Below are 178,076 nucleotides of genomic sequence, written 5' to 3' on the forward strand. Positions count from 1 at the left end.
CCGCGGAGCCGGTCGTGGGGGCGGCGTACGAGCAGGTACACCAGGCCCGAGCCGAGCACGGCCGCGGTGCCCAGGAGGGCGGCCCACACCTGGTACCAGGGGGCGCCCGGCGGTGCGAGGATGGCCCGCGGCCAGCAGACGTTGACCACCTCGAAGGCGGTCCACGCGACGGCGAGGACGTTGAGGAAGGTGCCCCTGCGGCCGAGCCGGACGGCACCCGAGGGCACCCAGGTCCCGCGCAGGCGGGCGACGAGCGCGGCGAGCGAGACGAGGAAGAACGGCAGGTACGTGGCCGCGGTGCCGAAGGCGATGAGGCTGCCGATGGCGGTGGCGTTGAGGCCGAGGGCGAGGGCGCCGCCGCTGATGAGCGTGGAGGCGACCAGCCCGCCGATGGGGGCCTGGCGGCGGTTGACCTTGCGGACCTGCCGGGAGAAGGGGAAGACCCCGTCGCGGGCGAGGGAGAACAGGCCGCGGGCGGCACCGCCCTGGGAGGCCATGGCGCAGGCGAGGAAGCCGACGAGCACGACCACGACGAAGGGCTTGTCGGACCAGCCTCCGAAGGCGTGGACCACGGCGGTGGTCACCGGGTCGACGTCCTCGCCGGCCACGACGGCCTCGGGGTGGGGGTGGGCGAGGGCGACGGCCATCGCGTTGAGGATGACGACGGCGCCCACGCTGAGCAGGGCCCACCACATGGCGCGCGGCACCTGGCGGCCGGCGTCCTTGGTCTCCTCGGCGGTGGAGACGCAGGCGTCGAAGCCGATGAAGGCCCAGCCGGCGACGGCCACGGCGGCGAGGAAGCCGAGGACGGTGGAGCCGCCTGAGAGGGCTTCGGCGCCGAGGGTCTCGGTGAACAGCGGGAAGCCGTGCTCGCGGAAGAAGAGCAGCAGGGCCAGGCCCACACCGACCGAGGCGACCGCCTCGGCGGCGATGCCGAGGGAGACGAACCAGCGCAGGATCGTGATGCCGTACGCGTTCACCAGCATGCACACGCACAGGATGGCGACGGCGACGGCCACCAGGCCGCCGGGTGTCGGGGCGGCGCCGACCAGGGCGTAGACCCAGGGCGCGGCGAGGTAGGCGACGGTGGTGTTGCCGAACATGACGGCGAACTGCCACACCCAGCCGCCGAGCCAGCCGAAGGCCGGGCCGAGCAGCCTGCGGCCCCACTGGTACGGGCCGCCGGCCAGGGGCCACTGGGAGGTCAGCTCCGCGTAGACGTTGACCACCAGGCACTGGCCGGCCAGGACCAGGGGCAGCGCCCAGACCCAGAGCGGGCCCGCGACCGTGGTCCCCACCATCGAGACGGCGTAGAGGGCGACGACCGGCGAGACGACGGCGAAGCCCATGGAGATGTTGCCCAGGATGCCGAGGCTGCGGCGCAGCTCCTGGCGGTATCCCAGGTCGCGGAGGCGGTCCGCGTCGGTGTCTGCGTCGGTGGCCGCCGCTGTCGGCGGGCTCGCGGGCGGGGCCGCGGCCTCGTGCGCATGTCTGTTCATGTGGATCACCTCACCGGGCGCGCCGGGCCGTACGGCGGCGCGCGCTAAATCTAACCGCGTTAGGTAAACGGGGTGGCTGGAATGTAGCGGCGTTCCCGGCTGCTTGTGAAGCGTTCCTGACAGGTAACCTGCGCATCCTGGAGTGAAGGAGTCGCAGATGCCACGGCCGAGCCAGACCCTCCTCAGCCGCGCGATCATCGCCCGCGCGGCTCTGGAGCTGTTGGAGGAGCACGGCGCGGAAGCGCTGAAGATGCGCACGATCGCCGAGCGGCTGGGGGTCAAGGGCGCGTCCCTGTACCACCACATCGCGTCGAAGGAGGACCTCCTCGACGCCGTCGCCGAGCTCATCAACGACGAGATCGACCTGGGACCGCTGGCGGACCCCGGCGGCGCGGAGGGCATCACGGCCTACGCGCACGGATACCGGCGGGTCTACCTGCGCTACCCGCACATGATCCCGCTCGTGGCCCGCCACCGGGTCTCGTCGGCCAAGGCCCTGCGCGGGTACGACGCCCTGCTCGCGGCCCTGATCCGGTACGGCTGCACCCCGGCGGAGGCCGCGGAGGCGGCCGCCGCTTTGGACAACCTCGTCCTCGGCTCGGCGCTGGAGACCTTCACCGCGGGCTTCACCGGCACGCCCGGCGAGTACCGGCCGCGCTACCCGGCCCTGGCCGCCTCCCTGGACGCGGCGGGCGCCCTGCCGGGCGGCCTGGCCGGGCTGGACTCGCGCGGCTTCGACCTGGGCGTGCGCCTGCTGCTGCGCGGGCTGGCGGAGCGGGCGCAGCCGTAGGACCTGCGCGGACGGCCCGGGGCCCCACCGACCGCGGACCCGGTGCGGACCGGGCGCTGGCCGGTGCGGCGGCCGCGGTCAACTGCTCCGCCGGCCCCCTCGCGAGGACGGCCGCCCGTGACCGAGGCGGCCCTGCGTGCCGCTCGGCGGCCTCCTGGTCAGAGCCGCGCGGGCCCGGACCCGGCCCGACCTGGCGGCGGCGCCCCGGAGTACGGCCGCCCCGTAGGGTAGGGCCGCATGAGGATGCAGACGGTCGGGGCGGTGAATGCGCTCACCGCGCGGTGGGCCCGGGCCCTGGAGCCGGGCGGCAACACGGTGTTCACCGCGGCCGGGCTGTGGCCGCTGCTGGCCCTGCTCGCGGACGGGGCCGCCGGCCGGGCCCGCGGCGAGCTGGAGGAGACCCTCGGCGTGCCCGCCGCCCAGGCGGCCGAGGCGGCCCGCGAGCTGCTCGCCGGCTTCGGCGCGGTCGGCGGGCTCTCGGCGGCCCTCGGGCTGTGGATGCGGGCCGGACTGCCGCTGGAGGAGCGCTGGGCGGCGGGTCTGCCGGCCGGCACGCAGGGTCGGCTGACCGGGGATCCCGCCACCGACCGGGCGATGCTGGACCGTTGGGCTGCCGAGCGGACGGGCGGCCTGATCGAGACGATGCCCGTCGCCGACCCGGGCCGGGCGCTGCTCGTGCTCGCCTCGGCCCTGGCCCTGCAGGTGACCTGGCGGCATCCCTTCACCGAGCATCCCGAGCAGCCCGCCACCGGGCCGTGGGCGGGGCGGCGGCTCCGGAGGCTGTCGCGATACTCCGCCCGGCTGGACCGGGTCGGGGTCGTGGCAGGCGGCCTGACGCTGTACCAGGTGGGGGGCGACGCGGGAACGGACGTCTACCTGGTGCTGGGCACCGAGCAGGCCGCCCCGGGCGAGATCCTGGCCCGGGGCGTGGCCGCGGCCACCCGAGCCGTCCGGGCCGTACCGGGCGCCCAGCTCCCCGAGGGGGCGGCGGGGCCGGGCGTACGGGTCACCACGGTCGAGTCGGCGCGGCCCGAGCCGGTCCTGGCCCTGTCCACGGTGGCCTTCTCGGTGGCCGCCGAGCACGATCTGCTCCGGCAGGCCCCCCTGTTCGGGCTGGCGGAGGCCGCCCGCGCGAGCACCGGCCACTTCCCCGGCGTGAGCAGCCATCCCCTCGCCGTCGGGGAGGCCCGGCAGTCCGCCGTGGCGGCCTTCCACGCCCGCGGTTTCGAGGCCGCCGCGGTCACGGCGATCGCCATGCAGCCGGGCGGCGCCCCGCCGCCGCAGCGGCACCGGGTGCGCCGCATCGACATCCGCTTCGACCGGCCCTTCGGCTTCCTGTCCGTGCACCGGGCCAGTGGTCTGGTGCTCGCGGCCGGCTGGGTCGCCGACCCCGAACCGCCCGGCGGGACCGCGCCGTAACCCGAACCCGGCAGGCGGCGTACGTCGGCGTACGGCGGAGCAGTCAGTCGGCGAAGGAGCCGTGCCGGCCGGCGCCGGACGCGAAACGCGCGGCTCCGGAGAGGGTCTCCCCTGCCGACAGCGGCACCATGCCGTGCCGCAGCTCGGCCGCCAGCGCCTCGGGCTCGTCCAGCCCGTGCTGTTCGCGCACCGAGAGCCGGTCGTGCCGCAGGCACAGCTGCGGGAACGCGGCGATCTCCCGGGCCAGTTCCTCCGCCGCCCGCCGGGCCTGCCCCGGCGGTACGAGCCGGTTGGCGAGCCCGATCGCGAGGGCCTCGGCGGCCGGCACCGGCCGGCCGGTCAGGATCAGGTCCATGGCGCGGCCCTCGCCGATCAGCCGGGGCAGCCGGACCGTGCCGCCGTCGATGAGCGGTACGCCCCAGCGGCGGCAGAACACGCCGAGGACCGCGTCCTCCTCGACCACGCGCAGGTCGCACCACAGGGCGAGTTCGAGGCCGCCGGCCACGGCGTGCCCGGCGACGGCCGCGATGACCGGCTTGGTGAGCCGCATGCGGGTCGGTCCCATCGGGCCGTCGCCGTCGGGCTCCACGCGGTTGCCGCGCCCGGTGGCGACGGCCTTCAGGTCGGCGCCCGCGCAGAAGGTCCCGCCCTCGCCCCACAGCACCGCGACGGATGCCTGCTCGTCCGCCTCGAACGCGCGGAAGGCATCGGCCAGTTGCCGCGCCGTCGGGCCGTCCACGGCGTTGCGGGCCCGCGGGCGGGAGAGCACCACCGTGGTCACGGGGCCGTCGCGCTCGATCCGTACCGCCGGGCCCGCCGGAAGCAGAGCTGCGGGGTCCGGCTGCTCCGGCTCCTGCTCGCGCCGCTGCTCCGGCCGGGGGCTCGGGGTGCCGTGGGTGTCCGCCATGGCGGCATTCTCGCGCGGTGCGCCGGTCTGCTGCCAGACCGGCGATCACTGCGGCCCACGGCCTCCCGAAGGCCTCAGGGGGCGACGGGCAGCTGCCGCTTGTGCTCGGTGAGCCGGTAGCGGCGGGTGATGATCTCGAAGGCCCGCCCGTCCACCGGCTTGCCCTCCAGGAAGTCGTCGATGTCGTCGTAGGTGACACCGAGCGCGTCCTCGTCGGCCTTGCCGGGGTCGAGGGTCTCCAGGTCCGCGGTGGGGACCTTCCACACCAGCTCGGCCGGAGCGCCGAGGGCGTCTGCGACCGCCCGGACCCGGCGCTTGGTCAGGCCGGTGAGCGGGACGAGGTCGGCGGCGCCGTCACCGAACTTGGTGAAGAAGCCGGAGACCGCCTCGGCGGCGTGGTCGGTGCCGACGACCAGGCCGTCGTGGGCGCCCGCGACCGCGTACTGGGCGATCATCCGCTGGCGGGCCTTGATGTTGCCGTGGACGAAGTCCTGGTGGTGGGCGTCGCGGAAGGTCACACCGGCGGCCAGCGAGGCGGCGAGGGCGGCGTCGCTGGCGGGCTTCACGTCCACCGTCAGGACGTGGTCGGCCCGGATGAAGGAGAGGGCGAGCTGCGCGTCCTTCTCGTCGGCCTGGACCCCGTAGGGCAGGCGCATGGCGTAGAAGGCCGCCTCGTGCCCGGCGGCGCGGGCCCGCTCCACCGCGAGCTGGCAGAGCCGGCCCGTGGTGGTGGAGTCCACCCCGCCGCTGATGCCGAGGACGAGGGAGCGCAGGCCGGTCGCGGTGAGCCGCTCCGTGAGGAAGGCCACACGGCGCTCGATCTCGTGCTCCGCGTCGAAGGACCCGGTGACCTGCAGGTCCCGGGCGATCTCCTGCTGCAGGGCGGTGGACGCCGTCTCGCTCACGGCTGCTCCTCGTGTCGTGTGTGCGCGGGTGCGCGGTTCGCTGTTCCGACCGACCCTAGTCGAACGGCCGAGCGGGCAGCCATCGCGGTCGCCGGCGCGGGGCGCGGCCCCCGCCCTACCGCGCCGGTATGAGGGGCGGGCCCGGTACCGCCGGGGTTTACCCGGGCGATCAACCCTGTGCGGGATGCCCGCCTGCGGCCGCGCGGATAGCTTTCGGAGCACTGCGGCGCCGCCCGGCCGGGCGGCCCCTCGGCGGTTCGCGGCGACCGACCATCGCAGCGGACCGGCGCAGCGGAGCAGCGCAAGGAAACCATCGGAACGAAGCCAAGGGGGAAAGACCCATGAAGCAGTCACGCAGGTGGACCGCCCGGCTCGCCGTCCTCGCCGGAGCGGGCCTGACGGCCGCTCTGGTGGCCGTGCCGGCGCAGGCGGCGGGCGGCATCATCCAGAAGGGGGCCACGGGTCCGGCAGTGGTCTGTGTGCAGCGCGGGGTGAACATCGTCCAGAGCCCGGACGTGGCGGTGGACGGGGTGTACGGCAACAACACCCTCAACGCCGTGGCCCGCTTCCAGAAGGCGGAGCGGATCACCGTCGACGGCAAGGTCGGCCCGGTCACCGGCCGGCACATGCTGGCGGAGGTGCAGCGCATCCGCAACGTCGACATCCGCTCGGGAGGCGACGGCTCGTTCTACACGAACTGGCTGAACGCCTGCACGCGCTACATCCCGAACTGAGCCGCGGCGGACAGCGCGAGCACGGAACGAACACGGCCACGGCCGCTCCCACGGCCGGACATGACGTGACATGACAGAAGGCCTCGGCCTCCGTGAGGAGGCCGAGGCCTTCATCGAGCGCTGGGCAGGCCTTGCACCTGCATCCCCCCACAGGAAGTGGGGTGCCTTTCCTTGGACCACCAACGCCGGGCCCGCTGCTGCTCTTCGCGGCGGCGGGCTCGAGATCAACCATAGCGTACGGAGGGGCCACTTCCGCTACCCCGCATGCACGGGCCGGCGCGTGCACCCGGCCCGTACGCTCCGTGGCATGGACCACCGCACCGCACGCACCCTGCTCCTGCACCCGCCCCGCACCTCCACGGCGGAGCTGCTCGGCCAGGCCGCGGCCTGGCGGGGCTACGACGTGGTCGCCCACGTCGCCGGGGCCCGGGGCCGCGGGGTGCACTGGTACGGAGGCGCCCTCGCCGCGGACCGGGTGGCCGAGCAGCTCGGCCTCGGCCTGCTCGAGCCCGGCGACGACTGGCTGGCGGGGTTGCCGTACGCGCTGGTGCGGCGTCACGTACGGCTGACGACGCTCGCCGGGGCCCGCCGGCTGACGCACCGGGCGTTCGTCAAGCCGCCCTCCGCCAAGATCGACGCCCTGCCCGCCGCGGTGTACGAGGACGGAACCCGCCTGCCGGGGACGCTCGACCCGGCGACGCCCGTGCTCGTGAGCGGCGTGGTGGAGTTCGCCGCCGAGTACCGGCTGTTCGTCCTCGACGGCGAGGCCGTCGCGGGCAGCCGCTACGCCGTGTACGGGCGCCTGGATCCGGGGCCGTTGGACGGGCGGGTCCGCGGCTTCGCGCGCGAGGTGCTCCGCGCCGCGGCCGACGGCCTGCCCAGCGCGGTCTGCATGGACGTCGGCCGCCTCACCGACGGCACGTGGGCGGTGGTCGAGGCCAACATGCCCTGGTTCGCGCACTGCTACGCCGCCGAGCCGGACCGCGTCCTGGACGTGGTGCTGCGCGCCGCCGGACCCCGCGCCCGGGTGGCCGACCGGGACGTCCCCTTCCTGCGCCGCGCCGCGGCCCGCCGGTCGGCGCCCGGGCCGCACGGGCGGTAGGGGCCGGTACCGCCGCCGGGCCGGCGGGTCAGTCGGTGGCGGTGAAGCCGTGGCGGGCCGCCAGGCGGGTCAGGGACGCGATGCCGGGGATGCCGTCGGCGTCCGGGCCGGAGTACGACCCGCCGGCCTCGCTGCGCTGCCAGGCGGCGTACGCGTCGCGGGTACGGGTGCCGAAGCTGCCGTCGGCGTAGCGGGCGTCCAGGAGGTCCTCGGCGACCAGGGCGTCCTCCACGACCCGGACCTCGTCGGGGTAGGTGGTGTGGCCGTCCGGTGCGGGGATGTCGGCCTCGGCCGCGGCGGCGAGGTGGGCGACGCTGACCGCGGGCCGGGGCGGCGGCGGGGTGTCGCCGCCGGGGCCGCCCAGGACCTTCGCGGTGTCGAGGGCCCCGGGGTCTCCGTGGTCGTTGCCGGGGACGTCGCAGTGGCCGAAGTAGCCGCCCTCGTTCTGCCACACCGAGCGGGAGCGGGGCTTGTCCGGGCCCGGGTACGGGGCGGGCGGGCCCGCCGGGAACGCGTCGGGCACGCCCCAGGAGCGGGCGGCCGCCAGGATGGAGCGCCAGCCGGGCTTCCGGCCGGGGTCCCAGCCGGTGGTCCAGGGGTGCTCGGCGTACGCGAGGACCTCGATCTGGATGTTGACGCGGCCCTCGCGGTTGGTTCGGCGCGCACCGTCGTTGCGCAGGGCCCGGGCCGACTGGTTGAGCGGTCCCAGCTGGGCGATCCGGTCGGTGACGGGGCAGTACACGAGCTGCGGTTCGGAGGCGACCTCGATCAGGTACGAGCTCACGGATTCGAGGTAGTGGCCGCCGGCCGGGGACTCGGTGGTGTGGAGGGTCACGCGGGGCGGGTTGCCGGGCGTGTCCATGGCGCCGCCGATGCTGCCGTCGCCGATGCGTATGGCTCCGGGGATCCACAGGGTCCCGGAGGCCGCGCCGAGCGGCAGCGCGGCCGCGGCGGAGGCGCGCGGGGCGGGGTCGGCGACCCGGGGGGTGAAGGGGGTACCGCCCACGGGCTCGTAGACGTCCAGTGCGCCGTCCTCGCGCAGGACGAACAGGGTCCCGGGCCGGTTGGGGTGCTCGCGGACGGAGCGCGGTGTGTGGTCGAGCCCGGCGATCGCGCGGGCCGTGGCGACCTGGCCGGCGTCGACCTCTCCGCAGTAGGTCACGGACCGGTCGGGGTGGACGGTCGCCGCGTGGAAGGACGTCGTCATCGGTCGGGCTCCTCGTCGGACGCAGTGCGGGAGGCTTCGAACCATGGCAGGGCCACCATCACCGCAGCGTGTCGCGGCTGTTGCGCGCGGCCCAACTTCGCTGCCGGGCAAGGGCGGTGGGAATGTGCCCCTATCATTTGTTCGATTCCGGATCGCCGGCGGCCCCGGCGCGTCCGGGATCCGCGAGCGATCACGATGAAAGGCAACGGGGACTTGGGATTCACGGCCAGATATCGAAAAGCGGTGGTTGCGGCATGTGCCGTGGCGGCCGTCGTGGGCGGACTTCAGCTGACCTCCAGTGCCTTCGGCACCGAGGACCCGGGCGCGGGCGCCGTTCCGGACGCGGGAGGCAGCCCGACCGCGACCGCCGAGCCGGCGGCGGCGGTGCCGGCGCCCGAGGCCGCGCCCGACGCCGGCCACGCGGAGGACTCGGTCCAGTCCGGCAGTGACCACACCGCCTTCAAGAACGGCGTCCTGCAGCTCGAAGGGAGCCGCACCGCCGCGGCGGCCAAGGCGGTCGCGGCCGCTCCGCTCGAAGGCGACGGCTGGAAGCTGGCCGGGGCGACGAAGTGGCTGGCGACCGGCTACACGGTCAAGTTCTACGACCAGAAGTCCGCGGATTGGCTGGCACCGTACGTCAAGGCGTCGGCGGCGGACCTCCAGCGGATCACGAACCTGCCCGTCACCGTCGACACCCGGCCCGTGGGCTGGGACTACCTCCGGCCCAAGGGGGAGGTGGTCATGGGCGTGCTGTACCGCCCCTGCCTGCCGCCCGAGGGAGAGGGCAGCATGGGCAGTACGGGCTGGAAGGTGGTTCGCGACGGCTCCGGCATGGCCAACCTCAGCTGCGGGTTCACCAGCTCCTCCGTGCCGGAGACGGTGACCAGCGGGCACGCGTACATCGACAGCGAGTTCTTCACCGATGCGGGCAAGCCCACCGCCGCCATGGGCGAGACGTACATGCGCAACCACATCAGCCACGAGCTCGGGCATGCGCTGGGCCTCGCCCACGCCAACCGCAGTCTGACGAAGGGCGACTGCGTCAAGGGCAGCGACTCGGGCGAGTTCCCCGTCATGTGCTCGCCGGCGTACGCCTACCAGGACAAGCGGGCCGGCACCTACGTCCAGCAGTTCGACGTGCAGGCGCTGCGCAAGCTCGCCGCCGGCGCCGGGGCGGCGCTGGCCCCGCAGGGGCAGGTGGCCGGCCTGGCCGGCAAGTGCCTGGACGCCAAGGGGGGCAAGGCCGACAACGGGACGCAGATCCAGCTGTGGAGCTGCAACGGCACGCCGGCCCAGTCGTGGATCCTCGGCAAGGACGGCACCTTCCGGGCGCTGGGCAAGTGCCTGGACAACTCGCGCGCCCTCAGCACCGACGGCAACAAGATCCAGCTGTGGGACTGCAACGGCACGGCGGCCCAGCGGTGGTCCGTCAACGCCAAGGGGCAGATCGTGAACGCCGGATCGGGCAAGGTGCTCGACGTCACCGGCGGCGCGACGGCGAACGGCACCCCGGTCCAGCTGCACACGGCCAACACCAACAAGCGGCAGGTCTGGGTGGCCCCCCGGTAGGACGGGCGGTCCGGCCCGGGCGGCGGCCGCCGGAGGCCGCCGTCACCGGGTCGGGCGCCGTGACACGCTCCGGCCGGAGCGCGACCGCAGACCCGCACCGGGCTACCGTCAGCGGGCATGAGGACGGAAGAAGGGCCGCCTGCGGCCTCCGGGGCGCGGCGGCGGCTGCTGTGGGCGGCGACCGGAGTGGTCGCCGCCCAGGCGGCCCTGGTCTCGGCGGGGCCTGCACCCTCCTCCTCCCCGCCCGGCAGCTTCGGCCTCCGACCGGACACGCCCAGGGCGGCACTGGCGCAGCTGGTGGCGGGGAACCGCCGCTGGCGGACGTACCACGAGCGCCACCCCGACCGGAGCGCGGCCGTCCGGCGGACGCTGGTGGGCAGTCAGCACCCGTTCGCGGTGGTGCTGGGCTGCATCGATTCCCGGGTGCCTCCGGAGCTGGTCTTCGACCAGGGGCTGGGTGATCTGCTGACCGTGCGGTCGGCGGGCGAGGTCCTGGACGAGGCGGTGCTCGGCAGCATCGCGTACGGCGTGCTGGAGCTGGACGTCCCGCTCGTCGTCGTCCTGGGGCACCAGGGGTGCGGGGCGGTCACGGCCGCCGTCCAGGCCGCGGAGACCCGCACCCCGCTCCCCGGCCATGTCATGTACCTCGCCGAGCAGATCCGGCCCGTCATCGACTTCGGGCTGCAGGGCCGGGCCCGTGTGGACGCCGCGGTCACCGCGAACGTACGGCGGGTCAGGGCGAGTCTGACCCGGGAGCCGGACCTGGCCCCCCGCATCGCGGCCGGCCGCCTGGCCGTGATCGGGGCCCAGTACGAGCTGACCAGCCAGCGCGTGCACCGGGTGGACTGACACCGCAGGCCGGAGCGGGCAGGGCACGGACCCGGCCCCGGCCGGACCCTGTCGGGGAGCTGTCACCGGGGGCCGCCATACTGGGCGCATGCAACGCATCGGGGGGTACGCCGTCGAGCGCAAGCTCGGCGAAGGCGGCATGGGAATGGTCTACCTCGCCCGGTCCCGCGGTGGACGGGCGGTGGCGGTCAAGGTGGCCCGGCCGGAGCTGGCCGCGGACCCCGCGTTCCGGGAGCGGTTCCGGGCCGAGGTCGCGGCCGCCCGCCGGGTCGGCGGCTTCCACACGGCGCCCGTCGTGGACGCCGACGTCGACGGCGACCCGCCGTGGCTGGCGACCGCCTACGTGCCCGGCCCGACGCTCGCCGCCCGACTCGCCGACGGGGGGCCGATGGACGAGCCCGCGCTGCGCACCCTGGCCGCGGCGCTCGCCGAGGCCCTGGAGGCCGTGCACGCCTGCGGCCTGGTCCACCGCGACCTCAAGCCCGGCAACATCATCCTGGCCGAGGACGGGCCGCGGGTGCTGGACTTCGGCATCGCGCGGGCCGTGGAGTCCACGCGGATGACCGCCACCGGGACGGCCTTCGGCACCCCCGGCTACCTCGCGCCCGAACAGGCCCTGGGCCACGACGTCACGGGCGCCGCCGACGTCTTCGCCCTCGGCGCGGTCCTCGTCGCCGCGGCCGGGGGCAGCGCGTGGGGCGAGGGGACGCCCATGGGGCTGATGTACCGCTCGGTGCACGAACCGCCGAACCTGGCGGCCGTGCCGGAGGGGCTGCGCCCGCTCGTGGAGGCCTGCCTGGCGAAGGACCCGGCGGACCGTCCGACGCCGTCCGCCCTGCTGGACGTACTCGGGGACGCGGATGCACCGCCGCTGCCGGTCCCGCAGACCCCGGCCCCGCAGACCCCGGCCCCGCAGCCGGCGGTCCCGGACACACCGGCCCCGCAGCCCGTGGTCCTCCCTGCACCCGTCCCGCCGGTTCCCCGGGCGTCGACGCCGGCCGCGCCCCTCCCGGCGGCGCAGGCGGTGGCCCCGCCCATGCCCCAGGGTCCGCCGCCGATCCCCGCGGTGGCGCCCGTCGTGCCGGCCGGGCCGGTGGAGGCCGCGCCCGAGGTCGTGATCGCCGACCGCCGCAACAGCGTGGTCGCGGACGCCACGGGGGTCGTCCTCGAAGTGGAGGGCGTGGAGGCGGACTTCGCCTGGGAAGAGCTCGCCGGCATCACCTACGCGCCCCTGAACCACGGCGCCCGGCTCGTGGTGACGGTCCTGCTGCCGGACGGCAGTGCGTACGCGTGCGAGGTCAACGCCCGCCGCATGGGCCGCCTCCAGGACTGGCTGGGCCAGCTGCACCGGTCCGTCGTCGCGTACCTCGCGCCGCGCCTGGGCGCCCTCCCCGGGCCGTACGGCTACGGGCCGGGTCCGTACGGGTCCGGCGCCCCGGGCATGCCCGGCGCACCCGGCCCGTACGGCGGCTTCGGCGCCCCGCAGGGTTCCGGCGGCTTCGGCCCGCCACCACCCCAGTACCCGGGCCGCACCCGCTAGGCCCGGCCGGCGTCCAGAGGCGGAGGGGGCCGCGTCCTGCGTCGGGGCCTCGCAGTCGCGGTCGAGGAGTGCCTGCGCCCGGATCCTTGCGCAGCAGCGGGAGCAGGAGCCCGTCCCAGGCGGGCGGGATCCCTTCGGCGACCGTGCTGGGGACGGGCGGGGCCTCGGTGAGGCGGCTGCGGGTCTCCGGGTGGCCGCGAGCCTGCTCGGGGGGCGGTGTACGGGGGCGTGCCGCCGATGAGGCCGGTCTGGGTCAGGCGGCCCGCGCGGGCCGGGCCTCGTCGCCGCGGCTGCCGCCTCCGGCCGGCAGGGCGATGACCTCGACCACGACGAGCCGTTCCAGTGCCGCGTCGCGCGCTTCCGTCGTACGCCGTCTCCTGCGCCCTGTGGCCACTTACGGGTACGGGATCACCGGCGCGACCCCGGCCCCCGCCCGGGAGCAGTGCCCTCGTCTCCGCGCGGCTGTCGGCGCGCGGACCTACTCCGGCAGGTTGAGCTGCCACGACACGCCGAAGCGGTCGTTGACCCAGCCGAACCCGGCACTGAAGCCGTACGAACCCAGCGGCATCAGCGCCTGGCCCTTCTCGACGAGGGCCTCGTAGAGGCGGTCGAGCTCGGCCGCGCTCTCGCACTGCACGAACAGGGAGACGGCCGGGGTGAAGCCGAACTCGTGCTTGACCGCGCTGTCGATGCACATGAACTGCTGGCCGGCGAGGGTGAAGGTGGCGTGCAGCACCGTGCCCTCCTCGCCGGGGCCCTCGGGGCCGTAGCGGGTGATGCCGAGGACCTCGGCGTCGTCGAAGAGCGACATGTAGAAGGTCATCGCCTCCTCGGCCCTGCCGCCCTCGAACATCAGGAACGTGGTGATCTTCTGCGGGGTGGTGGCCATCCTGCCTGCTCCATGGGGGTGTGGTGGCGTGGCGCGAGCCTGTCGCAGCCGAGGTTAGAGCACGCCCCGGACGGGGCCCCGGATACGGCGGCAGGTCCGGTGCGCGGCGTGGCGGGGACGCGGCCGGGCTCCGGCTCCGCCCCGGCGGCCGGGCGGGGCGCCCGCGCGCGGGCCGCGGCCGTGCACCACCATGGTGCCCATGTCCGATCGATTCGCCACCCGGGTCCTCGACCTCACCACCGGCCGGTCCGAGACCGTCACCGACCTCACGAACGCCTGCGAGGAGTTCCTTGCCGACGTCGCCGCCGGCCGCGACGGCCTGCTCAACGTGTTCGTCCCGCACGCCACCGCGGGCATCGCCGTGATCGAGACGGGCGCCGGCAGCGACCGGGACCTGCTCGAGGCCCTGCGCAGCCTGCTGCCCGCGGACGACCGCTGGCAGCACCGCCACGGCTCCCCCGGCCACGGCCGCGACCACGTCCTGCCCGCCTTCGTGCCGCCGCACGCGACACTGCCCGTCCTCGGAGGCCGGCTCCGGCTCGGAACCTGGCAGTCGGTCTGCCTGGTCGACACCAACAAGGACAACCCGGACCGGCAGGTCCGGTTGAGCTTCCTGGGGTAGCCGCCGTCCCGACACGGCTCTGCCGCCGCGGCGGTGGACGGCGGCGCGGCCGGACTGCTCGAACGAACCCTCGGCGGCTTCCGGCGCCGGGGGCGGGGCGTCCGCGGACGAGTGACCACGAACTCGGGTGGCGCATGCAGAATCGATATTCTGCACGCCGCTCAGAGATCCGCCCTCGGCCCTCGCATACCGTGACCGAGCATCCCTCGACAGCTCGCTGCCCCGGCCCGGCGGAGGTACCCCGTGCGCACCGTGCGCCACGCCCGTCCGGGACGTCCTGGGGAGCCGTGGCACGGCCGCGGTCCCCGGGAATCCCGGATCCACCGCACTCCCCCTGCTCAGGACTTCCCCGCCGACGTCCGCCCGGTGCCGGCCGGCCGGCGGGTCCGGGCCGTCCTCACCGGGGAAGCCCCGGTCCACCGACGGCCAGGCCGCCCTGCTGCCCCGGCCGGCGGTGAAGCGGCCTGCGACCCGCCACCCGCGGACCGCCGAAGTCCCGCCCCACGGGCCGGTGTTCCCCCTCCCCCGCTCCTGCCCCTCCTGCCCCTTCTGGCGGGTGAAGGCTTCGCGGCGGTGCGGCCCTGCGGCCGGCGGCCGCGTCGGGCGCCGGCGAACTCGCCCGTCCCGTACGGGGGTCCGCGCTCCGGCAGGTGACGGGGCAGGTCATCCCACGCCTGCCCGTCTCCCCCGGTCCTTCCCCCTCCGCAGTCCTTCGGCCGGCCCTCTCGGCGGCCTTCTCACCGGCTTCTCCCCCGGCTCCCCCGCCCCGGCCCCCGCCGCCGCCCGCCCCAGGAAGACACCCCATGTCGCTGACCGTCGATTCCCCCCTCCTGCCCGACCGGCTCAGAGATGTACTCCCGCCCGACGCCGTGCTCACCGACGAGGCCTCGCTGGCCGCACACGCCCGCGATGCCACGCCCTTCCCGGAGTGCGGCACCCCGGCCGCGGTCGTCCGGCCCACCACCGCCGAACAGGTCCAGGCCGTGCTGGCCCTGGCGTACGAGTTGGAGGTGCCGGTCGTGCCGCAGGGCGCCCGTACCGGGGTGGTCGGCGCCGCCGGCGCCGTCGACGGGTGCATCGTGCTCTCCACCGTGCGGATGGACCGGATCCTGCAGGTCGACCCCGGCAACCGGCTGGCGCGCTGCGAGCCGGGGGTGACCACGGCGGCCCTGAACGCCGCCGCGGCCGAGCACGGCCTGATGTACCCCCCGGACCCGACCTCGCGCGAGGTCTGCACGATCGGCGGCAACATCGCCACCGGCGCCGGCGGGATCCGCTCCGCCGCGTACGGGGCCACCGCCGACCACGTCCTGGCCCTGGACCTGGTGCTCCCGGACGGCAGGCGGATGCGCACCGGCCGGGGCACCGTCAAGGGCGTCGCCGGCTACGACCTGACCCGGCTGGTCGTCGGCTCCGAAGGCACCCTCGCGGTGGTCGTGGGGGCCACGCTCGCGCTGCGGCCCGCCCGCCCGCCGGCCCTGGCCCTGCTCGCGCAGTTCCCCAGCCTGACGGCGGCCGGCGACGCGCTCGCCGCCATCGCGCTGGCCGGCCACGCGCCCTGCGTCCTGGAACTGCTGGACCGCGCCACCTCCGAGGCCGTCGCCGGGCTGGGCCACCCGCTGCTGCGGCCGGGCGGCGCGGCCACGCTGGTCGTGGAGAGCGACACCGCCGACCCCGTACGGGACCTGGCGGCGATGAAGCTGCTGTGCAAGGAGGCCGGGGCCGACCACGTGGTCACCGCGACCACCGTGCAGGAGTCCCGGGCGATCATGGAGGCGCGCCTGCTGGCCGTGCCCGCGGTGAGCCGGCTCGCCGCGGCCCTGCCCGGCGCGCCCACCCCGTGCGTCGAGGACGTGGCCGTGCCCCGCTTCGCGCTGCCGAAGCTCATCACGACCATCGAGGGCATCGCCGACCACCACGGCCTGCCGATCTTCACCACGGCGCACGCGGGCGACGGCCGCGTCCGCCCCGCCGTCCTCTTCGACGGGGCCGATGCCGGGCAGCTCGCCCGCGCACGGCAGGCGTGCGAGGACATCGTGGCCGCCGCTCTGGCCCTCGGCGGCACCAGCACCGGCACCCACGGCATCGGCACCCTCAAACGGGACTGGCTCGCCCGCGAGCTCGACCCCGCGGGGCTGGAGCTGCACCGCGGCGTCAAACGCCTCTTCGACCCGAAGAACCTCCTCAACCCGGGAAAGGTGATCGAGGCATGACCCAGTCCACCGGATCCAGCGGAAGGGACACCACCGGCACCACCGCCACCGGCACCGGCACCGGCACCGCCGGACCGGCGCGCCCGGCCGCCCGGGCCGTGGCCGGGACCGGCGAGAACCTGCGGTTCCTGGCCACCCACACCCTGCCGACGTTCGCACGCGGCTTCATCAACCCCCGCCCCCGCATGGTCAGGGCGAGCGCGGCCCTGCGGCAGCCCGAGTGGTCCGCCGCCACCCTCAGGTCGCTGCGCGACCGGCACGGCGGGGCGCCCGTACTGCTCAGGGGCCTGTCCGGGCCCCTGCTGGTGCTGCTCGACGAGCCCGAACTGCGGCAGTTCTACTCCGCGTCCGTCCGCGACCTGGCGATGGACGCCCCGGACAAGAACGCCGGCCTGACGGTCCTTGAGCCCAGCGGGGTCATCTGCTCGCACGGTGAACTGCGCGAGGACCGGCGCCGGATCAACCACGCGTCACTGGCCGCCGGCGACACCGTCCACCCGTGCGCAAAGGAGTTCCTCGCCGTGGTCGCGGAGGAGGCCCGGTCCCTCACCGCCCGGGCGGTCCTGGACGCACCGGAGATCCAGCGCTCCCTGTCCCGGATGTGCCGCCGGATCGTCCTGGGTGACGCGGCGGCCGATGACGACCGGCTCACCGCCTGGCTGTCCGCCCTGCGCAGCGAGGCCAACTGGCTCGGCAGGCGCAGGAAGCAGGCCCGGGCCGCCCGTGTTCTCTACGCCCGGGCTGACGCCCGCATCGCGGAGTACGCCGCCGTCGCCCCCGCCCACACCCTGGGCGCCCGGGCGCTCACCCGTTCCGATCCGGACGGCGTCCTCGACCGGATCGGCCAGACCCACCACTGGATGCTGGCGCTGGACGGGCTCGCCCCGGTGGTCGCCCGTACCCTGCTGCTGCTCGCCGCGCACCCCGCCGAGCAGGACGCGGTGCTGGGCGAAGCGGCCGCGGACGGGAGGGACATGCCCCGTCTGCGGGCCTGCGTCCAGGAGTCGCTGCGGCTGTTCCCGCTGGTGCCGGACCTGGTACGGGTCACCCGCGCGCAGACCACCTGGCGCGGCGTGCCCCACCCGGCGGGCACGGCCGTCCTCGTCCCGGCACTGTTCCACGGCCGGGACCGCGACCACGTGCCGGCGGCCGACCTGTTCGCGCCCGGCCGCTGGCTCGCGCCGGAGGCGGCCGCCGACCTGCGGCTGGCTCCGTTCGGCCACGGCGCCGCTGCCTGCCCCGGCGCGAACCTCGGGATGCTGCTGTCCACGGCGGTGTGCGCGGAGGTGCTGCGCCGACACCGGCTCGCCGGAGCCCGTCCGACCCTGCCGGCCGCGGGTCCGCTGCCCCGGATCGTGGACACCCCCGGCATCCGGCTGCGCCTCGAGCCCCGCTGAACGCGCCGCGGGCCGGGGGACCGGTCCGGTCAGACGAGGTCGGGCTTCCAGACGAGGAGGAGGGCCGCCGGGGCGATCTTCGCTGCCACCGGGACACGGCTCCGGCTTCCTGCCGCCCGGGCCGCACCGGGGCCGGGCTCGGCGGCGGCCGGGGCCGGTGAACCCCCGGCGGACCGTGCTTCGCCGGGGCCGGCGCCCGGGGCGTCCGGCGGGTGCGGGGGCCCGTCCGGCGCGGGGCGTCCTGGGTCCGGTCGACGGCTGCCGCGCGCTGGAGGCGGCGCTGCCGTTGGGCCGCCCGCGCCTCGGTCTGCAGCCGGTGCCACAGGGCCAGTTCCCCGTCGCCGACCCCGAAGACCTCCGCCAGTGCCGTGAGCACGGCCTCGTCCGGCAGGGCGGTCTGTCCGCGGTCCATGGAGCGGGCCACGGACGAGCGGCCCAACCCCTCGATGTTCCGGCCGTGCAGCCGCTCCTTGAGTTTCGCCTCCAGCCGGTCCAACGGCAGTGTGGCTTCCGACGCCTTCCATGCGGTGCGCAGCCTCTCGGCGAGCACCACCCTGGCCGCGTCGGGAGCCCCGGTCATCCAGGGCAGCAAGGTGCTGGCCGGGTTCCGGGCGGGTTCGGGGACCACCACCGACGAGTGCCAGAGCGGCCGCGGCTGGCTGCCGAACGGCACCTACACCGTCGGGCAGCACTACGAGAAGTACGACGGCGAGCTGATCAAGGGCTACGCCATCCGCCTGTCCGACAAGAAGTGCAACAACGGCACGGGCCGCGAACGCGACCAGCTGTTCATCCGCCGCGCGCCCTGGAGGCGCGCCGCTGAGCCTGCCGTCCTGCCGTCCTGCCGTGCGGGGGAACGCCGCGGTGCCTACCGGGTGAGCCAGGTGCGCAGGCGTTCTTCGCAGTGGAGGACGGTGGACGTGGCGACGCGTTCGTCGACCTTGTGGGCCAGGAGGGCGTCGCCCGGGCCGTAGTTCACCGCCGGGATGCCGATGGCGTTGAGGCGGGCGACATCCGTCCAGCCGAACTTGGGCATCGCGCGCCCGCCGACCGCCTCCATGAACGCGGCCGCCGCCGGGTGGGAGAGGCCGGGCAGGGCGCCCGCGTTGTGGTGGGCCACCGTGAACTCCTCCACCCCGCAGTCCGCGAAGACCTCACGGACGTGGGCGAGGGCCTCGGCCTCGCTGCGGTCGGGGGCGTAGCGGAAGTTGACGGTGACGGTGCAGGCGTCGGGGATGACGTTGTCGGCGACGCCGCCCTCGATGCGCACCGCGTTGAGGCCCTCGTGGTATTCCAGGCCGTCGATCACGGGCTTGCGCGGCTCGTACGCGGCCAGCCTCGCCAGGATCGGGGCGGCAGCGTGGATGGCGTTGGAGCCCATCCAGCTGCGCGCGGAGTGGGCGCGCTCGCCCGCGGTGCGCAGCAGCACGCGCAGGGTGCCCTGGCAGCCGCCCTCGACCTCGGCGTCGGAGGGCTCCAGCAGGACCGCGAAGTCGCCGGCCAGCCAGTCCCGGTGGGCTTCGATCAGCCTGCTGAGGCCGTTGCGCCCGGGGCCGGCCTCCTCGTGGTCGTAGAAGACGAAGGTGAGGTCACGGTTGGGCTCGGGCACGGTGGCCGCGATGCGCAGCTGGACGGCGACGCCGGACTTCATGTCGGTGGTGCCGCACCCCCACAGCACGCCGTTCCCGTCGAGACGGGAGGGGACGTTGTCGGCGATCGGGACGGTGTCCAGGTGCCCGGCGAGAATGACGCGCTCGGCGCGGCCGAGGCGGGTGCGGGCCACGACGTTGTTGCCGTGGCGGTCCACCGTCAGGTGCGGCAGGGCGCGCAGGGCCTGCTCCACCGCGTCGGCGAGGACCTTCTCGTCGCCGCTCACGGAGGGGATGTCGACGAGCCGGGCGGTCAACTCGGCCGCGTCCAGGGTCAGGTCCAGTGCGGGGCGCGGGGTGCTCTCCATGGCCGACACCATAGGAGCAGTCACAGCCGCCCCGGCCGGGGCCCGGTAGCCACGCGGCCGCGGGGCGGGGAGTTTCCGTGGTGGGGGCGGTCTCCCCCCGCGGCAGCACTCACCCGAAGGAGGCGCGCGTCCCTGTGGCCGCATGGGCCGCCTGGTACGCGAGGCGCTCATCGGCGCCGGCGCCGATGTCGGCGAGCACGCCGTCCAGGGCCATGAACACCTCCCAGGGGGGCTTGCCGCCGGTCTGCGACAGGCGCATCACCACCAGGTCCTCCAGGTCGGCGACCCGCTTGTTCCTCCCGACTTGACGGCCCGGAGGTGGGCGTCGGGGCGGTGCAGCAGTTCGGCCGCGCGCAGGGGCAAGGGGCGGAGCGGGGGCCCCGTGTCGCCGCGGAGGGCTGTCGCCGGGAGGTTCGTGGGGGTCACCCGGGTCACGGGACCCACCTCGCGGAGGACCAGGAGGGTTCGTTCACGTCCTCGTCGGTGGTGCCGGTGGTCGAGGAGAGGCTGCCGACGGCGAGGCCGAGGACGAGGAAGAGCACCACCAGGGCCTTCGACCCGGTGCTCAGCAGCAGCGGTCGGGTGCCCCACGGAGGCGCGGCGGCGGGCGGGGCCTGCGGGACCGGGGCCGGGGCCGGGTCGCCGAACAGGCGCTTCGGGTAGGCCGGGGTCAGCATCATCACGTACGCCAGGTAGCGCATCCGGTACCTGGCCACCGCGGCCACGGCCCCGTACACCGGCTGCGGCATCCGCCCCAGCACCAGCGTGATCAGCCAGAACACCCAGCAGACGGCCCCCCACCCGTACTGCAAGAGGGTGCTGACGACGGCCGCCGGGATCAGCAGGACCAGGCGGAACAGCACCGCCAGCCGGTTGAGTGCGCCGGGCCGGAGCTCGATGCGCACCGGGTGGTCCGGGGCGTCGAACGAGAACGGCGGGTACCGGTCCACGAGCAGCATCGCGCTCGCCGACACCCGGGTGTCGTACGCCAGGAACCCGCCGAGGAAGCGGGCGATGCCGTCCGGCAGCCGCCCCTGCACCAGGGCGGCGAACCAGCCCGCGATCGCCACGAAGAACGCGGCGATGCCGAGCAGGGCCACCACGATCAGCTGCGGCAGCAGCAACAGCCATCGCAGCAGCACCGTCCAGCGCCGCTGCCGGCCCGGCGGGGGCACCTCCAGCTCCGGCAGGTGCTCGCCGGGGGGCCCGTACGCGGCGTCGGGCGGGCGCGGGGTCCAGCCAGTGGTCACGGGGCCTCCTGCCTCTGCTTGCGCAGCTTCCGGTTCCGCTCGTACGTGGTGCATACGTAACCTCGCGGCGCCTGCAGGGCCAAGGACCCCGGGCGGCATGTTGCCCCGGCCGGACGGCACGCCGGCTCAGGAGCCGGGGACGACCAGACCGGTCTCGTAGGCGACGACCACCGCCTGGGCCCGGCTGCCCAGGCCGAGTTTGCCCATGGCCCGGTTGAGGTGGGTCTTGACGGTCGCCTCGCTGATGTACAGCCGGGCGGCGATCTCCTGGTTCGACAGGCCCCTGCCGGTCAGCTTCAGCACCTCCCGCTCCCGGCCGGTCAGCACGTCCAGGGTGGGCACGGGCGCCTCCCGGTCGCTCCCGCCCGGTCCGGCGCGGTCGGCGAAGGCCTCGACGAGCCGCCGGGTCACGCTGGGCGCGAACAGGTGGTCCCCGCCGGCGACCGCGGCCACCGCCGTCAGGAGCCGTTCGGGTCCCGAGTCCTTGAGCAGGAACCCGGACGCGCCGGCGCGGAGCGCCCCGTACACGTACTCGTCGAGGTCGAAGGTGGTCAGGACCAGGATCCGCGGGGGCGGGTCCCCGGCCTCGGCGAGGATGCGGGCGGTGGCCGTGATGCCGTTGGTGCCGGGCATGCGGACGTCCATCAGGATCACGTCGGGCCGGAGCTCGGCGGCGAGCGCCACGGCCTCCTCCCCGTCCGAGGCCTCCCCCGCGACGGTGGTGCCGGGTGCCGCCTTGAGGAGGCCGACCAGGCCCGCCCGGATGAGGAACTGGTCGTCGACGACGAGGACGCTGGTGGCGCGGCTCATGCGGGGGCCTCCTGGAGCAGTGCTCGGCGGTGCGGGGCGGGACTCAGCCCTCCGGTCCGTTCGGAGGGAGGCGGCCGCCGCCCGGGTCCCCGGGGGCACCGTCGCGGCGGTCCGCGGCGGACGGTGCGCCGGGGCGCGCCGGCAGGGGCAGGGTCAGCCGTACGGCGAAGCCGTCGCCGTCCTCGCGCGGGCCGGTGTCGATCCGTCCGCCGTACAGCTTCGCGCGCTCGCGCATGCCGATCAAGCCGTGCCCGCTTCCGGCCGGAACTCCGGCCGGAACTGCCCCCTTTCCCTTCCCGTCGTCGGTGATCTCGACCGTCAGGGTCCTGTGTGCGTAGTGCACGTCGACGCGGGCGGCCGCTCCTGGGGCGTGCTTGAGGACGTTGGTGAGCGATTCCTGGATCACGCGGTAGGCGCACAGGTCCGCTCCGGGACCGAGCGGGCGGGCCGGACCGCGGACGGTGAGTTCCACCGGGGTGCCGCCGGCGCGGACGCGCGCGACGAGGTCGGCGAGCCGCTGCAGGCCGGGCATGGGGCGCTCGGGGGCGCCGGGCTCGTCGCTCTCGCGCAGGAGGGCGAGCATGCGGCGCATCTCGTCGAGGGCCTCGGCGCCGGTGTCGGCGATGGTGTCGAGGGCGCCGCGCGCGGTGGCGGGGTCGCTGTCGAAGACGAAGCGGGCCAGTCCGGCCTGTACGGAGATGACGGCCATGTGGTGGGCGACGACGTCGTGGAGTTCGCGGGCGATGCGGCTGCGCTCGGCGGCGATCTCCCTGAGGGCGCGCTGCTCCTGCTCGGCGGCCAGTTCCCGGGTCAGTTCGGTGGTCTTGCGGGCGAGGGTCCCGAACCACCACAGCACGGCGGGGAAGACGACGGCCTGGCCGGCGGCGGCCGCCAGGGAGCCGTGGTCGCCGTGGACCTCGTCCAGGAGGCCGGCGCCGAGCCAGGTCAGGCCGGTGATGACGGCTCCGGGCGCGGAGATGCGGGCGGGGCGCAGTGAGGCGAGGGTGAAGGTGGCGAGGAGGGTGGCCAGCGAGTTGACCACCGGCCAGTAGCCCAGGCACACGTAGACCACGAACCCGGTCTGGGTGACGGCGAACACGGCGACCGGGAAGCGGGTGCGCAGCAGGGCCGGCAGGTTGACCAGGACGATGAGGGTGTAGCCCGTCGGGTCCAGCGGCGGCCAGCCCTGGGTGGCCGAGTCCCGCCCGAGCAGCAGGGCCAGCCCGGTCATCGCCAGCCCGATGACGACGTTGGCGATGCGGCCGGAAAGGGGGCGGAGCTGCATCGCCGCAGCCTAGCCGTCCGGTGCGGCGGCGTGGTCAACGAGGTTCCCTGCCGAGCGGGTTGGATTGCGGGGGGGTGGGACGGACCCCGTCAACGGTAGGGAGGGCGGGACCGCGGCCGCATCCGACCGCCGGTTGAATACGGCGGCGGTAGCCGGACGGCGGGGTAAACCCTCGCCGTAGGGAACCGCGCGGCGGTCGGGCGGACGCGGAGAAGCCGGCGCCGCCCTGTACGTGCGCCGTGCCGGTACGGTGGGAAACCGGTCATCGGCGTCGGGTTCGGGTCCCGGAGGCCGCGTCCGGGACGCGGCGACGGGGTGGAACCGGGCCGGAGGAGCAGCGGGGGTGGCGGTGCGGATCGGTGAACTGGCCCGGCGCAGCGGGGTGAGCGAGCGGTCCCTGCGCTACTACGAGCAGCAGGGGCTCCTGCGCGCGGAGCGCACTCCCGGCGGCCACCGGGAGTTCGGCGCGTGGGCGGTCGACCGCGTCGTCCGCATCCAGGCGCTGTACGCGGCGGGGCTGAACAGCAAGAAGATCGCACAGCTGCTGCCCTGCATGCGGGACGCGGACGGCGGCCCGAACGAGTCCGCCACGCAGCGGCTGGTCGGCGAACTGGTCCGGGAACGCGAGCGGATCGACCGCCTGATCGCCGACCTCGTCCTCTCCCGCGGCGTTCTGGACGAGGTCATCGACGCCGCCTCGGCCGGTGCCGGCGCCTCCCCCGACCCGTCCACGGCCGCCGCCGCCGGACGCTGAGCGTCGCCGCAGCACCGTCGCACCGTCCGGCGGGTCGGGGCGGGGCGAGGCGGGGACGGGCCGGGACGCTTCAGCTGCGGGTGGGGGCGGGCTCGACCTGGCGCAGTTCGGCGAGCAGTTCGTTGCGGCCGGCCAGCATCTCCGTCAGGATGCGGCGCGCCGCCCGGAGCAGGTCGGCGACGTCCCCGCCGGCGAGGGCGTAGGTGACGGTGGAACCCTCGCGGGTGGACACCACGATGCCCGAGCGCCGCAGGACGGCCAGTTGCTGGGAGAGGTTCGACGCCTCGACGTCGATTTCGGCGAGCAGACTGCGGACCGGCATGGGGCCGTCCTGGAGGAGTTCCAGCACGCGGATGCGGACCGGATGGCCGAGCATCCGGAAGAACTCCGCCTTGGCCTGGTACAGCGGTACCTGCATTCCACCACTCCCGCCCTGCTGCTCCTCGGACCTCTGCCACGCCCCCGCGTACCCGCCGCCGGACGGGTTCACGCGCGTGGCCCATCGTCGCTTCCCGCCGGCCCGCGCGCACCCACAGTTGACCGGTTTTGGATGTGTCGAGTTGAAGAAATCTTCAACTCGTGGGCGCGCGGGGGCCATCGGGACGCAGCGCTGCTAGACCTCCAGATCCGCCTCGATGCGGCGCAGCTGGTGGCGGGCCATGGCCAGGTTCGAGTTGCCCTTGTCCAGCACGAGGTACAGGAACAGGCCGCTGGCGCCGCGATTGCGCAGCAGGCGGATCAGGTGGTACTGGCTCCCCAGGGTGATCAGCAGGTCCTCGATGTCGTCCTGGAGGCCCAGCATCTCCATGGTGCGCATCTTGGCCCGGATCACGTCGGTGTTGCCCGCCGCGGCGACCATCAGGTCCAGGTCCTTGCCGCCGCCGAGCGTGCCCAGGGCCATACCGCTGGCGTAGTCCACCAGCGCCACCCCCAGCGCCCCTTCGATCGAGGTCATCGCTTCCTTCAGCGACACTTCCACGTTGGCCATGGTCGTACCTCCGATACAGCCTTCTGCCGTTTCCGGCACCGGATCTTCCGTACCGGGACGCTACCGATCTCTCACCGCCGTACGGACGGATCGGGGAAATCGGCCGAAAGGCAATGCACATCGAGTACGGTGGGGGCCGCGTGCTCGTCGAGGCGGGCCGCGGCGGCCCGCCAGGCCCGTGTGACGGCGCGGTGCGCCTGCTCCGTCCGCGCGCCGGTGTCGCCCGAGAGGTGCAGCGGTGCCCCCACGTGGACGTGCAGGGCGGGGCGGCGCAGGGGGGCGGTGGCCAGGCCCGTGATCTGCTTCGCCGGGCCGCCCGACATGATCCGGCGGGCCCCCGCCTGGCCCAGCGGGACGACGGGCGCGCCGGTGCGTCCGGCAAGGCGGGCGAGACCGCTGCGGAAGGCACCGGGCGGGCCTTCGGCGGCGTCCGTGCGCAACGGAATGCCCCCCTCGGCGTACATGAGGATCAGCCGCCCCTGCCCCAGCGCGGCCGCCGCGTGGTCGAGTGCGTCCGCGGCGCTCCGGGACCCGCGGTGGACGGGTATGTGGCCCTCCCGGGCGAGACGGCCCCCGAGCAGCGGGATCCGCCACAGGCCGGCGGCGGCCATGACCACCGGCTCGACGCCGAGTCGCCGCAGGGCGGCGAGGACGACGGCGGGATCCGCGAGGGAGGTGTGGTTGGCGGCGACGATGCTGCCCGGGGCGAAGGCGGCTGCGGGATCGGCGGTCACGCGCAGGCGCCCGAACGCGGGCACCAGGGCGTGGGAGAGGCGGCTGAGCATCTGGGTCCCCCGTGGTCGGCTGTGGCGTGTTCCCATCGTCGGCACCGGGGCGCGGGCGGGCCTGAGCGGTGCTACTCAGGTCGGGGCGGGTGACGTACCCACGGGTGGGGGTGGCGTACCCATGGGGGGTGACGTCCCCACCGGTGGGGTGACGTCCCACGGGTGGGGCGCGACGGCTCCCCCGGCAGTCAGGTCGCGTCGCCGCCGTGCGACCGGCCCGGTGGTCCGGCCGCCTGTTCCGCGGCGTGCAGGCGGCGCGCCGCCGTCCGGGCCGCCCGCTCGGCCTTGCGCAGGGCCGCGTCGGCACTGCGGTGTCGGGCCCGGGCCGCATCGGCCGCTTCCTCGGCGGCCTCCAGCCGCTGCCGCAGGGCCGTCAGTTCCTCGCGGAGGGAGGCCGCCTCGGCCGCGGCCCGGTCGAGTGCGGCGGCTGCGGCGGTCAGCGCGGTCCGGGCGCCGTCCCGCTCCTCCTCCGCTGCCGCCGCGGCGGCCCGGGCCTCCCGGAGGCGGGCTTCGTGCTTGCGCGCCCGCTGCTCGGCCACGCGGTCCGGCGGCGCCGTGGCGGGCGGGGTGGGCGGGGTGGGCTGTGGCGGTGCGGGCGTCGTCCGGGGCCGGGGTGGCGGGGGCGGTGGCGGCGATGGCGCGGTGGGCGGCGACGGGGGTGCGGCCGGGGGCGGTGAGGGTGGCGGGGGTGCTGCGCGGCGTGCGGCGGCGAGGGCCTGCGGGTCGACCTCCAGGCCCTCGAAGCCGAAGCGCTGCTGCGGGGGCGCCACCAGCCGGCCCGCGGCCCACGCCTCGCCGGCCTCCTCGTCGGCGAGCAGGCCGTGCAGGATCTGCCCGACCTCGCGCAGTGCCGCCTCGCCGAGCCGCTCCCCCGAGGCGTCCGCCAGCTCGGCGGCCTGCCGGGCGAGTTCGGCGAGGACCTCGTGCCGTTCCTCGGACAGGGCGCGCAGCCGGCGGCCGTCCAGCTCCCGGTGGGCGGCCCGCAGACGGGCGCCCAGCTCCAGCAGTGCGGCCGCCTCGCCGGGCCGGGCGCGGGCGAGGAGGTTGACGGCCCACAGGGCCAGGGTGGGTTTGCGGAGCCGGGCGATCCTGCGCGCGGCCTGCGTGTCCTTCGTGCGCTTGGCCCGGGCCGCGTGGCGGTCCCTCGCCCCGACGAACTCCGCCGGCCGCAGCCCGTACAGCTCCGTGATCACCGCGTCCACGTCCACGTCCGTCTCCCTGTCCACACCCCCACGATCGGCCCGCGGACCGGTCCTTCGCCGCCGCGACCCGCCGGGCGGCCGGGCCGATGCGCGTGCGGACGAAATGGGTTGACCGGTGGTCACTCGGTGCGTTCGTATGGCCGTCGTCCGCACCGCCCCCTCAGGAAGGTACGCATGCCTGCCGGCAAGATGCACGCCGACGAACCCGACATCGACGCCGCGCTGGTGCGGCGGCTGGTCGCGGCCCAGTTCCCGCACTGGGCGGGCCTGCCCGTCAAGCCCGTCGACTCCGTCGGCACCTCCAACGCCATGTACCGGCTGGGCGAGGACAAGGTCGTACGGCTCCCGCGCATCGCGGGGGCTGCGCAGGACATCGGGGCCGAGCGCCTGTGGCTGCCGCGGCTCGCCCCGTCGCTGCCGGTGGCCATTCCGGAGCCGCTCGGCCAGGGCGCGCCGGGTGAGGGCTATCCGTGGCCCTGGTCCGTCCTGCGCTGGCTCGACGGCGAGAACCCGGCAAGGGGGCGGCTCCCCGATCCGGGCCGCCTCGCACGGGACCTGGCGCAGTTCGTGACCGCACTGCACCGGATCGACCCCGCGGGCGGGCCCGCCTCCTACCGCAGCGAGTCCCTGGCGGAGCGGGACGGCTCGATCCGCAGGGCGATCGAGGCCCTGAGCGGCTCCCTCGACGCCGACGCGGTGACGGCGGCGTGGGATGCCGACCGGCAGGCCGAGGCGTGGCCCGGCCCGGCCGTCTGGATCCATGCCGACCTGCAACCGGGGAACCTGCTGGTGGCCGACGGCGGGCTCAGCGCCGTCATCGACTTCGGATGCGCGGGGCTGGGTGATCCCGCCGTCGATCTGATCGCGGCCTGGTACGTGCTGCCGAGGCAGGCCCGGGACACCTTCCGCGCCGGGGTGGGAGCCGACGGCGCGGCGTGGGCGCGCGGCCGGGCCTGGGCGCTGTCGGTGGCGCTGATGGAGGCGGACTACTACGGGGAGACGAACCCGGCCATGGCGGCCACGGCGCGGTACGTCATCGGCGAGGTCCTCGCCGACCACGCCGCCCGGTCTGCCTGACGTCCCTCGCCGCCCGGACGGCGGGACGAGCAGCGACCCGCCGCGGCAGGGTCGCAGGCGTCCGCCGGGCGGGCCGGGGCAGCCGCGCCGATATTGCCTGGTGACTGCTCCTGCGCCGCAGGTACCGTCTGGTCTCCCGCCCGGCCGCACCGACCGGTGTCGGCCCCCCCGTTCCTGATGCGGAGAGCGTTCCCATGACCAGCCGGCCGGCAACGACGACCCTGTGGCGCCCCACCGGCCCCGAGGAGCTGGACCTGGTCCGGGCACTGGACTGGCGCGCCTGGCCGCCTCGGCTGCCGGAGCAGCCGATCTTCTACCCGGTCCTCAACGAGGACTACGCGGTGAGGATCGCAAGGGACTGGAACGTGAAGCACGACGGCGCGGGATTCGTCACCCGCTTCGAGGTCGAGTCGGAGTTCCTCGGCCGGTACCCCGTCCGGCGGGCGGGCGGACGGACGATCCTCGAGCTGTGGGTCCCGGCCGAGGAGCTGGACGAGTTCAACGCCCGCATCGTCGGCAGGATCGACGTCGTGCACGAGTTCCGCTGAGCCGCAGCGGAGTCGGACGCCGAGAAGTGTCCGGACGGACCGCGCTCCGGGAGAGCGGGCGGATGCGGGCGGCGGGATCCGTCGTCCCGCGGTTCCTCGGCCTCCGGCAGGAGGCGGCGGCTCCGCACGTGGACGCGCGGCCGGGACTCTGGACGCCGGCGGGGAGGGGCTGGTCCGCCCCGCGCGCCCTCACCGTGTTCGGCGGTGGTACCGCCCCGCCCCGTCCGCCCCGTACGAGCCACGCCGGCTCGCCGACGGCAGCGCCGCCGGGGCCGTCACCGCCCGAGCCCTGGCCCGGCTCCGCCGCTGCTCCCCTACTTCGACACCTTCCAGAGGGTGAGGTTGCCGGTGAAGGCCGGCGGGTCGACGGACGTGCCGGTCTCGGTGACCGCGGTGAGTTCGAACCGCGCCAGGTTGCCCTCGGAGGTGAGCGTGCACAGGACGTCACCCTTGGCCAGGGGCTTCGCCTTGATCAGGGTGGTGTTCGGGATCTCGGCCGGCAGCGGGGCGGAGTCCACCGCTTGGCGGCACACCTCGGGGTCGGCACCGGGCGACTTGGCGAACGGGGTCAGGAAGTTCAGGTCCTGCAACAGATAGCCGATCTCGGCCTTCTTGTCGCCGATCTCGCCCTTCGGGGCGACCTTGCCCGCGTCCATGTCGACCGTGATGTACTGCCCGACCGCCGGCGTGGCGATGACGAGCTGGCGGTCCTTGAAGACCTCGGTGTACTCGGGCTTCTTGGCCGGCTGGGGCGCCGCCGCGCTCTGCCCGCCCGCGGCCGGGCTCTCGTGGGCGCCTTTGCCCGGAGCGGGCTTCGCCTGGTCCGCCGTGTCGTCGCCGCCTCCGGAGAGCGCCCAGGCCGTACCGGCGACGGCGACCAGCACCGCGGCCGCCGCGGCGATCAGGGGGGTGCGCCGGCTTCGGGCAGCAGGGGCAGGGGCAGGGGCCGCCTGCAGCGGCATGGCGGGCGGGGGCGGCGTCTGCGGCGCCGGCGCCTCGGTGGGCGCGCTGTGCAGCGGGTGCGGGCGGTGCGGCGCCGCGGGCGGCCGGCCGGGGGTCGCGGTGGGCGCGGAGTGCTGTGCGCCGGGGACCTGGGTGGGCACGTACCCGGGCGCGGCGGGGGCGGCTGCGGGCCGTGCCAGGAGCCGGCCCAGCTCGGCCTCCCGGGCGGCGACCGCCCGCGCCCACGGCTGCGGGAGCCACCCGGCCAGGTCCCCGGCCCGGCCGCCCAGCAGCTCCTCGCACCGGAGCACCAGTTCGGCGGGGGCCGGGCGGGCGGCGGGATCCGCGGCGAGTGCCTGCTCCAGCAGGGGCCTCAGCCCGTCGTCGTACCCCGACAGGTCCGGCGGGCGCACCGCGGTGTTGGCGATGCGGGTGGCGACGGTCAGGCCGCCGCCGTCCCCGTACGGGTGGCGCCCGGTCGCGGCCACCGCGGCGATCAGGCCGAGGGAGAACACGTCGGAGGCCGGGGTGAGTTCCTCCCCGATGCCCTGCTCCGGGGACATGAACTGCGGGGTGCCGATGAAGCCGCCGCTGCGGGTGAGCCGGGTGGACTCCGCCGCGCGCGCGATCCCGAAGTCGATCACCCACGGGCCGTCGGCGGCCAGGAGGATGTTGCCGGGCTTCAGATCGCGGTGGATGATGCCCGCCTCGTGCACGGACTCCAGGGCCCGCGCCACGCACGCGACCAGCCGCAGCGCCGCCTCGCGGGGCAGCGGGCCGTGGGCGTCCAGGGCCTCGTCCAGCGGGAGGCCGGGAACGTAGGCGCCGGCGAGCCAGGGCTGTTCGGCGTCCGTGTCGTGGTCGACCACCGGCACCAGGTGGTAGCCGCGGACCTGGCGGGCCGCCTGCACCTCCTGCCCGAACCTGCTGCGGAACTCGGCGTCTCCGGCGTACTCCCGGCGGATCACCTTGATCGCGACCGGCTGGTTCCCGCGGGTGCGCGAGAGGTAGACGGATCCCATCCCGCCCTCCCCGATGCGCGCCAGGAGTCCGTAGCCCGCGATGTCGTGCGGATCCCCCTGTGCCAGCGGATGCAGTGCCGGGCCGTGTGCCCCGTTCATGACGTCCAACTCCCCTGTCCCCCGGCCACCAGGGCCGTCGACCGGCTGCCAAAGCCAAGATCACGATCTTAACCGGCCGCGCCGCCGCGGCGGTGGCGGTCCGCCGTACCCCGCCGGCGGCTCGGGCGCCGGCGGCCCCGGTAGCCTGCCCCCGGTCGGCGCCGTGCGGCTCCGGCGACCAACGGAGCAGGGAGGAGACCCCATGGCGGAGGGACGGCGGGAGCGCTGGATCATCACCGCGGAACGGGTCAGCGAACGCAGCGCGGAGGAGGGCGGGTTCCTCGAGGTCGTGAGCGAATTCGACGGCAGCCGGGAGGAGGCCGAACGGGCCGTGGAGCAGGCCGCCCGGACCCTCGCCGTGGGGACCTTCTTCCAGGAGCGCCGCCGCCTGGTCTACCGCCAGGACGACGGCTCGTACCTGGTGCGCTGCACCGGCAGGATGGGCGGCCGCCACGCCCGCGTGCTCAGACTCGGCCGTCTGGTCTGGGACTCCACCGCGCAGGACGCCCCGGCCGGCGGCGGCCCGGACGGCGGCGGCCCCGACGACGCTCCGGGGCACTGCGACCACGGGTAGGCCGCACCGGCAGGGGTGGGGCTGTCCCCCGGTCGCCTCGGGGGCGGCCCGCAGTGAAGGCGCGGGCGATGATCTTTAGCGTCTGTGGGCATGAGGTGTTTACGACACGGGGAGAAGAGGCCGGGTCCGAACGGGCGCCGGCCGGGGCGGTACGGAGCAGTGGCGGCGGCCCTGCTCGTGGCGGGCGCCGCGGTGACGGCCGCCGCGCCGGCGGGAGTGGCCGCGGAGCGGCCGGCCGCGGCCGCCGCGGAATGCGAGAGGGCGCGGGAAGCGGTCGCCGAGGCCCTCGGGGTCCTCGTCGCCCGGGACGGCGTCCCCGGCGCCGCCGCGGAGGTCGTCGACCCGCGCTGCGGCCGGCGGGAGGCCGCCCGCGGCGTCGCCGACCTCGGCACCGGGCGGCCGATGCGGGCCGGGGACCGGCTGCGGATCGGCAGCGTCAGCAAGACGTTCACCGCCACGGTCGTCGTGCAGTTGGCCGCGGAGGGCCGGCTCGGGCTGGACGACCCCGTCGAGCGCCATCTGCCCGGGCTGATCCGGGGCAACGGCCACGACGGCCGCACCATCACCGTACGGCAGCTGCTCCAGCACACCAGCGGACTGCCCGACCACATGGACGCCCTGGCCGACGTACCCGTCGAGCAGTGGCGCTACCGGCACTTCGACACGCGCGAGTTGGTCGCGACCGCGCTGAAGCTGCCGCGGCCGGAGGGGAGCTGGCACTACTCGACCACCAACACCCTCGTCGCCGGGCTCGTCGTCGAGAAGGTCACCGGGCGGGCCGTCGAGGCCGAGGTGGAGCGGCGGATCATCCGGCCGCTCGGGCTGCACGACACGTACTGGCCGGGCGACGGGACGCGCATCCGCGGGCCGCACGCGCGCAGTTACTCCGCACTGCTCGCCGGAACCGGGCCCGGCCCGGTGGACGGCACCGAGTGGAACATGACGCTCGGCGGGGCGGGAGGAGCCCTCGTCTCCTCCCCCGGCGACGTGAACCGGTTCTACGGCGCGCTGTTCGGCGGCAGGCTGCTGCCCGCCCGCTGGCTCGCCGAGATGACCCGCACCGTCCCCGCCGACCCCGAACGGCTGTGGCCCGGCGCCCGGTACGGGCTCGGCCTGATCGCCACCCCGCTGCCCTGCGGCGGCCGCTGGTGGGGGCACGCCGGGACGGTGCCCGGGGGGCACCGGGCGCTGGGCGCGGTCGGCCCCGGCGGCCGCACCGTCGCCCTCGCCCTCAACCGGGTGCCCGCGACCGACCGTGCGGAGCAGGGCTTCCGCGCCGTGGTGGACGCCGCGCTGTGTGCCCCGGGCGGGACCGAACCCTCCCAGGAGGCACCGTGATGACCGCCAGCCGCACCGGCGGCCGCAGCCGCAGCCGCAGCAGCGCGGGCACCGGCATCCGTGCCGCCGCCCGCCGCGCCTCCGCCGTCGGCCTCGCCCTGGCCGCCTTTCTCGCCGCCGTCCCGGCCGCCCCGGCCGCGGCCGTCCCGCAGGAGGCGGACGGCGCCGGGCTCGACCGCTACTACCGGCAGCACCCGGCCTGGCGCAGCTGCGTCCTGGGCCCGGACGACGAGGTGGGACAGGGTCTGGAGAAGGCAGGCGCACAGTGCGCCGACGTGACCGTTCCGCTCGACTACTCCGACCCCCTCGGCCGCACGCTCACCGTGGCGGTCTCGCGGATCCGGGCGACCGATGCGCGGCGGCGCATCGGCGTGCTGCTCGTCAACCCCGGCGGTCCCGGCGGGACGGGTCTCGACCTCGCGCCGGAGGTCCGCACGGCGATGAAGGACGTCGGGGCCCGCTACGACGTGATCGGCATGGACCCCCGGTTCGTGGGCCGCAGCACCCCGCTGGACTGCGGCTGGCCCGTCGGCGTCACCCTGCTCTCGCCCGGCGGCGACCGGGCCGGGTTCGACCGCCAGGTCGCCTTCCAGAAGGACCTGGCCGACCGGTGCAGGACCACGAACGCATCGGTGCTGCCGCACGTCAGCACCCGCAACACCGCCCGCGACATGGACGTGGTGAGGGGCGCGCTCGGCGAGCGGAAGATCTCGTACCTGGGCTACTCGTACGGGACCTACCTGGGCACCGTCTACACCGGTATGTTCCCCGGCCGCCACGACCGCGTGGTCCTCGACGGCGCCCTCGACCCGCGCCGGTACGGCCCCCGCCTGATGCGGGGCGTGGAGCGCGAGAACGAGCAGGCCCTGGCGGACTGGGCCGCCTGGGCGGCGGCCCGCGACGGCGACTACGGCCTGGGCCGCACCCGTACCGAGGTCCTCGCCGCGGTCGACCGGATCACGGCGGCTGCCGGGCGCGGCCCGCTGACCGTCGGGACGGGGTCCGAGACGTTCCGGCTCGACGCCGCGCAGGTGCCGTTCGTCGTCTTCTCCGGGCTGTCGGACGACACCGACGGGGCCCGGGCCGAGTTGGCCGAGGCGCTGTCGGTGCTGGCCCGGGCGGCCGAGGGCCGGGCGACCCCGGTGCCGCCGGGGCTCGCGCAGCTGCTGCGCTTCACGCTGACGTCCGCGGGCTCGGCGTACGGCAGCGCGCAGACCGCGGTCCTGTGCGGGGACGTCGCCGCACCGCGTGACGTCGAGCAGTACTGGCGCGACGTGGAGGACAGCCGCGCGGAGCACCCCCTGTTCGGACCGCTGACCGCCGCCGTCGGGCCGTGCGCCTTCTGGGACCCGCCGCGCGAGGAGCCCGCCCCGGTACGGCGCGAGACCGCCGCGCTGATCGTCGCCGCCACCGGCGATCCGCGCACCCCGTACACGGGCAGCGTCGCGCTGCGGAACCTGCTGCCGCACTCCCGCCTGGTCACTCTCCGGGGCGCCAACCGGCACGGGATCTACGGGGAGTACGGCAGCTCCTGCGTGGACGACGCCGTGAACGCCTACCTGGCCACGGGCCGGCTGCCGGCGCGCGACCTGACCTGCGTCAGGCAGCCGGGCTGAGGCCGCCATCGGCCCAGCGCCGACCGGTCCGCCCGTGTCCCGGCCACACCGGCCGGGGCACGGCTGCCGGCTCGCGCTGCCGGGGCCGTTCCGCCCCGTGCACCGGGCCGGGCAGCCGGCGGTACGGGCCGGCCAGGGCGCCCCGGCCGCCGGTGCTGCACGAGGTGCCCGGCCTGTGGCAGGGAAACCGATGGCCGTTCTGGCACGCAGCGGGCTCCTCGCGCAGGCGCACGTCCGGGGGTTCGACGCCGGATGGACGCCGATCGACGCCTTCCGCGGAGCCCGGGAGCCGGTGGCGGATGATCGGGCCATGACCGATACCGAACGATTCACCCGGACCTGGCACGTCTCGGCCGGCCGGGGGTACGACACCGCCTGGGGCGAGTTCACCGGCGACCGGATGCGGGCGCGCGGCCGCGCCATGGCGCTGGAGGGCGGCCCGTACTGGGTCGCGTACGGGCTGGAGACCGGGCCGGGCCACGTCACGCGGGTGCTGCGGGTCACCGTCGACGGGCCGGGGTACGGGACCCGGGCGGTGGAACTGCTGCGCGGAGAGCAGGGGCGCTGGACCGTGGACGGGCAGGAGCGCGGCGACCTCGACGGGGCGCTCGACTGCGATCTGGGGCTGTGCCCGCTGACCAACACCCTGCCCGTACGGCGCCACGGCCTGCACCTGGCGCGGGAGGCGGGCCCCGCCATGCGGTTCCTGATGGCCTGGGTGTCGGTGCCGGACCTGGCGGTGACGGCCTCGGTGCAGACGTACACGCCGCTGGGTGCGGGGCGGGTGCGCTACGCGTCCGGCAGTTTCAGCAGCGAGGTGTCCTTCGACGGCGACGGGCTGGTACGCGACTACCCGGGCCTGGCCGAGGAGGTGGCCGCCGGGCGCGCGGAGGGCGGCGGCTGACCCGGCGCCCGGATGCGGCGGGCGGTGGGCGGGCACCGCGCGCCGAGCCGCCCGCCGCGCCGCCCCAAGACGCCGCCCCAAGACGCCGCCCGAGGAGCCCTCGTCAAGCCGCGCGTCGCGGCCGCGGCGGCAAAAAATGCATGTGTCCTTCCTCATGGCCGGAAATACCCGACCAATTTGGCGGCAAGCGGAAAGATGTTCCATGATTGTGACTGCACGTCAGTTTGCGGCGTGCTCAGGGGAGACGGGGGCGCGGGGGTTCCCCCGTACACACCGTTCGACCCGCCGGCGAGCCCGTGGTCTCGCCGTGCCTCGCGGTGGCTCCCGTCCACGATCCGCTCACCCAGGCAAAGGACCATGTCCGCCCACCACCTCTCGGACCTCATACGGTTCGTCCGTCACAACTCGCCCTTCTACCGCGACCTCTACGCGTCCGTTCCGCCGGACGCCGACCGCCTCACCGACCTGCCGGTGGTCGACCAGCGGGAGTTCTGGGCGGCCAACGCGCTGCACGACAACCGCGTCCTGACCGGCCCCCTCGGCGAGGCCACCGTCTACAAGACCGGCGGGACCACCGGCGCACCCAAGTTCTCCGTCTACACCCGCGACGAGTGGCGCACCTTCGTGACCTCGTTCGGCCAGGGGCTCGTGGACACGGGGCTGCGCCCGGGACACCGCGTCGCTGACCTCTTCTACGCCGGAGAGCTCTACGCCAGCTTCCTGTTCGTCCTCGACTCCCTCGCGCACGCGCCCGTGGACAACGTCCGCCTGCCCATCGGCGGGGCCGCGCCCCTGGAGTCCACCGTCCCGACCCTGCGCGACCTCGGCGCCCAGGTGCTGGCCGGCACTCCCACCACGCTGTGCCGGCTCGCCGAGCACGTCCTGGGCGCGGGCGTGGGGCTGCCCGCAGTGGAGCTGCTCCTCTTCGGCGGCGAGGCGCTCTTCGCGGACCAGCGGCGCCTGCTGGCGGCCGCCTTCCCCGGCGCCGAGGCCCGTTCCGTCGGCTACGCCAGCGTCGACGCCGGACTGCTCGGCCGGCCCGTGCCGGGCCCCGACGCCCGCGTGCACCGCGCCTTCGAGCCGTACTCCGTCGTCGAGATCCTCGACGACACCACCGGCGAGCCGATCACGGAACCCGGCCGGCCGGGCCGCGTCGTCGTCACCAGCCTGTTCCGGCGCCTGATGCCGGTGATCCGCTACCCCGCGGGCGACCGGGCCGAGTGGACCGGCACGGGGCCGGGCCACTTCCGGATCCTGGGCCGCGCCGAGGAGGGCGTACGGGTCGGGCCCGTGTCCCTGTACACCCAGGACGCCCAGGACGCCGTGGCGGCCGCGGACACCGCCGGGCGGATCGTCGGCATGCAGCTCGTCGTACGCCGCTGGGACGGCCGCGACGGGCTCGTCCTGCGGCTGGCGACGGCCCCCGACGGCGCACAGGACGGCCCCCCGGAGCTGGAGACCCTCGCCAAGGCGGTCGTCACCGGACTCGAGGCCGCCCGGCCGCTCTATCCGGACAGCGTCCGCGCCGGGTTCGTGCACCCGCTGAGCGTGGAGTGGGTGCGCCACCGCGACCTCGCCGTCAACCCGCGCTCGGGCAAGCTCGTCCGGGTCCTCGACGAGAGGCCGACCGCATGACCGCCCCGGCACGGGCCACGCCGCAGGCCCCGGCCGCATCCGCGGCAGCGGCCCCCGCGCAGGCCGCACCAGCCGACGCGCCCGCCCCGTCCGATGCGCGGCGCATGCCGCTCGTGGTGCGCAACCGGGCGTTCGGCGCCGTGTGGCTGGGCCAGGTGCTGACCCAGGCCTCGGTGCGGATGTTCCAGGTGGGCGTCTCCTGGTGGCTGGTCGCGTACGCCGTCCAGGACGCGGGGGGCCTGGCCTCCGGGCTGTTCATGGCCGCCTGCACCCTGCCCGCCGTGGTCCTGGCCCCGGTCGTGGCCAAGGCCGTCGCCGCTTTCGCGCACCGCTCGGTGCTGCGGGGCGCTGCCGCGCTGGCCGGGGCCGGCTCCGCGCTGCTCGCGCTGTGGGCGCAGGACGGCGCCCTGCCGCTCGCGGCCGTCTACGCCGCCGCCCTCGCCCTGGCCACCTGCCAGGCCTTCTTCGACCCGTGCCTGACCACGTCGGTGCCCGAACTCGTCGAGGACGCGGACATCGAGACGGCTACCGGCTTCGAGCTGTCCACCCAGTCCCTGGCCGGACTCGGCGGGGCGCTGCTCGGCGCCCTCGTCATGGACCGGGCGGGCCTGGCCTGGCTGGCCGCGGGCTGCGCGGCCGCCTACCTGGCCGCGGCCGCCCTGGTGACGAGCGCACGGTTCGGCAGCCCGGCGGCCGCGGACGGCGGCGACAGCAGCGGCACCGGCGGCAGCGATGCCGGCGGGCCTCCGCCGGCCGCCCCGCGGCGCACCCTGCGCCGCATCCTCGGCGAACTGCCGTACGTGCGCCGGATCCTGGTCTGCTTCACCGCGGCGAACCTGTTCACCGCGGCCGTGTTCGTGGTCATCCCGCTCTACACGCGCTCCGTCCTCGAGGGCGGCGGCGGTACCGTCGCCCTGCTGGAGGCCTCCCTCGGCACCGGCGCGCTCGTCGGCGCCTTCACCGGGACCCGCATCCCGGGCCGGCCCACCGCGGCCGGCGCGTACTGCCTGGGCCTGATGGCGCTCGCCCTGGCCGCGCCGGGGCTGTTCGCGCACCGCGCGGTCATCTCCGGCTGTCTGGCCGTGGCCGGCTGGTGCGCGGGGGCCGTCAGCGTGCGCTTCGTCGCCCTGTTCCAGCGGCTGGTGCCCACCGCCGACAAGCCCGGCTTCTTCGCCGTGATGCAGGCCGTGCTCGGCGCGTCCCTGCCGGTGGCCTCGCTGGTGTTCGGCACCGCGGGCGACCACCTGTCGCCGCAGGTCCTGTGCCTGGTGCAGGGCGCGGGCCTGGCCCCCGCGGCCGTCGCCCTGGCCCTGCTCGGCTCCCGGGGGGCCGAGTCTGCAGCCGAGGCCCGACCGGGCGCCGAGCAGGGCGCCGAGCCGGTCGGGGGGCAGCAGTGAGCCTCGTCATCACGGAAGCCGCCTGCTCCGACATCGCCGAACTGCGCCAGCTCTACTACGCCGTCTACGGCCCGCACTACCCCGTCGCCCTCGGCACCGACCCGGCCGAGATGGCCCGGCTCATCGGGGACCCGCACTCCCTGTGGCTCGTCGGCCGGTGCGCGGACTCCGGGGCGCTGACCGCCTCGGCCGCCATCCGCAGCGAGGCCGGCAGCCGCATCGGCCGCCTGGAGGGCATCGCCGTGCACCCCGAGCACCGGTCCGGCGGCCTGGCCGCCGCACTGACCGAGGCGCTGTGCGCGGGGATGCTGGACACCGGGCGGCTGGACTCGGTCTACGCCACCGTCCGGACCGTCAGCGCCGGGCCGCAACGGGTCGTCGCCCGCAACGGGTTCAGGCCGCTGGGCATCCTGCCCAATGCGGTGGATCTCAGCAGCCGCGAAAGCCTCGCACTCTACGCGCGTCACAGCGCCGGGGTGCTCGACCGCCGGATCCCCGTCACCGAAGTGCCCGCGGCGCTCCTGCCCCTGCTGCGGACCACCGCGGAGGCGCTGGGCATCGGCTACCCCGGCGTGCGCGCCACCGCCCCTGCACCGGTGCCGGCACCGGCGTCCACCGGTCAAGCGGCCGCCGTGCGGCTGGAGATGATCGAGGCCGCCGCCTTCGTCCGGCGCCGCTTCCGCGAGCGCTTCCCCGGCTCCGACGGCTGGTTCTACCCGCTGCACACCCCGAACGTGCTGCTCACCCCCGAGGACGGCAGCTTCGAGGTGTACGCCTACCTCAACCGCGCCGGCGGCTACTGCTCCCTGCTGACGGCCCACCCGGACCCGGCCGCCGCGGCCGAGTGCCTGGAACCGGTCACCCGCGCGCTGGCCCGCGCCGGCGCCGGCTACGTGGAGGCACTGGTGCCGCTCGCGCACCACGAAGCCCTGTCGGCCTTCCTGGCCCAGGGCTTCGTCGCCGGCGCGCTCTACCCGGCGATGCGCGCGGACGGCGACGGCTTCCACGACTACGCCGTGCTGTCCCGCTCCACCGAGCGGATCGACTTCCGCGGCGTCGCCGTCGAACCGCCCCTCCAGCCCTACCTGGACTGCTACGTGTCGGCCTGGGCGTCGACGCACCTGCCCACCCCACCCGAGGTTGCCCCGTGAACCCCCATCTCGCCCCGGTCGGCGTGCCCGACCCCGCCCTCCTGCCGCACGTACAGCAACTGTGCGACCTGGTGGACCCGTACGCGTGCGGGCCCGCCGAGGACGAGCTGTTCGCCGCCGCCATGGCGGAGATCAACGCCTGGCACGCCGAGCGGTCGCCGTTCTTCCGCTCGCTGTACGAGGCCACCGCGCCCGACGGGCCGTACCGCACGCCGCTGGTCCACGCGAACTTCTTCAAGCGGCACGAGGTGCTGTCCATCCCCCGCGAGGACGTCGACCTGCACCTGACCTCCTCCGGGACCACCGGCCAGAAGTCGCAGATGTTCTTCGACCGCTGGACGATCCGCTCCGCGCAGCGCATGGTCGCCCGGATCTTCGACCGCAACGGCTGGATCACCCCCGGGCAGGAGGTCAACTACCTCCTGTACAGCTACGAGCCGGCGCCCTCCCTCAACCTGGGCACCGCCTTCACCGACAACTACCTGTGCGACTTCGCCCCGGCGCGCAGCGTCGAGTACGCGCTGCGCCACACCGGCGGCGAGCACGAGTTCGACCCCTTCGGCTGCATCGCCGCGCTGCGGCGCTTCGCGCAGGACGACGCCCCGGTCCGCATCCTCGGCTTCCCGGCGTTCCTGTTCTTCACGCTGGAGCGGATGCGGGCCATGGGGATGGCGCCGCTGCAACTGCCCGAGGGATCCCTGGTGATCCTGGGCGGCGGCTGGAAGGGGCACGCCGACCGGCGCATCGGCAAGGAGGAGCTGTACGCCCGCGTCACCGAGCAGCTCGGCGTCCCGGGCGAGCGGATCCGGGACACCTTCGGCTCGGTCGAGCACTGCATCCCGTACATCGAGTGCGACCACCACCGGCTGCACGCGCCCGTCTGGTCCCGGGTGTCGATCCGCTCCACCCGCACGCTGGAGCCGCTGCCGTACGGGGAGCAGGGCTACCTGCACCTCGTCTCGCCGTACATCACCTCGGTGCCGGCGCAGAGCGTGCTGATGGGCGACCTCGCCTCCCTCCAGCCGGGCGAGGCCTGCGGCTGCGACCTCGACACCCCCTGGTTCACCGTCCACGGCCGGGCCGGGGTGAGCCGCAACCGGAGCTGCGCGGTGGCCGCAGCGGAACTGATGAAGGGAATGGCGTGACCATGCGAGACGACCACCACCACTACTGGCAGGGCGCGTTCGTCGGCGACGAGGAGGCCGGCCGCCGGCTGGCGGACCTGCCGGCCGCGGTCGAGGCCGCCCTGGCCGCCCCGCTGGAGACCGAGACCGTCCTGGCCGCCTGCGACGCCCTCGCCGGCGCGCTGCTCGACCCGGAGCACCCGGTCCGCACCCGGCTGGCCGCGCACCTGCCCGAGGGCGAGGACCCGGCGGTCCTCGGCGAGCTCGGCCGCCTGCTGGGGCGCCGCGAGCTGAGCCGCAAGCTCCGCCGGGAACTGGGAAGCGCCGCACCGGGCCGGCTGAACCGGGCCGACCCGCGGGAGACGGTCTACGAGGCGTGGGCGCCGGTCGGCATGGTCGCGCACATCGCGCCGGGCAACGCGGCGACCGTCGCCCCGCTGAGCATCGTCGAGGGCCTGCTCGCGGGGAACGTCAACGTGCTGAAGACCAGCAGCGCCGACACCCTCCTGACCCAGCACCTGATGGCCGAGCTGGCGGCCCTGGACCCCAGCGGGGCCCTGGCGGCGCGGGTGATGGTGCTGCGCTTCCCCTCCTCCCGGCAGGAGTGGCTGCGCCTGATGTGTGCGCCGGCCGACGCCGTCGCCGTGTGGGGCGGGGAGAGCGCGGTGGCCGGGGTCGCCGCCCACGTGCCGGCCGGGTGCCGGCTGGTGGAGTGGGGGCACCGGATCTCCTTCGCGTACCTGACGGCCGACGCGTGGTCGGAGCCGGCCGTGCTGGGCGCCCTGGCGGACGACGTCTGCCTGTACGAGCAGCAGGCCTGCTCCAGCCCGCAGGTGGTCTACCTCGACACCGAGGACGAGGCCGAGGTGTTCGCGTTCGCCGAGCGCTTCGCCGCCGTGCTCGGCGCCCGGCCTGCCGCGGCGGGCGGCCTCGGCGTCGAGGAGCCGGACCCGGCCGAGGAGGCCGAGCTCACCACCACCGAGCTGGTGGCCCGCCTGGAGGAACACCTCGGCCTGACCCGGGTGTTCGCGGCGGCCGACGGTGGGTGGCGGGTCATGGCCGACGTCCGCTCCCCGCTCACCGCCTCGCCGCTGCACCGCAGCGTGTGGGTCAAGCCGCTGCCGCGCAAGCAGCTGATCGCCACCCTGCGGCCCATGCGGCGCTACCTGCAGACCGCGGGCATCGCGGGCTCCCGCGGCGACATCGCCGAGCTCTCCCGCACCGCCCTGGCCGCGGGGGTCACCCGGGTCACGCCGGTCGGCTCCATGCTGGAGAGCTACGCGGGCGAGCCGCACGACGGCGTGTACGCGCTCCAGCGCTACAGCCGCCGCGTCGCCGTCCAGGCCGACCCGGAGCTCTTCGCCACCACCGCCTGCCTGGACGACCTGGCCCGTCCCGTCGTCCTGCCGCAGCCCTCCGGCCCGCTCCGGGGCAAGGAAGAGGTCCAGGCCCTCAACGGGCAGGTCGCCCGAGCCGACGCCGAGCTGTACTTCCGCAGCGGCGGCAGCACCGGCGCCCCGGCGCTGTCGCTGTTCAGCTACGACGACTACGACACCCAGATGCACGCCGCGGCCCGCGGCCTGCTCGCCGCCGGCTACGACCCGGTCGCCGACCGGACCGCCAACCTCTTCTACTGCGGCGGCATGTACGGCAGCTTCATCAGCTTCTTCTCCGTCCTCGAGCGGCTCGGCGGTGTCCAACTGCCGCTCGCCGCGGGCCCGGACCACCGCGAGACGGCGCAGGCGCTGATCGACCACGGCGCCGACACGCTGTTCGGCATGCCCTCGTACCTGTGGCAGCTGCTGCACGCAGAGGCCGACGCGCTGCGCGCCTACGGCGGCCTGCGCAAGGTCTTCTACGGCGGCGAGCACTTCACGCCGGAGCAGCAGCGGGTGCTGAAGGAGGAGTTCGGCATCGAGGTGGTCCGCTCCATCACCTACGGCAGCACCGACCTCGGCCCGCTGGGCTACCAGTGCACCGAGAGCACCGGCGGAGTCCACCACCTCCACGCCGACCTGCACACGCTGGAGATACTCGACGTGGCGGAGGACCGGCCCGTGCCCCCGGGCGAGACGGGCCGCCTGGTCTTCACCACCCACGCCCGCCGCGGCCAGTACCTGGGCCGGTACGTCATAGGCGACCTCGGCCGGGCCGTCCCCGGGCGCTGCCCGTGCGGCAGCCACGCCCCGCGGTTCGAACTGCAGGGCCGCACCGGTGACGTCATGCGGGTCGCGACGTACCTGCTGAACCACCGCCGCTTCGTGGCCCTGGCCGAGGAGGAGGGAGGCCACCGCGGGGAGCTGCAGATCCTGATCGGGTCGGGGGCCGCGCGCGAGCGGCTCACCGTACGGGTGGAGCGCACGGCGACGACGGATCCCGCCCGGCTGCGCGAGGTGCTCCTGGCCGGCTATCCGGAACTCCGCTCGGCGGTGGAGGCCCGGCTGCTGGACCTCACGGTGGAGGCGGTCCCTGGCTCTGCCCTCGACCGCATCCCGACCAGCGGCAAACTGCGCACGGTGATCGACACCCGCCTCTAGCGGCAGCGTCGGCCGCCGCCGCTGCGCGGAGCCTCTTCCCCTCCCCGCCCCTTCCCGAAACCGGGGGCTCCGCCCCCGGACCCCTTTTCCGTGCGCTTCGCGCCCGGTGCGCTCAAACGCCGCGCGGGCTGGATTGCGGGGGCGCAGCCCCGCGGCGGGGGCCGGGGCCGCAGGACCCGGTTGCGGGAAGGGGCGGGGAGGGGAGCGGCCGCGCAGCGGGACCCGGCAGGGGTGGGGCCGAGTCGCCGGACCGGGGCGGCGGCCCGACCATGGAAGGGCGGCAGCCAGGGGGGCCTTCGGCGGGAGAGGCCAGTGGCGGATACCGATGTGCTCATCGTGGGCGCCGGCCCCGTCGGGCTGACCGCAGCCGCGGAGCTGCGCCGCCAAGGCGTCGACTGCCGCATCATCGACCGGCTCCCGGCCCGCCTCCCCTACGCCAAGGCCGTCGGCATCCAGCCCCGCACCCTCGAGGTCTGGGACCGCATGGGCACGGTCCGCGCCGCCCTGGAGGCCGCCGTCCCCTTGCGGGGCCAGCTGATGTACCTCGACGGGGCCCCGCAGGGCCGCATCGACCTGCGGCTGCCCCCCGAGGTGCCGTACGGGTTCGCCGCCCTGCCCCAGTACGAGACCGAGCGCATCCTCGAGGAGCACCTGGCCCGCTTCGGCACCGCCGTCGAGCGCGGCACCGAGCTGGTGTCCTTCACCCAGGACGCGGACGGGGTCGTCTGCCGGATCATGACGGCCGAAGGCGAGGAGCAGGAGCTGCGCTCGCGGTTCCTGGTCGGCTGCGACGGGGCGCACAGCACCGTCCGCAAGTCCCTCGGGCTGGCCTTCGAGGGCGGCGCGCTCCCCGAGGAGTACATGCTCGCGGACGTGGAGGTCGACTGGGGCCTGCCACAGGGGTACGGGGTGCGTTCCGTGCACCACGGCGTCGACGGGGCGGTGGACGACGTCCTGGTCTGCATCCCCCTGCCCGGACGCCACCGCTACCGCATGTCGATGCTGGTGCCGCCGGAGCTCTCCGCGGAGGCCGCGGCGCAGCAGGACGGCATCGGCCACGGCCTGGAGGCCGGCCGCACGCCCGGCATCGAGCACATCCAGGCGGTCCTGGACCGGCTGTCGCCCGAGCCCACCACGGCGTCGGCGATGCGCTGGTCCTCCGTCTTCCGCATCAGCCACCGCCTGGTCGACCGGTACGGCGACGGCCGGGTCTTCGTCGCGGGCGACGCCGCGCACATCCACCCGCCGACCGGCGCCCAGGGGATGAACACCGGCATCCAGGACGCCTACAACCTGGCCTGGAAGCTGGCCTTGGCCCTGGACGGCAGCGCGCATCCGCGGCTGCTCGCCAGCTACGACGCCGAGCGGCGCCCCGTCGGGGAAGAGGTGGTCGGCCGCACGGTGCGGCACGCCGCCCAGGGCGTGGAGGCGGACCCGGACGAACCCTCCACCGTCATGCTCCGCGAGGCGCAGCTGTTGGTGGCGTACCCCGACAGCCCCATCGTGGGGCCGGGGGCGGCCGGGGCGGACGGCCCGGGCCCGGGCGAACGGGCCCCCGACTGCGGCGGTCTGACCTCCGCGGTGGCGGCCGTGCCGCTGCGGCTGTACGACCTCTTGCGCGAGCGCGGGCACGTGCTGGTGCTGTACGCCGACTCGCCCGCGGCGGTGGCCTCCTGCGGCGAGCTCGTCGCCGGGGTGCGGCGCTCGACCGGTACGGCCCCGATGCCGGCGTTCGTCGTCCTCGCGGGCCCGGCCGACAGCGACACGGCCACGGAAACGGACGCCGACACCGACACCGGCACGGGCGTCGACACGGGCGCCGACGCGGGCGCCGAGGCCGAGTCCGACGTCCGGTACGGGGCGACGGACGCCGACGGCGCGCCCCTGCCGGTCTTCGTCGACAGCAGGGGCGAGTTCGCCCTGCGGTACCGGACCGAAGGCTCGGCGGCCTTCGTCGTCCGCCCGGACGGCCACCTCGGCACGCGGCTCTCCCCGCTGAGCGTCCCGGAGCGGACCACCGTGCTGGTGGACCACCTGGCGCGGGTCTTCCGCATCTGATCAGCGCCCGCCGGCCTCCGGCTGCGGGGCGCCGCACTCGGCGGTCCGGCGGCGCACCAGGTCCTCCTGGGCCAGTCGCCGCAGCAGTTCGAGCACGGGCGCGGAGAGGGCGAAGACGATGACGGCCCGTTCGGCGAGTGCCGCGGGATCGTCGAGCGTGGAGGCGCGCTCCAGGTCCAGCCGGGCGATGGAGTGGGCCAGCTCCGCGTACGCGACGAGGCCGCCGGGCCGGTAGCCGGGGTCGAGCCGGCGGAGCTGCTTCAGGGCGCCGGCCAGGCCCCCGACGTGCGGGGAGGTGTCGGGGACCTGCCAGTCCATGGCCTCGATCAGCTCGGCCACGTCCGCCGCGGCGGCGGCCTCGTCCTCCGCCTCCCGTTCGGGGTCGCCGGCCGGCGCCTGGGCGACGGGCACCGGCAGGGCATAGCTGATCGCCCCGAGGGTGCCGTCGGTGGTGTCGGCCCGGTCGACCGCGGCCAGCACCTCCCGGGTCGCGGCGATGGAGAGCCCGCCGAGGCTGGTCAGCGCCTTGATCAGCCGCAGGCGGTGGACGTGCTCCTCGTCGTACTCCGCGAGGGTCGCGGCCGTCGCGCGGCCGGCGGGCAGCAGGCCCTCCCGCCGGAAGTACTTGATGCTGGCGACCGGCACGCCAGTGCTGCGGCTGAGCTCCGAGATCTTCATGCGGCTTCCTCGCGGTGGTGCGGCCCGGCGGGCGCCGGTCCGACTGGACACACAAGCAAGATACTGCCACTATCTAGTTCTGGATAGCCCGGATATCCAGCTACTCGATGTGACGGAGCAGCCATGTCTTCCCCTCAGCCCTCCTCCGTACTCCGCAGCCCCAAGCTGTGGATCGGCTCAGGCCTCATCCTCGCGGTGGTCTCCACCCTCTTCGCGCTGCTCTACGTCGGCGGCAACGTCAACCCCAAGGGCAACCTGCGGGACCTGCCCGTCGCCCTGGTCAACAGCGACCGCGGGGCCGACAACGGCGGCAAGCACGTCAACGTCGGCCAGCAGGTCGTCGCGGGCATCGAGAAGTCCGCGGCGGGCAACCGCAGCATCTCCTGGCAGACCATGACCCGGCAGGAGGCCGACAAGCGGCTCGGCCAGGGCAAGCTCTACGGCGCGCTGGTCGTCCCGGCGGACTTCACCACCTCGGTGGCGGGCCTGACCGCCGCCCCGCAGCAGGGCCAGGGCCAGGCCCAGGCACAGGGCCAGGCTCCGCAGGGCCAGACCCAGCCGCAGGGCCAGGGCCAGGCCCAGCCGCAGCCGGCCCGGCCGACCCTGACCGTGCTGACCAACCAGTCCGCCGGCAGCATCGGCTCCTCCATGGCCAGCGGCGCCGCCCAGAAGGCCGCCCACGCCGCGTCCGCGCAGCTCGGCAAGGACCTGCTCGGGCGCGCGGCCGGCCAGGGCGCCCAGCTCGCCCCGGCCGCGAAGCTGATGCTCGCCGACCCGGTCGCCGTCGAGGTCGCCGACGGCCACCCGCTCGGCGCCCGCAGCGCCATGGGCCTGAGCGCCTTCTACTACGCCCTGGTCCTGCTCGTCTGCGGCATGCTCGCCGCCAACGTGGTCAACTCCCAGGTCGACAACGCCCTCGGCTACCTGCACACCGACTTCGGCCCGTTCCGCCGGCGGACGCCCGTCCGCCACACGAGCCGCGTGCGCACCCTGGCCGTGAACACCGTCATCATGCTCGGCCTGTCCGTGGTCATGGGCTCCCTGGTCGAGGCCACCACCGTCGGCCTCCTCGACATGGACGCCTCCCACCTGGGCCTGCTGTGGCTGTACTCGGTCGCCACCATCGCGGTCGTCGGCATCAGCGGCCTGGCGCTGCTCGCCGTCTTCGGCACCCCCGGCATGCTGCTCTCCACGATCGTCTTCATCGCCATGGCCGTCCCGTCCTCCGGCGCCACGGTCCCGCTCGAGGCGCTGCCCGGGTTCTTCCGCACGCTCTCGGAGTTCGAGCCCCTGCGCCAGCTCACCGGCGGCCTGCGCTCGATCCTCTACTACGGCGCCCAGGCCGACGCGGGCCTGACCCGGGCCTGGGCCGCGATGGGCATCGCGCTGGCGGTCTCCCTGGTCTTCGGCTTCGGCATGACCCGCTTCTACGACCGCAAGGGCCTGCACCGCATCCCCCGCCCCGAGGAGACGGCCGACGCGGCACAGGAGCCCGTGACGGCCTGATCCGCACGGCGCACCGTACGCACCGCACGTACGACGAGAGGCCTGGAGCCCGACCGGCAGCCCGCCCGGTCGGGCTTCAGGCCTCTTCCGCAGGGGAATACCGGCCCACAACCCCCGGCCCGGACTCGGCCCACCGCCGGGCGGGCCGTCGTACGGCATGCCGAGGAACCCGCGTGAGCTGCCCCGCCGGACCTCCGACGACCACGTCGACGCCCTGGCGGCCCTCGACCCGATCACGGGCACGATGCTCGGCGTGCCCGAGTCGCACGCCCGGCTGCCGGACTTCTCCCCCGACGGGGCCCGCGCCCTGGCCGACCTGGCCCGTACGACCCTGCGCCGCCTGACCGTCTCCGAGACGTCCGCCACCGCCGCCGACCGCACCGCGGACAGCGCGGCCGCGGCCGAGCGGCGGTGCGCGCGGCTGCGCGCGAGCGGCTGGAGGCGGAGATCGCCCAGTACGAGGCCGGGGAGCACCTGCGCGCGGTGGACAACTCCACCTCGCCGCTGCACCGCGTGCGGAAGGTGTTCGCGCTGACGCCGACCCTCACGGCGCAGGACTGGGCGGCGCCCGCCCGGAGGCTGCGGGCGGTGCCCGAGTGCCTGGCCGGCTACCGCACCGCCCTCGCTGTACGTCGAACGCCTCATGGACGAACTGTCATCGCTTCCTCACCCGACGACCCCTCACGGACGACCCCCTATCCATCACCTGTGACATGTGAAATATTACCTGCGCTCCATCCTCCTCCCCCGTCCCAACTCACGGAAAGGTCCGCCACGTTGCGCAGACTCGCTGTGGTGGGAGCGGCGATATCGCTCGCCCTCCTCTCCACCCCCGCGCTCGCGGCCACCGCGCCGCCGCCCCCTTCCCCGGGCGGACAGCAGCAGGCCGAGCAGCACGCCGCCGCACCCCCGCCCGCGCCCCTGGAACTCCAGCGGCAGGCCCTGCGCCGGCAGGCGCTGGAGAGCGTCGCGGCCGGCGGTCCGGCCGCCGCCGTCAAGGCGGATGCGGACGGCACGCTCCCCCGCCAGGCCAAGGTCGGCAAGCGGTACGTCGAACTCGCCCAGGAGCGCAAGGACAAGGTCTTCGTCATCCTGGCGGAGTTCGGCGACCAGGTGGACACCACCACCGAGTTCGAGGGCAAGCCCCGCTTCGGCGGCACCCCCGGCCCCCGCCACAACACCATCGGCAAGCCGGCCGCGAACGACAACCACACCTTGTGGCGCAAGGACTTCGACCGGTCCTTCTACGAGAAGCAGTTCTTCTCCGCCGACCCCGAATCGGCCTCGATGCGGGCCTACTACCGGCTCCAGTCCTCCGGCCGCTACGACATGGACGGCACCGTCTCCGACTGGGTGAAGCTGCCCTGGAACGAGGCCCGCTACGGCACCGACAACTGCTCCGAGCCGGGCCAGTGCCGCACCAACTGGGACCTGGTCCGGGACGCCACCGCCGCCTGGTACGACGCCGAGCGCGCGAAGGGCCGTACGCCGGAGCAGATCAAGGCGCAGCTCGCCGAGTACGACGTGTGGGACCGCTACGACGCCGACCACGACGGGAACTTCGACGAGCCGGACGGCTACCTCGACCACCTCGTCGTCGTGCACGCCGGCAAGGACCAGACGTGGGGCGGCGGCGCCCAGGGCAAGGACGCCGTCTGGGCGCACCGGTGGTTCGCGTACTGGAACCAGGCCGGCAGCGCGGGCCCCGAGGGCAACAAGGCCGGCGGCACGCCGATCGGCGACTCCGGCATCTGGGCCGGCGACTACCTGACCGGCGGCGAGAACAGCGGGGCCGGCCTGTTCGCCCACGAGTTCGGGCACGACCTCGGCCTGCCCGACCTGTACAGCTCGGACGGGGACAACAGCGTCAACTTCTGGTCCCTGATGTCCTCGGGCTCGTACCTGGCCAAGGGCCGGAACACCACCGGCGCCTGGCCGGGCGACCTCGATCCGTGGAGCAAGCTCCAGCTCGGCTGGCTCGAGTACACCGAGGCCGACGCGGGCCGCCGGACGCGCGCGGTGCTCGGCGTGTCGGGCTACAACACCGAGGACCCGCAGGCGCTGCTGGTGCACCTGCCGCCTTCGGAGACGCGGACCGAGCTGATCGACCCGTACGAGGGCGCCAGCCAGTGGTGGAGCGGCACCGGCGACTTCATGGACAACACCCTCGGCCGGACGGTCGACCTGACCGGCGTGTCCGGGCCGGCCCGGCTGGACGCCCGGCTCTGGTACGACATCGAGCAGGACTTCGACTTCCTGACGGTGGAGGCCTCCACGGACGGCGGCACGAGCTGGACACCGCTGCCCGGCACCGTCGGCGGCACGGCCATCCCGGCGAAGGGCGTGTCCGGGACCTCATCCGGCTGGACGGAGCTCGGCGTGCCGCTGGACCGGTTCGCGGGGCAGAGCTTCCAGCTGCGGCTGCGGGTCACGTCCGACGGCAACACCCACGGCAAGGGCGTCACCCTCGACGACCTCCGGATCACCGCCGGCGGGCGCGAACTGCTCCACGACGGCGCGGAGCAGGGCGCGAACGGCTGGAGCGCGCTCAAGTGGTCGCGCACCGACGGCCGCACGGGCAGCGAACGCCACCCGCGCGCCTACCTGGTGGAGAACCGGCGCTACACCGGCTACGGCACCCAGCTGAAGACCGGCCCCTACAACTTCGGCTTCACCGGGGACCAGGTGGAGTTCTACCCGTACCAGCAGGGTGTGCTGATCTGGCTGTGGGACACCGCCTACAGCGACAACACCACCAAGGCCCACCCGGGCGGCGGGCTGCTGCTGCCGGTCGACGCCCGGCCGGAGCCGCTGCGGCACGCGGACGGCTCGCTGCTGAACGCGCGGGCGCAGACCTTCGACGCGCCGTTCTCGCTGCGGGCGAGCGACCGGATCGTCCTGCACAAGGCGGGCGCGCCGACCGTGATTCCGCCGCGGCCGGGGGTCCCCGTCTTCGACGACCACAGGGGCTCGTACTGGAACGCGGAGCTGCCGCAGGTCGGGGTCAAGGTGCCGGACACCGGGACGCGGATCGCGGTGGTGAAGGAGGCCTCGGGGGGCGCGCTCACGACGGTGCAGGTGAGTCCCTCCTCCTGAAGCCATCAGCCCTGCCCCTGAGCCGGGGCACCGCCCGGATACCCCGCCAGCACCGCCGTGTGGGGTGTCCGGGTGACGGTGGGGCCGATTCGATCATCGCGGGGCAGGTCGCCGCGGCCCGGGCGGCACGGTCGGCCAAGCTGCCCGGATGGACGTCCCCCGGCGTGACCGCCGCCCCCGCCCCCTCGCCGCCCTCCGCCGGCCTGCCGGCCGCTGCCCGACGGCCCGGCTCGCCCGGCTCTGCGTCCGCCGCCACCGCCTGGTGATGGCGGCGTGGCTGGTGCTCGTGGTGGCCGGGCTGGGCGCGGTCGGTCCCGTGCTGGGCCGCCTGGACCGGCAGGCCTGGAGCGTCGCCCCGCACGAGTCGGTGCGGGGCAGCCGGCTGCTGGAGGACTCCCGGCCGTACGGCGGGCAGGTCGACGCCGTGGTGGCCGGGGTGGCGGTGTCCGACCCGCGGCTGCGGCGCGAACTGGCCGCCGTGCGGCGGGATCTGGGCGGCATCGGCGGGGTGCAGGGCGTGAGCGTGCCGGCCACGGCCGTCGGACCCGCACCGGCACCGGTACCCGCCCCGGCACCGGGCGGGGCGGTCCGCGGGGATCCCGACGTCGCCGCCGACGGGCGGGCCGCGCTGGTCACCGTACGGTTCGCGCGGGGTCTCACGGACGCGGCGCGGCAGCGCTCCGAAGCGGCCGCCGAGGCCCGGCTGCGCCGGATCGCCGACGCCGTGCCGGGGAGCGGGGTGACGCTCGGCGGCAACGACCGGGCGCGCCGCGCGGTCGCCGCCCGGTCGGTGGCCGACACCCGGCGCAGCGAGCTGATCACGCTGCCGGTGACGCTGGTGGCGGTGTACCTGCTCTTCGGCGGCCTCGCGGCGGCCTCGGTCCCGCTTCTGGCGGCGGTGAGCACCGTCGTGACGGGGATGGGATGGCTCCTCCTGCTGTCGCGCTGGTACGACGTCACCTCGCCCGCCCTGTCGACGACCACGATGATCGGGCTGGGCCTGGCCGTCGACTACTCCCTGATGATGGTCGGCCGGTTCCGGGAGGAGCGGGCGGCCGGGCAGCCGGTGGAGGAGGCCGTGGTCCGGATGATGGGCAGCGCCGGGCGCTCGGTGGGCTTCGCCGCCCTGGTGGTCGCCTCCGCGCTGTGCGGACTCGCCGCGTTCCCGAGCGACTTCTACGCCGCGATCGGCCTGGCCGCGGCCGGGACGGTCGCCCTGTCCCTGGCCGCCGCGCTGACGCTGACCCCGGCGCTGCTGGCCGCGTTCCCGCACCGGATCGGCGCCGCCGGGGAGCGCGCCGCGGGCGCCGGGGGCGGCAGCGGCGGTGTCGCGGCCCGGCTGGCCCGGTGGACGCGCCGGCACGCCCTGCCGGCGGCGCTGGGGGTGGGGGTGCTGCTGCTCGCCTGCGCCGCGCCGTTCCTGCGGGTCCACCTGGTCAGCCCGGTCGGGGAGCAGCAGCTGCCGCCGGGGGCGGAGGCCCGTCGGTACGCAGACCTGGTGGCGGCGCGGTTCCCGCAGCACCGGGCCGACGCCGTGGTCGTGGTGGCCCGGACCGGTCCGGCCGGCCTCCAGGCGTGGGCCGACCGGTTCGGGGACCTGCCGCAGGTGCAGGAGGTGGGCCGGGCCACGGCCGCGGCGCCGGGCCTCGCCGTCGTACGGGTCGTACCGGCGGCCGCTCGGGCCGGCGACGGGGACCCGCCGGCGGAGCGGCTGGTGCACCGGCTGCGCGAGGCGCGGCCGGCCGGCTTCCCGGCGTGGGTCACCGGGCGCAGCGCGGTGGACGTGGACTTCCGGGCGGAGGTCGCCGAGCACGCGCCGCGCGCGGCCGCCCTGATCGGGCTGACCACCTGCGTGCTGCTGTTCCTGATGACCGGTTCGGTCCTGCTGCCGCTGAAGGCGGTCGCGATGAACACCCTGTCGCTGGGGGCGTCGTTCGGCGCGCTGGTGCTGGTCTTCCAGGACGGGTGGGCGGCCGGGCTCCTGGGGGTGCACACGCTGGGCGGGCTGGGGTACTGGCTGCCCGTCGTCGTCTTCGCCCTGGCCTTCGGGTTGTCGATGGACTACGAGGTGTTCCTGCTCTGCCGGATCCAGGAGCTGTACGACGCGGGCGTCGGCAACGACCGCGCCGTCGAGCTGGGGTTGCAGCGCTCCGCCCGGATCATCAGCTCGTCGGCGGCGCTGATGTGCGTGGTCTTCATCGGGTTCGCCACGGGCGAGCTGACGGTGGTAAAGCAGCTGTCCGTCGCACTGGCGGTGGTGGTCGTGGTCGATGCCACGCTGGTGCGGTGCCTGCTGGTGCCGGCCACGATGACGCTGCTGCGCGACGTCAACTGGTGGGGCCCGCGCGCCCTGCGCCGCCGGGCGGTGGCTGGGCCGCCGTCCGTGCGGCCGCCCGGGCCGGCTCCGGAGGAGGCCGCCCCCGCGGGGTCCCCCACCGGGCAACGGGTGGATACTGCCGGTGGAATCCGGCGCAGCACGGCCGGACAGCACCTCGCCCCCCACCCCTGAGAGGTCACCTTGAGCGGAACACCGCCCGTATCCACCCTGGACGCCTGGCGCCGGGAGCCGTTCTCCTGGCAGGGCATGACCCACGACTGCTACGAGCAGGGCGAGGGGCCCGGCGTGGTCCTGCTGCCGGAGCTGCCCGGCATCACCCCGGCGGTGCTCGGCCTGGCGCAGCACGTGGTGGACAGCGGGTTCACGGTGGTGCTCCCGTCGCTGTTCGGCGTGCCGGGGCGCTCCGATGCCGACCCGCGGGCCGCGGTGTCCATCGCGCGGGCCTGCGTCTCCCGGGAGTTCGCGGCTTTCGCGACGGACGCGCGCCGCCCCGTGGCGGATTGGGTCCGGGCCTTGGCGCACCGCCTGGGCGAGCGGACCCCGGGCCCGGGCGTCGGGGTGGTCGGGATGTGCTTCTCCGGCGGGTTCGCCCTGGCCGCCGCCGTGGAGGGTGCGGTGCTTGCGGCGGTGCTCAGCCAGCCCTCGCTGCCGCTGCCGCTGACGGCCGCGCACCGCGCCGACCCGGGCCTGTCGGAGGCCGAGCTGCTCGACGTGGCCCGGCGCACCCGGGACGAGGGGCTGTGCGTGTTGGGGCTGCGGTTCTCCGAGGACGGCCTGGCCCCGGGTCAGCGGTTCGCCACCCTGCGCGAGCGGCTCGGCGAGGCCTTCGAGTACATCGAGCTCGACTCCGGGCCGGGCAACGGCGGCGGCTTCGGCCGGCGGGCCCACTCGGTGCTGACCCGCGAGGTCCGCGAGACCCCCGGCCACCTCGCCCTGGAGGCCCGGGAGAGGATGGTCGCCTTCCTCCGCCGGCAGCTGGCCCCGGGCCCGCCCGTCGTGCCCCGGGCCGCCGCGGCCCTGGAGGCCGAGACGGACTGAGCCGGTCCGCCCGGGCCGCGGTCAGGGCCGCAGGGCGGCGCAGGTTGGTGACTGGCGCCGCCGCGTTCGGACACCTCGACCTGGCGCCGGCGGTCGTACGACTGCACAGCCCTGCCCTCGCCGACCTGGCGTGGTGCCACCTCGTGGTGGACGACCGCGCCTCACAGGCCGCGTACAGGATCCCGAGCGCGCTCGCCCGGCACGACCCGCTGGTCTTCTTGGCGTTCGAGCAAGGGTGCGCGCCCGGATCGGTGAGCCGCTGTCCCCCGCGCAGGCCACCCGCGCGCCGGGGGTGAGCGAGCGCACCCTCCAGCGCGCGGTGACCCGTACGTCCGGCTGTTCCCCCGTCCGCCTGGTGCAGGACCTTCGGGTGGAACAGGCCGAGCACCTGCTGCGCACGACCGCGCGGCCGCCGGCGGCGGCGGTGGCCCGCCGGGGCCACAGTGCGCGCAGCCTGCGCGGCTGAGAGGGTGCCGGGGTGCCTGGGTGCCTGGGTGCCTGGGTGCCTGGGTGATGGTGTGCCCGCCAGGAGGGGCGCGGCGCGGCGGAAATCCGGTCGACAGGCCCTCCGGGGAGGGGGTGGGATGGCCTGCAACCACTCGTGCCCGGCCGGGCACGGCGGGGAGGGGGGATGCCGGTGGAGGGCGCGGATCGGCCCGTCATCACCACGGAGTTGGTCCGGCGGCTGGTACGGGCGCAGTTCCCGCAGTGGGGGCATCTGCCCCTGCGGCCGGTGGCGCCCGGCGGGTCGGACCACGTGATCCACCGCCTGGGGCCGGAGCTGTCCGTACGGCTGCCGCGGCACGCGGACGCCGTCGGGCAGGCCGAGAAGGAGGCGCGGTGGCTTCCGCGGCTCGCCGGCCACCTGCCCTTGGCCGTTCCGGAGCCGGTGGCCGCGGGCCGGCCCGGCCTCCGGTATCCGTGGCCCTGGGCGGTGTCCCGCTGGCTCGACGGCGAGGTCGCCACGGTCGAGGCCCTCGCCGGATCCGTGCCGGCCGCCGAGGCCCTGGCCGGGTTCCTGACCGCCCTGCAGCGGATTCCCACGGCCGGCGCACCCGCGGAGCCGGCCGGCCGGCCGCTGTCCGGGCGGGACGCCGCCACGCGGGCCGCGATCCGCCGTACGGCCGGTGTGTTCGACTCGGGGGCCCTGCTCAGGCTGTGGGAGGAGGCGCTCGGGGCCGGGGCGTGGGACGGGCCTGCGGTCTGGTACCACGGCGACTTCCACACCGGAAACGTCCTGACCTGCGGGGGGCGGCCCAGCGCGGTCATCGATTTCGGCGAGCTCGGCACGGGCGATCCCGCCTGCGATCTCACCCTCGCCTTCACCCTGCTGACGGGCAGGGCGCGGGCCGCCTTCCGTACGGCGCTCGGCGTCGACGACGCCACCTGGGCCAGGGGGCGGGGCTGGGCGCTGGCCACGGGCCTGAACGCCTACGTGCACCACGCCGCGACGGAGCCGCGGGTGGCCCGGCAGACCACCCGGCAGATCGAGCAGGCCCTGATCGGCTGAGGTGCTGCGGCCCCGACGGGCGGACGGAGGACCGGCGGTGAGCCGGTCCCCCGTCCGCCGTCTGCGCCGGCGCCTGCGGCTGCGGCCGCCGTGCCGGGGCCGCTGCGGTACGCCGCCGGCTCACTCGGCGGCGCGGTCGCGCAGCCCGATGCCGACGAGGACCGCCGCCGCGAGGACCAGGGCCGCGTCGATCGCGAGGACCGTGCGCACCCCGTCGAACAGCGAGGCCTGCGTGGTGGCCAGGACCCCCAGCAGGGGGATGCCGATGGTGAGGCCGACCTGCTGGGTGGTGGTGACCAGCCCGGCCGCCAGCCCCTGCTCCTCGTCGCGCAGCCCGCTCGTCGAGACGAGGCCGTACGCGATGATCGCGCCGAGGTGGAACATGCTGGCCACCGACACGGCGACGGTCGCCATCAGGGCCCCCGACCCGGAGCCGACCGCGAGGAGCGCCCCGGTGAACGCGCCCTGGCCGAGCAGGGAGGCGATCAGGGTGCGCCGGGCGCCGAAGCGGCCGATGACCTTGGGGGCGTACGAGCCGGCGAAGGCGGACGCGACGCCCTGGACGCCGAAGACCAGGCCGGTCCGGAAGGAGGACAGGTGCAGGGTCTCCTGGAGGTAGAGCGTCAGGACGAAGATGACCGTGGACATCATCGCGAAGGTCACCAGACCGGCCGCGTTGCCCCAGGCGACCGTGCGCCGCTTCAGCATCGGCAGCGAGACCAGCGGGGCGGCGGCCTTCGACTCGACGGCGACGAAGGTGAGGAGCAGGACCACCCCGGCGGCGAGGGTGCCCCACACGTCGGCGTCGCCGAAGCCGCGCTGGGCCGCCGTGGACAGGGCGTAGATCAGGGAGAGGAGGCCGCCGGTGACGGTGACCGCACCCGGTACGTCCAGGCGCGGCCGCTGCGGGGTCCGCGACTCGGGCAGCAGGCCGGGGGCGAGGGCGAGGACCACCACGGCGGTGAGGGCGAGGAGCCCCATGGTGGAGCGCCAGCCGAGGGTGTCGGTCATGACGCCGCCGAGCACCATGCCGACGGTGAAGCCGAGGGACAGCAGGGTGCCGGAGATGCCGAGCGCCTTGTCGCGCAGCGGGCCCTCGGGGAACGTGGTGGTCAGCAGCGACATGCCGGTCGGCACGATCACCGCGGCGCCCAGGCCCTGGAGGGCGCGCCCGGCCAGGAAGGCCGCCGGGTTCCAGGCCAGGGTGGCGAGGAGCGAGGCGGCGCCGAAGACGGCGAGGCCGATGAGGAAGAGCTTCTTGCGGCCGAAGAGGTCGGCGATCCGGCCGAAGAGGAGCAGGAAGCCGCCCGAGGGCAGGGCGAAGGCGGTGACCGCCCACTGCAGGGCGGACCGGCTCAGGCCGAGGTCCTTGCCGAGGGCGGGCAGGGCCACGTTCAGTACGGAGAAGTCGAGCGCCACCATGAACTGGGCGGCGCAGAGCACGAAGAGGACCAGCTTGGCCCGGCCGGTGAGCCGATCGGCGGCGCCGGCGGGTACCGCGGCGCCGCTCCCGGCCGTGGTACCGGTGCGGGTCTCGGCCGCACGGGGGGTCGTCGTCTGGGTGTCGATTGCCATGGCTCCACCCTCGCGGCCCCGGAATGACCGTGGAGAGTGGGAACTTATCCTGTTGGTGGCACCACCAGGCAGACGACAGGGGGAGTTCGTGGCCACGCCGATCGACAAGCACCGCCGTTCCGAGCTGCGGGAATTCCTGATGAGCAGACGGGCGCGGGTCACGCCCGCGCAGGCCGGCCTGCCGGACGGCGGGGCCCGCCGCCGCACGCCCGGGCTGCGCCGCGAGGAGGTGGCCGTGCTCGCCGGGGTGGGGGTCTCCTGGTACCAGTGGCTGGAGCAGGGGCGGGACATCACCGTGTCGCCTCAGGTCCTGGACTCCGTGGGGCGCGTGCTGAAGCTGTCGAGCGCGGAGCGCCGCCACCTGTACGTCCTGGCCGGGCTCAATCCGCCGGCGCTGCAGGTGGCGCCGGCCGACCGGAACATGTGCGACGGGCTGCAGCGGCTGATCGACGCGTGGATGCCGTTCCCGGCGCACATCATGGACGCGTACTGGAACACGGTGATGTACAACGACGCGGCCGCGATGGTGCTCGGCATGCGGCCGGAGATCGTGCAGAACTGCCTGATCGCGTTCTTCACCGATCCGCTGTACCGGTCCCGCTCCAAGCGCTGGGAGGAGATCGCGTGCACCGTGGTCGCCCAGTTCCGGGCGGCGTGCTCGGAGGGGCCCGAGGACGAGGGGTTCATGGCGGTGGTCGAGGAGGCGAAGGAACTCAGCCCCGAGTTCGCCGCGTTGTGGGAGCAGCAGGACGTCCAGCCGGGCGGACAGATGCGCAAGGAGCTGGAACACCCGGTCGTGGGAACGCTGTTCTTCGAGTCGACGCAGCTCCGGGTGCCGGCCCGCCCCGACCTGTCGATCGTGCTGCACACCCCGTGGCCGGCCACCGACACGGCGGCGAAGCTGGAATGGCTGGCCTCGGCGGAGGGCCGGCGCGGCACCCTGTACCCGATCGCCGGCTGAGGCCCGGTCCGCGGGCGCTGCCATACTGCCGCCATGATCCCTCACCGCGCACCCCTCGACCTGGCCCGCAGCATCGTCCACGACCGGTTTCCCGCAGCCCTCGCGGCCGTTCTGGCCGGATCCACCGCCGCGGGGCGGGCCACGGCGAGCAGCGATCTGGACCTGGCGGTGCTCGTCGCCGACGGGGGCGAGACGTACCGGGAGACGGTCCGGGTCGAGGGGCGCCTCGTGGAGCTGTTCGTCCACACCCGCGAGGGTCTCGCCGAGCTGTTCGCCGCGGACGTCGCCTCCCGGCGCGCGGTGCTGCAGAGCATGTATGCCACCGGGCTCGTGCTGGTCGACACCGGCGGGGAGGCCGGGCGGGCCCGCGCGCTGGCGGAGGCCGATCTGCTGGCGGGGCCCCCGGAGTTGGGGGCGGATGCGGTCGAGACGAAGCGGTACGTGCTCACCGACGCGCTGGACGACCTGGCGGACGCGCAGGACCCGTACGAGCGGCTCGCGGTCGGCGGGACCGTCCTCGGCCATGCCGCCGAGCTGCTCTTCGACCACCACCGGGCGTGGGCCGGCGGCGGCAAGTGGCTCCCGCGGCGGCTGCGGGAGGCCGACCCGGAACGCGGCGGCGCCCTCCTCGCCGGCCACCGCGCGCTGTGCGGCAGCGGCGACCCGACCGGTCTGGCCGAAGCGGCCGCGCAGGTCCTGGCCCTCGTCGGCGGCCCGCTCCGCGACGGCTACCGCAGGACCTGGCGGGGCGTCATCGAATCCCTCGGCGTGCGCGCCGACCGCCAGGACGGCCCCCGCCCGGCGGGATTCCCGGGGCGGGGGTGAATCCTTCTGCGGCCGCCGCGCCTCTCATGGGCGTGCGGACGACCGTGTCCGCCGCGTACCCACCGGGAGGACCCCATGACCACCGTCGTCATCGCCGGCGCAGCCGCCGCGCTGCTGCTGTGCGCCTGCACCGTCACGCTGCTGCGCCGCCGCAGGGGTCGGCGTGGCTGACCGCAGCTGGCCCGGCGCCACCCTGGTGGCCGCGGCGCAGCGCGGCGAGCTCGAGGCGCTCACGGCGCTGGTGTACGGCTCCTCGCCGCACGTGCACCGGTTCGCGCACTCGCTGTGCGCCTCACCGCAGGACGCCGAGGACGCCGCCCAGGAAGCGCTGATCATCCTCTACCGCAAGATCGGCATGCTGCGCGCCTCCGGGGCGCTGGCCTCGTGGATGTTCCGGATCGTCCGCAACGAGTGCCTGCGCCGCACCCGTGGCCTGATCCACCGCGCACCGGCCGACGGGCCCGGCCGGCTCGACGGCACGGCCGACCGGGTCGACGCGCTCGGCGGCACCGCCCGGTCCGCCGAGGAGGACGTCCTGGTCCGCCTGGAGGCCGAACGCGTCGCGGCAGCCGTGGCCGCCCTGCCGGAGGACCAGCGGCAGGTGCTGGTCATGCGGGACATCCAGGGCCTGCCCGGCCGCACCGTCGCCGACCGGCTCGGGCTGAGCACCGCGGCGATGAAGTCCCGCCTGCACCGGGCCCGTACGGCCGTGCGGGCGGCGCTGAGCGAGGAACCGGCCGGAACGAGGGGAGCCGACGGTGCGAAATGACCCGACCCCGAAGGCCCGCGGCGCGGCGGCGCGCGGCGGCTTCGCCAGCGCCTCCGTCCCGCGTCATCTGGCCCGCGGAGCACTGGGATTCGGCGCGCTCGCCGCCTCGCTGGCGCTGCTGCCGGTCACCGGCCCGGTGAGCCTGCTGCTCGCCCCGGTCGGCCTCGTCGCGCTCCGCGGCTGCCCGATGTGCTGGGCGATCGGCCTCGCCGAGACCGTCTCGGCCGGGCGGCTGCGCCGCTCGTGCACGGACGGGACGTGCGAACTGAGGCGGGCCTGAGGGGACCGCCGGGGCCCGCTGGGGGGCTACCCGCCCGGGCGGGTAGCCCCGGTCGAAGGAGGAGGCGAGGTCGGGGGCGAGGGGGGTGACGCGGCGCGGGACCCCTCCGTTGCGCAGGGATTCCGTGGCCGCGCAGCCCGCGGCCACGGCCATGCGGGCGGCGACCGGTGAGGTGTCCGTCGTACCGCCCTCGCGGACGAAGCGCAGGAACTCGTCGATCAGCGCCGTGTCCGCTCCCCCGTGGCCGCCCGCACGGGCGGTGCGCGCCACGGGGTGGGTGGCGTCCGGCTCGGGGCGGTAGCCCGAGCGGCGGGAGTTCCACACCTTCACGGCGCTGCCGGGGCCGTCGCCGAAGTGCTCCAGCCGGCCCGCGTCGCCGATGACCGTGTGGTTGCGCCAGTAGTCGGGGGTGAAGTGGCACTGCTGGTAGGCGGCGAGGACGCCGTTGGCGAGGCGCAGGTTGACGAGGGATACGTCCTCGACGTCGATCACGGGGTTCAGGGCCCGCTGGGTGTGCGGCGGCCAGGGACCGCTCTCGGCGTCCCGGGCGTCGAGGACCTCGCGGTGGTCGGTGTGCAGGCGTGCCTGCGGGAAGGCGGCGCGGGCGTCGGACCGGGCCCGGGGGTCCGGTTCTGCGACGGCGGTCACGGCGGCGCCCCGGCCGGGCCGGTGTGCGACCCGGGCGAGGCTGCCGCGCAGGCCGTAGCCGAGGACGCCTGCCCCGCGGGGATTCTGTCCGGCCGGCGGCCTCCTCGGACACCGGTTGCGCCAGGATGGGGGCATGGAGAGGGCAGAGCTGGAGGAGCGGGCCCGGCGCCTGGCGGCGGCGGGCGGCCGACGGATCCTGGGGATCGCGGGGGCGCCGGGTGCGGGGAAGTCCACGGTGGCCGAGCACCTGGCGGCGGTGCTCGGGCCGGGACGGGCTGTGGTCGTGCCGATGGACGGGTTCCACCTCGCGCAGGCCGAGTTGGTGCGGCTGGGCCGGGCGGACCGCAAGGGCGCACCGGACACCTTCGACGCGGCCGGGTACGCGGCCCTGCTGCGCCGGCTGCGCGAGCCGGACGCCGGGGAGGTGGTGTACGCGCCGGCGTTCGACCGCTCGCTGGAGGAGCCGGTGGCCGGGAGCATCCCGGTCGGCCCGGACGTCCCGCTGGTGATCACGGAGGGGAACTACCTGTTGCACGGGGCGGGCCCCTGGGCGGCCGTCGCACCGCTGCTCGACGAGGTGTGGTTCCTGGCGCCCGACGACGGGCTGCGCGTGCGGCGGCTGGTCGACCGCCATGTGCGGCACGGCAAGGAGCGGGCGTACGCGGAGGCGTGGGTCGCCCGCTCCGACGAGGCCAACGCCCGGCTGATCGCGTCGGGGCGCAGCCGCGCCGATCTCGTGGTCGAGTGAGCCCCGCGTCCGGAGTCCGCCGCAGGCAGCCGTCCGCAGTCCGCCGTCGTGCCCGGGCGGCAACACCCCGAAAGGGCAGCGGTGCGCAAGGTTTTGGCCATGGCATGACAGACTGCGTCCTTGGTCACGGGGGCATCGGGCCCGCGTGCGCGTGGAAGCGGGAGAGTAGTGCGCAAGGCGAAGTGGGCGGCCGCGGCTGCCGGTGTGGTGCTGCTGGTCGCCGGATGCGGCAGCGGGGGCGGTTCCGACAAGGGCAAGGGGACCGACGCCCCCGCGGCCGGAGCCTCCGCCCCGGCGGCGGGGACCGGTACGGGGACGGGTTCGGGCAAGGGCGGGTCCCTGGACGCGGCCGCGGTCAAGAAGGAGATCGACACCGCGGCCACGGCGGCCGGATACACGGAGAAGCCGGGGAACGACGTCCCGCCGAACCTGAAGTCCTGCATGGTCTCCTGGGCCGCCGACGCCAAGAAGGCCGCCGACTCGAAGAAGTCCTACGACGACACCGTCTCCGCGCTGGCCAAGGGCGGCTGGAAGGAAGGCCGGGCCTTCGAGCAGCAGGGCTCGGTCATCAAGACGCTGGACAAGAGCGGTTGGAGCGTGAAGGCGAGCTACCACGGCGCCGGCCCCCTGCAGATCGTCCAGTTCGTCGCCACGGACACCGGACCGGTCTGCGCGAAGGCCTTCCAGGAAGACCTCGCGAAGAACAAGCAGTAGCCGGCCGGCGCCGTGCAGGGGTTCCCGCCCGTTCCGTGGGGCGGGCGGGAACCCGCGGCCCGGCCGGGGTCAGGATGCGGGCTCGTCCGCCCATATGAGGGCGTCGATCCGCCACGATCCGGAGTGGTTGCCCAGGCGGAACGTCTTGCGGCCCCAGGCGGAGAAGGGGATGCCGTCACGGACACCCCACTTGAAGTACTCCCCGGACCGCGTCGCGGTCCCGGCGGCCACCAGGGTCGTCGACGCCACCTCGATCTCCGTGAACTCGGTCAGCTCCGTCCCGTTGAGCAGGGCCAGGCGCGGCGCGAGGAACTCCTCGACGTCCATCCGGTCGACGGTGCCGTCGTCGGCGACCCGCTCGATCACCGCGCCCGGGGCGAGCACCGCGCGCGCCCCGTCCAGGGCGACCGCCTCTCCCCCGCGGCGGGTGAAGGCCGCGTAGAAGGCAGTGGCGGCTGCGTCGACGGCCTTCTCGTCGGCCGAACGCACCCTGGGCCGACGCCAGTCGGCGGCGAGGACCGCGAACCGCGAGGAGTGGCGCCAGGCGCCCTTGCGGTGGACGTCCTGGCGGCAGACGGCCTCGTGGCGCATGCCGATGCGGCGCATCAGCGCCGCCGAAGCGGTGTTCTGCACGCAGCAGACGCCGGTGACGCGGTGCCAGCCGAAGCTGTCGAAGGCCACGTCCAGGGCTGCCCTGACCGCCTCCGTGGCGATCCCGGTGCCGTGTACCTCGGGGTGGAAGGCGAAGCCGACCTCCCCGGTCAGCGGGGCCTTGTCGTCCCTCTTGAGCAGCACCTCCCCCACCACCCGGCCCGACTCGGCCTCCACGGCGAGGTCCAGCCAGTCGCCGGGTTCCGCGAGCGCCTCCCCGGCCATCATCCGCTCCAGGGTGCGCTGCGTGTCCTCCCGGGTGTGCGGCTCGTGCGGCAGGTACTGCGCGACCTCGGGCAGGCTGCGGTGGGCGTGGATCGCGTCCAGGTCGCCGGCCCGTACGGGCCGCAGGGTCAGCCGCTTCGTCCGTACGGGGTAGTCGGGGTGTACGGGTGCGTGCTCGGCCGGGTCGGTCATCGGGCTCCCCTCGTTCGATGGTGCCGCCCACCCTGCCATCCGGCCGGCCCGCGGGGCACCCCGGTCCCCGGCGTAGGTTGCCCGGATGGCCGTCAGCCCCCGCGACTACCTGATCCGCCCCGACGCCGGCGCCCCCGAGGGCGGCTGGAGGACGCCGCTGCCGACCCTGCCCGCACTCTTCGCCGCGGCGTACGCGGCGGGCGCGCTGACGCTGCCGCAGGCCGCCCGGGTCGCCGCCCTGCGCGCCCGCGCCGTGCGGCGGCTGCCGGCCGGGGCGATGGCGGCCGTGGCCCTGCCGGCACAAAAGCTGGCCGCCCTGCTGGCCGGGCGCAGCGGGCCGCCCCTGGCGGTGGCCGCCGAGAACGCGCCGCGGGCTTCGGTGGTCGCGGGGGATCCGGATGCGGTCGGCGCCCTGCCGGCGGAGCTGGGGGCACGGGGCGTCCGGGCCCGGCGGATCGCCGTGGACTACGCCTCGCACTGCGCCGCAGTGGAGCCGCTGGAGGCCGAACTGACCGAGGCCCCGGCCGGGTTGGAGCCGGCAGCGGTGTCGACTCCGTTCCTGTCGACCGCCGGGGCCGGCTGGCTGTCCGGGCCGGAGCTCACCGCGGACCACTGGTACCGGAACCTGCGCAGCCCGGTGCTGTTCGGCCCGGCCGTCGAAACGCTGCTGGAGGCGGGCTTGCGCACCTTCGTCGAGCTCGGCCCGCATCCGGTGCTGGCGTACGCGGTGCAGGAGACCGCCGGGCAGCCGGGCGCGGCGGCCTTCGCCACGGGCAGCCTGCGCCGCGGCGAGGGCGGTGTGCGGCGCTTCCTGCTGTCCGCCGCCGAGGCGTACGTCCACGGGGCGGAGGTCGACTGGGCCGCGGCGTACGGGGATCGCGGGAGGGCGGGCCCGCGGGCCTGGCCGGCCGGGGCGCTGCCGACGTACCCGTTCCGGCGGCGGCGGTACTGGCTCGCCGACCGCCGCACCGACCGCACCGACCGCACCGACAGCCGGGCCCGCAGTGCGCGCCGTCTCGGAGCGGCCGCGGAGTGCGGCGGAACTGCTGGCACTGGTACGGGAGTCCGCGGCCGCCGTGCTCGGCCACGCCGACGCGGACGCCGTGGATCCGGACCGGCCCCTCCTGGAGCTCGGCGCGACCTCGGGGCCGGCTGGGCCGCGCGCTGGACCTGGCGCCGCCCTCGGCGCTGGTGTTCGACCACCCGGCCGTACGCGGGCTGGCGGAGCACCTGGGGCAGCGGCTGCGCCGCGAGCGGGGGCAGGGGCCCGGCCGCCCCGGCCCGGGCGCCGCGCAGGACGGGGCGCTGCCGGACGGGCTGTCGGCGCTGTTCCGACGGGCCAGTGCCGGGGGCCGGGGTGCGGTCGCCGTGGAGGCGCTGGCCGCGGCCTCGCTCCTGCGGCCGTCGTTCACCTCTGCGCAGGCCGCCGCCGGGCCCGTGCTGCTGTGCGGGCACTCCTCCGGCGGGTGGACCGCCTGGGCCGTGGCCGTCCGGCTCGCGCAGCAGGGCCGTCCGGCGGCCGGCGTCGTACTGATCGACACTCCCTGGTACGGGGGATCCGTACCGGCGGACGACCTGTCGCGGGTGCTGGCGGCGGCCGAGCCCCGGCGGCACGCGGCGGGCGGCCCGGGGGCGGACGGGGACATCGGCACGCACCGGCTGACCGCCACCGGCGGCTACCTGCGCATCCTGCGGGGGTGGCGACCGGAGCCCCTGGCCCCGACACGCCGGCGCTGCTGGTGCGGGCCCGCGAGCCCGTCGGGCCGCCGGCCCGGTGGCGGCTGCCGCACACGGCCTTGGAGGCGGCGGGGGACCGCTTCACGAAGATGGAGGCGCACGCCGGGGAGACCGGCGCGGCTGTCGACCACTGGCAGAAGCAGGGGGCCGCCCCGTGAGAGAACCGGCTCCGTACTGCAACAGAAGTGCCATTACGCTTCGTGTTTACCTTGCGCCATTACGGTTACATCACGAGGTGACAGGCAATCAGTAACGACGGAAGGCAAGAACATGACCCTTGTCACCGTACTCATCCTCGCCGCCGTCCTCGGCTGCATCGCCCTCCTCGCGCTGGCCCCGGCGGCCCCGGCCAGACGCAATCCCGAGCCGGCCCGCCCCGCCGCGCCCGAGGTCCCCCGGCTGAAGACGGTCCCGGGGCAGCGCAGCATCCACCACCGCGCCGGCTGACCCCCGGGGAACGGACGGACATGCCCGACGGCTGTGACGGAGCCCGGGAGCATATCCAGCTCCCGGGCTCCTGTGGGCCACCCAATTGCGCACACCGGCGGCGTTTAAGAGTCGCGGGTCATTCTGAGATCGACGTGTTCTGCCTTTGAACTACCGCGCCGCGAAAGAGGCGCAGGGGGGACTTGAACCCCCATCCATCGATGATCGCCCGCGCTCGGTCGATCCGGTGTTCGGCGGCGAATACTGAGACTGGAGCGAGAATCTGAGATTTACGGGGCCGCCTCTGCCGGCTTGGGCCACCCCGGCTCGACGGGCCGGGGGAGGGATTCGAACCCCCACGTTGACACCCCATGGTCAGCTTCAACTTCAGTTTCAGCTTGCGCTTTTCGCGCACCCTCCCCGCTCAAAGGAGGGAGATGTGGAGGCTACCCGAAGAGGTAGCCGAACACCGCATCGCCGACCCGCTGGTCGGTGACGTCGACGCCGTTGGCCTCCTCACGGGCGTACTTGACGGCCTGCTGGAGCTTCTCGACGCGGTCGAGCAGTTCGTTCACGCGGCGCGCCGGGAGGGCACCGGAGAACTTCACCGTGGTCCAGTACCCGACGGGTACGTCCTCGTAGTACACCTCGACCTGCGCCGGGTGCTTGTCGGTGGCCTCGGCCTTGACGTGGTTGCGCGGCACCTTCTTGGTGCGGATCGTGCGGACCGGGTCGGTCTTCCACGCGTCCGTCGAGGGGTCGGCGCTCCACGACTCCGAGGCGTCCAGCACCGGCAGCTTGCGCACGAAGGTGTGCAGGTCCGTGAGCTGCTTCTCCAGGAAGAGCAGGTACGGCACCGGCACCTGCGGCAGCAGGACCGTTCCGTCGACCACGACGTCCGCGGCGGCCGAGCGGTTCGCCCAGTCCTTCGTCGCCGTCACGTCGAACAGCCGCGTCAGGGTCGCCGCCGTCGTGCGCAGGACGTCCTCCGCCTTGACCTGCACCCGCGTGGACTCGGGCGGCAGCTGCTCGCCCTCCTCGTCCTTGGGCTGGTACGTGCGGGAGATGCCGGCCAGCAGGGCGGGCTTCTGGACGTCGTGATGGGCTTGGGTCAACTCCTGCAGAGACTTGGACTTGACGCCCTTCTCCACGGCGATGATCTGATTCAGCTTCGGCACACCGAGAACCTAACAGTCGTCACGTGCGCAGCACATCCGGATTATTGCGCTACGGGGCCGCCGGCCCCGCCTGGGCGGCCGGGCGGTAGGTGGAGACCAGGACTCCCGCCGGGCTGGTGGTGGAGGAGACCAGGTGGAGGGTGCGCAGGCCCCCGTCGGCGGGGAAGATCGACTTGCCGCCGCCGACGAGCACGGGCATGACCATCAGGCGCAGTTCGTCGACGAGGCCCTCCTCCAGCAGGGAGCGGACGAGGGTGGGGCTGCCCAGGACGCCGAGGTCGCCGCCCTCGGCCGCACGCAGCTCGCGGATGCGGGCGGTCGCCTTGTCCGCGGGGATCAGCGCGGAGTTCCAGGTGAGGTCGGCTTCCGTGAGGCTGCCCGAGACGACGTGCTTGGGCAGGGAGTTCATGCGGTCGGCGAACGGGTCGCCGGCCCGGCCGGGCCACGCTGCGGCCATGGTCTGCCAGGTGCGGCGCCCGAACAGCAGGCCGTCGGCCCGGGAGACGGCGTCGGCGAACGCGCCGCCGACGACCTCCGGATCGAAGAACGGGTGGGTCCAGCCGCCGTGGGCGAAGCCGCCGTCGCGGTCCTCGTCGGGGCCGCCGGGGGCCTGCACGACGCCGTCCAGGCTGATGAACTCGCTGACCACGATGCGCATGGGACCTCTCCTGTTGCTCTGGCGGCTCGTGCCGCCCTCCGTCACCCCGGCCGGCTCGATTCTCCGGAGTTCTCCCAGGGAAGACCGGTGCGGCGGCGGCGAGTCATCGCACCTGAGGAGTGATCCCGGTCACACCGGGAGCAGGTCGGGGCGTTTGGCGGTCCGGCCCGCGCCCGAGGAGCGGCCGCGCAGCCGGCGCAGCAGCCACGGCCCGAGGAAGGCCCCCGCCCAGCGGAGTTCGGCCGCGGCGGCCTCCAGGCCGCGGGCGCGCCGGGCGGGCGGGAGCGGGTGCGTCCAGGAGTCGTCGCTGCCGGGCAGGCCGAGGGCGTGGGCGACGGCGGCGGCGATCCGGGCGTGGCCCAGCGGGCCGGCGTGCAGCCGGTCGGCGCTCCACAGGCGGGGGTCGGTGACGACGGGGTGGCGGGCGGTCTCGGCGACGGCCACGCCGTGGCGGCGGGCGGCTTCGCGGATGCGGTGGTTGAGGGCGGTCACGCGCGGGCCGAGCGGCCGGGCCAGCGGGGTGACCTGGGCGACGTCGGGGAAGGTCACGGTCGCGACGCGTGCGCCCCGGGCGGTGAGCGCGGCGAAGACGGCCTCCAGGTGGCCGGCCACCTCGTCGGCGTCGAAGCGGGGCCGCAGCAGGTCGTTCATGCCGGCGACGACGGTGGCCAGGTCGGGGCGCAGCGCGAGCGCGGGGGCGAGCTGCTCCGCGTGCACCTGGCCGGCCAGGCGGCCGCGGACGGCGAGGTTGGCGTACCGCAGGCCGGGGTTGCCGCGGGCGAGGTCCTCGGCGAGGCGGTCGGCCCAGCCGCGCAGGCCGGTGCCGTCGTCGCCGTCGCCCACGCCCTCGGTCTGGCTGTCGCCGAGGGCGACGTAGCGCGCATACGGGCCGGGGGGCCCGGGCCGGTCGGGCCCGTCGCGGTGTCCGGTCCGGTCGCGGCGGGGTTCACTGCTCTGCACGGGCGGCCTGCCTTTCGTGGAGGACGGTGCGGGTGCGCTCGCACCATTGCCGGTTGACCTGTTCGTACGCGAGGCCGGCCAGGCACGTCAGGTACGGGCCGACCCGCTCGCCGTGGCGCAGGAAGTCCTCCTCGCTGCGCTCGCCGCGCATGGTGTGCAGGAGCCGGTCGAACAGCTCGGCCTTGGCACGGGCGAGGGCGGCGCGCTCGGCCAGCTGGGCGAGGAGCGGGCCGGTGTCGACGTGGTCGGCGGCGTGCACCTTCACCACCAGGTCGTCCCGCATGAAGGAGGGCTTGGCGGCGGCCTCCGTGAACCGCTCCAGTTCGGCCAGCCCGGCGTCGGTGACCGTGAAGAGACGCTTGTTGGGGCGGGTGTCCTGGACCACTTCCCGACCGCTGACCAGGCCTTCCCTCTCCAGTTTGGCGAGCTCGGTGTACAGCTGCTGGGGCAGTGCGTGCCAGAAGTTCGCCACGCCCACGCTGAAGGACTTGGCCAGTTGGTATCCGCTCAGTTCCGCGTCGAGCAGGGCCGCCAGCACGGCGTGGCGCAGGGCCATGGGGCTCGCCTCCCGGTCGTTTCCGTCCCCGCCCCCTATGCAGGGGCGCTCCCCTCATGGTACTCAGAAACCTGAATAGTCACATCCTTGAGTATGTCCGAGCTTGGAGGAGCGCGCGAGCCATGAACACCAAGACAGCCGACCGTTTCCGCACCGCCGTCGACGACCGCGACCTCGGCGCCCTGGAAGAGCTGTTCACCGAGGACGTCCGCCTGTTCAGCCCGGTGAAGTTCGTCCCCTTCGAGGGCCGGCCGATGGTCCTCGGCCTGTTCGGGGTCCTGCTGCGGACTTTCCAGGACTTCCGCTACGTCGGCCGCTTCGACGGCAGCTCGCAGACCAGCGCGGACGGCTCCGAGAGCCCGTCGGCGGTCCTGCTGTTCCGGGCGACGGTGAACGGCCGCGAGATCCACGGCATCGACCTGCTGCACTTCGCCGAGGACGGCCGCATCAAGGAGTTCACGGTCATGGTGAGGCCGCAGTCCGCCGTCCACGCCCTCGGAGAGGCGGTCCTGGCCGGACTGGTCGCGGACGGCCTGGTGCCGCAGGCCGGCTGACCCGCGCCGACGGCATGGTTTGACCTTCCTGCGGGGCGCGCGGAGACTTGATGACGAGGCGTCCGCGCGCCCCGCAGCCGTACGGCGGGGACGCCGTCGGCGCCCGACACCCGACATCCGCTCCGGGCCCGGACCCGACCCCCCGGCCGCAGGCCGTCGTGCGCGTCCGGGCAGGAGACGGGGGAGGTACGGCATGGCCTTCCGCACCCACCACCCGGCGCCCGGAGGAACCGTCCGCCCGCGCTTCTGGGTCGAGACCGTCCTCGGAAGCCTGTCCGGGCTGCTCTTCCTGGTCACGCTGGCCTGGCCCGACTGGATCGAGCTCCTGTTCGGGGTGGAGCCGGACGCGGGCAACGGCGCGCTGGAGTGGCTGATCGTGGCCGTGACGGCGCTGGTCGCCCTCGTGTGCGCCCTGGGCGCCGGGATCGAGTGGCGCAAGGCCCACCCGGCGGGATCCTGACCGGGCCCACCTGCGGGACCTGCTTCGCCATGCGGCAGGATGACCACGTTCCGGATGCGTCCGCAGCAGCGCGCACGCATGCCCGAACGCGGCTCCGTGCACGACGAACTGACAGGTGGCAAGGTGACGACGACTCACTTCATACGACGCCCGGCAGCATCCCCCGCCGCTCCCGCGGCCCGGCGCGCGACGGAGGGCGTCCGTTGACCCGGGAGCTCGTCCTGCACGACTGGCTGGCGGCCGGCATCGCCCTCGTGGCCGGCGCCGCGGCCGCCCTCGTCCTGCGCGCCGTTCTCAAGCGGCTCGCCCAACACGCCGAGAAGACCCGGTGGGCGGGCGACGACATCATCGTCGACGCGCTGCGGCCCGTCGCCCCGGGAGCGGCCCTCATCGGAGGCGCCGCGGTGGCCGCCTCGCTGCTGCCGCTGACCGCGCGGGTCTCGGGGTTCGTGAACCAGTCCCTGACGGCCGTCCTCGTCCTGATCGCGACGCTCAGCACGGCCCGGGTCATCACCGGACTCGTCCAGTCCCTGGCGCAGTCGCGGACCGGCGTGGCCGGCTCGGCCACCATCTTCGTGAACATCACGCGGATCGTGGTCCTGACGATGGGCTTCCTCGTCGCACTGCAGACGATGGGCGTCTCCATCGCGCCCCTGCTCACGGCGCTCGGCGTGGGCGGCCTGGCGGTCGCGCTGGCCCTCCAGGACACCCTGGCCAACCTGTTCGCAGGCGTGCACATCCTCGCCTCGAAGACGGTGCAGCCCGGCGACTACATCCGCCTCACCAGCGGTGAGGAGGGGTACGTGGTCGACATCAACTGGCGCAACACGGTGGTCCGCAACCTCTCGAACAACCTGGTCATCATCCCCAACGGGCGCCTCGCCAAGACGAACATGACCAACTTCACCCAGCCCGAACAGCAGCTGTCGATCCTGGTGCAGGTGGGCGTGGGATACGAGAGCGACCTGGAGCACGTGGAGCGGGTGACCCTCGAGGTCGTGGACAGCGTGATGGCCGACATCAACGGCGCCGTCCCCGACCACGAGGGCAAGGTCCGCTTCCACACCTTCGCGGACTCGCGGATCAACTTCACGGTGATCCTGGGCGTCGGCGAGTTCAGCGACCAGTACCGGATCAAGCACGAGTTCATCAAGCGGCTGCACCGGCGGTTCCGGGCCGAGGGCATCTCGATCCCCGCCCCGACCCACACGGTCGCCCTCCACCAGGAGGCCCTGACCGCGGCCGCCGCCCTGCCGCCGGTCCCGCACCAGCGCGAGACCTCCCCGTCCCTCTGACGCCGGGCGCGGCGGGGGCGGCGCCCGCCCGGGGGCGGCGCGCGGGCGCCGCCGGATCGCGGTGTGCAGGCGGTGCCCGCTCGCGGCGCGCGGGCAGCCGGGCGGTGCCGGATCGCGGAATGCGGGTCGCCGCGGGGATTGCGGGGCCGGGGGCCGTACGATGGGGCCGTGATCCATGCCGCGCCGCCGACGAGCCGCCGCCCCGCCGGGCGCGGCTTCGTGCTGCTGGTGCTGGCCCTCCTGGCCGGCGTGCTCGGCATGCACGCGCTCTCCCCCGCCCCGGCCCGCGCTGCGGCTGCGGTTCCGGCCGCCGCCCACCACGGCGCCCGCCACGGCACCCACGAGGCCTCCGCCTCCGCCTTGCGGTCCGGGCCCGAGGACCACGGGGGCTGTGCCCATCCCGACGGGGGCTCCGGCCACCTGCAGCACGCCGACGCGACCTGCGCCGCGGCCGGGACCGTCTCCCCCTATGTGCCGCCGGCACTGACCGCCGCCCTCGCCGAGGCCGCCGCGCTGCCCCCGCTCTCCGGGACGGCACCGCGGTCGGCGCTGAGCGGCCGGGCTCCGCCCGATCTGGCCGAGTTGCAGCTCCTGCGGATCTAGAGCAGCCCGCGCGGCCGCCGCACCCCGGAACCGACGTCCCCGACGTCGACCGGCGGCGGCGCCGTGCCCGCGGACACCTCTTCATCCGTACCTCGCGCGCGCCCCGTACCGGGTGGGCCGCGCATCAAGGAGTCACCTCACCATGAGCAGCAAGCGTTCCCTCGCCCGCCGTGCCACCGCCGTCGTCGCCGCGGGGGCAGCCGCCCTCGTCCTGGCGGCCTGCGGCGCTGACACGGCCGGCGACAACTCCGCCGGCCACAGCGGCGGACACCCCGGCGGCGGCACCGCCCCGTCCGCTTCCGCGCCTGCCTCCGCGCCCGCTGCCCAGGGCGGCCACAACGCGGCGGACGCCGTCTTCGCCAAGGGGATGGTCCCGCACCACCGCCAGGCGGTGGAGATGGCGGAGCTGGCGGCCGCGCGCGCCGAGTCCGGCGAGGTCAAGAAGCTCGCCGAGGACATCAAGAAGGCCCAGGACCCGGAGATCAAGACCCTGTCCGGGTGGCTGGCCTCCTGGGGCGAGCAGGTGCCCGCCGAGGGCGCCATGGACCACTCCGCGCACGGCGGGTCCGGCACGGGTGCCGGCATGATGAGCGCCCAGGAGATGGACCGGCTGAAGGACGCGACCGGGAAGGCCTTCGACACCGCCTTCATGGAGCTGATGATCAAGCACCACGAGGGCGCCGTGGCGATGGCCAGGACGGAGCAGGCCGAGGGCGTCTTCCCCGAGGCCAAGACCATGGCGCAGGCCATCGTCACCTCGCAGTCCGCCGAGATCGCGCAGATGAGGAAGCTCCTCGGCAACGGCTGACGCACGGCGCCGGGAGGCGGCACGGCCGGCGGGCGCCGCTGATGCGGCCGCCGGTCCGGCCGGTCCGCCCGCCGGTGCGGCCGGTCCGGGTGCGGGTGCCGGAGAGGCACCTGCACCCGGGTGGCCGCCCCGGGCGGGCCCCGGCGGGCGCCGCTCACCCCAGGAAGGCGGCGATGCGGTCGTACGTCTCGGCGGGTATCTCCGTGGGCAGGGCGAAGTGGGTGAGCTGCGGCAGCGTCTCGACGTGCGCATGCGGCACGGCACGCCGGGCGCGCGCCTCGACGGCCGCCGCCCGGTGGACGGCGCTGCGTCCGGCGAGGAGCACCAGCAGCGGGGCCCGCAGCGGGGAGGGGTCCGGCCGCCGGCCCACCACGGGGCGCCGGCCCGCGGACGCCTCGGCCGCCACGGCGTAGAGCCGCTTCCACTCCGGGTCGGTGTCGGTGCCGGCGGTCTCGCGGTCCAGGAAGGCGAGCGCGCGCTCCGCTGTCGGCCGTACGAGCAGGGGAAGCGAGCGCAGCAGGAACCCGGGGCGGAATCCGGCGAAGCACTGCGTGGGGTCGAGCAGCACCATCCGGTCGACGCGGTGCGGGCTGTGCAGGGCGTACGTCAGCGCGATCCAGGCACCGTACGAGTGCGCCAGCAGGTGGACACGGTCGAGCCCCAGGGCGTCGATCAGCGCGTCGAGCCAGGCCATCAGATCGGCGGGGGTGCGCAGCGCCGGCCCGGCGGGGACGCTGCGGCCCGCGTCGCCGAGGATGTCGACGGCCAGGATCCGGTGGCGCGTGCCGAGGGCTTCGGCCGTCCGGAACCAGACGGTCCCGGTGGCCCCGCCGCCGTGCAGGAGCAGCACCGGACTCCCGCCGCCGGGCCCGAAGGCGTGCACGCGGGTGGTGCCGTACGGGGTGGGGACGTCCAGCTCCTCGGTGCCGGCGGGCCAGCGGGCGAGCAGGGCGTCGTACGCGGCATGGAACGCGGCTTCGGCATCGGCGGACGGGGACACGGCTTCCTCCGGACACGGTCAGGGAAAAGGACGGCGCAGCAAGCCGGCGAGCGGGCAGCAGCCGGCAGCGGCGGTTTCGTTTGACCAACTCTCTCGCTGAGCGAGATACTAGCCCAGTGAGCAATGACATCCCCCCGGAGATGCGCCTGGTCCATCTCCTGCGTGCGGTGACCGTGGAATTCGACCTGCGCGGGGCCGAGTTCGCGGCCGCGCACGGCCTGCATCCGACCGACCTGCGGGCGCTGATCTGGCTGCTGGATGCCGGCCGGGCCGGCACCAAGGCCACGCCCGGCCGGCTGGGCGACGCGCTGCGCATGAACTCCGCCGGGGTGACGTCCCTCGTGGACCGGCTGGAGCGGCTGGGCCTGGTCCGCCGGGAGCGTGACGGGCAGGACCGGCGCCGCGTCCTGCTGACGGTGGAGCAGAAGGCGGTCGACCTCGGCTGGTCCTTCTTCGGCCCGCTCATCGGGAACCTGGTCGCGGCCGCCGACGACTTCACCCCGGCGGAACTGGACGTCGTCCACCGCTACCTGAGCGCGGCCCTGCACGCGACCGCAGCGGAGGGCACCGCTTCCCTCGCGCCCGGGAAGACGGAACCGGACATGGCCTGAAATGCGTTGTCTCCCCGAGGAGCCGAACGACTTGGAGGGGACGACACATGCGGCCGACCGAAGGGAGCAGAGGCCCCAGGGGCCCGGAAAGGGCCTGGCCCGGCTTCCACTCGAAGCCGTCGCCCGACGGCGAGCCCGGTGGGCGCCTGGTCTTCCCGGCCCCGGTGCCCCCGGCGCTGCGGGCCCTCGCCGACGAGGTCCTGGCCGCCGACTGGCCGGTCCGGCTGGCGTTCCGGAGCTCGCGGGTCGCGCTGCTCGACACGCTCTGCCGCTGGCAGACGCTGCGCGCGCTCGCCTACCTGCACCTCCTGGCCTCCGGTACGGCGCAGGAGCCGGCGCTCCTCGACGACCTGCGGGTGGTCCCCGGCCGGGAGACCGCCGCCCACCCCGGGCTGCCCGACCTGCTGGCCCGGCTGGAGCGGACCGCCGCGGACCTGCCGCCGGAGCTGCGCGACGCGGTGGTGCGGGAGGGCGGCGGGCTGCTCGCCGGCAACCGGTTCGCAGCCTCGGTCCTGGCCGCCGGGCTCACCTCCGACTCCCGTCCCTCGGACACGGACGAGGCCGTCTCCCGCGCGGTGGTCCTGTCCGCCTACTGGTACGAATCCCCCGCCCAGCGGGGCGGTCTGGCGCTGGCATGGAGCGCCCACCTGTTCGTGCACTCCTGGCTGTGGTGGTCCGCGAGCTTCACGTACGGCGACCCGGCGGGCGGCATCGGCATCACCAGCGACCCGCGGCCGCCGCGCCCCGCCGGCCGGGACCTGCCGGCCTGGGCGGCGCCCCTGCTGTGACGGCCGGGCGGGGGCTACACCCCGTCCGGGCCGGCGGGGAGGTCGGGCGACCCTGCGCCGTTGCGGTGCGGCCCGGCGAGGAGGGCGAGGAGGCCCTCGACCTCGTGGCCCGCCTCGGCGGGGTGGCGGAAGAGGGAACCGGGGACGATGGCGTAGCGGTTGCGGCGGCCGTCGTCGCTGCGGGGTGCGCGCTTGAGGTACCCGGCCTCCTCCAGGTCCGCGATGATCGACTGCACGGTCCGCTCGGTCACTCCGCAGGTCAGGGCCACGTCGCGGAGCCGCATGCCGGGGTCGCGGGAGACGGCGAGCAGGACACGGGCGTGGTTGGTCAGGAAGGTCCACTCCGGGTGTCGGGTACGCGCTTGTCGCATGGATCCATTCTGTCCCCTTTTGCTGCTTGATGCGATCGCCTGAGGCATTTTTCAGGTAATTATTGACGCATAACGGACCTCTGCGCACAATGCTGTCCAGGCACCCGATCGGTTCCTGGAGGGGCACATGAATCCCTTCACCGCAGCCGTCCGCCAAGCGGCGTCAGGGTCCACGACCGGGCCCGTCTGGGCGCTCCGGGGAGGCGAGGACGTCGAGGATCCCGGCTTGGCCGTGACCGTGACCTCCTCCGTGAGCGGCGTCATGGTCGTCGCCGTCAGCGGAGAGATCGACCTGAACAGCGCCGCGTACCTCCGGCAGGCCTTCGCGGCCGCCCTGGCCGCCTGCCGGGACGGGTGCGAGATCGCCATGGACCTGTCGGCCGTCACGTTCTGCGACTGCTCCGGCCTGAACGCCCTGCTGCGGGCGCGCCGCCGCGCCCGGGACGAAGGCGTCACCCTGACCATCAGCGCGGCCGCCCCGCCGGTCGGCCGCCTGCTGGAACTGACCGAGACGGCCCACCTCTTCGGGAACCCATAGCCCCCGCCCGGTCCGCCCGCCCTGCCTGGCCCGCGAGGGAGCGGCCGCCTGCCGCGCGGCCCCCGCCGCGCGAGCGAGCGGCCCCGCAAGTGCACGGGCAGGGCGATGTTCCGGGCGGCCGTCAGGACGGCAGGAGATCGCGGGCGGGTGAGTGGACGGCATCCTGCTCGACGCCGCCGCCCGCCGGAACGCCGCTCGGCCCTGCCCCTGGGCGGGAACCCAGGTGGCGCGGGCCGCTCCGGCTCGGCCGACCGCAGCGCGCACGGTGGTCCCGCTGAGCCGGTACGAGAGCCCGCCGGCGGAGGGAGGCGCTGCGAGCAGTGCCCCGAGCACACACCCGGGGCAGGCAGCCGGCGGGTGCGTTCCCCCGCTGCCCCGGGCCGCGAGCCGTCGCAAAACCAGGCCGGACCGGCGCAGCCGGAACCCCGGGGCTCCGCCCCAGACCCCGCGCCTCAAACGCCGGCGAGGCTGAAGGGGCGGACCCCCGCTCCGACGGCGAACGCCCACACCCGGTACCGGCGGTGCCGGACTCCGCGAACGGCGGTCAACCGAATGCCCGCCAGCCGCTCCCCCACCCCGCGCACCTGCCAACCCGCCGGCGGGATCGGGCACCCCCTGAGGCAGCGCTGGCACAGGCGCAGGGCCTGGGGCAGCGCCCCAGAAGCTCCCCGCTCCCGCCCACCCCGAGAGCCGCCCGCACCCACGACGAGGGCCCGGCCGAGCCAGCCCGCCGGCGGTGGAGGCGCAAGGCGCCGGGGCAGGGCGGCGAGGCACGGCGGGGGCCGCTCACCCGCAGCCGTCCGCGGTGGCGGGGAGGCGGCGGTCAGGTCAGGAGGGTGGTAATCGGCGACAGCGGGGGCCAGTTCGGGTCGCGGTCCGTGAGGCGGGCCGTCACCCGGGCCCAGGCTTCGGGGTCGGTGCCCAGCCGGGCGGCGACCAGGCCGGCCAGGGCCTCCACGGCGGCACGGGCCTGCGGCGGGGCGTCCGACCGTCGTGAGGCCCCGCTCAGGTACGCGAGGACCAGCGCGGCCGGGGCCACCCCGTCCAGGAGGTCGGAGGCCTCGAGGTGGCCCGAGGCCAGCAGGCCGTCGAACTGCGTGGCGGCGGCGCAGCCGTAGCGGCCGCCCAGCCCGTACCGCGCCCGCGCCCGCGTCAGCTCCGGCCACTCGGGCAGGCCGTCGGGTCCGGGCTCCTCCATCAGCTCGGCGTGGCGGAGCCGCAGCGCGGCCGGCGCGTCGGGATGGCGGACGACGTACTGCCAGTGCGGCAGCGGCTCCTCCGCGTGGGCGGCCTCCACGGCCTGCCAGTCGATCCCGTACAGCCGGTCCCCCAGCACACCGGTGGTCTGCCAGTGGCGACCGGCCTTCCGCAGCCGTGCGATCAGCTTGGCGGGAGCCAGCTCCCGGTCGGCGCGGGCCCGCAGCACGGCGGCGGGGTCGGCGGACTCCAGCGCCTTCACGCAGAGTGTGGCGGCGGCCTGGCCGAGGACTCCGCGGGCGACGAGCGCCGCGAGCCGGTCGGGTCCGCCGTGCTCGCACAGCCGGAGGCAGCCGAGCACCTGCTGGGCGAGGCCCAGGTCGGTGCGCCGGGCGAAGACCTCCTCGATCAGGTCCGGTTCGGCCGAGGACAGCCAGCGCGCGCCGCCGACCGGCCCGGCCGACGGGTCGGCCCGCAGCGCGGCCAGTACCCGCGCCCCGAGCCCCTCCTCCGGGCGCGCGCCGCCGGGGCGGGAGCGGGCCACGATGCGACGGGCGACCTGCGGCGTGGTGCCGTGCCGCAGCAGCGCGAGGTCGACGTCCGGCTCGCCGAGGTCGGCCAGCAGCTCCCCGGCGCCCGGGGACAGCCACCGGGTCTGGGAGGCGAGGACGCGCAGGGCCTGCGGATCGCGCCCGGCCAGCAGCCGGTCCAGGACTCCGCGCGGGGTGCGGTCGTGCCGCAGCAGGTAGGCGGCGAGCAGCCAGGGCCCGTCCGGGCCGAGCCGCGGCAGGACGGCGTCCACGACCTCCGGGTCATCGGCCACGCACAGCAGGGTGCCGATGGGCCAGAGCCACAGGTGGCTGCCGCGCTCGGCCAGCCGGACGGCCTCGTCGGGCGTCCCGGGGCGGGCGGTGGTCGAGCCGGCCGCGCTCTCCTCCAGCGGCCGGTACCCGGCGGGCGGCGTCTCGCCGGACCGGGCCAGGCGCAGCAGCTCCACCCAGCCGGGCCCGCCGACCGGCGTGCCGGAGGCGGTGGCGTCCGCGGGCCCGCCGGCGGCGGCCGCGGTGTCGGCGAGCCGCAGCCAGGCGTCCGGGTCGGTGCCGAGCCCGTCGCGCAGCAGGCGGGCGGTCTGGGCGCGCCAGGCGGCGGCGAAGGCGAGGCGGCGCCAGTCGTGCGGGAGTTTCAGCAGGTGGCGTGCGGGGAGCTCGGCCGCGAGTTCACCCGCCTGGACGATGCCTTCGGTGTAGGCCCGTTCGAGGGGCTGGACGCCGTTGCCCCAGGTGGTCACGGGCGCGGCCCAGACTTCCTCGGGGGTGGGCGCGGTCGGCCAGGAGCCGTGGGGCGGTGCGATGCCGTGGGCCGTGCAGGCCCGGACGAGCCACTGCGGGGTGGCGAGTCCGGGGGCGGTGTCGCGGTGGTGGTGGGCGAGGAAGTGCAGCACGCCCGGGTCGGCGGGGAGCGGGACTTCGCCGGGGGCGAGGGAGCGCAGGAGGTCGAGGGCGGCGAGGGCAGCCCCCATGCGGGGGCCACGGGGAACGGCGGGCGCCTCAGCCGCCTCGGCCTCGGCCGCCTCCGCCGCTGCCCCTGCCGCCTCCCCTGCCGCTGCCTCTGCCGGGCCCCGGTCCGCGGGGGTGCCCGCGTCGCCCTCCTCCCGGCCGCCGGCGCCGCCGGTCGGCGGGGCGGCGGTCTTGCCGGCTTCGGCGATCGCCTCGTTCAGCGTGCCGGGATACCCGGGCAGGAGCGCCTCGAGCGCGGCCCAGGCCTCGGGGCGTGCGCCGAGCAGCCGGTCGACCCGCTCGTGCAGCGCGGCGACGGCGGCGTCGCCCAGCAGGTTCCGCGCGGCCAGCCGGTCCAGGGCGTGCAGGGCGTGCGCAGCCGGGTGGGCGGTGCGGATCAGGTCGACCGGGTCGAGCAGTCCCGCCGCGGCCATGCCCTCGGCCCACAGGCCGGCATGGTCGTCGAGGGCCTCCCCGGCGAGGCGCTGCGCCGGCGGGGCGGTGTTGCCGGCGCGCCGGCCGCCCGTCCGCCAGGGTGCGTTGAGGGCGCTGAGCCGGAAGGCGAGCCGCTGGGTGTCGTCCGCCGCCTCGTGGCGGGCCAGTTCCTCGCTCGCCTTCGGCATGAACGGCGATGCGGCGTGGGCGGCCGCGAGGGCCTTCACATCGTGGACGTACGGCTCGGACAGCAGGTCGCGCAGGCTGCTCGTGCCGCGCGTGGTGGCCAGCAGGGCGGGCAGCCGGGCGGGGTCCTCGTACGGCTCGCACCGCTCGCGCAGCGCGCGCAGTGCCTCCCCCGACCCGTCGTCCGCGGCGAGGGCGTCGGCCACCGCGGAGACGACCGCCCGGTTCAGACACCTCGCGACGCCGGGGTCGTCGAGGAGGGTCCGCACCGCTGCCGGGCCGGTGCGCTCCCAGACCCGGACCAGGGCGTACTGCTGGGCGACACCCCGCGCACCGCCGGCCAGCGCGCGGGCGGCGAGCCGCGGATCGCCGGATCCGAGGAGCGGGGCGAGCCAGGTGTGCGGCACGTCCGCGCCCCGGTCGGCCAGTTCGGCGTGCAGCGCCTCGTCCATGGGGATCCGGTCGAGGCGGTGCACGAGGGTGCGGCGCAGGGACTGGGTGGCGCGCGGGTTGCGGTAGACGGCGGCTCCGACCTGCGGGTCCCCGGTGTCCAACAGCCGTGCCAGGACGCGGCTGTCGAGGCGGGTGTGGCGGGCGAGGGCGGTCCGGGTGCGGGCATCGCCGTACTCGGTGACGGCGGCGGTCACGGCCGGGCCGGGCAGGGAGCCGGTGGCCAGCAGTCCGTCGAGGGTCCGGTCCGGCAGGGCGGCCAGGGCGGCGGCCGCGTCCTGCGGTCGGGCGTGCTCCAACAGCAGGGCCAGGGTGGCGTGGACGCTGCGGGGCGCGGGTCGGCGCAGTGCGCCGTGGCGTGCCGGTGCCGGTGCCGGTGCCGGTGCCGGTGCCGCCGGCGGTGGTACGTCGGCCAACAGCTCGGGCAGCGTGCCGCGGTGGGTCGCGAGGGCGTCGTGCAGGCCGAGCCAGCGGTCGCCGTCCCCGCCCAACCGCTCACGTACCAGCGCCTCGAGGTGCTGCGCCGTCTCCGCGTCGGGCCCGCCGGCGGTGGCGAGGGCGCCGGCCGCCGCCCGGGCGGGCCGCCCTTCCACCACGGCCCGCAGCGCAGCGCCGGCCGGGGCTGCGGCCGGCGCCTCCCGGCGCGGGACGAGGAGGGAACGCAGCGTCGGCGCGGCCGAACTGTCGTACGAGGTACTCATGGAGCCATGCTAGGAAGCGGGTCTGACATCCCGTTCCCCATGCTCCGGCCAGATGGAACACGCTCCACCCACCGGCCCGGACGCGGTGCTCACGGAGGTCCGGGCAGTCACCGCCCGGACCGCTGCACCCGGTTCGCGGATGCGCCGCCGGGACTGGTACCGGTCGAAGCCAGCCCCTCCGTCGGTGCCGGACTCACCGAGGAGCACGACGAGACGCTCGTTCCGGTGGTCGAAGCGATCGAGGGTGAACCCTTCACCCCCTCGGACAACGCGGTGGTCTACAGGGCCGACGGCTCTGAACTCCGTCCCGCAGCCGCCAGCGCCGGATACCTGGAGCGCTATGACGAAGCGTGAAGGCTATGGGCCGTGCTGCTGGCCCAGGAGCGGCTGCGGGCCGATCTGCGGATCCAGCAGCCCGCAGCGCGCTCACCGAGACACGCCGCCGGCTTGCTCCCCGCCTCGAAACGGCCGCAGGCCCCGTTGCCCTCATGCCCCCGCAGGCGCCCTTCCGCATGGGTCCGACCAGCCCCGTGACAACCTTGAGCCAACGCTTGTCAAGTTTGCTGCGGCGAGCTATATAGGAATCGTCGTCGACATGTGCATCCCCCCTTTGAGGAAGGAGTGACCGATGATGCTCATGCGAACCGACCCCTTCCGCGAGTTGGACCGCCTCACCCAGCAGGTGCTGGGCACCGCGGCGCGGCCGGCCGCCATACCGATGGACGCCTTCCGCAGCGGCGACACCTTCGTCGTCGAGCTGGACCTGCCCGGCGTGGACCCGGAGGCGATCGACCTCGACGTCGAGCACAACGTCCTGACGGTCAAGGCCGAGCGGCGCCCGAGCGCCGACGCGGACAGCGAGGTCCTGATCGCCGAGCGACCGGCAGGGAGCTTCAGCCGCCAGCTGTTCCTCGGGGAGACCCTGGACACCGAACGCATCGACGCCGCCTACGAGGCCGGCGTCCTGCGGCTGCGGATCCCGGTCGCCGACCAGGCCAAGCCCCGCAAGATCGCGATCAGCGGCGGCGACACGCACCAGCAGATCAGAGGCTGAACCGGCAGCGGCGGTCAGGAGCCGAAGACGGGGCTGCCGCCCGTGCGGCAGCCCCTCGCTGCGGCGGCCGCCCCTTTGTGTCAGGAGGAAGGTCATGCGCATGAAGTGGGACGCGTTCCTGGCCGCAGTCCAAGAGCGCGGAGAATACGCCACGACGGAAGAGGCCGAGCGATCCTCCCGCGTCGTGCTCGCACTGCTCGGTGCACACCTGGTGGGCGAGGTGCGGAACGAACTGGCCGCCCGCCTCCCCGAGACGCTGGCGCTGGTGCTGCTCAACCCGCTGCAGTCACACGAACCGCTGTCGCCGGAACGGTTCATCCGGGCGACAGCGGCCTGGATCGAGGGGGCTACCGAGAAGACGGCGACCTGGGATGTCAGCGCCGTGCTCAGTGTCGTCGCCGACGTCGCCGGCGACGACCTGATGAACCGGATCCTGCTCCAGCTCCCCGCGGGCTACGACCTTCTCTTCGGTCGTCCTCAAGGAAACTGACCAGCACGCGCACCCTCCCAGCAGCGCGCCCGGCCCCACCCGAGGCGGGGCCGGGCCGGAGCCCCGGAACGACGCCACAGGGTGGTCCTGGCCGACGAGACCTACTCGTCCCGGGCGATCCGCAGCCACCTGCGGCGGCGCGGAATCCGGGCAGTGATCCCGCAACCCGCGGAACTAGGCACCGGCGTGGAGGCGCGGGCTGGTTGCGGTGCTGCCCGGGGGGAGGGTGTCGGCGAGGTACGCGTCCAGGTCGGGGGTCCCGGCGGCCAGGAGGTGGCGGACCCAGGCGTCGCGTTCGTGGGCGAGGGGCGGCAGTTCCCAGACGCAGCCGACCAGGGACCGGTCCAGGCGGACGAAGTGCGTCGGGTCGCGGTCCGGGCAGCCGAGCACCGGCTGCCCGGCCGCCCCGCCCACGAAGTGCAGGGCGTTGTCCCAGACCCAGCTGTACACGTTCAGGTAGGCCCCGTCGTCCCCTCCCCGGTGGAGGACGAGGAAGCCGCCCGGCGGTGTCCCGTCCGGTTCGGGGAGGGTGCGCAGGAGCTCGGGCAGGAAGCGGTACGCCGCCGCCTCCACCTCCGGTTCGATCCCGGCCGGGTCGGCGGTGACGTGGTAGCGCTTGATCCGCCGGCCCGCGACCTCGATCGGGGGCCGGGTGGTGAGGAGCTTCTCGTCGAAAGGCATGGATGGACCGTAGGAGGCCTTCACTGACATCTTGTGGCAGTGAAGTCCAGCCGCCTCGTCATGATCCTGCTCCTGCTCCAGACACGGGGGCGGATGACCGCCGCCGAGCTCGCGCGGGAGTTGGAGGTGTCCGTGCGCACCGTCTACCGGGACGTGGAGGCGTTGGGTGCGGCCGGTGTGCCCTTGTACGGGGATGCGGGGCACCGGGGCGGGTACCGCCTGCTCGGCGGGTACCGGACGCGGCTGACCGGGCTCAGCAGTGGTGAGGCGGAGGCGCTGTTCCTGTCCGGGGTCCCCGGTCCGGCCGCCGAACTCGGCCTCGGGCGGGACCTGGCGGCGGCGCAGCTGAAGCTGCGGGCGGCGCTGCCGCCGCAGTTGCGGGAGCAGGCCGACCGGATGCGGGCGCGGTTCCACCTCGACGCGCCCGGCTGGTACGCCCGCGGCACGCAGGTGCCGTTCCTGCCGGAGGTCGCGGACGCGGTGTGGCGGGGCCGGGTGCTGGAGGTCCGCTACCGCCGCTGGAAGGAGCCGACCGACGTGGACCGCCGGCTGCGGCCGTACGGGCTCGTGCTCAAGGCGGGCCGCTGGTACGTGGTCGCCGCGCCGGCCGAAGGGTCCCACGCGTGCCCGGAACCCGGGCCCGAGCCCGCGCCGCGTACGTACCGGGTGGACCAGATCATGGAGCTGGCCGTCACCGCCGAGGAGTGCGCGCCTCCGCCGGGATTCGACCTCGCCGCGCACTGGGAGCGGGCCCGGGAGGACTTCCGGGCCCGGCTGTACCGGGCGCAGGCCGAGGTGCGGCTCTCCCCGCGCGGGCTGGCCCGCCTGAACGCCGACGACGCGGCGGCCGTGGCGGCCGGCGGAGTCCCGGATCCGGAACTGGCGGGCTGGACCCGTGCCGTGCTGCCCGTGGAGTCCCCGGACCACGCGGTGGCCGCGTACCTCGCACTGGGGGCCGACATCGAGGTGCTCGGGCCGCCCGAGCTGCGCGCCCGCATCGCCGCCACCGCGGCGGCGGTGGCCGAACGGCACCGGGTCTGACCGGATCCGGCGGTCATTCAACCGACTCGCGTACAAGGGGGGTTGGCGCTGAGTACGGTGGCGGCGGCGTGCGGGACGCGGTGCTCGGGTACCGGGTCCTGTCGTGCGCCGTGCGTGTTCGAGTCGGGCCGAGGGGATGCCGCGTGATCGAGCTGTCGACCGTCATCAAGGACCTGCGGGAAGAGCTGGAGCAGTCCATCGCCGAAGCGCAGGGCAAGAGCCTGCAGTTCGAGCTGGGGGCGATCGAGCTGGAGGTGTCGCTGGCTCTGGAGCAGAGCGCCGGCGGGAAGGGGAAGGTGAGGTTCTGGGTGGTGGACCTCGGGGTCGACGGGTCCGTGAAGAGCAATGCGGTCCAGCGGGTGAAGCTGTCCCTCCAGCCGACGGTCGAGGTGGGCGGCGTCAGGACCAGCGCCTTCGTGTCCGGCCGGGCCGGCTCGATTGAGCAGTAGCCGCCCGCTTGCCCCGTCGGCGGGGCTGGACGAGCGGCGGGCCGTGCAGATCGTCACCGCGTGCCGGGACGGCAGCGGCAAGCGGGGCTCCGGTTATCGGGTGCGGCCCGGGCACGTGCTGACGGCGGCCCATGTCGTCGACGACGCCCGGGACGTCCGGGTCCGCTTCGTGGACGGCCGGGGCGGGATCACCGACGTCGAGGCGGCCACGGTGTTCCTGCACGGCCGGCTCGACATCGCGGTCCTCGCCCTCCGTCCCGCCGGGGGCGGGCCCGGCGGCCCGCCGCCCCCGGCGGACGGCGCGATCCGGTACGGGCGGCTCGGCCGCTCGGCGCCCTGCGAGGCGGTGGGCTTCCCGCGGTTCAAGCTGCGCCACGGGGTGGGGCCGGACGGGGCCGGGTTCGAGTACCGGGACTCCCGGCACGCCCACGGCCTCGCCGCCGCCCAGTCGGGGCGGCGCGAGGGCACCCTGGAGCTGATCGTCGACCCGCCCGGGGCCGATCCCCTGGCCGGTCCGGGTTCCGCGTCGCCGTGGGAGGGGATGTCGGGGGCCGCGGTGTGGAGCGGCGGCTGCCTGATCGGCATCGTCAGCGAGCACCGGCCCACCGACGGTACGGGGACCCTGACCGCCAGCCGGGTGGACCGCTGGTACGGGATCCTCACCGACGGCGAGCGCACCGCCCTGCACGGTCTGATCGGGCTGCCGGCCGGACCGGCCGGGCTCGCGCCTGCCGACGCGCACGCGCGGCAGGTCCACGCGTACCTGGGTGCGGCCCTCGCCTCCACCCGGGAACACCCGTACGTCGGCGGCACCATCGGGGCCGGTGCCCCGCCGCTGGCCGACATCTACCTGGGCCAGCGGGCCCGCCTCCGCCCTCTCGGCCTCGGCGCCGGCCGGGTCGCGGCCCGGGAACTGACCGCCGAGGAGGCCGTGCGCCGGATCGGCACCCAGGAGGCGGGTGTCTCGGTCCTCATGGCGGGGCCGGGCGGCGGCAAGACGACCTTCCTGCGCATGGCGCTGGCCGAGGCCGCCCGCCGCCGCCTGAGCGGGGACGGGGCCTCTGCGCGGGCGGGCGTGTCGCCCGTGCTGCTGCAGGCCGCCGACCTGCTGTCCAAGGAGCCCCTGCCGCAGGTCCTCTCCCGTGCGGTCACCCGGGACCTGAGCCGGTTCGGGCTGCTCGAAGGGCCCGGCGCCGACCTGTTCCGGGAGGAAGCGGAGCCGGGAGTGCCGTGGCTGGTGATGGTGGACGGGCTGGACGAGATCCTGCTGCCGCAGGCCCGCCGCGAGGCGTTGCAGACCCTGGCGGCGTTCGTCGGCCGCGCCGAGCCGGCGACCACCTCCGGGGCTGCCCCCGTGCCCGCCCCCGGGTCCGCCCCCGTGCCCACCCCCGGCGGCAGTCCGTTCCGCTTCGTGGTCGCGACGCGGCCGCTGCCCGCATCCGAGCTCGGCATCCTGGGCGAGGACACGCCGGTGCTGGAGCTGTGCCCGTTCGACCGGCCGGAGTTGCGCTCCCTCGCCGTGAAGTGGTTCCGCGCCACCGGCCATGCCGCACCCGAGCAGGCCGCGGACCGGTTCGCGCAGACGAGGGCCGCCCCGCCCGCGACGGGGCTCGGCACCGTACCCCTGATGGCGGCCATCCTGTGCGCCCTCGGTTCCGCTGCGCCGGACGAGCCGCTGCCCGCGCACCGCGGCGACCTGTACCGGCGGTTCGTCGACGCCCTCGCCGACCGGCACCACGCCGCCGGGATGTCCGGCATCCAGAAGCAGATCCGCCAGGCCCTGGAAGGCTACCCCTCCGCCGTGCTCGACCGGGCGCAGGAGACGGTCGACCGGTTCTTCGCCCTCGTCGCGCGCCTCGCCGCACGGCAGGCGGGGCAGGCCCCCCACGCCCGCGCGGAGTCCGACCTCCTCGAAGCGCTGCTCGGCTTCCCGGAGGCCGCGTGGCCCGGACTCGTACCGGAGGAGACGTGGGCCCGTTTCCTCGCGGACCTCCTGCGGCGCAGCGGGCTGTTCACCGAGGACGAGTCCGGCTTCGCCTTCCTCCACCGGACGCTCGCCGACTACTTCGCGGCGCAGGCCGTCGCCGGGGACCCCGCACTGCTGCGGAAGGAGCTGCGGCGGTTCCTCGGCTCCCGCCGCCCCGAGCGGCCCCGCAGCCGTCGCGCCCGGCTGGACCTGCGGACGGCGCAGCTGTCGTACGTGGGCTTCCTGCTGGACGCGGCCCCGGAGGATCCGGCCGGGCCCGGCTCCCGCGCCCTGCACCGGCTGGCCCGGGGCGCCGACGCGGGCCTGCCCGATCTGGAGTTCATCGCCGCGCAGGCCAGGCTGGGCACGCGGCTGCCGCCCGACATCACCGCGCGGACGGCTTCGGCGCTGGCCGCGCTGGCGACCCGGCGGAGCCTCTTCCGCGACGAGCTGCGCGCCGCCGTGGCCTTGGCCGACCTCGACGAGGAGCGGGCCCGGGCGCTCCTCGTCCGGATCGCCGAGGACGAGGACGGCGGGGGCGCCGTGCCGCCGGTCGCCTCCCGGCCCGGCGCAGAGGCGACGGGCCTGCGGATGCTGCGCCTCTACAGCGGCGTCGCCCGTATCCAGGCCGCACTCCGGCTCGCCGAGAGCGGCGACGGGCGCGGCACCAAACTGCTGCTGGAACTGGCCCATTCCGACGCCGTGGCCCCGCTGGCCCGTGCCCACGCGGCCGGGGCCCTCGCCGGGCTCGGGTACGCGGGGGCCGGTGAACTGCTGCTGTCCCTGGCGAAGGACACCGGCTTCGACGGCAGCGGGCGCGCGCTGGCGGCCCGCCTGATGGGGGTCCGGCTCGGCGACCGGCGCGCGCACCGGATCCTCGCGGACATGGCCCGCGACCACGCGCTCGATCCCGTCTCCCGCGTCAATGCCGCCCATGCGCTGGCGCGGCTGGGGGACTCGCGGGGCAAGCCCGTCCTGGCCGAGCTCGCGCGGCCGGTCAGGGGGCCGGCCTCGACCCCGCACGAGATGCTCGTCCGTTCCTTCGTACGGGTCAAGGCGGCCCGGCTCCTGGCCGAGCTGGGCGAGCCGCGGGCGACGGAGCTGCTGCAGAAGCTGGCCCACGACGAGAGCGTGCTGTCCTTCTACCGCCGCCGGGCCAAGGCCGTCCTGGTCATGGTCCACCGGGGGGTCATCCGGTCCGGGTACGAGAGCGGCGCCGAGGAGGACCTGCTCCGGCTGGACGCGGACATCCGGGAGCGGACGTACGGCCGGCTCGCCCGGTTCCTGATGGCGTGTGTGATCCTCCAGCAGCGGCTCCACCTCCCGTTCCTGTTGCGCCGCCTGGAACGCAGGGCGGCAGTGCCCCCGCCGTCGTGACGCCTCGCGGGCGGCCGCTCTCCGCCCGTCGGGCCGTCCCGCGCCGTGCCGTGGCGGGCCGCCGGGGCGCAGGGCTCCGTACCGGCTGCTGTCCGGCGTCTGCCGGGGCGTCGCGGCCTTCTGCCACCGGCGCCGGTGGCCCGGGTGCGCCGGGTCAGGGCCGGTCGGTGCCGCTGATCCGCTCCAGGTCGGTGAGCAGGGAGTCCAGCCAGGACGCGGCCGCGTAGTACAGCCGCGTGGCCCCGTCCGGTTCCGCTCCGAAGCCGTCGAACGCCGGATCGCGCAGCGGTACGGGGGCCGGCGGTGTGTCGCCGCCGGGGTCGAGGGCGGCCGACACCAGCAGCATGCGGCTCGCGACCCGGTCCCCGAGGCGGGTCACCTGCGCGGCGGCCTCCTCGGGGAGCGGCGGCACCACGACGGGCGCGGCCGGGCCGGTCGCCGGCGGGGGCGGCGACAGCAGCCGGTCCGAGCCCCACAGGGTGTGGTGGCCGGCCATCATCACGGCCTGCCAGTCCGGTTCCGCCCCGCCGGCGGCGGTCGCGTGGGACCCGTCCGCCCCGTGTGCCCTGGGCGCCCCGTGGGCCCTGGGTGCCCCGTGGGCCCTGGGTGCCCCGTGGGCCCCGTGCGCCCCGTGCTGTCGGCCCTGCCCGTCCGGCTCGCTCTGGAACTGGGCGTACGCCGACTCGGCGAGGATCAGCGCGCGCCGCAGCGAGCGGTGCCCCGGCACGAAGGGCAGCGGCTCGCGCACCCCGCCCGCGGCGATCGACGCGGTCGTGGCGACCACGATCTCCGCCGCACCGCGCATGAGCACCGCCGCGGAGTGCCTCAGCTCGTCGTGGCCGCCCCGCGGCCACGCCAACAGCCCGAAGACGGCGCCGATCGCACTGCCGATCAGCACGTCGAGCAGCCGGAGCTCCGCCAGCCGCCAGGTCGCGGGTGCGAGCTGGGCGAACACCAGGGCCACCGTCAGCGTGAACAGCGCCTGCGCCCATCCGACGCCCTTGACCGGCCCCACCGTGAACGTCAGCAGCATCACCGGCAGCAGAGCGGCCGCGTACACCTCCGTGTCGCTGCTCACCAGGGTGAGCAGCCCGGCGGTGACCAGCGCGCCGACCAGGGTGCCGGTCAGGGCGAGCCGGATCGTCGTCCGCGTCTCGCGCACCGTCGTCCGGGTCAGCGTGAGGGTCGCCAGCATCGCCCAGAACCCGTGCGGGAGGGTGTCCAGGCCGGCGACCGTGCGCGCCGCCGCCAGGGCCAGGGCGAGGCGCACGGCGTTCTGGAAGAACACCGAACGCCGCCCGGCGTGGCCCGAGAGCCTGATCCACCACAGCCGCGGGGCGCGCATCCCCGCGTACCAGAACCGGTTCACGGGCGCGTCCGCCGCGGCGGCCCGGCCCCGTACGGCGATGTCGGCCGCGGTGGACATGGCGAGCGCGGCGTCGGCGACCTCCAGGACGGCGGCGTGCCGGCGCAGCACGGCGGCGGGTGCGAGGGGGTCGTACCGGGTCGCCGAGAGGACGGCACGGGCCTTGGCCAGGTCGGCGTGGGCGTCCGTGGCGGGCGCCGCGCCCCGCAGGCGTGCGGCGGTCTCGGCGGCGGTGCGCTCGACCGCGCGGAGCACGCCGAGGGCGGCCGCGGGATCGCTCGCGGCCGGGGCGGGGGGCAGCAGTGCGAGGCGGCTGAGGAGCGTGCGGGTGGCCAGGGCGGCGTGGGTCAGGGCCCGCTCCCGTACGCCCGGCCCGGCGGGGCGCTCCGCTTCCGGGACCTGCATCGGGCGCAGGCCGGCTGCGGCGTCCTTCGCCGCGCGCCCCGTCGCGGCGGTCAGCCGGTACGGGGCCGTGCCGAGCTCCCGGGCGCAGGCCCGGGCGGTGTCGAGGGCGCGGGCGGCGCGTTCCCGGTACGGGAGGGCGGGCGGATCCGGGAAGAGGAACGCCTCGGCCAGGACGAGCATGAGGATGCCGACCGTGGCGCCGACGAGCCGCTGGGCCAGGGAGCCGGGGTCGTAGGGCGGGAAGGACGGCAGGATGTAGAGGAGTTGGAGCCCCGGTGCGGCGCCGGCGGGGCGCGGGCCGCCGACGGCGAGGAAGGCCAGGCAGAAGCCGATGACGAGCATGCCGAGGACGGCGCTCCAGGTCCGCACGGCCAGGTACGTGCCGGCGGTGATCAGCACCCAGCCGGCCGGCAGCAGCCGGATCACGACGGCGGCGCGCTGCTGCCCGGTGCCGGGGATGCGGGAGAGCCCGGCCAGGGCGACGGCCCCGAAGAGGGCGTAGGTGGCGGCGGTGGTCTGCCCGAAGCCGTAGAGGAACAGGTAGAAGGAGGCCCCGGCGGCCAGGGTGACCCGCGCGGCACGGCGCGCGGCGGGCGCGTAGCGGGCCGCGCCGAGCGGCAGGATGCGCCGCATGGCCATCGAGGTGATGCCCCGCCGGGTGCGGGGTCCAGTGCGCGGTTCGGTGCGCAGCCCGGGGTCACCGCCCATGCCACCAGGATCACGTAGGCGCCGACCCCCGGCACCCTTGCCGCAACGTTGCTGCTCAGCGGCCTGCCGGGAGGTGCCTCCGGGCGGCGCGGTGCCGCATACTCCGGCCATGGACATGTCGAGGCGGGGCTCCGGGCGGCCCCTGGTGGGGGCAGCGGTGGCGGCGGGCGCCCTTGCGGCGGTGACGGCGCTGGGCGGCTGCGCCGCCGTCCGCGGGGCGCAGGCGGGCTGCGAGGGCTCGCAGGACGGGGTACGGGACCTGGCGGCGCTTGCGCTGCTCGGCGCGCATCCGGAGGGGGCCGCTTCGCCGCCTGGCTTCGCGGAACCGTACCGGGGCTGCGACGACGACAGCAGCATCGGCATCGGCAGCGGCGCATGGCTGTACGCCGGCCGGCTCTATACCACGGCGCAGGCGCCGACGGCGGTGACCGGGTTCTACCGGGGCGCGGCCGCGGCGGACGGCTGGGCGGTGAAAGCCGCACCCGGCGCCGGCGGCGGCCCGGAGGGATCGGACCTGTGCTTCGAGCGGTCGGCGGCGGGCGGTGCCCGTACCCTCCACCTCCGCTTCATGGGCCCGGACGAGGCCCGCGAGGTGTACGGCTACACCCTGCCGGCGGGCGCACCGCCGCAGACGATCTACCGCGTCGAGGCTGCGGCCGCCGCGGACGGCGGGACGTTCACCTGCGGGGACTGACCCCCTCCCCGGGCGTCGGCCCCTCCCCGGCGCCGGCTCCTCCCCCGGCGCCGGTCCCACCCCCGCGGCGGTCCGCGCCGCGGGCTTGACCCTCACACCGTGTCAGGCGGTGAGCTCGGAGCCATCATGTTCACCATCGGAGACTTCGCCCGGCACGGCCGGGTCTCGGTCCGGATGCTGCGCCACTACGACGCCATCGGACTGCTGCGCCCGGCCCACGTCGACCCCGCCACCGGCTACCGCCACTACGGCGCCGCCCAACTGGCCCGGCTCAACCGGGTCATCGCGCTCAAGGACCTCGGCTTCACGCTCCGGCAGGTGCACTCCATCGTGGACGAGCGCATCGGCCCCGAGGAGCTGCGGGGCATGCTGCGGCTGCGGCAGGCGGAGCTGGCGGCCGACATGGCGGCCGCGGCGGCGCGGCTGGTGCAGGTCGAGGCGAGGCTCCGGTCGATCGAGAGGGAGGGCCGCATGCCCACCGACGACGTGGTCGTCAAGAGCATTCCGGCGGTACGGGTGGCGGAGCTGACGGCCACCGCCGCGAGCTTCGCCCCGGAGGACGTCGGGCCGGTCATCGGGCCGCTCTACGAGGAGCTGTTCCGCCGTCTGGAGGAGGCGGGCATCGACCCGTCCGGGCCCGGGGTCGCCTGGTACGAGGACGCCCCGGACGGCGGCGGCGCGATCCTCGTGCACGCCGCCGTCCAGGTGGCGGCGCCGCTCCGGGACGGCGCCGTACGGGTCCTCGACCTGCCGCCCGTCGAGCGGGCGGCGACCATCGTCCACCGCGGGCCGATGGACGCCGTCCTTCCGACGGCCCAGACGCTGGCCCGCTGGATCGACGGCCACGGCCACCGCTCGGGCGGGTATCCCCGGGAGGTGAACCTGGAGTGCCCGCGGGACCCGGACGGGTGGGTGACGGAGCTCCAGGCGCCTTTGGACGAGGCCTGACACCACCCGACCGCCGGCCCGGCCGCGGGGAGGGGGGTGCGCCCCGCCTCCCCGGCCCGGTCGGCCGGTCAGCGGCCGAGGACCTCGGCCGCCACACCCTCGGGCACCGGTGCCAGGCCCGCCGGGCGGGCGATGAAGGTGCCCCGGCCCTGCGTGCGGCTGCGCAGCCGGGACGCGTACCCGAACAGCTCGGCCAGCGGGACCACGGCCGTGACCGCGGTCGTCCCCGACCTGCCGGAGGAGCCGGCCACCCGGCCGCGGCGGGCCGCGAGGTCGCCCAGGACGGCTCCGACCGCGTCGTCGGGGACGGTGACCACGACCTCGGCCACCGGCTCCAGCAGCGCCATCGCACTCGCCCGCAGCGCAGCGCGCAGCGCGGCCCGGCCCGCGGTGCGGAACGCCATCTCGGAGGAGTCCTTGGAGTGCGTCGCCCCGTCGGTGAGGGTGACCCTCAGCCCGGTCACCGGATACCCGCCGAGGGGGCCTTCGGCGAGCGCGTCGCGGCAGCCGGCCTCGACGGCACGGACGTACTCCTGGGGCACCCGGCCGCCGACGACCGTCGAACCGAACGCGAACACCGTCCCGGCCCGGCCGTCGTCCCGGCCGTCGTCCCGGCCGTCCTGCGCCGCCGGTGTCTGCCGCCCTCCTTCCAGCGGTTCGACGTCGATGACGACATGGGCGAACTGGCCGGCCCCGCCCTCCTGTTTGACGTGCCGGTGGACCAGGCCCGTCACCCCGCGCACCACGGTCTCGCGGTACGAGACCTGCGGCCGTCCCACCGCGAGCTCCAGGCCGTGGTCGCGGCGGACCTTCTCCACCGCTACCTCCAGGTGGAGTTCGCCCATGCCCGACAGCACCGTCTGACCGGTCTCGGGGTCGCTGCGCACGACCAGCGAGGGGTCCTCCTCGACCAGCCGGGCCAGTGCCGTCGCGAGCCGGCCCGTGTCGGTGCTGCGGCGCGCCTCGACCGCGACCGACACCACCGGCTCGGCGGCGGCGGGCGGTTCGAGCAGCAGCGGCGCCTGCGGCGCGCACAGCGTGGTGCCGGCGCGTGCCGACTTCAGGCCGACCACGGCGACGATGTCGCCGGCCAGGGCCTCCTCCACCTCGGTGTGCTGGTCGGCCTGGACGCGCAGGATGCGGGCGACGCGCTCGGTGCGGCCCGTGGCGGCGTCCAGCACCGTGTCCCCCTTCCCCAGCGTTCCGGAGTAGACGCGCAGGTAGGTGAGCCGGCCGGTCGGCGTCACCGCCACCTTGAAGGCCAGGGCGGCCACCGGTTCCCCCGGGTCGGGCAGGCGCTGCTGCTCCGGCTCACCGCCGCCGACCGCGGTGCCCCGTACCGGGGGCGTGTCGGCGGGCGAGGGGAGGTACGCCGCGACCGCGTCCAGCAGCGGTTCGACACCGCGGTTGCGGTAGGCCGAGCCGCACAGCACGACCGTGCCCGAGCCGTCGAGGGTCGCCTCGCGCAGGGCGAGGGCGAGCGTCCCCTCGGACAGGGCTCCCGTGGCGCAGAACTCCTCGAGGGCGACCGGGTGGAGTTCGGCGACCGCCTCCTCCAGGAGGCGGCGGCGCCGTACCGCTTCGGCGCGCAGGCCGTTGCCCGCCTCCCCCGCGTCGGCCACATCGCCCATCTCCCCCACCTCGTGCGTCTCGTACGTGTCGGAGCCGGCGGGCCAGACCAGGGCGCGCATGTGCACCAGGTCGACGAGGCCGGTGAAGCCGTCCTCGCGTCCGATCGGCAGCTGGACCACCAGCGGCACGACGCCGAGCCGCTCGCGCAGGGAGGCCACGGCGGTGTCGAGGTCGGCGCCCGCCCGGTCCAGCTTGTTGACGAACGCGATCCGCGGGACGCCGTACCGGTCCGCCTGGCGCCACACCGACTCGCTCTGCGGTTCGACGCCGGCGACGGCGTCGAACACGGCGACCGCGCCGTCGAGCACGCGCAGGGCACGCTCCACTTCGTCGGCGAAGTCGACGTGGCCCGGCGTGTCGATCAGGTTGATGCGGTGGCCCTCCCAGGTGCAGCTGACCGCGGCGGCGAAGATCGTGATGCCGCGGTCGCGTTCCTGGGCGTCGTAGTCGGTGACGGTGGTGCCCTCGTGGACCTCGCCGCGCTTGTGGACCGCACCCGTGGCGAACAGGATCCGCTCGGTGACGGTGGTCTTGCCGGCATCCACGTGGGCGAGGATGCCGAGGTTGCGGACGGCGGTGAGGGCGGGACGGGAGAGGGTGGCGGGGGCGAGGGTTCGCCGGCTGGTGCGCATGGCCCGGGGCCTTTCGGGTGGTGAGGTGTTCAGGGCTGCGCGATTCCCGGACGTGCGGGGCGAGCGCCGGTCCCGGGGCCGGCCGGGCCGTCGCCGGAGGACCGGACGGACGGGGGCGGGGCGGTGGGGACGCGAGGGGCTCGGACGAACCGGAGGCGTACGGCGAAGTACGGCGAAGTACGGCGAAGTACGGCGAAGTACGGCCTTACCGCCGAGACGGCAGAGTACGGCCGCGGACGGCCGAGTACGGGCCGCGTACGGCGACTTCAGCGGGTTCGCAGGTACGTCACGGGCATACGGTGCCGGCCGCGCAGCGGGCACCGCGCTGCCCGGGACACCGGAATCACGTCGTACCGGGACGGGGGAACGCGGGTGGCGGTGCGCTGACGGCACATGACCCGTTCCCCTCTCGCTGCGGTGTCGCTCGGATGCCTCGCCGACCAAGTGGCGGGCGGACGCCGCCTTCCGGTGGCGGCGCGCGCTGCGAGTGTAGGCAGGGGCGCGGGCGCGGGTCACCGGATTTGTTTCGCCGACCGGGCGGACGTTTCGGCGGCCCGCCGGCACGCCATGTTCTCCGACGGAGGGCGGCGCGGCCCGGGGCGACGGGAGGAGCGGGGATGTCGGACGGTGGTGGACGGCGCCCGGGGGCCACGCGGTGGACCGGGGTGGCGGAACCGCCCGGGCGGGCGGAGCCGGCCGGGTGGGCGCGAGGGCCGGGGGCCGGCCCGGCCCTGGGCGCGGCGGCACTGACGGCGGTGGTCGCGCTCATGCTGTTCCTGGCGGTCTTCGGGAACCTGACGGACTTCGGTACGAACCAGCAGTTCGTCCGCCACGTCCTCGCGATGGACACCACCTTTCGGGACCCGGACCTGATGTGGCGGGCCGTCACCTCGCCACGGCTGCAGAACGCGGCCTATGTCGGCATCATCGGGTGGGAGGCCGTGGCGGCGGCCGTCCTGCTCCGGGCCGTGGGGCTGTGGTGCGCGGTCCTGCGCGGCGGGAGCCTGCGGCAGGCCCGCGCCGCGAGCACCGTCGGGCTGGTGATGGTGCTGCTGCTGTTCGGGGCGGGCTTCCTCGCCATCGGCGGCGAGTGGTTCGCGATGTGGCAGTCGGAGCAGTGGAACGGGCTCGACGCCGCGACCCGCAACACGCTGCTCGCGGCGGCGGCCCTCGTCCTGGTCCACCTCCCGCCGGGCTCCGCCCACGACGGGCCGGGCGCCGCCCAGCACGGGCCGGGCGCCGCCGCCGACGGGCCGGGCGCCGCCGCCGACCGATAGGGCGGCGGGGGCCGGCGAGCACGGCGGCCGGCACGGGCCCCTGCGGTCAGTCCTGGCGGGCCTTGCGCTCGTGCGTGGCCGCGCGGATCTCCTCCGTCGCCTCGCGGAACGCGGGGGCCGCGCGCCGGAAGTAGTCGAACAGCAGCTCCTGCTGCTCGGGCGTGTAGCCCGCCAGCAGTTCGGCGATGCGGCGCCGCGCGGGGCCGACGAGGGCCTCGACGGCCGCCAGCGCGTCCGGCACGGCCTCGACGACGACCTTGCGCCGGTCGGCAGGGTCGGCCGTCCGCCGTACGTAGCCCGCGCGTTCGAGGCGGTCGATGAGCCGTGTGGTCGCGCCCGTCGTCAGCCCCGTTCCGGCGGCGAGCTCTCCCGAGGTCAGCCCGCCGGCCAGGGTGATCCGGCTGAGCGCGTACCACTCGGACGCCTGCAGGCCCGCCGCCTCCGCCCCCGCCATGCCGTGCAGCCCCACGGCGTCGATGTAGTCCCGGAAAACCGGGCGGCGGTCGTCCTGTGCCGACATCGCCACATCCTTTCCCCTTGCCGAATATCTGCATGCATGCAGATAATGCACACGTGCAGTTGCTGCACCAGTCTAATCAACAGCGCGAGGGAGAGGTATCACCATGAACCGCAGGACCGTCAAGCGCGCCGCCCTCATCACCACTGCCGTCCTCGCCGTGGGCGCTGCAGCGGGGTACGTCTACCTCGACGCCACCGCCGACGTGCAGCGCACCGGTGCGGCCGCCTGCACCGACGTCATCCCGGCCGGCGCCGAGCGCGCCGACGGCGAGGCCGTGTGCGCCACGCTCGACGCCCTCACCGCCGCGTGGGGCCGGGGCGACGCGGACGCCTACGGCCGCCAGTTCACCGAGGACGCCACCTACACCACGTACGTGGGGACCCATTACGAGGGCCGCTCCGACATCACCGAGGGCCACCGCGCGCTCTTCGAGGACTTCGTCAAGGGCAGCAAGCTCGCCGCGAGTTACCTGGACATGCGCTTCCCGGCCAAGGACGTCGCACTGCTGACCGGCCGCGGTGACGACTACACCGGCGGCAAGCCGTCCGCCGCCGAGCTGTCGAAGGTGCAGACGTACACCCTGGTCCGCGGCACCGACGGCAGCTGGCGGATCGCCGCCTTCCACAACACCCGGCGGCAGAACGCGATGGAGCGCCTCTCGTTCCTGTACTCGCCCGCCACGGCCCCGGAGGCGGAGCGCTGACCCGCCGCCCCCGGCCGCACAGCGCCCCGGCACGTCGCCGGACGGCATTCCCCGCACCAACGGCGGTGGGAGCGCGGACGGCTCGTTCAGCCGTTGAGGGAGCCCATCAGGTCCGGCGAGTAGCGGTCGCCGGAGGCCACGCCTCGGGGGGCGACGGCCTCGATGGCGGCGATGTCCTCCTCGGTGATGGTCACGCCGGCGGCCGCGATGTTCTCCTCCAGGTAGCGGCGGCGCTTCGTGCCCGGGATCGGGACCGCGCCCTGGTGCAGCACCCACGCCAGCGCCAGCTGGGACGGCGTGACGCCCTTGGCCTCGGCGAGGCGGCGCACGGCGTCCACGACGGCGAGGTTGCGGGCGAAGTTCTCGCCCTGGAAGCGGGGGTCGGTCCGACGGAAGTCGTCCTCGGCGAAGTCGTCGGGGCTGGTGATGGCGCCGGAGAGGAAGCCGCGGCCCAGCGGGGAGTAGGCGACCAGGCCGATGCCGAGCTCCTCCAGGGCGGCCCGGACCCCGTCGCCCTCGATGCCGCGCTCGAAGAGGGAGTACTCGGTCTGGACGGCAGTGAGGGGGTGGACGGCGTGCGCGCGGCGGATCGTGGCCGCGGCGGCCTCGCTGACGCCGAGATAGCGGACCTTGCCGGCGGTGACCAGCTCCGCCATCGCGCCGATGCTCTCCTCGATGGGCACGTCCGGGTCGACGCGGTGCAGGTAGTACAGGTCGATGTGGTCGGTGCCGAGGTGGCGCAGCGAGCGGTCGGCGGCGCGGTGGATGTACTCGCGGCGGCCGTTGTGGCCGCGCATCGTGCCGGCGTCGTCGAATTCGATGCCGGTCTTGGTCGCGATGACGACCCGGTCGCGGCGGCCGGCGACGGCCTTGGCGATCAGCTGCTCGTTGCGGAAGGGGCCGTACCCCTCGGCGGTGTCGAGCATCGTGACGCCCAGTTCGAGGGCACGGTCGATCGTGGCCAGCGATTCGGCCTCGTCGGTGGCCCCGTAGAAGGCGCTCATGCCCATGCAGCCGAGGCCTTCGGCGCCGACCTGAAGACCCTGGGTGCCGAGTGCGCGCAGTTCCATGACGTGTCTCCCGCAAAGAAGTAACTAACTGGTTATGCACCAGTGGACCACCCGGAACCACTCTTGTCAATAACTGGATAGTTACTTGCTAGCCTGGGTGCCATGGCACGCGATTCCCAAGCAACGAAGGCCCGGATACTGGCGGCGGCGTTCGACGAGTTCGCCGAGTACGGCATCGCCGGCGCCCGGGTCGACCGCATCGCCGACGCGGCCGAGGCCAACAAGCGGATGATCTACGTCTACTACGGCAACAAGGAACAGCTCTTCGATCAGGTCATCCAGCAGGCCCTGGAACAGGGCGCGGAATCGGTGCCCTTCGACGCCGAGGACCTGCCCGGCTACGCCGGGGCGATCTTCGACCACCTCACCGCCGACCCCCGCCTCATGCGGCTGGTGATGTGGAAGCGGCTGGAGCGCCCCGAGCCCACCTCCCTGGAGGCGGCCTCGTACGAGCGCAAGACCGCCGCGCTGGCCGCGGCCCAGCGGGACGGCCGCGTCGACCCCACCCACGGCCCGGCCGACCTGCTGATGCTGGTCCTGGCGCTGGCCCAGGCGTGGTTCACCACGGCCGGCGGGGCGCCGGCCGACAGCGCCGACAGCACCGGCGGCTCCGCGTGGTCGGAGCACCTCCGCGAGGGGCACCGCGCCGCGGTCGTCGACGCCGTGGCCCGCCTGGTCGCCGTCCGTCACCGCCCGGAGCCGGCCGCGCCCGCGTCCCACGCCGAGGTCCACTGACGCGGCGTTGGCGGGCCCTCGCGGGCGGCTCCCCGGCGTGTCAGACCCCCTCGACGCGCGGCCCAGCAGGACGACTGCCCAGCCCGCGGCCGTCGGGGCGTGCACGATGACGTGCGGTCGGCTGGACGCCATGCCGCCAGGATCGCCGCGGCGCGAGAGGGCCGCAGCCGACAGGGCGTCCGGGTGACCCGGCCTCACTCCCCCGGCCGCCCGTGAGCCGCACTCCGGGGCGGCCGCCGGTCAGGCTCCGGCCGGGGCGGGCGGGGTCTCGGCCCGGACGACGGCCGTGAGGAGTCCGGGGAAGGCCTCCTCCATCTCCCGGTCGCGCAGGGTGTTCATGCGCGACGTCCCCACGTAGTGCTGCCGGATCAGGCCCGCCTCGCGCAGCACCTTGAAGTGGTGGGTCGCGGTGGACTTGCTGACCGAGAGGTCGAAGGCGCCGCACGCCATGTCGGCGCGCCGGGCGTGGAGCTGCGCCACGATGCTGCGGCGGACCGGGTCGACGAGGGCCTCCAGTACCTGCTGCAGGGAGAACTGGTCGACCTCGGGGTGCGGCGGCGTGCGTTCCATGCCCCGATGGTACGACAGCCATCGAAGTTTGACCACGATCGTATTTCCATGCCACCGTGGATCACACACCCGGCAACGAGCGGCATCCGGAGGACGGAAGTCATGGCGACGACTGTGCGGTTCCACGAGATCGGCGGGCCCGAGGTACTGCGGCTGGAGGACGTCCCCGCGGGCGAACCGGGGCCGGGCGAGGCACTGGTCCGGATCGAGGCGATCGGCGTCAACAGGGCCGAAGCCCTCTTCCGCAGCGGCCGGTACATCGAGCCCGTCCGGCAGTTCCCCTCCCGGCTCGGCTCCGAGGCCGCCGGCGTCGTCGAGGCGGTCGGGCCCGGGGTGACGGGATTCGGGAAGGGGCAGGCCGTCAGCGTGGTGCCGAACTTCTCGCAGAACGACTACGGCGTCTACGGGGAGCAGGCCGTCGTCCCGGTCGGCGCCCTGCTGGCGCGGCCTGAGGGCGTGGACGCGGTCTCGGGGGCCGCGGTGTGGATGCCGTACCTGACGGCGTACGGCGCGATGGCCGAGGTCGGCGGGATCCGGGCCGGGGACGTGGCCGTGGTGAACGCCGCCTCCAGCAGCGTCGGCCTGGCCGCGATCCACACCGCCAACCGGCTGGGCGCGACCCCGCTCGCGGTCACCCGCACCCGCGCCAAGCGGCGGCAGCTGCTGGAGGAGGGGGCGGCGGAGGTGGTCGTCTCCGAGGAGGAGGACGTGGCGGGGCGCGTGCTGGAGCTGACCGGCGGCCGGGGCGCGGAGTACGTCTTCGACGCGGTGGCCGGGCCGGGCGTGCTGGACCTGGCGCGTGCCGTGGCGGCGGACGGGACGCTGTTCCTGTGGGGCGCCCAGAGCGGGCAGCCGACGCCGTACCCGGGCTTCGACCTCGGGATGCCGGCGCTCAACATGCGCACGTACACGATGCTGGAGACCGCGAAGGACCCGGAGCGGCTGCGCCGGGCGGCCGCGTTCGTGACCTCGGGGCTGCGAGGCGGGTACTTCCGGCCGGTGGTGGACCGCGTGTTCCCGCTGGAGGAGATCGTGCGGGCACACCGGCACATGGAGTCCGACGCCCGGTTCGGCAAGATCGTGGTCTCCGTGGCCGGGTGACCACGGGCCCCGACGCACCGAGCCCCCGGTGGCCCGCGGCTTCCCGCACCCCCGACCCGACGGGCGCACCCCCGCCACCTGCCGGGATGTCCCCGACCGCCCCGCGTGCCACAGTGGACGAGGAGGCGTCGATGGATGAATCCCGGCAGGGGCCCGAGCTCAGCGAAGAGGGGCTGCGGCGGCTCCTGCACGGGCTCACGGCCGTCCGGGACGGGGACTTCACCACCCGCCTGCCCGAGGGCTCCGAGGGCCTCCTCGGCGAGATCGCGACGGTCTACAACGGCATGGTCGACCAGCTGTCCCTGGTGACCTCCGAGGTGACGCGGGTGGCGCGCGAGGTCGGCGGCCAAGGGCTCCTCGGCGGGCACGCCCGGGTGCACCGGGTGAGCGGCATCTGGCAGGAGCTCGCCACCGGCGTCAACACGATGGCGGACAACCTGACCTCCCAGGTCCGCTCGATCGCCCAGGTCGCCACCGCCGTCGCCAACGGCGACCTGACCCGCAAGATCCGCGTCGACGCCCGCGGCGAGATCCTCGAGCTGAGCGAGACCATCAACACGATGGTCGACCGGCTCTCCGCCTTCGCCGAGGAGGTCACCCGGGTCGCGCGCGAGGTGGGCACCGAGGGCAAGCTCGGCGGCCAGGCCACGGTCCAGGGCGTCTCGGGCACCTGGAAGGACCTGACCGACAACGTCAACTCGATGGCCGACAACCTCACCCACCAGGTCCGCAACATCGCCCAGGTCACCACGGCCGTGGCCCGCGGCGACCTCACCCGCAAGATCGACGTCTCGGCGCGCGGCGAGATCCTCGAACTCAAGACCACCATCAACACGATGGTCGACCAGCTCTCGTCCTTCGCGGCCGAGGTGACCCGCGTCGCCCGCGAGGTCGGCAGCGAGGGCAAGCTCGGCGGCCAGGCCGAGGTGGAGGGCGTCTCCGGCACCTGGAAGCGCCTGACCGAGAACGTCAACGAGCTCGCCGGGAACCTCACCCGCCAGGTCCGCGCCATCGCCGCCGTGACCAGTGCCGTCGCCGAGGGCGACCTGACCCGCTCCATCACCGTCGACGCCCCGGGCGAGGTCGGCGACCTGAAGGACAACATCAACGCGATGGTGGAGTCGCTGCGCATCACCATCCGCGCCAACGAGGAGCAGGACTGGCTGAAGACGAACCTGGCGCGGGTCTCCGGCCTGATGCAGGGCACCCGGGACCTGACCGGCCTGACCCAGCTGGTGATGAACGAGGTGCCGCCGCTGGTCGGGGCGGAGTACGGCGCGTTCTTCCTCACGGACCGGGACGACAAGGGCCCGTACCTCGTCATGACCGCCTGCTACGGGTCGCCCGACGACCCCACCTCGCCCCCGCGCCGGTTCCGCTTCGGCCAGTCGCTGGTCGGGCAGGCGGCCGGCTCGCGGCGCACCCTGTCCGCCGAGCACCTGCCGCCCGGGTACGCCACCATCTCCTCGGGCGCCGGTTCGGCCGAGCCCGCCGTGCTGCTCGTCCTGCCGATCGTCGCGGAGGACCAGGTGCTGGGCGCCGTCGAGCTGGCCTCGCTGGCGCCGTTCACGGCGATCCACCGCGACTTCCTCGACCAGCTGATCGAGACGGTGGGGGTGAGCGTCAGCGCCCTGATCGCCAACGCCCGCACCGACGAGCTGCTGGAGCGCTCGCAGAGCCTGACCGTCGAGCTGCGGGCGCGCTCGCAGGAACTGCAGGCGCGGCAGGAGGAGTTGCAGCGCTCCAACGCCGAACTGGAGGAGAAGGCCGCCCTGCTCGCGGACCGCAACCGGGACATCGAGCGCAAGAACCTCCAGATCGAGCAGGCCCGCCAGGAACTGGAGGTGCGCGCCCAGCAGTTGTCGCGGACGTCGATGTACAAGTCGGAGTTCCTGGCCAACATGAGCCACGAGCTGCGCACCCCGCTCAACAGCCTGCTGATCCTGGCGCAGCTGCTCGCCCGCAACCCCGACGGCAACCTCACCGACAAGCAGGTGGACTACGCCGAGGTGATCCACTCGGCGGGCTCCGACCTCCTCCAGCTGATCAACGACATCCTCGACCTGTCCAAGGTCGAGGCCGGCAAGATGGACCTGTACCCGGAGCCGTTCCCGCTGCGGCAGCTGCTGGAGACCCTGGACTCCACCTTCCAGCCCGTGGCCACCGCCCGGCAGCTGGAGTTCCGGGTCCTGACCGGGCGGGGGCTGCCGCAGGAGCTGTTCACCGACCAGGCGCGGCTGCGGCAGGTGCTGCGCAACCTGATCGCGAACGCGCTGAAGTTCACCGAGGAGGGGCACGTCGAGCTGCGGGTGGACGTCGCGGCGCGGCACGAGGTGCCGGCCGGCGTCCTCGCCGACGAGGACGCCGGCACCGGGGAGGGGGACGGCGTCCTGGCCTTCCGCGTCGCGGACACCGGCATCGGGATCCCCGAGGACCGGCTGGAGATCGTCTTCGGCGCGTTCCAGCAGGGCGACGGCACGACGAGCCGCCGCTACGGGGGCACCGGGCTCGGCCTGTCCATCAGCCGGGAGGTGGCGCACCTGCTGGGCGGTGCGGTGGAGGTGCGCTCCAGACCGGGCGAGGGCAGCGTGTTCACGCTCTACCTGCCCGTGCGGCTGCCGACCTCGGCGCTCCCGGGGCCGTCTGCGACCGCCGCCTCCACCGTGCTCGGCCCGGCCCCGGCAGGCGCCCTGCCGCACGGGGAGGCCGGTCCGGGGAGCGGCCCCGTACCGGAGGTGACGGTGCTGGTCGTGGACGACGACGCGCGCAACGTGTTCGCGCTCACGGAGATCCTGCGCCGCGAGGGCATCCGCGTCCTGCGGGCCGAGGACGGCCAGGCCGGGCTGCGGCTGCTGGCTGAGCACGAGGACGTGGACCTGGTGCTGATGGACGTGATGATGGCGGGCATGGACGGGTACGAGGCCACCGCCGCGATCCGCGCCCTGCCCGGCTACCGGCACGTGCCGATCATCACCGTGACCGCGCAGGCCATGCCGGGCGACCGCGAGAAGGCGCTCGCGGCGGGCGCGGACGACTACGTCACCAAGCCGGTGGACGCGGACGAGCTGGCCGACCGGATCCGCAGCTGGCTGGCCTGAGGCCGGGCCCGCCGGCCGGCCCGCCCGCCGGCCGCCCGCGGCCCGGGGCGCTACTCCACCACCCGTACCAGGACCAGGCTGGTGTCGTCGTCGGTATTGCCGCGCGCCTCGGCGAGCAGCCGGTCGGCGATCGCGTCGAGGCCGGCGTCCGCGAGGGGTTCGAGGGACCGCATCAGCTGGGCCATCCCGTCGTCGAGCGAGCTGTGCCGGCGCTCGACGAGGCCGTCGGTGTACAGCACCAGCAGGTCCCCGGGGCGCAGCTCGGTGACGGTCTCCGCGTACGTCGCCGACGGCAGGGCTCCGAGCAGGATGTCGCCCGGCGTCTGCAGGAGCGAGGCGCGGCCCCCGCGGAGCAGGATCAGCGGCAGGTGCCCGGCGCTCGACCAGCGCAGCAGCCGCTGCTCGGGCTCGTACAGGGCGCAGGCGGCGGTCGCGGTGGGATTGCGCAGCGCCGCCATCGACACCTCGTTGAGCCAGCCCATCAGCCGGCCGGGCCCGGCCCCGGTGAACGCGAGCCCGCGCAGGGTGTTGCGCAGGGCGACCATGGCGGTGGCCGCCTCCACGCCGTGCCCCGCGATGTCGCCCACGGCCACCATCACCCGCCCGTCGGCGAGCGGCAGCACCTCGTACCAGTCGCCGCCCACCCGGTACTCGTGCGCGGCGGGCCGGTAGCGGGCCACGGCCTGCAGCCCGGGCAGTTCGACGGAGGCCGGCACCTCGGGGACGATGGCCCGCTGGAGCGTCCGGACGATCTCGTGGCGGGCCGCCGCCTGCGCCTCGACCACGGTCAGCTGGTCGTACGTCGCGCCCAGGGCCAGCTCGGTCAGGTACCGGGCGGAGACGTCGTGGAAGACGCCCGTCACGGCGACGGTGGCCGCTGCGCGCACGAGGGGCTCGGCGCTGATGCGGACGTAGCGGGTGCCGCCGTCGCCGCGGATCACCCGGACCAGGGTGTGCGACCCCTCCTGCCGGATCGTCAGGTCGTCCAGCAGTTCCGCGAGTCCCTCCTTGTCCTCCGGGTGGACCCGGGTCAGCAGTTCCCGCAGGGGGACGGCCGGCGCGTCCGGCGGCATGCCGAAGACGGAGTACGCCCGCTCGCTCCAGCGCACCGTCCCGGAGACGAGGTCCTCCTCGAACAGGGCGAGCTGTTCCAGGCGGTCCAGTACGCGGCGCAGCAGCCGGTCGGGGTCGTCCGCGGTGCGCCACAGCAGGACGGACCGGCCCGGGCCGACGGGCAGCGCCCGTACGTCGGTCAGCCCGCCCACGCCCCCGCCCGCCCCGTCGCCCGCGATCCGGTCGGTCTCGCGCGGCGCGGCGTCGGCGAGGGCCCGGGCGACGAGCCGTTCCAGGTCGGCGCAGTGCTCCGGCAGCACCTCGGCGAGGGGGCGCCCGACCGGCTCCGGGACGCCGGCGAGCAGCCGCTGCGCGACGGGGTTGGCGTGGGCGATGTGCCAGTCGGGGCCGGGGCCGGGGCGGTGCAGGAGGAGCGCCGCGGCGGTGAGGGAGTCCAGTACCGCAGCCAGCGGCGGGGAGGCGCCGGCGGTGTCGGCCGCGGCCGGGTCGGGGGCGGCGTCGAGGACGCGGGCCGCCGTGTCGGCCAGGGACTCCAGGGCGCGCCGCACGGTCGGGTCCAAGGAGACCGGCCCCGGCCAGGCGGCCAGCAGGACCCCGTCGACCGCTCCGTGGCGGCGCAGCGGCAGGACGGCCCGCGCGGCGCCGGGGGCGGGACCGGGCAGCGGCTCGCCGGGCGGCGGGCCGGCCGGGAACCAGCGGGGCTCGCCCTCCTCGCAGGCGGTGCGCAGGGCGCCGGGCAGGTGGGCCGGCAGCCACTGCCAGTACACGGCCTGGAAGGCGCTGCCGCCGGTCTGGGCGGCGAGCTGGAGGCAGTCCGTGGCGGTGCGCCGCCACAGCCACACCTCGCGGACGCCGAGGGGGGCGAGACCTCCCTCCAGCAGGGCCGCCGCGGCCTGTCCGACGGCCTCGGCGGCGCCGACGGCGGTGTCCGTACGCCGCAGCCGGCGGGCGGCGGCGGACGGCGGGGACGGGCGGGCGGCGGGGTCGGCGGGGGCGCCGGCGCTGGCGTTCACGATGTCCGCGGCGACGTCGAACACGCTCACCCGGGTGTCGGCGGCGAGCCGGCCCAGGTGCTCTGCCGCCTCGGCCGGGGAGACGCCGAGTTCGGCGACGAGGACGCCGGTGGCGAGGTCGCGCAGCCGGTGGTCCGCGCGGGCGGCCTGGAGCGCGGCGATCTCGCCGGTCAGCGCCCGTACGGCCCGGTGGAGTCGGCCGGCGTCGGACTCGCCGCCCGTGTCGGAACCGGTGTCCGTGCCGGTGCCGGTACCGGGCTCGGGGTCCCGGACCGGTTCGCCGGGGGCCTGGTGCATGTCACCCTCCGGAGGGTGTGGCGGCGTGGCCGACGGGGGCCCGGGCCGGATCGGACGCTGGGACGCCTGGGTCCGATTTTACCGTCGCGGCCGCCCGCCGACCGCGCGGCCCGCCCCCGTCAGCCCCGCTTGGCCCGCAGGAAGCGCTGGAGCCGCGTCCACGGCCAGGCGTTGACCACGTCGTCCTTGGTCAGCCAGCCGCGCTGCGCCGTGCCCACCCCGTACCGCAGGTACGGCAGGTGCACGGTGGCGTGGGCGTCGGAGTCCACCGCGAACTTCACCCCGTACCGCTTCGCCCGCAGGACGTCCTCGTCGCCGAGGTCGAGCCGCTCCGGGTGCGCGTTGATCTCCAGGGCGGTCCCGGTGCGCGCGCAGGCCTCGAAGACGGCGTCGAAGTCGGCGTCCACGCCCGGGCGCTTGCCGATCCGCCGGGTGGTGGGGTGCCCGATGACGGCGACGTACGGGTTCTCGCAGGCCCGCAGGAGCCGCGCGGTCATCTCCCGGCGGCTCTGGCCGAAGTGGGAGTGGACGGAGGCCACGCACAGGTCGAAGTCCGCGAGGAAGTTGTCCGGCCAGTCCAGGGCTCCGTCCGGGCCGATGTTGAGTTCGGTGCCGTGCAGCAGCCGCATGCCGTGCGCGGTGCGGTCCAGGGCGCGGACCTGCGCGCGCTGCGCGAGGATCTTCTCCCTGGTCATGCGCTGCATGAACAGGTCCGGGGCGTGGTCCGTCACCGCGTAGTAGGCGTACCCGCGGGCGGCCGCCGCGGCCACCATGTCTTCCAGGGAGGCGATTCCGTCGGTGAGGTCGGTGTGGGTGTGCAGGTCGCCCTTGATGTCGCGCTCGGTCAGCAGTTGGGGGAGCTCGCCCTGCAGCCCGGCCGCGATCTCCCCGCGGTCCTCGCGCAGGGTCGGCGGGATCCAGGGCAGGCCGAGGCGGGCGTAGACCTCCTCCTCGGTCTCGGAGGCGAGGCTGTCGCCGCTCTCGGCGTCGAAGAGCCCGTACTCGGACAGCTTGAGGCCGTGGCGGACGGCCAGCTCCCGGGTGCGGATGTTGTGGGCCTTGGAGCCGGTGAAGTACTGCAGTCCCGCGCCCCAGGAGGCGGGCGGCAGCACGCGCAGGTCGACCTGGACGCCGGCGGTGGTGCGCACGGAGGTCTTCTTGGCCCCGTGCGCGATGACCTCGGCGGTGTGCGGGAGGCGGGTGAGGGCCGTCATGAACGGCGCCGAGGCGTCGGCCGCGACCAGGACGTCGATGTCCCCGATGGTCTCGCGCATGCGGCGCAGCGAGCCGGCGTAGGTGCACCGCACGCAGCCGGGGATCCGCTCCAGCTCGGCGACGACCTCCTCGGCGAGCTCGGTGGCGGCGTCGAGCAGGATGCGGTCGCCGGACTGCCGGAGCAGTGCGATGCCGTGCAGGATGGCCTGCTCGGTGCGCTCGCCGAAGCCCTTCAGGTCGCGCAGCCGCTCCTGCTCGATCGCGGCCTCCAGCTGCGGTACGGAGGAGATCCCGAGCTCCCGGTGGAGCAGGAGGGCCTTGCGGGGGCCGAGGCCGGGGATGCGGGTGAGTTCGCGGACGCCGGCGGGGACGGCGGACCGGGAGGCGTCGATGTCGGGGACGTGCCCGGTCCGCAGGTACTCCACGACCTTGTCCGCGATGGACTTGCCCACGTTCGGGATCTCCCGCAGGCCCTTGGCGTCGAGCCCGGCGATGTCGACCGGGTGGCCGCCGATGGCGCGGGCGGCCTTCTCGTACGCGCGGGCCTTGAAGGCGTCCGCGCCGCTGATGGCGATCAGTTCGGCGTACTCCCGGAGCAGCGCCTCCACCTCTTCGTTGGCCCGGCTCATACCTCCAGGGTGCTCCCGCCCGTCGCTGCGGGCGCGCCGCAGGGCCAGGGGAACCGGCCGCCGGCCGGTTCCCCCGGCCCTGCGCGGTACGGCCGCCCCGGCGCGGAACGCCTGCCTGCCGGCAGGCGGGCGCCGGTCCGGGGCCGGCCTCCTCGGCGATGCGGTCCGCGGAGGGTCCCGACGGCCGCCCACCGCCACGGCGGCCCAGGCCGTCTCTTCCGGACCTTGCCTGACCCCCGCCGCCCGGCACCGCACCTCGCCGCGTTGGCGGTGCACCCGAGTACGTCCAGTACAAGGGCGCCCCGCCAACACGCCGATGCACGGCACCGGACGACGCGGGCTTGACCGGCAAGATCCGAAAGAGACGACCTAGGCTGGTGGCATGGACGGCGGTGCCGTTGCGCTCTTCCTGTGCGGTGACGTGATGCTGGGGCGCGGCGTGGACCAGATCCTGCCGCATCCGGGCGATCCGGAGCTGCGGGAGGGGTACGTCAAGGACGCCCGCGACTACGTGGGGCTGGCGGAAGCGGCGGGCGGGCGGCTGCCGCCCCTGCCGGTGGGCTTCGACTGGCCCTGGGGGGACGCGCTCGCGGTGCTCGATGCGGCCGCGCCCGACGTGCGGGTGGTCAATCTGGAGACCAGCGTGACCCGCAGCGGCGACTTCGCGCCCGGCAAGGCCGTGCACTACCGCATGAACCCCGAGAACCTGCCGTGTCTGGCGGCCGTCCGCCCCGACGTGTGCGTGCTGGCCAACAACCACGTCCTGGACTTCGGCCGGCGCGGGCTGCGCGAGACGCTGCGCACGCTGGCCCGGGCGGGCCTGGTGACGGCCGGGGCGGGGCAGCACGCGGAGGCGGCGGCCCGGCCCGCGGCCGTGCCCCTGGCGGGCGGCGGACGGGTGCTGGTCTTCTCGTTCGGGATGCCGTGCAGCGGCGTCCCGCCCGACTGGGCCGCGACCCGCGGCCGGGCGGGGGTCGCGTACGTCGCCGACCCGGCCGGGGCCGCCGCCCGCGGGATCGCCGCGCGGGTACGGGAGGAGAAGCGGCCCGGCGACATCGCGGTGGCCTCCGTCCACTGGGGCTCCAACTGGGGGTACGACGTCCCGCGCGACCGGATCGCCTTCGGCCGTGCCCTCGTCGACGCCGGCGTGGACGTCGTGCACGGCCACTCCTCGCACCATCCGCGGCCGCTGGAGCTGTACCGGGGCCGGCTGATCCTGTACGGCTGCGGGGACTTCATCGACGACTACGAGGGCATCAGCGGCTACGAGCGCTACCGCGACGACCTGCGCCTGGTGTACCTGGTCTCGGTGGACGCGGACTCGGGGCGGCTGCGCGGGCTGCGGATCACGGTGTTCCAGGCCCGGGCGATGCGGCTGCGGCACGCCTCGGCCGAGGACGCCGCCCGGGTCCGCGAGCTCCTCGGCCGGATCGGGTCGGGGGTGCGCGTACGCCGGGACAGCCACGACCCGCCGGACGCCTGGACCCTCGTACCGGCCTGAGGCGGCGCGGCGGTCCCCGGCGGTCGAACACCCGCCCCGGAGAGGCACCCTGGCCCCGTGTGCCCCGCGGCGGCACACTGAGCGTGACCGGCTCCGCAGACCGAGGAGGGCCCGTGCCCGTACCCCCCGCGCCGCCCGTACCGATCATCATCGACTGCGACCCGGGGCACGACGACGCCCTCGCGATCATGCTGGCGGCGGGTGACCCGGCCGTGGACCTCCTCGCGATCACGACGGTCGCGGGCAACCAGACGCTCGCCAAGACCACGCTGAACGCCCGCCGCGTCTGCACGGTCGCCGGGATCGCCGGCGTGCCCGTCGCGGCGGGCTGCGACCGGCCGCTCGTCCAGCCGCTGGACGTGGCGGACGACGTGCACGGCGCGTCCGGGCTCGACGGCCCGCGGTTCCCCGAGCCGACGGTCGGCGTGGCGCCCGAGCACGCCGTGGACCTCATCCACCGGATCCTGCGGGAGCACCCGGAACCAGTCACGCTCGTGCCGACCGCCCCGCTGACCAACATCGCGCTGCTGCTGACCCGTTATCCCGAGGACGCGGCCCGGATCCGCGAGATCGTCCTCATGGGGGGCTCCACGGAGCGCGGGAACCGCAACCCGGCGGCCGAGTTCAACATCCTGTCCGATCCGGAGGCCGCGGACATCGTCTTCCGCAGCGGCGTCCCGCTGACCATGTGCGGGCTCAACGTCACCCACCAGGCGCTCGCCACGCCCGAGGTGCTGGCCCGGTTCACCGGCCTGGGGACCGAACTCGGGCAGATCTGCGCCGACCTGCTGACGTACTTCGCGTCGACCTACCGCGAGCTGTGGGGCTTCCCGGATCCGCCGCTGCACGATCCCGTCGCCGTGGCCCGGGTGATCGACCCGGGGATCGTGCGCTGCGTGGAGGCCAACGTCGTCGTGGAACTCCGGGGCCGCTACACGCGCGGCGCGACCGTCGTCGACCTCCACCGCCGCACGGGCCGGCCGGTGAACGCACGGGTGGCGACGACCCTGGACGCCGACCGGTTCTGGGACCGGGTCGTCACCGCCGTGTGCGCACTCGGCCGCCGCGCGGAGCGGATCGGGGTCCGTCCGGCCGAGGGACCCTAGCCGAGGGTGATGTTGTCGCCCTCGACGGTGATCTTGGCCGCGGGCAGGGGGCGGCTCGCGGGGCCGCCCGCCACCGATCCGTCGGAGATCTTGAACAGGCTCTGGTGGCAGGGGCAGACGATGTTCTGGTCCTTCACCGAGCCCACCAGGCAGCCCTGGTGCGTGCAGGTCGCCGAGAAGGCCTTGAACTGGCCCGCCGCGGGCTGGGTGACCACCACCTTCTGCTCCTTGAACACCTTGCCGCCGCCGACCGGTATGTCCGCGGTGCGCGCGAGGACCTGGCCGCCGCCCGCGGGCGCCGCCGCCCCGCCGGTGCTGCCCGAGGGGGTGCCCTGGCCGCCGTTCTGCGCGCCGCCCTGGGCACCGTCCGCTGCACCCGGGGCGTCCGAACCGCCGTCGGCGCCGCAGCCGCTCAGGGCGGCGCCCGCCAGTGTGGCGGCGCCCGCCGCGAGTACCGTGCGCCGGCGCGTCGTGTCGCCCATGATCGTGTCTCCTTCTCGTCCCGGAAGCGGACCGGGGCATCACGTGCGCTCCCCGGTCCCAGCAGGAACACGCTAGGGCGTGGCGAACGGTTCGACGGACGGGTTGTCCATTTCGATCAAACCCTGTCCGCCCGGCCGCGGGACGGGCGTCAGGCCAGCTCCGCGGGGAGCTGCGGGTGCACGGTGAAGAGGCCCCTCGCGCCGGTGATCTCGAACATGCGCGCCACCGGGGGCCTCAGGCCGGCCAACTCCAGGGCGGTACCGGCCGCCTTGGCGTCCAGCCGGCCCTTCAGCAGGATGTTGAGCCCGGTCGAATCGCAGAACACCAGTCCGGTGCAGTCGACCACGATCCGCTCGACGCCGCCCTGGCCGAGCGCCTGGTCGAGGGCCCTGCGCAGCGGCTCGGGGCTGTCGTGGTCCAGCTCCCCCACCGTGACCACGACGACGACGCCGCCGCGGCGGCGGAGCGTCGCCGTCAGTCCGGGCCCCTCACCGCCGCCGTCCGTGCCGTACGCGTCCACTGCCATGCGGTCTCCGGTTCCGTTCCGGCCTCTGCACACCCCTCCGCGACGATACGCCCCGCAGCCCCCGCCCGCCGGGCGGCGCGGCGGGGACGGCGGGGCGGCGGGGCGGCGGATCCGCGTTGCGCGGGCCCGGCCCACGGGGCAGGGTCGAGGGGGCGGTCCGGTCGACGAGGAGGAGCAGACGATGCCGATTGCCACGGTCAACCCCGCGACGGGCGAGACGGTACGCACCTTCGAGCCGCTGGGGCCCGACGCCGTCGAGCGGTGCCTCGCCGACGCCGCGCAGGCCTTCGCCTCGTACCGCACCACGGGCTTCGCGGAGCGGGCGGCGCTGCTGCAGCGGGCCGCGGACCTGCTGGAGGCGGAGAACGAGGACATCGCCCGGACCATGACCCTCGAGATGGGCAAGCCGCTCGCGGCGGCCCGGGCCGAGGCCGCCAAATGCGTGAAGGCCATGCGCTGGTACGCCGACCGCGCGGAGGCGCTGCTCGCCGACGAGCACCCCGCCGAGACCGACGTGCGCGACAGCGGGGCCGCGGCCGTCCGGACCCACTACCGGCCGCTGGGGGTGGTCCTCGCGGTCATGCCGTGGAACTTCCCCCTCTGGCAGGTGGTGCGGTTCGCGGCGCCCGCCCTGATGGCGGGGAACGTCGGGCTGCTCAAGCACGCGTCGAACGTGCCGCAGACGGCCGTCTACCTGGGCGGGCTCTTCGAGCGGGCCGGTTTCCCGCACGGCTGCTTCCAGACCCTGCTGATCGGTTCGGACGCCGTGGAGGCGGTGCTGCGCGACCCCCGGGTCGCCGCGGCGACGCTGACGGGCAGTGAGCCGGCCGGCCGGGCCGTCGCTTCGGCGGCGGGCGACGAGGTGAAGAAGACGGTCCTGGAGCTGGGCGGCAGCGATCCGTACATCGTGATGCCCTCGGCCGACATCGAGCGGGCCGTGCGGACGGCGATCACCGCCCGCGTGCAGAACAACGGGCAGTCCTGCATCGCGGCCAAGCGGTTCATCGTGCACGACGACGTCTACGACGCGTTCGCGGAGCGGTTCACCGCCGGGATGAAGGCCCTCAGCATCGGCGACCCGGTGCTGGACTCCACCGACGTGGGCCCGCTCGCCACCGAGAAGGGCCGCGCCGACCTCGAGGAGCTCGTCGACGACGCGGTGCGGGCCGGGGCGGACGTGCTGTGCGGCGGACGGCGCCCGCCGGGGCTGGAGCGGGGCTGGTACTACGAGCCCACCGTGCTCGCCGGGATCACCCCGGACATGCGCATCGATCTGGAGGAGACCTTCGGGCCGGTGGCCACGCTGTACCGGGTGGCGGACCTCGACGAGGCCGTGGAGCGGGCCAACCACACGCCGTTCGGGCTCAGCTCGAACGTGTGGACGCGCAGCGACGAGGACATCGCCCGGTTCGTCCGCGACCTGCAGGCGGGCGGCATCTACATCAACGGCATGACCGCCTCGCACCCCGCCCTGCCGTTTGGCGGCGTCAAGCGCTCGGGGTACGGGCGGGAGCTGTCGGGGCACGGGATCCGCGAGTTCTGCAACGTCACCACCGTCTGGCAGGCGCCGGCCTGAGCCACCACCGCCTGGCAGGCGCCGGCCCGAGCCACCACCGCCTGGCAGGCGCCGGCCCGAGCCCGGGCCGCCGCCCCGGTGACCCGGGCAGCCGCCGCCGAACTGCTGAACCGCGGCGCCGGAACGCGTCGGACGGCCGCCGAGGGGGCACGCAGCACGGGTGAGACCTGTCGAAACCTCCGAGGGCCCCGAAGGCCCCGAGGCCTGCGCAGCGCCCCCGGCGGCGGACGGCCGGGGCCCGGCCGGCTCCCGGCGGGCCCTGCTCGCCGCGTGCGTCGGCAACCTCGTCGAGTGGTACGAGTTCGGGGTCTACGGCTGCCTGGTCACGGTCCTCGCGGAGAACTTCTTCGCCTCCGGCGCGGTCGGCACGGGCGGGGCCGCCGCGCTGGTCGCGACGTACGCCTCCTTCGCGCTGGCGTTCTTCTTCCGGCCGGCCGGGGCCCTGCTGTTCGGGCGGCTCGGTGACCGGCTCGGCCGGCGGCCCGCGCTCGTCGCCTCCGTCACCGTCATGACCCTGGCCACCACGGCCATCGGGCTGCTGCCGACCCGGGCCGCGATCGGCGCGGCCGCCCCCGTGCTCCTGACGGTCCTGCGGGTGCTCCAGGGGCTCTCCGCGGGCGGCGAGTTCGGCGGCGCGGTCTCCGTCATGACCGAGACCGCCCCCGTGGGCCGGCGCGGCCGGCACGGGGCCTGGCAGTCCTTCACCGTCGCGCTCGGCCTGCTCACCGGCGCCTCCACGGCCGCGGCGCTCGCGACGGCGCTGCCCGCCGACGCCCTGTACGGGTGGGGATGGCGGGTCCCGTTCCTGCTGGCCCTGCCGCTGGGCGCGGTCGCGCTGTGGCTGCGTACGGGGCTGGCGGAGCCGGAGGCGCCCCCGCGGGCGGGCCCGGGCGCGGCAGCGGCCCTGCCGCCGCCGCGGCCCGCGGAGCTGGCGCGCGCCGTGGTGCTGGGCATCGGCCGGGTGATGGGCTGGTCGGCGGCCGGGTACGCCTTCCTCGTGGTCCTGCCGGCGCATCTGCAGGCGGCGCTGGGCGCGTCCGTACGGGAGGCGCTGCTGGCGACGGCGCTGGCGAACCTGGGCTTCGCGGCCTCGATCCTGCCCGCCGGGGCGCTCAGCGACCGGGTCGGCCGGCGGCCGGTGATGCTGGGCGGCGCCCTGTCGGTGGTGGTGCTCGCCGTCCCGCTGCTGCACCTGCTCCAGTCGCCGTCGGTGCCCCTGGGGGCCAAGGCGGGGGCGGTGCTGCTCGCGGGCGCCCTGGTCGGCCTGATGGCCGGGCCCGGTCCGGCCATGCTCGCCGAGATGTTCCCCCGCTCGGTGCGCTGCACCGGCCTGGGTGTGGCGTACGCGCTGGCCAACGCGGCCTTCTCGGGATGCGCCGGACTCGTCATCACCGCCCTGACCGCCCGGACGGGAGACCACTCCGTGCCCGCCTACTACGCCGCCGGCGCCTGCGCGCTGAGCTCGCTGGCGCTGCTGACCCTGCGCGGCGACGACCACCGGGAGCCGCTGCGATGAGGGTGATCGGTCTGATGTCGGGGACCTCGTACGACGCCGTCGACGCCGCGGCGGCCGACCTGGAGCTGTCCGCGGAGGACGGCACGCTGCACCTGACCCCGCTGGGCATGGTCAGCGCCCCCTACCCCGGCGACGTACGGGAGGCGCTCGCCGCTGCCCTGCCGCCCGCGCCGACGACCCTGGCCGACGTGTGCCGCCTCGACACCCGGATCGGGCAGGCCTTCGCGGCCGCGGCGGCCCGCGCCGACCGGGAGCTGTGCGGGGGGCGGGCCGAGCTGGTCGCCTCGCACGGGCAGACGGTGTTCCACTGGGCCGAGGACGGGCGGGTGCACGGCACGCTCCAGCTGGGCGAGCCGGCCTGGATCGCCGAGGGCAGCGGCTGCCCCGTGGTCTCCGGATTCCGGCCGCGCGACGTCGCGGCGGGCGGGCAGGGCGCCCCGCTGGTGAGCCTGGTCGACCTGATGCTGCTGCGGGGGCGGCCCGGGGTGCCCGCCGCCCTGAACATCGGCGGGATCGCCAACCTGACGGTGCTGCCGGCCGCCGGCGAGCCGCTGGCCTTCGACACCGGGCCCGGGAACGCCCTGATGGACGCCGCGGTCCGGGAGGCGACCGGCGGGCGGCTCGCGTACGACGAGGGCGGCGCGATCGCCGCTGCGGGGCGGGTCCACGAACCGCTGCTGCGGCGGCTGCTCGCGGAGCCGTACTACCGGCTTGCGCCGCCCCGGACCACCGGCAAGGAGCTGTTCCACGCGGGCTACCTGCGGGCGCACCTGGCCGGGTGCGACAGCGCCCCGGCGCCGCAGGACCTGGTCGCGACGCTGACCCGGCTGACCGCCCGCACCGTGGCCGAGGCGCTGCGGCCGCTGCGGGCGACGGAGGTGTTCGTGTCGGGCGGCGGCGTGCGCAACCCGGTGCTGATGCGGATGCTCCGCGACGAGCTGGCCTGGGCGGCGGTGCGCCCGTCGGACGAGCTGGGGCTGCCGGCCGCGGCGAAGGAGGCGTACGCGTTCGCCGTCCTGGGCTACCTCACCCTCCACGGGCTGCCGGGCAACGCCCCGCGGTGCACCGGAGCGGCCGGGCCGCGCGTCCTGGGGTCGCTGACCCCGGGCAGCCGTCCGCTGCGGCTGCCCGAGCCGCCGGTGCGCGCCCCGCGGGCGCTGGCGGTGCGGGAGCCGGCGGGCGGGTGGGGGGCGGCGCGCGGCTGACGGGGCGGCGCGCGGTGGGGCGCGGTGGGGCGCGTCAGAGCGGGGCGGGGTCGAGGAGGTGGGGGCCGTTGTTGCGGACGCTGTTGACGGCCGTGGACACCGGGCGCGCCTCCAGGCGGCCGCCGGCCGGGGTGTGGAGCAGGGCGCGCAGGGCCTGGACGTCCTGGTGGGCGGGGTCGAGCCAGGCCGCGTAGTCGCCGGGGTCCAGGGCCAGCGGCATCCGGGGGTGGATGCGGCCCGCCGCGTCCTCCGCCTCGGTGGTGATGATCGTGGCGGTGGCGAGCCAGGCGGCCGGATCGTCGTCGTCGGCCACGGACGGGTCGCGCCAGAACTCGTACAGCCCGGCCATGGCCATCACCCCGGCGTCCTCGGGGGTGATGAAGTACGGCTGCTTGTAGGCCTTCGCCCCGGCGGTGGCGGGCACGGACTGCCACTCGTAGAAGCCGTCGGCGGGCAGCAGGCAGCGGCGCCGCGTGAAGGCCCGGCGGAAGGCCGGCTTCTCGTGGACCGTCTCCACCCGGGCGTTGATCATCCTGGCGCCGCCGGAGGCGTCCTTGGACCAGGAGGGGACCAGGCCCCAGCGCAGGGGGCGCAGGCGCCGCTCGACGGCCCCGGTGGCGCGGTCCGGGCGTTCCAGGACGGCCCAGACCGGGTCGGTGGGGGCGACGTTCCAGCTGGGGGCGAGGGCCTCCCGGGGGTCCCATCCGGCCTCGAACAGGCCGGCCAGGTCCTCGGGGGCACGGGAGGAGGCGTACCGGCCGCACATGGCATCCACTGTGCCATCCCGGCGGCTGCGGTGGCGGCAACGACGGCAGGCGGCCCGCGGGGGCAGGAGCCTGGTGCGCGGCGGGTCCTGGTCCTGGTGCGGGTCCGGGTCCGGTGCCGCGGGCGCGGGGAACAAGGAGGGGTACGTGCCCGCAGCCACCGGGGCGGCCGCCCGGGCCGCTCACCGCAGGCGGTCGCCGTCTCCAGCGTAGGCCGCGAACGCCCCGCAGCGACACCCGTAGGGGACCGCCGGCCCGCCCGGACCCCCGATCGCGCGCCCGAGCTGGCGCGGGCCAGGGGCCCGGGCGAGCATCGGGGCATGGAGACCACCTCGTTCGCCGAGATCGACGCCCTGGTCCGCGACGGCAAGGTCGTCATGTCCGCGGACGACGGCACGGTCGTCGCCGCGGTACAGGACGCCCTGCGCGCCGGCCGCTCCGTGACCTTCTACCTCTCCCGCGCCCAGGCCGCGGCGGTCAAGGCCTGGTACTGGACGCCCCGGCGGGTCGAGAACCGCGGCATGGAGCCGGTGTCCCGCGAGGAGCGGGAGCGGATCACCTCGGAGCTCGGCATCAAGGACATCGGGCCGGCCCACTCCAACCGGATCACGTGCGCGTGCGGCGCGCAGTACGGGGCCTTCGAGTTCATCGAGCAGGGCATCGCCGAGCACGGGCGGCAGACCGTCGACGCCGTGCTGGACCTGGAGCACGCCTACGTCCTGCGGGTGAACCCGGTGACGCCCGCCGTCTGCTCCGTCTGCCGCACCACCGTGATCGTCGGCCACGAGTACGACATGGCGAGCAGGTACGGCTGCTCCCGCTCCGAGGGCACCGTCGCCCTGTGAGCCGGCGGCGCCGGGACGGCCCGGGCCGCAGGCTGGGAGACGAACTCCTCATCGCCGTAGCGCACCCCGGCGCTGTCCCAGTCGACGCCGAGCCCGGTGACGAACCGCCGCGCCAGGGGCAGTTCGGTGAGCGGGGCCACGAGGACGAGGCGGCCGTCGAGGGTCACCGAGGCGCCGCCGAGCCGTTCCCGGGCCTCGGGGTCGGCGAGCAGGGCCTCGCGCAGCCGGGCCGCGGAGACGCCGGCGGCCTCGATCTCGACCGCGTCGGTCTCCGGGGCGGTGCGCGACAGGCAGCGGAAGGTCAGGACCGCCTCCTGGTCGTGACTCTTGCGGACCGTCTCGGCGAGCTGGTGCAGACCGTCCGCGCCCACCCGGTCGACGCCGAACCTCCGGGAGCGCTCGTACGTGGTCTGCTGCAGGTCGCCGGACCAGAACACCCCGTCGAGCAGGGTCGAGCCGTGCGGGGTCGCCCCGTGGGCGCGGATGATGGTGCGGACCTCCCGGTCGAAGACCCTCAGCCGGTCCTTCAGCCGGGGGTCGTCCGGGTCCGTGATGACCGCGGTGTTGTCGGTCGCGAACAGCTCGCCCGCCGCCGGGCAGTCGCGTGCCTCGGGAGCGGCCTGTGCGCTTCCCGCACCCGCCGCCCCGAGGACCAGGACGCCGACCGCCACCAGCACACCCAGCCGCTGCCTCATCCCCGCACTCCCCGTCCGTGGCCGCACCGTGCTGCGCCCGGCGGCGCACGCCCCTCACGGTAGGGCGTGTGACGGGCTCTCCACTGCCGTGACGCCGCGGTTGACCGGAAAGGGTGAGGTGAGGGCTGTGTCCGGCCGCCGCCGTGCGCGTGGTTCCCCCCGCGCGCCCCGCCCGCGCCGGTCCGCTCCGGGCGGGCGTGCGGGGCCTGCGCCGGTCGTGGACCGCCGGGGCCTGGGGGCCGGGGCGAGGCTCTCACGGCCCCGTCATGGCCTGGCCGCCGATGTCGGCGGCCCCCGCCAGCTGGCCCGTCCACCACTCCTGCGCCGCGCGGTGGTCCAGCGACGCCCAGGCCGGGGTCTGCTCCACCTGGGCCCGGCCCAGCCGACGCGCCAGCGCGACCAGCTCCCGGCCCGCCGGGCCGCGCGCGGCCTGGTAGGCGGAGGTCAGCTCGGCCCAGGAGCCTGCCGCCCGCCAGGCGCTCTCGAAGGCGCTGGCGTCCTGGAGGGCCTTGGCGGCGCCGCTGGTGTTGTGCGGGCGGACCACGGTGGCCGCGTCCCCGGCGAGCAGCAGGCGCCCGGCCGCGATGCGTTCGGCGTCCAGGTCGTACAGCGGCTGGACGATGGTGTCCTGCGGCTCCGTCAGCCGCAGCACCCGGGCCCAGTGGGGCGGGAACCGCCGCTCCAGCAGCTCGCCGAGGTGGGCCCGGAGCTCCTCGGTCACGCGGCCCGGCGGGAAGCTCGTGGGGTCGTCGTACGGCAGCCGGCCGGCCTGCGGCGGCGTGGCGTACAGGACCCAGTTGACCCGCAGGCCCTCCGGGCCGGGGATGCGGTAGACCACGCAGCTCCCGCCGGGGAAGCAGACGGTCGTCACCGCGTCCGGGGACCAGTGCCCGGCGCCCGCCTCGGGGAGGCGGGCGGCGTCGAAGTTTCCGCGCCAGCAGACGTATCCGGCGTACTGCGGGCGGGACTTCGGGGAGAGGGCCTCGCGCACCACCGAGCGGTAGCCGTCGGCGCCGACGACCAGGTCGTACCGTTCGACGCCGCCGTCGGCCAGCCGTACCTCGGCGGCCCCCTGGGCACCGTCTGCCCCGTTCGCCCCGTCCGCCCCGTCCGTCCTGTCCGTCCCGTCGGCCACCTCCGACACGGCCGCGCCCTGGCGGTAGGCCACCGAGTCCGGCGTCGCCTCCCGCAGGCCCCGCCACAGCAGACCCCAGTGGTAGGAGTGGAACGGGAAGGGCTGCTCCCAGAACGTCCGGCCGGCCGGGCCCGCCGCGTCGTCGCGCACCACCCAGGTGCGCCGGGTCAGCGGGTGCGCGGGGATCCCGGCGGGAAGGGCGCCGGTCGCGGTGAGTTCGGCGGCCCGCTCGTCGTGGATGCACAGTCCGACGCCGCGGTCGGCGAGCCGGCCGCGGGTGCGTTCCAGGACGAGCACCTCGTCGGCCCCCGCGCGCGCCGCCGCCGAGGCGAACGCGCAGCCCGCGATGCTCCCTCCGACCACCGCCACCGTTCCGCCCCGCATGGCCGCTCCCTCCGCGCACGTCCCCGTGTGGCCCGGTCCGCCACCTTACTGACCGGGGCCGCGCGCGGGGGGCGGATCCGTACGGAAGCCGCCCGGTCCGTCAGCCGGCCAGGGCGGCCGAGACGACCGACTGCGCCTCCTGCTGGACGCGGGCCAGGTGGTCGGCGCCGAGGAAGGACTCGGCGTAGATCTTGTACACGTCCTCGGTGCCGGAGGGGCGGGCCGCGAACCAGGCGTGCTCGGTGGTGACCTTGATGCCGCCGATCGCGGCCCCGTTGCCGGGAGCGTGGGTCAGTACGGAGCTCACCGCCTCCCCCGCCAGCGTGTCGGCCGTGACCTGCTCGGGCGAGAGCCGGCCGAGGACCGCCTTCTGCTCGCGGTCCGCCGGGGCGTCGATGCGGGCGTAGGCCGGCTCGCCGAAGCGGGACGTGAGGGCGGCGTACCGCTCGCTGGGGGTCTGCCCGGTGACGGCGAGCATCTCCGAGGCCAGCAGGGCGAGGATGATGCCGTCCTTGTCGGTGGTCCACACCGAGCCGTCGCGGCGCAGGAACGAGGCCCCGGCGGACTCCTCGCCGCCGAAGCCGAGGGTGCCCGCGGACAGGCCGTCGACGAACCACTTGAAGCCGACGGGCACCTCCACGAGGTCGCGGCCGAGGTCGGCGGCGACCCGGTCGATCATCCCGGAGGAGACCAGCGTCTTGCCGACGGCGGCGCCCTGCGGCCACCCGTCGCGGTGGCGGTAGAGGTAGTCGATCGCGGTGGCGAGGTAGTGGTTGGGGTTCATCAGGCCGCCGTCGGGCGTGACGATGCCGTGCCGGTCGGCGTCGGCGTCGTTGCCGGTGGCGATCTGGAACCGGTCGCGGCCCTCGATCAGGGAGGCCATGGCGTACGGGGAGGAGCAGTCCATGCGGATCTTCCCGTCCCAGTCCAGCGACATGAACCGCCAGGTGGGGTCGGTGCGCGGGTTGACGACGGTCAGGTCCAGGCGGTGCTCCTCGGCGATCCGCTGCCAGTAGGCCACGGAGGCGCCGCCGAGCGGGTCCGCGCCGATGCGCACGCCGGCGGTGCGCACGGCGTCCAGGTCGAGCACGGCGGGCAGGTCGCGCACGTACGCGCCGAGGAAGTCGTACGTGCCGGTGGTCGCCGCGGCCCGGGCGCGGGCGTACGGAAGCCGCCGGACATCCTTCAGGCCGCCGGTGATGATCTCGTTGGCGCGCTCCTGGATCCAGCCGGTCGCATCGGAGCCGGCCGGTCCGCCGTGGGGCGGGTTGTACTTGAAGCCGCCGTCGGCGGGCGGGTTGTGGGAGGGGGTGACGACCACGCCGTCGGCGAGGCCTGAGGAGCGGCCGCGGTTGTGGGTGAGGATGGCGTGCGAGACGGCGGGGGTGGGGGTGTATCCGTCGGCCGCGTCGACCAGGACGGTGACGCCGTTGGCGGCGAAGACCTCCAGGGCGGTCACCCGGGCCGGCTCGGACAGCGCGTGGGTGTCCGCGCCGAGGAACAGCGGGCCGTCGATGCCCTGTCCGGCCCGGTACTCGCAGATCGCCTGGCTGGTCGCGGCGATGTGGTCCTCGTTGAAGGCGGTGGCCAGGGAGGACCCGCGGTGGCCGGACGTGCCGAAGGCGACGCGCTGGGCCGGGTCCGCCGGGTCCGGGTGCAGGGCGTAGTACGCGGTGACGAGCCGGGCGACGTCGATCAGGTCGTCCGGGCCCGCCTGCTGCCCCGCTCGTTCGTTCGGCATGCTCCGGCTCCTCCGTACTGGTCCCAAGCTGGTCGGATGACAACACTGGCCATTGTGTCGTCCCGGACCCCGGGCCGCACAGGTGGCCCCCCGGCCACGTGCGGCCCGGCGGAGGGGACCCGCGCGGCGCCGTCCGGCTCGGCGGCGGTTCAGCCGCCGGGGCGCAGGGCGGTGAGCTCGCGGTGCAGCGCGGCCAGGCGCGCCTCGACCGAGGCCGCCGCGGACCGTTCGCACTCCGTCAGCCGGCGCAGCGCGTCGCGGACTTCCCGGTCGGGGGCCTCGGCCGGCCAGTCTTCGAGGGTGCGGCGGCACACGGTGCTGTCCTGGTGCTCGCCCAGCAGGTCGTGGAGGGCGCCGAGACCGCGCAGGGGGCGCCGCAGCAGGTCCGGGTGGGCGCGGGCGACGCTGCGGCCGGTGTCCAGGACGGGTTTGGCGGCCTTGCGGACCTCGTGCAGTTCGTCCGCCCGGGCCTCGGGGTCGGTGACGGCCGACGCCGCGGCGAAGGCGTCCAGCAGCGGCAGCCAGGCCGCGCAGAACCAGCCGTGCAGGCGGGTGGCGGCGTCGGCGGGGACGGGGGCGTCGGCCTTCTCGTCGAGGGCGGCGACGAGCGAGCCGTAGCGGGGGCCGTCGAGGACGAGCAGCAGCTCGCACCGGGCCGGGCCGCGCAGCCGTTCGATGCGCTGGACGGTCCAGTGCGCCGGGCGGCCCCGCATCACGGGGTGCGAAGCCACCCGGTGGGCGGTCTCGTCCAGGTGCCGGACCACGCCCAGGCGCGCGTTGAGCCAGGTGAACTCCCCCGGCAGGCTGCCCGGTTCGGCACCCGGCCCGGGGCGGTCGGGTTCGCGGGGTTCGGGCTCGCGGCCCTCGCCGGTGGCGTCCAGCGTGTGCCAGACGCTGCGCAGGCGGCGGGAGGCGGTGCGCATCGCCTTCACCGCTCCCGGCCGGTCCCTGCGCACGAGCGGCTCGCGCGAGACGAGCCGGTCCCGCTCCCGCTGCACGTAGGCGCCGACGGCCGTGGCGGCCTCCACCCCGATCAGGGTTCCCATCAGCGTTCCCTCCCCCAGTGACGTGGGCGCCCGCCGGCAGGGCCGGGGCCGCCCGTGGTGGGCACGGTCTACCCCGGCGGCGGCGCGCTGAACGCAGGGCGCGGGCAGTGCCTCCGAACGGGTCACGGCGCCGCCGCGTGAGTGACGCCGCGAAGGGCCACCGGCGGCCGCGGTGGCCCTTCGCGGCGGGCCCTCGGACGGGGGCCGGACTAAAATGAAGGCGCCCCGCGCTGTGTGCGCCCGCACGGCCCGCCGGCCGGCGGCCGGGCGCGTGGCGGCGCCGGGCGGCCAGGAGCGTGACGGCATGGACCGGATCGAGATCGTGACCACCGCGTCGCTCGGCGACAACAGCTACCTGCTGGTCAGCGGTGACGAGGCCGCACTGGTGGACCCGCAGCGCGACAGCTGGGACCTGGTCGCTTCCTGCGCGGCGCGCGGGATACGCGTCAGGTACGTGCTGGAGACGCACGTGCACAACGACTACGTCTCCGGCGCCCTGGAGGTCCGCGCGGCCACCGGGGCCACGGTGGCCGGGCCGGCCCGCGCACCGTACGCCTTCGACCACCTGCGGCTGGCGGAGGACGACGAGATCACCCTCGGGGACACCACCGTACGGGCGATGGAGACGCCCGGCCACACCCGCGAGCACACCTCGTACCTGGTGTACGAGCACGCCCGCGACCGCGACCAGGGCCCGGAGGTACCGGCGGCGGTCTTCACCGGGGGCAGCCTGCTGGTGGGGTCGGCGGGGCGCACCGACCTGTCCGGCGAGCACCTCACCGAGGAGCTCGCGCGGGCGCAGTTCCGCTCGCTGCGGCGCCTCGCACTGCTGCCGGACGCCACCCGGGTCCTGCCCACGCACGGCGCGGGCAGCTCCTGCTCGGCGGGTCCGGCCGCCTCGGGCCGTACGAGCACCGTGGGCGCCGAGCGGCGGAGCAACCCGGCGCTGGCCGCGCGGGACGAGGAGGACTTCGTCAGCGCGCGCACGACCGGGCTGACGCCCTACCCGGCGTACTTCCACCACATGGCGCCGATCAACCGGGCCGGGCCCGCGGTGCTCGGCGGGCCGCCGGAGTGCGGGCCGCTGACGCCGGCCGCGGTCGAAGGGCTGCTCGGCGGGGGCGCGTGGATCGTCGACGGGCGCGGGCGCGGCACGTTCGCCGCGGCCCATCTGCCCGGATCGGTCTGCGACGAGCTCGACGAGCGGTTCGCGAGCCTGGTCGGCGAGGTCGTGCCGTTCGGCACCCGGCTGGTGCTGGTGCTCCCCGAGCCCGCGGCGGAGGCGGCCCGGGAGGCGGTGGTCCAACTGCTGCGGATCGGCTACGAGAAGGTCGCCGGGCACCTGGCCGGCGGGATCGACGCGTGGGCGGCGGCCGGCCGGCCGCTGCGCAGCTTCCCCACGGCCGAGGCGTCCGAGCTGGCCGGGCACGTCCGCGAGCACCGCGTCCTCGACGTACGCCCCGACCGGCCGGAGGGCGGGATCCCCGGCACGCTCGCGGTGCCGTTGGCGGAACTGCCGCGGCGGCTGGGCGAGTTGCCGCGGGACCGGGAGGTGTGGACGGTGTGCGGCAGCGGCCGCCGGGCGACCGTGGCGGCGAGCCTGCTGGATCTGGCGGGGATTCCCGTACGGGCGGTGGTCAAGGGCGGGGTGGAGGACCTGTCGGGGGCTGCGTGAAAGGCGTGGGGCCGGGCCGGGGCCGGCCGACGGACCGCCGGGCCGTCCGGGGTCCTGCGCCTGGGCCTGCGTCTCGGCCCGCCTGTGGGCCTGCCCTTGGGCCTGCCCCCGAGCCGGCGGGCGGGCCCGCCGGCCGCGCGGTCAGGCGGGCAGGGCGAGCAGGAGCAGGGGCCGGCCCGTCGGGCTCGGGGACCCGCCGGCCGGTTCGAGGGTGAGGCCCACCGCCGTGGCTCCCCGGATGCCACCGTCCAGGACGGTGGCCCCGTCGCGCGCCAGCAGGCCGGCCGGGCGCATCCGGCCGTGGTCGTCGAACCACAGCTGGTACGTCCTGCCCTCCCCCGGATCGGGCAGTCCCGCGCCCACGAACACCGCCCTGTCCTGCTGCCGGGAGCTGACCACGGAGGTGGCCGCGCCGCCGGCGGTGCGGCCGCGCACCGTCCGGGCGTCCGGTGCGGCCATCACCGCGGCCAGGTCCTGCAGCCGCCGCTCGCCGGCCTGCGCCTGCTCCCGGGCCCGGTCGGCGCTCTGCTCCTGCTGTACGGCGACGCCCGCGAGAACGGCCGCGGCCGCGACGCTCGCGGCGAGGACCATGACCCGGGCCCGTCGGCGCAGCACCGCCGAGAGGGGGGTCGGGCGCCCGGCGGGGTCCTCGGACTCCGGGAGCAGGGGGGGCAGTTGGCGTACGGAGTCGATGTCGAACAGGACCGCGTCCTTCATGCGCGGCGGCGGGGGCAGGGCGGCCGCACCGGCCAGGCGGGCGGCGGTGGCGGCGAATTCGGCGACCTCCTGCCGGCAGGAGGGGCAGCCGGCGAGGTGTGCGGTGAAGGTGCCGTGCTCGGTGGGCGGGAGGGCGTCGAGGGCGTACGCGCCGGTGAGGGTGTGCAGCGCGTGGTCGTGCGCCGGGCCGGGATTGCGGGCGGGCTTCGGGCCGGTCTCCGGGGCGGTCTTCGGATCAGTCTTCGGATCGGTCTTCGGATCGGTCTTCGGGTCGTGCTTCACGTGGTCACCCCCATGCAGTCGCGCAGCCGGATCAGCCCGTCGCGCAGGCGGGTCTTGACGGTCGGGAGCGGGGTGCACAGCGTCTCGGCGACCTCGCGGTAGGTCAGCCCCTGGTAGTAGGCGAGGGTGACGGCCTGGCGCTGGATCTCGGTCAGCCCGCGCAGGCAGCGCCGCACCTGCTCGCTCTCCAGGCGGGTCTCGACCTGTTCGGCCACCTCGTCGAAGGGGCGGCCCTGCGCCCGGGCCGCCTCGTCGTGCTCGCGGTTGCTCGCGGCCTGGGCGGAGCGGACCCGGTCGACGGCGCGGCGGTGGGCGAGGGTGGCCGCCCACGTCCTCACGCTCCCCTGGTCGGGACGGTAGCGGGCGGCCTGCCGCCATAGGTCGATCATGACTTCCTGGGTCACTTCCTCGGACTGGGCGCGGTCGCGCACGACTTTGACGACGATCCCGAAGACGGTGGCGGACAGGGCGTCGTAGAGGGCGGAGAAGGCGTCCTTGTCGCCGCGTGCGACGCGGGCCATCAGCTCTTCGAGCGGGGGTACTCCGGCGTCGGGGAGGCCGAAGGTCAGGGGTTGGCTCACCGGGCGCCCTCCCCTCCCCGGGAGCGGGGAGGGAGCGGGTGGCGGGGGCGGGGCCGGCGGGGGGAAGGGGGGTCGGGAGGGAGAGGGGGACGGGCGCCCGGGGGCGGGCTCGGGCGCAGGGCGGAGTGCGGTGTACAGGTGGCGGGTGGTTCGCCGGGATCCGTCCATCGCATGGCAGTCCTTCGGTGTCGGGAGTCGCGCTTGACGGATCTTCGTAGCGGACGGGCGGTCGGATTGGCCCGGACTCGCGTCGAATTCATCACCGGAGTGAGTGATTTCGGGCTGCCCTGCATCCGGGCGCGGCCGTGACGCCGAAGAAGGGGTCGAAGGCCCGGAGCCCGCGGCTTCGGCCCTTCACCGGCGGGCCGGGGTCGACGGGACCGGGCCCGCCGCGGGGGTGGCGGCGGTCGGCGGCGGCCACCCCCGCACCGGTTCCGCGGAAGACGGACCCATCCGCTCCGGGCGGGGCACCGAATGGCGGGTGTGAACAGCTTCCGCAAGCGCCCCGCCCGGATCGCGGCCGGGGCCGCGGCCGGCCTCCTGTCGGCGTACTCGGCCCTGGCCGTCGCCGAGTTGGCGGCCGCCGCGGTCCGACCGGAGGCCGGGCCGCTGGCCGCGGTCGGCGGGGCCGCCGTCGACCGCGCCCCGGCCGCGGTGAAGGACTTCGCGATCCGCACCTTCGGCGAGGGCGACAAGCGCGTCCTGCTCCTCGGCATCCTGGCCGTTCTCGCGCTGTGCGCGGCGGGCCTGGGGGTGCTGGGCGCGGTGTCGCCGCGCCGCCTGCGCGCGGTGAGCGCCGGGGCCGCGTCCTTCGGGCTGGTCGGGGCGGCGGCCGCGCTGACCCGCACCGGCTCCGGTTCGGCGGCCGATGCGCTGCCCTCACTGGTCGGCGGCGCGGCCGGGGCGTGCGTACTCCACGTGCTGGCGGGGCGGCTCGGGCGGGAGGCCGCGGATGCCGGGGCCGCCGACGCTGCGGGCGCTGCGGGCGCTGCGGGCGAAGCCGGGGCTTCCGCGGTGGACGGGGCACGGGCGGCCGGCTCCGGCGGCCGCCGGAGCCGGCGCGGCTTCCTGGCCTGGGCCGTGGGCACCGCGGCCGCCGCCACCGGGGCCGGCCTCGCGGGCCGGGCCCTCGGCGACCGGCGCGGCCGGGGCGCCGCGGCCTCGCGGGCCGCGGTGGTCCTGCCCCGCCCGGCGTCCCCGGCGCCCGCACGGCCGGCCGGGGCCGAGCTGGCGGTGCCCGGCATCAGCCCCTTCACCACCCCGGCCCGGGACTTCTACCGCGTCGACACCGCCCTGGTCGTGCCGAGGGTCGACGCGGACGCGTGGCGCCTGCGGATCCGCGGCAGCGGGGTGGCCCGCCCGCGCACGTACACGTACGAGGAGCTCCTCGCGCGGCCCCTGGTGGAGCGGGACATCACCCTGACCTGTGTTTCCAACGAGGTGGGCGGCCCGTACGCCGGCACCGCCCGCTGGCTCGGCGTCCCCCTCGCCGGGCTGCTGCGCGAGGCCGGGGTGCGGCCGCCGTCCGACGGCGGGCCAGCCGACCAGCTGGTGGCGCGCTCGGTCGACGGGATGAGCTTCGGCTCGCCGGTCGAGGACGTCATGGACGGCCGCGACGCGCTGCTCGCGGTCGGCATGAACGGCGAGCCGCTGCCCTTCGCGCACGGCTTCCCGGTGCGGATGCTCGTGCCGGGGCTGTACGGGTACGTGTCCGCCTGCAAGTGGATCACCGAGATCGAGCTGACCGCGTTCGACGCGTACGACGCCTACTGGGTCGAGCGCGGATGGGCGCGGCGGGCGCCGGTCAAGACGCAGACCCGCATCGACACCCCCAGGCCCTTCGCCCGCCCGGCCGCCGGCACCGTCGTCGTCGCCGGGGTGGCCTGGGCGCAGCGCCGGGGCATCGAGCGCGTCGAGGTCCGGGTCGACGACGGGCCCTGGCAGCCCGCGGACCTGGCCGCGGCCGACACCGCCGACACCTGGCGGCAGTGGTCCTTCCGCTGGCCGGCCGAGCCCGGCGGCCACACCCTCAGCGCCCGGGCGACCGACGGCACAGGCCGGGTCCAGCCGGAGGAACGCGCCGGCACCGTCCCCGACGGGGCGACCGGCCACCACACCGTCTTCGTGACGGTCACCTGACCCACCCCGAACCCACCCCCCAACCCACTCCAAAACCGAACCCAAGCACGAGGAGAAACCGATGATCACGACCACCGCGCCCCGGATCCGCCGTACCGCGCTCGCCCTCGCCGCCGCTGCCGTCCTGCCGTTCTCGCTGACCGCCTGCTCCGACTACGGCGACGGTCCGGCCGCCGCCGCCGACCCGGCGGCGGCAGCCCCCGATGCGGCCGGGGCCCAGGCGCCGCCGGCGGCGGCGGACGCCACGGGCGCGACCCAGCCGTTCGGGCCGGCCTGCGCCTCGGTGCCCAGGAGCGGGGCGGGCTCGTTCGCGGGCATGGCGAAGGACCCCGTCGCCACCGCGGCCTCCAACAACCCGGCGCTGTCCACGCTGGTGTCGGCGGTGAAGCAGGCCGGGCTGGTGGACACGCTCAACAACGCCAAGGACATCACGGTCTTCGCGCCGACGAACGACGCCTTCGCGAAGATCCCGAAGGCCGACCTGGACAAGCTCCTCGCGGACAAGGCCGCCCTGACGAAGGTCCTCACGTACCACGTCGTCGGCCGCCGCCTGGAGTCCGGTCAGCTGGCCAACGGCTCCTTCCCGACCCTGCAGAAGGGCATGGTCACCACCTCGGGCTCGGGATCCGCCTACCGCGTCAACGGGACCGCGGGCGTGGTCTGCGGAGACGTCCAGACCGCGAACGCCACGGTCCACATCATCGACACGGTCCTGATGCCGAAGTAGCCGCCCGGGGGCCCAGGGCGCGGTGCCCCCGCCGCGCCCGGCCCCCGGTCCGCGCACAGCAGCAAGGCCAGAGATGAGCGTCTGACGTGCCTGGGCGAGCGCCCCAACGGTCCCGAAGGGTGCCTCCTGCCTCTGTGTCGTACCCCGCTTCTGTGCTCATCGGCTTCCCAGCAGGAACGCCGTGCCCGGCGTCTGGCCGCGTATCCCACCGCCGCGGTGGCACGTATAGGGCCGGACGGACCAGTTGCACCCGTCCCGCCTGGTGGCATCCGGAATCGCGGTTGAGCCTGGCCGAGGGCCTGCTTCCGGCGGGTCGGATGGTCATGTCCGACGAAGGCGACGGAGACGTGCAGGCATTGTGGCTCAGTGACGGGCCGGCCACTGCCGAGCTTTGGTGGCGGAGTATGCCGAGCACACGCGCTCCCCTGTGGCCGTTGCTGCTCGACGCGTTGGATCCGAACGATGCCGAATTCCGTCCATGGGGGTCCGGGGAAGTCTTTCCCGAGCAGATGTCCTCCCCGGAAAGCCACGACCCTTCCGGTCTCCTCGCACAGTGGTGGGCGACTCACGGCCTCTCCGTCACCGCGCCCTTCGGACGGACCTGGCCTGGCCTCGCGTCCAGCAGTGGGACTGCGACGGATCCCGACCGTCTCGCCGCCGAGTTCGCGCGGGGGTTCCTCGCCGGCCGCCCCGAGACTCGTCTGGGGCTGGTCGCGGCAGCATCAGGTGCGGAGGCCCTTACGGTCGCGGGTTGGATCGGAGCCTGCAACCAGCATCGCCGCGCCGCCGGTGGATGAGCACGAGGCTCTCCTGGTCGCGGCCGAGCACTTCGCCTTCTGCCCGGACAACACCCGGCAGGGGCCGCAGGCCCTACACGCTCGCCGCGTACGCACAACAGCTCATCGATGCTCCTGTCTGGGAGTTCTGGTGGGACTGAGCCATCGGGATCAGACCTGGAATCATCGGCGAATTCTTTGACACCCTCCTCGACGGTCAGGAGTCCTTCGAAGGCGGCCGCGTCGGGGCAGGCGTCGCCCGCGGACGAAAGTCTGCTCCTGCCGTTCAAGGACGTGGCAGCATGTGCCACATGACGGAGATCAGAAAGGCCCATGCCGCGTAGCCGGCGGAGACACCCTCGGCAGCGTCGGACAGCTGCTGCGAGGCTTGCTATCGACGGCCTCTCCGGGCGGGCAGGGGCGGAGATCGCCCGCCTCGAAGAGACCCGGAACTACCTGGAGCCAGGAGACGTAGTCCTGGCCCTGGACCGGTGGAAGCAGTACGTGCGCAGCCCCAGGCGCCGGCAGTGGCAGGAATGCGAGTGGGGCAGCGTGCACTGGTACTGCTGCGGCAACCCCCTGGAAGGCCGCGCTCTCCTCGACCGCGTGCTGCTGGCCCTGACACCTCGGAGCGCCCGCGAACTCCGGGCAGTCCTAGGCAAGTACGACGCCCTCTGCATCACTCCTCACCCGTGTCTCGCGGATCGAGTTGAGAAGGGCTTCCCGCTGCGGCTCCCGACTTTTACGTGCGGACAAAAGCCGGAAGTCCGGCTCAGGGAAAGGCCTTGAGTTTGTCCTGCGTGCCCCGCGCCGTCTCCGGTTGGTTGTGCGGCCAGGCGCCGGGCAGACGTTGCTCCTCGGGGGTGCCAGGCTCTTGCTGCCAGCCGCCCCATCTGGACGTTCGACGGTTACTGAGGTCGAACTCGCGATGTCGCCGGGCCGGTCTCGGCGAGGCGGCCGTCTATGACCAGCCCGCTGGCCGCCGCTGATGAGCTGGTGCGCTCGGTGCGGTCGTCGTACTCTTCGCGGGCGGCGATGACTTCTTCGATGTGCAGCACGGACCACTCCGTGAGCGCCTTCAGCGGTTCCCGTAGCGTCTGGCCGAGCGCGGTCAGCTCATACTCCACGTGCGGCGGCACCTCTGGGTAGACGGTCCGGCTGACCAGCCCGTCGCGTTCGAGGGTGCGCAGCGTCTGGGTGAGCATCTTCTCGCTCACGCCCGCCAGCGCCTGCCGGAGCTGGCCGAACCGGGAGGTCCCGTTCCGGCCGAGTTCGCCGAGCACGAGGACCGCCCACTTGCTGCCGATCTGGTCGAGCAGGTCCCGCGACGGGCAGCCGCGCTCGTACGGATCGAATGACGGCATGGGCCCGGTCACATTCTCGACAGCAGCCATACGGCTCACCTCAATGCTTTCACTGCGGTAAGTACCCTACCAAGAAGTGGCTACTCCCCAACAGAGAGTGTCCAGGTCATTCTGTGAATCCCGCGGCGGACGGACCGCGGCAGGCGTGCGAGGCACGCGCGGAAGGAAGGAATGACCATCATGCAGATCGTCGTCACCGGAGCCACCGGCCAGCTGGGCAGGCTCACCGTCGAGGCACTGCTGCGGCGCGGGATCCCGGCCGCGGACATCATCGCGACCGGCCGGGACATCGCCGGGATCAAGGATTTGGCCGACCGAGGCATCACGGTACGCCGCGCCGACTTCGCGGACACCGACGGCTTGGCCGAGGCATTCGCGGGGGCGGAAAGGCTGCTGCTGATCTCGGCCTCGGTCCCCGTGGGCGAGCGGGTCGCCAACCACCGCCGCGTCATCGACGCCGCGGCATCCGCAGGCGTGTCGCTGGTGGCGTACACGAGCACGACGCACGCGGACACGGCCACCACCGTCATCGGTGCCACGCACGGCGAGACCGAGGCGTATCTGCGGGACCGCGGAATCCCCAGCGTGCTGCTGCGCAACGGCTGGTACCTGGAGAACTACACCAGCCAAATGCCGCAGATCCTGCAGAACGGCGCGGTCGTCGGCGCCGCAGGCGAGGGGCGGATCAGCGCCGCGTCCCGCGCCGACTACGCCGAGGCCGCAGCGGTCGTCCTCACCGCTGAAGGCCACACCGGCGCCGTGTACGAGCTCGGCGGCGACGAATCCTTCACCCTGACCGAGCTCGCCGCCGCGATCTCCGCTGCGGCCGGAAAGCAGATTGCCTACGCTGACCTCCCGGTGGCCGACTTCGCCCAGGTACTGGCCTCCGCGGGCCTACCCGCCGAGCTGGCAGAGGTCCTCGCTGACGCTGACCGCGGCATGAACCGCGGCGAGATGTACACCGACTCTGGGGACTTGCGCCGCCTGATCGGCCGCCCGCCCGTGACCCTGGCCGAGGCACTCGCGGCCGCCCTGCATGACTGAGGTTGAACTCGTGATGTGGCCGGGTTGCTCAGGTGGGTCTGATTGCCCGCCCGGTCTCGGCGAGGCAGCCGTCTGTGAGTTCGCTGCGGTACTGGATGTGCCGTAGGCCGCGCCGGATGCGCTGAACGAGGTGTTCAGGGGTACTGAAGGCGACGTTGGAGAGCCAGCCGCGTCGCGGGCCTCGGCGAACTTTTGCAGGTCGGCGGGCTTGTGCACGTTGAGGTTGTCCCAGACGAGAACGATCGGGCCACCGAGCTGCTGGTGTGCTGCGCTCAACAGGCCCGGTAGTCGCGCCAGGAGAAGCTCTTGCGCCCCTCGCGCGGCCGTCGTCATGGCGGGGCCGGTAGATGAGCCTGGAGCGGCGACCGGGTTTGTAGCAGGTCAGCGCGGCGATGGAGAGACCCGTCGGCGGGAGCGGCCGCGGACCCGCACCACCGGGGTCCGGCCGCGCTGTGACCAGGTCTTCGCGTGCGGCGGCGTCATGGAGAGTCCGGCTTCGTCCTCGAAGACGAGCCCGGCTCCGCGGGCCGCCGCGAGTCTTCCGCGCAGGGCCACACCTCCTTGACCCACCCGGCCACCACCCCGTCGTCCCGCTCCATGGCCCGTCGGGCCGGGACCTGCCAGGACCAGCCGTTACGCGCCAGCAGTTTCCGCACGCCCTGGATCGTTTAGGCCAGGTGAAAGCGGTGACCGATCACCGTCTTGATCCGCGCCAGTGTCCAGCGCTGGTCCTCCCAGCCGGCGAACCTGCTGCCGTTCGGCAGTCAGCCCGCCTCCTTGTGGATATCGCATGCTCCGGTGATACCGCACGGACGACGAGCCATCAGCCCCTACGACACCACGAGTTCAACCGCAGCAGTTGGAGGCGCATCGAGTTCGCGAAGGCCGGCACTTCAGCGGGGAGGGGTCGGTGAGGTGCCAGGAGGCGGGGGCCGCCGACGTGCCGGCCGTGTGGGAACCGCCGTGTCGCGCCCGCCCACCAAACCTTGCCTGACCGAGGTGCCGACCGTTGGGATCCCACGGCGCCGGCCGGGGCGCCGGAATCCGGCCGGCGCGGCACTCGGCCGGGCCGCCCGGCGTGGTCCTGCCGCGCCTGCGGCGCAGGCCGCCGCAGGTCTCGGTGACCCTCGACACCTCCGGTCGGTCGGTGAGGAGGAACCGGGACGGTGCTGCCGGGCGATGCGGCGGCGCGGCAGGTGCCCCACTGCGTCCGGGCCGAGGGCATTTCACTCGCGCCGGACGCGCCGCCCGCGCGGGCCCGCGCGGTCACCATCGGGTACGGCCGGGGCGGGGTGCTCCCGCGGCGCGGGGCTGTTCCCCACCCCGCCCCTTCCCGAAACCGGGGCCGCGGCCCCGGGCCCCGCTTCGCCTCGATCACCGGTGCGGGCTCGAGGATCGGGGGCTCCACCCCCGGACCCTCCCACCGCGCCTCAAACGCCGGCGGGGGTGGATGGTGCGGGTGGGGACTACTCGATGACGAGCTCGACCGGGATGTTGCCGCGGGTGGCCTTGGAGTAGGGGCAGACCTCGTGCGCCTGCTTGACCAGCAGGGCGCCCGTCTCGCCGGCGAGGGACTCCGGCAGCTCCACGCGCAGGGTGACGGCGAGGCCGAAGCCGGTGTCGTCCTTGCCGATCGAGGTCTCCGCGGTGACCGAGATCTCGCCGGTGTCGACCTTGGCCTGGCGGCCGACGAGGCCGAGCGCGCTGGCGAAGCAGGCCGCGTAGCCGGCGGCGAAGAGCTGCTCGGGGTTGGTGCCCTGGCCGTTGCCGCCCAGCGCCGGGGGCATGGCGAGCGCGAGGTCGAGCTGGCCGTCGGAGCTGACCGTGCGGCCCTCGCGGCCGTTGGCGGTGGCGACAGCGGTGTAGAGCGCGTCCATCGGGTTGTTCCTCTCGCGGTGGTGGTTCGGTCGGCCGGCCGGTGGCGTCCCGGCCGACGTCCACTACTAGAGCACACAATTCAGTTGTGCGCAATCAAATGACTCGCAAGGTAAGCCCCGGTACACTGGCCGGCATGAGCGAGCCGAGCACCGACACCCTCCGCGACGAGGACTTCCTCCGCCTCGACGGCCAGATCTGCTTCGCCCTCAACGCGGCGACCCGGGCCTTCGGCGGCGTCTACCGGGTGGTGCTCAAGGACCTCGGGCTCACCTACCCCCAGTACCTGGTCATGCTGGTCCTCTGGGAGGACGGCACGACCCCCGTCAAGCAGCTCGGAGCCCGGCTGCGGCTGGATTCCGGGACGCTGTCCCCGCTGCTCAAGCGCCTCGAGGCCGCCGGGCTGATCCGCCGGGAGCGCAGCACCGAGGACGAGCGCTCCGTGCACGCCGTGCTCACCGAGGCCGGTACGGCGCTGCGCGCCCGGGCCGCGGAGGTGCCGCGCCGGATCGCCGCCGCCACCGGCTTCGAGCTCGCCGAGATCCGAGACCTCCAGGTCCGGGTGCACCGGCTCACCGCCGCCCTGGACGCAGCCGCCCTGGAGGTGTGAGGGGCGCCGCCGGAGCGGGCTGAGAGCCGGCGATCCGCCCGAACCGCTTTCCGGTGCGCCCGGCGGCTCCTCCCCTCGGGGCCAAGGGCGCAGCGGCACGAAGGGGTCCCCGCGACCGCCGGCCGGTTGCGGCAGCGCCACCTCCCGAGCGTGCCGTACGCGCCGGGATGCGGCCGTTCCGGCCGATGACCGGGCGGAGCCGGCCCGCCGGACGTAGATTCGGTCGCATGGTGCACGTACTCGGCAGCAGGATCCTGCTGCGGCCCACCGATCCGGAGCGTTCGCGCGCCTTCTACGGCGAGGTGCTGGGGCTCGCCGTCTACCGGGAGTTCGGCACCGGGCCCGAGCGGGGCACGGTCTACTTCCTCGGCGGCGGCTTCCTGGAGGTCTCCGGCCGCTCCGAGGCCCCGCCCGCTCCCGGCCTGCGGCTGTGGCTGCAGGTCGCCGACGTGCAGGCGGCGTACGAGGAGCTGCGCGGGCGCGGCGCCGAGGTGCTGCGGCCGCCGCTGAAGGAGCCGTGGGGCCTGGTCGAGATGTGGATCGCCGACCCGGACGGCGTGCGCATCGCCGTGGTGGAGGTCCCGGCGGACCATCCCCTGCGGTTCCGCCCCTGAGCCGTGGCGCAGTCGAACGGCGCAGCCCGGCGGAGCCGCCGGGGACGCGCCGGGGCGCGCACGGCCCACGCCACCCCGGGCGCCCGGCCATCCCGGCGCGCCCCGCCGACGGAGTGAACGGGCCTCCCACCCGGACGAGGGGCATCCGGCGGAGCCGGTAGACGTGGCGTCAACCGCCGCACGCCGCGCGGGCGGTGCAGCACTGGGTCCAGGCAGTGCACATAGCAGATTCCCGGGGGCCGTGAACCCCTTTTGTAAAGATCCACGCAGTGTGCTGGATTGATCACCGACAGTGCTCCCGGCTGCGCGGAAGGATCGCCATGCGCACGGTTCGCGAATCGGTTCTGGATGTTCTACGAGCACGTGGCATCACCACGGTCTTCGGCAACCCCGGCTCGACGGAACTGCCGATGCTCAAGCGGTTCCCCGACGACTTCCGCTACGTGCTCGGCCTGCAGGAGGCCGTCGTCGTCGGGCTCGCCGACGGATTCGCGCTCGCCTCGGGCACCACCGCCCTGGTCAACCTGCACACCGGCCCCGGCACGGGCAACGCGATGGGCGCCGTCCTCAACGCCCGCGCGAACCGGACCCCGATGGTGGTCACCGCCGGCCAGCAGGTGCGCGCCATGCTCACCATGGAGGCGCTGCTGTCGAACCCGCAGTCCACGCTCCTGCCGCAGCCCGCCGTCAAGTGGGCGTACGAGCCCCCGCGCCCCGCGGACGTCGCCCCGGCGCTCGCCCGGGCGGTCCAGCTGGCCGAAACCCCGCCGCACGGGCCGGTGTTCCTCTCCCTCCCGATGGACGACTTCGACGCGGAGCTGACCGAGGAGGAGGACCGGGCCGGGCAGACGGCGGCCGCCCGCCGTACCGTGCACGCCGCGGCGCCCGGCCCGGCCACGGTCTCCGCGCTCGCCGAGCGGATCTCCCGCGCGCGGTCGGCCGTGCTCGTCGTCGGCGACGACGTCGACGCCTCCGGGGCATGGGACGCGGTCGTCGCGTTCGCCGAGCGGACCGGGCTGCCCGTCTGGGCGGCTCCCGTCTCCTGCCGCGTCTCCTTCCCCCGGACCCACCCGCAGTTCCGCGGGGAGCTGGTGCCGGCGATCGGCCCGCTCGGGCAGCAGCTGGCCGGGCACGACCTGGTCGTGGTCATCGGGGCGCCGGTGTTCCGCTACTACCCGTACGTCCCCGGCGCGCACCTGCCGGAGGGCAGCGAGCTGGTCCTGCTCACCCGGGACGCCGAGGAGGCCGCCCGCGCCCCCGTCGGGGACGCCGTCGTCGCCGACCTCGCCCTGACGGTACGGGCCCTGACGGACCGGCTCGCGGCCGGCCCGGCGGACCCGGCCGACCCGGCGAACCCCGCGGCCGGCGCCCCGCCGGCCCACGCCCGCCCCCACTCCCCCGACCCGCTGCGCATCCCGGAGCCCGGCGACGGCGCCCTCACCCCGCTCGCCGCCCTGCGGGCCGTCGCCCAGGGCGCCCCGGAGAACACCCTCTGGGTCAACGAGTCCCCCTCCAACGTGCCGCAGTTCCACGAGGCCACCCGGATCAGCACCCCCGGCTCCTACCTCTTCTCCGCGGGCGGCGGCCTCGGCTTCGGCGCGGCCGCGGCCGTCGGGGCCCAGCTCGGCGCGCCCGGCCGGCCCGTGGTCTGCGTCATCGGCGACGGCTCGATCCACTACGCCGTGCAGGCGCTGTGGACCGCCGCCGCCCACAAGGTCCCCGTCACCTTCGTCGTCCTCAGCAACGCCCGGTACGCGATCCTCCAGTGGTTCGCGCAGCTCGAGCACGCGCAGGGCGCCCCGGGGCTCGACATCCCCGGCATCGACATCACGGCCGTCGCCACCGGCTACGGGGTCCGCGCCCACCGGGCCCAGAGCGCGGGCGAGCTGACCAAGCTCGTCCGGGAGGCCACGGCCCAGCAGGACGGGCCGGTCCTGGTCGACGTGCCCGTCACCACGGAACTCCCCTCCCTGTAGGCCCCTTTCGAACCGCCGGTCAGCCGGCCACCGCCACGACCTCCGGAAGGCCCGAATGTCCCCCGACACACCCCTCCTCTCCCGCCTGCGCACCCTCCTCACCGACCATGCGGACGTCCTGCACACCGACCCCGAGACGCTGAACGCGTACGCCCGGGACGCCGCGCCGTTCTCGGAGGCCGGCGTCCCCGCCACCGTCGCCTTCCCGCGCACGGCCGAGCAGGTGCAGCACATCATGCGCACCGCGTACGAGCTGGGCGTCCCCGTCGTCCCGCAGGGCGCGCGGACCGGGCTCGCGGGCGCCGCGAACGCGGTCGACGGCTGCATCGTGCTGAACACCGCACGGATGGACCGCATCCTGGAGGTCGACCCCGCCAACCGGCTCGTGCGCTGCGAGCCGGGCGTCGTCACCAAGCGCCTCAACGACGCCGTCGCCGAGCACGGCCTGAGCTACCCGCCCGACCCGGCCTCCTGGGAGCACTGCACCATCGGCGGGAACATCGCGACGGGCGCCGGGGGGATCTGCTGCGTCAAGTACGGGGTCACCGCCGACTACGTGCGCGGCCTGGACCTGGTCCTGCCCGACGGGCGCCGAATGCGCACCGGGCGCGACACCGTCAAGGGGGTCGCGGGCTACGACCTGACCCGGCTGCTCGTCGGCTCGGAGGGCACCCTCGCGGTCATCGTCGGCGCGACGCTCGGCCTGCGCCCGGTCCGGCCGCCCGCCCTGTCGCTGCTCGCGCAGTTCCCGAGCCTGGCGCAGGCGGGGGAGGCCGTCGCCTCGATCACCGCGGCGGGACACGTGCCGTCCGCGCTCGAACTCCTCGACCGGGCCACCTCCCAGGCGGTCTCGGACCACGGGCACCCGCTGCTGGAGGCCGGGGCCGCGGCCACGCTCATCGTCGAGAGCGACAGCGCGGACCCGATCCGCGACCTGATGGCGATGACGCTGCTGTGCAAGGGCGCGGGCGCCCAGAACGTCGTCACCGCGACCACCGCCGAGGAATCCCGGCGGATCATCGAGGCGCGGCGGCTGGTCTCCCCGGCGCTGGGGGCCTTCGCCGCGACGCTCCCCGGGAAGCCCACCGCCTTCATCGAGGACGTGGCCGTGCCCCGCTCCGAACTGGCCAAGTTCATGGGCACCATCGAGGAGATCGCCCGCCGCCACCGGCTGCGGATCTTCACGCTGGGCCACGCCGGGGACGGCAACCTGCACCCCACGGTCGTGTTCGACGAGTCGGACGCCGACGAGTTCCGCCGCGCCCGGACCGCGTACGACGACATCATGGCGGCGGGCCTCGCCCTGGGCGGCACCAGCACCGGAGAGCACGGCATCGGCACCCTCAAGCGGGACTGGCTGACGCGCGAGCTCGACCCGGCCAGCCTGGAGCTGCAGCGCGGCCTCAAGCGGCTGTTCGACCCGAAGAACCTGCTGAACCCCGGCAAGGTCGTGGAGGCATGACCGAGGACCCAAGCGCAGTCTCCGGCGCGGCGCCGGCCGCCGCCACCGCAGCACCGGCCGCCGCCGCGCGCCGGCCCCTCGTACCGCGGCCCGCCCGGGCCGGCCGCGCCGAGACCCTCCGCTTCGCCGCGACCCACACCGTGCCCGCCTTCGTCCGCGGCGCGTTCCACCTGCGGCCCCGCGTCGTGGCGGCGTACGCGGCCGTCGGCCAGCAGGGGTGGTCCGCGGCGACCCTGCGGGCCATGCGTGCCCGGCACGGCGGGGCCCCCGTGGAGGTGCGCGGCCTGTCCGGGCCGCTGCTCGTGCTGCTCGACCAGCGGGACGTCCGGCAGTTCTACGAGCTGCCGGTGCGCACCCTCGCCCTGGACGCGCCGGACAAGTACAAGGGGCTGTCGCTGCTGGAGCCCACGGGCGTGATCTGCTCCCACGGCGACACCCGCGAGGAGCGCAGGCGCATCAACGACGAGGTGCTCGCGGCGAGCCGGCCGCTGCACCCGTCGTGCCGGGAGTTCCAGGCCCTCCTGGACGAGGAGGCCCCGGCCCTGACCCGCGACGCCGAGCTGGACTTCCCGCGGCTGCGCCGGACGGCGGCCCGGATCGGCCGCCGGATGGTCCTCGGCGACGCGGCCGCAGGCGACGAGGAACTCGCCCGCTGGCTGCTCGCCCTGCGCGAGGAGGCCAACTGGATGCGGATGCGCAAGGGGCGGGCCGCGGCCGCCGAGGCCCTGTACGCGCGGGCCGCCGCCCGCGTCGAGGAGTACGCGGCCCGCGCCGAACCGCACACCCTCGCGGCGCTCGCCCGCAGCCACCCGGCCGCGGCCGGCCCCGACGCCGCCGCGCTGGACCCGGTCGGTCAGGCCCACCACTGGCTGCTCGCCCTGGACGCGGTCGCCCCGACCGTCGCCCGGACCCTGCTGCTGCTCGCCGCGCACCCCGCCGAACAGGACGCCGCCCGGGCCGAGGTGGAGGCGGGCCCCCCGGAACTCCCCCGCCTGCGCGCCTGTGTGCAGGAGACGCTGCGCCTGTATCCGGTCGTCCCGGACCTGGTGCGGGTCACCCGCGAGGAGACCGAGTGGCGCGGGGTCCGCTATCCGGCGGGGACGGCCGTGCTGGTGCCCGCCCTGTTCCACCAGCGCGATCCCGAACAGGTTCCGGCGGCCCACCGGTTCGTGCCGGCGCGCTGGCTGGAGGCCGAGGCGGCCGGGGACATCCGGATGGCGCCGTTCAGCCACGGCGGCGGGCGCTGCCCCGGCGAGCACCTGGGGGTGTTCACGGCCGCCGGGCTGGTCGCGGCGGTGCTCCGCGGCCACCGGGTCGCCGGCGGCCGGCCGGCCCTGGACCCGTCCCTGGCACTGCCCGGCATCCTCGCCTCGGCGGGCATCCGGCTCACCCTCGCCCCGCGCTGACGTCCCTGCTCCCACCCCTGCCCCGGAGGCCCCGCATGACCGATGCCCTGACCGCCGTCACCGGGCACGAGCCCGACGTCGACTCCCTGCACGCGATGTGCCGCCTGCTGGCAGAGGCCGCCGACGGCGTGGGCGAGGCCTCCCGGTACGCGTCCGAGCTCGCCCTCGGCTCCCGGCTGCCGCGCGGTTCCCGAGGCGGCCCCGCCCGGCGCACCCTGCTGCGGGCGATCACCGACCCCAAGGGCCTGGGCTGGGCGGCGCGCGGCCGCGGCCTCGCCCGGGTCGGCCGGCTCGTCGGGGTGTTCACCAGCCGCGAGAGCCTCGCGGTGAGTCTGGCCGTGACGGGTCTGAAGGGCCGGATCCGGGCCGCCGCCGTCCACCATCCGGAGCTGCTCGGCGATCCGGACACCGCCAAGGTGCTCCGGGCCATCGAGGAGGACCGGCAGCGGGAGGCGGTCCGCGTCTTCCGCGCCATCCTCGGCCGGAAGGGCGCCGAGCGCACCTTCGCGCTGCTCGCGCCCGCCTTCGCGGACATCCTCGCCTGGAACGCGCTCACCGATGAGAACCCCCTCAACGACGAGGCGGGCTGGGAGGTGGCCACCGGCCGTACCCTGACCGGCGCCGAACCCGTGCTCGGCGTCGCCGCCCGCGTGTGGGCGTTCCTCGACCGCGGGCCCGGCCGGGCCGAGCCCTTCATCCCCGCACCTGCCCTCGCCGACCGACTCGACACCACCGGCACCATCGCCGGGTACGTCCGCAACATCGACGCGGTCGGCACCGACGGCACGCTGCTGGTGCAGCCGGTCACGGGCCCCGACGGCGTCCGCCGGTACGTCGTCCAGCTCGCCGGCATGTCGGGGCTCAGGGGCGAGAGCCCGCAGGACCTGTTGGGCGCCGTGCATGCGGTGGCCAGGCCCTCCACCCCGTACTCCAGGGCGGTGTGCCAGGCGCTGCGGCACGTGGTGCCCTCCGGTGCGCAGCTGGCCCTCGTCGGGCACAGCCTCGGCGGGATCACCGCCATGAACCTGGCCGCCGACCGGGACTTCTGCGCGGTGTACCGGGTCACGCACGTGATCGCGATCGGCTCGCCCGTCGACGGCAAGCGCCCCGCCGACCCGCGGACCCGGGTCTGCTCGCTCGTCAACGAGCACGACGTGGTCCCCAGCTTGGAGGGTCGGTCGTCGGTGTCCGCGTACGCCCTGCCCGAGCAGTTCACCGAGTTCACGTGGACCGACGACACGCACGCCTTCCCGCTGTGCCATGCCGCCGAGCGGTACGCGCACAACCTGGAGCACGACGTGCCCGACGCCCGGGAGCACGTGGACGCCGAACTTTCCGCCTACCGGGGCCGGATGGGCGCCGCCCGCTTCTTCCGGCTGTACGACCGCTGAGCGCGGGCCTCCCCGCCCGCACCTGGCGACCCCCTGCCCGCACCCTCCTTCCGCGCCTCCCCTTCCCCGCATCCCACCGCCGACGCCGACGCCGAGGAGCGCCATGACCGACACCACCTCCGCCGAGCAGACCGGGCCCGCCCCCGGGCAGTCCGCGCCCGCCCCGGGCCCCGCGGGCCTGCCGGGGCACGCCGCCCGGCCGCCGCAGCCGCCCGCCCCCTGCCCGCCCGGCCTCCTCGAACGCCTCGGCTCGGCCGCGTTCGCCCAGATCAACGCGTACAAGGAGTGGCACGAACTGCCGCTGCCGCTCGGGCTGTTGAACCTGCGGGTGCTCCGCGACGACCTGCGCCGCAAGAACCTGTACGACACCTACGGCGCCGGCGGCGAGCGCCCGCGCCGCACCACCTCCAGCCTGCTGCCGTACCGCTCGTACGACGGCTCCGGCTACGACCCGTACGACGTGGACATGGGCCGGGTCGGCACCCGCCTCGACCGCAACGCCCCGCTCGACCTGGTCTTCCCCGAGGACGAGGAGGCGCTGATGTCGCCCAGCCCGCGCGAGATCAGCAGGCACCTGCTGGCCCGCAGGGGCTTCGTGCCGGCGACCTCGCTGAACCTGCTGGCGGCGGCCTGGATCCAGTTCGAGAACCACGGCTGGGCCAACCACGGCGACAACGAGACCGCCGAACCCTTCACCGTCCCGCTGGCCGAGGACGACGACTGGGAGGTGCACGGGGGCACCTGCCCGATGCGCATCAACCGCACCCGCCCCGACCCGGTGGCGCACACCTCGCCGGACGCCCCGCCGACCTACGAGAACACGGTCACCCACTGGTGGGACGGCTCGCAGCTCTACGGCTCGGACGAGGAGCGCTGCCGCGCCCTGCGCACCGCGGAGGGCGGGCGGCTCATCGTGGAGGACGGCCGGCTGCCCGCCGATCCGCGGCCGGGCCGGGACTGCCTGGACTGGACGGGGATGAACAGCGACTACTGGGCGGGGCTGTCGCTGCTGCACACGCTGTTCGCCAAGGAGCACAACGCGATCTGCGACTTCCTGCGCTCGCACTACCCCACCTGGGACGACGAGCGCCTCTTCCACACGGCGCGGCTGGTCAACACCGCCCTCATGGCGAAGATCCACACGGTGGAGTGGACCCCGGGCATCCTCGACACGCCCGTGCTGCACCACGCGATGAACGCGAACTGGTACGGAGTCCTCCCCCGCTGGGTCAGCAAGGCCTTCGGCCGGATCGGCAGCGGCGAAATGCTCAGCGGCATCCTCGGCTCCCCCACCGACCACCACGCGGCCCCGTTCTCCATGACCGAGGAGTTCGTCTCCGCATACCGCCTGCACCCGCTGATCCCGGACGAGCTGGCGGTCCACGACCACCGCGGGGGCCGCCTGCGCAAGACGATCGGCTTCGACGACATGCAGGGCCGCACCACCCGCTCCTGCGTCGACGACTTCGGCATGAGCGACCTGTTCTACTCCTTCGGCACCTCCCACCCCGGCGCCCTCGTCCTGCACAACCACCCCGACGCACTGAGGAACCTGGCCCGGCTGACCGGCGAGCACATCGACCTCGGCACCGTCGACATCCTGCGCGACCGCGAACGGGGCATCCCGCGCTACAACGCCTACCGGCAGATGCTCCGCAAGCGACCCGTCCGCTCCTTCGAGGAACTCACCGGCGGCCACCCCGGCGACACTCCCCTGCTGAAGGAGCTCTACGAAGGCCGTCTCGACCGCGTCGACACCCTCGTCGGCAACCTCGCCGAACCGCGGCCCGCGGGCTTCGGATTCAGCGATTCGCTGTTCCGGATCTTCATCCTCATGGCCAGCCGGCGCCTCAAGAGCGACCGCTTCTTCACCACCGACTACCGGCCGGAGATCTACACGGCCGAAGGCCTCGAATGGGTCGACCGCAACACCATGGTCACCGTGCTCCTGCGCCACCACCCCGAACTCGCGCCCGCCCTGGACGGCGTCGCCAACGCCTTCGCCCCCTGGAGGACCGTGTGAACCCGGGCCGCATCCCCGCGCCCCGTGCCGAGGCCCGGCCCCCGTCCTCGCCCTCCGACGGGTTGCGCACCCACGCGGACGCCCTGCACGAGCACGCACGGCGGCTGCGGGCCGGGGCCTTGGCCCTCGACTGGAAGGGGCCGCAGGCCGAGGCCTTCCGGTGGCGGGTCGAGGACCTGGCCGACCGCTGCGCCACGGCGGCGGAGAGCCTGGCCCGCTCCGCCGACCAGCTGGACGCGGCCGCCGGCCGCGCACGCTAGCCCGCCGGCACCGCACCGCTCCGCCGCGCCGTCCGGTCAGCCGGGCGGTGCGGTCAGCCGGGCGGTGCGGTGTCGGTGGCGTCCACGGCGGTGCGCAGGGCCCGCGCGAGGGCGACGCCGTCGCCGACTCCCCAGAAGTGGGTGTAGAAGAGGCGCGGTTCGTCCATCAGCCCGTGGTTGTGCAGCTCGATCACGGAGAGGCCGCCGGCGCGCAGGGCGGTGAGCACGTGCTGGACCTCGTGGGCGGTCATCACGAAGTCGCCGTTGACGGCGGCCCGGCCGCCGCCGAGGGGCTGGAACGCCAGCACGGTGGTCACGCCCGTCGCCCAGGGCAGGATGCGGTTGTCGTCGGTGACGGTCTCGCGACGGGCGAAGCTGTACTTGTGGATCCCGCCGTCGTGGGTGCCGGTGGTGCCCAGTGCGGCATCCATGGCGGCGGTCTCGAGGTCGAGCGGCGCCGGCGTGGCCGGCGCCGCCACGGCCGCGGGCGTGCCGGTGGTGTCGAGGGCCGCCTTGAGGGCCCGCGCCAGCTCGACGGGGTCGGGGCCCATGCCGTGGAAGTGGGTCCACCACACGTCGGGTTCATGGGCGAGCAGGTGCTTGTGGATGGCGGTCTGCTCGAAGCCTTGGGCGTGGAGGGTGTCGGTGGCCCGCTGGAGTTCGGCCTCGATGACGACGAGGTCGCCGCGCACCACGGTCTGCCCGTCGTCGTACCGGGTGAAGGCGGCGTACGAGCTGAGGGCGAGGCCCGGTTGGATGGTGATGCCCTGCGAGACGACGTGCAGGTCCCGGCGGGGGAAGCCGACCCGGTACACCGTGCCCGCCATCACCCGGCCGGCGCGCCCCAGTGCGTCGGCGACGCCCTGCCAGTCCGCGTCCGTGGTGGGGAGCGGGCGGCTGGGCTGCGGGGCGGCCGGTGCGGCGGGCGCGGCGGGCTCGGCGCGGGCTGCGCCTGCCGCCGCGGCCACTGCGCCCGCGGCCAGTACGGGGGTCAGCGACGCGGCCGCGGCGAGCAGCCGGCGCCTGGGGGTCCCGGCGGGGGCGTCCCCGCCGCTTCGTCGGTCTCGGGTCATGGCCCGGCACCTCCATCCGTGGGGCTGCCAGGCAACCACGGGGGCGGCGCCGCCACGCGCAGACCCGTGACGGGTGCGGGCCGTACGGGTCACGGACTCATCCGTGGGGCTGCACCCGATCGTGCGCGTCAGCCGCCCCGCCGGGGTTCGGGGCCGGCACGGTCCACTCCTTGCGGGCCCAGTCGTCCAGGGTGGCCAGCTGCGGGCGGCGGGCGCGCACCGCCGGCACGTCCGCGAGGAAGCCGACGGAGTCGAACCACTCGAACATGGCGGCCATCTCCTCGCTGTACTGCCGGACCTCCTCGACCGGCTGGGAGCGGAAGCGGACGGGGCGGCCGGCGGCCCGGGCGAAGACCTCCGCCATCTGCGGGCCGGTCAGCTCGTCCGCGGCGAGCTCGAGGGTGCGGCCGAGGTGCTCGGCGGGGGTGTCGAAGGCGTCGGCGGCGAAGGCGCCGACGTCCTCGGGGGTGATGAACTTCAAGGTGGTCCGCGGGGTGATCGCGAGGGACAGGACGAGTTCGCCGCCGACCCACTGCGGGCCCATGTCGTGGAAGTTCGTGGGGAAGAAGGTGGGGCGCAGGACGGTCGCGGGCAGGCCGAGCTCCGCGACGTACCGCTCGATCTCCCCCTTGCTGGCGAAGTGCGGTACCCCGCCGGGCCGTCCGGCCCCGTCGACGGAGGCGTACACGAAGTGCGCGACGCCGGCTCGGGCGGCGGCGTCGGCGACCGCCCTGCCCCGGCGGACCTCGGCCTCGTAGCCTCCGGGGCCGGGCTGCGGCATGGGCTGGACGCTGAAGACGCCGTACGCACCGCGCGCCGCCGCGTCGAGCGAGTCCGGGTCGTCGAGGTCACCGCGGACCAGGACCGCGCCGTGCGCCCGCAGGGGGCGGGCCGCGGGGTGCTCCGGGTCGCGGACGAGCGCGCGGACGCCCCAGCCGCGGGAGAGCAGGGCGCGGGCGGTGGCACCGCCCTGCCGGCCGGTGGCTCCGGTGACCAGGATGACGCGGGGGTCGGACATGGCGGGCTCCTCGATGGCGCGCAGGGGCGGGGTCGGCGGCTGCGGCCCCTTGGTGCTGTCCACCGAAGCCTGCTTCCTCAAGCGGAGTTGAGGTCCAGCGCATGTGGCCATGATCACGGCCTTGGCGGCCCCGGCCGTGCGGCTACCGGCGGCCGGCCGCGTCGAGGGCTTCGGCGACCAGCCGCTCGAGGTGGACGTCGGTCAGCGCGTAGACGACCCGGCGGCCCTCCTTGCGCGTGGTGACCAGGCCGGACATGCGCAGCCGGGCCAGGTGCTGGCTGACGGCGGGGCGGGCGGCGCCGACGGCCCCGGTCAGGGTGGCCACGTCCGCCTCGCCCCCGGCCAGGGTGTGCAGGAGCGCGAGGCGGGTGCGGTCGGCCAGCAGGGCGAGGAGCTGCGCCGCGGCTTCGTAGGCGCGGGGGCCCGGCTGTTGCGGGTGCGAGGCCTGCGCAGGTGAGAGGTGCATGCGTGCGCTCATACGCACATAATAGGCGTCGGGCGCGGACGCGTCCGCCTCTGCCGTCCTCGTCGGAAGCGAGCACGCCGTGAGCGACCACCAGCACGTACGCGGGCACGGGCACGGACACGAAGGACAGGAACACGACGGGCACGGACACGACCGGCACGGGCACGACGGACACGGACACGGACACGAACACGGGCACGACGGCCCGCACGGGGACGGGCACGTGCACGGCCACGGCCCCGCCCGCTGCAGCCGTCGCGGCCGCCTGATCGCCCGCCTGGCCCGTCGGGCCGCACCGCACCGCCACGACACGGCGGAGAGGGTCGACCGGGAGCTGGAGGCCTCCCGGGAGGGCCTGCGGACGCTGTGGCTGTCCCTCGGCATCCTCGGCCTGACCGCGGCCGTCCAGGCCGGCGTCGCCGCACTGTCCGGGTCGGTGGCCCTGCTCGGCGACACCGTCCACAACGCCGCCGACGCGCTGACCGCGCTGCCGCTCGGCATCGCCTTCGCCCTCGGGCGGCGCGCGGCGAACCGCCGCTACACCTACGGCTACGGCCGCGCCGAGGACCTGGCCGGGGTCGCCGTGGTCCTGGCCATCGCGGCGTCCTGCGCGCTGGCGGCGTACCAGGGCGTCGAGCGGCTCCTCGCCCCGCGCGAGGTCACGCACCTGTGGGCGGTCGCGGGGGCCGCCCTGGCCGGATGCGCGGGCAACGAGTGGGTGGCCCGGCTGCGGATCCGCACCGGCCGCCGGATCGGCTCGGCGGCGCTCGTCGCGGATGGACTGCACGCCCGCACCGACGGATTCACCTCGCTCGCGGTCCTGCTCGGCGCGGCCGGATCCGCGCTCGGCTGGAAGGCCGCCGACCCGGTCGTCGGCCTGCTGATCACCGGGGCCATCCTCGTGGTGCTCCGGGACGCGGCGCGGGAGGTCGGGCGGCGCCTGATGGACTGCGTGGACCCGGCCCTGGTGGACGCCGCGCAGGGCGCGCTGCTCGCGGTGGGCGGCGTCCGCGGCACCGGACAGGTCAGGATGAGGTGGATCGGCCACACGCTGCGGGCCGAGGCGGACATCGTCGTGGACGCGCACCTGACGGTGGTCGAGGCGCACGCGCTGGCCGTGGAGGCCGAGCACGCGCTGATCCACGCCGTGCCGCGGCTGACCGCGGCGACGGTGCACATCGACCACACCGGCGAGGACGGCGGCGGCGATCCGCACGCGGCGCTGGCCCACCACGCCGTGGCGTCCTGACGTCAGGCGGGGCCGCCCCGCCCGCGGCGATCAGGTCAGGGCGGAGGCCCGGAAGACGGCCTGGGCGGTTTCGCAGTCGATCAGCCGTGAGAGGCGCTGCAGCGGATCCAGCCCCTCGGAGAGGGTGCCGCTGGACACGCTCGTGCCGATGTCCTGCCCGACCCGGTGCCACAGGGGCGGGTTGGCCGCGAGGACGCGCGGGTCGACCTCGACGCTGTTGCCCAGGGTGTCCGTCAGCACGAGCCGCTGGGAGATTCCTTCGTGCCAGACGACCGCGGCGAGCCGGTCGGTGCGGACCCGGCGGCGGCGCAGCAGTCCGCGGGTGGTCAGCAGGCCGGGGGCGGCGCTGACGCGGGTGGGCCACAGCACGGCGAACAGGACGGCGCCGAGCCCGGTCCAGACCGCCGCGCGCTGCCAGTCGCCGAATCCGGCGGCCGCATCGACGCCCAGCAGCAGTGCCGTCAGCACCACGGCGGTGCCGGCCGAGGCCCGCGCGTCCGGGGCCCAGCCCCTGTCCTCGACCACCTTCGGTCCGGCCATCGGAATCCCTCCTCACTCGATCAAGATGTACGGCACATTCAACTACCCAGGGGCGGGTGCGGCATTCCGCATACCCCGCTCAGTGGCGCGAGGACGGCCATTTCTGACGCGTTCCCGACGCTGCGGCCGACGCAGCGTCAGTACCGCGTACAGACGCGGGCTTTCGGCGTCAAGGTCCCGTCAGGAGGCGGCGCGCCCGGCGCGGCAGCGGGCGTAGCTTCGACGTCGCGCCCCGGCTGCCCCACGGCAGCCGGGGCGGTGCCGACCGCCGCATCGCTGCCCTGGGAGGGCCCCATGTGTCTGTTCCGCTACGACGACGATCCCGAGCCCGAGGAACGGGTCCCGGCCGGACTCCTGTACGTGCCCGTCCGGCCGGGAGGAGGCGGTGGCGGCGGTACGGGGGCGGTGGTCCGGCTGTTCCGCACCCCGCTGGGCGCGCGCACGGCCGTCGGCTTCACCAGTGCCGAGCGGCTGGCGGCGACCCTGGGCGAGGGGCACCCGTACATCCGGCTGGCCGCGGCGGTGCTGCGGCAGCTGTGCGAGCCGCTGGGAGCGGGGCTCGTCACCGTCGATCCGACGCTGTCGGCCGCGCCCGTCCGCGCCGCCGCGCCGGAGCAGCGGCCCGGGCGGCCCGCCCCGCTCCCGGTCCGGACCGTCTGAGGGGGGGCGGCTCCATGACCACGGCCCTGCTGTCCGGCACCCCCACCGGTGCGGACGACCTGTCCGTCTGGCCCGCGTCGACGGCCCGGCTCCCGCACGGCGACCTCGCCGTCGGCGGAGTGCCGCTGACCGGGATCGCCGACCGGTTCGACACCCCCGCGTACGTCCTGGACGAGGGCGAGGTGCGGGCCCGCTGCCGCACGTACCGGGAAGCCTTCCCGGACGCCGACGTCCTGTACGCGGCCAAGGCGTTCCTGTCGCGCGCCATGGCGCGCTGGGTCGCCGAGGAGGGCCTCGGGCTGGACGCGTGCTCCGCGGGCGAGCTCGAACTGGCCGTTGCCTCCGGAGTTCCGGCGGAGCGGATCGTCCTGCACGGCAATGCCAAGTCACCGCGCGACATCGGCACGGCGCTGCGGCTCGGGGTCGGGCGGATCGTCATCGACAGCCCGTCGGAGATCGCGCGGCTGGTCGCCGCCGTGGGCCGCGGCGGCCGGCAGAAGGTGATGCTCCGCGTGGTCCCCGGCATCGCGGCCGGGGCGCACGAGAAGATCCGGACCGGGACCGACGGCCAGAAGTTCGGACTGTCCCTCACCGACGGCTCGGCGCAGCACGCCGTCCCCCGGATCCTGGCGCAGCCGGGGCTGGAACTGACGGGCCTGCACTGCCACATCGGCTCGCAGATCACCGAGGTCAAGCCGTACGCGGCCGCGCTGCGGCGCATGGTGGGCCTGATGGCCCGCATCCGCGACGCGCACGGCGTGGTGCTGCCCGAGCTCGACATGGGCGGCGGGCACGGCATCGCCTACCGGCCCGGCGAGCCCGCGCTCGACCTCGCGGTCCTCGCCCGGCGGCTGCGCGCCGAGCTCGCGGCGAGCTGCGCCGCGGCGCGCCTGCCCGTGCCGAGGCTCGCGGTCGAGCCCGGGCGGGCGGTGGTCGGCCCTGCGGGGGTCGCCCTGTACCGGGTCCTGTCCGTGAAGCACACCGCCGGCCGGGTGTTCGTGGCGGTGGACGGCGGCATGGGCGACAACCCGCGGCCCGCGCTGTACGGGGCGCGCTACGCGCCGCGGCTGGTCGGCCGCCGCTCCGTGGCCGCCCCGTGCGCGGCGACCGTGGCCGGGCGGCACTGCGAGGCGGGCGACGTCCTCGCCGCCGGAGTGCAGCTGCCCGGCGACCTCCGGCCGGGCGATCTGCTCGCCGTCCCGGTGGCGGGGGCGTACCAGCTGTCCATGGCCTCCGGCTACAACATGGTCGGCCGCCCGCCGCTCGTCGCCGTCCACGCCGGCACGGCGCGCCTCCTGGTCCGCCGCGAGACCCTGTCGGACTTCCGCAGCCGCGACGTGGGGGCGTGAGCCGCCGCGGACGCGGTCAGTCGCCCAGCTTCAGGATGCGGCCCGTCTCCGGTCCCTCGACGGTGCGGACGTAGGCCTGCGCCACGTCGGCCAGGGGGACCGGGGGGAAACCCGGGAAGTGGTCGCCGTAGACGTCCAGCGCCTCCGTGAACACGGTGGGGCTGATCGCGTTGACGCGCTGCGGGGCGATCTCGACCGCAGCCGCCCGGACGAAGGCCTCGACGGCTCCGTTGGCCAGGGACGCGGCGGTGCCGGTGATGATCGGGCTGCGGGCCAGGACGCCCGTGATCAGGGTGAACGAGCCGCGCGGCGAGATGCGTGCGGTGCCCTGGCGGACCAGCTCGACCTGGCTCTGCACCTTGCCGTGGAAGGCCGCCGTCCAGTCGGCGGGGGTCATGTCGGCGAGCGGCTTGTACGGGACGGAGCCGGCGGCGCTGGCCACGGCGTCCAGCGGCCCGGCCTGCCCTGCCGCGTCGTACAGCGCGGTGATCTGCGCCGGGTCCGTGATGTCGAAGCGCAGGTCGCCGCCGGTCCGGCCGGCGGTGACCACCGTGTGGCCGCGGGCGGTCAGGGCCTGGTGGACGGCGGTGCCGAGCCGGCCGCCCGCGCCGATGAGGAGGATTCGCATGCCCCGACGCTAGGCGAGCGGTCCGCGGCCGGGGAAATGCCGTTCCGGCGGCATCTATGCTCGGTGGTCATGAATGTGGAGTTGCGGCACCTGCGGGCCCTGGCGGCGATCGGCGACGAGGGCAGCATCACGGGCGCGGCGGCCGTGCTCCGGGTGGGCCAGCCCGCCCTGTCCCGCACCCTCGACCAGCTGGAGCAGCGCCTCGGCACCACGCTGGTGGAACGCACGACGCGCCGCCTCGCCCTCACCCCCGCGGGCCGGCGCCTGTGGGAGCACGCCCACCGCATCCTCACCCAGCTCGACGACGCGCTCGCCGAGGCCGCGGCCGGCCCGCACCCCCGCCCGCTGCGCATCGGCTTCGCCTGGGCCGCCCTGGGCGCGCACACCGTGGCGCTGCTGCGCGACTGGCGCCGCGAGCACCCGGACCTCCCGGTCCAGGTGCACCGGCTCGACGATCCGGTGGCCGCGCTGCGCCGCGGCGGGATCGACGCCGCATTCGTCCGCACCCTGCCCGAGGGCGGGGACGCGGCCGGACTGCGGGCCGCGGCCCTGTACCGCGAGCCGCGCATCGCGGCCCTGAGCGAGGACGATCCGCTGGCCGCGCGGGAGGCGGTCACCCTGGACGAGCTCGCGGAGCGCACCGTGGTGCTGTGCGCGACCGCCGCCACCACCGGCCCCGGGCTGTGGCCCCAGGGGCGCGGCCCGGCGGACACGCGGGAGGTCGCCAACGTCGACGAGTGGCTCACCGCCATCGCGACGGGCGAGGCCGTGGGCGTCACCGCCGAGGCCACCCGGCACAGCCACCCGTACCCCGGCGTCCGCTACCTGCCGCTCGCCGGGGCCGCCCCGGTGACCGTCCGCTTCCTCGCGCCCGTGCGGCCGACCCACGCCGCGACGGCCGGCTTCCTCGCCCATGCCCGCCGCTGCCTGTCCGGCGCGGCCGCGGCCGCCCGGCCGCGCTAGGCTCGGCGGATGGCGAAGTACTTCGACGTCCATCCCGAGAACCCGCAGCACCGCACGATCGGCGGCGTCGCCGACAGCATCCGCTCCGGCGCGCTCGTCGCGTACCCGACCGACTCCTGCTACGCGCTGGGCTGCCAGTTGGGCAACCGCGACGGCCTCTCCCGCATCCGGTCCATCCGGCGCCTCGACGACCGGCACCACTTCACGCTGGTGTGCCAGAACTTCGCCCAGCTGGGCCAGTTCGTGAACATCGGCAACGACGTGTTCCGCGCGATCAAGGCGGCCACGCCCGGCAGTTACACCTTCATCCTGCCGGCGACGCGGGAGGTGCCCCGCCAACTGCTGCACCCGCGCAAGCGGACGGTCGGCGTGCGCATCCCCGACCACGCCGTCACCCAGGCGCTGCTCGCCGAGCTGGGCGAGCCGCTGCTGTCCAGCACGCTGCTCCTGCCCGACGAGGCCGAACCCCTCACCCAGGGCTGGGAGATCAAGGAGCGGCTCGACCACGTCGTGGACATCGTGGTGGACTCGGGCGACTGCGGGACCGAGCCGACCACGGTGGTGGACTTCTCCGGGGGCGGAGCGGAGATCGTGCGCCGCGGGGCGGGCGACACCACCCGGTTCGAGTGACCCGCCCGGAACTCCGGATCCCCGGCGAATTCGGGCCGTCTCGCCTCGATGGCGGCGGCCCGCCCTCCTTCCCCCGCGCCCGCGCCACCGCGCCCGCCGTCCGGCGGCGGATGATCGACTCGTTGGCCGAGGTGCGATGCGCCGTTCCCGCGCTGCGCGCATGATGGAGACAGGACGCTCCTTTCCGCCCGGCGAAGGAGGGCGCGGATGAGTTCCCAGGGGTACGAGCTGGTGTTTTCCGAGGGCCCGGACGCCGGTGAGGACGTCGTGGTGGTGACGGCCACCGGGCAGGCGGGGCCGGGCGGGCACCCGGTCTACGCCGATGCGACGGGCATCGTGCGGGCCGAGATCAGCGACCGGGGCGAGGTGCGCGTGCTGGCCTCCGGCGGTGGCCAGAACCCGGCCCGCGTGGTCCGGGTCCGGCCGCTGGAATGACCGCGGGACCCCCCGGCCCGCACCGTCGCCCGACGCCCGCCGCACGGGCCTGCGCCACCCGGGCCGGGGCGCGGCCCCGATGTGCGCCCGTGCTCCAACCAAGCTTTCTCATAACCGACTTGACATTCCCCGCCGCGGGGTACGATCAGCGCCGTGGGGCGGTCGGGGGGATACGGGCAACGGAGGGCGCAGTGGTCGCTGCGCGCCGCGGGCTGCGCGGCCGCGGGGCTGCTCGCCCTCACCTGCTGCACGTCGTCGGCCGGCACGGGACCCAGGGGCGCCGCAGGCACCCCGTCGGCGGCCACGGCCACACCCGCACCCGCGTCCCCCGCTCCCGGCACCGGGGACGGCGGCCCGGGCGGCACCGGCGCGGGCAGCACCGGCGGACCGGGGGCGGCGCCGCTGGTGCCCGCGCTGGACGAGGCCAAGCAGCCGGTCGACGCCGCCGGAGCGCGCGCCCTCCTCGACCGGGTCGTCATCGACCGCGAGGCCTTCGGCCCGGAGGTGGTGCGCAGCAGCCCCTTCGAGAGCGCCCCGGGGCGTTGGCCGGTCCTCGACGACCGCTGCGTGTGGCAGACGACCGCGCTGCCGCCCGATGTCCTGGCCACGAGCACCCGGCACTTCCAGGTTCCGGCCGGCAGCGGCCACGGCCGGGTGCGGATCAACGCCACGGTGACGGTGCACCGCACCCGCGAAGAGTCCGGCTGGGAGACGGCGCACGCCATGGAGGAGGTGCTGCGCTGTCCCCGCCAGGTGCTGAACGCCGGCGAGGAGCTGACGGACCTGTGGGGCGCCTCGCTCTACCTGGGCGAGCAGCTCAACGGCTGGACGGAGGACGCCTTCACCGAATCCGGCCAGTACGTCGGCGAGGAGGACGGCGGCCCCTACCGGTACGTGTGGTCGCAGGGCCAGTTCGGCCCCGTGACGGTGGCCGTCGCCGGCAAGGGCGCGGCGGGCTTCGGCGACGACGCCCTCAACGCCCTCGTGGTGCAGGGCACGAGCAGGCTGATGATCCAGCTCAAGCAGGCCCTCGCGAAGGGAGGCGGCTGATGGAGCGGCTCCAGCCCTCCGACCCGTCCCGGATCGCCTCCTACCGCCTCCTCGGGCGGCTCGGCGCGGGCGGCATGGGGGTGGTCTACCTCGGCCGCACGGACGAGGGGGCGCTCGCCGCCGTCAAGGTGATCCGGGTCGAGTACGCCGACGAGGCGGACTTCCGGGCCCGCTTCCGCCGCGAGGCGGCCATCGCCGCCCGGGTGGAGAGCCCGTGGGCGGTACGCGTCACCGGAGCCGACCCGGAGGCGGCCGAGCCCTGGCTCGCCACCGCGTTCGTCCCGGGCCCCTCCCTGGCCGAGGCCGTCGCCGCCCACGGGCCCCTGCCGCTGCGGGCCGTACGGATCCTCGGCAAGGCCCTGGCCCGGGCGCTGGGCGTGATGCACGGGCAGGGCCTGGTGCACCGGGACGTCAAGCCCGGGAACGTGCTGCTGGGCATGGACGGGCCGCGGCTCATCGACTTCGGCATCGCGCGCGGCGGCGAGCACACCGCCCTGACCTCCACCGACGTGGTGGTCGGCACGCCCGGCTTCCTCTCCCCCGAGCAGGCCCGCGGGCTCGCGGCCGAGCCTGCGGGCGACGTGTTCTCGCTGGGCTGCCTGCTCGCGTACGCGGCCACGGGCCGGCTGCCGTTCGGGACGGGGGCGGTGGACGCGGTGCTCTACCGCACGGTCCACGACGAGCCCGAGTTCGGCCCGGAGCTCCTCGCCGACCCCGAGCTGACCGCGCTGCTGCGCACGGCCCTGGCCAAGCATCCCGACATCCGGCCCAGCGCGCAGGAGCTGGACGAGGCCCTGGTCGAGGACGAACCCGGCGAGGGCACGGGCTGGCTGCCCGATCCCGTCGTCGCCTCGATCGCGGGGCGGGCCTCCGCCCTGCTCGCGCTGCCGGGGATCGAGGAGACCCTGGCCGACGGGGCGGCCGCCGACGCCGGAGAGGGGACGGGAGAAGCCCCCGGGCTGACGCGCCGGCGGCTGCTCGGCCTGGGCTCCGCGGGCGCGCTGCTGGCCTCGGGCGGCGCCATCGCCGCCTGGCTCGCGCTGCGCGAGCCGGACGCCCGCACGGCGCCCGCACGGCCCGCGGCGCGGCAGTGGCTGATCGGGGTGCACGCCGACCTGTCCGGGCCGCAGCAGGCGGCCGGGCAGGCCCAGGAGCGCGGGGTGCGCCTCGCGGTGGAGGCCTTCAACTCCCGTGTCGACAAGCCGTTCGAGCTCGGTGTGGTCACCGCCGACGACGCCGGGCTGGCCGCCCGCTCCGCGGCCGTCGCGGCCGGTTTCGTCGGCAACCGCGACGTGCTCGCCGTGATCGGCCCCACCGGGAACGCCTCCGTGATGCCCTGTCTGGAGCCGTACGGGGAAGCGGCGTTGCCGGTGCTGACGGTGTCCGCGCTGGGAACGGTCTTCGGGGTCACGGACCGGCGCAGCTTCTTCCAGAACTCCGCGCTCTCCCTGGGTCAGGGCGCGGCCGTCTCCCAGCAGCTCGCGGGGGCCCAGGGTGCGCGCCGCCTGGGGCTGTTGTGCGACCGCGACGGGGACTCCGAGGGCTGGCAGGCGGTGCTCAACGCCGGCCGCACCATCGGGCTCGTCGCACCGCAGGCGGCCCACTACGCGCGGGTCGTCCCCCGGGGCACCCGCGACCGCTCGCCGGTGGTCGCGGACATGCTCGCCCAGGGCGTCGACGCGTTCTTCTACACCGGCACCCCGGCCGGCGCCGCGGACGTCGCGGGGCTGCTGGTAGCGGCCGGGTTCACGGGGCCCCGGGCCGCCGATTACGCCGTCGCCGGGCCGGAGTTCCTCCGCGGGGCCGGCGGGGCCGCCGAGGGCTGGCAGTTCCTCGCCCCGTACACCGGGCCCGCGGAGCCGCGGGCCGCCCGGCTGGTCCAGGACCACCGGGACCGGTACGGCGTGCCGCCCGCTCCCTGGACGATCGAGGCCTACGATGCGGCCGGGCTGGTCATCGACCGGCTCACCTCCGCCGCGCAGGGCGGCGCCCGGCCCGCGCGCGCCGCGCTGCTCTCCGCGCTCGGCCGGGGCACGTACCGCGGGGTGGCGAAGGAGTACGTGTTCGACGAGCACCGCCAGGTCAAGGGCAACGCCTACTTCCTCCACCGGGTGGAGAACGCAGCGATCCGCTACGTGGGCCCGGTCGGCGGGCCCGCCGCGGGGTAGCGCCCGGTGCGCCCGCTCTCCCCCGCCGACCCGGCCGTGGTCGGGGGGCACCGGCTGCTCGGCCGGCTCGGCTCCGGCGGCATGGGCACCGTGTACCTGGGGCGCTCCCCGGCGGGCGCCCTGGTCGCGGTGAAGGTGATCCGCGCCGACCACGCCGCGGACCCGGCGTTCCGGGCCCGGTTCCGGCGCGAGGCGCAGGCCGCGGCCCGGCTGTCGGGGCGGTGGGTGGTGCCGGTGGTCGCAGCCGATCCCGAGGCGCGCGAGCCGTGGCTGGCCACCCCGTTCGTCCCGGGCCCGTCGCTGTCCGAGGCGGTCGGCGGGTACGGGCCGCTGCCCGCCGCGAGCGTGCGGGCGCTGGGGGTGCGGCTCGCGGAGGCGCTGGAGCAGGTGCACGCGGCCGGGCTGGTGCACCGCGACGTCAAGCCGGGCAACATCCTGCTCGCCCCGGACGGGCCGCGGCTGATCGACTTCGGGATCGCGCGGGCCGCCGGGGCGACGACGCTGACCGCCGCCGACGCGGTGGTCGGCACGCCCGGCTACCTGGCCCCGGAGCAGGCGCGGGCGGGCGCTCCCGCCCCTGGCCCGGCCGGCGACGTGTTCTCGCTCGGCTGCGTGCTGGCGTACGCGGCGACCGGGCGGGGCCCCTTCGGCGGCGGGCATGCGGCCGCGGTGGTGTTCCGCACGGTCCACGACGCACCCGTACTCGACGGTCTGCCGGCGGAGCTGCTCGGGCCGGTCACCGCCTGTCTGGCCAAGGAGCCGGCCCAGCGGCCCACTCCGGCGGGGCTGCGGGCCCTGCTCGGCGGCGAGTCGGCCGACACCGGCACCGGGCCCGGGTCGGGCAGCGGGTCGGGCAGCGGCCCCGACAGCGGCGACTGGCTGCCAGCGCCGCTGACCCGGCTGATCGCCGAGCGCTCCACGCGCGCCCTGGAGCTGCCCGTCCCGGAGCCCACCCGGCTCGACGCGGCGGCGGGAGCGGCATCCGGCGCCCGTACCAGGGCGGCCCGGCCGCAGCCCGGCGGCGGGCTGATGACGCGGCGGAGGGTGCTCGCGGCCGGCGGCGCCCTGATCGCCGCCGGGGCCCCGCTGGCGTGGTACGCCTCCCGCGGCCGCAGCGGTGCGGGAGGCGGGAACCCGCCCTCCGGCGGCGGCACGCCGCCCACGTACACCGTGGCCCTCCAGGCCGACCTGAGCGGTCCCGGCGCGGCCGACGGGCAGGCGCACGAGCGGGGCGTCCGGCTCGGCGTGGACCGGCACAACGCCCGCGCGGACGGCGCGTTCCGGCTGGCCCTGCGCACCGCGGACGACGGCGGTGACGCCGTCCGCGCGCAGCGGGCCGTGCAGCAGCTGATCGCCGATCCGGCCGTGGTCGCCGTCATCGGCCCCACCTGGGAGGCGCCCGTGCCGGCCCTGGCCGCGGCGTGCCTGGCCGCGGACCTCGCGCTGCTGCTGGTCTCGGTCAACAGCGGCCAGGCCTCGCAGGCCCAGTGGCGGACGCTGGTCGACACCCGGGCGGGCGCGGAGGGCATCGCGCTGCCGGTGCTGCACTACCTGTCCCGGGTCCGGCCCGTGCGGCGCACCGCCGTGGTGGAGGACGAGGGCGGCGCGGGCGGTGCGGACTGGCAGCTCACCCGCGCCTTGCAGCAGAGCCCGCCCTCACAGGGCACGGTCGCCGTCCACCGGATCCCGGCGGACGGCTCCGACTTCGCCGGCGCGGTGGAAGCGCTCGTCCGGGCCGGCGCCGAGGCCGCCGTGTACGCGGGGACCTCCGCCGAGCGGGCCGGAGCCTTCGCGCGGGCGCTCGGCGTTGCCGGGTTCGCGGGGCCGCGGATGGGCACGGGCCGGGTGATGGAGCCGGCGTTCCTGGCGGCGGCCGGCGCGGCAGCCGAGGGGTGGCTGTTCGGCACGTTCTTCGCGGACCCGGCGGGGGTGCCCGGCGCGGCCGACTTCACCGCCGCGCACCGGGCCGCGTACGGGCAGCCGCCGGCCCGCTGGGCCCTGGAGGCGTACGACGCGGTGGGGCTGGTGGCGGCCGCGCTGGGCGGCCTGGAGGGCGAGGGGCGCGACCGGCCCGGGCTGTCGCGGCGGATCTTCCGCACGCCGTACCGGGGGCTGGCGAAACCGCTCGGTTTCGACGGCGACACCCACATGCTCTCGGGCACCCGGGTCGCGCACCTCCACGAGGTCCGGTCGGGTGCGTTCCGGTACCTCGGCCCGTATGCGGACGTGACCGCGGCCTCGTGAGGGCGCTACGCCGTCGGGGTGCTCCTGTGCGCCCGTTCGGCCGTACGACCCGAGTGGATGATCATCATTTCGACTCGTGGGCGCTGTGATGCTGTCATCCGGTCAGGGGCGATCTGGGAGGGCGGCGGGCCGATGTCGACGACGCACGGTGCACGAGGGACAGAAGAGCAGGCAGGGCTTGCGGGACGGGTCGGGCGCACCTCGCAGGCAGGGGATGCGGCGCCGGCAGCAGGGGATGCGGCGCCGGGGCGCAGGGGCCGGGCGCACCGGGTGTGGGCCGTCGCCGCCGCGGCGGCCGGCGCCGCCCTCCTCGTCGCCGCCGCGCCCGGCAGCGTCCCCCAGCGCCCCGGGACCGCCTACCTGGGCGGCCACGCGGAGGCCTTCGTCACGCTGCTGGTGGGCCGCTCCCTGGAGGCGGGCCCCGGCGGCACCGCGGCCTGCTCCGGGCAGGCGTTCCGCGACGGCACCTGCGCCGGCCGGCACGTCCGGCGCGTACGGGCCACCGCCCGCGGGGCGGGCGCCGTGCTGAGGGAGGACGGCGGGCCGGGCACAGCCCGGCCGGGCCGGGCCGGGGCGGGGCACACCGTGCTCCTCCCGACGGACCCCGGCGGCCCGCTGGAGATCGGCCTGGCCGAGCCGGGGCAGCTCACCGACGTCACCGTCCGCGACGCGCACGGGCGCCACGTGGGCGGAGCCCTCGACCGCCACGGCCGCCGCTGGGCCAATACGGAGCCGCTGCGGGCCGGCGAGCTGTACACGGTCCACGTCGGGGCGCAGGACGCGGCCGGGACCTCGGTCGGGGCGACCATGGCGTTCCGGACGGCCCCGCCCCCGGAGGGGGGCCGGCTCACGGCGGAGTTCGGGCCGAGGCCGGGCACGTACGGCGTGGGGCAGATCGTCACGGCGTCCCTGAGCCGTCCGGTCGCGGCCTCCGACCGGGAGGCCCGCGCCCGGGTCGAGCGGTCGCTCCAGGTCAGCTCGGAGCCCGCGGTCGAGGGTGCCTGGCACTGGGTGGACGGCTCGACGCTGCACTACCGGCCGCGCACGTACTGGCCCGCGCACGCGGTGGTGCGCGTGAGCAGCGGCCTCGACGGGGTGGAGATCGACGGGCACACCTACGGCGGGCCGTCGGAGCCGGTGGAGTTCACCGTCGGGGACCGGGTCGAGGCCCTCACCGACGCCGCGGCGCACGAGATGACCGTACGGCGCAACGGGCGGGTGCTGCGGCGGATCCCGGTCACCACGGGGAAGGCGGGGTTCCGGACGCGGACCGGGATCAAGGTCGTGCTGGGACAGGAGTACAAGGTCCGGATGCGCGGGGACAGCGTCGGCATCCCCAGGGGCACGAACGAGTTCTACGACCTGCCGGTCTACTACGCGACGCGGGTGACCTGGAGCGGCGAGTACGTCCATGCGGCGCCCTGGTCGGCCGCCTCGCACGGCAAGGAGAACGTCAGCCACGGCTGCACCGGGATGAGCACGGCGAACGCGGCCTGGTTCTTCGACACGGTGCGGATCGGCGACGTCGTCCGGGTGGTGAACAGCGGCGGCGAGCCGATGGCCCCGTTCGACAACGGCTTCGGCGACTGGAACGTCGACTGGCGGGCCTGGCTGGCGGGCAGCGCGCTCGCGGATGCGCCGTTGCCGGCCCGTGCGGCGGTGTCGCAGCCGGCGGCGCGCACTCCGTCGCGGTTGCAGCCCCTGGCCTGATGCCGCCGCACCGGCCGCTGACGGTCGGCCGGTTCGTGAGTACGGCGGTCGGGCGTGGGGCCCGCGGGCGGGGTGTGCCTGGCGGCGCCGGTGTGTCTGCCGGCGCTAGTGCTTGGGCGTGGGACACACCTGCCAGGCGAGGTGGTACAGGGTGCTGACGCTGGTGTCCGTGGAGTCCATCGTCATGAAGCTGGTCGCGGTCTGCGGGTTGGAGGTCCCCGCGTTCACGCGCAGTTCGGTGTTGATGTTGAAGTTGCGCTTCTCGCCGCAGGGCGCCCAGACCAGATCCGCGTACTCGGTTTTGTCGGTCGCCTGCCAGTTGTCGTTGTGCGGGCCGTTGAACTGGTGGGTGCGCTGGGTGGTCTGCGGCATTCCCTGGAAGTAGTAGTTCGCCCGTTCCTGGCCCCATGCGCCGGGCTGGAGGAATGCGAATCCGCGGTAATCGGCCTGGACGATCGCGTAGGTGAACCCGGACGGGACGTGGACGCGCAGATTGAGCTGGCAGTTCTTGCGGAACGAGGTCGGCGGCGCCCCGGGGCCGACCTGCGCGAGGTAGTCACTGTAGGTGACGGTGAAGGCGGTGTTGTCGGGGGCGACGGCCACCTGGGCGGTGCCCTCGCGGCAGCCGGATCCGTTGACGGTGGCCAGCTCGATGACGATCTTGTCGGGGGGTGCGGTGATCTGCGGGGTGTGGCCGGCGGCCCCGGCTCCGGGCGCCGCCGTGGCGATCAGCGCGGCGGCCGCGGCGCCGGTGAACAGGGTGCGGGACAGGCTGCGGGACATCGTTGTCTCTCCTGACCGTGATTCGGTGGTTCCTGCGCTCACGCCGTGTCAGACCCGGGGGCATTCCTTCCAGGCGAAGTGGTAGACGGTGCTGACGCTGCCGTCGGTGGAGTCCATGCTCATGAAGCTCAGGGACTGCGGGCTGGACGTGCCCGGGTAGACCCGCAGTTCGGTGTTGACGTTGAGGTTGCGCTCCTCGCCGCAGGGCGCCCACACCAGGTCGGCGTAGTCGGTCTGGTCGCCGGCCTGCCAGTTGTCGCTGTACGGGCCGTTGAACTGGTGGGTGGTGCGGGCCGTCTGGGCCATGCCCTGGAAGTAGTAGTTGGCGCGCTCCTGGCCGTACGCCCCGCGCTGGAGGTGGGCGAAGCCGCGGTAGTCGGCGCGGGCGATGGCGTACGTGAAGCCCTGCGGCACGTGGATCTGCAGGGCCAGCTGGCAGTTCTTGCGGAAGTCGGTCCCGCCGGAGCCGCCTCCCGCCTGGGCGAGGTAGTTGCTGTACGTGACGGTGAAGGAGGTGTTGTCGGAGGCGGCGGCGACGCTCGCCGTCCCCTGCGGGCACCCCGAGCCGTTGACGCCGACCACGTCGACGGTGATTCTCCCGGGCGGATAGGCGGCCGTGTCCGCCTGGGCGGGAAGGGCCAGCGCGGACAGCGCCGCCACCGCCGTTCCCACGGCCAGCCTGCGCAGCACCATGCGTTTCTCCATTCATCCGGAGTCGACGGAATTTCGGCATGGACATGCCACCACGCGGTGCGGGGGCTGGGAAGGCCGTGAAACGGCCAACACCCCGGCGGGGTCGTGCACTGGCCGGAATGGGCGCCCGGCGCCGGCCGCGGCGGCCGACCGGGCCGGGGCGGGGCGTACCGGCTAGGACGACGGCAGCAGGGCGCGGAAGGCGTCGGCGTCGTGGACCGCCGCGCCGCCGGGATCGTTGTTGAAGTACGCGAACACGTCCGCCTCTCGCGGCCAGGTGTCGGCGATACGGGCCGCCCACGTGCGCAGGGCCCGCGCCCCGTAGCGCGGCCACGGCCGCGCCCGGCCCTCGTGGAAGCGGACGTAGCCCCAGTCGGCGGTGCGCCACAGCGGGGTCACCGGGCGCGAGCCGCGGTCGGCCCAGCACAGCGCGGCGCCGCGGGCGGTCAGGACCGCCCGCACGTCCGGATGCCACCAGGAGGCGTGGCGCGGCTCCACCGCGACCCGGGTCCCCGAGGGGAAACAGGCGAGGCAGGCGTCGAGGGCCTGCGGGTCGGCGCGCAGCGTGGGCGGCAGCTGCAGCAGGACCGGCCCGAGCCGGTCGCCGAGCGCGGCGGCGTGCGTCATGAGCCGGGTCACGGGCTCGGCCGGCTCGCGCAGGCGCTTGATGTGGGTCAGGAAGCGGCTCGCCTTCACCGCGAAGACGAACCCCTGCGGGGTGCGCTCGCGCCAGGCCCCGAAGGTCTCCGGGGAGGGCAGCCGGTAGAAGGCGTTGTTGCTCTCGACCGTGGCGAAATGGCCGGCGTACTCCTCCAGCCACAGGCGCTGCGGCCGGCCGGCGGGGTAGAGGACGCCCGCCCAGTCCCGGTACTGCCATCCGGAGGTTCCGACGAGCACGGGCATGGTGCCGATGATGGCGGGGTCGGGCACGCACCGCATCCGGCCGGGGGCCGGGAGTGTGCCGCGGGCCCGGCGGGGCAGGCGCCCCCCATGACCTTCCGGCATCCGGCGGAGCGCAGCGGCGACAAGGAGCGCTCGGGCCGCTTCGAACGGCTGGCCGAGCTCGCCTCGAACTTCACCAGCTCCGCCGTCTTCTCCCTGCTGTGCGTGGGCCTGGTGGCGGGCTTCGCCGCCGTGCACGCCGTCGGGCTGCCCATCGAGTGGCAGCACCTGGCCGGAGACTCCATCGGGGCGGTGTCCCTCCTCCTGCTGGCCCTGCTGAAGAACACCGAGCGGCGCGCCGAACACGCCGTCCAGCGCAAGCTCGACGCGATCGCCGCGGCCCTGCTGGAGCAGCAGGAGGGCCACAGGGGCACCGCCCGCGAGGACCTGGAGGAAGCCATCCGCATGGAGGAACGCCTTTAGCCCCCGTCGGCACCGGTCCGGACCGGCCGGCAGCGCCGGCCGGTCCGGAGGCCGCACGGCGGCGCGGCCCCGGCCGCGCTAGGCTCGGACCGAGTGACGGACGGGGCGCGGGAGAGGAATGATGCTGATGTGCCGCTGGCTCGCCTACTCCGGCACGCCGATGCTGCTCGACGCCGTGCTCTACCAGCCGGAACACTCCCTGATCGACCAGAGCCTGCACTCGCGCATGGGGGTCGAGTCGACCAACGGCGACGGCTTCGGCATCGGCTGGTACAGCACCGAGAAGGAGGACGGCACCCCGGCCGTCTTCCGTGACGTCGGGCCGGCCTGGAACAACCGCAACCTGCGCGAGCTCGCCGCGCACGTCCGCTCGCCGCTGTTCTTCGCGCACGTCCGGGCGTCCACCGGTTCGGCCGTCCAGCAGACCAACTGCCACCCGTTCCGACACGGTCGCTGGCTGTGGATGCACAACGGCGCGATCACCGACTTCCACCGCCTCCAGCGCGACCTGTGCATGGCCGTGGACCCGGCCCTCTTCCCGTGCATCGAGGGCTCGACGGACTCCGAGGTGATGTTCTACCTGGCCGTGACGTTCGGCCTGGACCAGGACGTCCCCGGCGCGGTCGCCCGGATGGCGGGCCTGGTCGAGCGGCTCGGCAAGGAGCACGGCGTGGCCGACCCGCTCCAGATGACGATCGCGGTCAGCGACGGCTCGCGGGTGTGGGCCTTCCGCTACTCCAGCCAGGGGAAGTCCCGCTCGCTGTTCTACAGCAGCCGCGCCGAGGACGTACGCCAGCTGTACCCGGAGCTGCCCTACCTGCGGAAGGTGTCCGACGACACCCGCCTGGTGGTCTCCGAACCCCTCGGGGACCTGCCGGGCCTGTGGAACGAGCTCCCCGAGGCCAGCTACGCGATCGTCCCCTGGGCCGGACCTGAGGACTACCTCCCGTTCATCCCCGAACTGCCCTGAGCCGGTTCAGGCTCCGGTGCCGAGGCCGCGGCCGGGGGCACTCATGTCCCCCGTGGCCGGCGTGCCCCCGGCGAGGCCGTAGCGCAGGTGGACGGTGCCCTTCGGGCCGGCTGCCGGGGGTGCGAGGAGCGTGAGGTTGGTGGGGACCGCGCCGCCGGCGAACACCTTCTTGCCGACCCCGAGCACGATCGGGTGCAGCCACAGGTCGAGGCGGTCGAACAGCTTCTCGCGCAGGAGGCTCTGGACCAGGTCCAGGCTGCCGACGACCTTCACCTGCTCGTGGCGGTCGCGGACCTCCCGCACCGCGGCGGCCAGGTCGGGTCCGAGCTGCGTGGACCCGGCCCAGGAGAGGTCGGGCCGGCCGCGGGAGGCCACGTACTTCGGGATGCGGTTGAAGAGCGCGGCGAACCCGCCGTCCTGCCCGCCCTCCGCGCGGGGCCAGTAGGCGGCGAAGATGTCGTACGTCCGCCGGCCGAGCAGGAGGGCGTCCGTGCCCTCGTACGCGGCGGCGATCTGGGCCCCGGCGGTCTCGTCCAGCAGGGGCGCCTGCCAGCCGCCGAAGGGGAACCCCACCGGGTCCTCGTCGGGCCCGCCGGGCGCCTGCCCGACGAGGTCCAGGGTGGCGAACAACTCGATGTCGATGAGGCCCATGGCGTGCTCCCGGTGAGTCGGCGGTCTGTCGTCGAGGGGTGGACCCCCGGGCACCGGCAAACTCATCGCCGTGCCGCGCCCCGGCGGGGGCGCGCTCCCGGGCGTCAGCAGATGCGGGGCAGTTGCTCGCCGACGGGCAGGTCCACCACCCGGGTGCCGCCGAGGCCGGTGCGGGCCACGACGATGCCGGGGTGGGCCTCGACCGCCTCGCCGATCACCGCCGCGCGCCGGCCCAGCGGGTGGGCGTGCATCGCGTCGAGGACGGCGTCGGCGTGCTCGCGCGGCACGAACGCGACCAGCTTTCCCTCGTTGGCCACGTACAGCGGGTCCAGGCCGAGGACGGCGCAGGCGTTGCGCACGGTCTCGGGGACCGGCACCCGGCCCTCGTTGACGACGACGCCCGTGCCGGCGGAGGCCGCGATCTCGCACAGGGCGGCGGCCAGGCCGCCGCGGGTGGGGTCCCGCAGCACGTGCAGGTCGGGGGTGACGGCCAGCATGGCCTGGACGAGCCCGTGCAGCGCGGCGCAGTCGCTGACGGTTTCCACGTCGAAGCCGAGGTTCTCGCGGACGCTCATGATGGCCACCCCGTGGAGGCCGATCTCGCCGCTGACGATGACCACGTCACCGGGTACGACGCGCTGCGGGCGCAGGTCCACCCCCTCGGGGATCAGTCCGATGCCCGCGGTGTTGAGGTAGATGCCGTCCCCGTGGCCGGCTTCCACCACCTTGGTGTCGCCGGTCGCCACCTCGACCCCGGCGGTGCGGGCCGCCGCCCCGAGGGCCTCGGCCACGCGGGACACCACGGAGAGCTCCACGCCCTCCTCCAGGATGAAGCCGCAGGACAGGTACGCGGGCCGGGCTCCGCTCATCGCGAGGTCGTTGACGGTGCCGTTGACGGCGAGGTCCCCGATGCTGCCGCCGGGGAAGAACAGCGGCCGGACCACGTAGGAGTCGGTGGAGAAGGCCAGCCGGGCCCCGCCCAGGGTGACGGCGGCGCTGTCGCCGAGCCGGGCGAGGACCGCGCCGCCGTACGCGGGGGCGAAGACGTGCTGGACGAGTTCGGCGGAGAGCGCTCCCCCGCCGCCGTGGCCCATGACGACGCGGGGGCGGTCGCGCAGCGGCGCCGGGCAGGTCCAGCCGGTGACGTCGAGTGCGGTGTCAGACAACGGGGGTCGCCTCCAGCGGTGCGGTGGCCGCGGCCGACCCGTCACCGGCCGGCGCCGCGGGGTCGGGGGCCGCTGCCGGGCGGGGGGTGCGGGCTACGGGGGTGAGGTCCAGGCGCCGGTAGAGGTAGTAGGCGGCGCACGCGCCCTCGCTGGAGACCATGGTGGCTCCCAGCGGGTTGCGCGGGGTACAGGTGGTGCCGAACGCCTCGCACTCGTGCGGCTTGATCAGGCCCTGGAGGACCTCGCCGCTGCGGCAGGCCGCCGGCTCGCGGGTGGTGATGCCGGTGACGCTGAAGCGGTGTTCGGCGTCGAAGTCCCGGTAGCGGGCGGACAGCCGCCAGCCGCTGTCGGGGATCACCCCGATGCCCCGCCACGCCCGGTCGGTGACCTCGAAGACGTCCTCCAGCATGGCGAGGGCGGCCGGGTTGCCCTCCGGGCGCACGGCCCGGGCGTAGGCGTTGTCGACGGTGTGCTCGCCGCGTTCGAGCTGGCGGACGGCCCGGCGCACGCCTTCGAGGATGTCGAGCGGCTCGAAGCCGGTGACCACGATCGGGACGCGGTGGCGGGCGGCGAGCTCGGGGTACTCGCCCATGCCCATCACGCTGCAGACGTGCCCGGCGGCGAGGAAGGCCTGCACCCGGCAGCTCGGCGCGTTCATGATGGCCTCGATGGCCGGGGGGACCCGGACGTGGGAGACGAGCAGGCTGAAGTTGGGGATGCCGAGCTTCTTCGCCTGGTACACGGTCATGGCGTTGGGCGGGGCGGTGGTCTCGAAGCCGATGCCGAAGAACACCACCTGGCGGTCGGGGTTCTCGCGGGCGATCCGCAGGGCGTCGAGCGGGGAGTAGACGACCCGTACGTCGCCGCCCTCGCTGCGCACCTGGAACAGGTCGCGGCCGGTGCCGGGGACGCGGAGCATGTCGCCGAAGGAGCAGAAGACCACCTCGGGTCGGGAGGCGATCTCCAGGGCCTTGTCGATGACCTCCAGCGGGGTCACGCACACCGGGCACCCCGGGCCGTGGATCAGCTCGACCTGCTCGGGCAGGAGTTGGTCGATGCCGTGGCGGATGATGGTGTGGGTTTGGCCGCCGCAGACCTCCATCAGCGCCCAGGGGCGGGTCACGGCGGCGTGGATGTCGTCGAGCAGGCGGCGTGCGAGCCCGGGGTCCTGGAATTCGTCGATGTACTTCACTGCGCTTGTGCCTCCTGCACGGTTCCACCGGCCGCTGCGGCGGGGAAGGGCCATGCGCCGCCTCCGGCCGCCTCTGCCGCCGCCCGCTCCCACGGGTCGCCGAACTCCTCCTGGAGCAGGCCGAGTTCGGCGAAGAGGTCGAGGGTCTGCCGGGCCGACTCCTCGTCCAGGCGCTGCAGGGCGAACCCGACGTGGACGATGGCGTACTCGCCGACCTGCAGGTCGGGCAGGTACTCCAGGCACACCTCCTTGACCACTCCGCCGAAATCGACGGACGCCATCCGGGTGCCGTCCTTCTCCCCGATGTCAAGCACTCTGCCGGGTACCGCCAGGCACATGGCCCTCTCCTTGCTGTGGGTGGTGCGGGGCGCAGGCCGCCACCATGAGCTGGCCGAGGGCCAGGCCGCCGTCGTTCGGCGGGACGCGGTGGTGGCGCAGTACGGTGAAGCCGCGCTCGCGCAGCAGGCGGGCGCAGGCCGAGGAGAGCACGGTGTTGGCGAAGACCCCGCCGGTGAGGGCGACGGTGCCGAGGCCGTGCCGCTCGCGCGCGAGGCCGGCCAGGGTGGCGACGAGGCCGGCCACGGCGGCGTGGAAGCGGGCCGCGACGACCGCCGCCGGGGTGCCGGCCCGCAGATCGGCCACCACGGCGGCGAGCACGGGTGCCGGGTCGGCCAGCACGGGCGCCGGGCAGGAGGGCGCCGGCGCCGGGTCGGCCGGGGCCTCGGCCGCTCCGGGCGCGCCCGGCCCGGCGGTGTCCGCGGCGGGCTGTCCGGGCCGCAGGGCGAAGGCGTACCCGCGGCCCGCCTCCCCGGCTGCCGCCAGGGCTGCGGCCTCCAACTCGATGGCGGCCTGGGCCTCGTACCCGGCGAGGTGGCAGACGCCGGCCAGGGAGGAGACCGCGTCGAAGAGCCGGCCCATGCTGGAGGTGGGGACGCAGTTCAGGCCGAGTTCCAACTGCCGGCGCAGCACCCGAAGTTCCTCGGGCGGGCAGGCCGCGGTGCACGGCAGGTCCGGGGCCCAGGCGAGGCCGGCGGCGCGCAGGTGGGCGAGGGCCATCCGGTACGGCCGGTGCACGGCGGCGTCGCCGCCCGGCAGCGGGACGTACGCCAGGTGCGCGAAGCGGCGGTGGCCGCCGTAGTCCGCGAGGAGGACCTCGCCTCCCCACACCGCGCCGTCCTCGCCGTACCCGGTGCCGTCGAAGGCGACGCCGATGACGCGGGCGCTGCCGTCCAGGCCGTGTTCGGCCATGGCGGAGGCGATGTGCGCGTGGTGGTGCTGGACGCCGGTCAGCGGACGGCCGGCGGCGGTGCGCCGGGCGCGGGCGGTGGAGCGGTAGCCGGGGTGCAGGTCGGCGGCGAGCCGGGTGGGCCGCACGCCCGTGATGGACTCCAACTGCTGCTCGGCGCGCGCGAAGGCGTCCTGCGTGGCGAGGTCGTCCATGTCGCCGATGTGCGCGGACAGCCAGGCCTTGCGGCCCTGGCCGAGGCAGAAGGCGTTCTTCAGGTCTCCGCCGGCGGCGAGCACGGCCGGGACCGGCAGCGGCAGGTCCAGCGGCAGCGGCGCGTAGCCCCGGGCCCGGCGCACGAGGAGCGGCGCCCCGTCGCAGACGCGCACCACCGAGTCGTCGCAGGGCACGTGGATGGGGCGGTCGTGGGTGAGCCAGGCGTCGGCGAGGCCGGCGAGGCGCTCCAGGGCTTCGGCGTCGTCGGTGACGATGGGTTCGCCGGACAGGTTGCCGCTGGTCATGACGAGCAGGCGGGGGCCGGGCGGGTCGCCGGGCAGCCCCAGCAGCAGGTGGTGGACGGGCGTGTACGGGAGCATCACGCCGAGGTCGGGGCAGCGCGGGGCGACGCCCTCGGCGACCGCTCCGCGGTCCGCGCCCGGGCGGCGGCGCAGCAGGACGACGGGCCGGACGGGCCCGGTCAGCAGGGCGCGTTCGGCGTCGTCGATGCTCACCAGCGGTTCGATGTCGGCGGTGTCGCGGGCCATCAGCGCGAACGGCTTGTCCCCGCGGGCCTTGCGGCGGCGCAGCTCGGCCACGGCGCCGGGGTGGGCGGCGTCGCAGGCGAGGTGGTAGCCGCCGAGGCCCTTGACGGCGATGATCGCCCCGCCGGCCAGGAGCCGCCGGGCCTCGGCGACCGGGTCCGCGCCGGCCGCCTCGCGCGGCGGCGTCCCGGCGAGGAGGCGCAGCCTGGGCCCGCAGGCGGGGCAGGCCACGGGCTGGGCGTGGAAGCGCCGGTCGGCGGGGTCGGCGTACTCGCGGGCGCAGTCGGCGCACATCGGGAAGCGGGCCATGGTGGTGTGCGCCCGGTCGTAGGGAAGCCCCGTCACGATGGTGAAGCGTGGGCCGCAGTGCGTGCAGGTGATGAAGGGGTGGCGGTGGCGCCGGTCGGCGGGGTCGGCGAGCTCCGCGAGGCAGGCGGTGCAGGTCGCCGTGTCCGGGGAGACGAGGGTGCGGACGGGGCCGCCGGAGCGGGAGGCGACGATGGTGAAGCCGGAGCCCCCGGCTGCCGGCACCTCGCAGTGGTCCACGGCGTCGACGACCGCGAGCGGCGGCGCGTCGGCCGCGAGCCGCTCGCAGAAGGCGGACACGGCCGCCGGGGCGCCCTCGACCTCGGCGACGACGCCTTCGGGGGTGTTGGTGACGTGACCGGCGAGGCCGAGCCCGGTCGCCCGGGTGTACACGTACGGCCGGAAGCCGACGCCCTGCACCACGCCGCGCACGGTGATCCTGCGGCGCTGTACGTCCTCCATCAGCGGGCCGGTGCCGGGGCGGGCCGGTGGTCGCCGGGCGCAGGGCGGTCCGCGGGGCCGTGGGCGCGCACCTGGTCCTGGCCGTGGCCGTGCCCGTGGCCGTGGTCGGCGTGGCTGTGGCCGGGCCCATGGCCCTGGCCCTGGTCCTGCCCGGGCTCTTGCCCGTGCCCGTGGCCGTGCTGGGGTGCGTGCTGCTGTGCGGCCATGACCGGTACGTGCACGGCCGAGCCGTCGCCGGCCGCCAGTGCCCGGTCGAGCAGGAGTCCTGCGCCCCGGCCGGTCCGCGCGGAGGTCAGGAGCACGTCCACGCCGGGGTTGACCTGCTGGACGTTCGCGCGGAAGGCGGCCTCGTCGAACTCCGCGGCCTGCGCGAGGTCGGCCTTGGTGACCACCACGAGCTGGGCCAGCCCGAAGGCGGTCGGGTACTTCAGCGGCTTGTCCTCGCCCTCGGTGACGGAGGCGAGCACCACGCGCAGCGATTCGCCGAGGTCGTACGAGGCCGGGCAGACGAGGTTGCCGACGTTCTCGACGAACAGCAGCCGGGTGTCCTCGGGGAGCCAGCCGTCCAGGTGGCGGCCGAGCATCGCGGCCTCCAGGTGGCAGAGCCCGTCGGTGAGGACCTGCTTGACGGGGACGCCCGAACGCGCCAGCCGCGTCGCGTCGTTCTCGGTGGCCAGGTCGGCGGTGAGAGCGGCGACGGGCAGACCCCGCCCCCGCGCAAGGCCGAGTTCGCGCTCCAGCAGGGCCGTCTTGCCGCTGCCGGGACTGGACAAGAGGTTCACGACGGTGGTCCCGCGGGCGGTGAGAGCGGTGCGCAGGGCGTGCGCGGCACCGGCGTTCTTGGCGAGGACCGCCTGCTTGAGGTCGACCACACGGCACATGCTTCAGCGCTCCTCGACGATCGGTTCGCGGGTGGGGGCGTACGGGCACGGGGCCGCGGCGGATGCGGCGGCGGCCGGGGCGGCGGCCGGGCCGTCCTCCCAGCGGGCGCCGGTGATCTGCAGTTCGCGCCCGCAGAGGAGTTCGACGTCGGCCGCCCGTTCGCAGCGGGGGCAGGCCAGCCGGGGCGGCATGCCGGCCGCCCAGTCGTACGCGCAGGCCCGGCAGCGGGCGCGGGCGGGCACCGTCTCGGTCTCCAGGGCGGCGCCTTCGAGGAGGGTGCCGGCGCAGGCCAGTTCGAAGCAGAAGGCCAGGGCGTCGGGTACGACGCCGGCCAGTTCACCGACCTGGAGCCGGACCGAGGTGACGGCGCTCGCGCCGGCGGCCTCGGCGGCCTCCTCCACCTGGCCGACCACGGCCACGGCGATCGACATCTCGTGCATGGGACTCCGTCCTGCCGGGCCTCATTAGACCGGGCGGCGCCCGCACCCGCGGGCGGGCACGCCGACGCGCCGGGCACGCCGTACGCCGTTCGGGCGCAGGCGCGGCCCCGGCGCGCGCACTGGGGTCGCGGGACGGCCGGCTGCGGTCACATGCGGCGGATGCGCAGGTAGCGCTGCAGGTCGGGCAGGACCGACTTGAGCACGGCGGCGAGGGCTACGACGGCGGCAGCGCCGCCGATGATGGTCTTCTTCACGGGGTCCTCCTCAGGTGGCGGCGACGCCGGGGTCGGTCTCGATCGGCTCCTGGCCCGGCCGGTGGACGAGGTCCAGCACCATCCGTACGGCCTCCGGCACGGCGGCGGCCACGGGCGCGCTGAGCCCGATCCCCTCGTCGAGGCAGGCGGGTTCGCAGCCGACGACCCAGATGCGCCGGGGCGGGGTGGCACCGGTGCCGGCGCACAGGGTGTCCAGCAGGGCCAGGACGGCGTCGGGGGTCATGTGGTGCCCGTCGAGCACGGCGCCCTGCGGGGTGACGGGCTCCGCGTCCGGGCCGGCGGCCTCGATCAGGTGGAGGGTGCCCGGCTCGGCGCCGCGGGCGGTGGCGTCGACCAGGACGAGCGTGTCGTAGCCGTCCAGGAGCCGGTAGGCGAGGTGGACGCCGCGGATGCCGATGTCGGCGGTCTCCACCCCGGCGGGCAGGGGCGGCCCGGCCGTGGACAGCCGGCGGACGGTCTCGACGCCGAAGCCGTCGTCTCCCAGGAAGACGTTGCCGATGCCGGCGATCAGGGTGCGGCCGCTCACGCCTCCTCCACAGCGGCGAGCTCGTCGGGCTGGAAGTACAGGAACCGGCCCTGGGCGCGGCGGATGTCCGCCCCCGGGTCGCCGTCCACGGTGACGGCGAGGTGCACCCCGCCGTCGACGTCGTGCAGGACGGCCTCGACGAGGGCGGTGCGCCCCTGGAGGAACAGGTCCTGGGCGTCGGTGCGCCGCAGGCCGGGGCGCAGCACGACCCGGCTGCCCGGGCCCACCGGGGTTCCGCCGACCAGGACGCGGTCGCCGTGCGGGGCGGCCGGATCCGCGTGCTCCGGATCCCACCAGGGGGTTTCGGGGCGGAACAGGGCCTCCTCCGCCGGGGGTTCGGGTGCGTCCTGTGCCGCAGGGGCGCCGGGCCCGCCGATCTCCCGCAGGGCCCGGACGGCGCCGTGGAGCCGCTCCAGGACCTCCGGGGGCATGGTGTCGGCGAGGTCGACCACCGCGGCTGCGCGGGCGTCGGTGCCGCGGGCCTCGCGCTTCTCCTCGTCGGTCAGGGCCGCGGTCCGCAGGGCGAGGATCTCGTCGATCTCGGTGGCGTCGTACATCGCTCCGGCGCTCTCGGGGGCGATGCGGGGGTGGTCCTCCAGGATGATCGGGGAGGACAGGACCACGTCGGCCCGGCCGTCCTCGCCGGCGAGCACGGGCCAGGTGTGCCGGTTGGTGCAGGCGCCGACGAGGGCCCGGGCCCACTCGGGCGGGTCGGTCATCGACAGGAACGAGCCGGCGCTCAGGCCCAGCAGCAGGTGGGAGGCGACCAGCGAGCGCGCCAGGGCCGCCTCGCGCCCGGCGCCGCCGGGCGGCGGCGTCCAGTCGCCGGTGTTCTCCACGACGGCCGTGAGCTTCAGTGCCCGGTACGGCAGGTCCAGTTCCTCGGCGCGCAGCCGCACCACGCCGTCAAGGCGCTCGGTGCGCCGCACCAGGCGGCCCGCCGGCCGGCCGTCGGCGCCGGCCACGGGCTCGGTCTCCTCGCGTGCGGGCCGGGTGAAGGGCAGGCTGACTTCCCCCGCCTCCAGTTCGGCGACGGGCACGGTCATCTCCACGCGCTCCTCGCTCCCCTCGTCCCAGGGGACCAGGACCCGGTCGGGCAGGTGCAGGGCGGGGACCTCCGCGAAGGTGCCGTCGGGCCGCGCCTCCTCGACGGTGCGGCGGCAGGCGTGCAGGAAGCGCAGTTCGACGGTGACGCCGGCCCCGCCGCGCGGCTCCATCACCAGCTCCGTGCGCTGGCAGGAGGGTTCGCCGTGGGCGGGGCCCCAGGCGGGCGGGACCAGGACGCCGAACTGCCAGCGCATCCGGTTCTTGGCGGCCGACGCCCGGTACGGGTAGAGGACGTAGCCCTCGAACAGGACGGCGTCGGCGACCTGCCGGGCGAGGTCGAAGCGCGGGGCGGGCAGGCCGGTGGTGGACGTGGTCACGGCGCCGTCCTCTCGGTGGTGCGCGGCAGGACGGCGCCGGCCCAGGCGGCGCGGGGAACGTCGGCGGCGGTGGCGCGGGCGGTGCCGGGCGCGCGGGGCTCCGGGGGCGGCGGACCGGCGGCCCCGGCCGCGTCGAGGAGGGCCCGTACGGTCGCCTCCCAGGAGGCGAGCGCGTGGCGCGAGCGGTAGGCGAGCAGCTCCTCCAGGGTGGCGCGGGGCAGCCGGAGCCAGCCGGAGCCCGGGAAGTGCTGCTCGATCATCTCCCGCCAGACCGCGACGGGCATCCGGTACGCGGCCTCGCGGTCCCAGGGCACGGGCTCCACCTGGAAGCCGCCGGCCCCGGTGAAGGCCGTACCGGAGAACAGCATCAGCAGGGGCACCTCGCCGTCCTCCAGGGCGGCGAGGTAGCGGCCGGCCGCGAGGTCCATGTCATAGGTGCACGGCACGGGCACGTCGGTCTCGGTCTCGCCGGTGAAGCCCGGCACCATGACCGCGACCTGCGCGAACTGGACGGGCTGGAGGGTGGTGCCCCAGCGGGAGCGGTCGCCGAAGAGGTCGTGCAGCGCCGCGGCCTCGGCGTCGCTGTAGGCGCCGCGCCGGGCGGGCTCGATGCGCAGCTGGCAGCGCAGGGCGAGGGCGTGCACCCGGGTGGTGCCGGTGGCGGTGATGCGCAGCCGGAAGACGAGGGTGGGGCCGGCGGCGTACGGGTCGGCGCGCACGCCCGTGCAGGTGAAGGTGAAGCCGGTCATGGCCGCCGCTCCTCGGGGACGGGTGTGGCGCGCCGTTCGACCGTCTGGAAGAAGGCGTCCAGGGCGGCGCGGGCCTCGGCGCCGCCGTCGAAGCCCTGCCACAGCAGCCGCATCCGTCCCACCAGCTCGTAGCAGATGTCGATCGGTACGAGGAAGCAGTCGGTGCGGTCGGGGGTGCGGCGCAGCAGCAGCGCCTCGACGTCGGGTTCGAGCAGGGCGGCGAGGCGGCCCGTGCCGAGGACGCTCTGCCAGGTCTCGGGGTCGAGTTCGCTCTCGGTGGCGCCGGCCGGACTGGGGTAGAGCGCGACGAGCCGGTCCAGGGCGGCGTTGCGGAAGAAGAAGGCGACGCCGACGGGGATGCGCAGCAGGTCCCAGGCGCCGTCGTCCAGGCGGTGGCCGGGGTCGGTGAGGTAGCGGTCGGGGACGGTGCGGTAGCGGCCCCCGCCGGATCCGGGCCGGTCGAAGAGCAGGGAGCAGGGCGGGCAGGCGCAGACGAGGCTGCGCCGCTCGGTCTCGACCAGGTGGCGGTGGCCGTCCTGCGGCACCGCCGTCCCGCACAGCTCGCACACCTCGGGGCGCGGCGGGCGTGGGCCGGTGAAGCGCCGCAGCCCGGCCACGGCGCCGCGGCCGGGCGCGGCGCCGGGCCCCGGGGCCGGGGCGGGGCGGGGGTGGGCCGGGGTCACGGCACGCGCGCCGGGGTCTGCGGCCGGGTGCCGATCTGGAGCAGGGCCGGTTGCGGGGCCGCGGCTTCCAGCTCGATCCCCGTCACCTCGGGCGCGAGGCGGGCGAGGGCGTCCTCCACGGCCCGGGGGGCGGCCCCGCCGCCGCTCCCGCAGCCGCAGCCGCCGCCCGGGCCCGCGGCGGCGGTGGACCTCAGCCGCAGCGTGCCGGTGGACCGGTCGAAGCCGAGCAGCTCGACCGGCTCGCGTACGGAGTCCAGGGCGCGGGCGATCCGCGTGCCGACGTCCTCGGGGTGCAGGTCGTGCAGGGCCAGCAGCCCCGCGACCAGCTCGTCGTCGAGCAGCCGGGCGAGCGGGCTCCCGGCCTCCGCCGCCGGGCCCGCGGGGGCCGGGCCGGGTGCGCCCACGAGCTCCACGATCCGGGCGAGCCCGGCGCCGTAGAAGTCCATGAGCACGCGCACGAGTTCCTCGGCCGCCGTGCACGCCTCGCGGTCGCCGGCGGCCGCGAGCCGGTCGAGGACCTCCTCGACGCGCCGGCCCGCCTCGCGGGCGTCGGTCACCGGCGCGCTCATCCGCCCAGTCCGCTCAGGCCGGTCGGCACGTGCATCGACTTCACGGTCTTCCCGCCGCCCACGTACATGTGGACGCCGCAGGGCAGGCAGGGGTCGAAGCTGCGCACCGCCCGCATGATGTCGATGCCCTTGAAGTTCTCCGGCGGGTTCTCCTCGAAGATGGGCGTGTTCTGCACGGCGTCCTCGTACGGGCCGGGCGTGCCGTAGGTGTCGCGGGTGCTGGCGTTCCACGGGGTCGGCGGGTACGGGTGGTAGTTGGCGATCTTGCCGTCGCGGATGACCATGTGGTGCGAGAGGACGCCGCGGACGGCCTCGGTGAAGCCGCAGCCGATGGACTCGTCCGGGACCTCGAACTTCTCCCACGTCTGGGTGCGGCCGGCGCGGACCTCGGCGAGCCCCTGCTCGGCGCAGTGCAGCGCGATCGCCGCGGCGTACGCCTGGAAGTAGGTGCGGGCCCGGTTGCGCTCCAGCGCGTTGCTCCACTGCGGGATCTTCCACTCGAAGGTGGACTCCGGCTTGGTCATGGTGCGCGGCAGGTTGATGACCACGCTGTGGCCGGTGGCCTTGACGTAGCCGACGTCGACCAGCCCGGACAGGGCGGTGGACCACAGGCGGGCGATGGGGCCGCCGCCGGTGTCGAGGGCGAGGTGGTCCTTGCCGTCGTACCAGCGCGGGGACATCACCCAGCTGTACTTGTCCGCGAAGTCGCGCTTCTGCGGGGCGGGGATGGTGTGCTGGTTCCAGGGGTGGCGGGGGTCGACCGGGTTGCCGAGGGGGTCCTGGCGGACGAACTGCTCCTGGCCGGCCCAGTCGTCGTAGTAGGAGCTGCCCAGGAGGATGCGGATGCCGAGGTTGATCTGCGTGAGGTCGTTGGTGACCAGCTTGCCGTCGACGACGACGCCCGGGGTGACGAACATCTTCCGTCCCCAGTCGGTCATGTTGGCGTACGTGAAGTCGCAGTACTCGGGGTCGTTGAGGGCGCCCCAGCAGCCCAGCAGGACGCGTCGGCGGCCGACCTCCTCGTAGCCGGGCAGGGCCTCGTAGAAGAAGTCGAAGAGGTCGTCGTGCAGGGGGACGACGCGCTTCATGAACTCGACGTACCGCATGAGGCGGCTCATGTAGTCGGTGAACAGCTGGACGGAGGCGATGGTGCCGACGCCGCCGGGGTAGAGGGTGGAGGGGTGCACGTGGCGGCCCTCCATCAGGCAGAACATCTCGCGCGTGTAGCGGCTGACCTGCAGGGCCTCGCGGTAGAACTCGCCCTCGACGGGATTGAGGGAGCGCATGATGTCGGCGATGGTGCGGTAGCCGTGGTCGCCGGCGTGCGGGGCCTCGGTGCGCTCGGCGAGTTCGAGGACGCCCGGGTTGGTCTCGCGGACCATCTTCTCGCAGTAGTCGACCCCGACCAGGTTCTCCTGGAAGATGTTGTGGTCGAACATGTATTCCGCCGACTCGCCGAGGTTGATGATCCACTCGGCGAGGTGGGGCGGCTTCACGCCATAGGCCATGTTCTGCGTGTAGACGGAGCATGTGGCGTGGTTATCCCCGCAGATGCCGCAGATGCGGCTGGTGATGAAGTGCGCGTCGCGGGGGTCCTTGCCGCGCATGAAGACGCTGTAGCCGCGGAAGACGGACGAGGTGCTGTAGCACTCGGCGACCCGCTTCTGCTTGAAGTCGATCTTCGTGTGGATGCCGAGGCTGCCGACGATCCGGGTGATCGGATCCCAGGCCATCTCCACCAGGCCGCTGCCGTCGCCGGCCGCCTTCGTCTTCGGTGTCATCGTGTCTGCCGTGACCCTTCCTGGAGCCGGGAGCGGGGGGTTGTGCGGGAGGAGACGGGGGTGCGGGGTGCGGGGCCGGGGTCACCAGGGCGGGCGGTAGCCGGTGGTCAGCTTCCGGCCGCCGCGGCGCCACTTGGGCTCCTCGTCCACGGTGTGCAGCGTGATCGAGCGGAGTTTGCGGATCACCGCGCCGTAGGCGCCGCTGGCCGTGCTGGAGACGGTGGCGCCGGGCGGCTGGTCCATGAACGGCATGAACTTGTCCGGGAAGCCGGGCATGGTGCAGGCGATGCAGATGCCGCCGACGTTCGGGCAGCCGCCGATGCCGTTCATCCAGCCGCGCTTGGGGACGTTGCACTTGACCACGGGCCCCCAGCAGCCGAGTTTCACCAGGCACTGCGGGGAGTCGTAGGTGGAGGCGAACTGGCCCTGCTCGTAGAAGCCGGCCCGGTCGCACCCCTCGTGGACGGTCTGCCCGAACAGCCAGGTCGGCCGCAGCTTGTCGTCGAGCGGGATCATCGGGGCGGAGCCGGCCGCCTGGTACAGCAGGTAGGTGAGGGTCTCGGCGAAGTTGTCCGGCTGGATCGGGCAGCCCGGCACGCACACGATCGGGATCCCGGCCTTCGAGGTCCAGTCCCAGCCGAGGTAGTCGGGCACCCCCATGGCGCCGGTGGGGTTGCCCGCCATGGCGTGGATGCCGCCGTACGTGGCGCACGTGCCGATGGCGACGACGGCGAGGGCGTGGGGCGCCAGGCGGTCGATCCACTCGCTGGTGGTGATGGGCTGCCCGGTCTCCGGGTCGTCGCCGAAGCCGCACCAGTAGCCCTCGGGCTTGATCTTCTCGTTGGGGATCGAGCCCTCGATGACCAGTACGAACGGGTCGATCTCGCCCCGCTCGCCCTTGAAGAACCACTCGATGAACGTGTCGGCGCCGCCGACCGGCCCGCACTCGAAGTCGATCAGCGGCCAGTGCACGGCGATCTTGGGCAGGCCGGGAAGCGCACCGGTGACGATCTCCTCGATGCTGGGCTGCATCGCTGCCGTGAGGGCCACCGAGTCGCCGTCGCAGCTCAGGCCGGCGTTGATCCAGAGGATGTGGATCGGGGGGTCCTCTACCGTGCTCGGCGTTGCAGCAGCCATGGGACTCGCTCCTTGGGAGGGATGCGGGGGAGGTGGGTCGCGCGGGGCGGGGCGGCCGCGGGGGAAGGTCGGCGGCCGCCCCACCCTTCTTGCTAGCAGCCGTCCGGCCCGGATGCCCTGTGCTGTTCGGCCGGTCCGGTGACGCCGCGCCGCCGGGCGGGGAGGGTGGCGGCGCGCCGCCCGGGGGTGGTGCGGGCCAGGTGCGGCGGGGTCTGCCGCAGCGGCTCCTTGCGTACGAAGGCACGGCGCAGCGCGTGGTAGGGGGCCTCGGGGTCGAAGAAGGTCTCGCGCATCCGGGCCAGTTCCGCCTCCCGGTAGGCGGCGAGCGGTTTGACCGCCTCGTCGACGCCGCGGCGGGCCTTCTTGCCGGCGATGCGGGACTGGGTGGCGGGCCAGTCGGCCAGCCGGACCGCGAGGCGGGCGGTCTCCCCCGCGAACTCCCCGGGGGCGCAGGCGATCGTGCGGTCGACCAGGCCCAGCCGGCGGGCGCCCTCGGCGCTCAGCGGCAGCGCCTCGGCCATGAGGCGGTCGGCCACGCCGGTGCCGGTGCGGCGGGGCAGGGTGTAGGTCCAGTACTCGGAGCCGTACAGCCCCATCAGCCGGTAGTGCGGGTTGAGGACGGCCCCCGACCGGCACCAGACCTCGTCGGCGGCGAGGGCGAGCATGGCGCCGCCGGCGGCCGCGTTGCCGGCGACGGCGGCCACGACGAGCCGGTCGGAGGTGGTCAGGACGGCCTCCACCAGGTCGTCCATGGCGTTGATGTTGGCCCAGGACTCCTCGGCGGGATCTGCCGCGGCCTCGATGACGCCCAGGTGGATCCCGTTGGAGAAGAAGTCGCGGGCCCCGCCGAGGACCAGCACCGAGGTGGGCCGGGAACAGGCCGTGCGGTAGGCGGCGAGCAGGCGCCGGCACTGCTCGGTGCTCATCGCGCCGCCGGGGAAGGAGAAGGACAGGAAGCCGGCCGCGCCCTCCTCGCGGTAGGCGATGTCGGACCAGGTGTCCGGTACGGCGCCGGCGCTGCCGTCGGCTTCGCCGTGGTCGCTGCCGGCGAACAGGGGCGCGGGGAGTTCGGGCAGCGGCGGCAGCCGGTCGCCGAGGGCGAGGGTGGCGGGGAGCTTGACGGCGGCCGGACCGCCCGGGTCGCGCCGGGCCCGCAGCTCCGGGATCCACACGGCGCCGTCGGCCGTGGCCCGGCAGATCGCCCCCGACCGGGTGGCCAGCAGCTCGCCGGGGCGGCCGCGCAGCCGGCTCTCCGGGTGGCCGCCGTGCAGGTACCAGGAGGAGCCCAGCAGCTCGTCGAGCACGCCGGGCCGGGAGTCGGCGGCGCGCAGCAGGCGTACGACGCGGTCGGTGGGGTCGGTGTGCCAGTCGATGCGGCGGTGCTCCTGGCGCAGGTACGGCCGGGCGCGGCCGGTGTGCTGGGGCCGGGGGGTGTACGCGCCGGAGGCGAAGCGGTCGACGGCCGTCAGGACGGCGGTGAGGGCCGCGTCGGCGATCTCCCCGCGATAGGCGTCGCTCTTGCCGACGGGCGGCAGGTCGCACTCGGCGGTGGCCCACACGTCTCCGGCGTCGAGTTCGGCGGCGGCCTGCAGGACGGTGACGCCCCAGCGGGTGGCGCCTTCGGTGAGGGCCCAGTCGAGGGAGGAGGGGCCGCGGTCGCCGACCGGACCGGGGTGGACGACGAGGCAGACGTGGGCGGAGAAGACCTCTTCGGGGATGGCGGTCTTCAGCATCGTCGCGAGGACCAGGTCGGGCCGGTGGCGGCCGACGGCCTCGGCGAGGTCGGTGCCGGTGCTCGTTCCGGTGCCGGTGCTCGTGCCGGTGCCGGTGCCGGTGCTCGTGCCGGTGCCCGTGCTTGTGCCGGGCAGGGCGAGTTCGACCGCCACGCTGTGCCCGCGGTCCCTCAGTTCTGCGTGCACCCGCTGGGTGAGACTGTTGAACGCACTCGCGACGAGCAGGATGTGCACGTGGTCTCCCAACCGTCCGGCCTCGGCGACGGCAGCGCTTCGGCGGCCGGAAACAGGCCCGGCCGCTGGCGATCGTCGGCGACGGGCGGGCCGCCGGTCGGCGAGGCGTTCTGGGGAGTCACTCGGAAGTGGGCGGCCGGGGCCGCCATCTGGTGGACCGGGGCGTGGGCCCCGGCGCCGGCCCGATTGGGCGGTACGAGGTGGGGCAGGCTGAGGGGCGTTCACGCACTCCCCTTCGG

157 protein-coding genes and 6 pseudogenes (1 of these 163 running past the window's edge) are annotated in these 178,076 nt (G+C 75.3%); 93 read left to right on the forward strand and 70 right to left on the reverse strand.

The window, feature by feature from the left end:
* Positions 1-1,499: the 5' portion of an APC family permease gene (locus AB0953_RS13515; RefSeq protein ID WP_366859604.1), read on the reverse strand. It extends 70 nt beyond the left edge of the window; the window shows 1,499 of its 1,569 coding nt (coding positions 1-1,499); the start codon lies at positions 1,497-1,499; its stop codon lies off the left edge, out of view.
* A gap of 157 nt (positions 1,500-1,656) precedes the next feature.
* Here AB0953_RS13515 and AB0953_RS13520 point away from each other — a divergent pair, with 157 nt between their 5' ends.
* A complete protein-coding gene (locus AB0953_RS13520) occupies positions 1,657-2,289 on the forward strand; it encodes a TetR/AcrR family transcriptional regulator (RefSeq protein WP_366859605.1) in 633 nt (210 codons plus the stop codon).
* A 237-nt stretch (positions 2,290-2,526) separates the two neighbouring features.
* A complete protein-coding gene (locus AB0953_RS13525) occupies positions 2,527-3,708 on the forward strand; it encodes a serpin family protein (RefSeq protein ID WP_366859606.1) in 1,182 nt (393 codons plus the stop codon).
* Positions 3,709-3,751: 43 nt separating this feature from the next.
* Here AB0953_RS13525 and AB0953_RS13530 read toward each other — a convergent pair whose 3' ends face one another.
* Both AB0953_RS13530 and nadE read right to left on the reverse strand, forming a co-directional pair.
* Complete coding sequence (locus AB0953_RS13530; RefSeq protein WP_366859607.1) at positions 3,752-4,615, reverse strand: crotonase/enoyl-CoA hydratase family protein; 864 nt, start codon at positions 4,613-4,615, stop codon at positions 3,752-3,754.
* 74 nt (positions 4,616-4,689) lie between these two features.
* Positions 4,690-5,520, reverse strand: a complete 831-nt coding sequence (gene nadE / locus AB0953_RS13535) for an ammonia-dependent NAD(+) synthetase (protein ID WP_366859608.1) — start codon at positions 5,518-5,520, stop codon at positions 4,690-4,692.
* A gap of 341 nt (positions 5,521-5,861) precedes the next feature.
* Between nadE and AB0953_RS13540 the strand changes: the two genes are divergently transcribed.
* Together AB0953_RS13540 and AB0953_RS13545 are read left to right on the forward strand one after the other, a co-directional pair.
* Positions 5,862-6,254, forward strand: coding sequence for a peptidoglycan-binding domain-containing protein (locus AB0953_RS13540; protein ID WP_366859609.1), 393 nt, complete (start codon positions 5,862-5,864; stop codon positions 6,252-6,254).
* 307 nt (positions 6,255-6,561) lie between these two features.
* Positions 6,562-7,356: an ATP-grasp domain-containing protein gene (locus tag AB0953_RS13545; RefSeq protein WP_366859610.1), complete on the forward strand. Its 795-nt coding sequence runs from the start codon at positions 6,562-6,564 to the stop codon at positions 7,354-7,356.
* A gap of 28 nt (positions 7,357-7,384) precedes the next feature.
* On the opposite strand, the gene AB0953_RS13550 is transcribed toward AB0953_RS13545, so the two are convergent.
* The gene (locus tag AB0953_RS13550; protein ID WP_366859611.1) at positions 7,385-8,563 is read right to left on the reverse strand and encodes a peptidoglycan-binding protein LysM; all 1,179 of its coding nucleotides are present in this window, start codon (positions 8,561-8,563) and stop codon (positions 7,385-7,387) included.
* A 273-nt stretch (positions 8,564-8,836) separates the two neighbouring features.
* On the opposite strand from AB0953_RS13550, the gene AB0953_RS13555 reads away from it, so the two are divergent.
* From AB0953_RS13555 to AB0953_RS13565, 3 genes are all read left to right on the forward strand, one after another.
* Positions 8,837-10,132: a ricin-type beta-trefoil lectin domain protein gene (locus tag AB0953_RS13555; protein ID WP_366859612.1), complete on the forward strand. Its 1,296-nt coding sequence runs from the start codon at positions 8,837-8,839 to the stop codon at positions 10,130-10,132.
* A gap of 117 nt (positions 10,133-10,249) precedes the next feature.
* The gene (locus AB0953_RS13560) at positions 10,250-10,981 is read left to right on the forward strand and encodes a carbonic anhydrase (RefSeq protein WP_366859613.1); all 732 of its coding nucleotides are present in this window, start codon (positions 10,250-10,252) and stop codon (positions 10,979-10,981) included.
* Positions 10,982-11,069: 88 nt separating this feature from the next.
* Positions 11,070-12,521 carry a serine/threonine-protein kinase gene (locus AB0953_RS13565; protein ID WP_366859614.1) on the forward strand — a complete coding sequence of 484 codons (1,452 nt, stop codon included), beginning with the start codon at positions 11,070-11,072 and terminating at the stop codon, positions 12,519-12,521.
* 253 nt (positions 12,522-12,774) lie between these two features.
* Here the strand turns inward: AB0953_RS13565 and AB0953_RS13570 are convergent, their stop codons facing one another.
* A complete protein-coding gene (locus tag AB0953_RS13570) occupies positions 12,775-12,915 on the reverse strand; it encodes a hypothetical protein (protein ID WP_366859615.1) in 141 nt (46 codons plus the stop codon).
* Between the two features lie 84 nt (positions 12,916-12,999).
* Complete coding sequence (locus AB0953_RS13575) at positions 13,000-13,410, reverse strand: VOC family protein (RefSeq protein ID WP_366859616.1); 411 nt, start codon at positions 13,408-13,410, stop codon at positions 13,000-13,002.
* Positions 13,411-13,609: 199 nt separating this feature from the next.
* Between AB0953_RS13575 and AB0953_RS13580 the strand changes: the two genes are divergently transcribed.
* The 4 genes from AB0953_RS13580 (at position 13,610) to AB0953_RS13595 (ending at position 18,616) form a co-directional block, all read left to right on the forward strand.
* Entirely contained in the window at positions 13,610-14,032 is a 423-nt protein-coding gene (locus tag AB0953_RS13580; protein WP_366859617.1) for a YjbQ family protein, read from the forward strand.
* A gap of 803 nt (positions 14,033-14,835) precedes the next feature.
* Entirely contained in the window at positions 14,836-16,245 is a 1,410-nt protein-coding gene (locus AB0953_RS13585; protein WP_366859618.1) for an FAD-linked oxidase C-terminal domain-containing protein, read from the forward strand.
* Positions 16,242-17,642: a cytochrome P450 gene (locus AB0953_RS13590; RefSeq protein ID WP_366859619.1), complete on the forward strand. Its 1,401-nt coding sequence runs from the start codon at positions 16,242-16,244 to the stop codon at positions 17,640-17,642. Before AB0953_RS13585 ends, AB0953_RS13590 begins: the two co-directional genes overlap by 4 nt.
* A gap of 503 nt (positions 17,643-18,145) precedes the next feature.
* Complete coding sequence (locus AB0953_RS13595; protein WP_366859620.1) at positions 18,146-18,616, forward strand: hypothetical protein; 471 nt, start codon at positions 18,146-18,148, stop codon at positions 18,614-18,616.
* Here AB0953_RS13595 and dapE read toward each other — a convergent pair.
* From dapE to AB0953_RS13620, 5 genes are all read right to left on the reverse strand, one after another.
* Positions 18,511-19,599: a succinyl-diaminopimelate desuccinylase gene (gene dapE / locus AB0953_RS13600; protein WP_366859621.1), complete on the reverse strand. Its 1,089-nt coding sequence runs from the start codon at positions 19,597-19,599 to the stop codon at positions 18,511-18,513. The genes AB0953_RS13595 and dapE overlap by 106 nt on opposite strands.
* 109 nt (positions 19,600-19,708) lie before the next feature.
* The gene (locus tag AB0953_RS13605) at positions 19,709-19,864 is read right to left on the reverse strand and encodes a hypothetical protein (RefSeq protein ID WP_366859622.1); all 156 of its coding nucleotides are present in this window, start codon (positions 19,862-19,864) and stop codon (positions 19,709-19,711) included.
* Positions 19,865-20,030: 166 nt separating this feature from the next.
* On the reverse strand, positions 20,031-20,789 hold the full coding sequence (locus AB0953_RS13610) for a DUF4389 domain-containing protein (protein ID WP_366859750.1): 759 nt from the start codon (positions 20,787-20,789) through the stop codon (positions 20,031-20,033).
* A gap of 186 nt (positions 20,790-20,975) precedes the next feature.
* Complete coding sequence (locus AB0953_RS13615; protein WP_366859623.1) at positions 20,976-21,659, reverse strand: response regulator transcription factor; 684 nt, start codon at positions 21,657-21,659, stop codon at positions 20,976-20,978.
* A 43-nt stretch (positions 21,660-21,702) separates the two neighbouring features.
* On the reverse strand, positions 21,703-22,944 hold the full coding sequence (locus AB0953_RS13620) for a sensor histidine kinase (protein ID WP_366859624.1): 1,242 nt from the start codon (positions 22,942-22,944) through the stop codon (positions 21,703-21,705).
* 349 nt (positions 22,945-23,293) lie between these two features.
* On the opposite strand from AB0953_RS13620, the gene AB0953_RS13625 reads away from it, so the two are divergent.
* Positions 23,294-23,698, forward strand: coding sequence for a MerR family transcriptional regulator (locus AB0953_RS13625; RefSeq protein ID WP_366859751.1), 405 nt, complete (start codon positions 23,294-23,296; stop codon positions 23,696-23,698).
* Between the two features lie 70 nt (positions 23,699-23,768).
* Here AB0953_RS13625 and AB0953_RS13630 read toward each other — a convergent pair whose 3' ends face one another.
* The 4 genes from AB0953_RS13630 to AB0953_RS13645 all read right to left on the reverse strand — a co-directional run bounded on the left by AB0953_RS13630 (position 23,769) and on the right by AB0953_RS13645 (position 26,697).
* Positions 23,769-24,116, reverse strand: a complete 348-nt coding sequence (locus tag AB0953_RS13630; protein WP_362184354.1) for a metalloregulator ArsR/SmtB family transcription factor — start codon at positions 24,114-24,116, stop codon at positions 23,769-23,771.
* Positions 24,117-24,311: 195 nt separating this feature from the next.
* A complete protein-coding gene (locus AB0953_RS13635) occupies positions 24,312-24,686 on the reverse strand; it encodes a hypothetical protein (RefSeq protein ID WP_366859625.1) in 375 nt (124 codons plus the stop codon).
* Positions 24,687-24,757: 71 nt separating this feature from the next.
* Entirely contained in the window at positions 24,758-25,471 is a 714-nt protein-coding gene (locus AB0953_RS13640; RefSeq protein WP_366859626.1) for a lysophospholipid acyltransferase family protein, read from the reverse strand.
* 188 nt (positions 25,472-25,659) lie between these two features.
* Complete coding sequence (locus tag AB0953_RS13645; protein ID WP_366859627.1) at positions 25,660-26,697, reverse strand: hypothetical protein; 1,038 nt, start codon at positions 26,695-26,697, stop codon at positions 25,660-25,662.
* Between the two features lie 150 nt (positions 26,698-26,847).
* On the opposite strand from AB0953_RS13645, the gene AB0953_RS13650 reads away from it, so the two are divergent.
* Positions 26,848-27,750, forward strand: coding sequence for an aminoglycoside phosphotransferase family protein (locus tag AB0953_RS13650; protein ID WP_366859628.1), 903 nt, complete (start codon positions 26,848-26,850; stop codon positions 27,748-27,750).
* Between the two features lie 194 nt (positions 27,751-27,944).
* A complete protein-coding gene (locus AB0953_RS13655; RefSeq protein WP_366859629.1) occupies positions 27,945-28,298 on the forward strand; it encodes a hypothetical protein in 354 nt (117 codons plus the stop codon).
* A 314-nt stretch (positions 28,299-28,612) separates the two neighbouring features.
* Here AB0953_RS13655 and AB0953_RS13660 read toward each other — a convergent pair whose 3' ends face one another.
* Positions 28,613-30,361: a serine/threonine-protein kinase gene (locus AB0953_RS13660; protein ID WP_366859630.1), complete on the reverse strand. Its 1,749-nt coding sequence runs from the start codon at positions 30,359-30,361 to the stop codon at positions 28,613-28,615.
* A gap of 202 nt (positions 30,362-30,563) precedes the next feature.
* On the opposite strand from AB0953_RS13660, the gene AB0953_RS13665 reads away from it, so the two are divergent.
* The 10 genes from AB0953_RS13665 to AB0953_RS13710 all read left to right on the forward strand — a co-directional run bounded on the left by AB0953_RS13665 (position 30,564) and on the right by AB0953_RS13710 (position 44,695).
* Complete coding sequence (locus AB0953_RS13665) at positions 30,564-30,935, forward strand: hypothetical protein (RefSeq protein ID WP_366859631.1); 372 nt, start codon at positions 30,564-30,566, stop codon at positions 30,933-30,935.
* Between the two features lie 159 nt (positions 30,936-31,094).
* Positions 31,095-32,273: a serine hydrolase domain-containing protein gene (locus tag AB0953_RS13670; protein WP_366859632.1), complete on the forward strand. Its 1,179-nt coding sequence runs from the start codon at positions 31,095-31,097 to the stop codon at positions 32,271-32,273.
* Positions 32,273-33,889 (forward strand): alpha/beta hydrolase, encoded by a 1,617-nt coding sequence (locus AB0953_RS13675; RefSeq protein WP_366859633.1) that lies wholly within the window; start codon positions 32,273-32,275, stop codon positions 33,887-33,889. Before AB0953_RS13670 ends, AB0953_RS13675 begins: the two co-directional genes overlap by 1 nt.
* A 190-nt stretch (positions 33,890-34,079) precedes the next feature.
* On the forward strand, positions 34,080-34,793 hold the full coding sequence (locus tag AB0953_RS13680; RefSeq protein ID WP_366859634.1) for a putative glycolipid-binding domain-containing protein: 714 nt from the start codon (positions 34,080-34,082) through the stop codon (positions 34,791-34,793).
* A gap of 357 nt (positions 34,794-35,150) precedes the next feature.
* The gene (locus tag AB0953_RS13685) at positions 35,151-36,428 is read left to right on the forward strand and encodes a phenylacetate--CoA ligase family protein (RefSeq protein ID WP_366859635.1); all 1,278 of its coding nucleotides are present in this window, start codon (positions 35,151-35,153) and stop codon (positions 36,426-36,428) included.
* Entirely contained in the window at positions 36,425-37,825 is a 1,401-nt protein-coding gene (locus AB0953_RS13690; RefSeq protein ID WP_366859636.1) for an MFS transporter, read from the forward strand. Before AB0953_RS13685 ends, AB0953_RS13690 begins: the two co-directional genes overlap by 4 nt.
* The gene (locus AB0953_RS13695; protein WP_366859637.1) at positions 37,822-38,976 is read left to right on the forward strand and encodes a GNAT family N-acetyltransferase; all 1,155 of its coding nucleotides are present in this window, start codon (positions 37,822-37,824) and stop codon (positions 38,974-38,976) included. The genes AB0953_RS13690 and AB0953_RS13695 overlap by 4 nt, the downstream gene beginning before the upstream one ends.
* Positions 38,973-40,121, forward strand: a complete 1,149-nt coding sequence (locus tag AB0953_RS13700) for an acyl-protein synthase (RefSeq protein ID WP_366859638.1) — start codon at positions 38,973-38,975, stop codon at positions 40,119-40,121. The genes AB0953_RS13695 and AB0953_RS13700 overlap by 4 nt, the downstream gene beginning before the upstream one ends.
* Before the next feature lie 2 nt (positions 40,122-40,123).
* On the forward strand, positions 40,124-42,637 hold the full coding sequence (locus tag AB0953_RS13705) for an acyl-CoA reductase (RefSeq protein ID WP_366859752.1): 2,514 nt from the start codon (positions 40,124-40,126) through the stop codon (positions 42,635-42,637).
* 312 nt (positions 42,638-42,949) lie between these two features.
* Positions 42,950-44,695 (forward strand): FAD-dependent monooxygenase, encoded by a 1,746-nt coding sequence (locus tag AB0953_RS13710; protein WP_366859639.1) that lies wholly within the window; start codon positions 42,950-42,952, stop codon positions 44,693-44,695.
* On the opposite strand, the gene AB0953_RS13715 is transcribed toward AB0953_RS13710, so the two are convergent.
* Positions 44,696-45,373 carry a MerR family transcriptional regulator gene (locus tag AB0953_RS13715; protein WP_366859640.1) on the reverse strand — a complete coding sequence of 226 codons (678 nt, stop codon included), beginning with the start codon at positions 45,371-45,373 and terminating at the stop codon, positions 44,696-44,698.
* A gap of 123 nt (positions 45,374-45,496) precedes the next feature.
* Here AB0953_RS13715 and AB0953_RS13720 point away from each other — a divergent pair, with 123 nt between their 5' ends.
* The 7 genes and pseudogenes from AB0953_RS13720 to AB0953_RS13750 all read left to right on the forward strand — a co-directional run bounded on the left by AB0953_RS13720 (position 45,497) and on the right by AB0953_RS13750 (position 54,861).
* Positions 45,497-46,879, forward strand: coding sequence for a DUF3533 domain-containing protein (locus AB0953_RS13720; protein WP_366859641.1), 1,383 nt, complete (start codon positions 45,497-45,499; stop codon positions 46,877-46,879).
* A gap of 157 nt (positions 46,880-47,036) precedes the next feature.
* Positions 47,037-47,506: pseudogene (locus AB0953_RS13725) on the forward strand (DUF885 family protein); the annotation flags it as partial.
* 168 nt (positions 47,507-47,674) lie between these two features.
* Positions 47,675-49,975 (forward strand): immune inhibitor A domain-containing protein, encoded by a 2,301-nt coding sequence (locus AB0953_RS13730; protein ID WP_366859753.1) that lies wholly within the window; start codon positions 47,675-47,677, stop codon positions 49,973-49,975.
* Between the two features lie 148 nt (positions 49,976-50,123).
* A complete protein-coding gene (locus tag AB0953_RS13735; RefSeq protein WP_366859642.1) occupies positions 50,124-52,484 on the forward strand; it encodes an MMPL family transporter in 2,361 nt (786 codons plus the stop codon).
* A gap of 9 nt (positions 52,485-52,493) precedes the next feature.
* Positions 52,494-53,351 (forward strand): dienelactone hydrolase family protein, encoded by an 858-nt coding sequence (locus AB0953_RS13740; RefSeq protein ID WP_366859643.1) that lies wholly within the window; start codon positions 52,494-52,496, stop codon positions 53,349-53,351.
* Between the two features lie 235 nt (positions 53,352-53,586).
* Complete coding sequence (locus AB0953_RS13745) at positions 53,587-53,817, forward strand: helix-turn-helix domain-containing protein (protein WP_366859644.1); 231 nt, start codon at positions 53,587-53,589, stop codon at positions 53,815-53,817.
* A gap of 165 nt (positions 53,818-53,982) precedes the next feature.
* Positions 53,983-54,861, forward strand: coding sequence for an aminoglycoside phosphotransferase family protein (locus AB0953_RS13750; protein WP_366859645.1), 879 nt, complete (start codon positions 53,983-53,985; stop codon positions 54,859-54,861).
* 120 nt (positions 54,862-54,981) lie between these two features.
* Here AB0953_RS13750 and AB0953_RS13755 read toward each other — a convergent pair whose 3' ends face one another.
* The gene (locus tag AB0953_RS13755; RefSeq protein WP_366859646.1) at positions 54,982-56,436 is read right to left on the reverse strand and encodes an MFS transporter; all 1,455 of its coding nucleotides are present in this window, start codon (positions 56,434-56,436) and stop codon (positions 54,982-54,984) included.
* 139 nt (positions 56,437-56,575) lie between these two features.
* Here AB0953_RS13755 and AB0953_RS13760 point away from each other — a divergent pair, with 139 nt between their 5' ends.
* The 4 genes from AB0953_RS13760 to AB0953_RS13775 all read left to right on the forward strand — a co-directional run bounded on the left by AB0953_RS13760 (position 56,576) and on the right by AB0953_RS13775 (position 59,271).
* Positions 56,576-57,397 (forward strand): helix-turn-helix transcriptional regulator, encoded by an 822-nt coding sequence (locus tag AB0953_RS13760; protein ID WP_366859754.1) that lies wholly within the window; start codon positions 56,576-56,578, stop codon positions 57,395-57,397.
* Positions 57,398-57,430: 33 nt separating this feature from the next.
* A complete protein-coding gene (locus AB0953_RS13765) occupies positions 57,431-58,222 on the forward strand; it encodes a nucleotidyltransferase domain-containing protein (RefSeq protein WP_366859647.1) in 792 nt (263 codons plus the stop codon).
* 163 nt (positions 58,223-58,385) lie between these two features.
* Entirely contained in the window at positions 58,386-58,991 is a 606-nt protein-coding gene (locus AB0953_RS13770; RefSeq protein WP_366859648.1) for a sigma-70 family RNA polymerase sigma factor, read from the forward strand.
* Positions 58,981-59,271, forward strand: a complete 291-nt coding sequence (locus AB0953_RS13775; RefSeq protein ID WP_366859649.1) for a hypothetical protein — start codon at positions 58,981-58,983, stop codon at positions 59,269-59,271. Before AB0953_RS13770 ends, AB0953_RS13775 begins: the two co-directional genes overlap by 11 nt.
* 45 nt (positions 59,272-59,316) lie before the next feature.
* Here AB0953_RS13775 and AB0953_RS13780 read toward each other — a convergent pair.
* Positions 59,317-59,970: pseudogene (locus AB0953_RS13780) on the reverse strand (Gfo/Idh/MocA family oxidoreductase); the annotation flags it as partial.
* A gap of 82 nt (positions 59,971-60,052) precedes the next feature.
* On the opposite strand from AB0953_RS13780, the gene AB0953_RS13785 reads away from it, so the two are divergent.
* Both AB0953_RS13785 and AB0953_RS13790 read left to right on the forward strand, forming a co-directional pair.
* On the forward strand, positions 60,053-60,667 hold the full coding sequence (locus AB0953_RS13785) for a nucleoside/nucleotide kinase family protein (protein WP_366859650.1): 615 nt from the start codon (positions 60,053-60,055) through the stop codon (positions 60,665-60,667).
* Positions 60,668-60,835: 168 nt separating this feature from the next.
* Positions 60,836-61,381, forward strand: coding sequence for a hypothetical protein (locus tag AB0953_RS13790; protein WP_366859651.1), 546 nt, complete (start codon positions 60,836-60,838; stop codon positions 61,379-61,381).
* Between the two features lie 69 nt (positions 61,382-61,450).
* Here the strand turns inward: AB0953_RS13790 and AB0953_RS13795 are convergent, their stop codons facing one another.
* Entirely contained in the window at positions 61,451-62,449 is a 999-nt protein-coding gene (locus AB0953_RS13795; RefSeq protein ID WP_366859652.1) for a GNAT family N-acetyltransferase, read from the reverse strand.
* A gap of 85 nt (positions 62,450-62,534) precedes the next feature.
* Here AB0953_RS13795 and AB0953_RS13800 point away from each other — a divergent pair, with 85 nt between their 5' ends.
* From AB0953_RS13800 to AB0953_RS13810, 3 genes are all read left to right on the forward strand, one after another.
* Entirely contained in the window at positions 62,535-63,983 is a 1,449-nt protein-coding gene (locus tag AB0953_RS13800) for an acyltransferase domain-containing protein (RefSeq protein WP_366859653.1), read from the forward strand.
* A 163-nt stretch (positions 63,984-64,146) separates the two neighbouring features.
* The gene (locus AB0953_RS13805) at positions 64,147-64,344 is read left to right on the forward strand and encodes a hypothetical protein (RefSeq protein ID WP_366859654.1); all 198 of its coding nucleotides are present in this window, start codon (positions 64,147-64,149) and stop codon (positions 64,342-64,344) included.
* A 112-nt stretch (positions 64,345-64,456) separates the two neighbouring features.
* Entirely contained in the window at positions 64,457-64,633 is a 177-nt protein-coding gene (locus AB0953_RS13810) for a hypothetical protein (protein ID WP_366859655.1), read from the forward strand.
* Positions 64,634-65,058: 425 nt separating this feature from the next.
* Here AB0953_RS13810 and AB0953_RS13815 read toward each other — a convergent pair whose 3' ends face one another.
* The 4 genes from AB0953_RS13815 to AB0953_RS13830 form a co-directional block, all read right to left on the reverse strand.
* Positions 65,059-65,790, reverse strand: a complete 732-nt coding sequence (locus AB0953_RS13815; RefSeq protein WP_366859656.1) for a hypothetical protein — start codon at positions 65,788-65,790, stop codon at positions 65,059-65,061.
* A 49-nt stretch (positions 65,791-65,839) separates the two neighbouring features.
* Positions 65,840-66,448 carry a dihydrofolate reductase family protein gene (locus AB0953_RS13820; protein WP_366859657.1) on the reverse strand — a complete coding sequence of 203 codons (609 nt, stop codon included), beginning with the start codon at positions 66,446-66,448 and terminating at the stop codon, positions 65,840-65,842.
* Between the two features lie 129 nt (positions 66,449-66,577).
* Entirely contained in the window at positions 66,578-67,291 is a 714-nt protein-coding gene (locus AB0953_RS13825) for an SGNH/GDSL hydrolase family protein (protein WP_366859755.1), read from the reverse strand.
* Between the two features lie 103 nt (positions 67,292-67,394).
* Complete coding sequence (locus AB0953_RS13830) at positions 67,395-67,964, reverse strand: PadR family transcriptional regulator (RefSeq protein ID WP_366859658.1); 570 nt, start codon at positions 67,962-67,964, stop codon at positions 67,395-67,397.
* A gap of 122 nt (positions 67,965-68,086) precedes the next feature.
* Between AB0953_RS13830 and AB0953_RS13835 the strand changes: the two genes are divergently transcribed.
* From AB0953_RS13835 to AB0953_RS13855, 5 genes are all read left to right on the forward strand, one after another.
* Positions 68,087-68,518, forward strand: coding sequence for a nuclear transport factor 2 family protein (locus AB0953_RS13835; RefSeq protein ID WP_366859659.1), 432 nt, complete (start codon positions 68,087-68,089; stop codon positions 68,516-68,518).
* A gap of 193 nt (positions 68,519-68,711) precedes the next feature.
* On the forward strand, positions 68,712-68,978 hold the full coding sequence (locus AB0953_RS13840) for an ABC transporter permease (protein WP_366859660.1): 267 nt from the start codon (positions 68,712-68,714) through the stop codon (positions 68,976-68,978).
* Between the two features lie 203 nt (positions 68,979-69,181).
* Positions 69,182-70,273: a mechanosensitive ion channel family protein gene (locus AB0953_RS13845; RefSeq protein ID WP_366859661.1), complete on the forward strand. Its 1,092-nt coding sequence runs from the start codon at positions 69,182-69,184 to the stop codon at positions 70,271-70,273.
* A gap of 171 nt (positions 70,274-70,444) precedes the next feature.
* Positions 70,445-70,876 carry a DUF6153 family protein gene (locus AB0953_RS13850; protein WP_366859756.1) on the forward strand — a complete coding sequence of 144 codons (432 nt, stop codon included), beginning with the start codon at positions 70,445-70,447 and terminating at the stop codon, positions 70,874-70,876.
* Between the two features lie 142 nt (positions 70,877-71,018).
* Complete coding sequence (locus AB0953_RS13855) at positions 71,019-71,684, forward strand: DUF305 domain-containing protein (RefSeq protein ID WP_366859662.1); 666 nt, start codon at positions 71,019-71,021, stop codon at positions 71,682-71,684.
* A 154-nt stretch (positions 71,685-71,838) separates the two neighbouring features.
* Here AB0953_RS13855 and AB0953_RS13860 read toward each other — a convergent pair whose 3' ends face one another.
* Positions 71,839-72,684, reverse strand: coding sequence for an alpha/beta fold hydrolase (locus tag AB0953_RS13860; RefSeq protein ID WP_366859663.1), 846 nt, complete (start codon positions 72,682-72,684; stop codon positions 71,839-71,841).
* Between the two features lie 116 nt (positions 72,685-72,800).
* Here AB0953_RS13860 and AB0953_RS13865 point away from each other — a divergent pair, with 116 nt between their 5' ends.
* Positions 72,801-73,295, forward strand: a complete 495-nt coding sequence (locus AB0953_RS13865) for a helix-turn-helix domain-containing protein (protein ID WP_366859664.1) — start codon at positions 72,801-72,803, stop codon at positions 73,293-73,295.
* 47 nt (positions 73,296-73,342) lie between these two features.
* A complete protein-coding gene (locus AB0953_RS13870; RefSeq protein ID WP_366859665.1) occupies positions 73,343-74,083 on the forward strand; it encodes a hypothetical protein in 741 nt (246 codons plus the stop codon).
* Between the two features lie 14 nt (positions 74,084-74,097).
* On the opposite strand, the gene AB0953_RS13875 is transcribed toward AB0953_RS13870, so the two are convergent.
* Entirely contained in the window at positions 74,098-74,454 is a 357-nt protein-coding gene (locus AB0953_RS13875; RefSeq protein WP_366859666.1) for a helix-turn-helix domain-containing protein, read from the reverse strand.
* A 232-nt stretch (positions 74,455-74,686) separates the two neighbouring features.
* On the opposite strand from AB0953_RS13875, the gene AB0953_RS13880 reads away from it, so the two are divergent.
* Positions 74,687-74,992, forward strand: a complete 306-nt coding sequence (locus tag AB0953_RS13880) for an STAS domain-containing protein (protein ID WP_366859757.1) — start codon at positions 74,687-74,689, stop codon at positions 74,990-74,992.
* 823 nt (positions 74,993-75,815) lie between these two features.
* Here AB0953_RS13880 and AB0953_RS13885 read toward each other — a convergent pair.
* Positions 75,816-79,457 (reverse strand): hypothetical protein, encoded by a 3,642-nt coding sequence (locus AB0953_RS13885; RefSeq protein ID WP_366859667.1) that lies wholly within the window; start codon positions 79,455-79,457, stop codon positions 75,816-75,818.
* Between the two features lie 225 nt (positions 79,458-79,682).
* On the opposite strand from AB0953_RS13885, the gene AB0953_RS13890 reads away from it, so the two are divergent.
* The 4 genes and pseudogenes from AB0953_RS13890 to AB0953_RS13905 form a co-directional block, all read left to right on the forward strand.
* Positions 79,683-79,811, forward strand: coding sequence for a hypothetical protein (locus AB0953_RS13890; protein ID WP_366859668.1), 129 nt, complete (start codon positions 79,683-79,685; stop codon positions 79,809-79,811).
* 277 nt (positions 79,812-80,088) lie between these two features.
* A complete protein-coding gene (locus AB0953_RS13895; RefSeq protein ID WP_366859758.1) occupies positions 80,089-80,511 on the forward strand; it encodes an Hsp20/alpha crystallin family protein in 423 nt (140 codons plus the stop codon).
* A 94-nt stretch (positions 80,512-80,605) separates the two neighbouring features.
* On the forward strand, positions 80,606-81,001 hold the full coding sequence (locus AB0953_RS13900) for a DUF2267 domain-containing protein (protein ID WP_366859669.1): 396 nt from the start codon (positions 80,606-80,608) through the stop codon (positions 80,999-81,001).
* 81 nt (positions 81,002-81,082) lie between these two features.
* Positions 81,083-81,200: pseudogene (locus tag AB0953_RS13905) on the forward strand (IS5/IS1182 family transposase); the annotation flags it as partial.
* An 8-nt stretch (positions 81,201-81,208) separates the two neighbouring features.
* Here the strand turns inward: AB0953_RS13905 and AB0953_RS13910 are convergent.
* A pseudogene (locus AB0953_RS13910) lies at positions 81,209-81,682 on the reverse strand (hypothetical protein); the annotation flags it as partial.
* A 39-nt stretch (positions 81,683-81,721) separates the two neighbouring features.
* Here AB0953_RS13910 and AB0953_RS13915 point away from each other — a divergent pair.
* The 3 genes from AB0953_RS13915 (at position 81,722) to AB0953_RS13925 (ending at position 86,515) form a co-directional block, all read left to right on the forward strand.
* On the forward strand, positions 81,722-82,723 hold the full coding sequence (locus tag AB0953_RS13915) for a WYL domain-containing protein (protein WP_366859670.1): 1,002 nt from the start codon (positions 81,722-81,724) through the stop codon (positions 82,721-82,723).
* A gap of 143 nt (positions 82,724-82,866) precedes the next feature.
* On the forward strand, positions 82,867-83,172 hold the full coding sequence (locus AB0953_RS13920; RefSeq protein ID WP_366859671.1) for a trypco2 family protein: 306 nt from the start codon (positions 82,867-82,869) through the stop codon (positions 83,170-83,172).
* A gap of 43 nt (positions 83,173-83,215) precedes the next feature.
* On the forward strand, positions 83,216-86,515 hold the full coding sequence (locus AB0953_RS13925) for a trypsin-like peptidase domain-containing protein (RefSeq protein ID WP_366859672.1): 3,300 nt from the start codon (positions 83,216-83,218) through the stop codon (positions 86,513-86,515).
* A 154-nt stretch (positions 86,516-86,669) separates the two neighbouring features.
* On the opposite strand, the gene AB0953_RS13930 is transcribed toward AB0953_RS13925, so the two are convergent.
* Positions 86,670-88,994 carry an FUSC family protein gene (locus AB0953_RS13930; protein WP_366859673.1) on the reverse strand — a complete coding sequence of 775 codons (2,325 nt, stop codon included), beginning with the start codon at positions 88,992-88,994 and terminating at the stop codon, positions 86,670-86,672.
* A 109-nt stretch (positions 88,995-89,103) separates the two neighbouring features.
* On the opposite strand from AB0953_RS13930, the gene AB0953_RS13935 reads away from it, so the two are divergent.
* Together AB0953_RS13935 and AB0953_RS13940 are read left to right on the forward strand one after the other, a co-directional pair.
* A complete protein-coding gene (locus tag AB0953_RS13935) occupies positions 89,104-89,688 on the forward strand; it encodes a hypothetical protein (protein ID WP_366859674.1) in 585 nt (194 codons plus the stop codon).
* A gap of 126 nt (positions 89,689-89,814) precedes the next feature.
* The gene (locus AB0953_RS13940; RefSeq protein ID WP_366859675.1) at positions 89,815-90,636 is read left to right on the forward strand and encodes a MerR family transcriptional regulator; all 822 of its coding nucleotides are present in this window, start codon (positions 89,815-89,817) and stop codon (positions 90,634-90,636) included.
* Positions 90,637-90,704: 68 nt separating this feature from the next.
* On the opposite strand, the gene fusA is transcribed toward AB0953_RS13940, so the two are convergent.
* Entirely contained in the window at positions 90,705-92,900 is a 2,196-nt protein-coding gene (gene fusA / locus AB0953_RS13945; RefSeq protein ID WP_366859676.1) for an elongation factor G, read from the reverse strand.
* Between the two features lie 617 nt (positions 92,901-93,517).
* Between fusA and AB0953_RS13950 the strand changes: the two genes are divergently transcribed.
* Positions 93,518-94,177 (forward strand): DUF2165 domain-containing protein, encoded by a 660-nt coding sequence (locus AB0953_RS13950; protein ID WP_366859677.1) that lies wholly within the window; start codon positions 93,518-93,520, stop codon positions 94,175-94,177.
* A 46-nt stretch (positions 94,178-94,223) separates the two neighbouring features.
* Here the strand turns inward: AB0953_RS13950 and AB0953_RS13955 are convergent, their stop codons facing one another.
* Positions 94,224-94,697 carry a MarR family transcriptional regulator gene (locus AB0953_RS13955; protein ID WP_366859678.1) on the reverse strand — a complete coding sequence of 158 codons (474 nt, stop codon included), beginning with the start codon at positions 94,695-94,697 and terminating at the stop codon, positions 94,224-94,226.
* 103 nt (positions 94,698-94,800) lie between these two features.
* On the opposite strand from AB0953_RS13955, the gene AB0953_RS13960 reads away from it, so the two are divergent.
* A complete protein-coding gene (locus tag AB0953_RS13960; RefSeq protein ID WP_366859679.1) occupies positions 94,801-95,400 on the forward strand; it encodes an SgcJ/EcaC family oxidoreductase in 600 nt (199 codons plus the stop codon).
* 86 nt (positions 95,401-95,486) lie between these two features.
* Here the strand turns inward: AB0953_RS13960 and AB0953_RS13965 are convergent, their stop codons facing one another.
* A complete protein-coding gene (locus tag AB0953_RS13965) occupies positions 95,487-96,470 on the reverse strand; it encodes an aldo/keto reductase (RefSeq protein ID WP_366859680.1) in 984 nt (327 codons plus the stop codon).
* Positions 96,471-96,572: 102 nt separating this feature from the next.
* On the opposite strand from AB0953_RS13965, the gene AB0953_RS13970 reads away from it, so the two are divergent.
* Complete coding sequence (locus tag AB0953_RS13970) at positions 96,573-97,205, forward strand: TetR family transcriptional regulator (RefSeq protein ID WP_366859681.1); 633 nt, start codon at positions 96,573-96,575, stop codon at positions 97,203-97,205.
* A 240-nt stretch (positions 97,206-97,445) separates the two neighbouring features.
* Here the strand turns inward: AB0953_RS13970 and AB0953_RS13975 are convergent, their stop codons facing one another.
* Positions 97,446-97,775 carry a helix-turn-helix transcriptional regulator gene (locus AB0953_RS13975; RefSeq protein ID WP_366859682.1) on the reverse strand — a complete coding sequence of 110 codons (330 nt, stop codon included), beginning with the start codon at positions 97,773-97,775 and terminating at the stop codon, positions 97,446-97,448.
* 102 nt (positions 97,776-97,877) lie between these two features.
* Between AB0953_RS13975 and AB0953_RS13980 the strand changes: the two genes are divergently transcribed.
* Together AB0953_RS13980 and AB0953_RS13985 are read left to right on the forward strand one after the other, a co-directional pair.
* Entirely contained in the window at positions 97,878-98,876 is a 999-nt protein-coding gene (locus tag AB0953_RS13980) for a zinc-dependent alcohol dehydrogenase family protein (protein WP_366859683.1), read from the forward strand.
* A 131-nt stretch (positions 98,877-99,007) separates the two neighbouring features.
* Positions 99,008-101,974 (forward strand): HAMP domain-containing protein, encoded by a 2,967-nt coding sequence (locus AB0953_RS13985; RefSeq protein WP_366859684.1) that lies wholly within the window; start codon positions 99,008-99,010, stop codon positions 101,972-101,974.
* 50 nt (positions 101,975-102,024) lie between these two features.
* On the opposite strand, the gene AB0953_RS13990 is transcribed toward AB0953_RS13985, so the two are convergent.
* Both AB0953_RS13990 and polX read right to left on the reverse strand, forming a co-directional pair.
* Positions 102,025-104,358: a SpoIIE family protein phosphatase gene (locus tag AB0953_RS13990; protein WP_366859685.1), complete on the reverse strand. Its 2,334-nt coding sequence runs from the start codon at positions 104,356-104,358 to the stop codon at positions 102,025-102,027.
* A gap of 119 nt (positions 104,359-104,477) precedes the next feature.
* A complete protein-coding gene (gene polX / locus AB0953_RS13995) occupies positions 104,478-106,202 on the reverse strand; it encodes a DNA polymerase/3'-5' exonuclease PolX (RefSeq protein WP_366859686.1) in 1,725 nt (574 codons plus the stop codon).
* 382 nt (positions 106,203-106,584) lie between these two features.
* On the opposite strand from polX, the gene AB0953_RS14000 reads away from it, so the two are divergent.
* Positions 106,585-107,703 (forward strand): CapA family protein, encoded by a 1,119-nt coding sequence (locus tag AB0953_RS14000; protein WP_366859687.1) that lies wholly within the window; start codon positions 106,585-106,587, stop codon positions 107,701-107,703.
* A 113-nt stretch (positions 107,704-107,816) separates the two neighbouring features.
* On the forward strand, positions 107,817-108,809 hold the full coding sequence (locus AB0953_RS14005) for a nucleoside hydrolase (protein ID WP_366859688.1): 993 nt from the start codon (positions 107,817-107,819) through the stop codon (positions 108,807-108,809).
* Here the strand turns inward: AB0953_RS14005 and AB0953_RS14010 are convergent.
* Both AB0953_RS14010 and AB0953_RS14015 read right to left on the reverse strand, forming a co-directional pair.
* Positions 108,806-109,291 (reverse strand): Rieske (2Fe-2S) protein, encoded by a 486-nt coding sequence (locus AB0953_RS14010; protein ID WP_366859689.1) that lies wholly within the window; start codon positions 109,289-109,291, stop codon positions 108,806-108,808. The genes AB0953_RS14005 and AB0953_RS14010 overlap by 4 nt on opposite strands.
* Positions 109,292-109,440: 149 nt before the next feature.
* Positions 109,441-109,818 carry an STAS domain-containing protein gene (locus AB0953_RS14015; RefSeq protein WP_366859690.1) on the reverse strand — a complete coding sequence of 126 codons (378 nt, stop codon included), beginning with the start codon at positions 109,816-109,818 and terminating at the stop codon, positions 109,441-109,443.
* Positions 109,819-109,999: 181 nt separating this feature from the next.
* Here AB0953_RS14015 and AB0953_RS14020 point away from each other — a divergent pair, with 181 nt between their 5' ends.
* The 3 genes from AB0953_RS14020 to AB0953_RS14030 all read left to right on the forward strand — a co-directional run bounded on the left by AB0953_RS14020 (position 110,000) and on the right by AB0953_RS14030 (position 114,115).
* Positions 110,000-111,394, forward strand: coding sequence for an NADP-dependent succinic semialdehyde dehydrogenase (locus tag AB0953_RS14020; RefSeq protein ID WP_366859691.1), 1,395 nt, complete (start codon positions 110,000-110,002; stop codon positions 111,392-111,394).
* A gap of 259 nt (positions 111,395-111,653) precedes the next feature.
* The gene (locus AB0953_RS14025) at positions 111,654-112,910 is read left to right on the forward strand and encodes an MFS transporter (RefSeq protein WP_366859759.1); all 1,257 of its coding nucleotides are present in this window, start codon (positions 111,654-111,656) and stop codon (positions 112,908-112,910) included.
* Entirely contained in the window at positions 112,907-114,115 is a 1,209-nt protein-coding gene (locus AB0953_RS14030) for an anhydro-N-acetylmuramic acid kinase (RefSeq protein WP_366859692.1), read from the forward strand. Before AB0953_RS14025 ends, AB0953_RS14030 begins: the two co-directional genes overlap by 4 nt.
* A 34-nt stretch (positions 114,116-114,149) precedes the next feature.
* On the opposite strand, the gene AB0953_RS14035 is transcribed toward AB0953_RS14030, so the two are convergent.
* Positions 114,150-114,881: an SOS response-associated peptidase gene (locus AB0953_RS14035; RefSeq protein WP_366859693.1), complete on the reverse strand. Its 732-nt coding sequence runs from the start codon at positions 114,879-114,881 to the stop codon at positions 114,150-114,152.
* Positions 114,882-115,199: 318 nt separating this feature from the next.
* Between AB0953_RS14035 and AB0953_RS14040 the strand changes: the two genes are divergently transcribed.
* On the forward strand, positions 115,200-115,724 hold the full coding sequence (locus tag AB0953_RS14040) for a hypothetical protein (RefSeq protein ID WP_366859694.1): 525 nt from the start codon (positions 115,200-115,202) through the stop codon (positions 115,722-115,724).
* 948 nt (positions 115,725-116,672) lie between these two features.
* Here AB0953_RS14040 and AB0953_RS14045 read toward each other — a convergent pair.
* The 3 genes from AB0953_RS14045 to AB0953_RS14055 form a co-directional block, all read right to left on the reverse strand.
* Positions 116,673-117,938, reverse strand: a complete 1,266-nt coding sequence (locus AB0953_RS14045; protein ID WP_366859695.1) for an FAD-dependent monooxygenase — start codon at positions 117,936-117,938, stop codon at positions 116,673-116,675.
* A 100-nt stretch (positions 117,939-118,038) separates the two neighbouring features.
* Positions 118,039-119,679, reverse strand: a complete 1,641-nt coding sequence (gene pgm, locus AB0953_RS14050; RefSeq protein ID WP_366859696.1) for a phosphoglucomutase (alpha-D-glucose-1,6-bisphosphate-dependent) — start codon at positions 119,677-119,679, stop codon at positions 118,039-118,041.
* Positions 119,680-119,828: 149 nt separating this feature from the next.
* Positions 119,829-120,725, reverse strand: a complete 897-nt coding sequence (locus AB0953_RS14055) for a CHAD domain-containing protein (protein ID WP_366859697.1) — start codon at positions 120,723-120,725, stop codon at positions 119,829-119,831.
* Between the two features lie 304 nt (positions 120,726-121,029).
* Between AB0953_RS14055 and AB0953_RS14060 the strand changes: the two genes are divergently transcribed.
* Positions 121,030-122,400: an MBL fold metallo-hydrolase gene (locus tag AB0953_RS14060; protein WP_366859698.1), complete on the forward strand. Its 1,371-nt coding sequence runs from the start codon at positions 121,030-121,032 to the stop codon at positions 122,398-122,400.
* Between the two features lie 141 nt (positions 122,401-122,541).
* Here the strand turns inward: AB0953_RS14060 and AB0953_RS14065 are convergent, their stop codons facing one another.
* Positions 122,542-123,399 carry an anti-sigma factor gene (locus AB0953_RS14065; protein WP_366859699.1) on the reverse strand — a complete coding sequence of 286 codons (858 nt, stop codon included), beginning with the start codon at positions 123,397-123,399 and terminating at the stop codon, positions 122,542-122,544.
* Positions 123,396-123,920 (reverse strand): ECF RNA polymerase sigma factor SigK, encoded by a 525-nt coding sequence (gene sigK, locus AB0953_RS14070; RefSeq protein ID WP_366859760.1) that lies wholly within the window; start codon positions 123,918-123,920, stop codon positions 123,396-123,398. The genes AB0953_RS14065 and sigK overlap by 4 nt, the downstream gene beginning before the upstream one ends.
* Before the next feature lie 534 nt (positions 123,921-124,454).
* On the opposite strand from sigK, the gene AB0953_RS14075 reads away from it, so the two are divergent.
* The 3 genes from AB0953_RS14075 (at position 124,455) to AB0953_RS14085 (ending at position 127,824) form a co-directional block, all read left to right on the forward strand.
* A complete protein-coding gene (locus AB0953_RS14075) occupies positions 124,455-126,119 on the forward strand; it encodes a molybdopterin-dependent oxidoreductase (protein ID WP_366859700.1) in 1,665 nt (554 codons plus the stop codon).
* A gap of 61 nt (positions 126,120-126,180) precedes the next feature.
* Positions 126,181-126,846, forward strand: a complete 666-nt coding sequence (locus AB0953_RS14080; protein WP_366859701.1) for a fasciclin domain-containing protein — start codon at positions 126,181-126,183, stop codon at positions 126,844-126,846.
* A gap of 462 nt (positions 126,847-127,308) precedes the next feature.
* The gene (locus tag AB0953_RS14085) at positions 127,309-127,824 is read left to right on the forward strand and encodes a DUF4253 domain-containing protein (protein ID WP_366859702.1); all 516 of its coding nucleotides are present in this window, start codon (positions 127,309-127,311) and stop codon (positions 127,822-127,824) included.
* Positions 127,825-128,530: 706 nt separating this feature from the next.
* On the opposite strand, the gene AB0953_RS14090 is transcribed toward AB0953_RS14085, so the two are convergent.
* Positions 128,531-129,016, reverse strand: a complete 486-nt coding sequence (locus tag AB0953_RS14090; RefSeq protein WP_366859703.1) for a helix-turn-helix domain-containing protein — start codon at positions 129,014-129,016, stop codon at positions 128,531-128,533.
* A 141-nt stretch (positions 129,017-129,157) separates the two neighbouring features.
* Between AB0953_RS14090 and AB0953_RS14095 the strand changes: the two genes are divergently transcribed.
* A complete protein-coding gene (locus AB0953_RS14095) occupies positions 129,158-130,030 on the forward strand; it encodes an SDR family oxidoreductase (protein WP_366859705.1) in 873 nt (290 codons plus the stop codon).
* 28 nt (positions 130,031-130,058) lie between these two features.
* Here the strand turns inward: AB0953_RS14095 and AB0953_RS14100 are convergent.
* From AB0953_RS14100 to AB0953_RS14110, 3 genes and pseudogenes are all read right to left on the reverse strand, one after another.
* Positions 130,059-130,513, reverse strand: a pseudogene (locus tag AB0953_RS14100) (IS630 family transposase).
* Positions 130,510-130,770: pseudogene (locus AB0953_RS14105) on the reverse strand (winged helix-turn-helix domain-containing protein); the annotation flags it as partial. The pseudogenes AB0953_RS14100 and AB0953_RS14105, both read right to left, overlap by 4 nt.
* A gap of 726 nt (positions 130,771-131,496) precedes the next feature.
* Positions 131,497-131,907: an organic hydroperoxide resistance protein gene (locus AB0953_RS14110; protein WP_366859706.1), complete on the reverse strand. Its 411-nt coding sequence runs from the start codon at positions 131,905-131,907 to the stop codon at positions 131,497-131,499.
* A 134-nt stretch (positions 131,908-132,041) separates the two neighbouring features.
* On the opposite strand from AB0953_RS14110, the gene AB0953_RS14115 reads away from it, so the two are divergent.
* The 8 genes from AB0953_RS14115 (at position 132,042) to AB0953_RS14150 (ending at position 141,647) form a co-directional block, all read left to right on the forward strand.
* Positions 132,042-132,515, forward strand: coding sequence for a MarR family transcriptional regulator (locus tag AB0953_RS14115; protein WP_366859707.1), 474 nt, complete (start codon positions 132,042-132,044; stop codon positions 132,513-132,515).
* A 227-nt stretch (positions 132,516-132,742) separates the two neighbouring features.
* Positions 132,743-133,129, forward strand: coding sequence for a VOC family protein (locus tag AB0953_RS14120; protein ID WP_366859708.1), 387 nt, complete (start codon positions 132,743-132,745; stop codon positions 133,127-133,129).
* 320 nt (positions 133,130-133,449) lie between these two features.
* Positions 133,450-135,105, forward strand: coding sequence for a benzoylformate decarboxylase (gene mdlC, locus AB0953_RS14125; RefSeq protein ID WP_366859709.1), 1,656 nt, complete (start codon positions 133,450-133,452; stop codon positions 135,103-135,105).
* 55 nt (positions 135,106-135,160) lie between these two features.
* Positions 135,161-136,567, forward strand: a complete 1,407-nt coding sequence (locus tag AB0953_RS14130; protein WP_366859710.1) for an FAD-linked oxidase C-terminal domain-containing protein — start codon at positions 135,161-135,163, stop codon at positions 136,565-136,567.
* Complete coding sequence (locus AB0953_RS14135) at positions 136,564-137,973, forward strand: cytochrome P450 (protein ID WP_366859711.1); 1,410 nt, start codon at positions 136,564-136,566, stop codon at positions 137,971-137,973. Before AB0953_RS14130 ends, AB0953_RS14135 begins: the two co-directional genes overlap by 4 nt.
* 35 nt (positions 137,974-138,008) lie before the next feature.
* Positions 138,009-139,364, forward strand: coding sequence for a hypothetical protein (locus tag AB0953_RS14140; protein WP_366859712.1), 1,356 nt, complete (start codon positions 138,009-138,011; stop codon positions 139,362-139,364).
* Between the two features lie 103 nt (positions 139,365-139,467).
* A complete protein-coding gene (locus AB0953_RS14145; protein ID WP_366859713.1) occupies positions 139,468-141,387 on the forward strand; it encodes a peroxidase family protein in 1,920 nt (639 codons plus the stop codon).
* Positions 141,384-141,647 carry a hypothetical protein gene (locus AB0953_RS14150; protein WP_366859714.1) on the forward strand — a complete coding sequence of 88 codons (264 nt, stop codon included), beginning with the start codon at positions 141,384-141,386 and terminating at the stop codon, positions 141,645-141,647. Before AB0953_RS14145 ends, AB0953_RS14150 begins: the two co-directional genes overlap by 4 nt.
* 53 nt (positions 141,648-141,700) lie before the next feature.
* Here the strand turns inward: AB0953_RS14150 and AB0953_RS14155 are convergent, their stop codons facing one another.
* The 3 genes from AB0953_RS14155 to AB0953_RS14165 all read right to left on the reverse strand — a co-directional run bounded on the left by AB0953_RS14155 (position 141,701) and on the right by AB0953_RS14165 (position 144,216).
* Positions 141,701-142,720 carry a DUF1259 domain-containing protein gene (locus AB0953_RS14155; protein WP_366859715.1) on the reverse strand — a complete coding sequence of 340 codons (1,020 nt, stop codon included), beginning with the start codon at positions 142,718-142,720 and terminating at the stop codon, positions 141,701-141,703.
* 97 nt (positions 142,721-142,817) lie between these two features.
* A complete protein-coding gene (locus AB0953_RS14160; RefSeq protein WP_366859716.1) occupies positions 142,818-143,801 on the reverse strand; it encodes an NmrA/HSCARG family protein in 984 nt (327 codons plus the stop codon).
* 79 nt (positions 143,802-143,880) lie between these two features.
* Positions 143,881-144,216, reverse strand: a complete 336-nt coding sequence (locus AB0953_RS14165; RefSeq protein ID WP_366859717.1) for a metalloregulator ArsR/SmtB family transcription factor — start codon at positions 144,214-144,216, stop codon at positions 143,881-143,883.
* 253 nt (positions 144,217-144,469) lie between these two features.
* On the opposite strand from AB0953_RS14165, the gene AB0953_RS14170 reads away from it, so the two are divergent.
* Positions 144,470-145,453 carry a cation diffusion facilitator family transporter gene (locus AB0953_RS14170; protein ID WP_366859761.1) on the forward strand — a complete coding sequence of 328 codons (984 nt, stop codon included), beginning with the start codon at positions 144,470-144,472 and terminating at the stop codon, positions 145,451-145,453.
* 30 nt (positions 145,454-145,483) lie between these two features.
* Here the strand turns inward: AB0953_RS14170 and AB0953_RS14175 are convergent, their stop codons facing one another.
* A complete protein-coding gene (locus AB0953_RS14175; protein WP_366859718.1) occupies positions 145,484-145,993 on the reverse strand; it encodes a hypothetical protein in 510 nt (169 codons plus the stop codon).
* Between the two features lie 294 nt (positions 145,994-146,287).
* Here AB0953_RS14175 and AB0953_RS14180 point away from each other — a divergent pair, with 294 nt between their 5' ends.
* Positions 146,288-146,653, forward strand: a complete 366-nt coding sequence (locus tag AB0953_RS14180; RefSeq protein ID WP_366859719.1) for an SAV_915 family protein — start codon at positions 146,288-146,290, stop codon at positions 146,651-146,653.
* 14 nt (positions 146,654-146,667) lie between these two features.
* Positions 146,668-148,002 carry a diaminopimelate decarboxylase gene (gene lysA, locus AB0953_RS14185; RefSeq protein ID WP_366859720.1) on the forward strand — a complete coding sequence of 445 codons (1,335 nt, stop codon included), beginning with the start codon at positions 146,668-146,670 and terminating at the stop codon, positions 148,000-148,002.
* Between the two features lie 16 nt (positions 148,003-148,018).
* Here the strand turns inward: lysA and AB0953_RS14190 are convergent, their stop codons facing one another.
* A complete protein-coding gene (locus tag AB0953_RS14190) occupies positions 148,019-148,630 on the reverse strand; it encodes a short chain dehydrogenase (RefSeq protein WP_366859721.1) in 612 nt (203 codons plus the stop codon).
* 69 nt (positions 148,631-148,699) lie between these two features.
* Here AB0953_RS14190 and AB0953_RS14195 point away from each other — a divergent pair, with 69 nt between their 5' ends.
* The 7 genes from AB0953_RS14195 to AB0953_RS14225 all read left to right on the forward strand — a co-directional run bounded on the left by AB0953_RS14195 (position 148,700) and on the right by AB0953_RS14225 (position 157,830).
* On the forward strand, positions 148,700-149,593 hold the full coding sequence (locus AB0953_RS14195) for a LysR family transcriptional regulator (RefSeq protein WP_366859722.1): 894 nt from the start codon (positions 148,700-148,702) through the stop codon (positions 149,591-149,593).
* 9 nt (positions 149,594-149,602) lie between these two features.
* Positions 149,603-150,223, forward strand: coding sequence for an L-threonylcarbamoyladenylate synthase (locus AB0953_RS14200; RefSeq protein WP_366859723.1), 621 nt, complete (start codon positions 149,603-149,605; stop codon positions 150,221-150,223).
* 207 nt (positions 150,224-150,430) lie between these two features.
* Complete coding sequence (locus AB0953_RS14205; RefSeq protein ID WP_366859724.1) at positions 150,431-150,658, forward strand: DUF6296 family protein; 228 nt, start codon at positions 150,431-150,433, stop codon at positions 150,656-150,658.
* A 153-nt stretch (positions 150,659-150,811) separates the two neighbouring features.
* The gene (locus AB0953_RS14210; RefSeq protein WP_366859725.1) at positions 150,812-151,708 is read left to right on the forward strand and encodes a hypothetical protein; all 897 of its coding nucleotides are present in this window, start codon (positions 150,812-150,814) and stop codon (positions 151,706-151,708) included.
* A complete protein-coding gene (locus AB0953_RS14215; protein ID WP_366859726.1) occupies positions 151,708-153,876 on the forward strand; it encodes a bifunctional serine/threonine-protein kinase/ABC transporter substrate-binding protein in 2,169 nt (722 codons plus the stop codon). Before AB0953_RS14210 ends, AB0953_RS14215 begins: the two co-directional genes overlap by 1 nt.
* Before the next feature lie 6 nt (positions 153,877-153,882).
* On the forward strand, positions 153,883-156,120 hold the full coding sequence (locus AB0953_RS14220; protein WP_366859727.1) for a bifunctional serine/threonine-protein kinase/ABC transporter substrate-binding protein: 2,238 nt from the start codon (positions 153,883-153,885) through the stop codon (positions 156,118-156,120).
* Between the two features lie 270 nt (positions 156,121-156,390).
* Positions 156,391-157,830, forward strand: a complete 1,440-nt coding sequence (locus AB0953_RS14225) for an Ig-like domain-containing protein (protein WP_366859728.1) — start codon at positions 156,391-156,393, stop codon at positions 157,828-157,830.
* Positions 157,831-157,935: 105 nt separating this feature from the next.
* Here AB0953_RS14225 and AB0953_RS14230 read toward each other — a convergent pair whose 3' ends face one another.
* The 3 genes from AB0953_RS14230 to AB0953_RS14240 all read right to left on the reverse strand — a co-directional run bounded on the left by AB0953_RS14230 (position 157,936) and on the right by AB0953_RS14240 (position 160,209).
* A complete protein-coding gene (locus tag AB0953_RS14230; protein WP_366859729.1) occupies positions 157,936-158,613 on the reverse strand; it encodes a DUF4360 domain-containing protein in 678 nt (225 codons plus the stop codon).
* Between the two features lie 48 nt (positions 158,614-158,661).
* The gene (locus AB0953_RS14235) at positions 158,662-159,306 is read right to left on the reverse strand and encodes a DUF4360 domain-containing protein (protein ID WP_366859730.1); all 645 of its coding nucleotides are present in this window, start codon (positions 159,304-159,306) and stop codon (positions 158,662-158,664) included.
* A 174-nt stretch (positions 159,307-159,480) separates the two neighbouring features.
* On the reverse strand, positions 159,481-160,209 hold the full coding sequence (locus tag AB0953_RS14240) for a DUF72 domain-containing protein (RefSeq protein ID WP_366859762.1): 729 nt from the start codon (positions 160,207-160,209) through the stop codon (positions 159,481-159,483).
* A gap of 87 nt (positions 160,210-160,296) precedes the next feature.
* Here AB0953_RS14240 and AB0953_RS14245 point away from each other — a divergent pair, with 87 nt between their 5' ends.
* Positions 160,297-160,671: a hypothetical protein gene (locus tag AB0953_RS14245; RefSeq protein ID WP_366859731.1), complete on the forward strand. Its 375-nt coding sequence runs from the start codon at positions 160,297-160,299 to the stop codon at positions 160,669-160,671.
* A gap of 127 nt (positions 160,672-160,798) precedes the next feature.
* Complete coding sequence (locus AB0953_RS14250) at positions 160,799-161,641, forward strand: class II glutamine amidotransferase (protein WP_366859732.1); 843 nt, start codon at positions 160,799-160,801, stop codon at positions 161,639-161,641.
* Positions 161,642-161,647: 6 nt separating this feature from the next.
* Here the strand turns inward: AB0953_RS14250 and AB0953_RS14255 are convergent, their stop codons facing one another.
* The 15 genes from AB0953_RS14255 to AB0953_RS14325 all read right to left on the reverse strand — a co-directional run bounded on the left by AB0953_RS14255 (position 161,648) and on the right by AB0953_RS14325 (position 177,837).
* Entirely contained in the window at positions 161,648-162,292 is a 645-nt protein-coding gene (locus tag AB0953_RS14255; RefSeq protein ID WP_366859733.1) for a dihydrofolate reductase family protein, read from the reverse strand.
* Positions 162,293-162,396: 104 nt separating this feature from the next.
* A complete protein-coding gene (hypE, locus tag AB0953_RS14260; RefSeq protein ID WP_366859734.1) occupies positions 162,397-163,458 on the reverse strand; it encodes a hydrogenase expression/formation protein HypE in 1,062 nt (353 codons plus the stop codon).
* Positions 163,451-164,650 carry a hydrogenase formation protein HypD gene (hypD, locus tag AB0953_RS14265; protein WP_366859735.1) on the reverse strand — a complete coding sequence of 400 codons (1,200 nt, stop codon included), beginning with the start codon at positions 164,648-164,650 and terminating at the stop codon, positions 163,451-163,453. The genes hypE and hypD overlap by 8 nt, the downstream gene beginning before the upstream one ends.
* Positions 164,647-164,988 (reverse strand): HypC/HybG/HupF family hydrogenase formation chaperone, encoded by a 342-nt coding sequence (locus tag AB0953_RS14270; protein WP_366859736.1) that lies wholly within the window; start codon positions 164,986-164,988, stop codon positions 164,647-164,649. The genes hypD and AB0953_RS14270 overlap by 4 nt, the downstream gene beginning before the upstream one ends.
* Positions 164,957-167,404, reverse strand: a complete 2,448-nt coding sequence (gene hypF, locus AB0953_RS14275) for a carbamoyltransferase HypF (RefSeq protein ID WP_366859737.1) — start codon at positions 167,402-167,404, stop codon at positions 164,957-164,959. The genes AB0953_RS14270 and hypF overlap by 32 nt, the downstream gene beginning before the upstream one ends.
* On the reverse strand, positions 167,404-168,285 hold the full coding sequence (hypB, locus tag AB0953_RS14280; protein ID WP_366859738.1) for a hydrogenase nickel incorporation protein HypB: 882 nt from the start codon (positions 168,283-168,285) through the stop codon (positions 167,404-167,406). Before hypB ends, hypF begins: the two co-directional genes overlap by 1 nt.
* Before the next feature lie 3 nt (positions 168,286-168,288).
* Positions 168,289-168,726 (reverse strand): hydrogenase maturation nickel metallochaperone HypA, encoded by a 438-nt coding sequence (gene hypA, locus AB0953_RS14285; RefSeq protein WP_366859739.1) that lies wholly within the window; start codon positions 168,724-168,726, stop codon positions 168,289-168,291.
* A gap of 264 nt (positions 168,727-168,990) precedes the next feature.
* A complete protein-coding gene (locus tag AB0953_RS14290; RefSeq protein ID WP_366859740.1) occupies positions 168,991-169,527 on the reverse strand; it encodes a hydrogenase maturation protease in 537 nt (178 codons plus the stop codon).
* Positions 169,524-170,951 (reverse strand): hypothetical protein, encoded by a 1,428-nt coding sequence (locus AB0953_RS14295; RefSeq protein ID WP_366859741.1) that lies wholly within the window; start codon positions 170,949-170,951, stop codon positions 169,524-169,526. The genes AB0953_RS14290 and AB0953_RS14295 overlap by 4 nt, the downstream gene beginning before the upstream one ends.
* Positions 170,948-171,700 (reverse strand): DUF6084 family protein, encoded by a 753-nt coding sequence (locus AB0953_RS14300; RefSeq protein WP_366859742.1) that lies wholly within the window; start codon positions 171,698-171,700, stop codon positions 170,948-170,950. Before AB0953_RS14300 ends, AB0953_RS14295 begins: the two co-directional genes overlap by 4 nt.
* Entirely contained in the window at positions 171,697-172,308 is a 612-nt protein-coding gene (locus tag AB0953_RS14305) for a DUF5947 family protein (protein ID WP_366859763.1), read from the reverse strand. The genes AB0953_RS14300 and AB0953_RS14305 overlap by 4 nt, the downstream gene beginning before the upstream one ends.
* A 71-nt stretch (positions 172,309-172,379) precedes the next feature.
* Positions 172,380-172,952, reverse strand: coding sequence for a hypothetical protein (locus AB0953_RS14310; RefSeq protein WP_366859743.1), 573 nt, complete (start codon positions 172,950-172,952; stop codon positions 172,380-172,382).
* Positions 172,949-174,733, reverse strand: coding sequence for a nickel-dependent hydrogenase large subunit (locus tag AB0953_RS14315; protein ID WP_366859744.1), 1,785 nt, complete (start codon positions 174,731-174,733; stop codon positions 172,949-172,951). Before AB0953_RS14315 ends, AB0953_RS14310 begins: the two co-directional genes overlap by 4 nt.
* 81 nt (positions 174,734-174,814) lie before the next feature.
* Positions 174,815-175,870, reverse strand: a complete 1,056-nt coding sequence (locus tag AB0953_RS14320) for a hydrogenase expression protein HypE (RefSeq protein WP_366859745.1) — start codon at positions 175,868-175,870, stop codon at positions 174,815-174,817.
* Between the two features lie 92 nt (positions 175,871-175,962).
* Positions 175,963-177,837: a hydrogenase maturation protein gene (locus AB0953_RS14325; RefSeq protein WP_366859746.1), complete on the reverse strand. Its 1,875-nt coding sequence runs from the start codon at positions 177,835-177,837 to the stop codon at positions 175,963-175,965.
* Between the last annotated feature and the right edge of the window lie 239 nt (positions 177,838-178,076).

The organism is Streptomyces sp. NPDC046866, from assembly GCF_040704625.1.
In the GTDB taxonomy this organism is placed as follows: domain Bacteria; phylum Actinomycetota; class Actinomycetes; order Streptomycetales; family Streptomycetaceae; genus Streptomyces.

Bases quoted from the DNA above. Each gene is read 5' to 3' on its own strand.
- AB0953_RS13520 (WP_366859605.1), top strand. From the start codon at position 1,657: ATGCCACGGCCGAGCCAGACCCTCCTCAGCCGCGCGATCATCGCCCGC.
- AB0953_RS13525 (WP_366859606.1), top strand. From the start codon at position 2,527: ATGAGGATGCAGACGGTCGGGGCGGTGAATGCGCTCACCGCGCGGTGG.
- AB0953_RS13530 (WP_366859607.1), bottom strand. From the start codon at position 4,615: ATGGCGGACACCCACGGCACCCCGAGCCCCCGGCCGGAGCAGCGGCGC.
- AB0953_RS13540 (WP_366859609.1), top strand. From the start codon at position 5,862: ATGAAGCAGTCACGCAGGTGGACCGCCCGGCTCGCCGTCCTCGCCGGA.
- AB0953_RS13545 (WP_366859610.1), top strand. From the start codon at position 6,562: ATGGACCACCGCACCGCACGCACCCTGCTCCTGCACCCGCCCCGCACC.
- AB0953_RS13550 (WP_366859611.1), bottom strand. From the start codon at position 8,563: ATGACGACGTCCTTCCACGCGGCGACCGTCCACCCCGACCGGTCCGTG.
- AB0953_RS13560 (WP_366859613.1), top strand. From the start codon at position 10,250: ATGAGGACGGAAGAAGGGCCGCCTGCGGCCTCCGGGGCGCGGCGGCGG.
- AB0953_RS13565 (WP_366859614.1), top strand. From the start codon at position 11,070: ATGCAACGCATCGGGGGGTACGCCGTCGAGCGCAAGCTCGGCGAAGGC.
- AB0953_RS13575 (WP_366859616.1), bottom strand. From the start codon at position 13,410: ATGGCCACCACCCCGCAGAAGATCACCACGTTCCTGATGTTCGAGGGC.
- AB0953_RS13580 (WP_366859617.1), top strand. From the start codon at position 13,610: ATGTCCGATCGATTCGCCACCCGGGTCCTCGACCTCACCACCGGCCGG.
- AB0953_RS13585 (WP_366859618.1), top strand. From the start codon at position 14,836: ATGTCGCTGACCGTCGATTCCCCCCTCCTGCCCGACCGGCTCAGAGAT.
- AB0953_RS13590 (WP_366859619.1), top strand. From the start codon at position 16,242: ATGACCCAGTCCACCGGATCCAGCGGAAGGGACACCACCGGCACCACC.
- dapE (WP_366859621.1), bottom strand. From the start codon at position 19,599: ATGGAGAGCACCCCGCGCCCCGCACTGGACCTGACCCTGGACGCGGCC.
- AB0953_RS13615 (WP_366859623.1), bottom strand. From the start codon at position 21,659: ATGAGCCGCGCCACCAGCGTCCTCGTCGTCGACGACCAGTTCCTCATC.
- AB0953_RS13620 (WP_366859624.1), bottom strand. From the start codon at position 22,944: ATGCAGCTCCGCCCCCTTTCCGGCCGCATCGCCAACGTCGTCATCGGG.
- AB0953_RS13630 (WP_362184354.1), bottom strand. From the start codon at position 24,116: ATGCAGGTACCGCTGTACCAGGCCAAGGCGGAGTTCTTCCGGATGCTC.
- AB0953_RS13635 (WP_366859625.1), bottom strand. From the start codon at position 24,686: ATGGCCAACGTGGAAGTGTCGCTGAAGGAAGCGATGACCTCGATCGAA.
- AB0953_RS13640 (WP_366859626.1), bottom strand. From the start codon at position 25,471: ATGCTCAGCCGCCTCTCCCACGCCCTGGTGCCCGCGTTCGGGCGCCTG.
- AB0953_RS13650 (WP_366859628.1), top strand. From the start codon at position 26,848: ATGCCTGCCGGCAAGATGCACGCCGACGAACCCGACATCGACGCCGCG.
- AB0953_RS13655 (WP_366859629.1), top strand. From the start codon at position 27,945: ATGACCAGCCGGCCGGCAACGACGACCCTGTGGCGCCCCACCGGCCCC.
- AB0953_RS13660 (WP_366859630.1), bottom strand. From the start codon at position 30,361: ATGAACGGGGCACACGGCCCGGCACTGCATCCGCTGGCACAGGGGGAT.
- AB0953_RS13665 (WP_366859631.1), top strand. From the start codon at position 30,564: ATGGCGGAGGGACGGCGGGAGCGCTGGATCATCACCGCGGAACGGGTC.
- AB0953_RS13675 (WP_366859633.1), top strand. From the start codon at position 32,273: ATGACCGCCAGCCGCACCGGCGGCCGCAGCCGCAGCCGCAGCAGCGCG.
- AB0953_RS13680 (WP_366859634.1), top strand. From the start codon at position 34,080: ATGGCCGTTCTGGCACGCAGCGGGCTCCTCGCGCAGGCGCACGTCCGG.
- AB0953_RS13685 (WP_366859635.1), top strand. From the start codon at position 35,151: ATGTCCGCCCACCACCTCTCGGACCTCATACGGTTCGTCCGTCACAAC.
- AB0953_RS13690 (WP_366859636.1), top strand. From the start codon at position 36,425: ATGACCGCCCCGGCACGGGCCACGCCGCAGGCCCCGGCCGCATCCGCG.
- AB0953_RS13705 (WP_366859752.1), top strand. From the start codon at position 40,124: ATGCGAGACGACCACCACCACTACTGGCAGGGCGCGTTCGTCGGCGAC.
- AB0953_RS13715 (WP_366859640.1), bottom strand. From the start codon at position 45,373: ATGAAGATCTCGGAGCTCAGCCGCAGCACTGGCGTGCCGGTCGCCAGC.
- AB0953_RS13720 (WP_366859641.1), top strand. From the start codon at position 45,497: ATGTCTTCCCCTCAGCCCTCCTCCGTACTCCGCAGCCCCAAGCTGTGG.
- AB0953_RS13735 (WP_366859642.1), top strand. From the start codon at position 50,124: ATGGACGTCCCCCGGCGTGACCGCCGCCCCCGCCCCCTCGCCGCCCTC.
- AB0953_RS13750 (WP_366859645.1), top strand. From the start codon at position 53,983: ATGCCGGTGGAGGGCGCGGATCGGCCCGTCATCACCACGGAGTTGGTC.
- AB0953_RS13755 (WP_366859646.1), bottom strand. From the start codon at position 56,436: ATGGCAATCGACACCCAGACGACGACCCCCCGTGCGGCCGAGACCCGC.
- AB0953_RS13760 (WP_366859754.1), top strand. From the start codon at position 56,576: ATGAGCAGACGGGCGCGGGTCACGCCCGCGCAGGCCGGCCTGCCGGAC.
- AB0953_RS13765 (WP_366859647.1), top strand. From the start codon at position 57,431: ATGATCCCTCACCGCGCACCCCTCGACCTGGCCCGCAGCATCGTCCAC.
- AB0953_RS13785 (WP_366859650.1), top strand. From the start codon at position 60,053: ATGGAGAGGGCAGAGCTGGAGGAGCGGGCCCGGCGCCTGGCGGCGGCG.
- AB0953_RS13795 (WP_366859652.1), bottom strand. From the start codon at position 62,449: ATGACCGACCCGGCCGAGCACGCACCCGTACACCCCGACTACCCCGTA.
- AB0953_RS13800 (WP_366859653.1), top strand. From the start codon at position 62,535: ATGGCCGTCAGCCCCCGCGACTACCTGATCCGCCCCGACGCCGGCGCC.
- AB0953_RS13810 (WP_366859655.1), top strand. From the start codon at position 64,457: ATGACCCTTGTCACCGTACTCATCCTCGCCGCCGTCCTCGGCTGCATC.
- AB0953_RS13820 (WP_366859657.1), bottom strand. From the start codon at position 66,448: ATGCGCATCGTGGTCAGCGAGTTCATCAGCCTGGACGGCGTCGTGCAG.
- AB0953_RS13830 (WP_366859658.1), bottom strand. From the start codon at position 67,964: ATGGCCCTGCGCCACGCCGTGCTGGCGGCCCTGCTCGACGCGGAACTG.
- AB0953_RS13835 (WP_366859659.1), top strand. From the start codon at position 68,087: ATGAACACCAAGACAGCCGACCGTTTCCGCACCGCCGTCGACGACCGC.
- AB0953_RS13840 (WP_366859660.1), top strand. From the start codon at position 68,712: ATGGCCTTCCGCACCCACCACCCGGCGCCCGGAGGAACCGTCCGCCCG.
- AB0953_RS13855 (WP_366859662.1), top strand. From the start codon at position 71,019: ATGAGCAGCAAGCGTTCCCTCGCCCGCCGTGCCACCGCCGTCGTCGCC.
- AB0953_RS13870 (WP_366859665.1), top strand. From the start codon at position 73,343: ATGCGGCCGACCGAAGGGAGCAGAGGCCCCAGGGGCCCGGAAAGGGCC.
- AB0953_RS13875 (WP_366859666.1), bottom strand. From the start codon at position 74,454: ATGCGACAAGCGCGTACCCGACACCCGGAGTGGACCTTCCTGACCAAC.
- AB0953_RS13885 (WP_366859667.1), bottom strand. From the start codon at position 79,457: ATGAGTACCTCGTACGACAGTTCGGCCGCGCCGACGCTGCGTTCCCTC.
- AB0953_RS13895 (WP_366859758.1), top strand. From the start codon at position 80,089: ATGCTCATGCGAACCGACCCCTTCCGCGAGTTGGACCGCCTCACCCAG.
- AB0953_RS13900 (WP_366859669.1), top strand. From the start codon at position 80,606: ATGCGCATGAAGTGGGACGCGTTCCTGGCCGCAGTCCAAGAGCGCGGA.
- AB0953_RS13930 (WP_366859673.1), bottom strand. From the start codon at position 88,994: ATGGGCGGTGACCCCGGGCTGCGCACCGAACCGCGCACTGGACCCCGC.
- AB0953_RS13935 (WP_366859674.1), top strand. From the start codon at position 89,104: ATGGACATGTCGAGGCGGGGCTCCGGGCGGCCCCTGGTGGGGGCAGCG.
- AB0953_RS13940 (WP_366859675.1), top strand. From the start codon at position 89,815: ATGTTCACCATCGGAGACTTCGCCCGGCACGGCCGGGTCTCGGTCCGG.
- fusA (WP_366859676.1), bottom strand. From the start codon at position 92,900: ATGCGCACCAGCCGGCGAACCCTCGCCCCCGCCACCCTCTCCCGTCCC.
- AB0953_RS13950 (WP_366859677.1), top strand. From the start codon at position 93,518: ATGTCGGACGGTGGTGGACGGCGCCCGGGGGCCACGCGGTGGACCGGG.
- AB0953_RS13955 (WP_366859678.1), bottom strand. From the start codon at position 94,697: ATGTCGGCACAGGACGACCGCCGCCCGGTTTTCCGGGACTACATCGAC.
- AB0953_RS13960 (WP_366859679.1), top strand. From the start codon at position 94,801: ATGAACCGCAGGACCGTCAAGCGCGCCGCCCTCATCACCACTGCCGTC.
- AB0953_RS13965 (WP_366859680.1), bottom strand. From the start codon at position 96,470: ATGGAACTGCGCGCACTCGGCACCCAGGGTCTTCAGGTCGGCGCCGAA.
- AB0953_RS13970 (WP_366859681.1), top strand. From the start codon at position 96,573: ATGGCACGCGATTCCCAAGCAACGAAGGCCCGGATACTGGCGGCGGCG.
- AB0953_RS13975 (WP_366859682.1), bottom strand. From the start codon at position 97,775: ATGGAACGCACGCCGCCGCACCCCGAGGTCGACCAGTTCTCCCTGCAG.
- AB0953_RS13980 (WP_366859683.1), top strand. From the start codon at position 97,878: ATGGCGACGACTGTGCGGTTCCACGAGATCGGCGGGCCCGAGGTACTG.
- AB0953_RS13985 (WP_366859684.1), top strand. From the start codon at position 99,008: ATGGATGAATCCCGGCAGGGGCCCGAGCTCAGCGAAGAGGGGCTGCGG.
- AB0953_RS13990 (WP_366859685.1), bottom strand. From the start codon at position 104,358: ATGCACCAGGCCCCCGGCGAACCGGTCCGGGACCCCGAGCCCGGTACC.
- polX (WP_366859686.1), bottom strand. From the start codon at position 106,202: ATGAGCCGGGCCAACGAAGAGGTGGAGGCGCTGCTCCGGGAGTACGCC.
- AB0953_RS14000 (WP_366859687.1), top strand. From the start codon at position 106,585: ATGGACGGCGGTGCCGTTGCGCTCTTCCTGTGCGGTGACGTGATGCTG.
- AB0953_RS14010 (WP_366859689.1), bottom strand. From the start codon at position 109,291: ATGGGCGACACGACGCGCCGGCGCACGGTACTCGCGGCGGGCGCCGCC.
- AB0953_RS14015 (WP_366859690.1), bottom strand. From the start codon at position 109,818: ATGGCAGTGGACGCGTACGGCACGGACGGCGGCGGTGAGGGGCCCGGA.
- AB0953_RS14020 (WP_366859691.1), top strand. From the start codon at position 110,000: ATGCCGATTGCCACGGTCAACCCCGCGACGGGCGAGACGGTACGCACC.
- AB0953_RS14030 (WP_366859692.1), top strand. From the start codon at position 112,907: ATGAGGGTGATCGGTCTGATGTCGGGGACCTCGTACGACGCCGTCGAC.
- AB0953_RS14035 (WP_366859693.1), bottom strand. From the start codon at position 114,881: ATGTGCGGCCGGTACGCCTCCTCCCGTGCCCCCGAGGACCTGGCCGGC.
- AB0953_RS14040 (WP_366859694.1), top strand. From the start codon at position 115,200: ATGGAGACCACCTCGTTCGCCGAGATCGACGCCCTGGTCCGCGACGGC.
- AB0953_RS14045 (WP_366859695.1), bottom strand. From the start codon at position 117,938: ATGCGGGGCGGAACGGTGGCGGTGGTCGGAGGGAGCATCGCGGGCTGC.
- pgm (WP_366859696.1), bottom strand. From the start codon at position 119,679: ATGCCGAACGAACGAGCGGGGCAGCAGGCGGGCCCGGACGACCTGATC.
- AB0953_RS14055 (WP_366859697.1), bottom strand. From the start codon at position 120,725: ATGGGAACCCTGATCGGGGTGGAGGCCGCCACGGCCGTCGGCGCCTAC.
- AB0953_RS14060 (WP_366859698.1), top strand. From the start codon at position 121,030: ATGGACCGGATCGAGATCGTGACCACCGCGTCGCTCGGCGACAACAGC.
- sigK (WP_366859760.1), bottom strand. From the start codon at position 123,920: ATGGCCCGCGTCGCACGCGGCGACAAGGACGCCTTCTCCGCCCTCTAC.
- AB0953_RS14075 (WP_366859700.1), top strand. From the start codon at position 124,455: ATGGCGGGTGTGAACAGCTTCCGCAAGCGCCCCGCCCGGATCGCGGCC.
- AB0953_RS14080 (WP_366859701.1), top strand. From the start codon at position 126,181: ATGATCACGACCACCGCGCCCCGGATCCGCCGTACCGCGCTCGCCCTC.
- AB0953_RS14085 (WP_366859702.1), top strand. From the start codon at position 127,309: ATGCCGAATTCCGTCCATGGGGGTCCGGGGAAGTCTTTCCCGAGCAGA.
- AB0953_RS14090 (WP_366859703.1), bottom strand. From the start codon at position 129,016: ATGGCTGCTGTCGAGAATGTGACCGGGCCCATGCCGTCATTCGATCCG.
- AB0953_RS14095 (WP_366859705.1), top strand. From the start codon at position 129,158: ATGACCATCATGCAGATCGTCGTCACCGGAGCCACCGGCCAGCTGGGC.
- AB0953_RS14110 (WP_366859706.1), bottom strand. From the start codon at position 131,907: ATGGACGCGCTCTACACCGCTGTCGCCACCGCCAACGGCCGCGAGGGC.
- AB0953_RS14115 (WP_366859707.1), top strand. From the start codon at position 132,042: ATGAGCGAGCCGAGCACCGACACCCTCCGCGACGAGGACTTCCTCCGC.
- AB0953_RS14120 (WP_366859708.1), top strand. From the start codon at position 132,743: ATGGTGCACGTACTCGGCAGCAGGATCCTGCTGCGGCCCACCGATCCG.
- mdlC (WP_366859709.1), top strand. From the start codon at position 133,450: ATGCGCACGGTTCGCGAATCGGTTCTGGATGTTCTACGAGCACGTGGC.
- AB0953_RS14130 (WP_366859710.1), top strand. From the start codon at position 135,161: ATGTCCCCCGACACACCCCTCCTCTCCCGCCTGCGCACCCTCCTCACC.
- AB0953_RS14135 (WP_366859711.1), top strand. From the start codon at position 136,564: ATGACCGAGGACCCAAGCGCAGTCTCCGGCGCGGCGCCGGCCGCCGCC.
- AB0953_RS14140 (WP_366859712.1), top strand. From the start codon at position 138,009: ATGACCGATGCCCTGACCGCCGTCACCGGGCACGAGCCCGACGTCGAC.
- AB0953_RS14145 (WP_366859713.1), top strand. From the start codon at position 139,468: ATGACCGACACCACCTCCGCCGAGCAGACCGGGCCCGCCCCCGGGCAG.
- AB0953_RS14155 (WP_366859715.1), bottom strand. From the start codon at position 142,720: ATGACCCGAGACCGACGAAGCGGCGGGGACGCCCCCGCCGGGACCCCC.
- AB0953_RS14165 (WP_366859717.1), bottom strand. From the start codon at position 144,216: ATGAGCGCACGCATGCACCTCTCACCTGCGCAGGCCTCGCACCCGCAA.
- AB0953_RS14175 (WP_366859718.1), bottom strand. From the start codon at position 145,993: ATGGCCGGACCGAAGGTGGTCGAGGACAGGGGCTGGGCCCCGGACGCG.
- AB0953_RS14180 (WP_366859719.1), top strand. From the start codon at position 146,288: ATGTGTCTGTTCCGCTACGACGACGATCCCGAGCCCGAGGAACGGGTC.
- lysA (WP_366859720.1), top strand. From the start codon at position 146,668: ATGACCACGGCCCTGCTGTCCGGCACCCCCACCGGTGCGGACGACCTG.
- AB0953_RS14190 (WP_366859721.1), bottom strand. From the start codon at position 148,630: ATGCGAATCCTCCTCATCGGCGCGGGCGGCCGGCTCGGCACCGCCGTC.
- AB0953_RS14195 (WP_366859722.1), top strand. From the start codon at position 148,700: ATGAATGTGGAGTTGCGGCACCTGCGGGCCCTGGCGGCGATCGGCGAC.
- AB0953_RS14200 (WP_366859723.1), top strand. From the start codon at position 149,603: ATGGCGAAGTACTTCGACGTCCATCCCGAGAACCCGCAGCACCGCACG.
- AB0953_RS14205 (WP_366859724.1), top strand. From the start codon at position 150,431: ATGAGTTCCCAGGGGTACGAGCTGGTGTTTTCCGAGGGCCCGGACGCC.
- AB0953_RS14215 (WP_366859726.1), top strand. From the start codon at position 151,708: ATGGAGCGGCTCCAGCCCTCCGACCCGTCCCGGATCGCCTCCTACCGC.
- AB0953_RS14230 (WP_366859729.1), bottom strand. From the start codon at position 158,613: ATGTCCCGCAGCCTGTCCCGCACCCTGTTCACCGGCGCCGCGGCCGCC.
- AB0953_RS14235 (WP_366859730.1), bottom strand. From the start codon at position 159,306: ATGGTGCTGCGCAGGCTGGCCGTGGGAACGGCGGTGGCGGCGCTGTCC.
- AB0953_RS14240 (WP_366859762.1), bottom strand. From the start codon at position 160,209: ATGCCCGTGCTCGTCGGAACCTCCGGATGGCAGTACCGGGACTGGGCG.
- AB0953_RS14245 (WP_366859731.1), top strand. From the start codon at position 160,297: ATGACCTTCCGGCATCCGGCGGAGCGCAGCGGCGACAAGGAGCGCTCG.
- AB0953_RS14250 (WP_366859732.1), top strand. From the start codon at position 160,799: ATGTGCCGCTGGCTCGCCTACTCCGGCACGCCGATGCTGCTCGACGCC.
- AB0953_RS14255 (WP_366859733.1), bottom strand. From the start codon at position 162,292: ATGGGCCTCATCGACATCGAGTTGTTCGCCACCCTGGACCTCGTCGGG.
- AB0953_RS14270 (WP_366859736.1), bottom strand. From the start codon at position 164,988: ATGTGCCTGGCGGTACCCGGCAGAGTGCTTGACATCGGGGAGAAGGAC.
- hypF (WP_366859737.1), bottom strand. From the start codon at position 167,404: ATGGAGGACGTACAGCGCCGCAGGATCACCGTGCGCGGCGTGGTGCAG.
- hypB (WP_366859738.1), bottom strand. From the start codon at position 168,285: ATGTGCCGTGTGGTCGACCTCAAGCAGGCGGTCCTCGCCAAGAACGCC.
- hypA (WP_366859739.1), bottom strand. From the start codon at position 168,726: ATGCACGAGATGTCGATCGCCGTGGCCGTGGTCGGCCAGGTGGAGGAG.
- AB0953_RS14300 (WP_366859742.1), bottom strand. From the start codon at position 171,700: ATGACCGGCTTCACCTTCACCTGCACGGGCGTGCGCGCCGACCCGTAC.
- AB0953_RS14310 (WP_366859743.1), bottom strand. From the start codon at position 172,952: ATGAGCGCGCCGGTGACCGACGCCCGCGAGGCGGGCCGGCGCGTCGAG.
- AB0953_RS14315 (WP_366859744.1), bottom strand. From the start codon at position 174,733: ATGACACCGAAGACGAAGGCGGCCGGCGACGGCAGCGGCCTGGTGGAG.
- AB0953_RS14320 (WP_366859745.1), bottom strand. From the start codon at position 175,870: ATGGCTGCTGCAACGCCGAGCACGGTAGAGGACCCCCCGATCCACATC.